The 227,667-nt window shown below is 62.8% G+C and carries 217 protein-coding genes (2 of these 217 running past the window's edge); 79 read left to right on the forward strand and 138 right to left on the reverse strand.

Translation table 11 applies throughout. From position 1 onward, the window contains the following. From ACMT3I_RS06930 to ACMT3I_RS07000, 15 genes are all read right to left on the reverse strand, one after another. On the reverse strand, nt 1-529 hold the 5' portion of the coding sequence (locus ACMT3I_RS06930; RefSeq protein ID WP_414803734.1) for a YggS family pyridoxal phosphate-dependent enzyme. The gene continues 158 nt to the left of window position 1, outside the view; 529 of the gene's 687 nt are visible here — the first part of the coding sequence; it begins with the start codon at nt 527-529; its stop codon lies off the left edge, out of view. Nucleotides 530-532: 3 nt separating this feature from the next. Further along, entirely contained in the window at nt 533-1,717 is a 1,185-nt protein-coding gene (gene ftsZ, locus ACMT3I_RS06935) for a cell division protein FtsZ (protein WP_414803735.1), read from the reverse strand. Nucleotides 1,718-1,936: 219 nt separating this feature from the next. After that, nucleotides 1,937-3,049: an FtsQ-type POTRA domain-containing protein gene (locus tag ACMT3I_RS06940; RefSeq protein ID WP_414803736.1), complete on the reverse strand. Its 1,113-nt coding sequence runs from the start codon at nt 3,047-3,049 to the stop codon at nt 1,937-1,939. A 13-nt stretch (nt 3,050-3,062) separates the two neighbouring features. After that, nucleotides 3,063-4,460 (reverse strand): UDP-N-acetylmuramate--L-alanine ligase, encoded by a 1,398-nt coding sequence (murC, locus tag ACMT3I_RS06945; RefSeq protein WP_414803737.1) that lies wholly within the window; start codon nt 4,458-4,460, stop codon nt 3,063-3,065. Nucleotides 4,461-4,552: 92 nt separating this feature from the next. Then, nucleotides 4,553-5,620 (reverse strand): UDP-N-acetylglucosamine--N-acetylmuramyl-(pentapeptide) pyrophosphoryl-undecaprenol N-acetylglucosamine transferase, encoded by a 1,068-nt coding sequence (locus tag ACMT3I_RS06950; protein ID WP_414803738.1) that lies wholly within the window; start codon nt 5,618-5,620, stop codon nt 4,553-4,555. After that, nucleotides 5,617-6,873 (reverse strand): putative lipid II flippase FtsW, encoded by a 1,257-nt coding sequence (gene ftsW, locus ACMT3I_RS06955; protein WP_414803739.1) that lies wholly within the window; start codon nt 6,871-6,873, stop codon nt 5,617-5,619. The genes ACMT3I_RS06950 and ftsW overlap by 4 nt, the downstream gene beginning before the upstream one ends. Then, complete coding sequence (murD, locus tag ACMT3I_RS06960; RefSeq protein ID WP_414803740.1) at nt 6,839-8,353, reverse strand: UDP-N-acetylmuramoyl-L-alanine--D-glutamate ligase; 1,515 nt, start codon at nt 8,351-8,353, stop codon at nt 6,839-6,841. Before murD ends, ftsW begins: the two co-directional genes overlap by 35 nt. Continuing rightward, nucleotides 8,350-9,447 (reverse strand): phospho-N-acetylmuramoyl-pentapeptide-transferase, encoded by a 1,098-nt coding sequence (gene mraY / locus ACMT3I_RS06965; protein ID WP_414803741.1) that lies wholly within the window; start codon nt 9,445-9,447, stop codon nt 8,350-8,352. The genes murD and mraY overlap by 4 nt, the downstream gene beginning before the upstream one ends. After that, the gene (locus tag ACMT3I_RS06970; protein WP_414803742.1) at nt 9,444-10,856 is read right to left on the reverse strand and encodes a UDP-N-acetylmuramoyl-tripeptide--D-alanyl-D-alanine ligase; all 1,413 of its coding nucleotides are present in this window, start codon (nt 10,854-10,856) and stop codon (nt 9,444-9,446) included. The genes mraY and ACMT3I_RS06970 overlap by 4 nt, the downstream gene beginning before the upstream one ends. Next, nucleotides 10,857-12,401 (reverse strand): Mur ligase family protein, encoded by a 1,545-nt coding sequence (locus ACMT3I_RS06975; protein ID WP_414803743.1) that lies wholly within the window; start codon nt 12,399-12,401, stop codon nt 10,857-10,859. It lies immediately after the preceding gene. A gap of 12 nt (nt 12,402-12,413) precedes the next feature. Then, nucleotides 12,414-14,216 carry a peptidoglycan D,D-transpeptidase FtsI family protein gene (locus ACMT3I_RS06980; RefSeq protein WP_414803744.1) on the reverse strand — a complete coding sequence of 601 codons (1,803 nt, stop codon included), beginning with the start codon at nt 14,214-14,216 and terminating at the stop codon, nt 12,414-12,416. A gap of 57 nt (nt 14,217-14,273) precedes the next feature. Then, the gene (locus ACMT3I_RS06985) at nt 14,274-14,936 is read right to left on the reverse strand and encodes a hypothetical protein (RefSeq protein WP_414803745.1); all 663 of its coding nucleotides are present in this window, start codon (nt 14,934-14,936) and stop codon (nt 14,274-14,276) included. Continuing rightward, nucleotides 14,933-15,886 (reverse strand): 16S rRNA (cytosine(1402)-N(4))-methyltransferase RsmH, encoded by a 954-nt coding sequence (gene rsmH, locus ACMT3I_RS06990; protein ID WP_414803746.1) that lies wholly within the window; start codon nt 15,884-15,886, stop codon nt 14,933-14,935. Before rsmH ends, ACMT3I_RS06985 begins: the two co-directional genes overlap by 4 nt. 99 nt (nt 15,887-15,985) lie before the next feature. Next, nucleotides 15,986-16,417 (reverse strand): division/cell wall cluster transcriptional repressor MraZ, encoded by a 432-nt coding sequence (mraZ, locus tag ACMT3I_RS06995; protein WP_414803747.1) that lies wholly within the window; start codon nt 16,415-16,417, stop codon nt 15,986-15,988. A 271-nt stretch (nt 16,418-16,688) separates the two neighbouring features. Then, nucleotides 16,689-17,072: a DUF3040 domain-containing protein gene (locus ACMT3I_RS07000; protein ID WP_414803748.1), complete on the reverse strand. Its 384-nt coding sequence runs from the start codon at nt 17,070-17,072 to the stop codon at nt 16,689-16,691. A 75-nt stretch (nt 17,073-17,147) separates the two neighbouring features. On the opposite strand from ACMT3I_RS07000, the gene ACMT3I_RS07005 reads away from it, so the two are divergent. After that, complete coding sequence (locus ACMT3I_RS07005) at nt 17,148-18,269, forward strand: polyprenyl synthetase family protein (protein WP_414803749.1); 1,122 nt, start codon at nt 17,148-17,150, stop codon at nt 18,267-18,269. Nucleotides 18,270-18,352: 83 nt separating this feature from the next. Here ACMT3I_RS07005 and ACMT3I_RS07010 read toward each other — a convergent pair whose 3' ends face one another. Continuing rightward, nucleotides 18,353-18,694 (reverse strand): Rv2175c family DNA-binding protein, encoded by a 342-nt coding sequence (locus tag ACMT3I_RS07010; RefSeq protein WP_414803750.1) that lies wholly within the window; start codon nt 18,692-18,694, stop codon nt 18,353-18,355. Nucleotides 18,695-18,842: 148 nt separating this feature from the next. Between ACMT3I_RS07010 and ACMT3I_RS07015 the strand changes: the two genes are divergently transcribed. Both ACMT3I_RS07015 and pknB read left to right on the forward strand, forming a co-directional pair. Next, on the forward strand, nt 18,843-20,108 hold the full coding sequence (locus tag ACMT3I_RS07015) for a LysM peptidoglycan-binding domain-containing protein (protein ID WP_414803751.1): 1,266 nt from the start codon (nt 18,843-18,845) through the stop codon (nt 20,106-20,108). Nucleotides 20,109-20,185: 77 nt separating this feature from the next. Beyond that, nucleotides 20,186-22,126, forward strand: coding sequence for a Stk1 family PASTA domain-containing Ser/Thr kinase (pknB, locus tag ACMT3I_RS07020; RefSeq protein ID WP_414803752.1), 1,941 nt, complete (start codon nt 20,186-20,188; stop codon nt 22,124-22,126). Nucleotides 22,127-22,309: 183 nt separating this feature from the next. Here pknB and ACMT3I_RS07025 read toward each other — a convergent pair whose 3' ends face one another. The 3 genes from ACMT3I_RS07025 to ACMT3I_RS07035 form a co-directional block, all read right to left on the reverse strand. Further along, nucleotides 22,310-23,638: a class II 3-deoxy-7-phosphoheptulonate synthase gene (locus tag ACMT3I_RS07025; protein WP_414804030.1), complete on the reverse strand. Its 1,329-nt coding sequence runs from the start codon at nt 23,636-23,638 to the stop codon at nt 22,310-22,312. Nucleotides 23,639-23,776: 138 nt separating this feature from the next. After that, nucleotides 23,777-24,466 (reverse strand): lysophospholipid acyltransferase family protein, encoded by a 690-nt coding sequence (locus ACMT3I_RS07030; protein WP_414803753.1) that lies wholly within the window; start codon nt 24,464-24,466, stop codon nt 23,777-23,779. 57 nt (nt 24,467-24,523) lie between these two features. Continuing rightward, a complete protein-coding gene (locus ACMT3I_RS07035) occupies nt 24,524-25,489 on the reverse strand; it encodes an ROK family glucokinase (protein ID WP_414803754.1) in 966 nt (321 codons plus the stop codon). Nucleotides 25,490-25,661: 172 nt separating this feature from the next. On the opposite strand from ACMT3I_RS07035, the gene ACMT3I_RS07040 reads away from it, so the two are divergent. Next, nucleotides 25,662-27,497 carry an AMP-dependent synthetase/ligase gene (locus ACMT3I_RS07040; RefSeq protein WP_414803755.1) on the forward strand — a complete coding sequence of 612 codons (1,836 nt, stop codon included), beginning with the start codon at nt 25,662-25,664 and terminating at the stop codon, nt 27,495-27,497. A gap of 90 nt (nt 27,498-27,587) precedes the next feature. On the opposite strand, the gene def is transcribed toward ACMT3I_RS07040, so the two are convergent. The 3 genes from def to ACMT3I_RS07055 all read right to left on the reverse strand — a co-directional run bounded on the left by def (nt 27,588) and on the right by ACMT3I_RS07055 (nt 33,025). Continuing rightward, a complete protein-coding gene (gene def, locus ACMT3I_RS07045; RefSeq protein WP_414803756.1) occupies nt 27,588-28,079 on the reverse strand; it encodes a peptide deformylase in 492 nt (163 codons plus the stop codon). An 85-nt stretch (nt 28,080-28,164) separates the two neighbouring features. After that, a complete protein-coding gene (locus ACMT3I_RS07050) occupies nt 28,165-29,571 on the reverse strand; it encodes a MinD/ParA family ATP-binding protein (RefSeq protein ID WP_414803757.1) in 1,407 nt (468 codons plus the stop codon). Nucleotides 29,572-29,620: 49 nt separating this feature from the next. Continuing rightward, nucleotides 29,621-33,025, reverse strand: coding sequence for a pyruvate carboxylase (locus ACMT3I_RS07055; RefSeq protein ID WP_414803758.1), 3,405 nt, complete (start codon nt 33,023-33,025; stop codon nt 29,621-29,623). Nucleotides 33,026-33,102: 77 nt separating this feature from the next. On the opposite strand from ACMT3I_RS07055, the gene ACMT3I_RS07060 reads away from it, so the two are divergent. Further along, nucleotides 33,103-33,921, forward strand: coding sequence for a ParA family protein (locus tag ACMT3I_RS07060; RefSeq protein WP_414803759.1), 819 nt, complete (start codon nt 33,103-33,105; stop codon nt 33,919-33,921). Nucleotides 33,922-34,070: 149 nt separating this feature from the next. Here ACMT3I_RS07060 and ACMT3I_RS07065 read toward each other — a convergent pair whose 3' ends face one another. The 5 genes from ACMT3I_RS07065 to ACMT3I_RS07085 all read right to left on the reverse strand — a co-directional run bounded on the left by ACMT3I_RS07065 (nt 34,071) and on the right by ACMT3I_RS07085 (nt 37,547). Next, the gene (locus tag ACMT3I_RS07065) at nt 34,071-34,622 is read right to left on the reverse strand and encodes a MerR family transcriptional regulator (protein WP_414803760.1); all 552 of its coding nucleotides are present in this window, start codon (nt 34,620-34,622) and stop codon (nt 34,071-34,073) included. Nucleotides 34,623-34,835: 213 nt separating this feature from the next. Continuing rightward, entirely contained in the window at nt 34,836-35,537 is a 702-nt protein-coding gene (locus ACMT3I_RS07070) for a MerR family transcriptional regulator (protein ID WP_414803761.1), read from the reverse strand. Continuing rightward, nucleotides 35,537-35,989 (reverse strand): FHA domain-containing protein, encoded by a 453-nt coding sequence (locus tag ACMT3I_RS07075; RefSeq protein ID WP_414804031.1) that lies wholly within the window; start codon nt 35,987-35,989, stop codon nt 35,537-35,539. The genes ACMT3I_RS07070 and ACMT3I_RS07075 overlap by 1 nt, the downstream gene beginning before the upstream one ends. Nucleotides 35,990-36,039: 50 nt before the next feature. Further along, a complete protein-coding gene (locus ACMT3I_RS07080; RefSeq protein WP_414803762.1) occupies nt 36,040-36,657 on the reverse strand; it encodes a CDP-alcohol phosphatidyltransferase family protein in 618 nt (205 codons plus the stop codon). Nucleotides 36,658-36,707: 50 nt separating this feature from the next. Beyond that, a complete protein-coding gene (locus tag ACMT3I_RS07085; protein ID WP_414803763.1) occupies nt 36,708-37,547 on the reverse strand; it encodes a Ku protein in 840 nt (279 codons plus the stop codon). Between the two features lie 89 nt (nt 37,548-37,636). Here ACMT3I_RS07085 and ACMT3I_RS07090 point away from each other — a divergent pair, with 89 nt between their 5' ends. Next, entirely contained in the window at nt 37,637-40,120 is a 2,484-nt protein-coding gene (locus ACMT3I_RS07090) for an ATP-dependent DNA ligase (protein ID WP_414803764.1), read from the forward strand. 10 nt (nt 40,121-40,130) lie between these two features. On the opposite strand, the gene ACMT3I_RS07095 is transcribed toward ACMT3I_RS07090, so the two are convergent. Continuing rightward, nucleotides 40,131-40,655 (reverse strand): hypothetical protein, encoded by a 525-nt coding sequence (locus ACMT3I_RS07095; protein ID WP_414803765.1) that lies wholly within the window; start codon nt 40,653-40,655, stop codon nt 40,131-40,133. A gap of 100 nt (nt 40,656-40,755) precedes the next feature. On the opposite strand from ACMT3I_RS07095, the gene ACMT3I_RS07100 reads away from it, so the two are divergent. After that, a complete protein-coding gene (locus ACMT3I_RS07100) occupies nt 40,756-41,580 on the forward strand; it encodes a DUF1295 domain-containing protein (protein WP_414803766.1) in 825 nt (274 codons plus the stop codon). An 11-nt stretch (nt 41,581-41,591) separates the two neighbouring features. On the opposite strand, the gene ACMT3I_RS07105 is transcribed toward ACMT3I_RS07100, so the two are convergent. Then, a complete protein-coding gene (locus tag ACMT3I_RS07105; RefSeq protein ID WP_414803767.1) occupies nt 41,592-42,041 on the reverse strand; it encodes an NUDIX domain-containing protein in 450 nt (149 codons plus the stop codon). Nucleotides 42,042-42,087: 46 nt separating this feature from the next. Continuing rightward, nucleotides 42,088-42,612 (reverse strand): adenine phosphoribosyltransferase, encoded by a 525-nt coding sequence (locus ACMT3I_RS07110; protein WP_414803768.1) that lies wholly within the window; start codon nt 42,610-42,612, stop codon nt 42,088-42,090. Between the two features lie 80 nt (nt 42,613-42,692). On the opposite strand from ACMT3I_RS07110, the gene ACMT3I_RS07115 reads away from it, so the two are divergent. Together ACMT3I_RS07115 and ACMT3I_RS07120 are read left to right on the forward strand one after the other, a co-directional pair. After that, nucleotides 42,693-43,094 (forward strand): RNA-binding S4 domain-containing protein, encoded by a 402-nt coding sequence (locus ACMT3I_RS07115; protein WP_414803769.1) that lies wholly within the window; start codon nt 42,693-42,695, stop codon nt 43,092-43,094. Nucleotides 43,095-43,325: 231 nt separating this feature from the next. Next, nucleotides 43,326-44,333: a hypothetical protein gene (locus tag ACMT3I_RS07120; RefSeq protein WP_414803770.1), complete on the forward strand. Its 1,008-nt coding sequence runs from the start codon at nt 43,326-43,328 to the stop codon at nt 44,331-44,333. A 22-nt stretch (nt 44,334-44,355) separates the two neighbouring features. Here the strand turns inward: ACMT3I_RS07120 and ACMT3I_RS07125 are convergent, their stop codons facing one another. The 32 genes from ACMT3I_RS07125 to ACMT3I_RS07280 form a co-directional block, all read right to left on the reverse strand. Then, nucleotides 44,356-45,663, reverse strand: coding sequence for an MFS transporter (locus ACMT3I_RS07125; RefSeq protein ID WP_414803771.1), 1,308 nt, complete (start codon nt 45,661-45,663; stop codon nt 44,356-44,358). Nucleotides 45,664-45,731: 68 nt separating this feature from the next. After that, nucleotides 45,732-46,382 carry a GntR family transcriptional regulator gene (locus ACMT3I_RS07130; RefSeq protein WP_414803772.1) on the reverse strand — a complete coding sequence of 217 codons (651 nt, stop codon included), beginning with the start codon at nt 46,380-46,382 and terminating at the stop codon, nt 45,732-45,734. A gap of 165 nt (nt 46,383-46,547) precedes the next feature. Further along, nucleotides 46,548-46,817 carry a carbon storage regulator gene (locus tag ACMT3I_RS07135; protein WP_414803773.1) on the reverse strand — a complete coding sequence of 90 codons (270 nt, stop codon included), beginning with the start codon at nt 46,815-46,817 and terminating at the stop codon, nt 46,548-46,550. Nucleotides 46,818-46,821: 4 nt separating this feature from the next. Beyond that, entirely contained in the window at nt 46,822-47,796 is a 975-nt protein-coding gene (locus ACMT3I_RS07140; protein ID WP_414803774.1) for a hypothetical protein, read from the reverse strand. Then, nucleotides 47,771-49,819, reverse strand: coding sequence for a flagellar biosynthesis protein FlhA (locus ACMT3I_RS07145; RefSeq protein ID WP_414803775.1), 2,049 nt, complete (start codon nt 49,817-49,819; stop codon nt 47,771-47,773). Before ACMT3I_RS07145 ends, ACMT3I_RS07140 begins: the two co-directional genes overlap by 26 nt. 1 nt (nt 49,820) lies before the next feature. Beyond that, nucleotides 49,821-50,918, reverse strand: a complete 1,098-nt coding sequence (locus tag ACMT3I_RS07150; protein ID WP_414803776.1) for a flagellar biosynthesis protein FlhB — start codon at nt 50,916-50,918, stop codon at nt 49,821-49,823. Continuing rightward, nucleotides 50,918-51,676, reverse strand: coding sequence for a flagellar biosynthetic protein FliR (locus tag ACMT3I_RS07155; protein WP_414803777.1), 759 nt, complete (start codon nt 51,674-51,676; stop codon nt 50,918-50,920). The genes ACMT3I_RS07150 and ACMT3I_RS07155 overlap by 1 nt, the downstream gene beginning before the upstream one ends. Nucleotides 51,677-51,678: 2 nt before the next feature. Next, entirely contained in the window at nt 51,679-51,954 is a 276-nt protein-coding gene (gene fliQ / locus ACMT3I_RS07160) for a flagellar biosynthesis protein FliQ (protein WP_414803778.1), read from the reverse strand. Next, nucleotides 51,954-52,760 carry a flagellar type III secretion system pore protein FliP gene (gene fliP, locus ACMT3I_RS07165; RefSeq protein ID WP_414804032.1) on the reverse strand — a complete coding sequence of 269 codons (807 nt, stop codon included), beginning with the start codon at nt 52,758-52,760 and terminating at the stop codon, nt 51,954-51,956. Before fliP ends, fliQ begins: the two co-directional genes overlap by 1 nt. 44 nt (nt 52,761-52,804) lie before the next feature. Beyond that, nucleotides 52,805-53,254, reverse strand: a complete 450-nt coding sequence (fliO, locus tag ACMT3I_RS07170) for a flagellar biosynthetic protein FliO (RefSeq protein ID WP_414803779.1) — start codon at nt 53,252-53,254, stop codon at nt 52,805-52,807. Continuing rightward, the gene (fliN, locus tag ACMT3I_RS07175) at nt 53,255-53,977 is read right to left on the reverse strand and encodes a flagellar motor switch protein FliN (RefSeq protein ID WP_414803780.1); all 723 of its coding nucleotides are present in this window, start codon (nt 53,975-53,977) and stop codon (nt 53,255-53,257) included. Further along, nucleotides 53,974-54,897: a flagellar motor switch protein FliM gene (locus ACMT3I_RS07180; RefSeq protein WP_414803781.1), complete on the reverse strand. Its 924-nt coding sequence runs from the start codon at nt 54,895-54,897 to the stop codon at nt 53,974-53,976. Before ACMT3I_RS07180 ends, fliN begins: the two co-directional genes overlap by 4 nt. A gap of 57 nt (nt 54,898-54,954) precedes the next feature. Beyond that, nucleotides 54,955-55,782 (reverse strand): flagellar motor protein MotB, encoded by an 828-nt coding sequence (locus ACMT3I_RS07185; RefSeq protein ID WP_414803782.1) that lies wholly within the window; start codon nt 55,780-55,782, stop codon nt 54,955-54,957. Continuing rightward, entirely contained in the window at nt 55,779-56,543 is a 765-nt protein-coding gene (locus ACMT3I_RS07190; RefSeq protein WP_414803783.1) for a motility protein A, read from the reverse strand. The genes ACMT3I_RS07185 and ACMT3I_RS07190 overlap by 4 nt, the downstream gene beginning before the upstream one ends. Then, entirely contained in the window at nt 56,543-56,872 is a 330-nt protein-coding gene (locus ACMT3I_RS07195; protein WP_414803784.1) for a flagellar FlbD family protein, read from the reverse strand. Before ACMT3I_RS07195 ends, ACMT3I_RS07190 begins: the two co-directional genes overlap by 1 nt. A 246-nt stretch (nt 56,873-57,118) precedes the next feature. Further along, nucleotides 57,119-58,297: a flagellar hook protein FlgE gene (locus tag ACMT3I_RS07200; protein WP_414803785.1), complete on the reverse strand. Its 1,179-nt coding sequence runs from the start codon at nt 58,295-58,297 to the stop codon at nt 57,119-57,121. Between the two features lie 34 nt (nt 58,298-58,331). After that, nucleotides 58,332-58,784: a flagellar hook capping FlgD N-terminal domain-containing protein gene (locus ACMT3I_RS07205; protein WP_414803786.1), complete on the reverse strand. Its 453-nt coding sequence runs from the start codon at nt 58,782-58,784 to the stop codon at nt 58,332-58,334. 18 nt (nt 58,785-58,802) lie between these two features. Further along, nucleotides 58,803-60,203, reverse strand: coding sequence for a flagellar hook-length control protein FliK (locus ACMT3I_RS07210; RefSeq protein WP_414803787.1), 1,401 nt, complete (start codon nt 60,201-60,203; stop codon nt 58,803-58,805). Beyond that, nucleotides 60,200-60,868, reverse strand: coding sequence for a C40 family peptidase (locus tag ACMT3I_RS07215; RefSeq protein WP_414803788.1), 669 nt, complete (start codon nt 60,866-60,868; stop codon nt 60,200-60,202). Before ACMT3I_RS07215 ends, ACMT3I_RS07210 begins: the two co-directional genes overlap by 4 nt. After that, nucleotides 60,865-61,299, reverse strand: a complete 435-nt coding sequence (locus ACMT3I_RS07220) for a hypothetical protein (RefSeq protein WP_414803789.1) — start codon at nt 61,297-61,299, stop codon at nt 60,865-60,867. The genes ACMT3I_RS07215 and ACMT3I_RS07220 overlap by 4 nt, the downstream gene beginning before the upstream one ends. Continuing rightward, complete coding sequence (locus ACMT3I_RS07225) at nt 61,299-62,621, reverse strand: FliI/YscN family ATPase (RefSeq protein ID WP_414803790.1); 1,323 nt, start codon at nt 62,619-62,621, stop codon at nt 61,299-61,301. The genes ACMT3I_RS07220 and ACMT3I_RS07225 overlap by 1 nt, the downstream gene beginning before the upstream one ends. After that, a complete protein-coding gene (locus tag ACMT3I_RS07230; protein ID WP_414803791.1) occupies nt 62,618-63,229 on the reverse strand; it encodes a FliH/SctL family protein in 612 nt (203 codons plus the stop codon). Before ACMT3I_RS07230 ends, ACMT3I_RS07225 begins: the two co-directional genes overlap by 4 nt. Continuing rightward, nucleotides 63,219-64,235, reverse strand: coding sequence for a flagellar motor switch protein FliG (fliG, locus tag ACMT3I_RS07235; RefSeq protein WP_414803792.1), 1,017 nt, complete (start codon nt 64,233-64,235; stop codon nt 63,219-63,221). The genes ACMT3I_RS07230 and fliG overlap by 11 nt, the downstream gene beginning before the upstream one ends. Then, nucleotides 64,232-65,812: a flagellar basal-body MS-ring/collar protein FliF gene (fliF, locus tag ACMT3I_RS07240; RefSeq protein ID WP_414803793.1), complete on the reverse strand. Its 1,581-nt coding sequence runs from the start codon at nt 65,810-65,812 to the stop codon at nt 64,232-64,234. The genes fliG and fliF overlap by 4 nt, the downstream gene beginning before the upstream one ends. Then, the gene (gene fliE / locus ACMT3I_RS07245; protein ID WP_414803794.1) at nt 65,812-66,117 is read right to left on the reverse strand and encodes a flagellar hook-basal body complex protein FliE; all 306 of its coding nucleotides are present in this window, start codon (nt 66,115-66,117) and stop codon (nt 65,812-65,814) included. Before fliE ends, fliF begins: the two co-directional genes overlap by 1 nt. Next, the gene (locus ACMT3I_RS07250; protein ID WP_414803795.1) at nt 66,117-66,509 is read right to left on the reverse strand and encodes a flagellar basal body rod protein FlgC; all 393 of its coding nucleotides are present in this window, start codon (nt 66,507-66,509) and stop codon (nt 66,117-66,119) included. Before ACMT3I_RS07250 ends, fliE begins: the two co-directional genes overlap by 1 nt. Continuing rightward, entirely contained in the window at nt 66,509-66,850 is a 342-nt protein-coding gene (gene flgB, locus ACMT3I_RS07255; protein WP_414803796.1) for a flagellar basal body rod protein FlgB, read from the reverse strand. Before flgB ends, ACMT3I_RS07250 begins: the two co-directional genes overlap by 1 nt. 127 nt (nt 66,851-66,977) lie before the next feature. Next, complete coding sequence (locus tag ACMT3I_RS07260) at nt 66,978-67,295, reverse strand: hypothetical protein (protein WP_414803797.1); 318 nt, start codon at nt 67,293-67,295, stop codon at nt 66,978-66,980. Continuing rightward, entirely contained in the window at nt 67,288-67,722 is a 435-nt protein-coding gene (fliS, locus tag ACMT3I_RS07265) for a flagellar export chaperone FliS (protein WP_414803798.1), read from the reverse strand. Before fliS ends, ACMT3I_RS07260 begins: the two co-directional genes overlap by 8 nt. Before the next feature lie 9 nt (nt 67,723-67,731). Beyond that, nucleotides 67,732-69,072: a flagellar filament capping protein FliD gene (gene fliD / locus ACMT3I_RS07270; protein ID WP_414803799.1), complete on the reverse strand. Its 1,341-nt coding sequence runs from the start codon at nt 69,070-69,072 to the stop codon at nt 67,732-67,734. 156 nt (nt 69,073-69,228) lie between these two features. Next, nucleotides 69,229-70,062 carry a flagellin gene (locus tag ACMT3I_RS07275; RefSeq protein WP_414803800.1) on the reverse strand — a complete coding sequence of 278 codons (834 nt, stop codon included), beginning with the start codon at nt 70,060-70,062 and terminating at the stop codon, nt 69,229-69,231. A 116-nt stretch (nt 70,063-70,178) separates the two neighbouring features. Continuing rightward, nucleotides 70,179-71,000 carry a sigma-70 family RNA polymerase sigma factor gene (locus tag ACMT3I_RS07280; protein WP_414803801.1) on the reverse strand — a complete coding sequence of 274 codons (822 nt, stop codon included), beginning with the start codon at nt 70,998-71,000 and terminating at the stop codon, nt 70,179-70,181. A gap of 370 nt (nt 71,001-71,370) precedes the next feature. Here ACMT3I_RS07280 and ACMT3I_RS07285 point away from each other — a divergent pair, with 370 nt between their 5' ends. The 4 genes from ACMT3I_RS07285 to fliW are packed head-to-tail and all read left to right on the forward strand — an operon-like array spanning nt 71,371 to nt 74,667. Next, the gene (locus ACMT3I_RS07285; protein WP_414803802.1) at nt 71,371-71,856 is read left to right on the forward strand and encodes a flagellar protein FlgN; all 486 of its coding nucleotides are present in this window, start codon (nt 71,371-71,373) and stop codon (nt 71,854-71,856) included. A 10-nt stretch (nt 71,857-71,866) separates the two neighbouring features. Continuing rightward, nucleotides 71,867-73,288 carry a flagellar hook-associated protein FlgK gene (gene flgK / locus ACMT3I_RS07290; RefSeq protein WP_414803803.1) on the forward strand — a complete coding sequence of 474 codons (1,422 nt, stop codon included), beginning with the start codon at nt 71,867-71,869 and terminating at the stop codon, nt 73,286-73,288. 3 nt (nt 73,289-73,291) lie between these two features. Continuing rightward, on the forward strand, nt 73,292-74,182 hold the full coding sequence (flgL, locus tag ACMT3I_RS07295) for a flagellar hook-associated protein FlgL (protein WP_414803804.1): 891 nt from the start codon (nt 73,292-73,294) through the stop codon (nt 74,180-74,182). A gap of 5 nt (nt 74,183-74,187) precedes the next feature. Then, nucleotides 74,188-74,667: a flagellar assembly protein FliW gene (gene fliW / locus ACMT3I_RS07300; protein ID WP_414803805.1), complete on the forward strand. Its 480-nt coding sequence runs from the start codon at nt 74,188-74,190 to the stop codon at nt 74,665-74,667. Between the two features lie 25 nt (nt 74,668-74,692). Here fliW and ACMT3I_RS07305 read toward each other — a convergent pair whose 3' ends face one another. Then, nucleotides 74,693-76,894 (reverse strand): transglycosylase domain-containing protein, encoded by a 2,202-nt coding sequence (locus tag ACMT3I_RS07305; RefSeq protein WP_414803806.1) that lies wholly within the window; start codon nt 76,892-76,894, stop codon nt 74,693-74,695. Nucleotides 76,895-77,073: 179 nt separating this feature from the next. After that, nucleotides 77,074-77,547 carry a VOC family protein gene (locus ACMT3I_RS07310; protein WP_414803807.1) on the reverse strand — a complete coding sequence of 158 codons (474 nt, stop codon included), beginning with the start codon at nt 77,545-77,547 and terminating at the stop codon, nt 77,074-77,076. Between the two features lie 120 nt (nt 77,548-77,667). Here ACMT3I_RS07310 and ACMT3I_RS07315 point away from each other — a divergent pair, with 120 nt between their 5' ends. Then, on the forward strand, nt 77,668-78,747 hold the full coding sequence (locus ACMT3I_RS07315; protein ID WP_414803808.1) for an FUSC family protein: 1,080 nt from the start codon (nt 77,668-77,670) through the stop codon (nt 78,745-78,747). A 52-nt stretch (nt 78,748-78,799) separates the two neighbouring features. Here the strand turns inward: ACMT3I_RS07315 and ACMT3I_RS07320 are convergent, their stop codons facing one another. Then, nucleotides 78,800-80,047, reverse strand: a complete 1,248-nt coding sequence (locus ACMT3I_RS07320) for a coiled-coil domain-containing protein (protein WP_414803809.1) — start codon at nt 80,045-80,047, stop codon at nt 78,800-78,802. Nucleotides 80,048-80,206: 159 nt separating this feature from the next. Here ACMT3I_RS07320 and ACMT3I_RS07325 point away from each other — a divergent pair, with 159 nt between their 5' ends. Continuing rightward, the gene (locus ACMT3I_RS07325; RefSeq protein WP_414803810.1) at nt 80,207-81,637 is read left to right on the forward strand and encodes an MDR family MFS transporter; all 1,431 of its coding nucleotides are present in this window, start codon (nt 80,207-80,209) and stop codon (nt 81,635-81,637) included. A gap of 46 nt (nt 81,638-81,683) precedes the next feature. On the opposite strand, the gene ACMT3I_RS07330 is transcribed toward ACMT3I_RS07325, so the two are convergent. From ACMT3I_RS07330 to ACMT3I_RS07340, 3 genes are all read right to left on the reverse strand, one after another. Further along, entirely contained in the window at nt 81,684-83,003 is a 1,320-nt protein-coding gene (locus ACMT3I_RS07330) for a threonine/serine ThrE exporter family protein (RefSeq protein WP_414803811.1), read from the reverse strand. A gap of 170 nt (nt 83,004-83,173) precedes the next feature. Then, nucleotides 83,174-83,659 carry a CarD family transcriptional regulator gene (locus tag ACMT3I_RS07335; RefSeq protein ID WP_414803812.1) on the reverse strand — a complete coding sequence of 162 codons (486 nt, stop codon included), beginning with the start codon at nt 83,657-83,659 and terminating at the stop codon, nt 83,174-83,176. Between the two features lie 149 nt (nt 83,660-83,808). After that, on the reverse strand, nt 83,809-84,786 hold the full coding sequence (locus ACMT3I_RS07340) for an NAD(+)/NADH kinase (RefSeq protein WP_414803813.1): 978 nt from the start codon (nt 84,784-84,786) through the stop codon (nt 83,809-83,811). A gap of 138 nt (nt 84,787-84,924) precedes the next feature. On the opposite strand from ACMT3I_RS07340, the gene ACMT3I_RS07345 reads away from it, so the two are divergent. The 4 genes from ACMT3I_RS07345 (at nt 84,925) to ACMT3I_RS07360 (ending at nt 87,530) form a co-directional block, all read left to right on the forward strand. Continuing rightward, nucleotides 84,925-85,191 carry a hypothetical protein gene (locus ACMT3I_RS07345; RefSeq protein WP_414803814.1) on the forward strand — a complete coding sequence of 89 codons (267 nt, stop codon included), beginning with the start codon at nt 84,925-84,927 and terminating at the stop codon, nt 85,189-85,191. A gap of 62 nt (nt 85,192-85,253) precedes the next feature. Continuing rightward, nucleotides 85,254-86,270, forward strand: a complete 1,017-nt coding sequence (locus ACMT3I_RS07350) for an LLM class flavin-dependent oxidoreductase (protein ID WP_414803815.1) — start codon at nt 85,254-85,256, stop codon at nt 86,268-86,270. Continuing rightward, nucleotides 86,267-86,755, forward strand: coding sequence for a GNAT family N-acetyltransferase (locus ACMT3I_RS07355; protein WP_414803816.1), 489 nt, complete (start codon nt 86,267-86,269; stop codon nt 86,753-86,755). Before ACMT3I_RS07350 ends, ACMT3I_RS07355 begins: the two co-directional genes overlap by 4 nt. Nucleotides 86,756-86,840: 85 nt before the next feature. Then, complete coding sequence (locus tag ACMT3I_RS07360) at nt 86,841-87,530, forward strand: TetR family transcriptional regulator (protein WP_414803817.1); 690 nt, start codon at nt 86,841-86,843, stop codon at nt 87,528-87,530. On the opposite strand, the gene ACMT3I_RS07365 is transcribed toward ACMT3I_RS07360, so the two are convergent. Next, nucleotides 87,527-89,488, reverse strand: a complete 1,962-nt coding sequence (locus ACMT3I_RS07365; RefSeq protein ID WP_414803818.1) for an FAD/NAD(P)-binding protein — start codon at nt 89,486-89,488, stop codon at nt 87,527-87,529. The two genes, ACMT3I_RS07360 and ACMT3I_RS07365, sit on opposite strands and share 4 nt — an antisense overlap. A gap of 159 nt (nt 89,489-89,647) precedes the next feature. On the opposite strand from ACMT3I_RS07365, the gene ACMT3I_RS07370 reads away from it, so the two are divergent. The 5 genes from ACMT3I_RS07370 (at nt 89,648) to ACMT3I_RS07390 (ending at nt 94,326) form a co-directional block, all read left to right on the forward strand. Further along, a complete protein-coding gene (locus ACMT3I_RS07370) occupies nt 89,648-90,790 on the forward strand; it encodes an LLM class flavin-dependent oxidoreductase (RefSeq protein WP_414803819.1) in 1,143 nt (380 codons plus the stop codon). After that, nucleotides 90,777-91,394, forward strand: coding sequence for a GNAT family N-acetyltransferase (locus ACMT3I_RS07375; RefSeq protein WP_414803820.1), 618 nt, complete (start codon nt 90,777-90,779; stop codon nt 91,392-91,394). The genes ACMT3I_RS07370 and ACMT3I_RS07375 overlap by 14 nt, the downstream gene beginning before the upstream one ends. After that, nucleotides 91,375-92,391, forward strand: coding sequence for an amino acid ABC transporter permease (locus ACMT3I_RS07380; protein ID WP_414803821.1), 1,017 nt, complete (start codon nt 91,375-91,377; stop codon nt 92,389-92,391). The genes ACMT3I_RS07375 and ACMT3I_RS07380 overlap by 20 nt, the downstream gene beginning before the upstream one ends. Further along, nucleotides 92,388-93,179: an amino acid ABC transporter ATP-binding protein gene (locus tag ACMT3I_RS07385; RefSeq protein ID WP_414803822.1), complete on the forward strand. Its 792-nt coding sequence runs from the start codon at nt 92,388-92,390 to the stop codon at nt 93,177-93,179. Before ACMT3I_RS07380 ends, ACMT3I_RS07385 begins: the two co-directional genes overlap by 4 nt. A gap of 133 nt (nt 93,180-93,312) precedes the next feature. Continuing rightward, nucleotides 93,313-94,326, forward strand: a complete 1,014-nt coding sequence (locus ACMT3I_RS07390) for an ABC transporter substrate-binding protein (RefSeq protein ID WP_414803823.1) — start codon at nt 93,313-93,315, stop codon at nt 94,324-94,326. An 80-nt stretch (nt 94,327-94,406) separates the two neighbouring features. Here ACMT3I_RS07390 and ligD read toward each other — a convergent pair whose 3' ends face one another. The 3 genes from ligD to ACMT3I_RS07405 all read right to left on the reverse strand — a co-directional run bounded on the left by ligD (nt 94,407) and on the right by ACMT3I_RS07405 (nt 96,887). Continuing rightward, a complete protein-coding gene (gene ligD, locus ACMT3I_RS07395; RefSeq protein WP_414803824.1) occupies nt 94,407-95,429 on the reverse strand; it encodes a non-homologous end-joining DNA ligase in 1,023 nt (340 codons plus the stop codon). 85 nt (nt 95,430-95,514) lie between these two features. Next, nucleotides 95,515-96,375, reverse strand: coding sequence for a 3-hydroxyacyl-CoA dehydrogenase (locus tag ACMT3I_RS07400; protein WP_414803825.1), 861 nt, complete (start codon nt 96,373-96,375; stop codon nt 95,515-95,517). 5 nt (nt 96,376-96,380) lie between these two features. Continuing rightward, nucleotides 96,381-96,887, reverse strand: a complete 507-nt coding sequence (locus ACMT3I_RS07405) for a MarR family winged helix-turn-helix transcriptional regulator (protein ID WP_414803826.1) — start codon at nt 96,885-96,887, stop codon at nt 96,381-96,383. 102 nt (nt 96,888-96,989) lie between these two features. Here ACMT3I_RS07405 and ACMT3I_RS07410 point away from each other — a divergent pair, with 102 nt between their 5' ends. The 3 genes from ACMT3I_RS07410 (at nt 96,990) to ACMT3I_RS07420 (ending at nt 100,890) form a co-directional block, all read left to right on the forward strand. Beyond that, entirely contained in the window at nt 96,990-97,640 is a 651-nt protein-coding gene (locus tag ACMT3I_RS07410) for a hypothetical protein (RefSeq protein ID WP_414803827.1), read from the forward strand. 9 nt (nt 97,641-97,649) lie between these two features. Further along, nucleotides 97,650-98,135: a hypothetical protein gene (locus ACMT3I_RS07415; protein ID WP_414803828.1), complete on the forward strand. Its 486-nt coding sequence runs from the start codon at nt 97,650-97,652 to the stop codon at nt 98,133-98,135. A 298-nt stretch (nt 98,136-98,433) separates the two neighbouring features. Next, on the forward strand, nt 98,434-100,890 hold the full coding sequence (locus ACMT3I_RS07420) for a transglycosylase domain-containing protein (RefSeq protein ID WP_414803829.1): 2,457 nt from the start codon (nt 98,434-98,436) through the stop codon (nt 100,888-100,890). Nucleotides 100,891-100,950: 60 nt separating this feature from the next. Here the strand turns inward: ACMT3I_RS07420 and ACMT3I_RS07425 are convergent, their stop codons facing one another. The 5 genes from ACMT3I_RS07425 to ACMT3I_RS07445 all read right to left on the reverse strand — a co-directional run bounded on the left by ACMT3I_RS07425 (nt 100,951) and on the right by ACMT3I_RS07445 (nt 107,977). Next, nucleotides 100,951-101,952, reverse strand: a complete 1,002-nt coding sequence (locus tag ACMT3I_RS07425; RefSeq protein ID WP_414803830.1) for a lytic transglycosylase domain-containing protein — start codon at nt 101,950-101,952, stop codon at nt 100,951-100,953. 164 nt (nt 101,953-102,116) lie between these two features. Further along, nucleotides 102,117-104,012: an alkyl/aryl-sulfatase gene (locus tag ACMT3I_RS07430; protein WP_414803831.1), complete on the reverse strand. Its 1,896-nt coding sequence runs from the start codon at nt 104,010-104,012 to the stop codon at nt 102,117-102,119. 156 nt (nt 104,013-104,168) lie between these two features. Then, on the reverse strand, nt 104,169-104,525 hold the full coding sequence (locus ACMT3I_RS07435) for a zinc ribbon domain-containing protein YjdM (protein ID WP_414803832.1): 357 nt from the start codon (nt 104,523-104,525) through the stop codon (nt 104,169-104,171). 42 nt (nt 104,526-104,567) lie between these two features. Further along, complete coding sequence (locus ACMT3I_RS07440; RefSeq protein WP_414803833.1) at nt 104,568-106,274, reverse strand: amidohydrolase; 1,707 nt, start codon at nt 106,272-106,274, stop codon at nt 104,568-104,570. A 158-nt stretch (nt 106,275-106,432) separates the two neighbouring features. Next, a complete protein-coding gene (locus tag ACMT3I_RS07445; RefSeq protein ID WP_414803834.1) occupies nt 106,433-107,977 on the reverse strand; it encodes a DUF222 domain-containing protein in 1,545 nt (514 codons plus the stop codon). A gap of 84 nt (nt 107,978-108,061) precedes the next feature. Here ACMT3I_RS07445 and ACMT3I_RS07450 point away from each other — a divergent pair, with 84 nt between their 5' ends. From ACMT3I_RS07450 to ACMT3I_RS07460, 3 genes are all read left to right on the forward strand, one after another. After that, nucleotides 108,062-108,277: a hypothetical protein gene (locus tag ACMT3I_RS07450; protein ID WP_414803835.1), complete on the forward strand. Its 216-nt coding sequence runs from the start codon at nt 108,062-108,064 to the stop codon at nt 108,275-108,277. A 223-nt stretch (nt 108,278-108,500) separates the two neighbouring features. Further along, the gene (locus ACMT3I_RS07455) at nt 108,501-109,157 is read left to right on the forward strand and encodes an NINE protein (RefSeq protein ID WP_414803836.1); all 657 of its coding nucleotides are present in this window, start codon (nt 108,501-108,503) and stop codon (nt 109,155-109,157) included. A gap of 82 nt (nt 109,158-109,239) precedes the next feature. Further along, nucleotides 109,240-109,809 (forward strand): cysteine hydrolase family protein, encoded by a 570-nt coding sequence (locus ACMT3I_RS07460; protein ID WP_414803837.1) that lies wholly within the window; start codon nt 109,240-109,242, stop codon nt 109,807-109,809. Nucleotides 109,810-109,845: 36 nt separating this feature from the next. On the opposite strand, the gene ACMT3I_RS07465 is transcribed toward ACMT3I_RS07460, so the two are convergent. Continuing rightward, on the reverse strand, nt 109,846-110,343 hold the full coding sequence (locus ACMT3I_RS07465; RefSeq protein WP_414803838.1) for a hypothetical protein: 498 nt from the start codon (nt 110,341-110,343) through the stop codon (nt 109,846-109,848). Nucleotides 110,344-110,383: 40 nt separating this feature from the next. Next, a complete protein-coding gene (locus ACMT3I_RS07470) occupies nt 110,384-111,820 on the reverse strand; it encodes a lipase maturation factor family protein (RefSeq protein ID WP_414803839.1) in 1,437 nt (478 codons plus the stop codon). Nucleotides 111,821-112,062: 242 nt separating this feature from the next. Between ACMT3I_RS07470 and ACMT3I_RS07475 the strand changes: the two genes are divergently transcribed. Next, nucleotides 112,063-114,087 (forward strand): exo-alpha-sialidase, encoded by a 2,025-nt coding sequence (locus ACMT3I_RS07475; RefSeq protein ID WP_414803840.1) that lies wholly within the window; start codon nt 112,063-112,065, stop codon nt 114,085-114,087. 37 nt (nt 114,088-114,124) lie between these two features. Here ACMT3I_RS07475 and ACMT3I_RS07480 read toward each other — a convergent pair whose 3' ends face one another. From ACMT3I_RS07480 to ACMT3I_RS07490, 3 genes are read right to left on the reverse strand one after another with little or no spacing between them, the layout of a single operon-like run. Further along, a complete protein-coding gene (locus tag ACMT3I_RS07480) occupies nt 114,125-117,511 on the reverse strand; it encodes an ATP-binding protein (protein WP_414803841.1) in 3,387 nt (1,128 codons plus the stop codon). Next, complete coding sequence (locus tag ACMT3I_RS07485) at nt 117,508-118,287, reverse strand: DUF4194 domain-containing protein (RefSeq protein ID WP_414803842.1); 780 nt, start codon at nt 118,285-118,287, stop codon at nt 117,508-117,510. Before ACMT3I_RS07485 ends, ACMT3I_RS07480 begins: the two co-directional genes overlap by 4 nt. Then, nucleotides 118,280-119,803, reverse strand: a complete 1,524-nt coding sequence (locus tag ACMT3I_RS07490; protein ID WP_414803843.1) for a DUF3375 domain-containing protein — start codon at nt 119,801-119,803, stop codon at nt 118,280-118,282. The genes ACMT3I_RS07485 and ACMT3I_RS07490 overlap by 8 nt, the downstream gene beginning before the upstream one ends. A gap of 133 nt (nt 119,804-119,936) precedes the next feature. Here ACMT3I_RS07490 and ACMT3I_RS07495 point away from each other — a divergent pair, with 133 nt between their 5' ends. The 4 genes from ACMT3I_RS07495 to ACMT3I_RS07510 all read left to right on the forward strand — a co-directional run bounded on the left by ACMT3I_RS07495 (nt 119,937) and on the right by ACMT3I_RS07510 (nt 122,615). Next, the gene (locus ACMT3I_RS07495) at nt 119,937-120,623 is read left to right on the forward strand and encodes an alpha-ketoglutarate-dependent dioxygenase AlkB family protein (protein WP_414804033.1); all 687 of its coding nucleotides are present in this window, start codon (nt 119,937-119,939) and stop codon (nt 120,621-120,623) included. Nucleotides 120,624-120,936: 313 nt separating this feature from the next. Beyond that, nucleotides 120,937-121,365, forward strand: coding sequence for a hypothetical protein (locus tag ACMT3I_RS07500; RefSeq protein ID WP_414803844.1), 429 nt, complete (start codon nt 120,937-120,939; stop codon nt 121,363-121,365). Continuing rightward, nucleotides 121,359-121,577: a helix-turn-helix transcriptional regulator gene (locus ACMT3I_RS07505; protein ID WP_414803845.1), complete on the forward strand. Its 219-nt coding sequence runs from the start codon at nt 121,359-121,361 to the stop codon at nt 121,575-121,577. Before ACMT3I_RS07500 ends, ACMT3I_RS07505 begins: the two co-directional genes overlap by 7 nt. A 66-nt stretch (nt 121,578-121,643) precedes the next feature. Further along, nucleotides 121,644-122,615: an NAD(P)-dependent alcohol dehydrogenase gene (locus ACMT3I_RS07510; RefSeq protein ID WP_414803846.1), complete on the forward strand. Its 972-nt coding sequence runs from the start codon at nt 121,644-121,646 to the stop codon at nt 122,613-122,615. A gap of 141 nt (nt 122,616-122,756) precedes the next feature. Here the strand turns inward: ACMT3I_RS07510 and ACMT3I_RS07515 are convergent, their stop codons facing one another. Both ACMT3I_RS07515 and ACMT3I_RS07520 read right to left on the reverse strand, forming a co-directional pair. Continuing rightward, entirely contained in the window at nt 122,757-123,164 is a 408-nt protein-coding gene (locus ACMT3I_RS07515) for a RidA family protein (RefSeq protein ID WP_414803847.1), read from the reverse strand. Between the two features lie 270 nt (nt 123,165-123,434). Then, nucleotides 123,435-125,303, reverse strand: coding sequence for a cation:proton antiporter (locus ACMT3I_RS07520; RefSeq protein WP_414804034.1), 1,869 nt, complete (start codon nt 125,301-125,303; stop codon nt 123,435-123,437). Between the two features lie 170 nt (nt 125,304-125,473). Here ACMT3I_RS07520 and ACMT3I_RS07525 point away from each other — a divergent pair, with 170 nt between their 5' ends. Further along, a complete protein-coding gene (locus ACMT3I_RS07525) occupies nt 125,474-126,079 on the forward strand; it encodes a phosphoribosylanthranilate isomerase (RefSeq protein WP_414803848.1) in 606 nt (201 codons plus the stop codon). A gap of 29 nt (nt 126,080-126,108) precedes the next feature. Here the strand turns inward: ACMT3I_RS07525 and ACMT3I_RS07530 are convergent, their stop codons facing one another. Together ACMT3I_RS07530 and ACMT3I_RS07535 are read right to left on the reverse strand one after the other, a co-directional pair. Further along, nucleotides 126,109-126,648 (reverse strand): NADPH-dependent FMN reductase, encoded by a 540-nt coding sequence (locus ACMT3I_RS07530; RefSeq protein WP_414804035.1) that lies wholly within the window; start codon nt 126,646-126,648, stop codon nt 126,109-126,111. 143 nt (nt 126,649-126,791) lie between these two features. Continuing rightward, nucleotides 126,792-127,802, reverse strand: a complete 1,011-nt coding sequence (locus ACMT3I_RS07535; RefSeq protein WP_414803849.1) for a siderophore-interacting protein — start codon at nt 127,800-127,802, stop codon at nt 126,792-126,794. Nucleotides 127,803-128,108: 306 nt separating this feature from the next. Between ACMT3I_RS07535 and ACMT3I_RS07540 the strand changes: the two genes are divergently transcribed. From ACMT3I_RS07540 to ACMT3I_RS07555, 4 genes are read left to right on the forward strand one after another with little or no spacing between them, the layout of a single operon-like run. After that, on the forward strand, nt 128,109-129,140 hold the full coding sequence (locus ACMT3I_RS07540) for an ABC transporter substrate-binding protein (RefSeq protein ID WP_414803850.1): 1,032 nt from the start codon (nt 128,109-128,111) through the stop codon (nt 129,138-129,140). Further along, complete coding sequence (locus tag ACMT3I_RS07545) at nt 129,137-130,231, forward strand: FecCD family ABC transporter permease (protein WP_414803851.1); 1,095 nt, start codon at nt 129,137-129,139, stop codon at nt 130,229-130,231. The genes ACMT3I_RS07540 and ACMT3I_RS07545 overlap by 4 nt, the downstream gene beginning before the upstream one ends. After that, a complete protein-coding gene (locus tag ACMT3I_RS07550) occupies nt 130,228-131,259 on the forward strand; it encodes a FecCD family ABC transporter permease (protein ID WP_414803852.1) in 1,032 nt (343 codons plus the stop codon). Before ACMT3I_RS07545 ends, ACMT3I_RS07550 begins: the two co-directional genes overlap by 4 nt. Continuing rightward, nucleotides 131,256-132,089, forward strand: coding sequence for an ABC transporter ATP-binding protein (locus ACMT3I_RS07555; protein ID WP_414803853.1), 834 nt, complete (start codon nt 131,256-131,258; stop codon nt 132,087-132,089). The genes ACMT3I_RS07550 and ACMT3I_RS07555 overlap by 4 nt, the downstream gene beginning before the upstream one ends. Here ACMT3I_RS07555 and ACMT3I_RS07560 read toward each other — a convergent pair. The 7 genes from ACMT3I_RS07560 to ACMT3I_RS07590 form a co-directional block, all read right to left on the reverse strand. After that, nucleotides 132,049-132,534, reverse strand: a complete 486-nt coding sequence (locus ACMT3I_RS07560; RefSeq protein ID WP_414803854.1) for a GbsR/MarR family transcriptional regulator — start codon at nt 132,532-132,534, stop codon at nt 132,049-132,051. The two genes, ACMT3I_RS07555 and ACMT3I_RS07560, sit on opposite strands and share 41 nt — an antisense overlap. A 66-nt stretch (nt 132,535-132,600) precedes the next feature. Then, nucleotides 132,601-134,286 (reverse strand): long-chain-fatty-acid--CoA ligase, encoded by a 1,686-nt coding sequence (locus tag ACMT3I_RS07565; protein ID WP_414803855.1) that lies wholly within the window; start codon nt 134,284-134,286, stop codon nt 132,601-132,603. Between the two features lie 69 nt (nt 134,287-134,355). Next, entirely contained in the window at nt 134,356-135,420 is a 1,065-nt protein-coding gene (locus ACMT3I_RS07570; protein ID WP_414803856.1) for a sensor domain-containing diguanylate cyclase, read from the reverse strand. 191 nt (nt 135,421-135,611) lie between these two features. Next, nucleotides 135,612-136,097: a universal stress protein gene (locus ACMT3I_RS07575; protein WP_414803857.1), complete on the reverse strand. Its 486-nt coding sequence runs from the start codon at nt 136,095-136,097 to the stop codon at nt 135,612-135,614. A 6-nt stretch (nt 136,098-136,103) separates the two neighbouring features. Beyond that, nucleotides 136,104-137,363 (reverse strand): SLC13 family permease, encoded by a 1,260-nt coding sequence (locus tag ACMT3I_RS07580; RefSeq protein ID WP_414804036.1) that lies wholly within the window; start codon nt 137,361-137,363, stop codon nt 136,104-136,106. Nucleotides 137,364-137,396: 33 nt separating this feature from the next. Next, the gene (locus tag ACMT3I_RS07585) at nt 137,397-137,837 is read right to left on the reverse strand and encodes a hypothetical protein (RefSeq protein WP_414803858.1); all 441 of its coding nucleotides are present in this window, start codon (nt 137,835-137,837) and stop codon (nt 137,397-137,399) included. After that, a complete protein-coding gene (locus ACMT3I_RS07590) occupies nt 137,834-138,358 on the reverse strand; it encodes a flavodoxin family protein (protein ID WP_414803859.1) in 525 nt (174 codons plus the stop codon). Before ACMT3I_RS07590 ends, ACMT3I_RS07585 begins: the two co-directional genes overlap by 4 nt. 362 nt (nt 138,359-138,720) lie before the next feature. Here ACMT3I_RS07590 and ACMT3I_RS07595 point away from each other — a divergent pair, with 362 nt between their 5' ends. Beyond that, nucleotides 138,721-140,571, forward strand: coding sequence for a DEAD/DEAH box helicase (locus ACMT3I_RS07595; protein WP_414803860.1), 1,851 nt, complete (start codon nt 138,721-138,723; stop codon nt 140,569-140,571). Nucleotides 140,572-141,078: 507 nt separating this feature from the next. Here ACMT3I_RS07595 and ACMT3I_RS07600 read toward each other — a convergent pair. After that, nucleotides 141,079-141,717, reverse strand: a complete 639-nt coding sequence (locus tag ACMT3I_RS07600) for a methyltransferase family protein (RefSeq protein WP_414803861.1) — start codon at nt 141,715-141,717, stop codon at nt 141,079-141,081. On the opposite strand from ACMT3I_RS07600, the gene ACMT3I_RS07605 reads away from it, so the two are divergent. Next, nucleotides 141,716-142,495, forward strand: a complete 780-nt coding sequence (locus ACMT3I_RS07605; protein WP_414803862.1) for an SDR family oxidoreductase — start codon at nt 141,716-141,718, stop codon at nt 142,493-142,495. The genes ACMT3I_RS07600 and ACMT3I_RS07605 overlap by 2 nt on opposite strands. 37 nt (nt 142,496-142,532) lie before the next feature. On the opposite strand, the gene ACMT3I_RS07610 is transcribed toward ACMT3I_RS07605, so the two are convergent. After that, on the reverse strand, nt 142,533-143,282 hold the full coding sequence (locus ACMT3I_RS07610) for a lysostaphin resistance A-like protein (RefSeq protein ID WP_414803863.1): 750 nt from the start codon (nt 143,280-143,282) through the stop codon (nt 142,533-142,535). 130 nt (nt 143,283-143,412) lie between these two features. Between ACMT3I_RS07610 and ACMT3I_RS07615 the strand changes: the two genes are divergently transcribed. Further along, nucleotides 143,413-143,985: a TetR/AcrR family transcriptional regulator gene (locus ACMT3I_RS07615; protein ID WP_414803864.1), complete on the forward strand. Its 573-nt coding sequence runs from the start codon at nt 143,413-143,415 to the stop codon at nt 143,983-143,985. 39 nt (nt 143,986-144,024) lie between these two features. Here ACMT3I_RS07615 and ACMT3I_RS07620 read toward each other — a convergent pair whose 3' ends face one another. Beyond that, nucleotides 144,025-144,621: a helix-turn-helix domain-containing protein gene (locus tag ACMT3I_RS07620; RefSeq protein ID WP_414803865.1), complete on the reverse strand. Its 597-nt coding sequence runs from the start codon at nt 144,619-144,621 to the stop codon at nt 144,025-144,027. Between the two features lie 49 nt (nt 144,622-144,670). On the opposite strand from ACMT3I_RS07620, the gene ACMT3I_RS07625 reads away from it, so the two are divergent. Further along, nucleotides 144,671-145,309 (forward strand): SAM-dependent methyltransferase, encoded by a 639-nt coding sequence (locus ACMT3I_RS07625; RefSeq protein ID WP_414803866.1) that lies wholly within the window; start codon nt 144,671-144,673, stop codon nt 145,307-145,309. Between the two features lie 69 nt (nt 145,310-145,378). Here ACMT3I_RS07625 and ACMT3I_RS07630 read toward each other — a convergent pair whose 3' ends face one another. Both ACMT3I_RS07630 and ACMT3I_RS07635 read right to left on the reverse strand, forming a co-directional pair. Next, on the reverse strand, nt 145,379-146,470 hold the full coding sequence (locus tag ACMT3I_RS07630; RefSeq protein ID WP_414803867.1) for an AI-2E family transporter: 1,092 nt from the start codon (nt 146,468-146,470) through the stop codon (nt 145,379-145,381). Nucleotides 146,471-146,505: 35 nt separating this feature from the next. Then, nucleotides 146,506-148,881 (reverse strand): HAD-IC family P-type ATPase, encoded by a 2,376-nt coding sequence (locus ACMT3I_RS07635; RefSeq protein ID WP_414803868.1) that lies wholly within the window; start codon nt 148,879-148,881, stop codon nt 146,506-146,508. A gap of 194 nt (nt 148,882-149,075) precedes the next feature. On the opposite strand from ACMT3I_RS07635, the gene ACMT3I_RS07640 reads away from it, so the two are divergent. Next, nucleotides 149,076-151,202, forward strand: coding sequence for a BspA family leucine-rich repeat surface protein (locus tag ACMT3I_RS07640; protein WP_414803869.1), 2,127 nt, complete (start codon nt 149,076-149,078; stop codon nt 151,200-151,202). Nucleotides 151,203-151,219: 17 nt separating this feature from the next. Here the strand turns inward: ACMT3I_RS07640 and fdhD are convergent, their stop codons facing one another. Beyond that, nucleotides 151,220-152,107, reverse strand: a complete 888-nt coding sequence (gene fdhD, locus ACMT3I_RS07645; protein WP_414803870.1) for a formate dehydrogenase accessory sulfurtransferase FdhD — start codon at nt 152,105-152,107, stop codon at nt 151,220-151,222. Nucleotides 152,108-152,181: 74 nt separating this feature from the next. Here fdhD and ACMT3I_RS07650 point away from each other — a divergent pair, with 74 nt between their 5' ends. Then, nucleotides 152,182-154,020 (forward strand): NTP transferase domain-containing protein, encoded by a 1,839-nt coding sequence (locus ACMT3I_RS07650; RefSeq protein WP_414803871.1) that lies wholly within the window; start codon nt 152,182-152,184, stop codon nt 154,018-154,020. A gap of 57 nt (nt 154,021-154,077) precedes the next feature. Here ACMT3I_RS07650 and ACMT3I_RS07655 read toward each other — a convergent pair whose 3' ends face one another. Further along, nucleotides 154,078-154,491 (reverse strand): ankyrin repeat domain-containing protein, encoded by a 414-nt coding sequence (locus tag ACMT3I_RS07655; RefSeq protein ID WP_414803872.1) that lies wholly within the window; start codon nt 154,489-154,491, stop codon nt 154,078-154,080. A gap of 174 nt (nt 154,492-154,665) precedes the next feature. Between ACMT3I_RS07655 and ACMT3I_RS07660 the strand changes: the two genes are divergently transcribed. Next, a complete protein-coding gene (locus tag ACMT3I_RS07660; RefSeq protein ID WP_414803873.1) occupies nt 154,666-156,177 on the forward strand; it encodes a S8 family serine peptidase in 1,512 nt (503 codons plus the stop codon). Nucleotides 156,178-156,249: 72 nt separating this feature from the next. Here the strand turns inward: ACMT3I_RS07660 and ACMT3I_RS07665 are convergent, their stop codons facing one another. The 5 genes from ACMT3I_RS07665 to ACMT3I_RS07685 all read right to left on the reverse strand — a co-directional run bounded on the left by ACMT3I_RS07665 (nt 156,250) and on the right by ACMT3I_RS07685 (nt 159,938). After that, nucleotides 156,250-157,524, reverse strand: a complete 1,275-nt coding sequence (locus tag ACMT3I_RS07665) for an MFS transporter (RefSeq protein WP_414803874.1) — start codon at nt 157,522-157,524, stop codon at nt 156,250-156,252. Nucleotides 157,525-157,622: 98 nt separating this feature from the next. Beyond that, on the reverse strand, nt 157,623-158,387 hold the full coding sequence (locus tag ACMT3I_RS07670) for an ABC transporter permease (RefSeq protein WP_414804037.1): 765 nt from the start codon (nt 158,385-158,387) through the stop codon (nt 157,623-157,625). 8 nt (nt 158,388-158,395) lie between these two features. Further along, nucleotides 158,396-159,181 (reverse strand): ABC transporter ATP-binding protein, encoded by a 786-nt coding sequence (locus ACMT3I_RS07675; RefSeq protein WP_414803875.1) that lies wholly within the window; start codon nt 159,179-159,181, stop codon nt 158,396-158,398. A 23-nt stretch (nt 159,182-159,204) separates the two neighbouring features. Beyond that, on the reverse strand, nt 159,205-159,570 hold the full coding sequence (locus tag ACMT3I_RS07680) for a DUF1048 domain-containing protein (RefSeq protein ID WP_414803876.1): 366 nt from the start codon (nt 159,568-159,570) through the stop codon (nt 159,205-159,207). Beyond that, nucleotides 159,567-159,938 carry a PadR family transcriptional regulator gene (locus ACMT3I_RS07685; RefSeq protein WP_414803877.1) on the reverse strand — a complete coding sequence of 124 codons (372 nt, stop codon included), beginning with the start codon at nt 159,936-159,938 and terminating at the stop codon, nt 159,567-159,569. The genes ACMT3I_RS07680 and ACMT3I_RS07685 overlap by 4 nt, the downstream gene beginning before the upstream one ends. Nucleotides 159,939-160,040: 102 nt before the next feature. Here ACMT3I_RS07685 and ACMT3I_RS07690 point away from each other — a divergent pair, with 102 nt between their 5' ends. Then, nucleotides 160,041-160,256, forward strand: coding sequence for a DUF1653 domain-containing protein (locus ACMT3I_RS07690; RefSeq protein ID WP_414803878.1), 216 nt, complete (start codon nt 160,041-160,043; stop codon nt 160,254-160,256). A gap of 89 nt (nt 160,257-160,345) precedes the next feature. Here ACMT3I_RS07690 and ACMT3I_RS07695 read toward each other — a convergent pair whose 3' ends face one another. Continuing rightward, nucleotides 160,346-160,900 carry a cysteine hydrolase family protein gene (locus ACMT3I_RS07695; protein WP_414803879.1) on the reverse strand — a complete coding sequence of 185 codons (555 nt, stop codon included), beginning with the start codon at nt 160,898-160,900 and terminating at the stop codon, nt 160,346-160,348. Between the two features lie 13 nt (nt 160,901-160,913). Further along, nucleotides 160,914-162,155, reverse strand: coding sequence for a threonine--tRNA ligase (gene thrS, locus ACMT3I_RS07700; protein ID WP_414803880.1), 1,242 nt, complete (start codon nt 162,153-162,155; stop codon nt 160,914-160,916). 327 nt (nt 162,156-162,482) lie between these two features. Between thrS and ACMT3I_RS07705 the strand changes: the two genes are divergently transcribed. From ACMT3I_RS07705 to ACMT3I_RS07730, 6 genes are all read left to right on the forward strand, one after another. Further along, nucleotides 162,483-163,073 (forward strand): TetR/AcrR family transcriptional regulator, encoded by a 591-nt coding sequence (locus ACMT3I_RS07705; protein WP_414803881.1) that lies wholly within the window; start codon nt 162,483-162,485, stop codon nt 163,071-163,073. Between the two features lie 43 nt (nt 163,074-163,116). Then, nucleotides 163,117-165,183: a YhgE/Pip domain-containing protein gene (locus tag ACMT3I_RS07710; protein WP_414803882.1), complete on the forward strand. Its 2,067-nt coding sequence runs from the start codon at nt 163,117-163,119 to the stop codon at nt 165,181-165,183. Nucleotides 165,184-165,235: 52 nt separating this feature from the next. Further along, nucleotides 165,236-166,183, forward strand: coding sequence for a proline dehydrogenase family protein (locus ACMT3I_RS07715; protein WP_414803883.1), 948 nt, complete (start codon nt 165,236-165,238; stop codon nt 166,181-166,183). A 101-nt stretch (nt 166,184-166,284) separates the two neighbouring features. Further along, a complete protein-coding gene (locus ACMT3I_RS07720; RefSeq protein WP_414803884.1) occupies nt 166,285-166,878 on the forward strand; it encodes a TetR/AcrR family transcriptional regulator in 594 nt (197 codons plus the stop codon). 120 nt (nt 166,879-166,998) lie between these two features. Further along, a complete protein-coding gene (locus tag ACMT3I_RS07725; RefSeq protein WP_414803885.1) occupies nt 166,999-168,138 on the forward strand; it encodes an ABC transporter permease in 1,140 nt (379 codons plus the stop codon). Further along, nucleotides 168,135-168,839 carry an ABC transporter ATP-binding protein gene (locus ACMT3I_RS07730; RefSeq protein WP_414803886.1) on the forward strand — a complete coding sequence of 235 codons (705 nt, stop codon included), beginning with the start codon at nt 168,135-168,137 and terminating at the stop codon, nt 168,837-168,839. Before ACMT3I_RS07725 ends, ACMT3I_RS07730 begins: the two co-directional genes overlap by 4 nt. Before the next feature lie 119 nt (nt 168,840-168,958). On the opposite strand, the gene ACMT3I_RS07735 is transcribed toward ACMT3I_RS07730, so the two are convergent. Beyond that, nucleotides 168,959-169,483 (reverse strand): MarR family winged helix-turn-helix transcriptional regulator, encoded by a 525-nt coding sequence (locus ACMT3I_RS07735; RefSeq protein ID WP_414803887.1) that lies wholly within the window; start codon nt 169,481-169,483, stop codon nt 168,959-168,961. A gap of 173 nt (nt 169,484-169,656) precedes the next feature. Between ACMT3I_RS07735 and ACMT3I_RS07740 the strand changes: the two genes are divergently transcribed. Then, nucleotides 169,657-170,910, forward strand: a complete 1,254-nt coding sequence (locus tag ACMT3I_RS07740) for an MFS transporter (RefSeq protein ID WP_414803888.1) — start codon at nt 169,657-169,659, stop codon at nt 170,908-170,910. Nucleotides 170,911-171,005: 95 nt separating this feature from the next. On the opposite strand, the gene ACMT3I_RS07745 is transcribed toward ACMT3I_RS07740, so the two are convergent. Next, a complete protein-coding gene (locus ACMT3I_RS07745) occupies nt 171,006-171,653 on the reverse strand; it encodes a TetR/AcrR family transcriptional regulator (RefSeq protein WP_414803889.1) in 648 nt (215 codons plus the stop codon). Between the two features lie 101 nt (nt 171,654-171,754). Between ACMT3I_RS07745 and ACMT3I_RS07750 the strand changes: the two genes are divergently transcribed. The 4 genes from ACMT3I_RS07750 (at nt 171,755) to ACMT3I_RS07765 (ending at nt 175,248) form a co-directional block, all read left to right on the forward strand. Then, nucleotides 171,755-173,284, forward strand: a complete 1,530-nt coding sequence (locus ACMT3I_RS07750) for an MFS transporter (protein WP_414803890.1) — start codon at nt 171,755-171,757, stop codon at nt 173,282-173,284. A 245-nt stretch (nt 173,285-173,529) separates the two neighbouring features. Next, complete coding sequence (locus tag ACMT3I_RS07755) at nt 173,530-173,997, forward strand: hypothetical protein (RefSeq protein WP_414803891.1); 468 nt, start codon at nt 173,530-173,532, stop codon at nt 173,995-173,997. Beyond that, nucleotides 173,958-174,716 (forward strand): hypothetical protein, encoded by a 759-nt coding sequence (locus ACMT3I_RS07760; protein WP_414803892.1) that lies wholly within the window; start codon nt 173,958-173,960, stop codon nt 174,714-174,716. Before ACMT3I_RS07755 ends, ACMT3I_RS07760 begins: the two co-directional genes overlap by 40 nt. 262 nt (nt 174,717-174,978) lie before the next feature. Next, nucleotides 174,979-175,248, forward strand: a complete 270-nt coding sequence (locus ACMT3I_RS07765) for an SdpI family protein (protein ID WP_414804038.1) — start codon at nt 174,979-174,981, stop codon at nt 175,246-175,248. 16 nt (nt 175,249-175,264) lie between these two features. On the opposite strand, the gene ACMT3I_RS07770 is transcribed toward ACMT3I_RS07765, so the two are convergent. The 4 genes from ACMT3I_RS07770 to ACMT3I_RS07785 all read right to left on the reverse strand — a co-directional run bounded on the left by ACMT3I_RS07770 (nt 175,265) and on the right by ACMT3I_RS07785 (nt 180,151). Next, nucleotides 175,265-176,203: a pseudouridine synthase gene (locus tag ACMT3I_RS07770; protein ID WP_414803893.1), complete on the reverse strand. Its 939-nt coding sequence runs from the start codon at nt 176,201-176,203 to the stop codon at nt 175,265-175,267. Nucleotides 176,204-176,355: 152 nt separating this feature from the next. Continuing rightward, complete coding sequence (locus tag ACMT3I_RS07775; RefSeq protein WP_414803894.1) at nt 176,356-176,766, reverse strand: hypothetical protein; 411 nt, start codon at nt 176,764-176,766, stop codon at nt 176,356-176,358. Between the two features lie 290 nt (nt 176,767-177,056). Further along, nucleotides 177,057-177,959 carry an LLM class flavin-dependent oxidoreductase gene (locus tag ACMT3I_RS07780; protein WP_414803895.1) on the reverse strand — a complete coding sequence of 301 codons (903 nt, stop codon included), beginning with the start codon at nt 177,957-177,959 and terminating at the stop codon, nt 177,057-177,059. Next, nucleotides 177,956-180,151, reverse strand: coding sequence for an LLM class flavin-dependent oxidoreductase (locus ACMT3I_RS07785; RefSeq protein WP_414803896.1), 2,196 nt, complete (start codon nt 180,149-180,151; stop codon nt 177,956-177,958). The genes ACMT3I_RS07780 and ACMT3I_RS07785 overlap by 4 nt, the downstream gene beginning before the upstream one ends. Nucleotides 180,152-180,226: 75 nt before the next feature. Between ACMT3I_RS07785 and ACMT3I_RS07790 the strand changes: the two genes are divergently transcribed. Continuing rightward, nucleotides 180,227-180,583, forward strand: coding sequence for a winged helix-turn-helix transcriptional regulator (locus ACMT3I_RS07790; RefSeq protein WP_414803897.1), 357 nt, complete (start codon nt 180,227-180,229; stop codon nt 180,581-180,583). Between the two features lie 41 nt (nt 180,584-180,624). Here the strand turns inward: ACMT3I_RS07790 and ACMT3I_RS07795 are convergent, their stop codons facing one another. Then, entirely contained in the window at nt 180,625-181,098 is a 474-nt protein-coding gene (locus tag ACMT3I_RS07795) for a hypothetical protein (RefSeq protein ID WP_414803898.1), read from the reverse strand. Nucleotides 181,099-181,253: 155 nt separating this feature from the next. Here ACMT3I_RS07795 and ACMT3I_RS07800 point away from each other — a divergent pair, with 155 nt between their 5' ends. The 3 genes from ACMT3I_RS07800 to ACMT3I_RS07810 all read left to right on the forward strand — a co-directional run bounded on the left by ACMT3I_RS07800 (nt 181,254) and on the right by ACMT3I_RS07810 (nt 184,621). Then, nucleotides 181,254-182,537: a sensor histidine kinase gene (locus ACMT3I_RS07800; protein WP_414803899.1), complete on the forward strand. Its 1,284-nt coding sequence runs from the start codon at nt 181,254-181,256 to the stop codon at nt 182,535-182,537. Next, nucleotides 182,534-183,163: a response regulator transcription factor gene (locus tag ACMT3I_RS07805; protein WP_414803900.1), complete on the forward strand. Its 630-nt coding sequence runs from the start codon at nt 182,534-182,536 to the stop codon at nt 183,161-183,163. The genes ACMT3I_RS07800 and ACMT3I_RS07805 overlap by 4 nt, the downstream gene beginning before the upstream one ends. Before the next feature lie 138 nt (nt 183,164-183,301). Then, nucleotides 183,302-184,621 (forward strand): DUF1524 domain-containing protein, encoded by a 1,320-nt coding sequence (locus tag ACMT3I_RS07810; RefSeq protein WP_414803901.1) that lies wholly within the window; start codon nt 183,302-183,304, stop codon nt 184,619-184,621. A 334-nt stretch (nt 184,622-184,955) separates the two neighbouring features. On the opposite strand, the gene arfB is transcribed toward ACMT3I_RS07810, so the two are convergent. Next, nucleotides 184,956-185,381, reverse strand: a complete 426-nt coding sequence (arfB, locus tag ACMT3I_RS07815) for an alternative ribosome rescue aminoacyl-tRNA hydrolase ArfB (RefSeq protein WP_414803902.1) — start codon at nt 185,379-185,381, stop codon at nt 184,956-184,958. Between the two features lie 75 nt (nt 185,382-185,456). Next, nucleotides 185,457-186,227: a hypothetical protein gene (locus ACMT3I_RS07820; RefSeq protein ID WP_414803903.1), complete on the reverse strand. Its 771-nt coding sequence runs from the start codon at nt 186,225-186,227 to the stop codon at nt 185,457-185,459. A 504-nt stretch (nt 186,228-186,731) separates the two neighbouring features. Between ACMT3I_RS07820 and ACMT3I_RS07825 the strand changes: the two genes are divergently transcribed. Further along, complete coding sequence (locus ACMT3I_RS07825; RefSeq protein ID WP_414803904.1) at nt 186,732-188,264, forward strand: carboxylesterase/lipase family protein; 1,533 nt, start codon at nt 186,732-186,734, stop codon at nt 188,262-188,264. Nucleotides 188,265-188,357: 93 nt separating this feature from the next. Here ACMT3I_RS07825 and ACMT3I_RS07830 read toward each other — a convergent pair whose 3' ends face one another. The 5 genes from ACMT3I_RS07830 to ACMT3I_RS07850 form a co-directional block, all read right to left on the reverse strand. Further along, a complete protein-coding gene (locus tag ACMT3I_RS07830; RefSeq protein WP_414803905.1) occupies nt 188,358-189,479 on the reverse strand; it encodes a DNA alkylation repair protein in 1,122 nt (373 codons plus the stop codon). Between the two features lie 115 nt (nt 189,480-189,594). After that, on the reverse strand, nt 189,595-189,855 hold the full coding sequence (locus tag ACMT3I_RS07835; RefSeq protein ID WP_414803906.1) for a DUF6458 family protein: 261 nt from the start codon (nt 189,853-189,855) through the stop codon (nt 189,595-189,597). A 174-nt stretch (nt 189,856-190,029) separates the two neighbouring features. After that, entirely contained in the window at nt 190,030-191,034 is a 1,005-nt protein-coding gene (locus ACMT3I_RS07840) for a zinc-dependent alcohol dehydrogenase family protein (protein ID WP_414803907.1), read from the reverse strand. A gap of 73 nt (nt 191,035-191,107) precedes the next feature. Then, on the reverse strand, nt 191,108-191,467 hold the full coding sequence (locus ACMT3I_RS07845) for a hypothetical protein (RefSeq protein ID WP_414803908.1): 360 nt from the start codon (nt 191,465-191,467) through the stop codon (nt 191,108-191,110). A gap of 135 nt (nt 191,468-191,602) precedes the next feature. Continuing rightward, nucleotides 191,603-192,562 carry an NAD(P)-dependent alcohol dehydrogenase gene (locus tag ACMT3I_RS07850; protein ID WP_414803909.1) on the reverse strand — a complete coding sequence of 320 codons (960 nt, stop codon included), beginning with the start codon at nt 192,560-192,562 and terminating at the stop codon, nt 191,603-191,605. A 100-nt stretch (nt 192,563-192,662) separates the two neighbouring features. Between ACMT3I_RS07850 and ACMT3I_RS07855 the strand changes: the two genes are divergently transcribed. After that, complete coding sequence (locus ACMT3I_RS07855; RefSeq protein WP_414803910.1) at nt 192,663-193,226, forward strand: TetR/AcrR family transcriptional regulator; 564 nt, start codon at nt 192,663-192,665, stop codon at nt 193,224-193,226. 45 nt (nt 193,227-193,271) lie between these two features. Here the strand turns inward: ACMT3I_RS07855 and ACMT3I_RS07860 are convergent, their stop codons facing one another. Then, nucleotides 193,272-194,498, reverse strand: a complete 1,227-nt coding sequence (locus ACMT3I_RS07860) for a RimK family alpha-L-glutamate ligase (RefSeq protein ID WP_414803911.1) — start codon at nt 194,496-194,498, stop codon at nt 193,272-193,274. 25 nt (nt 194,499-194,523) lie between these two features. Here ACMT3I_RS07860 and ACMT3I_RS07865 point away from each other — a divergent pair, with 25 nt between their 5' ends. The 7 genes from ACMT3I_RS07865 (at nt 194,524) to ACMT3I_RS07895 (ending at nt 201,647) form a co-directional block, all read left to right on the forward strand. Next, the gene (locus ACMT3I_RS07865) at nt 194,524-195,009 is read left to right on the forward strand and encodes an ATP-dependent zinc protease (protein WP_414803912.1); all 486 of its coding nucleotides are present in this window, start codon (nt 194,524-194,526) and stop codon (nt 195,007-195,009) included. Between the two features lie 302 nt (nt 195,010-195,311). Further along, complete coding sequence (locus tag ACMT3I_RS07870; protein ID WP_414803913.1) at nt 195,312-196,385, forward strand: alkene reductase; 1,074 nt, start codon at nt 195,312-195,314, stop codon at nt 196,383-196,385. 325 nt (nt 196,386-196,710) lie between these two features. Then, entirely contained in the window at nt 196,711-198,111 is a 1,401-nt protein-coding gene (lpdA, locus tag ACMT3I_RS07875) for a dihydrolipoyl dehydrogenase (protein WP_414803914.1), read from the forward strand. 116 nt (nt 198,112-198,227) lie between these two features. Next, nucleotides 198,228-199,658, forward strand: coding sequence for a rifampin monooxygenase (gene rox / locus ACMT3I_RS07880; protein ID WP_414803915.1), 1,431 nt, complete (start codon nt 198,228-198,230; stop codon nt 199,656-199,658). An 84-nt stretch (nt 199,659-199,742) separates the two neighbouring features. Continuing rightward, entirely contained in the window at nt 199,743-200,591 is an 849-nt protein-coding gene (gene panB, locus ACMT3I_RS07885) for a 3-methyl-2-oxobutanoate hydroxymethyltransferase (protein WP_414803916.1), read from the forward strand. Between the two features lie 64 nt (nt 200,592-200,655). Beyond that, nucleotides 200,656-201,363 carry a DNA alkylation repair protein gene (locus tag ACMT3I_RS07890; RefSeq protein WP_414803917.1) on the forward strand — a complete coding sequence of 236 codons (708 nt, stop codon included), beginning with the start codon at nt 200,656-200,658 and terminating at the stop codon, nt 201,361-201,363. A 101-nt stretch (nt 201,364-201,464) separates the two neighbouring features. Next, a complete protein-coding gene (locus ACMT3I_RS07895; protein ID WP_414803918.1) occupies nt 201,465-201,647 on the forward strand; it encodes a hypothetical protein in 183 nt (60 codons plus the stop codon). 164 nt (nt 201,648-201,811) lie between these two features. On the opposite strand, the gene ACMT3I_RS07900 is transcribed toward ACMT3I_RS07895, so the two are convergent. Further along, complete coding sequence (locus tag ACMT3I_RS07900; RefSeq protein ID WP_414803919.1) at nt 201,812-202,774, reverse strand: LysR family transcriptional regulator; 963 nt, start codon at nt 202,772-202,774, stop codon at nt 201,812-201,814. Nucleotides 202,775-202,851: 77 nt separating this feature from the next. On the opposite strand from ACMT3I_RS07900, the gene ACMT3I_RS07905 reads away from it, so the two are divergent. Continuing rightward, complete coding sequence (locus tag ACMT3I_RS07905; protein WP_414803920.1) at nt 202,852-204,591, forward strand: L-aspartate oxidase; 1,740 nt, start codon at nt 202,852-202,854, stop codon at nt 204,589-204,591. Between the two features lie 9 nt (nt 204,592-204,600). Here ACMT3I_RS07905 and ACMT3I_RS07910 read toward each other — a convergent pair whose 3' ends face one another. The 9 genes from ACMT3I_RS07910 to ACMT3I_RS07950 all read right to left on the reverse strand — a co-directional run bounded on the left by ACMT3I_RS07910 (nt 204,601) and on the right by ACMT3I_RS07950 (nt 215,632). Beyond that, a complete protein-coding gene (locus tag ACMT3I_RS07910; RefSeq protein WP_414803921.1) occupies nt 204,601-205,989 on the reverse strand; it encodes an ATP-binding protein in 1,389 nt (462 codons plus the stop codon). Between the two features lie 234 nt (nt 205,990-206,223). Continuing rightward, nucleotides 206,224-207,552, reverse strand: a complete 1,329-nt coding sequence (locus tag ACMT3I_RS07915) for a flavin monoamine oxidase family protein (RefSeq protein ID WP_414803922.1) — start codon at nt 207,550-207,552, stop codon at nt 206,224-206,226. A 152-nt stretch (nt 207,553-207,704) separates the two neighbouring features. Next, complete coding sequence (locus ACMT3I_RS07920) at nt 207,705-208,688, reverse strand: aldo/keto reductase (RefSeq protein WP_414803923.1); 984 nt, start codon at nt 208,686-208,688, stop codon at nt 207,705-207,707. A gap of 43 nt (nt 208,689-208,731) precedes the next feature. Continuing rightward, nucleotides 208,732-210,429, reverse strand: coding sequence for an ABC1 kinase family protein (locus ACMT3I_RS07925; protein WP_414803924.1), 1,698 nt, complete (start codon nt 210,427-210,429; stop codon nt 208,732-208,734). 38 nt (nt 210,430-210,467) lie between these two features. Next, complete coding sequence (locus ACMT3I_RS07930) at nt 210,468-211,013, reverse strand: PadR family transcriptional regulator (RefSeq protein ID WP_414803925.1); 546 nt, start codon at nt 211,011-211,013, stop codon at nt 210,468-210,470. A gap of 178 nt (nt 211,014-211,191) precedes the next feature. Further along, nucleotides 211,192-212,358, reverse strand: a complete 1,167-nt coding sequence (locus ACMT3I_RS07935; protein ID WP_414803926.1) for an ROK family transcriptional regulator — start codon at nt 212,356-212,358, stop codon at nt 211,192-211,194. Continuing rightward, nucleotides 212,358-214,037, reverse strand: a complete 1,680-nt coding sequence (locus tag ACMT3I_RS07940) for a beta-N-acetylhexosaminidase (protein WP_414803927.1) — start codon at nt 214,035-214,037, stop codon at nt 212,358-212,360. The genes ACMT3I_RS07935 and ACMT3I_RS07940 overlap by 1 nt, the downstream gene beginning before the upstream one ends. A 141-nt stretch (nt 214,038-214,178) precedes the next feature. Next, nucleotides 214,179-214,373 carry a hypothetical protein gene (locus ACMT3I_RS07945; RefSeq protein ID WP_414803928.1) on the reverse strand — a complete coding sequence of 65 codons (195 nt, stop codon included), beginning with the start codon at nt 214,371-214,373 and terminating at the stop codon, nt 214,179-214,181. Nucleotides 214,374-214,642: 269 nt separating this feature from the next. Beyond that, nucleotides 214,643-215,632 carry an alcohol dehydrogenase catalytic domain-containing protein gene (locus ACMT3I_RS07950; protein ID WP_414803929.1) on the reverse strand — a complete coding sequence of 330 codons (990 nt, stop codon included), beginning with the start codon at nt 215,630-215,632 and terminating at the stop codon, nt 214,643-214,645. 61 nt (nt 215,633-215,693) lie between these two features. Between ACMT3I_RS07950 and ACMT3I_RS07955 the strand changes: the two genes are divergently transcribed. The 3 genes from ACMT3I_RS07955 to ACMT3I_RS07965 all read left to right on the forward strand — a co-directional run bounded on the left by ACMT3I_RS07955 (nt 215,694) and on the right by ACMT3I_RS07965 (nt 220,604). Further along, nucleotides 215,694-216,053, forward strand: a complete 360-nt coding sequence (locus tag ACMT3I_RS07955) for an MmcQ/YjbR family DNA-binding protein (protein WP_414803930.1) — start codon at nt 215,694-215,696, stop codon at nt 216,051-216,053. A 111-nt stretch (nt 216,054-216,164) separates the two neighbouring features. After that, complete coding sequence (locus ACMT3I_RS07960) at nt 216,165-217,760, forward strand: FAD-dependent oxidoreductase (protein WP_414803931.1); 1,596 nt, start codon at nt 216,165-216,167, stop codon at nt 217,758-217,760. A 15-nt stretch (nt 217,761-217,775) separates the two neighbouring features. Continuing rightward, a complete protein-coding gene (locus ACMT3I_RS07965) occupies nt 217,776-220,604 on the forward strand; it encodes a cation-translocating P-type ATPase (protein WP_414803932.1) in 2,829 nt (942 codons plus the stop codon). Between the two features lie 13 nt (nt 220,605-220,617). Here the strand turns inward: ACMT3I_RS07965 and ACMT3I_RS07970 are convergent, their stop codons facing one another. Next, complete coding sequence (locus tag ACMT3I_RS07970) at nt 220,618-221,196, reverse strand: TetR/AcrR family transcriptional regulator (RefSeq protein ID WP_414803933.1); 579 nt, start codon at nt 221,194-221,196, stop codon at nt 220,618-220,620. Nucleotides 221,197-221,302: 106 nt separating this feature from the next. Between ACMT3I_RS07970 and ACMT3I_RS07975 the strand changes: the two genes are divergently transcribed. After that, nucleotides 221,303-222,022 carry an MBL fold metallo-hydrolase gene (locus tag ACMT3I_RS07975; protein WP_414803934.1) on the forward strand — a complete coding sequence of 240 codons (720 nt, stop codon included), beginning with the start codon at nt 221,303-221,305 and terminating at the stop codon, nt 222,020-222,022. 16 nt (nt 222,023-222,038) lie between these two features. Here ACMT3I_RS07975 and ACMT3I_RS07980 read toward each other — a convergent pair whose 3' ends face one another. Both ACMT3I_RS07980 and ACMT3I_RS07985 read right to left on the reverse strand, forming a co-directional pair. Further along, nucleotides 222,039-222,536: a nitroreductase family deazaflavin-dependent oxidoreductase gene (locus ACMT3I_RS07980; RefSeq protein WP_414803935.1), complete on the reverse strand. Its 498-nt coding sequence runs from the start codon at nt 222,534-222,536 to the stop codon at nt 222,039-222,041. A 33-nt stretch (nt 222,537-222,569) separates the two neighbouring features. Further along, complete coding sequence (locus ACMT3I_RS07985) at nt 222,570-224,393, reverse strand: FAD-binding protein (RefSeq protein ID WP_414803936.1); 1,824 nt, start codon at nt 224,391-224,393, stop codon at nt 222,570-222,572. A 174-nt stretch (nt 224,394-224,567) separates the two neighbouring features. Here ACMT3I_RS07985 and ACMT3I_RS07990 point away from each other — a divergent pair, with 174 nt between their 5' ends. Further along, nucleotides 224,568-225,431 (forward strand): tryptophan-rich sensory protein, encoded by an 864-nt coding sequence (locus ACMT3I_RS07990; protein ID WP_414803937.1) that lies wholly within the window; start codon nt 224,568-224,570, stop codon nt 225,429-225,431. A gap of 95 nt (nt 225,432-225,526) precedes the next feature. Then, nucleotides 225,527-226,435 carry a helix-turn-helix transcriptional regulator gene (locus ACMT3I_RS07995; protein WP_414803938.1) on the forward strand — a complete coding sequence of 303 codons (909 nt, stop codon included), beginning with the start codon at nt 225,527-225,529 and terminating at the stop codon, nt 226,433-226,435. Between the two features lie 60 nt (nt 226,436-226,495). Here the strand turns inward: ACMT3I_RS07995 and ACMT3I_RS08000 are convergent, their stop codons facing one another. The 3 genes in view from ACMT3I_RS08000 to ACMT3I_RS08010 are tightly spaced (at most 9 nt apart) and all read right to left on the reverse strand, a layout consistent with a single transcriptional unit that may run on beyond the window. Next, complete coding sequence (locus ACMT3I_RS08000; RefSeq protein ID WP_414803939.1) at nt 226,496-226,873, reverse strand: DUF2255 family protein; 378 nt, start codon at nt 226,871-226,873, stop codon at nt 226,496-226,498. A 9-nt stretch (nt 226,874-226,882) separates the two neighbouring features. Then, nucleotides 226,883-227,290: a cupin domain-containing protein gene (locus tag ACMT3I_RS08005; RefSeq protein WP_414803940.1), complete on the reverse strand. Its 408-nt coding sequence runs from the start codon at nt 227,288-227,290 to the stop codon at nt 226,883-226,885. Next, a protein-coding gene (locus tag ACMT3I_RS08010) for an MFS transporter (RefSeq protein WP_414803941.1) crosses the window boundary here: on the reverse strand, nt 227,287-227,667 show its 3' end. It continues 1,104 nt past the right edge of the window; 381 of the gene's 1,485 nt are visible here — the last part of the coding sequence; the start codon falls outside the window, past its right edge; the stop codon is at nt 227,287-227,289. The genes ACMT3I_RS08005 and ACMT3I_RS08010 overlap by 4 nt, the downstream gene beginning before the upstream one ends.

Here is a 227,667-nt window from a genome sequence, read left to right on the forward strand (position 1 = left end):
GGGCAAAGGCGCGCCGTGGCTCCTCGTCCAGGGGCGCGACCGCCATCAGGCCGAGCAACCGGAGGCCGTCTGCCGCAAGCACCGACTCGACGAGTTGGTCAAGTTCGGGCTCAGCCACACCCCCGCGCGCTGCATCATCGGTCAGATTGACCTGAATGAAACAGTCGACCGTCGACTCGCTGCTGGCCAGTGAATCCACGAGCGAGGACCGGTCGACCGAGTGGATGACGTCGGCGTAGCTGCGTATCTGCTTTGCCTTCTTACCCTGAACCTGACCGACAAAATGCCAGCGCAGATCAAGGTCTGACAGCTCGGCGGCCTTGGCTTGCGCCTCCTGGTGACGATTCTCCCCCACGTCATGCACTCCGAGCGAGTGCAGCTCGGAGATCAGGCTCGCCGGGTGAAACTTGGTCACCACGATCGTGGTGATGTCTGACGGAGAACGACCAGACGCCGTCGCCGCGGCAGCGACTCGAGAGCGTACGCTCTCGAGTCGCTCGGCCAGGCCGGGAGCGTTCAGGTCGGTCATTGCTTACTTCAGGAAATCAGGGATGTCCAGGTCGTCAGAGTCGTCATCGAACGCCGGGTCGGTGGCGATGACGTCACTGGCGGCCGAATCGGCCTGCTGCCAGGCAGCTGACTCGACTGCTGCCGGAGCGCCGAACGTGGCAGCCTCGGGTGCAGCGACCGAGGTGACAGCGTGTGCCCCACCGGCTGAGACTCCAGCGGCAACCAGGTCGCCCTTGGCCTCTGCGTTCTTACTTCCTGGCTCGCCGCCGTCGAAGCCGGCAGCGATGACTGTAACCCGAACTTCGTCGCCCAGGGTGTCGTCGATGACGGCACCGAAGATGATGTTGGCCTCGGGGTGAACAGCTTCCTGCACGAGGCGGGCAGCGTCGTTGATCTCGAAGATACCGAGGTTCGATCCACCCTGAATCGAGAGCAGAACGCCGTGGGCGCCATCGATCGATGCTTCGAGCAGCGGGGAGGCGACTGCAAGTTCTGCAGCCTTGATTGCGCGGTCTGCCCCGCGGGACGAACCGATACCCATGAGCGCTGAACCAGCACCCTGCATGACCGACTTGACGTCGGCGAAGTCGAGGTTGATGAGACCTGGGGTGGTGATGAGGTCCGTGATGCCCTGGACGCCGGCGAGTAGCACCTGGTCAGCCGTCGAGAACGCCTCGAGCATGCTGATGCCGCGGTCGCTGATCTCCAGCAGGCGGTCGTTCGGAACGACGATGAGGGTGTCGACCTCGTTCTTCAGGGTTGCGACACCGGTCTCGGCCTGAGCCTGACGACGCTTTCCCTCGAAGCCGAACGGCTTCGTGACGACACCGATGGTGAGTGCGCCGATCGACTTCGCGATGCGGGCGACAACGGGGGCTCCACCGGTACCGGTTCCACCGCCCTCACCTGCAGTGACGAAGACCATGTCGGCACCGGCAAGCGCCTCTTCGATCTCTTCGGCGTGATCCTCGGCGGCGCGACGTCCGACTTCGGGATCTGCACCGGCGCCGAGGCCGCGAGTGAGTTCACGACCGACGTCAAGCTTGACGTCGGCGTCGCTCATGAGCAGCGCCTGGGCATCGGTATTGATTGCGATGAACTCGACTCCGCGCAGACCGAGTTCGATCATGCGATTGACAGCGTTAACACCACCGCCGCCGATTCCGACGACCTTGATGACGGCTAGGTAATTCTGATTTGATGACACGTCCGGCCTCCGGTGGAAACTCTAAACCTCTAGTCGAAGCTTATAGTTATGCTGAGTATGCAATTCCTATTTCCGAAGCTATGCCGCGTAAGGCCCTGTTTGGGGAGGCGCGCCCGCGTGTCGTGAAGAACCGCCGCAGATTCCTTTTCAGGCGTGCTTTGCAGGCGCCGACTGGCATCCAGGCGATCTGGCCCACGACAAAAACATGCGCGAGTGCAGCTATCGAAGCACTGCGCTATCGGGCGATGAGACGTCGTATTCAGCGATGCTTCCGACCGGATGACTGACCATCAACGCACCGAGTACGACAGCTTTGTACTCTGATCGTTCTGCGTTGCCCCACACGACTCGTGCGCCGCCGGCCAGGCCGAGCGTCACGTCATCCGCAGTCTTCGCCGACACCGTGTCCAGCTGGCCGTGGAGCGCTTCAGGCATCGCTGCGATCACCGCCGCGGCTGACAAGAATCCTTCGCTGCCTACCCCGCCATCGGCGACGATCACGGGATATCCGGCAGGACGTTCCGGTGCTGACTGGATCACCACGCCGGCAGCATCCAGAAGGTCGTATCCGCTATCGGTCGCGACGAGCCCCACGGGCTCGCGCTCGACGATGCGCACCACGATGGTGCCAGGCGGCCGACTCTCCGTGACAAAACTGCGGATGAGGGGGAACGTTGCTAACTCGGTCTTCACCTTGCCGAAATCGATCAGGGGCAATGGAGTGCCGAGCTGCTCCCCCAGCGCTGCCTGGATCTCTGCAGCTGGAATCCGGTTGGTGCCCGTGACCTCGATCGACCGCAGGGCCATCAGCGGCGAGTATGCACCAATGATGACGAATGCAATGAGGCTTATCGCAACCCCGAGCGCAATCCACATGGAGCGGCGCCGCTTTCTGGCTCGCCAGGTGAATCGGCGCACTTCTTCACGCTCGTAGCGCTTTCTGGCGCGCTTGGCAGCGCCCAATCGCTTGCGGGCCTGCCACGACGTGAGCCTGGCGGGTTCGTCATCATCCGTCCTGGCGTCGAGACCGGGCAGCGTGGCCGTGGTCGTCGGCATGCCTGTGGCGGCCGACGCATCCCGAATGATCGGCGTCACTATCGGCTGCTGCGCCACCTCGGTGGCCGACTTTTTGGCCGGTGAGTCCGGCGTCGCCGCAGAGACGATGGTGATCGGTTCGGTCTCTGGTTCCGCATCGTGCGTTTTGTCGCGGGCAGCGTCCCGTCCTGCACCCTTGGAGGGGAACGTAGGCTTGCGGATGCGACTGCTGCGCCCAGGCGCAGCAGTCGGCGGAGCGACGGGCGCCGGCCTGTCGAATCCGTCTGGTCGCTTCATGACCGCCAGCGCGTCATCCGCGCACCTTGGTGAGGGAGCCGAGCAGCTGCGGCACGATGCGGTAGACGTCGCCACAGCCGAGAGTGACGACGAAGTCACCCTCCTGGGCGATCGATGCGAGGTAGTCTGCGGCTTCCTGCCAATCGGGGATGAATGCCACGTGCGACGGGTCGGTGAACCTGTCGGCGACGATTGCGCCGGTCACTCCGGGAACCGGGTCTTCACGGGCACCGTAGACGTCAAGCACGATTGTCTGGTCGGCATGGCTCTCCAGCGTGTCGGCGAACTCCTGCGCCATCAGCTGAGTGCGGCTGTAGAGATGCGGCTGGTGCACGGCGATGATGCGGCCGTTTCCGACAACGGTGCGGGCGGCGGCCAGTGCCGCGGCGACCTCGGTCGGGTGGTGCGCGTAGTCGTCATAGACGCTGACGCCACCGACGGTGCCGTGCAGCTCAAAACGACGCTCCGTGCCACCGAAAGCCGAGATCGCCTCAAGGGATGCCGCCGGTTCGAATCCGAGTGCGACCATGACGGCGAATGCTCCCGCAGCATTGATTGCATTGTGGACGCCGGGAATGCGAAGCGTCGTCTGGTAGTCAGCGCCCTGCCAGCTCACGCTGAACTGCACTGGTCCGTCTGCGATAACCGAGTGAACGCGAACGTCAGCGGTTTCGGCAAGTCCGAATGTGATCACACGCTTGTCGACGAGCTTCGAGGTGACGTGCACCGCACCGGCGTCGTCGGAGGAAACCACGACGAATTCGCTGGCGTTCTGGGCGAATTCGACGAAAGCGGCTTCGAATGCCTCAAGTGAACCGTAGTGGTCGAGGTGGTCAGGGTCGACGTTGGTGATCAAGGCGAGGGCCGTCGAGTACAGCAGGAACGAGCCGTCAGACTCGTCAGCCTCGACAACGAAGATGTCGTCTGTGCCTGCGGCCGAGCTCACGCCGAGCGACTCGATGACTCCGCCGTTGACGAAGCTCGGGTCCGCACCGACACCGAGCAGACCAGTCACGATCATGCCGGTCGATGTCGTCTTGCCGTGTGCACCGGCGACAGCGACGAGGCGCTGGTCCCTGATCAACCAGGCAAGTGCCTGGGCACGGTGAAGCACCGGAAGGCCACGTTCCTTGGCGAGCACGTACTCCGGATTGTCCTGCCAGAGTGCACCGGTTACCACGAGGCTGTCGGCGTTGCCGACGTTCGCAGCATCGTGTCCGATGGCGATATCGATTCCGAGGTCGCGCAGAGCCTGAATGTTCTTGGACTCCCGCACATCCGACCCGGTCACGGTGAAGCCGCGGCTGAGGAAGAGCCTGGCGATTCCGCTCATGCCCGACCCGCCGATGCCGACGAAGTGCACTGCACCCAGGTCGTCGGGGATGATGAGATTCTGGTCTGGCTTGATCACGTGTTGCTGCTCTTCTCGGTATCGCTCAAAAAAGTTGTGTGGCTGGCCCTGCCTCAACGTTACGCGCACAGGGCGGGTGAAACCCGGATTGGCTACAGTGCGCTGTGAATCAAACGCTGCATCCGCTGCGCTCCGTCACGAACACCGACCGACGAAGCAGCCACGGCCATCGACGACACCCGATCGGTGTCGGCCAGAAGCGGGACGAGTTCGGAGCTTACCCATTCGGGCAGGAACGCGGCATCCTCGACGAGTATTCCGCCGCCGGCCTGCACAACACCAGCCGCATTGAAACGCTGCTCGCCGTTGCCGACAGGATACGGAATGTAAACGGCAGCCTTGCCCAGGGCACACAACTCACTGACGGTGGCAGAACCAGCGCGCGACACCACGAAGTCAGCCCTGGCAAGCGCGAGATCCATCCGATCGCAATACGGGATCATCCGGTAGTCAGGCAGCTTCGGGTCCGCGACTTCTGCCGACTCCCCTGTGATGTGCAGTACCTGCCAGCCGGCGGCGACGAGCGCCCCGGCCGATGCCACGGTTGTCGCGTTCAGTCGTCTGGCACCGAGCGAGCCTCCGGTGACCAGGAGGGTGGGCTTTGCTGGATCGAGGTCGAAGAATGCTTCGGCGACAGGCCTGGCAGCCTGCTCATCGAGGTTCTCGATCTCGGAGCGCAGCGGCATCCCGACGAAAGTGGCGTGCGGCAGCGGCGTACCTTCGAAGGCGACTCCCACATGACGGGTGTATCTGGCGCCCAGCTTGTTGGCCAGACCTGGCTTCGCATTGGCTTCGTGGATGACGATGGGAACATTGGCCTTGCGGGCGGCCAGGTACGCCGGAGTCGAGACGTATCCGCCGAAACCGACGACGACATCGATGTTCTTTGAGCTGATCATGTCTGTTACCTGAGCAACTGTGCGTTGCAGGCGCGGCCAGAACGTGAGCGCACTCGCGTTCGGTCGCCGCGGGAACGGAAGCTTTGGAATCACCAGCAGTTCATAGCCTCTGGCAGGGACGAGCCTGGATTCGAGTCCTTCGGCGGTTCCGAGCACGTAGATGACGGCATCCGTTTCAGTGCTCCTGATTTTGTCTGCCGTAGCCAGCAGCGGGTTCACGTGGCCGGCAGTGCCTCCGCCGGCGAGGAGATACGTCGTCATGCTACTTCCTTGTTGTGTTCTGATCCCCTGGTGAACGACAGCACGATCCCGATGGCGACAAGCGTCGTCAGCAGGGCTGTGCCTCCCGCCGAGATCAGCGGGAGTGGAACTCCGAGAACGGGCAGAATTTCCAGCACGACTCCAATGTTGACGAGCGCCTGGCCAATGATCCAGACCATGACGGCTGCGGTTGAGACACGTGCCTGCATGGTGGTGGTGGACCGCATGATCCGTACGAATGCGATGGCCATCAGGATGAACATGGCGAGAACGACGATGGCGCCGATCAATCCCAGTTCTTCGCCGATGATCGCGAAGATGTAGTCGTTGTCTGCGGCGGGCAACCACGACCACTTGGCCTTCGAGTTGCCGAGGCCCACGCCGAAGATGCCGCCGTTGGCCAGCGCCCAGGTACCGTGCAGCGGTTGCCAGCATTCCGTTGAAATAGGCCCGGAGAGGTTCTCGCAGCCCTCACCGAAGAAGCTCATCAGGCGGGTCAGCCGGTTGGAGCTCGCCAGCGCAACGATGACTGCACCGACAACACCGACGCCGAGCGGAATGGCAAGCATCCGAATTTTCACCCCGGCGAAGAACAGCGCGCCGAACAGGATGGCAGCCATGATGATGACGGTTCCGAGGTCGCCACCGATCATCACGAGCATCACAGACCCGCCGCCGACGCCGAACACCGGGATGTAGACGTGGCGCCAATCGTCGAGCTTGTCTTTCTTCTGCTCCAGGATCATGCCGAGCCAGATCACGAGCGAGACCTTGATCATCTCGGATGGCTGGAACTGCACACCGGCGATGGTGAGCCAGTTTGTGTTGCCTGCAATGGTGTAGCCGAGCGGTGTGAAGACGACAAGGCACTGGAGGAACGACGAGAAGGCCAGGGCCGGCCAGGCGATCCGTTGCCAGAATTTGAGCGGCATCCGGCTGACGATCAGCATGAGCGGCACACCGATGATCGCGAACATGCCCTGACGGAGCAGCCCGCCGAAGAAGCCGGCGTTGTCGAGATACGAGTCGACCGAGGAGGACGACAGCACCATGATCAGTCCGAAGAGCACCAGGAACAGTGTGGTGCCAAGCAGCAAAAAGTAGTTCGCTGATTCAGCCTTGAACAGCTTGCCGAGATTGATGCGGGCAGCGAGTCCTGACGCGCCTGAAGAGTCACCAGCGCCCGGAAAATCGGACGACTGTGCGGGTGTGATCCTCTTAGGCGTTCGGCTGCGAGGCGGATTCGTCGTCATCCGCCCCACCTCCTAAAAACTCTCGTACTGCATTCTGAAACTTGCTGCCGCGCTCTGCGTAGCTGGAGAACTGATCCATCGAGGCCGCAGCGGGAGCGAGTAGCACCACGTCACCGGCTTCTGCCAGTTCGGCAGCGCGACGCACAGCTTCTGGCATCACTTGTTCAGTGTCATCCGCATCGATCTCGAAGACCCGGAGTTCGGGCGCGTGTCGCGCGAATGCGTCACGCAATTCGGTTCGATCGGCCCCGATGATGATTGCACCGCGCAGGCGAGGCGCATGCCGCTTGACCAGGTCGTCGATGTCGACACCCTTGAGCAGCCCGCCGACAAGCCAAACGACAGACCCGAATGCCTTGAGTGAGGCATCGGCCGCGTGCGGATTCGTAGCCTTTGAATCGTCGATCCAGCGGATCTCGTCTGCGGTCGCGACAACTTCGATGCGATGGGGATCAAGGCTGAAACCGGCAAGGGCGATCCTGATCACCTCTGGAGCTACTCCGAATGACCGCGCCAGCGCGCTGGCAGCCAGGATGTTCGACACGACGTGGGGTGCGTCGAGGCCGAGAAGTGCGAGTTCATCGATGGTGATCAGTTCAAGGGCGCTGTCGAAGCGCTCCTCAAGGAATGCACGGTCAACGAGGATTCCATCGACGATGCCAAAGTCGCTCGGTCCTGGAACGCCGAGGTCGAAGCCGATGGCCCGCGCACCCTCCTGGACGTCGGCATCGCGCACCATCATCTCGGTTGCGCCGTCAGCCTTGTTGTAGACGCAGGCTACCTTGGTGTTCTCATAGACGGTGCCCTTGGCTTCGCCGTATGCCTCGTACGAACCATGCCAGTCGATGTGGTCATCGGCCAGGTTGAGGCAGACGCTCGAGTACGGCACAAGTGAGCCGACTCCCGAACGCTTGACGTGATGCAGCTGATAGCTCGAGAGTTCAACGACGAGCACATCCCAGCCCTGGGGATCGCGGATCGCGTCGAGCACAGGGATACCGATGTTGCCGCATGGGGCGACCCGGTGGCCTGCGGCCGCCAGGATCGTCGCGGTCAGCTGCACAGTTGTCGTCTTGCCATTGGTTCCGGTAACCAGGATCCATTCGGCTGGCTCACCAACCTTGTCGCGCAGACGCCAGGCAAGTTCGATGTCGCCCCAAACAGGGATGCCTTCGGCTTCGGCCCAGAGCAGCAACGGGTGGTCGGGGTGGAAGCCTGGCGAGGCGATCAACACCTCAGGACGCTGCCCGATGAGCTCGCCGGGCACCTCGGTGAGGTCGGACTGCACGAGGCGCGCGCCGATGACATCGAGGAGCCTGGCGCGTTCATCAGGCGCCTGGGACGCGACGACGAGCACGTCAGCGCCCAGTTCGGCAAGAGTGTCGGCTGCTGCAAATCCTGTCACACCGAGTCCGAGGACCGCGACGCGCAGGCCGGACCAGTCGGAGTGCCAGCTGGTCAGAGTATCGAGACGGTTCATGGAGTTCGTGAGAGCCATTCCAGGTAGAAGGTGCCGACACCGGCCGCGACAAGAAGCCCGCCGATGATCCAGAAGCGCACAACGACTGTCACCTCTGCCCAGCCCTTGAGTTCGAAGTGGTGATGGATCGGACTCATCAGGAAAATCCGTTTGCCATGGGTCACCTTGAAGTAGGCCCGCTGCACTATCACCGAGCCGGCCTCGATGACGAAGAGACCGCCGACGAGAACCAGCAACAGTTCGGTGTGCGCGAGGATTGCCAGGGCGGCCAGCGCTCCACCGATAGCCAGCGAACCGGTGTCACCGAGGAAGATCTTGGCCGGCGAGGTGTTCCACCACAGGAAGCCGATCAGGCCGCCGACGATCGCTGCCGCGACGATCGCGAGGTCGAGCGGGTCACGCACGTCATACGAGCGATAGAGGTCTGAGATATCAGAGCCACCGAAGCGGGCCTGATTCGACTGCCAGAAGCCAATGATGATGAACGAACCGATACCGAGGATTGACGCACCGGTCGCCAGGCCGTCGAGGCCGTCAGTCAGGTTCACAGCGTTCGAGGTTCCCGCAACGATCACGCAGATCCAAACGATGAACAGGATTGTGCCGACGATGGTGCCGAGTGCCATGAAGTCAATAGGCAAGTCACGCAGGAACGAGATCTGGGTTGAGGCAGGAGTCTGGCCGTACGTGTTGGGGAACTGGATCGACAGCCAGGCGAAGACGCCGGCGACGAGCACCTGTCCCCCGATCTTCGACCAACCACCGAGACCGAGGCTGCGTTGGTTTCGGGTCTTCAGGAAGTCATCGATAAAGCCGACGAGACCGAGTCCGACCATCATGAACAACACCAGCAACGGTGAAGCAGGGATGTCCTCCCCTGTAATCCACATTGCAGTGAAATAGCTGATCAGCGTGCCGATAATGATGATGATGCCACCCATGGTGGCGGTACCACGCTTGGCGTGGTGACTCTTCGGTCCATCGTCGCGAATGAACTGGCCCCAGCCAAGCTTTTTGAACAGCTTGATGAACAGCGGGGTCAAAAAGAGCGTGAACGCAAGCGACATGGCTCCGGCAAGCAATAGGGCTCTCACGAGAACAATTCTCCCAGTCGATCGCCCAGAAAACGCAGTGCTGCGGAATTCGAGGATTTAACCAGCACGATATCGCCTGGTTCTATTGTCTTTTCGAGCAACTCGAATGCCTCGTCGGGTGTCTCGACCCAGGCCGATTCACCATCCCACGAGCCCTCGTTGATGGTGCTGATGTGCATTCGCCGTGCGGCTTTGCCCACGACGACGATCTGGGAGATGTTCAATCGAACGGCCAGGAGGCCAATTCGATCGTGCTCTTCACCCGACAGCTCGCCGAGCTCGCTCATCTCACCGAGCACAGCGATGGTGCGCTGACCCGGCTCCGAGATCTGGGCGAGGGTCTTCAGCGCTGCCGTCATCGAATCGGGGCTCGCGTTGTATGCATCGTTGATGATCGTGACCCCATCACGGCCACCCATCACCTGCATGCGCCAGCGTTCGGCCATGTGCACCGATTCAAGTGCTGCCACGATATCGGCCAGCGCTACTCCGAGCACTTCCGCTGCAGCCGCGGCGGCCAGGGCGTTCATCACGTGGTGTTCGCCAAGCACCCGGAAGGTGACGGGGCTGCTCTCGCCTGAGGCGAGGTGCAGGGTAAATGTCGTGCCGTGAGAACTCACGTGGATGTCGCTTGCACGAACCGCAGCGTTGGACCCCAGCCCGAACCAGAGGATGCTGGCAGCTGTGTGTGAGGACATGCCGGCGACGCGGGGGTCGTCTGCATTCAGGATCGCGACATCCTCGGGGAGGAGGTCTGTCACCATCTCGGTCTTGGCACGCACAGTCGCCTCGATGCCGCCGAACTCGCCAGCGTGGGCAAGTCCGACTTTCAGCACGATTCCAACATCTGGCCTGGCCATGCGCACGAGCCTGGCGATTTCTCCCACTCCGCTCGCGCCCATTTCGGCGACGAGGAACTGGGTATCTTCAGTGAGTTCGAGCATGGTGAGGGGCGCGCCAACCTCGTTGTTGAACGAAGCGCGAGAGGCGACAGTCGGTCCGACACGTTCAAGGACTGCTCTCAGCAGGTTCTTGGTCGTTGTCTTGCCGTTCGAGCCGGTCACGCCCACGATCTTCAGCCTGCCGAGCGCGCGCACGCGGGCGACGACCTCGGTTGCAAGGTCGCCGAGGGCAACCACTGCATCGTTGACAATAATCTGGGCAACGGGCAGGTCGAGTTGACGTTCAACGATCAGGAGGGCGGCACCCTGCTCGACGGCAGTAGGCGCGAAGAGGTGACCATCGGTGAATTCACCGGGCTTGGCCACAAAGATATCGCCGGCGCCCACGTCGCGGGAATCAGTGTGCACCGCTCCGCTGACGATTGATTCAGCGTCCAAGCCACCCTCGACGAGATGGATGCTGCCGTTCGTTGCAGCTGCGATCTCGGCAAGTGTCATGGCGATCATTTACAACCACCCCGCTTCACGCAGAGCCTGGCGCGAGTCTTCGCGCGCCGAGTACGGAATCTTCACTCCGGCGACCTCGTGGTAATCCTCGTGGCCGGGTCCGGCGTACAGGATGACGTCGTTCTCGCCAGCAAGCGACAACGCCTTCCGGAATGCCGCGCGCGGATCAGGCACTTCGTACAGTTCGCCGTCGGGGACAGCGGCCCGGGCAGCCTCGATCAGGGTCGTCCGAATGGCTGCCGGATCTTCGAAACGAGGGTGGAAATCGGTCACGACGACCACATCGGATCCACGGGCCGCGATGGCGCCCATGTCGGCTCGCTTGGTGATGTCGCGGTCGCCGTCTGCGCCGAACACCATGATGATGCGCCCGTCGGTGATCGCCCGAAGCGCATCAAGGGTGTGCAGGAATGCGTCGGGGCTGTGGCCGTAGTCGATGAAGACCAGAGGACCGCTGTCGCCTGAGATGCGTTCGGCCCTGCCTGGAATGTACACATCAATTCCGCCGTCGCGGTCGAGGGTGTGCGCGATCGCGTCGAGGTCGTAACCGGACTCGACGAGCATCACGATGGCGAGAGCTGCGTTGGCTGCCATGTACCAGCCGAGAAGCGGAACACGGGTCTCCAGCTGACGGTTGTCTGGACCTTCGAGTCTGAATGAGGTGAACTGGGCGCTCTCTTCGAGAACAGTCATACGCCAGTCTGCCTCGATATCGGGCTTTGTCGACAGGGTAGTGACCGGAATTCGACATTCTTCGACCAGCCGCTGGCCCCATTCGGAGTCAACGGTTATCACACCGCGCTTCGATCTGTCCGGCTGGAACAGTTCGAGCTTGGCCTTGAAGTAATCGTCGAGAGTCGCGTAGTCATCGAGGTGATCGTGGCTGAGATTGGTGAAGCCGGTGACGTCGAAGAGAAGTCCGTCGACGCGGTGTCTCGACAACGCCTGCGCTGAGACTTCAATGCCAACAGCACGAACTTCTGCTTCACGCATTCGAGCTAGCAGGGCATGCAGTTCACTGGCCTCAGGGGTTGTCAGCGAGCTGGTCACGGCGATGTCACCGATACGGCGTTCGGCGGTGGATGTCAGGCCGGACACGACACCCAGCTGGTTCAGGATCCCGAACAGCAGGTAGACAACACTCGTCTTGCCGTTGGTGCCTGTCACAGCGAACAGGGTCGCCTGGTTCTCGTCGGTGCGATAGATCCAAGCGGAGACCGCACCGAGAGCCGCTCGGGCGTCGGGCGTCACCAGGATCGGTAGCCCACTCCCCCGCGCGAGATCGGCGCCTGCTTCATCTGTGAGGATAGCGACGGCACCTGCCTCCGCTGCTTGGGCTGCGTATGAGGCACCGTGGCTATTACGGCCGGGTACTCCAACGTAGAGGTCTCCTGGCTGAACCGTACGTGAGCTAAGGCTCACTCCGGTTACTTCCAGAGAATCGATATCACCGCGGAGTTCGAGATCAAATTCATCGACGAGCCCAGACAAAGAGCGGGGCACGGGATGTTGAGGACGAAGAGCCGAGGGCACCAGATCGGACACAGGCTCGCTTTCTTACCAGTTGGCGGGGAGATCGGGCGCGGGTTCGCCCGAGGGAACCGCCCGGTACTTCTTCAGAACCTGGCTCATGACCTTTTGAAAGATCGGAGCCGAGGCAGCAGATGAATTCATTTTAACAGGATCTGCGAGACTCACCGAAACGACATACTCTGCGTCGTCGGCCGGGGCGAATCCCGAGACCGATACCAGGTACCCCTTCGAGTACCCGCCGTTGCCGTCAGGCATCTGTGCGGTACCGGTCTTGGCCGCAACGCGATAACCCGGAATATTCCAGACATCCTTGAGCCAGGCCTTCTGGTACACCATTTCCAGCATTTCGGACGTCGCGTTGGCTGCAGAGGATGAGACCACCTGGGTTCCGGTGGCGTCCGGCTGCTCGGTGAGTGTTCCATCCGCCTGCTGGCAGCCGGCAACCAGCTGCACCGGCATCCGCACGCCGTTGTTGGCGATGGCCTGGTACACACTCGACATCTGGATGGCCGTTGTGGTGAGGCCCTGGCCGAACATGGTGGCGTAGTCGGTCTGGTTGTCCCAGTTCTCGCCATCCCAATCGTGCAGGATGCCGCTGTCCTCCGCGGGGAAGCCCGTTTCACTCGCTGTGCCGATCCCGAATTTGGTCATGTAGTTGTAGCGCTGTTCTGCGCTCAACTTCTCGCCGAACTTCGACATTCCGGTGTTTGACGACTCGATCAACACACCGGTCATCGTGAGATTCTCATCACCATGAATGGTGCTGTCGTTGATGTCGGCGCCGTTGGACGGAATATAGCGGTACGGCGCAACAATCTGGGAGAACGGGTCGGCCAGGCCTGCATCGATCACCGAAGCCGCTGTGAGTGCCTTGAACGTCGATCCCGGCTCGAACGACGCGCTGAACGCACGCGAACCGCGGTCTTCTGGGTCGGTGGTGGCCGAGACATCGTTCGGGTCGACAGACGGATAGTCGGCGACGGCAATCAGTTTTCCGGTCTTGACCTCCTGCACGACGACCGTTCCCCACTTCGCGCCCGTGGCGATGGCTTGCTCGGCCAGCGTCTGCTGCACGAAGTAGTTCAGGTCGGAATCGATCGTGGTGACCAGCGTGCCGCCGTCGACCGGCTGTTTGGTGGTGACACTGCTGTCGGGGATGCGCACTCCATCGCCGCCGCGCTCGTACGTCTCTTCACCGTTGGTGCTTGCAATGCAGGCATCGGAGCCGAGTTCAAGGCCAGCCTGTGCTTCGCCCTGTGCAGAGACGAAGCCGACGAGGTTGCCGGCCACTGCTCCGTTGGGATACACCCGGCTTGGACTCTTCTCGAAGTAGACCCACGGCACATCAAGTGCATCGAGCGCCTGGAATGCATCGACGTCGATGTTCTTGATCACGACCGCATAGTCGGACTTGGGGTTGTCGGCCAGCGCATCGGTGATGATGGCGACGATCGACTCGGCGCTCTGGCCCGTGATCGCACCGATCTCTGCTGCGGCATCCGCTACCGAAACCTGGATCTTCTTGCCCGAGTCGTCTTTTCGAGTGAATGGCTTTGAATTCTTCGGCGACAGCGTCACCGTGTAACGCATCACCGTGCCGGCCAGTACGACGCCGTTGGCGTCGACGATATCGCCGCGCGACCCGTAGATCACCTTCTCGATCGAGCGATTGCCCACTGAATCGGCAGTGAGGGTTTCTGCACGCACCACCTGGATATCGACGAGCTTCACCACGAAGATCACGATGATGATGAACAGGACAAGCATCGTGACCGTCAAGCGCCCCTTGGTCGACTTGCTTGCATTTACCGTGCCGTTGCTGGCCACAGATACGTCCTCACTAGCGACAATTCACCTGTTTATCCGGTTTCCCGGTCAATCTACCTACCTGGTTGTCGGGGCAGGCAGGCCGTTGGTCACGGCCGCCTGCGGTGGTGTTACGCCAGACGGTACCTGAGTCGCTGTCGCTTCAGGCGCGGCCACGCCGGTTTCCGGCGCTCCCGTAGCTGCCGTGCCGAGCAGTGGAGCCCCGACGAGCAGTGAGTTGGGCACCAGGCTTGTGTTGCCGCCGGCTGCAGTAGCGGATGCCGGAGCACCAAGCACGGCACCGTCGGAGAGACGCAGGTATACCGGGTTGGAGTTGGTGACCATGCCGAGTGACTCGGCGTTGGTGGCCAGGCTCTGCGGTGACGCGATACGCACGAGATCTTCGCTGACGCTTTCGGCGGCACGGCCCAGCTCGACCTGGCGATCCTGCAGGTTCGATACCTCATAGGCACCCTGCGAGATGCTGACACTCAAAAGCAGCTGGGCGACGATGATCGTACCCAGCGCACCCAGAGATGACAGTGCGTAGACGATGCGTGGCCTGGCACGTCGCTGGCTGCGCGAGGTGACGATCTCGATGTGGCGGCGTTCGGGAGCAGCGCCCTCGATCACGGGTTCAACAGGGCGCGGCTTACGGGCAGTCGCGCCGTCGACAATCATCGGAGTCACGCTCTGCGGCTGCCAGCTCGGTCGCGTGACCCTGGCGAGGTTGTCGGTCATTCGGCTCTCCGAATTCGTTCTGCTGCACGCAACCGCACCGGGGTCGCACGCGGGTTGCGGGCCTTTTCTTCTTCTGTGGCAAGCTCAGCGCCGCGAATCAGTAGTTTGAACAGCGGCTTGTGCTCAGGCAGCTCGACCGGCAGGCCGGCGGGTGCGCTTGAGCTTGAGGCTGCAGCGAACTGTTTCTTCACGATGCGGTCTTCAAGTGACTGGTACGCCATAACAACGATCCGACCGCCGACGGTGACGGCTTCCATCGCGGCAGGAATTGCGCGCTCCAGAACTGCGAGTTCCTGGTTGACCTCGATGCGAAGAGCCTGGAAAACCCGTTTGGCGGGGTGCCCCATTCGCTGGACTGCGACGGGCGTGACGGCCGTGATCACCTCAACGAGCTGGGCCGAACGCACGAACGGCTTCTCGTCACGCGCCTCGACAATCGCCTTGGCGTAGCGAGCTGAGAGTTTCTCTTCGCCGTACTCCTGGAAGATGCGGCGAAGTTCCTGCTCGCTGTAGTCGGCAAGGATTCGCTCGGCGGTGAGCTCGGACGTGTGGTCCATCCGCATGTCGAGCGGGGCATCCTTCGAATACGAGAAACCACGTTCGACGCGATCGAGCTGCATCGACGAAACACCGAGGTCGAAGAGGATGCCGTCGACCTCACTGATGCCGAGGCCGTTGAGGGCTTCGGTGATGCCGTCGTAGACAGTGTGTACCAGGCGCACTCGGCCGGCGAATGGTGCCAGGCGCTCTTCGGCGATGGCGAGGGCTTCGAGGTCGCGGTCGAGGCCGACCAGCGTGAGCTCGGGGAAGCGGGTCAGGAAGGCTTCGGCGTGGCCCGCCATTCCGAGAGTCGCGTCGACAAGAATTGCGCCCGGCTTCTGAAGTGCTGGGGCGAGCAATTCGATGCACCGCTCGAGCATTACCGGGGTGTGAATTTCGTTAATGGCCATAGTTACCGAGACGGCCCTGGGTCCTGATCCCCATCCATTCGACCTGCCACCGGGGAAGTGTGTCAGGGAAGTGAACGGCTGGGAGTCAGGCACCAGGGATTAGAAAAGTCCCGGAATCACCTCCTCCGTCGTGTTCGCGAACGAGGTTTCCTGTTCGGTCAAGTAGTTGTCCCAGGCTTCGCTGTCCCAGATTTCAACCCGGCTGCCTGCACCGATAACGGTGAGGTCGCGGTCAAGTCCTGCGTATGCACGCAGGTTGGCCGGGATGGTTACGCGGTTCTGCTTGTCGGGCGTCTCATCTGATGCGCCAGAGAGAAAGACACGCAGGTAGTCACGGGCCTGCTTGCTGGTGACAGGTGCCTGGCGGATCTTGTCGTGCAGCGACTCGAACTCGCGTGTGCTGAACACATAAACACAGTGCTCCTGCCCACGGGTCATGACGACCCCCGTTGCGAGCTCATCCCTGAATTTGGCCGGCAGGATGATTCGTCCCTTGTCGTCGAGCTTGGGGGCATAGGTCCCGAGGAACATTCATCACCCCTTTTCTTCCGGCCAAGGTTAGGTGTTACTCCACTTTACTCCACAATGCACCACCAAACAATGAAATTCGGTCATATTTGGAGAAAAGTTCCCAAACTTCCCTTGAAAATACGGGCCATCAGCCGGTGGAGGGAAATGGAGGGTCCGGGGAGCAAATCGCTCGATTTTTGGCATGAAAAAAGGGCCGATCCGAAGATCGGCCCTTACAGGTGTTCAGCCGGCGTTGCCCGGCGAGCGGTTGAAGCTCGTAGCTGCGTGGAGGCTAGTGGGTGCCATCCTGGCGATTGTCCCAGCGATCGTTTAGTCGATCCATGAAGCCGCCGTGCTTCTGGTGTGGCTTCGGTGCGCGCGGGCTACCCGCTGCGCCCTTGGCGAAGTGTCGCGTCGACTTCGACGGAGACAGGGCCACGAGTACTCCAGTGAACATTACGGCGAAGCCGACGATGCCCAGCCAGAGCATCTGCAGTGCAACTCCAGCGATGAGTCCGCAGATACCTGCAACAGCAAGAAGAATTCCTAATGCAATCGACCGATAGTTGGGTCGAAGGCGCGTTGCTCCGACCGTCGCCACAAAGTCAGCGTCGTTGTGATAGAGGCTGCGCTCCATCTCATCAAGGAGTCGCTGCTCCTGTTCGGAAAGCGGCATCTCATTCCCTCCAATTACGGGATCGAGCGGGTTAGGTTCCAAGTCTAGTGTGCCTACGTTAGCTAGGCTAGGCACGTGGCTGAAAGCAATCGTCTGGTCGATCTGGTTCAATCTCGCATCGACGAATTCCTGTTTGTCCGTGCTCCAATTGTGTCCTCGATAAGCCCGGATTTACGTCCTCTTATCGACTTCTCACGGCAGTTTCTCAGGGGTGGCAAGCGCTTCCGGGCGCAGTTCTGCTACTGGGGTGCGCAGAGCGTCGTTTCAGCGGGATCTTCGATAGAAAACCGGGACGGAGAGGTGGTCTCCCCCGGGCTTTCGGCGACGGTCTCCGCGGCCAGTTCACTCGAGGTTTTCCATGCTGCTGCGCTTGTGCACGACGACATCATCGACAATTCGGACACCCGCCGGGGTGCAGCATCCGCTCACAAGCTCTTCGAGAGCCTGCATGCTGAGAGCGGATGGGCCGGCGACCCCGTCGACTTCGGACGAGCATCGGCGATTCTGCTCGGCGATCTGATGCTCGGCTGGAGCGATGAGCTTCTCGACGAAGGCCTCGCCCAGGCGCATGACCAGGCAGCAGCACGCCGAGCCCGTATCGAGTTCAACCGGATGCGTACAGAGGTGACGGCCGGCCAGTATCTCGACATCCTCGAGGAACGCGCCTGGCTCACTCAGCCCGAGGACGAGCTGCTCGACCGTGCCATGCGGGTCATCGTCTACAAATCTGCGAAGTACAGCATCCAGGCTCCGCTCGTGATCGGTGCTGCCCTGGCCGGCGGCACCGATGACCAGCTCGACGCCCTACGTGCGTTCGGACTGCCGCTCGGTATCGCCTATCAGCTCCGCGATGACGTACTCGGGGTGTTCGGTGACGCTGAAGTCACCGGGAAGCCGAGCGGTGACGACCTGCGAGAGGGCAAGCGCACTGTATTGATCGCGCTGGCACGGCAGGCGTTGTCAGAGTCGGATCGGAACGAATTGGATCGCCTGCTCGGCGACCCACTGCTCACCGCTGATCAGATCAAGGGGCTCCAGCAGAACATCCGCGCCAGTGGCGCGGTAGAGAAGGTCGAAGAGCGCATCACTGCATGTGTCGACGAGGCAGTCGCCACGCTCGATGATTGCCCCCTCGACGATTCAGCCAGACGCCAGCTCATCGCGTTGACCCAGAAGGTCACGGCCAGGGCGAGCTGAGCGCACGGCTCTGCGTCGTCAACAACGATGGGCCTGCCCGATCACTGATCAGGCAGGCCCATCGGCGCGAGTGAAGCTGGTGGTTAGGCCAGGGCCTGGGCTACGCGTCGAACTTCAGCCTTGCGGCCAGCCTTGAGCGCCTTGATCGGCGCGACACCGAGGCTGTCATCGACCTCAAGCAGCCACTGCATGGCTTGCTCGTCGTCGAAACCGTCGTCAGCCAGCACGAACAAGGTTCCGCGGAGTTCGGTCAACGGCATCTCGCCGTCGATGAAGTCATCCGGGACCTTCAACACACCGTCGCGACGTACCGCGAGCAGGTGCTTATCTTCAATTAGTCGTCGAACCCGCCCCTGGGCGAGGCCGAGTCGCTCTACAAGATCGGGAATGGTCAGCCATGCATATTCTGAAAAAGCGTCGGTCACGTGTTAAAGACTGCCATGTCACACCACACTCTCCAACCACATTCAGGTGTTTCGATCCTGTTAACTATTTTCACATCTGTCACACTGGTTGACTCGTGTGTTAATCCATGTCAGCGTTGATCAGGCACACGCCACAGGAGGGGGCACCATGTTGCCATTTAGACAGCATGAATCAAGCGATGTAAATGCACCGCGGACGTTCTCAGCGCGCACCCGCAGCCTTCTCGTTGCCGTTCCCGTCGTTCTGGTCAGCACCATCGCCATCACGCTCAATCTCGCGTCTCCCACGTATGCCCAGACGGTCGGCAAGCGCACACTCAAGGCCAAGAGCACCCAGCCGGAATCAACGACAGCACCAACTGCCACCACGTCAACGGCGAACAGCTCGACGGCCTCCCTCGCTCCTGCGCAGTACATCGTTGTGGATGGCGACACCGTCAGCGGAATCGCCAGTCGCTTCGGCCTGTCAACCGCCGGCATCCTGGCCCTCAACGGCCTCGGCTGGTCCGCCACAATTTTTCCTGGTCAGATGCTCACGCTCAGCTCTGATTCCAGCGGCGTGGTCACCTCGGCACCCCAGGCACCGGTTTCGGCAGAGATCACCCGCTACGTCGTAGCCAGCGGCGACACCATTAGCGGCATCGCCGGATCCCACGGCATCTCGACGGATGCCGTGCTCTCAGCCAACGGCCTCGACCGTGCGAGCGTGATCTACCCGGGACAGTCCCTGTCGATCCCGGATGCAAGCGCATCCACTTCAACCAGCCAGGCGCCAGCGGCGGCTGCATCAGCGACCAGCCAGTACACGATCGTCAGCGGTGACACCATCGCCCACGTTGCAGAGCGTGCCGGAGTGTCTGTGCAGGCCGTTCTCGATGCTAATCAGCTGGGCTGGTCAAGCATCATCTACCCCGGCCAAGTGCTCACCTTGCCCGCAACGGGCAGCGTTGTGGCCGCCCAGGTGCCGACTGCCCCGTCTGCTTCGGCATCCGCTTCAGTGGTCACCATGCTGACTCCCGAGATGCGCCGCAACGCGGAGCTCATCGTCTCGATCGGCCGGAGTGCCGGGGTGAGTGACTACGGGCTCGTCATTGCTCTTGCGGCCGCAGCGCAGGAATCTGGGCTCGTGAACGTCAACTACGGAGATCGCGATTCGCTTGGCCTGTTCCAGCAGCGACCGAGTGCCGGATGGGGCAGCGCCGCTCAGGTACTCGACCCTGTGCACTCCACCCTGGCTTTCTTCGGCGGAGCCGGAAACCCGAACACCGGCATCACTCGCGGACTGCTTGATATTCCCAATTGGGAATCTATGACGGTAACGGAAGCCGCACAGGCTGTGCAGATCTCGGCGCACCCGAACCACTACGCAAAGTGGGAAATTTCAGCCCGCGCCTGGCTCGTTGATCTCAACTAGGTCACGTCTGTGACTCAAAGCGCGTCCTTTCGGGGTGTTATCAGGGTGAAGGCCCTGCCCATCTCTAGAATCAACGAGTGACCGAAACTTCGAGCGACCCCATGATCGGCCGTCTGATTGACGGCCGGTACCAGGTGCGCTCTCGCATCGCCAGGGGCGGAATGGCAACGGTCTATCTGGCCACCGACCTGCGCCTTGAGCGTCGCGTCGCCATCAAGATCATGCACGGCCACCTCGCAGACGACAACGCGTTCAAGAGCAGGTTCGTCCAGGAGGCCCGTTCGGCAGCTCGCCTCGCGCACCCCAACGTGGTCAATGTCTTCGATCAGGGCCAGGACGCCGATATGGCGTACATGGTGATGGAGTACCTGCCGGGAATCACCCTGCGCGACCTGCTGAAGGACTACGGCAAGCTCACGCCTGAGCAGACCATCGACATCCTGAAGGCCGTGCTCAGCGGCCTGGCTGCTGCACACAAGGCCGGAATCGTCCACCGCGACCTGAAGCCAGAGAACGTGCTCCTGGCCGATGATGGTCGAATCAAGCTCGGCGACTTCGGCCTCGCCAGAGCGGCCAGCAACAACACGGCCACGGGTCAGGCACTGCTCGGCACGATTGCCTACCTGTCCCCCGAACTCGTCACGCGTGGCATCGCCGATGCCCGCAGCGACATCTATGCCCTCGGAATCATGACCTACGAGATGCTCACCGGCGAGCAACCGTATGTGGGCGAGGCACCCATGCAGATCGCGTACCAGCACGCGAACGACTCGGTTCCGATGCCGAGCAGCAAAGTACCGTCGACCCCGCGAGAACTTGACGAACTCGTGCTCTGGGCTACCGCGCGCGATCCCGAAGAGCGCCCCAGGGACGCCCGCGTCATGCTTGAGCAGCTTCAGGACATCGAAGGCATTGTTCGCCTGGGATCAACAGACGCAACCGCCAGCGCGACGATGGTGATGCCGAGCACGCTGCCTCCCGCGTTGGCCGACGCCGAGACCCAGGTCTTCGGAGCCAAGGCGTTGGTATCCCCCGCAGCCACGGTGAAAGCCCAGACCGGAGATGCTCTCCCCGAGAGCGCCGACCAATTGGCGGCAACCGCGACAAAGCGCAAGCGCAGAGGTTACTGGCTTTTCGCACTCATCATCCTGATCGCCGGTGTCGCAGGAGGGGCTGGCTGGTACTTCGGTGCCGGCCCCGGCTCCCAGGTTCAGATGCCCAACCTCGTCTCTGCGACACCTGACGATGCAACAGCTCAACTCAAGGAGCTCGGGCTCACCGCCGAACTGGGGACCGAGTACAGCCTCGAGATTCCGCAGGGGCTTGTCTCCAGCACCAGGCCGGGCGAGAACGTGCGCGTGGCCAAGGGCAGCACCGTGAGCGTCCTGGTCTCGCAGGGCGCACGGCCCATCACGTTGCCTGTACTCGCCGGCGCAAACGAGGCGGATGCCACGAAGGCGATTACCGACGCAAAGGCGATCGCCAAGACATCTGATCAGATGTTCAGCGACGATGTACCCGCCGGAGTCGTCATTTCAGCCACCCGCGAAGGCGATGGCGCCGACCTGTCCCAGGGCGGCGATGCACTCGAGGGACAGACGATCGACCTGGTCATCTCGCTCGGTCCGGTTCCTGATGTCACAGGCATGTCGTTGTCCAGCGCCAAGTCGACGCTCGAAGATGCCGGCCTTGTCGGCGTAGAGGGCGAAAACACCTACAGTGACGACGTCCCAGAGGGCAACGTCATCGCGGTTACGCCGACATCCGATGGTCCGATTCGCAAGGGCAGTACGCTGTCTTTGACGATCTCTCGCGGCCCGGAACCTGTGCTGATTCCGGACGTCGTTGGCAAGGCGTGGTCTGAGGCTAAGCCAATCCTTGAAGACGCGGGATTGAAGCTTGACTACAACCTGTTTGCTGATGCGGCTCCCGGGCTGTTCTCCGTGACTACGGTGACGCCGAGTTCGGGGACCACTGTGCCCAAGGGCTCGACGGTGAAGGTCAACTTCTTCAGCTGATCTGCCGAGCCTTCAGCGAGCACGTGGCGGTGAAGCTGAAGTCATCGCCGACGCTGTATCCACGTGCGGATTCAGCCGACGAGTCTCGTACTGCGTCGCGCTCAGTGAATGCCGCAACGTACAAACCCCGGCCGCAGAGCACGAATGCTTGCGACCGGGGTCGTGTGGTGGAACGTGGTGTGTTTAGCGCGCTGCGAGCTCTTCAGCTACGAGGAACGCCAGCTCAAGCGACTGCATGTGGTTCAGGCGCGGGTCGCACAGCGACTCGTAGCGCGTCGCGAGTGCCGCCTCGTCGATGTGCTCTGATCCGCCGAGGCATTCGGTGACGTCGTCACCGGTGAGCTCGACGTGGATGCCACCCGGGTGCGTACCGACTGCGCGGTGCGCCTCGAAGAAGCCCTTGACCTCGTCGACCACATCGTCGAAACGACGGGTCTTGTAGCCGGTGGGGGTCGTCACGCCGTTGCCGTGCATCGGGTCTGTGACCCAGAGCGGCAGAGCGTCGCTTGCCTTGACCGCCTCAAGAAGCGGCGGCAGGGCATCCCTGATCTTGCCTGCACCCATGCGGGTGATGAACGTCAGGCGTCCTGGCTCGCGGTTCGGGTCGAGCACGTCGATCAAACGCAGCATGTCGTCTGTCGACGTCGTCGGTCCGAGCTTGACACCGATGGGGTTACGCACGCGCGACAGGAAGTCGACGTGCGCGCCATCGAGCTCACGAGTACGCTCGCCGATCCAGATGAAGTGCGCCGAGGTGTTGTACGGCGTTCCGGTACGCGAATCGATCCGCGTCATGGGGCGCTCGTAGTCCATCAGCAGACCTTCGTGGCCGGTGTAGAACTCGGTGCGCTTGAGCGCTTCGAAGTCTGCACCGCACGCGATCATGAACTTGATCGCCCTGTCGATCTCTTTGGCCAGCTTTTCGTAGCGCTGATTGGCCGGGTTGGCCGCGAAGCCCTGGTTCCAGCTGTGCACCTGGCGGAGGTCCGCGAAGCCACCCTGCGTGAACGCACGGATGAGATTCAGCGTGGACGCCGCGGTGTGGTAACCCTTGACCAGGCGCGAGGGGTCGGCCTGGCGGGATTCGGGTGTGAAGTCGTATCCGTTGACGATGTCGCCACGGTATGCAGGCAGGGTGACATCCCCGCGGGTTTCGAAGTCGCTTGAACGCGGCTTGGCGAATTGCCCGGCCATGCGTCCCATCTTGATGACGGGCATCGAGGCGCCGTATGTGAGCACGACGGCCATCTGCAGCACTGTCTTGACCCTGTTGCGAATCTGGTCTGCATTTGCGCCGCTGAACGTCTCTGCACAATCGCCACCCTGGAGAAGGAAAGCCTCGCCACGCGCGGCTTCGGCCAGGCGATCGCGCAGGATGTCTACTTCACCGGCGAAAACGAGAGGAGGAAGCGTTGACAGCTCAGCGGATGCCGCAGCAACTGCGTCTGCATCCGGCCATGAGGGCTGCTGCTTCGTCTCCAGCGTGCGCCAATAGTCCAGTCCAGCGATCACAGATTCATCTGCCAATACAACTGGTTCGGTGCCGTCTACCACTGGACTATTCCTGTTTTCTCTGTGTCATCGCAGAGTTGCGATGGATGAATGGAAATATCGCGCCAAGCTCACTCTCGTGAATTCAACTGTCGCAGTTTAGCGCGAAAGGCTGGCGCGCTTTTCTTTGACGGATGTCGCATAGACATCCAGATACTCCTGGCCGCTGAGGTGCTGCAACTCATACATGAGTTCGTCGGTTATGGAGCGCAACACGAAGCGGTCGCCTTCCATTCCTTCAAAACGGCTGAAGTCGAGCGGGTCGCCGAAGACGATGCCGATCCGGCGCACCTTCGGGATCCGGGTGCCTGTCGGCATCGCTTTCTCTGTGTCGATCATGGCGACGGGAACGATGGGAACGCCGGCCTCGAGCACCATGCGGGCAACGCCGGTGCGGCCGCGGTACATCTTGGCATCCGGGCTTCTGGTGCCTTCCGGATAGATACCGAGCACGCCACCCTCACCAAGAACCCGGAGTCCGGTGTTCAACGAATCTTCAGAAGCCTTGCCGCCTGATCTGTCGATGGGCAGCTGACCGGTTGCCTTGAAGAACTGGCGCGTCGCCCACCCCTTCAGGCCTTTTCCGGTGAAGTACTCGCTCTTGGCCAAAAAGACCACTCGCCGTGGAACGACGAGCGGAAGAAAAATGGAATCGATGAACGACAAGTGATTACTCGCCAGAATCACCCCGCCAGTTTTCGGAATCTTGTCGAGACCCTTAATCCAGGGCCGGAAGATCGCGAGCACGATCGGACCGACCACAATGTTCTTCATGATCCAATAGAACATTGCGTCTCCTTCCTGCTCTAGCTCGAATCAGCCTACTGCGCCGTCGCGCCCCTGCCGTTATGCGAGGCCCGGTGTGGTCAGGTTCAGGGCGTGTTGACGAGCGAGGTCAGCTGCGCCGACAACTCCGGCATCGTTGACGAGTTCTGCGATCGCGAACGAGGCTTCAGGGTGGTAACCACGGGCAGGCAGGTGATCAAGATATGCGGCACGGATGGGATCGAGCAGCAGGTCCCCCGCCTGGGCAACCCCGCCGCCGAACACGAAGACCTGAGGGTCGAGCACAGCGCCGAGGCTTGCACACGCAGCTCCGAGTGATGAGCCGAGCTGACGGAGGGCCGCCAGGGCTCCCCCATCGCCCTCGATGATCAGGTCGCTCACGTCATGACCGGTCAGCGCGCCCTTCTGGCGGCGTACTTGAGCCAGTCGCAGTCCGACTCCGCCTGCGTCTGCGAGCTCGTTGGAAATGCGAAGCAGCGCACGGCCGGAGCCGTACTGCTCGATGCACCCGCGGGCGCCACAGCCACAGGGCAGACCGTCGGGAACGACGCGCATGTGACCGAGCTCGGCCCCGGCGCCGAAGCCACCGCGGAACAGTCGGTCATTCGACACGATCGCACCGCCGACACCTGTACCGATAGTCAGCGTCACCATGTCGCTATACGTGCGGCCTGCTCCGAAGCGAAATTCGGCCCATCCGGCTGCGTTCGCATCATTCTCAATGATGATCGGAAGGTCAAGGCGTGCCTCAAGCTTGTCGCGGAACGGCTCGTTGCGCCAGCTGATGTTGGGTGCGTAATACACCGTCGACTGGGCGGCATCGATAAATCCAGCGGCCGCAACACCAGCACCGATGACGTCGGCACCGGCGCTCAGACCCGAGATCATCGCAACGACTGCATCCTCGATCTCTTGTGGGTCGGATGCCGAAGTCGGCGTGCGGTCGGACTTGACGATGTTTCCGTGCTCATCGACCAAGGCTCCCGCGATCTTGGTACCACCGATATCGATCCCAATGGCGTGCACAAGCAGCACCTTTCATGTGGAGGAGGTTTGTAAGGTGAGGGCCCGGCGTTGAAAAAGCAACGGGCGCTACCCTCTAGAGTGTAGTAAACCAGTTCGCCGTCGGGCGATCCGCGCATGGCCCACAGCATCAAGGCCAGGCGATGACTGCCCATCCGGTACCAAAGGAGTTGCCGTGAAAGAATTCGTCACGCCCGCAGTCGTACCTGCACGACCACAGGCCAACGTCACAGATCTGTTGGTGGAGCGTCTCGCGGCGACCCCCGACCTCGTATTGTTCTCGCTAGCCACGAAAGAAGGCGGCTGGTCCCCCGTGACCACCGCCGAGTTCCACACTCAGGTCGTCGCGCTGGCTAAAGGCCTCGTCGCATCGGGGATCCAGCCGGGCGACAAGATCGGCCTGATCTGCAAGACCCGCTACGAGTGGACCCTGATCGACTTCGCGACCTGGTTCGCCGGCGCGATCCTGGTTCCGGTCTATGAGACCAGCTCACCCAGCCAGGTGAAGTGGATCCTGGGCGACTCAGGTGCCGGAGCACTCATCGTTGAGTCTCCTGACCAGTTCGCGCGCTTCGACGAGGTGCGCCCCGACCTTCCGGGCGTCGCGCAGGTCTGGCAGATTCACTTGAACGACCTCGACAAGCTCGCCGCACTCGGCGTCGATGTTCCGGATGCCGAAATCGAGCGCCGTCGTAACCTCGCTGTCGCCAGCGACATGGCGACCCTCATCTACACCTCGGGTTCGACCGGCAAGCCCAAAGGCTGTGTACTCACGCACGCGAACTTCTTCGAGACCAGCCGCAACGCCGGCGTCGCCCTGAGAGAGGTGCTCGAAGACAAGAACGGCGCATCCACGCTGCTGTTCATCACGCTTGCCCACGTCTTCGCGCGATTCATCGCGGTGCTCTGCGTCGACAATGGCGTTCGGGTCGGCCACCAGGCAGACACGAGCAAGCTGCTGCCTTCGCTCGGCAGCTTCAAGCCGACGTTCCTGCTGGCTGTCCCTCGCGTGTTCGAGAAGGTCTACAACTCAGCAGAGCAGAAGGCTGAAGGCGGCGGTAAGGGCAAGATCTTCCGCGCAGCTGCCGAGATAGCTGTGCAACACTCCCAGCTTGTTGAGAGCGGCAAGCCGGTACCGATCGGCATGAAGATCAAGTTCGCGCTGTTTGACCGACTCGTCTACAGCAAGCTGCGCACTGCCATGGGCGGCAACGTGCGATACGCGGTCTCTGGCTCTGCGCCCCTCGGCGCTCGTCTCGGCCACTTCTTCCACAGCCTCGGCATCGTCATCCTCGAGGGCTACGGCCTCACGGAGACGACTGCTCCCGCCACGGTGAACCTGGCCACCAAGGCCAAGATCGGTACAGTCGGCCCGCCGCTGCCCGGCGTGGGCGTGCGTGTGCTCGATGACGGCGAGATCGAGGTGAAGGGTGTCAACGTATTCAAGGAGTACTGGAACAACCCGGAGGCCACTGCTGAGGTGTTCAACGACGGCTGGTTCCGCACCGGCGACCTCGGCGACTTCGACAACGATGGATTCCTCACCATCACCGGCCGCAAGAAAGAGATCATCGTCACGGCCGGCGGTAAGAATGTCTCGCCGGCGCAGCTCGAAGACCCCATCAGGTCAAACCCGCTCATCGGCCAGGTCGTCGTCGTCGGCGACCAGAAGCCGTTCATCTCTGCGCTGATCACCCTTGACTCCGACATGCTACCGGTCTGGCTGAACAACAACGGTGAGGATGCCGCAATGGGCATTGTTGCAGCGGCCACCAACGTCGCGGTCATCGCCGAGGTGCAGCGCGCGATCGACCGGGCCAACGAAGGTGTGTCCCGCGCCGAATCAATCCGCAAGTTCGTCATCCTGACGACCGAGTTCACTGAAGACAGCGGACACCTGACACCCAAGCTCAGCATCAAGCGCAACATCATCGTGCGTGATTTTGCTGGCGAGATCGAAGGCCTCTACGTCGGAGCTCCGGCCACCGAGGGGTTCTCCATCCGCGGATAGCGGTTTAACGGCACCATGACTGAAGGCGGCATCCGAGTATGGATGCCGCCTTCACTCTGTTCAGACCGGAGTGACGCTAGATCACCGGGGTCAGAACCAGTTGGACTCCCGAACTTCCTTCATCGCTGCCCTGCGGTTCTCCTTGTCGAGTCGATCCAGATACAGCAGCCCGTCGAGGTGATCGGTCTCGTGTTGCAGGGCCTGAGCCATCAGCTCGTGTCCTGACAGCTCGATCGGGTTGCCATCGAGGTCGATGCCGGTAACACGGGCGAACGGGTATCGCTTGACCGGATACCAGAGGCCGGGAACCGACAGGCAGCCCTCGTCGACGAGCTCGGGTTCACCCGACAGCTCAACGATCACGGGATTCAGGATGTAGCCGACTTCTCCATCGACGTTGTAGCTGAAGGCGCGCAGGTTCACACCAATCTGGGAGGCAGCGACTCCGGCCCTGCCCGGAAGCTGCACACTGTCAACCAGATCGGCGACGAGTGCGCGCACTCGATCGTCGATCGTGCTGATCGGGTCTGAAACTGTTTTGAGAACGGGATCGCCGAAGAGACGAATCGGGCGTTCGGGCACGGTGAGCTCCCTGGGTATCGGGTGTGGGCTGGACAAGGCGCGGCGCCAGAAATCGGACCGCGCCGGGGTAATGCTGGTGCGGCGCCTAGACGGTGCGGTCGGCCGGCAGGCCCTCGACGACGAGTGCAGCCAGCGTGCGGGACGCCAGCTTCGTGATCGGCTGGAGGTCCTGGTATGACACGACGCTGCCTGCAGCGAGCTGCGGGTCATATGGAATCCGCACGATCTCACGCACGCGTGAACGGAAGTGCGACTCGATCTCTTCGAGTTTGACCAGGTTGGTGCCCTGCGTCGCGGTGTTGAGCGCAACGATCGCGTTGCGAACCAGGTCGCCATATCCGTTCGCTTCGAGCCAGGTCAGCGTTTCGGAGGCCAGCCTGGCCTCGTCAACGCTGCCGCCTGACACGATAACGATCGAGTCTGCACGCTGAAGAGTTGCACGCATCACAGAGTGCACGATCCCGGTGCCACAGTCGGTGAGCACGATTGAATAGAACCGGGCCGCGAGATCGGCCACGACGTTGTAGTCGTTCTCGTCGAATGCTTCGGAGAGCATCGGGTCGGTGTCTGACGCCAGGATGTCAAGGCGGGTCACATCGCGAGAGACCAAAGCCGAGAAGTCGGTAAAACCACCGATCGATGGTGCCTTGGTGACCACGTCGCGCACGGTTGACCTGGTCTGCTTCGGAACGCGCTCAGACAGGGTGCCGCGGTCGGGGTTGGCGTCGACGGCAATGATGCGGTCTTCGCGCGCATCGGCAAGCGCCATGCCGAGCAGCGTGGTGACGGTGGTCTTGCCGACGCCACCCTTGCGGGTAAGGATCGGGACGAAGCGGGCTCCGCCCTCGAACTGCTTCTGAATGCGCGCATCCATCTCTTTCTGCGCGCGTACCTTGGCGGAGTCGCCCAGGTTGATCACGTGGAAGGTCACGTTGTAGACGAATCGGTTCCAGCCGCCGTGCGGTGGGCGACGCGTACGACGATTGACCTCGAGCAGCCTGTCTGAGGTGAGCATCGAAGCGGGTTCCGGCGTATCGGCGCTCTCGGTACGAACGCGATCGCGCCTCGGATACGAACCGCCGTCATCGGCAGCCGATACAGACGTTGATGTCGTCTCGCGAGACGAGGTTGCTGTTCGCTCGACCCGTGGGCTCGGCGTGCTGATCTCGATCGTGTGGGTCGCCGGGTGCGATGGCTGGGTCGTCGCTGCAGCTGACGCTGCGGACTCAACAGCTGCAGATCGCCCGGTAGACCTGATTGCCGAAGCCGATACGACACCTGCGCGGTCGTCGCTTGATCGGCCACGCGAGGTGACAGCACTCCGGGGAGCCGGAACGTCGATCGGGACGCTCAGGCTCTCCGGGAGGGCTGCAGCAAGATTCTCGAAGCTGTGTGGTGGCAGTTCGCTGTGGTACTCGTCGCCAGGAACTGCGCGTGATTCAGACGTGAGCAGCGAAGCTGTGCTCTCGTCGTCTTTGGGTTTTTCTGACAACAGACCAAACTCCTCGTCGGTGCACCCACTTTGGGGAGCGCAACTAAGACTAGCGCGGACTCACAACCAGCAGCAGGTCTCCTGCATCAACCTGTTGAGTCTTCGGGATGGCGACACGCTCGATCACACCGGCGATCGGGGTGGTGATCGCAGCTTCCATCTTCATCGCTTCGATGGATGCCACGGTTTGCCCGGCTTCGACGACAGTGCCTTCCTCGACCTGCAGCGTCACGACACCGGAGAACGGTGCAGCGATCTGACCTGGACGATTGGCATCGGCCTTCTCGGCGATCTTGGCTTCGACGGCGATGCTGCGGTCACGCACGAACACGGGGCGGAGCTGGCCGTTCAGGATTGTCATGACGGTACGCATGCCCTTGTCATCGGCTTCACCGATGGCCTCGAGACCGGCGTAGAGGCGCACACCCTTGTCGATTTCAACGACGTGCTCCTGGCCCTGCTTGAGCCCGTAGAGGTAGTCGACGGTGTCAAGCGTCGAGAGGTCTCCGAAGAGCTCCCTGATCTGCTCGAACTGGCGGGTAGGAGCCGGGAACAAGAGGTGGTTGAGCATTGAACGGCGCGAGGCGCTGTCACTGTTCAGCGCTGCACGTTCGCTCTCGGTGATCTCGGTGATACCCGTGCGCACTGTGCGTCCGGCGAGGACCTTGGTGCGGAAGGGTTCTGGCCAGCCACCGGGAAGGTCGCCCAGTTCGCCAGCCATGAAGCCGACAACCGAGTCAGGAACGTCGTAGTTCTGCGGGTTCTCCTCGAAGTCTGCCGGGTCGGCCTTGACTGCAGCGAGGTAGAGCGCGAGGTCTCCGACGACCTTCGATGACGGCGTTACCTTCGGAATCCGGCCGAGGATGGTGTTCGCGGCGGCATACATGTCCTCGATCAGCTCGAAGTGGTCTTCGAGGCCGAGAGCAACAGCCTGCGTGCGCAGGTTTGACAGCTGTCCACCGGGAATCTCGTGGGTGTAAACGCGACCCGTCGGGCCGACGAGGCCAGACTCGAACGGGCGGTAGACCAGGCGAACTGCCTCCCAATACGGCTCAAGGTCTGCAACGTTCTTCAGCGAGATTCCGGTGTCGCGCTCGGTGTGTGCCAGGGCAGCGACGAGAGCGGATGCCGACGGCTGGCTGGTGGTGCCTGCCATCGATGCGCTTGCGACGTCAACAGCATCCGCGCCTGCACGCGATGCGGCAAGGAGCGTGGCCAGCTGGCCACCGGCCGTGTCGTGCGTGTGCACGTGCACCGGCAGGTCGAAGTTCTCCCTGAACGCAGTGACGAGCTTTTCGGCAGCTGCCGGACGAAGCAGTCCTGCCATGTCCTTGATCGCCAGGATGTGCGCGCCTGAATCGACGATCTGCTCAGCGAGGCGCAGGTAATAGTCGAGCGTGTACAGGTCTTCGGCCGGGTCGAGCAGGTCGCCCGTGTAGCAGACGGCCACTTCAGCCAGCGTGGTGCCGGTCGCCAGCACAGCATCGATGGCAGGACGCATCTGGGAAACGTCGTTCAGGGCGTCGAAGATACGGAAGATGTCAACACCGGTTGCGGCGGCCTCACGGACGAAGGCATCGGTCACCTCTGTCGGATATGGGGTGTATCCGACGGTGTTGCGACCGCGCAGCAGCATCTGGATGTTGATGTTGGGCAGCGCCTCACGAAGGGCTGCGAGGCGGTCCCACGGGTCTTCGCCGAGGAAGCGCAGCGCGACGTCGTACGTTGCACCGCCCCAGGCCTCGACGGAGAGCAGCTCCGGCGTCATCCTCGCCACATAGGGCGCGACGGCAACCAGGTCCTTGGTGCGAACGCGGGTGGCCAGCAGCGACTGGTGTGCATCACGGAAGGTGGTGTCTGTAACGGCAAGCGGTGTCTGGGCACGCAGTGCGTCAGCGAAGCCCTTAGGGCCAAGCTCGAGGAGTCGCTGGCGCGAACCGGCAGGGGCCGGCTGAGCCAGGTCGATCTTCGGAAGCTTGTCGGCCGGGTTCACCGTGGTGACGGGTGCGCCATTCGGCTGGTTGACAGTGACATCGGCCAACCAGTTGAGGATCTTGGTCCCGCGGTCTTTGGATGCACGACCCTTGAGTAGCTCAGGGCGCTCGTCGATGAATGAGGTGCTCAGGTTGCCTGCGGCAAAGTCGGGGTCGTCAAGCACAGCCTGCAGGAACGGGATGTTCGTGGAGACACCACGAATACGGAACTCGGCCAGGGCGCGGCGGGAACGGGTGACAGCAGCCTCGAAGTCGCGGCCGCGGCAGGTGAGCTTGGCCAGCATCGAGTCGAAGTGCGGGCTGATCTGCGCGCCGGGGTTGATCGTTCCGCCATCGAGGCGGATGCCGGCACCACCCGGAGAGCGGTACGTGGTGATCTTGCCCGTGTCAGGGCGGAATCCTGCGGTCGGGTCTTCGGTCGTGATGCGGCACTGAAGCGCTGCGCCGCGCAGCTTGATCTTGTCCTGGGTGAGGCCGAGATCTTCAAGCGTCTCGCCCGCCGCGATGCGGATCTGAGACTGTACGAGGTCGACATCCGTCACTTCTTCTGTGACGGTGTGCTCGACCTGGATACGCGGGTTCATCTCAATGAACACGTGCTCTCCTGCACGCTCACCGGCAGTGTCGAGCAGGAACTCGACGGTGCCGGCGTTGACGTAGCCGATCGAGCGGGCGAAGGCGACGGCATCCTTGTACAGGCGCTGGCGCACAGTCTCGTCGAGGTTCGGTGCCGGAGCGATCTCGATGACCTTCTGGTGACGGCGCTGCACTGAGCAGTCACGCTCGAACAGGTGAACCGTCTCGCCCGTGGCGTCAGCGAGGATCTGCACCTCGATGTGACGCGGACGGAGCACAGCCTGCTCGAGGAACATGGTGGCGTCGCCGAAAGCACTCTTGGCTTCACGCATCGCTTCTTCGAGGGAGCCACGCAGGTCGTCCTTGGAGTTGACGCGACGCATGCCGCGTCCGCCACCACCAGCGACTGCCTTAGCGAAGATGGGGAAGCCGATCTCGTCCGCCTGGCTGATCAGCAGGTCGACGTCGAGCGACGGAGGCGTCGACTTCAGCACGGGAACGCCTGCTGCGATGGCATATTCCTTCGCGGTGACCTTGTTGCCGGCCATTTCGAGCACGCTCTTGCCTGGACCAATGAAGGTGATGCCTGCTGCGGCAGCGGCTTCAGCCAGCTCGGGGTTCTCAGAGAGGAACCCGTAACCGGGGTAGATCGCGTCTGCACCTGACTCGACGGCGACGCGGATGATCTCGCTCACGTCGAGGTACGCGCGAACCGGGTGGCCGGGCTCGCCAATCTGATAGGCCTCATCAGCCTTCAGCCTGTGCAGGGAATTGCGGTCTTCATAGGGGAAGACAGCGACAGTCTTTGCGCCCAGCTCATAGGCAGCGCGGAACGCGCGAATCGCGATTTCTCCACGGTTGGCGACAAGAATCTTGGTGAACATTCAGACCTTTCGAGCGTGGTGCGGCACACAGCTAACGGTTAGGTTCTCTCAGCCTAGTGAAGGTAACGTAACTGTTTGTGCACGTACTCAGCGTTAGCTCCCTCAAGGGAGGCGTAGGAAAGACCACGGTGACCCTTGGTCTGGCTTCTGCTGCCTTCGCCCGCGGTGTCAGAACCCTGGTCGTCGACCTCGATCCCCAGTCGGACGTGTCGACAGGCATGGATATTCAGGTCGCCGGTCACCTCAATGTTGCGGACGTACTCGCTTCTCCCAAGGAGAAGACGGTACGTGCTGCAATCGCCCCAAGTGGGTGGACGAAGGGGCGGTCGGGCACGATCGATGTGATGATCGGCAGCCCGTCTGCGATTAACTTCGACGGCCCACACCCGAGCATCCGGGATATTTGGAAGCTTGAAGAAGCGCTCTCGACAGTTGAAAAGGAATACGACCTCGTTCTTATTGACTGCGCCCCGTCTCTGAACGCCCTGACGCGCACTGCGTGGGCCGCCAGCGACCGTGTGACGGTCGTGACGGAGCCCGGCCTCTTCTCCGTCGCAGCTGCCGACAGGGCGCTGCGTGCGATCGAGGAGATTCGCCGTGGGCTGAGCCCGCGCCTTCAGCCACTCGGCATTATCGTCAACCGTGCACGCACCGCTTCACTCGAGCACCAGTTCCGTATCAAGGAACTGCGTGACATGTTCGGCCCGCTCGTGCTCAGCCCGCAATTGCCCGAGCGTACGTCGCTACAGCAGGCGCAGGGCGCAGCAAAGCCGCTGCACATCTGGCCAGGCGACAGCGCCCAGGAAATGGCGCGCTACTTCGATCAGCTGCTCGACCGTGTACTGCGGACGGCTCGCATCGGCGAGTATGCCGAACAGCAGGAAGACGCCCGCTAACCCGACGCGTAACAATTCGACATGGAGCCGACTCGGCCCCTCATCTACCGGTCAGAGAACCGCTCCAGCCCATCGGGTTGGAGCGGTTTTTTCGCATGCGGCTGCCAACACAGCCGTCGACCGACGCAGAAGGCGGAGTATCGGGTTCGCTAGGAGATCTTGCGGGCAGTACGACGCACGGCGAGCTCGTCCGCCTGGTCGATCGCCTGGGTGTTAATTTCGACAAGGCTGTTCTCTACCTCGCGCAGTACCTTGCCGACGGCAATTCCAAAGACACCCTGTCCGCGACTCACGAGATCGATGACCTCGTCGTTGGACGTGCAGAGGTAGACGCTGGCGCCGTCGCTCATGAGCGTGGTCTGGGCCAGGTCGTTGACGCCTGACTCACGCAGCTGGTTGACAGCGGTGCGGATCTGCTGGAGAGAGATTCCGGTGTCGAGCAGACGCTTGACAAGCTTCAGCACCAGGATGTCGCGGAAGCCGTAAAGACGCTGCGAGCCGGAGCCGGCTGCGCCGCGAACCGTCGGTTCGACGAGTTCGGTACGAGCCCAGTAGTCCAGCTGGCGGTAGCTGATGCCAGCGGCTCGAGCGGCCACTGCACCCCGATATCCCGAGTTCTCGTCGAGCTCAGGAAGGCCATCAGTGAAGAGCAGTCCGAGGCCGTATCGCGAGGCATCGTCTCGTGGTTTGAGTTCACTCATTCGATTGCCTCTCGGGGGATTGTCTGCGACGTTACCGCGTCGCAGTGTCCACGGTACAGAGGGCAGTGGCCCTGATCAACGACATTCGCACTATCGCGTCGGCGTGTCGAAATCAAGGGGTGGGTGCCGCGGGCACCGACGAGGCGCTCATCGCAGTCTCAGTGTACGTCGCGGTTCCTCGGAAGGGCTGGAGAGCGCCGACATCGAGCAGACTTACGAAGTAAGACGCGACAGAGCGGAGCGAATGAGGCTGCTTCTGACCACTTCGAGCTGACCGGCGATTTCGATCGCGGTTTCGTGGGCCTTCGCTCTGCTCGACGAATCCTTGCGTCGAGCAACTGGCACGAGAGCACTCTCGATGAGGCCAAGCTCGCGTTCTGCCGCTCCCCGGAATCCCCTGAGGTGCCGGGGTTCGATGCCGCTGCGCTGCAATTCAACGAGTGACTTGAGTACATTCAGTGCATCTTCGCTGTAGTGCTCTGCCGGCAGGATAATCGATGCCGTGATTGCGTCGTGCAGCAGCGTTGCGGATGCCGAAGCCTCATGCAGAAGTTCGTCCCTGGTCAGGCGACGGGCTGCGGAGAGCATCGATGGGCCTGGTGCTCCCCCGCCTGGCAGCGTCGGGTTGAGGCCGGCGTCGAGGTCATCAAGGTAGCTGCGGATAACCTTCAACGGCAAATAGTGGTCACGCTGCATCGACAGGATCAACCGCAGCCGGTCAACGTCACCCGAACAGAACTTGCGGTAGCCCGACTGGGTTCTCGCCGGAGAAACCAGACCCTGCTCCTCGAGGAAGCGAAGCTTCGATGGCGTGAGCTCTGGAAACTCAGGAGACAATCTGGCCAGTACTTGACCGATGCTGAAAAGCGGCGCCGCGCCCAGGCCACTCGCCCTGGCGGAGGACGACGCCGACACTAGCTGCTCGCCACGTGCGCGAGATCGAGCCGCGAGGCGTAGAAGGTGAGGCGGAATTTTCCGACCTGCACCTCGGCACCGTCAGCCAGCAGCGCGCTATCGATGCGCACTCCGTCGAAGTATGTGCCGTTCAGGGAATTGAGGTCTTTGACCTCGAACGCGGTTCCGAAACGCAGGAACTCAGCATGGCGACGGGAGACGGTCACATCATCGAGGAAGATGTCAGCGTCTGGGTGTCGACCCACAGTGGTCACATCTGCATCAAGCAGGAATCGAGCACCGGAGTTCGGGCCACGCCGAACAACCAGCAAGGCGGAACCGGACGGCAGTGCCGCAATGGCTTCCTGCTCTTCTGCGGTCACATCGCCATCGATCGCCGCAAGCTGCGCAGCGAACTCCTGACTGAAGTTCAGGGTCGTATCGGTCGCACCCGAGGAGTGCTCGGGCGCCAACGTGCGCTCGGGTTCGTTTTTCTCTTCGGAATCAGCCACCGTAAAACCTCCTAGATGTCCAGCGTATCGGAAACGGAGGGCGCCTGAACCCGCGGAATGCGAATCACCCTCGCTGTTTCGATCGCGTAGATAATGCCTGCCCACCAGTACAAAAAGGCTCCCCAGAGCGCAAACGCCCAACCGAGTGGCTCTGACCACCACGACAGCACGGGGAATGCCTCACCCAGCATGATCATCGGGAGCGCGTAAAACAGGCAGAATGTTGCGACCTTGCCTAGTTGATGCACCGGCAATGGCCCGAACCCGTGGTTCGCCAACACTATTCCGAGCACGAGCAGACAAACGTCTCGACCCACGATGATCAGAACGATCCACCAGGGAACCAGATCGCGCCAGGCGAGCCCGATCAGTGCGGCAAAGATGTAGAGGCGGTCTGCAGCCGGATCAAGGAGCTGCCCGAGCCGACTGACCTGGTTGAGCGATCTGGCCAGAAAACCGTCGAGGAAATCTGTGATGCTCGAAATGATCAGGATGACGAGCGCCCAGAGGTCTTCGCCCTGAATCAGGAGGGTCAAAAAGACCGGCACAAGCAGAAGACGCGCGAAACTCAGCAGGTTGGGAATCGTGAACACCCGACCGCTGACCTCTTGCGCCGCTGAATCTGTCACACGTCAACACTAGCGACGCGATCGGACGCTCACGATTCATCGGTCAGAAACTACGCTGATGAGGCGTCTTTTCTATTTGATCTCGCTGCACTTTTCTTCTTGCCCGCCCTGCTGCGCTCGACGCTTCGTTGCAGCGCTTCCATGAGGTCGAGGACTTCACCGCCAGCCTGTCCCTCGTCGCCCTCCCCCAGCGTGCGCGCTGTCTCGAGTACATCGCCGTGCGCTAGCTTGTCTTCGATGAGCGCTTTGAGCTGAACCTGATAGTCGTCAGTGAACTTCTCTGGCTCGAAGTCTGCCGCGAATGATTCAACGAGAGCAGCCGACAGTTCGAGCTCGCGGTCAGAGATCTTCACCTTCTCATTGAGAGCAGGGAAGTCGGCTTCACGCACCTCGTCGTCCCACAACAAGGACTGCAGCATCAAGACGTTGTCGCGCACGCGAAGCGCTCCGAGCCTGGTCTTTTGCCGCAGCGCGAAACGCACGATCGCCGTGCGGTCAGTGGATTCCAGCGTCTCCCTGAGCAGGGCATATGCCTTGGACGATGAGCCGTCGGGTTCCAGGTAGTAGCTGCGCTCGAACATGATCGGGTCGAGCTGATCGTTGGGTACGAACTCAACGACATCGATTTCCCTGCTGCGCTCAGCGGGGAGCGCCTTCAGGTCGTCTGCGGTGATCACGACAGTTTGTTCGCCATCGTCGTACGCCTTGTCGATGTGCTCGTATGGCACGATGCGGCCGCAGACGTCGCATCGGCGCTGGTATTTGATGCGCCCGCCGTCTTCGTCATGCACCTGGTGCAGCGCGACGTCGTGGTCTTCAGTTGCGGTGTATACCTTCACCGGAACGTTGACCAGTCCGAAGGTGATCGCACCTTTCCAGATCGATCTCATTCATCAAGTACACACCCGGGCAGCCATCATGACTAGCTGCGGCGAGCGCGGCACTAGTCACGCGCTGAGACGGCGAGGAAACTTGCATCATGGCAGACTCCCCGCAGATGGTGAGCGTCGACGGTCATCGGCTCACCCTCACCCATCTCGACAAGGTGATGTATCCGGAGACCGGCACGACCAAGGGCGACGTGATTTCTTATTACGCCGCGGTTGCCGAGTTTCTCATTCCGCATGCAATGAATAGACCGGCTACTCGCAAGCGCTGGGTACACGGCGTCGGGACCACAGAGGAGCCCGCAATGTCGTTTTTTCAAAAGAATCTGGATGCCAGTGCTCCCACGTGGGTGAAACGGCGCGCCATCTCACACAAGGACCACGTCAACGAGTACCCCGTGGTCAACGACCTGGCGACGCTGACCTGGCTCGCCCAGATGGCAGCCCTGGAGATCCACGTACCGCAGTGGCAGTTCAATCGCGCAGGCGTGCCACGGAACCCCGACCGGCTGGTGCTTGACCTCGATCCTGGTGAGGGCGTGCCTCTGCCCCAGTGCGCTGAGGTCGCACGATTCGCCAGGGCGATCCTGCAGGACATGGGACTGGAGCCGATGCCTGTGACCAGCGGGAGCAAAGGCATCCATCTCTATGCCGCTCTTGACCGGAGCGCGACAAGCGACCAGGTCTCGCAGGTGGCGCACGAGCTGGCCCGTGCGCTGGAGGCCGATCATCCCGACATGGTCGTGAGCGACATGAAGAAAGCGAAGCGACCCGGCAAGGTGTTCGTCGATTGGAGCCAGAACAGTGCATCGAAGACCACCATCACCCCATATTCGTTGCGGGGCCGCAGCCACCCGATGGTCGCAGTCCCCCGCACCTGGCGCGAACTGGCCTCACCCGATCTTGCTCACCTCGACTACGAGCAGGTGATGAAGCGGATGACGCGTCGGAGCGACCCGCTCGCCGCGCTGTTCGATGCGCATCCCGACAGCCTCGACACGGCACCGGACCCTGACGAGGATGCGAGCGAGAGCGGTTCCGAACCAGACAGGCTCACGCTGTACCGCAGCAAACGCGATGCGGCGAAGACGCCAGAACCCATCCCGGCGTCTGTCGCCGTGGATTCAGGGAACTCGTTCGTGATTCAGGAACACCACGCCCGCAACCTGCACTGGGACTTTCGTCTCGAGCATGACGGCGTACTGGCCTCGTGGGCACTGCCCAAGGGCGTGCCGACCGAAAGCACAAAGAACCATCTCGCCGTGCAGGTCGAGGACCATCCGCTGGAGTACGGCAGTTTCGAGGGAGAGATTCCGCGTGGAGAGTATGGCGCAGGCACCGTCTCCATCTGGGACAGCGGCACATACGACCTGGAGAAGTGGCGGGATGACGAGGTGATCGTGACCCTGCATGGACTCGCTGACGGCGGACTCGGCGGGCAACCGCGCCGGTTTGCCCTCATCCGCACGGGCGGAGCCGGCACAGGCAGGGCTCCGAACAATTGGTTGATTCACCAGATGAAGGAGCAGGGAAGCACAAGCACCCACGCGCCGACGCCGGCTCCCATACGCACCTCCACCCCAGCGCCAACACGTGCCCCGGCCCGTGAGCGCTACTCCCCCATGCTCGCCACCGCCGGTTCGGAACCTGACCTCACCGACGCCGGTGAGTGGGCATTCGAAATGAAGTGGGACGGCATCAGGGTTATCGCCTACCTGGACTCCTCAGCTACCCCTCCCGTGCGCCTCGTCAGTCGGAACGGCATCGATGTGACAGCCACCTACCCCGAGATCGTCGAGACCCTTCCCGCCCAGGTGTCTGCGACATCCGCTGTGCTCGACGGGGAGATCATCGCCGCAGACAGTACCGGGCGCCCGAGCTTCGGCGCACTGCAGAACCGGATGAACCGCACGGCTGCGCATGAGGTGGCCACTGCCCGTCGACACACGCCGGTGCAGTACATGCTCTTCGACGTCCTCGAGCGCGGCAGCACGCCCCTGGTCGGAGAGCGCTACGAAGCCAGGCGGGAGGCGCTTCTCGACCTGGTCACTCCCGGGGGGAGCATCCAGGTTCCGCCGGCGTTCGACGGTGACTTCGAGACCGCATTCGAGACAAGCCGTGACCTGAAACTCGAAGGGGTGATGGCGAAGCGCCGTGATTCCACCTACAGCACCGGCATCAGATCGCATTCGTGGATCAAGGTGAAGCACCACCTGACCCAGGAAGTGGTGATCGGCGGTTGGCGCACGGGTAACGGCTATCGGGCAAAGACGATCGGCTCGCTGCTCGTCGGGATCCCTGACGATGGCGGCCTGCGCTACGTCGGTCGGGTCGGCACCGGCTTCACCGATCGCGACCTGGAGCGCATTGCGAAGACTCTCGCTCCGCTGGTGCGCGACTCGTCACCGTTCAGCGATGTGCCACCTCTCGAAGCGCGGGACGCCACCTGGGTGGAGCCGACACTGGTGGGTGAGGTGGAGTTCGCCGAGTGGACAAACAGCGACCGCTTGCGGCATCCGTCGTGGCGGGGCCTGCGGTCAGACAAAACACCGGATGATGTAGCGCGAGAGTCGTGAATCGCCGGCGTCAGCTCGATACATGAGCCGACTGATTGACTGCCTTGGCTGCTTTGGCTGGCTTTGGGAATGCATCGCGCATGTAGTCGCTTGACAGGTAGTCGGCTACCCCGATCATGATGAGGCTGAAGATGATCTGTTCGGTGATCATCCACAACGGGTATAGCCCGGGGATAGCGGCCATCACCAAGGTGACGATGGGGAAGATCTTGCTGAACAGTTTGAGCCGCGAATACGCCCAGTAGAAGCCCTTCTGGGCGCGCCAGGAGAAGTAGAACAGGGTGACGGTCATGCCGAGCACAACGAGGCCGCGCGTCCACACGGCAAGCGGGACAGTCTGCCCATCGAGGAGCAGGATGAACGCGATGACGATGGCCAGCACGCCGAGCACGAACTCCGCGGCAAGCAGCCAGGTGATGACGATAAATGCGCGCCTGATCTTGGGCGACCGCAGTTGCTCGGGTTCAACGGTGTAGTCAACGTTCCGACCACCAGCGATCCGATCGAGCTTCAGGAACAGCGGTTCCAGTTTCATTGATTCCTCCAGTACCAACGCTAGCGCCAGCTGCCTGTCATCCACATCGAACTTTGGTTTGATACGTGCGACCAGATCGATTCTCACCTAGGCTCCACCCATGGAAGCGCTCACCGTGTGCCTGTGGATATTCGCCGCCAGCTGCCTCGTGACCTGGGTACTCTCCCTCATCACGAAGGAGTATTCGTGGGTCGATCGCGTCTGGTCGATCATCCCTGTGGTCTACGTCTGGGTATTCACCTCAGCAGCCGGGTTCGCTGATACCCGCCTCACCGTCATGGCGGTCCTCGTCACCCTCTGGGGTGCACGCTTGACCTTCAATTTCGCCAGGAAGGGCGGATACGCGCCAGGCGGGCAGGACTACCGCTGGGTCATCCTGCGCAGTCGAATGAAGCCATGGCAGTTTGGCCTGTTCAACCTGTTCTTCATCTCGATCTACCAGAACATCCTGTTGCTGCTCATCACGCTGCCTGCGTTCACCGTGCTCGAGCACCCTGACACACAGTTCGGATTTCTCGACGTCCTGGTCGCCGTGCTGTTCCTGGCATTCCTGGTCGGTGAAACGGTTGCCGATCAGCAACAGTGGAACTTCCAGACCCGCAAACGGGTGCTGCAGGCATCCGGTCAGCCCGTGACGCCCCGGTTTCTGCAGGATGGCCTGTTTCGCTACTCACGGCATCCCAACTTCTTCTTCGAGCAGGCGCAGTGGTGGGCGTTCTTCCTGTTCGGCGCTATCGCGGTCGGCTCGCTCTGGCAGTGGAGCGTCATCGGCGCGTTTCTGCTCACCCTGTTGTTCATCGGCTCGACTATCTTCACCGAGCGCATCAGTCTTGAGCGGTATCCGGAGTACGCCGACTACCAGCGGCGCACATCACCCATCGTGCCGTGGCCGCCACGCCCTGCCGTCGGCGCCGAAGCGAGTTGATCGGTCGGCACTCAGCCGAGCTGCGAGCGAAGTTCGTTCCAGCTTGCGGCGAAGCCCGGGTGCAGTGGAAGCGCCGTGACTTCGTCGATTGGAACCCAGCGCAACGCGATGCTCTCCGGGTCGCTGATCACCGGTTCGAAGAATTCGAGAGCGTCGGCGACGACTGTTGCATACGACCAGAACTTCAGGTCGAAGACCGAAGTGAAGCGGATGCGCACGAGCTCCGCCGGCACACCGGCCTCTTCACGCGCCTCACGGAGTGCAGCTTCCTCTGCCGATTCATCGACGTGACGCGCACCGCCCGGCAGCCCCCACGTGTCGCCGAAATGACTCCATACCGCGCGGTGCTGTAACAAGACACCGGCATCCGGGTGATGCACGAGCAAGCCAGCGGCTCCGTAGAGTCCCCAGAATCGGCGTCCGTCAGGGCCGTATACCCACGCGTCGCCACTGCCAGTCATGCCTCCAGCATGCCCTACAACATCCGACGCCATGGCGAAGCGCGCCTTAGAACGACACGATCGTGTGGGTGGGGATGCCCTCGATGCGTGAGCGACCGTCGAGGTCGCTCAGCTCAATGACGACGCCGACACCGGCTACCGAGTAGCCAGCACGGCTGATCAGGCTGGCCGTTGCCGCCACGGTGCCGCCGGTGGCGAGAACATCGTCGAGGATCAGGACGCGAGAGCCCTCGGGAAGCTGGCCGACTTCGAGCTCAAGACGGGCAGTGCCGTATTCGAGAGCGTATTCCTCTGCGAGCACCGTGCCAGGCAGCTTGCCACCCTTGCGCACCGCGAGGACCGGCACGTCGGACGCATAGCCGAGAGCACCGGCGAGCAGGAATCCGCGCGCCTCGATTCCGGCGACAGCGTCGAAGGTGCCGGCGAACTCTGCTGCGAGTGCATCGATGATGGACGTGAACGCGGCAGCATTGGCGAAGACGGGATTCAAATCCCGAAACAGGATTCCCTCGTGCGGAAAATCTGGGTAGGAAGCGAGTAGGGAATGCACATGTTCAGCGGCAGAAGTCACCCGTCAACAGTAGTCGCTTCCACCTGAACGGCTGCCGAATACCGCCATCGGGCTGCGCAGTTGATCGCTAGAGTCGAAGCATGGAACCAGTCGTCAGCGCCCGCGTCGATAGCTGGGTGTGGGCTGTGCGGATGTACAAAACTCGGTCGCAGGCCACAGCAGCCTGTCGGGCCGGCCACGTGCGTGTGAACGGCGATCGTGCCAAGTCAGCCCAGACGATTCGAATCGGCGACGAAGTGCGCGTGCGCTCCGCCGGGTTCGATCGCATCATGGTCGTTGATCGCATCGTCACTAAGCGCGTCGGTGCTGCCATCGCTGCCGAGTGCTACATCGACAAGACTCCACCACCGCCCCCGCGCGAAGAGGTGGCAATGCTTCCGGTGCGGGAGCGCGGCGCAGGCCGACCGACCAAGCGAGAACGACGCGAGCTCGAGCACCTGCGTGGCCGCGATTCGCTGGCCATCGACGACGACGAGGACTAAGACTCAGGCGCGCCGTCGCCGAGTACGGGAGCGCTGGCCGCCCGAACAGCCATGAATGCCACGTCGAGGGTTTTGATGGGCGTTCCTGCCTGACATGATCGTGCGATCGATAGCGGGGCCTCTGCTTGGATGCGCCACCCAGTTCTGGGGCAAGAGGGCGGGGCTCGCCTGCAGCTATGCTGTCGGGGCAGCGCCACGGGGAGGCTCTGCGGCGGTGCACGAGGGGGCGACTTGCGCGATCTGACGTTCGAAGAGTTCTGCGCTGCCTGGTCGACGTACTGGGGCCGTCGCGCGATCGGTGTCGTCGCCAATGACAGCGTGGCGTCGTCCCTCCAGAAGGATCACCGCGTGATGCGGGAGCTGCATACCCAGTGGCGCACAGCGCGTGAGACGTATCCGGCGGATTCTCGGCTTTGGCTGCTTGGCACGCCCGACCTCGCTCCCGACGTGTTCGAGAAACGAGCTGTCGATTCCATCGCGATGCCACCTGCTCCGCGCATGGGACGCTTTGTCGTGCCGAATCCGAGCGTGTCAGGCTTCTCGCCCCTGGCCGGCGACTACGAAGAGAACAGTCCACCGAATGCGCCGGCTACCCGATACGCCAGGCGCCTGCTGCGGGGACCGCCAGGCGCACTCGTCAGCGTTGCATCGCTCCTGGTGGTCTGGCTGCCCGTCATCGCTGTACCTCTTGCACTCCTTGGCCTCGCCTGGACCATCCCGGCGAACCGCATTCTTCACCAGGGGAAGCCTCCCTGGCGGTACCGATGGCCGACACTCGTCGGTCAATCGATTGCGACACTCACCCTTGCGCTGAGCATCGTTCTCGTCGCTATGACCCAGTCGCTGACACCATTTGTTTCCCAGGAGGACACCATCGTGACCCACGCAGCAACGGGCACCCTGAGCGGCGACATCGTCGCTCGAATCTGGTCGCATTGGCCAGAAGCCGAGATCAGCATGACGTTGATCGATGATGATCCCGATCGACCGGAGTACGTGCGCGTGCGGGTCGCCGAACGTGTCTACCTCGATGCGATACCGAACGAATTCGGCTGGGCGGCCAGGCCCATGACAATCCAGGCTGCCGGAATCCGGCCAGCCCCCGGCAACGCCACATACAGCATCGGCGTCACAACTGCCGACGGAGCCGACGCCATCGCAGATCGCTTCTACGAAGAGGTGCGCTACTGGTGGACGATGCTCCACCCGACGACGATTGAGGCCGCGCAGGGCACCTGAGCGCGCAGGGCAGCCGTGGCGTTTAGCCCGCGTCCGGCAGGTGCCGTCGGGAGTTGACGAGGATGAGACCGAGGCAGAGAACGGCAAGCACGGCGCCGGCCGCGAACATCACCGGATAGGTGAACCACGGGGTCAGCAGCGCCAGAATCGCGGGCACGAAGAAGCCCAGGTAGGTGAACGAGTAGTACACCGCGGTGAGCCCGGCCAAGCCGGATGGCCCTGCGATGCGTTGTACCTCCTGCAGCCCGGACACGAGCAACAGTCCATAGCCGGCACCGAGCACCGCGGCAGCAATGAGCGCGACGGTCAGCGAGAGCGTAGCGGATGCCATCACCGCGATAGCCAGGCCGATGATGGTAACGATCATCGCGATGCCAATCGCGCGGGCCGAGCGCAGTGAGTCAAGCCGCTTCGCCAACTGCTGGGACAGAATGCCGAAGCTGAGCGCCACGAAGCAGAGCAGTCCGGAGAAGCCGACCTCCATGCCGGGAACCATGATCGACATGACGCCGGGAAGGATCGCATATGCCGAGGCGGCCGCACCGAACACCCAGGGCGCCATCGGCAGCACGACATAGAGGAATCGTCGGTGAGACAGCGCAGGCACCTTCAAATCGTCGCGCAGTCGGCCAGGCGCTTCAAGCCGGCCCCTGGTCTCGGGGGCACCCCACATGCTGAACCAGAGAACGAGGGTGACAACGATATTCACGAGATACGGCATCACGCTGGGAAGCGGACCGAACTGAGCGAGGATCGACGCGACAACCGCACCCGAGCCGAACCCGGCGGTGAGCGCGAGGGATGCCCTGCGCGCACCGCTGCCGTTATCCGCCGCTACGTCGAACGGTGCCTGCGAGAGTTCTTTCACCCAGCTCGTTCCCACGGCCATCACGAGCCCGAGAGCGAGACCAGAGAACATCCGGCCGATGAAGAGGAACGACGCTGACGACTCCACGCCACCGATGATGAGCAGGCTGCTGCCGACGATTGCCAGAGCGGGGGCAGGGAACATCAAGGGCCGGCGACCGTAGCGGTCAGACAACGGCCCGCCGATGAGCAGGGCCGGCACGATTCCGAGCACGTATGCCCCGAGCAGCACGTTGACCGCCTGATTGGTCAGGCCGTTCTCTTCGCGATACATCACCAGGAGCGGCGTGAACTCATTCCCGCCCCACGCGACGGCGAACAGTGCCCCGCAGGCACGCAGCCACGCCGGGATCGAGGCAAAGTGGCCGCGCCCGACGGTGGGGTGGCGGCGAGAACCGCTCTGCCGGCCTGCCGAAACCCCACTGGGTTTCGGCAATCTGATTGATGCTGTGCCGAGCGTCATTATTCGCTCCTCCTTCTGGATGGGGAAGGCGGCTGCTCTGACGCTGGGTGTACGGGGGTGAAAAGTGTTTAGGCCAGGAGATCCTGGTGAATGTCGCGCATGTGCACATCAAGTTCGTGGGCGAAGCTGCGCAGGTTGTGTCCGGAGATCAACGCAGCAAGTTCTGTGTGCTGGTCGACGATGCGCTGGCGCCGACCGCTCTGCAGCCAGACTGACCTGGTTGCCATGCGGCGCTGGCGATCCTGCAGGGTCTGGTAGACCTCGCTCAGGATGCTGTTGCCGCCGGCTTCAACGACGGCCTGGTGGAACGCTACATCCGCTACAGCGAACGCATCGAGGTCGTCCTGTCGGATCGCCTCTTCCTGCTCAGCGATCAGCGCATCGAGTCGATCTGAGAGTCGCTTGATGGCATCAGCATCGTTTGCAATATTGGCAACCGCGGCCGACTCGATGAGTCGTCTGGCTTCAAGCACCTCGTTGATCTCACGCGGACGCACTTCGCGCACCAGGGCGCCTCGCTTCGGGTAGAGCTTCATCCAGCCCTCGGCCTGCAGTCGCAGAAACGCCTCGCGCACCGGAGTACGACTGACGCCGAGTTCAAGAGCAATTTCGCCCTCGCTGAGGAGAGTTCCACCCTCAATTGTGCGGTCGAGGATACGACCCTTCACCTCGGCATAAGCCCGCTCTGCAGCTGACTCGACAGCGACAGGACCCGTCACTCAAACTCCCTTGATATGCATCATAGATACAAGAAGTATTCTACACGCTCTCGTGACTGGTGGACGCCACCGCAGGGCTGTCAGCCCGCAGCAACGGGTGACCAGGGGTGCACGATGCAGTACGTGCGACGTGAAGTCGAGTGAATCGAAGGGGCGGCCTGCTGGTTACGCTTCAGGATGGGTGGTCGCCGACGGAGCCACGCCGAGACCCAGGCTTGCCTTGATGGCTGCCTCTGCGTCTACATCGGCCGACGACGCCGTCGCCGCACGATTGGCTTCACTCACCGCACGCAGCACCTCATCGCGCTGAATCTTCAGTCCACGGGGTGCATCAATACCGATACGGATGCTGTCGCCGCGTGAATCGAGCACGGTGATGACGATGTCGTCACCGAGGAGAATCTTCTCTCCGGGCTTTCGCGTAAGAACCAGCATCTGATCAGCTTACCGGGAGCGACGCGTGAGTCGCGGGGCCGTCGTCGACCCAGCCGACGGGGACCCCCAGCAATCTGATCGTCTCAGGCGATTGGGTCGCCGTGACGCCGACGGCGGCAAGAGCATCAAGGCGAACAGCTGCGGCCAGCGCGGCAACCCAGACCGCGGTATCCGCCGGCTTCCTGCCTGCGTCGACGGCGACCCAGGCCTGATCGGCTCCGAGGTCGCCTGCGGCCAGTGCGAACCCGTCGCGACCGCTTCCGATAGGCAGTGCAGGCAGCCCCCAGGCAACGAATACTGCAGCATCGTTTTCGACCCCGGCGGCACGCGCTGCAAGCGCGCCACGCCGGTCAGACAGTGATACTCCTGAACCGACCGAGTCGGTGCCGAGCACGCCTGCGCGCTTGACCAGGCCGTTGCAGGTTGCCGCCATCGCGGTGGCAACACTGAGCGCGTCATCGTTCATGCCGGCAATGAGGATCAGGTCGCCCGCCCCGGTGAGGATGAGGGGCGCATGGCCACCAGAGAGCTGCTGCACGGGTGCGGGTACGGGTGTCTGCGAGCGGAACGCTGCGTCGACATCCAACTCGACGCCAAGACCCGTCGCTGTCGTCAGATTGTCCATGATGGCGGCGAAGTCAGCAGACGACGTGGAGAGCCGGGAGTCCGGCATACCCTGCGCACTCGGAATCTCCTGAATCAAAGCCTCAGCATCGTCGGCGTCATCAAGCAGCGCCGCGATTCCGAGCCGCCTGGTGAGGTCGGTGTCACCGATCCCGTGCGCGCCACCCGGCGCGTCTGTTGGCGCGGATTCCTCCACGGTCACCTCATAGTGCTGCTTGGAGAAGAACCCCTTCACTCCCCCGACGGTGACCCGTTCGGCCGACACGATGCGGGCATCGGGACCGTAAAGGGTACGCACCCGGTCTGCGATCTCACTGAGCGACTGCCCCTCAAGCTGAAATTGCTTCGGTTCCACGAACCACTCCTACTGTTTCGATTCCGACATTGGCCGCGGTGACTTCCTGGTACGACAGCACGGGCAGGCCACCGGTCTGCGTCGATACCAGCCGGCGGATGGCGGGGCGCAGCGCCGGAGCACACACGAGCACCGCTGAATATCCGCTCAGCTCTACCGTCTGCACCGCGTCCTTCAGGGAGGCGAGCACTGCTTCGGTCTTGGCAGGGTCGAGCAGGATCTGGCTGCCGCCGTCGCCATGACGCATGCCTTCCATCATCGACTGTTCAAGCATCGGGTCGATCATAATGACCCGCAGGGTTGAACCGTCGAGGTACTGCATGGCCAGTGCAGGGCCGAGTGCCTGCCTGGCTGCTTCGATGAGCCCTTCGGGTTCTGCCGAGGTCTTGGCCTTGAGCGAAAGCGCCTCGTAGATTCGAGGCAGGTCGTTGATCGGGATCTGCTCGGCGAGCAGGCCCTGCAGCACGCGCTGGACCTCAGCGAGTGACAGCAGGCCGGGCACGAGCTCTTCGACGGCAGAGGGATTGACCGCCTTGACGCCATCGGTCAGCACACGCACGTCTTCGCGAGACAACAGTCGAGCGGCGTTCTGCGTGATGATCGACGAGAGGTGCGTCACCAACACCGAAACACGGTCGATGACGGTGGCACCTGTCATCTCTGCGCTGTGGCGCATCTCGCTCGGTACCCATTTGCCGGCCAATCCGAAGACCGGCTCGATTGTCGTCATGCCTGGCAGCGAATCAAGCTGGTCACCGAGGGCGAGCACCTTGCCTGCCGGGGCCAGCCCCCTGCCGGCTTCAACGCCGGCGATCCGGATGACGTAGGTCGACGGCGGAAGCTCGACGCTATCCCTGGTGCGAACCGGCGGCACCACGATGCCGAGGTCGAGGGCAATCTTGCGTCGGAGAGCGCGCACTCTGGCCAGCAGGTCATCCGATGCACCAGAGACGATATCGACGAGGTCAGGCGACAGCTGGATCTCCAGGGCGTGCACGCGCATCTGCTCGATGAGGTCTTCCGGCCTATCCGACTGGGTGGTGCGCTCACCCTCCGCCGTGGCGTCTACTGACGCCTGGTCTGAATCCTTCCTGGCCTTGATTCGCTGGGCGATGATCAACAGCCCCACGCCGACGGAAATGAACGGAATGATCGGCATCCCGGGAATCAGGGCCATCAGGATGGCGGCGACTCCCGCGATCATCAAGGCGTTGCGTGACTGGGTCAGCTGGGCGGATGCCGTCGACCCCATGTCGGACTCGGCGTTTGATCGAGTGACGATCATGCCGGTGGAGACGGCCATCAGCAGAGCAGGGATCTGGGTGACGAGGCCGTCACCGATGGTCAGCAGGGCGTAGGTGTCGAGCGCCTCGCCGATCTCCATGCCGCGCTGGATCATGCCGATGCCGATGCCACCGATGATGTTGATGATAATGATGATGATTCCGGCGATCGCGTCACCCTTGACGAACTTGGATGCACCGTCCATCGCGCCGTAGAAGTCAGCTTCGGCCGATACTTCTGCTCGACGCTCACGCGCCTGCACATCGGTGATCAGTCCGGCGTTCAGGTCGGCATCGATAGCCATCTGCTTACCCGGCATTGCGTCAAGCGTGAATCGGGCGCCTACTTCGGCAACACGCTCTGCACCCTTGGTCACCACGACGAACTGGATGACGACGAGGATCAGGAAGATGACAGCACCGATGATCATCGAGCCGCCGACGGCGACGTGTCCGAAAGCTTCGATCACCTGGCCGGCGTATCCGTCGCCGAGAACCAGGCGGGTAGATGCCACGTTGAGGCCGAGCCTGAACAGTGTGGCAACAAGCAGCAGGGAGGGGAAGACCGAGAAGTCGAGCGGCTTCTGCACGAACATCGTCGTCAACAGGATCACCAGCGCGAGCAGGATGTTGAGGATGATGAGCACGTCGAGAAGCACTGCAGGCACCGGCACCACAAGCAAGAGAACGATGCCGACGACCCCGACGGGGACAGCGAGCATTCCTAGGTTTCGTTTCATGTCAACGGCTTCCTGATTGTGTTGCGAGTTCAGACATGGTGTGTACGCCGAGCGCGGCTCCCCTGGCACGGAGCGACATCACGAAGGCGAGCACGCGAGCGACGGCGTTGTACAGCTCGACAGGGATTTCTTGCCCGATCTCGCAGGCTGAGTGCAGGGCGCGGGCGAGCGGGATGTCACGGACCATGGGCACGCTGTCGGCCTCTGCCTTTTCACGAATGCGTTGGGCGATGATTCCAGCACCCTTGGCCACGACGCGCGGCGCCGACTTACCTGCCTCGTATTTCAACGCGACAGCAAAGTGGGTGGGGTTCACCAGCACGACGTCGGCGGTGGCGACGGCAGCCATCATCCGGTTGCGGCTCATTGCAAGCTGTCGTGACCGACGCTGAGACTTGATGAGCGGATCACCGTCTGAGCTCTTGTTCTCATCGCGGACTTCCTTTTTGGTCATCCTGGTCTTCTTGCGGTTGCGCTTCATGACGACGAAGAGGTCGGCGGCGGCCAGGATCAAGCCTGCTGCGACAGCGGTCTGGATCAGCCCGGCAACACCGCCGCCGGCGGCATCGAGCAGTACGTTGACCGGCAGCCCGCCCGCGGTCATCAGCACCGGGATGAGACTCTGGATCACGATTGCCAGCGCCAGACCGACGACGACTGTCTTGACGAGCGCCTTGGCACCCTGCCAGAGCGCCTGGGTACCGAAGGTCCGATTCAGTCCGCTGACCGGGTTGAACTGCTCGTACTTGCCCTTCATTTTCTTGAAGTGGATGCCGCCCTGGGCGACGGCTCCGACCAGCACGGCTACCAGCACGACGACGAGAAGTGGCGTGATGGTTGCGGCGATGGAGCCAAGTCCGTCAGCGAGTGCCTGCACGGCGAGCTCCGGCTCTGGCTGGCTGGCCAGATGGCTCACGGTAAACATCTGGTCGATGCCGGCTTCGGACCCGGCCTGAATGGTGAACGGCATCATTGCTGCCGCAGCGCCGATGCCGACCCAGGCCGTCACATCCTGGGACTTGGAGAGCTGGCCCTTTGAGTGGACCTCCTTCATCCGCTTTTGGGTCGCTTGTTCGGTACGTTCGCCGGAATCAGCCATTACTTCACCCCGATCAGCTGGGTCACTGCCTGGCCGGTGAGGGCGGAAACGACTCGGGGCAACGCGATGAACGCGATTGAACCGAGGGTGAGCGTCAGGAAAATCTTGAGCGGGAAGCCGAGGGCGAAAGCGTTGAGCGCTGGGGCCACTCTGGTGAGTAGGCCGAGTCCCGCGTCGGCGAGGAACAGGACGACGATCAGCGGACCGGCGATCTGCACAGCGGCCAACAACGTCTGCCCGATTCCGTTGGTAATCGCGTCAGCACTCCATGCGAGGTCAAGACCTGCACCGAGTGGGATGGCGTCGAACGTGCGGAAGAGGCCACCGAACAACAGCTGGTAACCGCCCGAAGCGAACAAAAGCGCCAATGCGGTCATGTGATAGAGCCGGGTGAACTGGGCACCGTTCAACATCGCCTGGGGGTCGAAGGCCTGTGCCATCTGAAATCCGCCGAACATGTCGATCAGGTTGCCAGCTGACTGCACTGCCGCGAAAACCAGCATCACCAGAAAGCCGAGCACGCCGCCGACGACGATTTCCAGAAGAAGAGCGCCGATGTATTCAGCTGTGCCGCTCGCCACGTAGTCGGGGGTGACGCGTGGTGAGACAGCGAGAGCAAGGCCGATAGCCAGCATCCCTTTAATACGGAGCGGGAATCCGTTGTAGGAAAACGGCGGTGCAACGGCAACGAACGCCACAATGCGCACGCTTGCAAGCATCACGGCTTCGATCCACTCGAAGTTCAGGGTGATGTTCACGCTCAGCCTCCCCCGATGAGTCCGGGGATCTTGTCGAACATGGCATTGGTGAACGAGACGAGTTCCGAGATCATCCAGTGCCCACAAACAATCAGGGCGACGCACACGGCGATGGCCTTGGGTACGAACGACAGCGTGACTTCCTGAATCTGCGTGATCGACTGGAACAACGAAATGGTGAAGCCGACGACCAAGGCGGTGATCAGGATGGGGGCGGCGAGCTTGGCCGAAATGATGATCGCCTGCAGGCCGATATCGAGTACTGCGTTGCCATCCATCAGCCACCTCGATAGCTGGAGATCAGGGAGGTGACAATGAGTCCCCATCCGTCAACAAGGATGAATAGCAGGATCTTGAACGGAAGCGAGATCATAACCGGCGGAAGCATCATCATGCCCATCGACATCAGCGCGGCAGACACGACGAGGTCGATCACGAGGAAGGGGATGAAGATGACGAAGCCGATGATGAACGCGGCCCGCAACTCGGAAATCATGAATGCCGGAATCAGCGTGAGCATCGGCACGACGTCCGCCGACTCGGGATTCGGGGCATCGGCCGCCCTGGTCATCAACGCGAGGTCTTCCTCACGGGTGTGGGCAAGCATGAACTGGCGAAGTGGCTCAGAACCGAGGTCCACCGCAGCCGTGAAGTCGATCTGACCGTTCAGATACGGCTGCACTGCCGAATCGTTGATGTCGATCAAGATCGGCGACATGATGAACAACGACAGGAACAGCGCGAGGCCGGCCAGTACCTGGTTCGGCGGAATCGACGGCAGCGCGAGGGCGTTGCGAGTCATGGCCAACACGACGAAGATCTTGGTGAACGAGGTCATCATCAAGAGCAGCGCGGGTGCGACCGAGAGCAGCGTGATGCCGATCAGGGTGACGACGGCCGATGATGGCGTACCGTTCGGACCGTTGATGTCAATGGTGAGGCCGCTACCTGGAGCAGTGGGGTCGGTCGGCGCCGTGGGATCGAGGGGTTCGCCTGGGTCGCCTGGTGCCGCGAAGCCGGCCGACGCAGACAGCATGACGAGGGCGATGACAATCATCAGGCCGAGTGCGATGAGCACGGCCATGCGGATGCGCCTGGTGCGGTTGACCGCGTGAACGCTGACTACGTTCACTGGTGTTGCCGCAGGGCGGCAGCTGTCTGTTTCCAGGTGGACGGCGACAGAATCGAACCGCCCAGCGCGCGGGGTGCTGCAGCGAACGCCGCCTGGTCCGCAGGAGCATCGACCGGTGCGTCGAGTTCATCGGTCGCAGAATCGAGGGAGCGGGCGAAGAGGTCAGCGGATGCGCTCATCTCGTTAGCCACGTCGACCGGTGCCTCCGCCGACTGCAACACGTTCACGTTCTGCTCAGTCACACCGAGCACGAAACGCCGGCCATCGATGTCGACAACAACGACAGACGCCTTCTGACCGACGCCCTGCCTGCCGACAACCTGGATGAGCTGTGCATTCTTACTCACCCGTTTACTGCGCGTGACCCTGCGCTGCATGAACCACAGCAACCCGACAACGACTGCCAGGGAGAGGGCTACGCGAAGCGCGATGACAAGGGTGTCCACTTACGAGAGGCCCTCAGCAACATCGAGGATGCGGGTGATGCGCACTGCGTAGTCCTGGTCTACGACGACGATCTCGCCGTGCGCGATCAGTCGACCATTCAGCAGCACGTCGGCCGGTGCACCGGCTGAGCGGTCGAGTTCGATGACGGCGCCTGGCTCCAGGGCAAGAACGTCGCGCACTGACATCCGGGTGCGACCGATCTCGACGGTGAGCGCCATCTCAACACTGTTGATACGACCAAGCTTGCCGACGACCGACTCGTTGCCTGCGCGGTTGTCGAAGGTGCCGACAGTACCGTTTTCCCTGATTCGCATCAGGAACCAGCCGGCGTTCTCGCCACCATCGGTGAGTTCGAACACGACGGTGTCTGCATCACTGAACAGCGCAGTGGCATCCTGTGTGTTCGTCGATCCGAGCACGCCGGTGCCGAGGGTCTCAGCCGCTGCCTCAAGCGAGGGTCGCAATACGTCTTCGACAGAGATCAGCGCGGGCTCGACGGCAGCGGCCGCAGTGACGGTCTTTGAATCACGCACGACGACAGCGATGTCAGCCGAGACGGCACCGACGAACGATGCTCCGACTGCGGCATCAAGCTGACCGGCGGGGATGGCTCCCGAATACACTGTCGCAACGAGAGGACTCATCGTCGGAAGTACCCGTACGAGCGCCGCTACGGCGTCGGTGTGGCGGGAACCGAGAGTGGCGGTGGTCTTCTTGGTCATGCTGTTTTCTCCTCAATTGTTGCGGCGGGGCCGTTGACGACCACACAAGCCAAACGGGAACCATTGGCTCCGACTGCGGCACGTGCGAGTGGATGCCCGTCGACTGCCACGTCAAGCGGCCGATGCTGGGGATGCGGGATCGGCAGCACATCGCCGACCTTCAGGCCGAGGATCATGCTCGGGACGACCCGAGCCGACGCCAGCTGCACCGACACGTCAACGGGCACCCATGCCATCTGATCGTGGATGAGCTGCTTCGCGTTCGCCGTCGTGCTTGTCGGGTTCGCCTCCCCCAGCTGTGGCAGCAATGCCTCAGCAGGCACAGCGACAGTGGCCTTAGCAGTGTGTTCGCCGACCCGAATAGAGAAGATCGAGACGATCATCAGATCCTGCGTTGCAGCGGCCTGGGCGAACTGCGAGTTGTACTGGATTCCGTCGACGCTCATGGGGGCGCCCAGCAGAGAACCGAGAGAGTAGTGCAGGTCTTCGAGCGCGTCTTCCATGAGACGGCGTACTAATGCGTGCTCAATCTGAGTGAATTTTCGTTCGGCGACACCGCCACCGCCCGTGCCTCCCAGCATGTTGACGACCCAGGACAGCGCAGCGGATGTCGGAAACTGGATGACTGCTTTGGGCGCGAGTCCCTCGATGCTGCAGAGCACCATCGCCGTGGTCGCGGGAAGTGAGGCAGCGTATTCGTCGTAGTTGTGCATCGAGACCAGCTCGCAGGTGACCTGCGACATAACCCTGACTTTCGCCGTCAGCTGGGTACCCCACTGGCGAGCGAATGTCTCGAAGGCGAGCTCAAGCACCCTGGTGTGCTCGCGCGCCAGAGTCGTCGGCCGCCGAAAGTCGTAAAGCTCGACCGGGCTGACACCTCGAGTGGGCGCGCTGATGCTGAGTTGTTCCTGGACCGTCACGTAGAACACAATCGGCCGGTTCTACCGGCCGGTAAGCAATCTCTGGCGGGAATATGCCTAGCGGGCAGCGCTGGCCGAAGCTGTCGAGTCAGACACGATGCCAGGGATCAGCGCCCTGACCGATTCGGGCAGCTCAGACAGCACGACGAGATCGACTCGACGGTTCATCGCCATGTCTTCCAGGCCGTCGCCCGTTGCTGTCGGTCTGGCCGAACCGTAACCGACAGCGGCGACGCGCTCAGGACCGACTCCCCCGGACTCGACCAAGCGCCGAAGCACCTGGGTCGCCCGACCTGATGACAGTTCCCAGTCAGTAGGAAAGTTGACTGTCCGCCCGTGGCGGTCCGCGTGTCCCTCGATCGAGACTTCCCGGGTGTCAGGCGCGATGACGGGCGCAACGGAATCGAGCACGACGAGAGCCGACGAGCTCAGGTCGGCGAGGTCAGGCTGGAAGAAGGTCTCTGATCCGACCAGACCGATGGTCAGGCCGCGGTCGTCGATCTTGAACCTCACGAGGTCCTCGACGCCGTTCGCCTCCAGGTTCGCTGTGATTCTGGCCTGGATCTCCCGCAGCTCATCGACTTCTTGCTGAGCGACGGTGATGTCGGTGAATCCCTCGGCATCTTCCTCTTTCGAGATGAGCTCCGGAGGGACGACCACGCCGTTCGTGGTGTCGATAGACTCCGACGCTTCAGTGCCGAACCCAGTTGCCAACGAGTTCTTCAGTGCTTCGAACTTCTCCTGGTCGACTGTTGACATGGCGAACAGCACGATGAACATGCACATCAGCACGGTGACCATGTCCATGTAGGAGGCCATCCACCGCTCATCCGGATGTTCGTCAGGGGTCTCTACAGCCTTCCGGCTGCGTGGCCGGGCGCTCATGCTGCTTCAGACAGCGCCTCGGCGGGCACCATCGCACGCAGTCGTTCTCCGAGCACTCGCGGCTGGCTTCCGGATTGGAGGGCAAGGGCGCCTTCCATGAGAAGCGTCATCCGCTCGACCTCGAGGTCGGCGAGTCGCTTCAGCCTGGTGCCGATGGGCAGCCACAAGAAGTTGGCGGACAGCAGGCCCCAGAGGGTCGCAACGAATGCCGCGGCGATCATCGGACCGAGCGTGTCAGGTGATTCAAGATTCTCAAGCACGTGGGTAAGCGACACGACAGTGCCGACGATGCCCACTGTCGGTGCATAACCGCCCAGGCTCATGAAGAAGCGGGCAGCGATCCTGTCGGACTTTGACTTGGTCGCGATCTCGTCTTCAAGCAGCATGCGCAGCTCGTCACCATCGGTTCCGTCGGCGATGTTCTGCAGCGCGCCCTTCAAGAAGGGGTCCTCAACGTTGTTCGCTTCCTCTTCCAGGGCGAGCAGGCCCTTGCTCCTGGCGGTCTCTGCGAGTCCGACAACCTGGTCGATCACCAGCTGGGGCGGGGTTGTCTTTCCGCGGAATGCGCGCGGAAGCGCCTTGACGGAGATGAAGAAGTCCTTCATTGTGCCACCGGCGATACCGACGGCGATCGTCGCGAAGAAGACAAGCACCATCGGTGCGGGCAGCAGGATCGACGAGAGGTGCGAGCCTTCGAGGGTGAGCATCGCAAAGAGCGCACCGAAGGCGACAACGATGCCAATTATGGTAGCCGGATCCATTACTTCCTCCAGGGACGAAGCTGAACAGTGTTGTCGGCCTCAAGACTGTCGTTAACACGCACAAGCTCAATGTCAGTGCTATCAGCAGACGACACGAGCCCGAGCGGCCTCATTTTTGGCGGCGACGCAGGCGGCGGCTCATACGCCAACGCGATGATGCGCGCGCGGTAACACGCGATCTTCTCGATGACGTCGTCCATCGACTCTGTGACGATGAACTTCGCACCGTCCACCATAATGAGCGTGGTGTCCGGGGTGACATGAATGCGTTCTATGAGATCAGGGTTGATCGCGAATTGGCTGTCGTTCAGCCGTGTGACAACGATCATGTGTACTTCCCTGGTCTCGGCCGGGTCGGCCGTCACTACCACTGTCGGCAACAGTGTCCCCAGCGTTAGGTGGAGCCGCTCGCTGATGATGTATGAGGCTTCTGCCTGCCAGGGGTGCGCGGTTAGTATCCCGAATGGGAATGCCGGTTCTCACCCGATCACACTGACCAGAGAGATCCAGACCGACAAAAAATGGTGTGGCCCCGCCGACGACGCGGGGCCACACCTATTCATTCATTCCGACTGCTAGCGCTTCAGGTTGGTGAGCTCTTCCAGAACAGAGTCAGAGGTCGTGATGATGCGGGCGTTGGCCTGGAAGCCTCGCTGCGCAACGATCAGGTTGGTGAACTCCTGCGAGAGGTCGACGTTCGACATTTCGAGCGAGCCCGAGATGAGCTTGCCGAGACCGGCAGAGCCTGGAACGCTGATCGTTGCTGCGCCGGAGTTGAAGGTGGCGCTGTACGACGATGAACCGTTCTTCTCCAGCCCGCCAGGGTTGGTGAATGTGGCCAGCGCGATGCGTCCGACGGCCTGCTTCTGGCCGTTGCTGAAGATACCGACGAGCGTGCCGTCCTGCGAGAGTGCGTACGAGGTCAGGGTGCCGGCGTCGCTACCGTCCTGGCCGGTGACCGACACCGTGGTCAGGGCGGCGAAGCCCGTCGTCGTGCTGAGGTCGATGGCGATGCCGCCGACGTTCAACGCGCCACCGGTGGTGAGAACTCCGTTGGTGTATGCGAGAGCCGTCGTAGCCGTTCCACCCAGACCGTCGTCCCCTGAGACATCCCAGCCTGCAGCCGTGCGCGTAAACGTCAGGGACAGCGTGCGCGATGCGCCGGATGCGTCGTAGATCGGAATGTCTCTGACCAGCTCGGTTCCAGCAACTGCATCAGACGGCAGGTTGCCGCCGACGCTCGCGCTGGTGGTGACCTTGGCCGGAACGATTGCCTGCAGCGGGAGCTGGATGTTGCCGATCGCACCGCCGTCAGCGACGACACCGTTTACTGCGTTGTAGCCCTGTACGAACGAGCCGTCTGGCGACACCAGTCGGCCGAGCGCGTCGAAATCAAATGCTCCGGAGCGGGTGTACTGGTTCGCTCCGTTTGTGCCTGCCCTGGTGATGAAGAAACCATCGCCCGAGATCATCATGTCTGACGACTTTCCGGTGGACTGGGCTGAGCCCTGTGCGAAGTTCGTCGAGATGCCGGCGACCAACACACCGAGGCCTACCTGGGCCGGGTTGGTGCCCGCGTTGTTCGCGTCGGCACCGCCTGCACCCTTGACGAGCTGAGACAGCGTGTCCTGGAACTGCACAGCGCCGGCCTTGAATCCCGTCGTGTTGACGTTGGCGATGTTGTTGCCCGTCACGTCGAGCATTGTCTGGTGTGAACGAAGGCCTGAGATACCGGAGTAGAGCGAGCGAAGCATGGGTTACGCCTTTCAGTTAAAGGGGAAGAAGAAGTTAGGAGGCCAGGGTGGCAGCTGGGGCAGCCGGGGCGGCTTTGATACCGGAGATCACGTCGAGGGCAATATCGACGCCGCCAACTGACACTGTCGGCACGGCGCCCTTGTATGAAACCGAAGTTGCAGTTCCCGTGACGACTGTTCCGTCTGCCTTGGCATAGCTGACCTCCTGGCCGACCAGGCCTGCCGCGGCAATACGCATCTGCAGCGAGAAGTTCTCGGTTGCCGTCGATTCGATGGCGGTGAGCTTTTCCATCATCGCGAGCTGGGTGGTCTGCTGGATCATGGCAGTGGTATCCATGGGCGAGCTCGGGTCCTGATTCTGCAGCTGGGTGATCAGCAGCGTCATGAACGCGTCAGAGTCGAGCGACTGCTTAGGGGTACGCGTTGACGTCGATGTCGTGTACATCCCCGCTGTTGCTGTGGCGGCCGCAACTGTGTCAATAGTCATGAGTCATTCCTCTACTTCTCAGGCCATCACGTCGATGGAGGGGATGCCGCTGTACCAGGTCGGTACAGTCGCGCGTTCTGGAGCTGTGGCGGTGTTCGCCGCTGACTCCGTGGCCGAAACGGATGTCCGCCCACGGTCTGCCGACCCTGCCTGAGGATTCTGCTCCGGCGAGGTTCCCGCCTGATCGCGGCTCGACAGGTCGAGGCTGGCGCCGGTCATGCCGGATCCTGCAAGGTCTCGCTTCAAGTCGGCCAGGATCAAACGCAGCGCGTCGCGACCAGCGTCATTCGGAGCGAACAATTCGACTCTGATGCCCTCTGGACCGACGTGGGCCCTGACAGTGACCGGACCGAGGTTGTCTGGCGTGATGGAGATCGTCATGACGTGTTCGCCGTGTGCCGCGTTGGCCAGACTGAACAACGGCCGTGCGATCTGCGTCGACAGCGGTGTCTGCACATTGGAATCCGCCTGGCTAGCCGCTACTGCGGCATATGCTGCCGCAGGCGCCTGAACGCCTGGCTGGACGATGGGAGCTGCAACTGTGCTCGGCATGGTCAGCTGCTGACCCGAGTTGTTTTGGCTCTGATCCGAGGCGGCACCGCTAGTGTCTGCGGATCCCGCGGCTGCTGCAACCGTGCTCGACTGGCCGACCGAAGCTGCAACAGCCGACGTGAGTGAGGTCGTACCGACAGCAGGCGTCGGCACGGCGGCGGCTCCGGCTACTGCACCTGCAGCGGCTGAATCACTACCGACCGGCGCGGTGACAACGGGGTTGAGCGGCGCGGGCGCAGCCTGAGCTGCGGCGCCTGCGGTCGCCTGAGATTCGGCGACGGGAGGGCCGGTAGTGGGCATCGGCGTAACTGATCCCGGCATCGGGGTCGGCGGAATCACCGATGCTGCTGCGGCCGGAACGCCAGATGCAACAGATACGGCTGCGACTACGCCCGTCACAGCCGCTACCGCCGCAACCGGCTGAGTGGCGGTTACCACGGGTAGCTCGCTCACAACGGGCAGCGTCGGACCAGTAGTCGCTGGAGCATCAGTCGCCGCCGGGAGCAGAGCACCAAGATCCGCGCCGGCCCCGGCCACGGCACCATCCAGCGCACCGACCAGCAGCTCGTCGCCGACAACGATTTCGCCCTGCATCAGCGGTGGAACGACGGCGGGTACGGCGAGCGACGGCTGAGCCATCGGTGTGCCGACAGCAACTGCGGCCTTCCCGCTCGCATCAGAACCCGAAGCCTGTGTGCTCTCCGATTTCTCGGCCTTGCGTTCACTTGGGCGGGCTGCCCCGCCGAGTGCGCCCTGAAGTGCTGACGCAAAGTCGCGCGAATCACCCGACCGCGACGAGGACGACGGAGCCGTGCTCGATCGCGCCGGTGCAGGCGCAGTCACCAACGAACCTGGAAGCAGGGTCATGATGCCCCTCCCTTGACTAGTGCGGCAAGTGCCGCTGAAACGAGATCAGCATTGCTGTTGGCCGCCGAAATACCTGTCGAAGTGCCCGCCGCCGCAGTGGCTGTCGGGATCACTCTCCTGATGGTGTCAATGTCTCCATCGGTCATATAGGCATCGACCAGGCTGACCGTGCGCCCCTCATAAGGCGCGTGAATGACCTTGTTGTTGCCCGCGTAGATCAGGATGTGTTCGCCGCCGCCGGTGACGATCAAGTCGCCCGGCTGTGCCTCGGCGAGCGATCCGACCTCGGTGCCAACGGTCATCTGGCCGGAGACCAGTCTCGGCAGATCAATGCCCATATCGGCATAGGTACGCTGCACGAGCCCTGAGCAGTCCATGCCTGTCGAGTCTTCACCGCCGAGCACATAGGGAACGCCGATGTACTTCGACGCCGATGCCACCACGTCAGTTCCCGTCGCGCCGAGCGGATTCGCAACGCCCGTGCTGCCGGTTCCCGACGTACCACCGAGTGCAGAGAGCATCTGGGCGAACACCGCGGATGTCGACTCCGACGACGTGTCGGTCGCCGTTGTCGCCGTTGATGTGGCCTCGGTTGCCTTGCCCGAAACCTGCAGCAGTCGCGTGTTGATTTCACCGATTCGAACCACGGCGTCGCTGATGGTCATCGGGCGCCACCTGAACCGTCACGGTGCCACGACGTCGTGGCGATCTCGTTGAGAATGATCTGTTCGGCCTTCAGTTCGTCGGCGGTGACGGCTTCGTTGTGCCTGATCTCAAGTTTTTCGAGGCTGAGCGACTGGGCCCTGGCCGCTTCGAAGACACGTTGCGCTTCTTCGGCAGTGGCCTCGTGGTGGCGTGCAAGCGCGGAGAGGTCAGCAAGCATGCTTCGAGATGATGCCCTGGCCGCCGCAAGGGCATGCAGCGCCTCGGTGCTCGTCGCATCCGACGGCGTACCACCGAGCGCGGTGCGTGTCTTCGACTCGCTTGCCGCGTTCTGGGCGCGACGGAGATTTGCCGCAGCAAGGTCGCCTGCCGCCTGATCCTGTTGCGCGTGACGAAGGCGCAGCAAGCCGGCGAGTGAGAACTGAGCTGCCATTATGAACCTCCAAGCATTCTGTTCAGCCTGGTCAACTGGTCCCAGGCATCCGCTGATGTCGACTGGTCGTCCATCCGCTGCTGGAGGAAGGCGTTGATAGCGCCTTCGTTGTCGACAGCGGCGTCGACAAGTGGGTTGGTGCCGCGCTGATATGCGCCGACATCGAGCAGATCCTGTGCGTTCCTGCGTGCGGCAAGCACCGTACGGAGTCGGCCTGCCTGACGCATGAGCTCGGGCGTTGTGACCTTCGAGGCGACACGCGAAATGGAGCCGAGTACGTCGATAGACGGAAAGTGACCGAGCACTGCAAGCTTGCGCTCGAGTACGACGTGGCCGTCGAGAATCGACCGTGCCGCGTCGGCAATAGGTTCATTGTGGTCGTCGCCGTCGACGAGCACCGTGTAAACACCGGTGACAGAACCGGTCTCGTCGGTTCCCGCTCGTTCGAGGAGCTGCGCGAGCAGCGAGAACGTCGATGGCGGGTAACCGCGCGTTGCAGGGGGCTCCCCCACAGACAGGCCGATCTCGCGCTGCGCCATGGCAACGCGCGTCAGCGAGTCCATCATCAGCATGACGTCCTTGCCCTGTTCCCTGAACGATTCGGCGATACGAGTCGCCACGAACGCAGCCCGCAACCGCATCATTGCGGGTTCGTCAGAGGTTGAAACAACAACGATCGACCTGGCGAGACCTTCGGCGCCGAGGTCATCTTCGAGAAACTCGCGCACTTCGCGCCCACGCTCGCCCACCAGGGCGATGACAGACACTTCGGCATCTGTGCCCCTGGCGATCATCGACAGCAACGATGACTTGCCAACACCTGAGCCGGCAAAGAGACCAATGCGCTGTCCCTTACCCACCGTGGTGAGAGTGTCGAGTGCTCTGACCCCCAGCTGAAGTGGCGTCACGATCCGAGCGCGGTGCATGGCGGAGGGGGTCTCGTGGTGCAGCGGAACGAGTGTGGTGCCGAGCAGCGGACCCTTGCCGTCGATCGGGCGGCCGAGGCCGTCGAGCACGCGTCCGAACAGGCTTGCACCGGTCGGAACCCGCAGGGGCAATCCGGCGGAGCGGGCAGGAGCTCCCGCATTCACTCCGTTCAGACGACCAAGCGGCATGCAGCGGATGCCATCACGTGTGGTGGCGATCACCTCAGCATCGACGCGATTCTCATCGCCGATCGAGACGAGGTCGCCGATCGAGCAGTTGAGTCCCTCGATTTCGAGGCCGAGCCCGACGATCGCAGACACCACACCGACGCGTTCAGGGGCTGCCACCCTGAGCGACGACGTCAGCTCCAAAAAGTCATCCCTGACGAGAGTCATTGTCGATTTTCCTCAAGCAGAGCGCTGGTGGCGCGCGCCAGTGCCGTGGAAATCCTGGCGTCAAGGAATCCATCAGGATATTCAGCGACGGCGTCGCCACGCGACAGTGAGGGGTCGGCCAGGAAGGTGACGTCTGCCCTGTCACGCACCTCAACCTGAAGCACGCCAAGGTCATCGGGGTGCAGCCGCACGGTATGTACTGCGTGGGAGTTCTCCCCCGCGAAAGCACGCGCAAGCGCAGCACGCGCTGAGCGCGGAGCGTCGCCGAGTTCATAACCCAGAATTGCTTCGACTATCGCGATTGATGCATGCGCGAGCACGTCCTTCGCCTCGTCGAGTACAGGCACCGTGCGCGTCTGAAGCGCCGCAGCTGCCTGATTTAGTGTCTGGATTGCTCGATCTGTGCGGGCCTGGTCGTGCTTCAGTGATGCCTGGTGCTCGGCCTGCTGGCGAGCCAGGGCCGCGTCGGCCTCTGCCTTCGCCTGTCGCAGGCCCTCGGTGAATCCGGCAGCGTGACCTCGTGCCTTCGCCTGCGCTTCGACGCGCTCCTGCACGTCGCCCCGCAGCGTGGGAAACGTGACGGCCGCGAACCCGGGGTCAGTAAACATATTCATCCTCGTCGCCGCGGAGCACGGTAATGCTCCCCTGCGCTTCGAGGTCCCTGATCGCGCGCACGATCTCTGAACGCGCGTCCTCGATCTGCGACATGCGCACAGGGCCGGCGTTGGTGATTTCGTCGTCGAGCAGTTCTTTGTTGCGTTCCGAGAGGTTGGAGCGGATGACCTCGATGACCTGGTCGGTTGTCCCCTTCATCGCCGCAGCCAGAACGGCTGAGTCGATGCCGCGCAGCACCAGCTGCACGTCGCGGTTCTCGAGTTTGACGATGTCGGCGAATGTCAGCATTCGTGATCTGATCTCTTCGGCCAGCACCGGGTCGCGTTCCTCAAGGGCTTCAAGCAGTGCACGTTCTGTCGAGACGTCAGCACGATTGATGATGTCAACCAACGGCTGCACGCCACCGACGACGTCTGATGCATCCTTCGAAACCACAGCGCCCGCTCTGATTTTGAGGGTGTCTGCGACGATCTTGACGGCTTCAGGTGCGGCGGCTCCCATGACGGCTATGCACTGTGCAACGTCTGTGCGGAGCGATTCGTCCAGCCCTGTGAGCACCGATGAAGCGTGCTCAGGGCGCAGGTGCGCCAACACCAGGGCAACCGTCTGCGGCATTTCGCTGTCGAGCAGCGTCAGTAGTTGCCCTGCCTCTGCCGTATCGAGAAACTCGAATGCCTTGCCAGCCATCGAAGACGCGACGCGGTTCATCACGCCTGCAGCCTTCTCGGCGCCGAACGACGCCTCAAGCAGTCCGGCAGCAGCATCGTGGCCACCACGTCCGTTCAGGCCGCCCTTGGTTGAGAGTTCGTGGAACTCAGCCATGGCGCTCTCTGCCACTGAGGCATCAACTCGCCGTAGCCGAATGATTTCGGCAGTGATCTCCTCGGCCTCGGACTCGGTGAACTGCGACATCACGACAGCTGCGCGCTGCTGATCCATGTTCATCAACACGACGGCCACCTTCTGGGTGCCGGTCAGTGCAGTCTTGACGGCGCTCATGCGTTCTGCCTGTCATCCATCAGGCTGCGGAGGAACTCTGCAGTCTGTTGCGGGTCGCGTCCTGCCATCGCATCGATCTCAGCGCGCTGGCGGTCGCTATCGGCCGCCTCTGCGCTGAGGACGGGCAGCGGTGCAGGCATCGGCTCGATGCCGATTGGCATCGTGGCATCTTCAATCGCTGTGCGGGATTCCATGAATTCTCCGAGCTCGATGGCTTCACGCGTCTGCCGACGGGACCGGCGCGCATAGAGAATGACTCCGGCGACCAGCGCACCCAGAATCCCGAGAACGACGATGCCGATTTTGATGAGTTCGGTCATGCGACTCGCGGCAGCCTGCGCTTCAGCCTCGGCCAGAGCTTCGGCGGCCGCTGTGGCGCCGGCGGTACTGAACGATACGAGCTGAACGGTGACTTCGTCACCGCGGGCGGGGTCGATCCCCGCTGCTGTCGAAACCAGGGCCGAGATGTCGGCCACTCTGACATTGTCAGCTGCGTCGCGATCGACCGCGACAGAGATCGTCTGGCGGTTGAGTGAGCCCGCTGGAATGGTGCGCGTCTCAGTGATCTTGTTGACCGCGTTGTTGCGGGTGGTGTCTTCTGAGGTGAATGTACCGTTGCCGTCAGCATCGCCAGGCACGGCGATGTTGTCCGGGCCGAGCACTCCGGCCGCTGTTCCGCCCGTACCGGTGTAGTCCTCAGTCTTGGTCGCTTCGTTCAGCACAGGCGCTCCCTCCGGGGAGGTGAACGTCTCTGCAACACGATTGGCCGATTCTGTGCTCATGTCTGCGGCGACCACCACTGTGGCATTGCCCACGCCGACGACCTTGTCGAGCATCGCCTGCACGGATGACTTCACGCGCGTTTCGTACTCAGTCACCTGTGACGATGCCGATCCCGTTGCGCCGACTCCGACAGCAGAGAGCACTTCGCCCTTCGAGTCGATCACCGCGACGTCGGTCGCTGCCATGCCGTCGATCGAGGCGGACGTGAGGTGCACGATGGCCTGTACCTGGTCGTTTGTGAGCGTCACACCGTTCGCCGTTTCGACGAAGACCGATGCGGTTGGGTCGTTCTTCTCAGAGACGAAAACTGTGTCTTCGGGGATCGCCAGACGCACTGACGCGGCCTTCACGCCCTTCATCGCCTGAATTGTCGCCGCCAGCTCGCCTTCGAGCGCGCGCTTGTACGTCACTGACTGCTGAAACTCAGACGAGGTGACCCCCATTTTGTCGAGCAGCGAGTAGCCACCGGTCGATGACGACGGCAGCCCAGCGGCCGCAGCCGTCAGTCGCTCCTGGTAGACATTCGCTTCAGGAACCAGGATCGTCCCACCGCCGTTGGTCAGCTCATAGGCCACACCATCGGCGCGCAGCTGCTCAACGATGGTGCTCGCATCGGTCGCACTCAACCCGGTGAACAGCGGTGAGTACGACGGCTTTGCCGCCCACATCGCCAGGGCAGCAATGCCCAGAGCAAGTACGGCGAGGCCGATGATCGCAACGGTGCGCTGCGCAATCGTGAATGCGCGAAGAGTATCCCCGAACCGTCTGAATGCAGACGTTACCTGGGTCGGCATTATGCCTGCATTCGCATGATCTCGTTGAACGCGTCGACACCCTTGTTACGGACGGCAGCGACGAGTTCAAGCGTGACAGCAGCCCTGCTGGACGCGATCGTCGCAGAGTGGATGTCGTCGAGATCGCCGGTGATGGCCTGCAGGGTGAGCTCGTTGGATGTTGACTGCAGCTGCTGCACGTTATCGACGGCGCCGGTGAGCGATGTGCCGAATGCGGACCCATCGGTTGATGCTGTGGGCTGCACGGCAGAGAGATAGTCAGTGGCTGTCACGCCTGACACGGCTGCGATGGGGGCGATGGTCATCAGGAGCGTCCGATCTGAAGTGCTGCTTCGTACGTGGTCTTCGCGCGGTCGACGACCGCGGCGCTGGCCTGGTAGCCACGCTGGGCAAGGATGAGCTGGCTCATTTCAGAGCCCAGGTCGATATCGGGGAGGCGGACGTAGCCGTCTTCGTCGGCCAGGGGGCTGTCTGGCAGGTAGGTCAACCGACCCTCAGCGTCGCCGGCTGCGGTGCCTGCCACGTAGACACCGCTCGTGCCCTGCCCTTCCTGGGCAATCACGTAGCGGGCCTGGAAGGCAGCACCGTCTGTGCTCGTCGCCGTGTTCACGTTGGCGATGTTGTCGGCGACAGCATCAAGCCACTTGCGGTGAAGTGTCATACCCGTGCTGGCGATTCCGATCGCGTCGAATGTCATCAGCTTGTCTTCATCGCTGCGCGTACGGAGGAGAACTGCCCGTTGGCGGCCTGCGTCGCGAACTGGTAGCGGAGCACCGTGTCGACATTCGATAGCGTCTCGGTGTCAAGGTTCACGTTGTTGCCGTCGAGGCGGGTGGGTTCGAGCGACCTCGCCGTCGTGGCGACAGTCGATCCGTCGCCCTCCGCAATCGATGAAGCCAGAGCGTCTTCGAACGCGACCCGCTTGGCGTGGTAGTTCGGTGTATTCACGTTGGCGATGTTGTTCGCGATGGTCTTCTGGCGAAGGGCCAGGCCATCAAGGGCGCTATCGAGCGCAACAGAGGTCACGGAATCAAACACGAATACCCGATTCTTGGGGTCAAGGAACAGCTGGCCGATCCATGGCCGGGAGTTGAGCGATCCGTGCTCCCCTATAGCTATCGGCCCCTGAAGACCATTCGTAAGGCGCCGGGCAAAAGAAGCTGCGTCAGCCCGTGACGTCGAGGTACACGGCAGCGGATGCCTGACGCATCGCCGGCACAGAACGCACTGCGTCCAGGTGGCGAGTGACCTCGTTCTTTGTCACGTCAAGCTCGTGTGCACGTTCGCGCTGACCGGAGAGGAGTTCGTGTGCGCGGTCAACCAGTTGCGCCGGAATCGGACCGATCCCCATGGGAGGAGTCCACTCATCGACTTCTGCATGCTGGTCGGCTGCAGATCTTCCCAGGCGCTGCTCAAGGTCATCGAGCACAGCGCTCCAGGCGGCGACATCTCGGTTCACCGGGGTTGATGTCTCGTTATGCAAAGCCCAGGCTTCCGGACGCGACGGACGACGTACGCATAGGACCTGAAGGAACCTGCTGCGCTGCCTCGTGCCAGGTCAGGCGTAGCGGTTCGAGCAGGCCGACACACTCGCGGGTGCGCTGAACATCGCGGTTCACGTTCGCACTGATCAGTGACGTCGACACATAGCTGTACAGGGCGGCCAGGTCGGCTGCGCCTTCCCACTTGTCAACGTCGAGCGACGACATCAGTTCTGAGACGATCGCCTGGGCGTGCAGCAGGTTCTCTGATGCCACCGGCCAGTTGCCGGCGACCTCGGCGGATTCGGCACGCCCCAGGTCGAGCAGCAGCCTGTCATAGAGCATGGTCAGCAAGCGTGCAGGCGACGCTGAAAGCACGGCTTCCCTGTTGTACTTGGAACGCTGGGCCTGGGCAGTGTTGGTGTTCATGCGTGATGCCTATTTGGAGTTCGAGAGCGACGAGAGCTGTGCGTCGAGCCAGCTCGACTGCGTGTTGAGAGTACCGAGCTGAACTTCGAGCGCAGAATAGACTTTTTCGAGTGTCAATCGCCGGCTCGTAAGCCTGCGATCCCATTCAGTGACCTGGCTCCCCAGTGTCTTGACCTGCGATTCCTGACTTGCAATCTTGGTGGTGAGCGTTCCGTCGTACTTGTCAGACAGCTCGGTTGACACACTAGACACGCGAGAGGCGATCTCCTGCAACGCGGTCTGCATCGCCGCCGGATCTGCCGTGAGTGTCGCCGCAAACTTCTCGGCATCGAACTCGAAAGCGCCCGTCTTGGTGATGCTGATGCCGTATTCAGACGGTGACTTACCGTCGATCGGCGACGACGCTGCAGTGGTGAGCCGCTGGGTCGCATTGCGAACAGTACTGTCACCGGCCAGGACGCCGGCTGTCGTCGTCGTCTTCCCTGCGGCATCAGTGGTCGTCGTGACCTTTGAGCTCGACTTCACCAGGGCGAAGATTTCGTTGAGCGCGGCGACAAGGTCTTTGGCCATCGTCGTGATTGCTGCATCATCGCGAGCAACGCTCAGTGCCACCGGCGTCGTCGACACCGCAGAAACCGTCACCGACACCCCGGGAAGCACGTCGGCGAACGTATTGGTCTTCGAGGTGATCTTCTGTTCGGCTGTTGTGCCTGCCCAGAGTGTGATCTCGGCATCCTGGGCAGCCTTGATCGTTGTGGTTGCCAGCGGGGTCGTGGTCCCCGACCCTTCGAAGATCGAAAATGAGCCGGCCAGTCCGGTAGTGCTGCCCTCGAGCTGCAGCCGGAATTCACCGTTGCCCACCGACACCTTCGTAGCCGTCACGCCAGCGCCGGCCGAATTGATTGCCTTGACCACATCGTCAAGTGATGTCGAAGCTGCAGTGATCTCCTTGGACGTTCCATCGCTGCCCGCGATCGTCAGCACCGGCGGATCGGTCGGCCATGCGCTCATGGCTGCCGTGAGCGAACGCTGAGTCTGAGCGAGCTGACCGACGGTGAAGTCGATCTGACCCGCCTGCGCATTCTTACCGACAGCCGTTGTGACGCTGCTCGAGCTCGATGTTGCGGTGAAGACCGAGAATGACGTCGACTTTGCCGCAGCCTTGGCGAGAGTGTCAAGGCTCGCAATCTTCGTATTGAGTGCCTGCAGTGCAGTGGAATACGCCTGAGTGGCACCGACTTTGGCCTTCAGCAGCGTCTGCGGAATTCCCTCGACGGCCATCATCGAGTTGATCAGTTCCGTCGTTTTGAGACCGCTGACGAGTCCGTCGATCGCAAGGTTGGATGCCATGTGGATTCCTTCTCACTGTGCACTGCAGGTGGGCGCCCTGTCGGGCAAGGGATAAAGCGAAGAGCCGGTGGCGATCGCGAATGAGGTCCAGTTCATCCGTGATCGCCACCAGCTCATCCTGTTGCCAGGTTTCGTGCGGGTGAAGCTAATCCAGAGTTACTGGAGGAGCTGCAGAACGCCCGAGTTCGACTGGTTCGCCTGCGCGAGCATGGCGGTACCGGCCTGCGACAGGATGTTCGCACGGGTGTACTTGACCATTTCAGAAGCCATGTCCGTGTCGGTGATGCGCGACTTAGCAGCTGACAGGTTCTCCTTGGAGACGTTCAGGCTGTTGATCGCAGACTCGAAGCGGTTCTGAACTGCACCGAGGCCGGCGCGAGCGGTCGAGATGTTCTTGATCTGAGTATCGATAGCCGTGATCGACGCGGCAGCGTTGGCTGCACTGTCGAACGTCAGAGCGGAGACAGCGGTTGCAACGGTGGTGGTGTTTGCACCGGCGAGGCTAACGACGATCTGGTCCTCTGCTGCGACTCCGCCTGCGCCGACCTGGAAGGTCATAGCAGTTGCTGAACCATCAAGCAGCTTGATGCCGTTGAAGTTCGAGGCTGCACCGATACGCGTGAGCTCGGAAGCCAGTGCGTCGGACTCCGTCTTGATCGCTGCGCGTGAGTCGGCGTTGTTCGAGTCGTTACCGGCCTGAACAGCCAGGTCGCGCACGCGCTGCAGGATGGAGTGAACCTCGGTCAGGGCGCCTTCTGTGGTCTGGATGACCGAGATGCCGTCCTGAGCGTTGCGAGCGGCGACAGTGATGCCACCGACCTGCGCGCGCAGGCCCTCGGAGATTGCCAGGCCTGCTGCGTCATCCGCTGCGCGGTTGATGCGGAGACCGCTGGAGAGCTTCTCAAGCGACTTCGAGAGGTCGTTCTGAGTGTTGGACAGGTTGCGGTAAGCGTTGTTTGCCGCAATGTTGGTGTTGATCTGCATACCCATTGTGATTTCCTCCGTGAGTGGGTCGGTGTAACCGGCCCATCCATGGGCTGGCACTGTGATCTATCGACCAGGCGTCAGCATCCGTTAGGGAATGTGCGAAATTTCCGCAGCTGATTTCAAGATGCTGCTGAACTGACAGTGACTCCACGCTCAGTGGCGAGGCGAGCGATGCCGACTACTGCCTGCTCGGCCAGTCGCGCCAGGTAGGCGCTGCGGCCGGAGACTGCGATGCGAGATTCCGGAACGTACTCAACATCCGGGGAATCCGGGTAGTGGGTTCCGAGGCCGTCGCGCAGCAAGCGGATGGCCTCGGCGCGCTGCTGGGATACAGCGGAGTGGGTGGTACCCAGCTCCTCTGCTACCTCTTTTACTGTGCGCTCTGCGAAGTAGACCTGCTCGACGACGTAGCGCATCTTCTCTGGAAGCGCCGCGACCGAGGCGTGCAGGTAACGGAGCTTCTCAGTTGCAAGCACGTTCTCTTCAGGCAAAGGGGTGTCGGCAACGATCAGCGCGGCAGTGACGTCATCGAGCGTCGACACGGTGCGCGACGCATCAGCAATTCCGGCCGCGGCTTCTGCGCGATCGACGCCGAGGGCATTGGCGATCTCGTCGACTGTGGCAGCCCGTCCCAGCGCTGCGGCCAGGGTGTCCTGCACCTCGAGGGTGACCTTGATACGTCGACGGGCCGAACGCGTCGCCCAGTCAAGGGAGCGCATCTCGTCAGCGAATGCCCCGACGATACGACGCCTGGCGAATGCGCCGAACGGAATACCGAGTTCCGGCTTGAAGGCCTCGGCAGAGGTGATCAAGGCCAGAGCGCCGGCCGATGCGAGGTCATCCCGATCGAGGTGCCTGGCCTTCGACCAAACCTCTGAGACGAGGTAGCCGACGAGCGGCAGATTGTCTACAACGAGCGCATTTCGTTCTACACGATTCACTGATTACCCCTGAGGATTGAGATGGACTTCGATGCGACCCGTCGACAGAAGTTCGACGAATTACGTGTGCGGGGTAAGCGCGGGTTGTGGAACTGTGCTGGTCTGCAGCGGATTGCCACGTCTGGATTCGAGTGTCCGTGTGCTCGACGTGTCTTCGCTGCTGTTCAAAGCTAACAAGCAATTCGCGCTCGATCAGCAATTCCGTGCCCCCCTTACGGGTCAAACCCTGTCCTCTCTTCTGCGGACACGTCATCGGGCTTTCTCATCGAAGATCGCTAACATGGGCCCGGTTCGTGCCGACAGTACGTGGCAAGAGGGCGGATTGTGCCCTCACAGCGAAGCTCGAACGACACAGAGAAGGAGAGGCATTGTGAGCGCCACCGAATTGTCAGCTTTACTCTGGCGCGAACGCGAATTGCTTGAGCTCCTGATCTTCAAGCTCGAGGAAGAACAGCTTCTGCTTACTGCAGGCAAGTCACGCTGGATCCAGCACGCAACGCGTGAGGTTGAGCAGGTCATGAACCTGTTGCGCGAGAGCGCACTCGGACGCACCGTTGCTGTCGCTACGCTCGCCATGGAGTGGGGCACACCTGAAGATGCCAGCCTCCGAGACATCGTCGATAATGCGCCGGCTGGCCCATGGTCCGAGATCTTCATGGCTCACCTCGCCGCAATGAGCGACCTCACTGCACAGATCAGGGAGCTCCGCGACGTGAACCTTCAGTTCCTGCGCTCTGCCGCGCGCGGGGTGCAAGAAACCCTGGCAACCATCGATACGAACGCCGCCACATACGATGCCACTGGCTCGACTGATTCATCGTCGCCCGGTGCTCGATTCTTCGACCAGAAACTGTAAGGACGACCCGATGAGCACATTCAGCGGATTGAATACCGCGTACACCGGCCTGCTGGCTGCCAAGCAGGGTTTCGACGTCGTCGGACAGAATGTCGCGAATGCCGACACCGTTGGATACACGCGTCAGCGGCTCTCGACGTCTGCCACTGCCCCGTTGGCCTCCACCGGAATGTTCAGCAACGGTGTCCGTCCCGGCCAGGGAGTGACATTTGACGGCATCGCTCGACTCGGCAACTCGTCACTTGATGCCCAGGTTCGAACGACTGCCGGGTCTGTCGGGTATACCGCGGTGCGTGCGAACGCGCTGAATGCCCTTGAAACGTCGCTGAACGAGCCAGGAGCGAACGGCATCTCCACCCAGCTGTCAGATTTCTGGGCTGCGTGGGGTGACCTCGCCAACGATGCAGGAGAGTCAGCACCTGCCGGGCTGTTGCTGAGTGCTGCCAAGACGCTCGCGTCGACAATCGCAGCCGGCCACCAGTCGGTATCGAACCAGTGGAGCACCGTCCGCTCCGATCTCAGCGGGATGGTCACTGAAGTCAACAGCGCTGCTGCGCAGGTGGCTGACCTGAATGGCCGGATCCGCTCGGCACTGAACGCCGGAGAATCCGCCAACGAGTTGCTTGATGCTAGAAGTCTTCTCACGACAACGCTTGCTGCCCTCACCGGCGGCACTGTCAGGGAACTTCCGAATGGCACAGTGGACGTCCTGGTCGGCGGAAATCCGCTGGTAACCGGAACGACCGCACAGGAGCTGGTACTCACCGGTTCAGCCAGTCTCGCCGGTGCAGCCGGAACCCCGGTGCAGGTCGAGTGGGCCAGACGCCCCGGCGTTGCAGTCGCTGTCGACGGCGGAGAGATCGCCGGTTCACTTGCCGTGCTTGCGCCGAGCACGCCTGCGGGCACCGGCGGCGCGTTGGCTGAAGCCGCCGCGTCTTACGACGCATTGGCGACGGCCCTGGTGACGCAGGTCAACGCAGTGCACCAGACCGGTGCAGCAGCTGACGGTACGACCGGACACGACTTCTTCCAGCTCGGCGCGGGCTCCCCTGCCCAGGGAATCATCGTGATCCCCACAAGCGCAGCAGAGATCGCATCCAGAGCGCCGGGCACCGGTGGACTCAACGGTTCGATCGCCGGCGCCATCGGCCAGATCGGCACCAAGGCCGGCTCCCCCGACAAGCTGTGGTCGGCGACGGTGTCGTCGATTGCTGTCGCGAGCAAGACCGCACTCACCCAAGCGAAACTCGCCGACATCGCATCCGTTGCCGCGGTGGGCAACCAGCTGTCGAGCGCTGCAGTCGACCTTGATGAAGAGAACGTCAGCCTGCTGACGTACCAGCACGCTTATCAGGGCGCGGCCAGAGTGATCACTGCGATCGACGAGATGCTCGATACCCTGATCAATCGCACCGGAATCGTAGGGAGATAGTCGATGATTTCACGCGTCACCAACAGCGCCCTGATGCGCACTGCCCAGCGCAACCTGCAGGCCAATCTGTCGAACATGGCCAAGCTGCAAGATCAGGCCACGTCACAGAAGCTCATCAGCAAGCCGTCAGATGACCCGACGGGTACGACGACGGCCATGGCTGTCAGGGGCGAACAGCGCGCAACCAGCCAGTACACCCGCAATGCAGCCAACGGAAACAACTGGCTGACGACCATCGATGCGTCGCTCGCGTCTGTCACCACGATCATGAACCGCGTGAGAGACCTCACTGTGCAGGGGGCGAACGATGGCTCGATGTCGCCGACCGCCAAAGAAGCCATTGCGGTCGAGCTTGAGGGCTTGCGCTCCGATCTGCTGAAGGAAGCCAACTCCGAGTACCTCGGCCGAAGCGTCTACGCCGGCAACTCAGATGCAGGGGCAGCGTTCGTCGACGTGGCCGGCGTTCTCACGTACACGGGCACCGGCTCAGCGGTTGAACGACGCGTCGCCGGAAACTCTACCGTCCGCGTAGATTCCGATGGCGCGGCCGTATTCGGCACAGGCGCGACCTCAATCTTCTCGCTCGTTGACAACATCGTCGGCGATCTGCGCGCAGGCGTCAACGTGGGCAGCAGACTCACAGAGATCGATTCACGCATGAAGACCGTCACCAACCAACAAGCGGATGTCGGAGCACGGCAGACGCAGATTTTGAAAGCACAGGAGACGCTGGTGAGCAGTGCAACCACGCTGGAGAACCAGCGATCGAGCATCGAAGACGTCGACCTCGGAAAGGTCATCCTCGAACTCAAGCAAGCTCAGGTCAACTACCAGGCTTCGCTCCAGGTCACTGCCGGCGTCCTCCAGCCCACACTGATGGACTTCCTGAATTGAGTATCATGCACCCAGCCACAGCCAGACACCTCGACCACGACCCGTTGCAGAGCAATCACTCCGACCGCGCAAGCCATCACCCGGCGAAGCACGGCATCGAAGACAACAGTGTCGCGTTACGATTCGCCGCCCCGCTGCCCGGACTCGATCCGCTGGTTGACTTCACGCTGCTCCCCGTCGAAAACGCGGCAGGTCTCTATACGATGACCGCGACGCTCGATGCTGCAACGCGGTTGTTCGTCATCGACCCCGCTGCGCACTTCTCCGACTACTCCCCCGTGATCTCCGACGAGCACTGCACTGCACTGTCGATCCACGCCCCGGAAGATGCGTTGATCTTTGTCGTCGTCAACGCCGGCCCCGATGGGACAACGGCGAACCTGATCGCGCCGATCGTCGTCAATTCAACGACCGGCATCAGCTCGCAGGTGATTCTGGAGGGTCAGGACTTTCCGCTGCGCGCTCTGATCGGCGCAGGACGATAACTCCCTGCAGGGTAGTAGCGATGCGTCATTGGTCCTCATCGTCTGTAGGCGCGCTCGGCACACCGCCTGGGAATTGATTGCCGCCATATTTTGCATTCGCCACTGACATAATCTGGGGCCAGATCCGGTGACGTGCAGTGGCCGCTTGCCCACTGTCGAAGTACGAGACGCGCTGGTTTGCCGATCCACTGATGGCAGCGACCCCGACGACGGTGGCGACCTCACTGCTTGCACCGCTCATCCAGGTGTCTTTAGCACCATCGGTCGTTCCCGTCTTTCCAATCATCGGCACCCGCGGTGATGTTGCTTGATATGACTGGGTGGCGGTTCCGCTCGACATGACAAGTTGAAGCGCATAGTCCATGGTGGCCGCCACTTGCGGCGGTACCGACTGGGTACACGTCGACTTCGGCACGGGAAGTTCTGTGCCGTCAGCCGCGACGATGCGGTCGATCGCGATAGCAGTGCACGTGATCCCGTTGTTGGCGATTCCTGCAAACGCAACGGCCATCGTCAGCGGTGCTATTTCGTTGATCCCGATGACGGAGGATGCACTTTGCACCAGCGGTTTACCATCTGCGCGATGCACGCCAAATGCTTCTGCGGTTTTTCTGATTCCGCAGAGGTCGAGTTGCTTTGCCATGCCGATATAGCCGGTGTTGATCGAGTGGATGGTGGACTCGAGGGCCGAGTAGTTGCCCCCTGACTCGTTCGCATCGTTCTTCGGGTTCCAGCCCTCTCGGTTGTAGTTCTGCGGGCCGAGGCAGCTGTCCCTGAAGGTTCCCCAATTCGCTCTCGGTGCCGAGTCGACACGTTCTCCCAGCGAGTGACCCTCTTTCAGCCACTCGGCGAGCGTGAACACCTTGTATGTCGAACCGGGCTGGAATCCGCTCGAACCACCTTCGTCGTAGTCGGTGTTGTAGTTGACGCTCGAGTAATTGGGGCCGGTCGCAATGACATCGGGATCCTGGCTGTAGTCCTTGTTTTGCGCCATCGCCAACACACGTCCGGTACCGACGTGCACGCTCGAAACCATGGCTCCGACATCCCAACCCGGGTAGCTCTTCGGAACGTTGGCGTTCAGCGCGTTCACCGCTGCCGCCTGCAGGTCGAGGTCGAGCGTGGTGTACACGTTGTAGCCGCCCCGTTTGAAGTTGAGGATGCGGGTGTCGGCGTCGGCACCGAATGTCGGGTCTGTCTTCAAGATCCAGGTGACGTAATCACAGAAGAATGCGTTAGCGAGTGCGGTCTGGCATCCGGTGCTTGGTTCGTTGATCACTGGCTGCACCGGGGCGGAAACAGCGGCGTCATGGTCGGCCGCGGTGATCTTTCCGTACTTCAGCATCTGGTCGAGGATGTAGTTGCGGCGGTCAACATTGGTCTTATAGCCGTTCGCGGCACCGTTTGTCTCGCTGTTCGGCTCGTCGATCTCAAACTTCGCCGGATTGTTCACGATGGCCATCAAGCTCGCAGCCTGCGGCAGCGTCAGTGCTGAAGCCGTTGTGCTGTAGTAGTAGTTCGCCGCGGCTTCGATGCCGTAGACCCGACCGCCGAAACCGGCAATATTCAGGTACTGACGCAGGATGTCGTCTTTGCCATATTTCTTCTCGACACCGATAGCCAGTCTCATCTCTCGCAGCTTGCGGTCGGGGGTCGCCACCGTCGCAGCGTCATAGCATTTGGTTTGCGCCTTCTCGTCGCTGAGCTCCTCGCATTTCTGCACCAACACGTTCTTCACGTACTGCTGAGTGATCGACGAGCCCCCCTGAGTGTCGCGGCCGGCCGCGGTCATGGTGATTGCCCTCAACGTGCCCTGAAGATCGATGCCACCGTGGTCGTAGAACCTCGGGTCCTCTCCCGCGATCGCCGCATCCTTGACGTACTGACTGATGGCATCCCAGCCGACTTCTTCACGATTCTGGTCGTAGAACGATGCCAGCAGCACCGGGGTGCCATCGGTTTTTGTCGCGTAGATATTGCTGCGCTGCGCCAGCGGCCCTATCGCGACGTAGTCGGGGAGATTTTCGAAAATACTGATGGTGTTCGTGGCTGCCATACCGGTAACGGCGATGCTGGGAGTCACCCCGAGTGCGACCAGCAGCCCCGCCGCCGCGCTCATCGCAACCAGGCCAAGCAACCCACCGACAACACCCATGAAGTTGTGGCCAGCCGGTTTTATGGGGCCGCCCTCTTCAGTTTCAGAACCATTCGCGTCCGTGGTGCTCAAGCTCACCACCCCCCAGCATTATCGTCCGTGAGCCACGGCCCGATGGGGGTTTCCGTACGTCAGATCCCCGTCTGAGTCGAGCTTTAATCTCACCTCACTCTGTGCTGGAAGTCCAGAGGTCTGTGACGTTTAGCAGGAACGAGAATCGACTACCAGCGGTGCACCAGCATTGGATTCAGTCACGGCGCTTCGTACGCCGCGTGCAGCCCAGCAATGTCTATCTTCGTCATGCCGAGCATGGCCTGCATTACTCGTCCAGCCCTCTCCTGGTCTCTGTCGCCGAGTAACTCGCTGAGGATCGGCGGGACGATTTGCCACGACAGCCCGAACTTGTCCTTCAGCCAACCGCATTGCCCTGGCTCACCTTCTGCGGTGAGCGCATCCCAATAGGCATCGATCTCCTGTTGGTTCTCGGCTGTCACGTAAAACGAAATCGCTTCAGAGAAGGTGTGCATCGGCCCACCGTTCAGGGCGAAGAACTCAACTCCGTCCAGGACGAACGACACCGACATGACTGTCCCGGCCGGAAGCGGTGCCCCTTCTCCATACCGCGAAACGTTGATCATCTCCGAACGCGGAAAGACCGAAATATAGAACAAAGCCGCTTCTTCGGCCTGGTGGTCGAACCACAGGAATGGGCTGATCTTCTGCATGGGATCTACTCCTCTTTCGGCGAAACAGCCTGAATAATCCTCAGAGTACCCACCTGGTGCGCGTCAGCCCAGCGTATTCGCCGCCTTCCCCACTGACGCGTTGCGACTTAGGCTCATCGCATGTCGGCCTCAACAAGTGGCAGTACTGCAGCGGATGCGCAGAGCGCTGGACCGCAGCCCACGCCTGCTGCTGGGACGATGCCCAAAGGATTCGGCATCCGTCTTGGCATCTTGATCGTGCTGATCATACTTCCCATGATCATCATCGTGCTCACCCCACTCAAGCACGAGGCCTACCTCTATTTCCTCGGAACGATGCCGGCCATGCTCAGTCGCTCGCTCCATATCGGCGTAGGCGTGTTGGCGGTCTTCGCGAATGCACTCGTCGTGCCCGTGGCTATCCTGTCCAGCCAGTCCGTGATGTCTGGCACGCTGCTCATGATCCTGCTGGCGGTCATCATCGCACTCAGTTCAGTGCGCGGATGGAACGGCCCACTCATGTACGTCGGTGTCATTGCCGGCCTGCTGGTGACGTCGAACCCGCCACATGTGGATATCAGCGGGGCATCAGAGTCAATACAACTCTGGTACCCGGCACTGCTCGCGCTGTTCGGTGGGTTGTGGGGACTCCTGCTGTCCCGCACCCTCATGAAGGGGATGCCGGTCAAGTCAGCGGCTCATGTCGGTGGCCGGGATGCGTTCGCCTTCGGAGTTGCCCTCGCCATCCTGCTCGGTTTCTCAACAGCTGTGGCTATGACGTGGTTCTTCAATACCCACGCAGGCTGGGTGCTGCTGACCATACTGCTCGTGGTGAAGGCAGACTACTCAACGACGACGCAGCGTGTCTGGCATCGGAGCCTCGGCACCATTGCGGGTGGACTGGCTGCTGCCCTCCTCGCCGTGCTTGTGCATAACCCTTTGATTCTGCAGCTCGCCGGTGCCGTGTTCGGGTTCGCGATGCTCTGGGTCGTCCTGACCGGGAAGCCGTATTACGTGATGTCCGCAGTGATCACCCCGACCATCGTGCTGATCAACTCGTCAGGCAACAGCACCAGCGTCTTCGACACTGACCTGGAGCGGGTCGCCTACACGCTCGTTGCCGGGGTGCTGATCCTTCTGGTCATTGGAGCCGGGCAGCTGATCTCCGTCGCAGTCGCGAGACGAGAAAAGTTGCCTGACGCGCCGATCGCGACTGAATAGGCCCTGGGGTGGCAATTCGCCCCTGCGTCCGTCGGGGGAAGAAGCTGAGCGCCTAGTACCAGTTGACGCTTTCAGAATGTGCCCACGCACCACATGGGTTCGCGTAGCGGGACGCAATATAGCTGAGGCCCCAATTGATCTGGGTTGAGGCACTGGTCCGCCAGTCTGAACCTGCAGATGACATCTTGCTTCCGGGCAACGACTGTGGAATACCGTATGCGCCACTGCTTGCGTTGTAGGCGTCCGCACGCCATCCAGATTCCCGATTCCACAATGAGACCAGGCAGCTGTACTGCTCAGTGCCCCAACCGCGCGCCGAAACGGCCGTCGCGGCATACGCTCTGGCACCGGCCGGATCAACGATCATTCCTGCCGGAGGTGCTGCAGTTCCATTGCCGGAGTCGCCTGAGTTCCCTGAGTTCCCTGAGTTCCCTGAGTTGCCCGAACCACCCGCGCTACCGCTGCCGCCAGAACCGCCGGCCGCAGCATCCGCCGCCGCCTTGTCTGCCGCGGCTTTCGCTGCGGCAGCAGCCTGCTGGGCAGCGAAAGCCTCGGCCTCTGCCACCCCGACACGATACGAGCGTTCGGTTTCGGCCGTTGAGTTCTTCAGGGTCGCAAGTTGAGCAAAGAGAACATCGGATGCCGCCTGCTGCGTGGCGACTTCGGCATCAGCTGCCTGCTGAGCAATGACTGCTTCGTCTGCCCGGTTCTGCGCTGTGGTGGCGAGTCGATCGCGTTCCTTAATAGCGGCATTCGCCTGCTCTCCCAGCTGGCCAACTAGGTTCTGTTCGGCAAGCGCACGCTCCTCGACTCCACGAGTTGTCTGGCTAAGCCGGGTCGAAACGCTGAGTTCATAGAGCAGATCGCTGTCGGGATCGTTGGACAGAAGCATTCGGTATACGAGTTCGCCCGCTCCCGAGCGGTACAACTGCGCACCCAAACGTCCGAGCTGAGTAGTGGCCGCTTCTGCCTTGATAGTTGCAACGTCCAGCTGCGATTGGATCGTCGCTGCTCTGGTCGTCGCGCCGGACAGCGCCGCGCGCGCGCTCGATGCCGCCCCACTGGCAGCAATGGCCTGATCGGCCAACTCGCCAGCCCGTGATTCAAGGGTCGCCAGTGCCGCATCGATGCGCCCCAGTTGCTTCTGTGTGGCTGCAGTACTTTTTCGTGCTGCTTCGACCTCAGCCCAAGACGGATAATCCTCGGCAAAAGCCACCCGTGGCGCCGAGCCCGAAACGCACGCAGCGATGAGCACGATGGCAAGGATTGTTCCGCCTCGCAACCGTGATTTTCCGCGCATGTGTCGCCGCCTTCCGACTTGCGAGTCTACGTAAGCCGTCGACGACCTCAGGGAGTACGCGCCTGCAACCAGCGAATCGAGCGGATTTCGCTCACCACCTGCTCTACCGTAGAACGGGCGTCACACGCGGCTCGGCTCCAGAAATCTCGGTAAGGAAACATGTCACTTCACAGCACCGGTGTTGGCTTTCGTTCGGAGCGCGGTCCAATCCTCATTTCGCTGATGCTGACGACTGGCCTCGTCGCCATCGACTCGACGATCCTGGCAACGGCGGTGCCGTCGATCGTCAGCGATCTGGGTGGGTTCGCCCTGTTCCCTTGGCTCTTCTCCGTCTACCTGCTCGCGCAGGCGGTCACGGTCCCGGTCTACGCGAAGCTCGCTGACACTGTGGGACGCAAGCCCATCATCCTGCTCGGTATCGCATTGTTCCTGCTTGGATCAGTCTTGTGTGCATTCGCGTGGAGCATGCCTGCCCTGATCGCGTTCCGCGCAATTCAGGGCCTCGGCGCCGGCGCAGTGCAACCGATGGCGATCACCATCGCCGGCGACATCTACACCGTCGCGGAGCGCGCAAAGACTCAGGGATACCTCGCCAGCGTGTGGGCAGTGTCTTCAGTGGTCGGACCGACGCTCGGCGGCGTATTCTCTGAGTTCCTCTCGTGGCGCTGGATTTTCCTCGTCAACATTCCGCTGTGTCTGCTCGCCGGCTGGATGCTCATCCGTCACTTCCACGAAAAGGTCGAGCATCGCTCGCACCAGGTCGACTATGCCGGCGCAATCCTGCTCACGCTCGGACTTACTTCCTTGATCCTCGCGGTACTCGAAGGCGGACAGGCCTGGTCATGGTCGTCCCCGCAGAGCATCATCGCGTTTGCATTCGGCGCACTGGCAATCGGTGCATTCCTTGCCGTAGAACGCCGCGCTCCCGAGCCGATCCTTCCGCTCTGGGTCTTCTCGCGCCGGCTACTCCTGACGACGACCGGTGTGGCGCTCGGTGTCGGAGCCATCTTGATCGGGCTGACCTCATACGTTCCGACATACCTTGAGGGTGCACTCGGTGTCAGCCCCCTGATTTCTGGCCTCGCGCTTGCAGCATTGACCATCGGCTGGCCGATCTCGGCTTCGCTGTCTGGCCGCTTTTACCTACGCATTGGTTTTCGCAGCACGGTGCTTCTCGGCCTCGTATTCGCCATTGTCGGTGCCGTGATCCTGGTGATCTTCGCATCCACACCCATGCTCCCCGTCGTCGCCGCTGCCTGCTTCGTCATCGGCCTCGGCCTCGGCCTGGTGGCCACGCCGAGCCTGATTGCGGCGCAGTCGAGTGTGCAGTGGAATGAACGAGGCGTAGTCACCGGCACGAATATGTTTGCCAGATCGATCGGCAGCGCCGTCGGCGTCGCGATCTTCGGCGCGATCGCCAACGCGATCTTCGCGTCGGAGGTGAATGGTCAGCGCACCCCGGCGCTCGTGACCCAGGCGGGCACCAGCGTCTTCATCGCCGTATTGATCTGCGCAGTACTCACGGTGATCGCCGGACTGGCGATGCCACATGCTCGAGTAGAAGACGTCGAGCATGTGGCATCCGAATGAACGGTGAGCTGGTTCATCTGTTCAGATAGATGAAACCATGCGGACTCTATGCTCCTGCTCTGAGCCGACGTCGTTTGGCCACCGATATGACGTTCTCGGTGATTGCGTTGCTGACCAGGATGCCGAGCGCGATGGCGAACATCGACAGCCCCGTTGAAATCAGGCCCTGAAGGCTCTGTGCTGCGCTTGTCTTTGCCGCGTCGAGGCTGAGGAACCCGAGGGCGCCTGGCACCAGAATCCAGTACGACGCGAGCGTGAGGACTGCAGCAGGCGGCGCTGTCTTGAAACGGGATGCGAGCCGCGCGAACGGGATCACGACCAGAGCTCCGACGAAACTCGACAGCTCGGCACCGATGATCACCGTCCCGATGCTCTGAGCGCTGTAAGTGACGAGCAGACTGAGCAGGAGCCACACCGACGCGCCCTTGGGAGCAGAAAAGAACAGCGTGTACCCGATAGCGAGGAGCGTGATACCCACGAGCGGCGTCCACACGCCCAGGTTGTTCGCCGTTGCTTCGTGAGCTGGAATGGTGCCCACTATCGCAAACCCAGCAGCAACACCGAAGGCAAGCAATACCAATTGCGCGGTGCCGTACACCAGGCGCGTTGCGCCAGAAATGACCTGGCCGGTGGTGAGCTCGATTGCCGCAACGGTGAGCAGCATGCCGGGGAGGAACGAGATGAGGGCAGGGGTAATCACCCGCAGCGGAGACTCGCCTGCCCAATCGGCGAAGAACAACGCCGTGAGGGCCGTTGCGGTGAACGCGGCAAAGACGGGCATCGCGACAGCGAGGGTCGGTATCTTCTGTCCGAGCAGGATGAGAGCGCCGACAGCGAGACCGAGGCCGATGTAAATGGGCAGTGCGTTGAGTGTGGGGTTCAACATGAACCCGAACCCCAGCGTCAGGATTGTGTGGCCGAGCACCATTAGCCATGGACCGAACCTCGGTTTCGACTGCAGAACGTTTCGAAGCGATTCCATCAGGTCGGACGGAGCGATGGTGCCGAGTCTGGCTTGTTTGGTGAGTTCGTCAAGTGCCCCGATCTGGTCGAGACGCACAGCGGATCCGTCTGTGGCCTTGATCTCCGCGCGGTAGTCGCCGCCGGTGTGCTGAACAATGACGGCTGTCGGAAACACCACGATCTGAATGTCGCCGAGCTTGTATGCCCCGGCGATATCAACCAGCGTCGAGATCACCTCTGATGTCGCTGAATTGGAATCAAGGAGTGCAACGCCTATCGAGGCGATCATGTCGAGAACTTCGTGCTGGTCGGGAGCATCCACCGTGACGACATCCGGAACAGGCTTGAACACCTTGCCTGCAGCGTGACGAACCGAACTCAGCCATCTGGGTGCTCGCATCATGCACTCCGCCGTCGGACAGCTAGTGCCCCGCGCGACAACACCGATGCCAAACCCACAAGCTCACCCCTCACGAATGTGTGCAGTCCGCCCATTGTTACACCGCGAGGGCACAAAAGAGCCGGGAAGAATGACTTCTTCCCGGCTCTTCTGAAGACTAGATCGTGTGAAGACTAGACAGCGGCGAGAACCTCATCGAGTGCGTCTGACGCCTTCTCGGGGGTTGCCTTGAGGGCAAGGGCGAGCTCAGAGATCAGAACCTGCCTGGCCTTCAGGAGCATGCGCTTCTCGCCAGCGGATACTCCGCTGTCCTGGTCGCGGCGCCACAGGTCGCGAACGACTTCGCCGATGCGGATGACGCTACCGCTTGCCATCTTCTCCTGGTTGGACTTGTATCGACGCGACCAGTTGCTGGCCTCTTCGACGACGTCCTGACGCAGAACCTCGTACACCTCTTCAACGCCAGCGCTGTCGATCACGTCGCGCACGCCGACGAGTTCTGCGTTGTCGATGGGGAGTTTGATCGTCAACTCGCTGGTGTGAGCGTTGAGGGTCATGTACGTCTTCTCGACACCGTTGACCACTCGCTTCTCCAGGTCGATGATGGTCACTGCACCGTGGTGAGGGTAGACGAGCGTTTCCCCGATCTCAAAAATCAATTGATGGTTCCTTCTTTTGTTGAGTATGGGGCGCCGAATCTACGCAGATTACCCATCGATGAGTTCCTGAAGGAACACTGCGACCAGTACATGGTATGCGTTATACATCGACGTCATGCTCAGATCATTGATATATGCTGATAGTTTATCTACTTTTTATGTGAATCCTGTGCGAGAATGCGCGGCAGATCGCGTTTGCGCACGTCGAGCGGCACCAATTCACGCAATTGATCGGCTCGCAGGGGTAGATCCAAGAGGCTGAGCTTGAGCCGCCCCTTACGGGCATGCCGGCCAGCATCGAAGCGCACGACACCCGCCGCATTCTCCACCAGCGAGATCGTTACAGCGTCGCCGGCTGTCACCGATGTCATCACGCGCCCGTCGACCTCAATCGCTGCGCGCGTCGTCGATTCACCGATTTCAAAGCCAAGCGTCTCTTTCGGACCGAGAACTACCGACCTCGCGATACCCGACATTGGCGCAACGGGAGTGAGCACGAGCGCCGTTACCGCTGGGGACAGCACGGGGCCGCCGGCTGCATAGTTGTATGCGGTCGAGCCCGCTGGAGTGGCAACGACCAGGGCATCTGCGGTGAAATACCCGTACGCAGTGCTGTCGACGACGAGGTCGGCATTGACCATCCCCTCGCCAGGAGCGCGCGCGATCGACACGTCGTTGAACGCCATGAAGTTGAACCCCTCGCTGCCGGCCACCACGTTCACATCGAGCCCATGATGAGCCTCGACCGAATAGTCGGCTGCGATGATCCGCTCTATGGCAGTTGTCAGCTCATCAGGCTCCACTTCGACAAGAAAGCCTAGATTGCCGTAATTGACGCCGAGAACCGGGATCGATGTGCCCGCTACCGTGCGCATGGCACCCAGCATTGTTCCGTCACCGCCGAGCGCGACCACCAGGTCGACCTCATCGACGAACTGGGCACTCGTGAGCACCTCGACCTCGGCACCGATTCGCTGCGCGTCAGCTTCGAGGGCCACGATTCGCACAGCGTGCGTTCTCCGCCAGTCCACCAGCAACTCGATCGATCCGCTCACGTCTTTCGTCGGGTGCGCAATGAGCCCGATTGACATGCCGCTCTGGTGGTTCGTCTTCGCCTGGTGGGTCACGACAGGAGGGTATCGGCACAAACCGAGAGAGTGACGAGAGCATTGACGGCCGCATATTGCACTTCGGCGCCGAGGGCCGTAGTCTCGTTAACCATCGAACACACGTTCGAATGACAACAAGAGGGGACACACATGTTTATGGCATCGACGACCGTGATTTCGGTCTGGAGCGAAGCCGGCGTCCCTGTCCGTCTCCTGGTCGACGGAGTCAGGTACACGGTCACAGACAGGCCGACGCCGATGCGTGCCGACCTCGACCTCCACGCCGCGATCACCCATCCGACTGCGGCTTCCATTACCGGGTGGCGATTTCAAGGCACCGACGTGGCGGGCCGCTCTCGGATGTTCGACGTGCGACGAGTGCCAGGTCGGCGCGAATGGGAGCTCCTGGCGGTTTACGACTAGAGACCAGTGCAGTTCGAACCGGGTCGGGGAATACTCCGCCAGCCCACGGCGCTGTCACCGGAGTGAAGCGCATCGGATTTCTCTCATTCGGCCATTTGCAAGATGTTCGCGGGTCGCAGACCCCGACTGCACGTGACGCCCTCATTCAGAGCGTCGAGCTTGCCGTCGCTGCAGAAGAACTCGGCATCGACGGCGCATACGTGCGCGTGCACCACTTCGCCAATCAGCTCTCGTCGCCGTTTCCGCTGCTCGCGGCAATGGCCGCACGCACGAGTCGGATTGAAATCGGCACCGGAGTCATCGACATGCGGTACGAAAACCCGCTCTATATGGCAGAAGAGGCGGCTTCCACCGATCTGTTGAGCGACGGACGTTTGCAGCTCGGCGTGAGCCGTGGATCACCCGAAACGGCACTGCACGGCTCTGAGGCGTTCGGACACGTTCCCTCCGACGACATGACCGATGCCGACCTCGCGCGAGCGCACACTGAGGTGTTTCGCGCTGCCATCGCCGGAGCCGGTGTGGCCGAGGCGAACCCGCAGATGACGCGCTCCCCCGGCCTGCTGCAGGTTCAGCCGCAATCCCCCGGCCTTGCCGACCGCATCTGGTGGGGCTCTGGTACCCGCCAGACGGCTAAATGGACAGCAGAGCAGGGCATGAACCTGATGAGCTCGACGCTGCTCGTCGAAGACACCGGCGTGCCGTTCGATGAGCTCCAGGCCGAGCAGATCGCCATCTTCCGTGCAGCGTGGGCAGAGGCCGGTTGGGCACGCGAACCCCGAGTCTCGGTCAGCCGCAGCGTGATTCCCATCGTCACCGATCAGGATCGGGCGTACTTCGGTGGGCGTGCCAGTGACAGCGGCGACCAGGTGGGCTATCTCGAGGGCACACTGGCCAGGTTCGGCAAGAGCTACGTGGGCGAACCTGATGTGATTGCAGAGGAGTTGGGCAAAGACGCCGCCGTGCGTGACGCAGACACCGTGCTGTTGACAGTGCCCAACCAGCTTGGTGTTGACTACAACGCGAGGCTGCTTGAAACCATCGTCAGGCACGTCGCGCCTGAACTGGGATGGAGATGACGTTGGTGAACGCCCCTGACGCAATCGTCATCCGCACGGGAGTGGTTCCCGATGATGTCGAACTGTGCGCCGAGATTTGGGTGCGTGCACTCGAATCACGGGACGGAACCGTAGAGGTAGAGGCGATGGGACGGCGGGTGCGATCTGCTTTCCAGAATCCGATCATCCGATTCGCCGTCATTACTTCTGGACGAACCGGGTTCGCGTTGGTCGAGTCTGGTCGCCCTGATCCGACCGAAGCCCTGCTGCACTTTTTGGCTGTGCACCCAGACGGTGCCGGCAGCGGCGTGGGCACGGCGCTCATTGCCGATGCGGTGGCACACGCGAGACTCGGCGGATTCCAATCACTCACACTCGAAGTTCGGACGAACAACGTTCGCGCAATCGATGTGTACACGCGCGCCGGGTTCGTCCCATTCGGCGGTGAGATCCCGCATCCGCTCGGCGGCTATCCGATGCAGTCATACCGTCTCGCGCTCAACTGACTTGTCGGAGTGTGAATCGTTCTGGTGACTCGTCACCCCCGCGTGGTAACCGTCTCGATTCAGCAGCCCCCGGTATCCTTCAGGAGTGAACAACGAGGGCAATTCAACGGTCGGCACGCAAACGAGCTCAAGCCTTCGTCGGGTTCCGCAGCAGGATCGCAGCAACCAGCGACTTGAGCTGATTTTGGATGCAGCGGCGACGCTTATCGATGAGGTCGGCTACCGCAACGTCTCGATGACACTGGTCGCCCGCAAAGCTGGCATGTCGGGCCCCGGCGTCTACCGCTACTTCAGCGACCTCGAAGCCGTCGCCCGCGCCCTGGCCGCACGCAACCTCGAACGCTTCATTGCCAGCACGAAAGATGCCTTGAGCGCTCAGGCCGGCGACTGGACGATCCTGCTCAGCCGAGTGATCGACGTCTACGCCGAGCTCTGCCGAACCGAACCCGGATTCAGGTGGCTGCGCCTCGGCGACGCGGTCGATCGCAACCTGCTTGATCACGAAGTCAGCAACCGCAGCTTCGCTGCCGGAGTCATGACTCGTATTTTCGTCTCGCGATTCAACGTGCACGAACGCGCCGAACTCGACATCCACGTCGAGGTTGTCGTCGAGATCGTCGATGGATTGATCGCTCGGGCGTTCGCGACGAATCCAGATGGCGATCAATTCTTCATCGACGAGTGCAGCAGGCTGGCCGGCAACTACCTCGTTGATTACCTGGAGCGTACGTACCAGCCCGAACTCGATACTGACATCGACACCGATCGACTCTAGTCGCCCTGAGCCAGCTCGGTGAGATGACTCAGCACCGCCCGCGCCACCCTGTCGTTCTCCCGAAAAGCGATCGCGTTTGTGAGTGGCCGAGAGAAGGCGCCAACAAATGGCGTGTTCGTATACGGACCGATGGCGTATCTGCGCTCCGAGAGCTCACCGGCTGCAGTCAGAACCCTGGTGTCGTGCCTGGCGACAGCCAGCTTGCCGGTTGCGTCGTCAAAAACGTCATCTTTCACGCGTTCCTCCAGGCCAGCACCCGATGCCACCAGCGAACGCAGCACTGCGCTATCGGTCCGCGCGACGCGAGTTTCAGGCAACCGCGCATCGATCAGGACGGTTGCCGTCACCACCACATCAGAATTAGGACCGCCTGCACGAAATTGCCCGCCGACCTCATCGGTGTCCACCCACATCTCGCCACCGATGAACTCGACGATGCCGGCTTCCGACAGCGCCAGCAACTCCTCAAGCCGATGTGCCGGCGGACCGCTCGCGATATAGCTGAAGTAGGCGGGCCACCATCCGTTGAGGTCCCGCACTCGTGAGGTGGCAGTCCACTTCGGTGAGCCGATGATGTCCGACAGCGTGAACAGGCTCGTCAGCAGCGCAATGAACAGCCCCTGCGTCGCGCTGTGCTCTGCGCGGGTACGGAGCACGAGATCCCGGCGAATGTAATCGCGGACCGCAGATTGAAGGTTCTCACCTGATCCGAAATGCGTACCGGCCAGCGGGCGGTCGAACTCAGAGAGGAAGAGGTGGTCGAGCGGATCAGGGACCGATTCGGTCACCAGCGTCCGCAGCTCGCCGCCATCCGCACCGACCAGCGACGCAGGTTCCAGACGAGCGAACGCCGCAGCGAAGTCGAGCCAGTCGACGCTCACGCGCTCCGGATGCCCGGTGAAAAGCTCCCGGTAGTAACCCCACAGCATCTCTTTCGCGATCAGGGGCCAGACCTGCTCCCTGAAATCGAGGCGAGAGCTTCTACTCTCAAGCTCGGCGGCAATGGCTGGTGTGAAGAACGTCGGTGTCGGCCGCTCCCCCACCAGCTGCGAGCTGATCTTCGAGTGATACGGCACCCCACGCCGGGACCCGAGAACCAGCCGCGGCTCCTGGCCAGACGGGATATAGGTCAGGCTATGGCCATCAGTCCTGACGAATCGTCCTCCCCGCCCCTCCGTCAGCAGCACGGTCAGATCAACAGCGGCCAGCCCCATCCCGCGCACAATGACGCGACTGCCGGCCTCGATGGTGCTGGTATCGGCATCCGCGGTGAATGCCGGTGGCAGGTAGAACAGGTCGTGACGGCCAGCGAAGTCGATCAGCAGTGAGTGCTGATCGTCGGGAATCGTCCCGGTATGGCCGAGTGCGTACAGCACGATGTCGGCGTCGACTGCATCGCCGTTGTCGAGCCGGATGCGCGCCGTGCCCTCGGCGTCATCGACGCTCACAGCGTGAGCTGAATGGGACACCACCCGCGCTCGCCCGCCCAGCTCGGCCAATGCCCGCCGGTAGAACCACTCAAGATAAAGGCTCTGCAGCCGGCGCGTGGGAAAACTGGATGCAGTGAGCGCGTGTAGTTCTGCGTGGAGCGCAGCATCCCGAACATTGATGCTGATCTCGCCGGCAACAACCAGTGCCGCCCACTCCACCAGCGAGGGGCCAGGCACGACTGGCCCCTCGATCGTCGAGCTTTCATCGGTGAACATCGTCACGTCAGCCGCCATCGAGTTCAGTTTCAGGAGCGGCGACTGGTCATGGCGCCAGATGCGACCGGCTCCAGGCGGATGCGGGTCAATCACGTGGATGACAAGGTGACGGTTTCGGTCCCACAGCTCGTCGAGATTGGCCGCGATCCGCTCAAGGAAGCCAGCACCCCTGGGGCCAGCACCGATCACCGCGAGCCGCACAGGCTTGGCCGCGGCGAGCGCTGCCGGGCAATCGAGTAGCTGTTGCGTCATGACACAACGGTTGCGCTCGGGTCCAGCAAATGCGAGCAATGTGACTGCGCATGACGAGGTGACGAATTGTGAACGGCTTTCGTTGCCGAGGGTGGCCGGCGAGCCTAGCGTCATGCATCAATCACGAGCCACCCGGTACACCAGCGCAAGGAGACAGACATGCCCATCGAATTTCTCGGCATCGCAGGGCTGAACGATAGTGGCGAGACGCACGCCAGGTCGGGCCCGAGCTTCGACAAGGATTACACGCTTCGCTTCGCCAGAGCCCACGAGGACAACGGCTGGGATCGCATCCTCTTCGCGTACCACGCCGGTTCACCTGACCCCGCGACCGCAGCGGCGTTCATCGCTTCCAGGCTCGACCACCTAAAGATCCTGCTCGCGCACCGACCCAATGTGTCGTACCCGACATACGCGGCCAAGGTATTCGCGACACTCGACCAGATCAGTGACGGTCGACTGAACGTGCACTTCATCACCGGCGGCTCGACGGCCGATCAGGCAGCAGAGGGTGACTTCCTCACCAAGGATGAGCGGTATGCCCGTACGGGCGAGTACATCCGCATCGTCAAGCAGGCCTGGACGAGCACAGAGCCGTTCAGCTTCAATGGTGACCACTACCGCTTCGAGAACTTTGTGAGCGACATCTTCCCCGTGCAGAACCCGCGCCCTGAGGTGTCGTTCGGTGGGTCGTCAGCCGCTGCCTACGAGATCGGTGCCGCTGAGGCCGACATCTACGCGCTCTGGGGTGAACCGCTGGCCAACACCGCTGAACAGATCCAGACGATCACGGATGCCGCCATCGCGGCCGGCCGCCCGAAGCGACCGCGCATCCAGGTAGCGTTCCGTCCCATCCTCGGTGCAACTGAAGAGATCGCCTGGGCGAAGGCGCACGACATCCTGGGTCGGATCGAGAACCGGGTGAGACAGGCAGCACCCAGCAGCTTCGTCGGTAACCTCGCCAATCCGGAAAACGCCGGATCCCAACGGCTACTGGCCATCGCCGACCAAGGCGACCGTTTCGACAGGGCGCTCTGGACCAAGCCCGCCGCAGCCTCTGGCGGTCGAGGCAACTCGAACGCCCTCGTCGGTACCCCGGAGACCGTTGCTGCGGCGCTCCTTGACTACATCGACCTCGGAGTCGACATCATTTCGGCCAGAGGTTACGACTTCATCAATGACACCACCGACTTCGGCCGATACGTCATCCCCATCGTGCGCGAAGAGGTTGCCAGGCGCGATGCCGCCGCTATATCCCGCGCACCCCAAGCGAGCGAGGATGCCGACCGTGACGCTGCTTAAGACCTCTCGAGCCTCATCGGTGACCGAGCCGGTCGAGAGCTTCGTCTACGTCTCCGCTGATGACGCACTTGCCCAGCCCCTGCTCGACGAACTCGAGCGTGAGTATGAGACCCGCTACGGCACGTTCTTCGGCGAGCCGGCATCGGCTGAAATCCACCGGTATCCGACAAGCGCATTTGCTGCGCCTCATGGGGCATTCGTCATTCTGGTGAGAGACGGAGTCCCCATCGCCGGAGGGGCATTCAAACAGTTCGACGCACACACCGCGGAGTTCAAGCGCATCTGGACATCATCCGCTCACCGCAGGCAGGGTCTGGCCAGGCGCGTGGTGGCCGAGCTCGAAGCCGAGTCTGAGCGCCGCGGCTACAACCGGGTGTATTTGACGACGGGCCCCAAGCAGCCTGAAGCCAAGAACCTCTACCTTTATACCGGCTACACCCCGCTGTTCGATACCGCCCTCACACCTGATCAGGTTGTCATCCACGGTTTCGCGAAGACCCTCGATGGGTCTGAGCTCGACGTGGCGTCGATCACTGCAGCGCACCTGGCGAGTCTCGGCATCCTTCATGGTGAAGGAGACAGTCATGACAAGCACGATTCCTGAGACCGGAACCGCGACCCGCGACAGCGCGGGAACCGCCACCGTCGCGCCCGCCGCAGGTACCGACTTCGGAGCGCTCACTGTCGTGCACACGCGGCATTACCTGCGCTGGATCTTTGCTGCGGTCATTGTGTTCGTCGTGCTGCAGTTGCTCTGGTCACTCGTCACCAACGACAAATTCGGCTGGAGCGTGTTCAGCGACTACTTCTTTGCCCCGGCCGTGCTCACCGGGCTCGGCATGACGCTGACCCTCACCGCTGTCGCCGGCTCACTCGGCTTCATCCTCGGCACCGTGCTTGCCCTGGCCAGGCTGTCGAAATCCCCCATCCTCAACTCGGTGTCGTGGTCGTTCATCTGGTTCTTCAGATCGGTGCCACTTCTCGTGCAGCTGCTTGTCTGGTACAACCTGGGCTATCTGTACCCGAGGCTCGGACTCGGTGTGCCGTTCACCGATAACTACTTCTGGAGCTTTGACACGGTCACTGTCGTGAGCCAGTTCGCTGCTGCGGTGCTCGGCCTCTCGCTGCATCAGGCCGCATACTCTGCAGAAATCATCCGTGGCGGCATTCTGTCAGTCGATCAGGGCCAGCTCGAAGCCGCAGCGGCACTCGGTCTCCCCCGCCGAGTCCGCGTACTGCGCATCATCATGCCGCAGGCTGCACGGTCGATCCTTCCCAACGCATTCAACGAGATCATCGGCCTGCTGAAGGGCACATCGATCGTTTCGGTGATCGCTCTTGGCGAGCTGTTCTACGTCGTGCAGGTCGTCTACAACCGCAACCAGCAGGTGATTCCGCTGCTGCTGGTTGCGGTCGTCTGGTACATCCTCATCACCACGGTGCTCAGTATCGCCCAGTACTACGTCGAGCGTCACTTCGCTCGAGGTTCGGTGCGCGTCCTGCCGCCGACTCCCCTGCAGCGAGCTCGCATCTGGGTCTCCACCCAGTGGGCCAGGCTCGACGACGACGCTGTACCCCCGACATCAGGAGCTGCATCGTGACCATCGGCACTGAACCAGTAGAAGCAACCCGAGGCCTCGTCGAGATCCGCGGCGTCTCAAAGAGTTACGCCGGTCACGAGGTACTGAGCGATATCACGTTGACCGTCTCCCCCGGCCAGGTCGTGGTGGTGCTCGGTCCGAGCGGTTCAGGCAAGTCGACACTGCTACGCACCATCAACCATCTGGAGAGTGTCGACCGCGGCTGGGTGGCCGTCGACGGTGAGCTGATCGGCTACCAGCAGCGCGGCGAGCGGTTGTTTGAGCTGAAGGAGAAGGAGATCCTGAAGCGGCGCACCCAGGTGGGAGTCGTGTTCCAGAACTTCAACCTGTTTCCGCACCTCACCGCAGCAGAGAACATCGAAGCGGCACCGATCGCCCTGAAGCGCCTGAGCAAGACCGACGCGAGGGAACTCGCGATCGGACTGCTCGAGAGAGTCGGGCTCGGAGACAAAGCCGATGCCTATCCCCGCCAGCTCTCCGGCGGCCAGCAGCAGCGGGTAGCGATTGCCAGGGCGCTTGCCCTGCAGCCGAAGGTATTGCTCTTCGACGAACCAACATCGGCGCTCGACCCTGAGCTTGTCGGTGAGGTGCTCGACGTCATCCGCGACCTGGCCAGGCTGGGTACGACCCTGATCATCGTGACGCACGAGATCGGCTTCGCACGCGAGGTGGCCGACCAGATCGTCTTCATGGACGCCGGGCGCATTATCGAGTCCGGCACCGCCACCGAGGTGCTCGATCACCCTCGGCATACTCGCACCCAGGATTTCCTCGGCAAGGTGCTCTGATGCAGAGCTGACGCAGCTCTGACGCGCCCCAGCAGGAAGACCCCGGTGTGACGCTGACACGCCACACCGGGTAACCGATCGCCGCCTTGGTAGATCAGTGAATCGGAAGTACCAACACTAGGAGCACGCACTCATGGCAATCAAGAAGAAGACGGCGGTGATCGCTGGAGGCATTGCCGCGATCGTACTCGTCGCAAGCGGCATCACAGCCGCAGTTCTCACCAATAGTTCGGGACACACGGCAGAAGCAGCGGCGAGAGAAGACGCCACAACGGTATCGGAATCCGGTGCTGTCACCTTCAATCTCACCCCCGATCAAGACAGGATCCGTCTCGACGCGGTGCCAGAAGCCGTGGCAGCCATCAAGGCAAGCGGGTTCACCCCGATCGAGGCCGGCAAGCTGACAGTCGTCACATCACCGTACGCCGCACCGCTCGGTCTCTATGCGGACGATGATGCCACGCTGATCGGCAGCGATCCAGACATCGCGCAACTCATCGCAGACGGCCTGGGCCTGGAGCTCAACCTGCAGCCGGCCGCCTGGGCAGACTGGCCCCTCGGCATCCAGTCGGGCAAGTACGACCTGATCACCTCCAACGTCACTGTCACCGAGGAGCGCAAGGACGTCTACGACTTCGCAACATACCGCCAGGACCTGCTCGGCTTCTATGTGAAGAGTGACTCGGCCATCACCGAGATCAGTGAGGCGAAGGATGTCGCCGGCCTCCGCATCGTCGTCGGCTCCGGCACCAACCAAGAGAAGATCCTGCAGGGCTGGGATGAGGAGAACACGGCAAACGGCCTCAAGCCAGTCGAATTCCAGTACTTCGACGATGACGCTGCGGCGACCCTTGCCGTGCAGTCTGGACGAGCTGATGCGACATTCGGCCCTAACGCAACGGCCGCGTACAAGGCTGCGGTGAACGGGGAAACCCGGGTTGTCGGCACACTGAACGGCGGTTACCCGGCCAATGCAGCGATCGCTGCCGGTACCAAGAAGGGCAACGGCTTGATCGAAGCGGTCGGAATCGTGCTGAACGCGGCAATCGATGGCGGCGAATACGGTGAGGTGCTGGCGCGCTGGAGCCTGACAAGCGAAGCTGTCGAGAAGTCGGAGGTCAACCCTGCGGGTCTTCCCCGGTCCTAGCGACGCCTCGCGGGGTGAGGGGAGCACACTCTGGCGCACCTCACCCCGCTGATATCGCCCTGGCACGCCCACGCAGTAGCTCAGTAGGCCGTGCGGGCCCGACTCGGCTGCACGCGCGCCGGCTCCCCCGGCATTTTCGGAAAGTCGGGCGGGAACGGCAGCTCGCCCAGGCCCGCGGCGAGGTCTCTCTCCCACCAGCGCAGAAGTACTTCGATCGAGCCTGGCGCCTGACCAAGCGTTGCCCACGGATCACCGGTGGTCGCTAACCGCTCCGGCACAGTTGCGAGGGTAAAGCTCGCCGGATCGACGTTCTCCAGTTCATCCCAGTCGATCGGGCAGGAGACGGGCGCATGTGCAAGAGCCCGGGGGCTGTACGCACCAGCCATTGTGCGATCCCGATTCGCCTGGTTGAAGTCGACGAAGATCCGCTCGCCGCGCTCCTCTTTCCACCAGGCAGTCGTGACCTTCTTGGGCATCCGGCGCTCGAGTTCGCGCGCCAATGCGATGACCGCGTGACGCACCTCGAGAAACTCGTGGGTCGGCTCGATCGCGGCGAAGACGTGCACACCGCGATTTCCAGAGGTCTTGATGAAGCCGGTCAGCCCGACCTCGGCCAGGAGTTTTCGCAGCTCCTGGGCCACCGGGATTGTGTCGGCGAAGTCAGTGCCTGGCTGTGGGTCGAGGTCGATGCGCATCTGATCAGGATTGTCCGGATCTTCTGCGCGGGATGGCCAGGGGTGAAAGACAACGGTGTTCATCTGCACGGCCCAGATCGCTGCCGCCGGCTCGTCGATGACCAGCTGCGGATGCGTGCGCCCACTCGGGTAGACGACCATCACCGACCCTACGTAATCCGGGGCGCCTCGTGGCGGGTTCTTCGAAAAGAACTGCTCACCGTCGATGCCGCCGGGAAATCGCTGCAGTGAGACCGGCCTGCCGCCGTTCTGCACAACGAAGGTCTCACCGACTGCGACGAAGTATCTCGCCAGATCGAGCTTGGTGAAACCCGCTTCCGGCCAGAGCACGCGATCGGGACTGGTGAGTCGTACGTCCCTGATTCCGTGAGGCCCCGCGACTTCGACAACCACTGCTTCGCTCTTCATGCCTGATGAGGCTATGCCTGCTGGTGGGATTCGGACAGGCTTTGGCGACTCCACTCACTCGCTGAGAGGAGCCGCCGCCGGCGACTTACTTCGTCGGGTAGCTGTAGAAGCCTTCACCCGTGCTGAGGCCGAGCTTGCCCTTGTCGATGTAGTTCTCCTTGATGTACGCGGCGAATGCCTGCTGCTTCGGGCCGCCGACAGAGGAAACGTTGTATGCAGTCGTGAGGCCGATGACGTCGAACATCTGGAATGGACCGAACGGAGCTCCGGTGCCGATGCGCCAGGTCTTGTCGATCATCTCGGGCTCGGCAATGCCATCGGTGAGCAGGTCAGACGCTGCGTTCAGCAGCGGAACCAGGAGCGAGTTCAGCACGTAGCCGGCCTTCTCCTTCTTGATCTCGATGGGAACCATGCCGATCTCACCGGCAAACGCCGACACTGCCTGGAAGGCGGCCAGATCGGTCTTCTCAGTACCCATGATTTCTGCGGCGTTGAAGACCCACACCTTGTTGGCGAAGTGCAGGGCCAGGAACTTGTCTGGGCGACCGGTGAACTCCATCAGGTCGCTCGGCAGCAGCGTCGACGAGTTGGTGGCGAAGATCGTCTTTTCGGGAGCGAGCGCGCCGAGCTTCGTGTATGTGTCCTTCTTGATGTCGATGTTCTCTGGGATCGCCTCGATCACGAGGTCGGCGTCCTTGACTGCATCGGCAAGGTCTGAGCTGAACGTGATGCGGTCAAGCGCTGCATCGGCCAGTCCGTCAGCGGCGCCGGGAACCTGCTCTTTGTACGTGGTAGCGAGATCGAGCGCGCGCGCCTTGGCCTTCTCGATAACCTCGTCGTTGATGTCGTACGCGACAACGGGGAAACCCTTGTATGCGGTCTGGTACGCGATCTGCAGGCCCAGGACTCCGGTGCCAAGCACCGTGATGTTCTTCAGTGATCCCATGTGATTCATTCCTTTACTTCGGTATCTGTCAGGTGTGGCGACAGAGGCTGTGCTGGTTCTTGTGGAGGTGTTGCGGTAGCGCGATTGAACCGCGCGAGCGCGTCGGCGAACGCACCGACGTCGGCATCCGTCCAGTCGGCCAGGCGTGTGTCGACGCCGACCTGCAGGGAACGGATTGCTGCGTTGTAGTGTTTCCAGCCCTCATCGCTGAGTTCAAGCGGGCGCCCGCGGCCCGGTGAGTCCCCCACCTCGACGACAAGGCCCAGGCGGATGAGATCGCCAAGTTGACGCGAGACCGTTGAGCGATTGAGAGCGAACTCAGCAGCGATATCGGTGGAACGGCATCCCGGATTGATGGCGATGTGAAGCAGGATCGATTGCTCGGCCAGGGAGACCCTGGCGTCGAACGATCGAACGTCGGCCACACCGCGACGAGAGACCAACACGAGCTCGTGAACGATCTCTGCTGCGGCTGCCGTGCGGACGACGGGGGTGAAACCACTGTGTTGCATAATGCAACGTTATGCCTGAATGGCCGACTTTTCAAACTGAACCCGTGATGCAGATTCGGATGATGGGCGAGTCGATATGCCATCACGACTAGGCTCGAATCAATGGCCATGATGGCCATTCGTCGCGAGCAACGAAAGCGAGGAGCGATGTGGTTTCGCCGTCGCCGTCGCCGCCGTCCTGAAGTAGTCCAGCGGCCATTCGACCTTGATGCTCTTCCCGAGCCCGAACTGGTCAGCCTCGAAGATGCCACAGACGAAGGACTACTGCTCGCTGAATACGCCAGCCGGATGTCAGTGAAGAACAGCGTCGTCATCGGTGCGCTCCGGGGCACAGAGCCATACAGCGAGGCGCGTTACATCGATACAGCGCGGGACTCTCTTGAGGCACTGGCTACCGAAGCCGAAGAAGTCGCCGATCGTATTGCTGACACCAGGGAGCTGGCCGGCGCACTGAGGGGTGAAGCCGGTCACGTTCATGACTACCGACCCGCAGACATGGACAACCTTGAGCTCCGTGAAGATGCCTCCCGATCGATGGCGCGCGTCCTGCGCGAACGCTGTGACGATGATGAATACTTGTCACGACTTGTCGGGCGCGCCCGCGACGACGCCTGGGAAGAGATTGCCAAGTCGATCGAAGCCTCACTGCACCGGGGCTATGTGCCTGCGGCAACCGACGCCCACTACACCCGCGATCGCGACAAGCGCATCAAGCGGCTGATCTCGGAAGACCTCGCCGCGCTGGCCGGTTAAGGGAACACTATGACCGCCGATTGGCATGACTTCTTCGTAGCGACGACTGGAGCAGCTGCAGCACTTGCCGGCCTCATCATCGTCGCCATGTCGGTGAACATCGGCAAGATCATCGCCATCCCGAGCATGCCTTCTCGGGCCGGGGCAACAGTCGGCTCGCTCATCCTCATCGTGGTGGTGGCTGGTGCCGGCTTGATTCCGGATCAGTCGTTGGCGGCGTTGGGCCTGGAGACGCTCATCTTTGCCCTCGCTGCCGCAGTACTCTCTGTGGATGCAGCCTGGCGCATCGTCGCGAAGCGTGGCGACTGGCCGTTGGGGCCGAGCATCGTGAAAGCGGCAGTCGGACCGATACAGATCGCGCCGTTCGTGATCGGCGGCGCACTGCTACTCGCCCAGAACACTGACGGCTTGTATTGGGTCGCCGCCGGCATCCTCTTGGTCTTCATCGGCTCAGTAGTGAACGCCTGGGTGCTGCTCGTCGAGATACTGCGCTGAGCGACCGTGGGCCACGTGACCCTGCGCTCACGCTACTTGTGTGTGCCTGCCGACTTCACGAATGCCACAAGGCACATCACGAGGAGCACCCCAGCGATGACTCCGAACGTGAGGATGATACCAATCAGGACACCAGACATAGCGTTTGCTCCGATCTGTTGCGGAGTGCGGCGAGCCACCTGATCGCCGTTCCTCAGCGCATGGTGCCAGCGTATGACTGCGATCCCAGGAGAGCAACCGACACGCAGGGAGAGGTTTTTGTGGCGGTAAATTCCCTGATCAAGCTAGTCTCTGAGCTATGTCTGCCACACACACAAAATCGGGGCGCATCATCGGGGGCTTCCTCGGTTTTGTAGGAATGAGCGCAGCAGCCGGAATTCTGGTGACAGCTGCGGTCACCCCCGCTCTCGCCGTGAGCGGTATCGCCGTGACCAACACCATCAGTGTCTTTGAAAATCTGCCTGAGTACCTTGCCATCGTCGACCTCTCGCAGAAGAGCAACATCTACGCGACAGACGGCGATCAGCCTCCGGTACTCCTGGCCTCTTTCTATGACCAGAATCGCGTCGAGGTCGCCAGCGAGCAGATCAGCCCGTTCGTCAAGGACGCCGCCATTGCCGTTGAGGATCCGCGCTATTTCGAACACGGCGGAGTAGACCTCGAAGGCAGCATCAAGGGCGCCATTATCTCGGTGCGGGGCGGTGACACCCGAGGCGGCTCGTCAATCACACAGCAGTACGTCAAGAACGTGCTTGTACAGAAGTGTGAAGTCCTCGCCACTGAAGCCGCTGTGGATGAGTGCTACGACGAAGCCACAGACCCCAGTCCGGCGCGCAAGCTCAAGGAGATGCGATATGCCATCGGCCTGGAGAAGGAATACAGCAAAGTTGATATTCTGCGCGGCTATCTGAACATCATTGGCTACGGCGGCACGGTCTACGGCATCGAGTCCGCGGCCAATTATTACTTCAACACCACTGCGGCGAATCTCACCCTGCCCCAGGCGGCCAGCCTCGTCGCGATCGTGAACAATCCAACCAAGTTCCAGCTCGACTATCCGGACAGCGAGACGAACGGTGCGGCAAACGGCTACGCCGACAACAAGGATCGCAGGGACTACATTCTCGACAAGATGCTGCTGCACGGAAAGATCACGCCAGACGAGCACGCTGCTGCGGTCGCGACGCCGGTTGAACCCGTGATCACCGAGCCGAGCACCGGATGCCAGACGGCGGGCGGCAGCGCCTTCTTCTGCGACTACGTCACCACGATCCTGAAGACCGACCCCATGTTCGGCGACACCAACGAAACCCGCGAGCTCAACTTCAAGCGCGGCGGCTATAACGTTTACACCACGCTCGATCTAGCGCTCCAGATTGCCGCAGAGACTGCAATTCAAGACAACGTACCGCAGACCTTTGACGGCTGGGACGTCGGTAGTGTCATCACCAGCGTGCAGGTCGGCACTGGCCGTGTTCTTGCCATGGCCCAGAACAAGCAGTACACCCAGGAGGAAGAGTCCCCCGGTCCGCAGTTCACAGGCATCAACTACAACACCGACTTCAACCAGGGCGGCTCTTTGGGCTTCCAGCCAGGGTCAACGTACAAGGTGTTCACCCTGGCCGAGTGGCTGAAAGAGGGCCACACTCTGAACGAACGTGTCGACTCCCGGCGTAAAACCAACTGGGGAACGTTCAAGGACAGCTGTGACGGCCCACAGTCTTACTCCGATTTCAATCCCAAGAATGACTCGGGAGAGGCCGGTCCGAATTACAGCGCCCTCGAATCGACAATCAACTCGATCAACACCGGCTTCATCGGCATGGCCAAACAGCTCGATCTCTGTGGCATTGGGAACACGGCATCTGCCTTCAAGGTGCATCGCGCAGACGGCAACCCGCTGAAGCACAGCGCCGGCACGGTGCTCGGCACCGAAGAAGTCGCTCCGTTGTCGATGGCCGTCGCTTTCGCCGGGATCGCGAACAACGGCATGACCTGTTCTCCCATCGCCATCGACAGAATCGTTGACTCCTCGGGAGTAGAGATTCCCGTTCCGGTGAGCGCCTGCGACCAGTCGGTCGAACCGAAGATCGCCGCAGGAATGGCCTATGGGATGAGCCGCGCGCTCAGTTCGGGAACGGGAAGCACGTCGTACAGCAACACCTCGCCGCGGGTGCCCATGATCGGCAAGACAGGTACAACCGACGGCAACAAAGACACCTGGATGAGCGGCGCGAGCAGCAAGGTCGCTACCGTCGTCGGTGTTGTGAGTGTCAACGGCGAGATCAACCAGCGCAATATCGACTTCGACAGTGGCCCAGCGGCAACGGCCAGACACCGGATGTGGCCGATAGTGATGTCGGTGGCCAACGCCAAGTACGGCGGTGACCCATTCGCCGAGGCAACGTGGGACCTCATCCAGGCACCTCAGGTGACAGTGCCAGACGTGCGTGGCAAGACTCTTGCCGAGGCCAAGTCGACTCTTGAAGCCGCAAACTTCAACTTCGTCGACGGCGGCATCACCGACTCGGAGATTCCGGCCGGCAGCGTTGTCAAGAGCGAACCAGCCGGTGGCACCAGTGCGGGTAAGGCCTCAACCGTCACCGTATTTACCAGCAACGGCGTCGTTGTGCGTCCGCCTGCTCCTGCTCCTGCTCCTGCTCCTGCTCCTGCTCCCAAACCAAGCGGGAACAGCGGCGGTAACGGCAGCGGCAGCGGCAACAGCGGTGGAAACGGCGGCGGCGGGAATCGTTAATCGACGACGCCCACTGACTCCGGGTCTGCGAGTCAGTGGGCGTGCGATGACGCTCCGGCTTTAGTACCAGCCGGATGAAACCGACGAGTCCCATGCCGCGCACGGGGTACCGTAGCGGCCCGCAATGTAACCCAGTCCCCAGGTTATCTGGGTCGCGGGGTTGGTCTGCCAGTCAGCGCCGGCCGATGCCATCTTGCTTCCGGGCAATGCCTGCGGGATGCCTGCAGCGCCGCTTGACGAGTTGTACGCGTTTACGTTCCAGCCGGACTCCTTCGCCCACAGGCTCACGAGACAACCGAACTGATCTTCACCCCACCCGTACTGGGAAGCCATCAGGTCGCGGGCGATTGCCTGCGCTCCAGTGGGATCAGTCGGAGCCGACGGCCGTGACGGGGCGGAGCTCCCGCTTCCGGTGGAGGGAGCGGCTTCCTCGGCGGCAGCCTTATCGGCAGCTGCCTGCTCAGCGGCGGCCTTCTCTGCTGCAGCTTCAGCGGCAGCAGCTACGGCAGCCGCTGCTGCTTGCTCTGCTGCGATTCTGTCAACCTCGGTCATCGCTGCTCGCACAGTGTCGGTGTTGACCTTGGTCTCAGACGCCAGTTCGTAAATCCGTGGCGGCGCAAGCAGGGTGTAGTCAGACAGTGCGGTGACTGATGCCACCAACGGCGTGGTGTCCGTCTTGCCGGTCGCCGCGGCCAGTACGACGTTGGCCCCATCGATGACGTTTTTGGCCTTGTGCTCAGCGTGGTCTTCAACGACTTGCGTGTATGCGGTCAGTTTCATTGTGGCCACCCGCTCACTCTCTTCGAGTGCCTTCGCGGTGGCAGCTGCCTGATTCTGGTCGGCCACTGTCGACTGCACCGCGAAGCCGGTGCCGGTGACTGCACCAACAACAACGAACGAGCCTGCCATGAGCAGCCTCTTGCGGTTGCGTCGGCGCTGAGAGAGCTGTGCACGACTGGGATCGCCATCGGCGGCCCCCGTCGTATCGATACTCGTCGTGCTTCGATCAGCATCGGCTGCACTGTCGGATGAACGGAACTTAGAGAAAATAGAAGTAAGCATAACTTTCACAAACGAATCCCAGGAGCGCTTCATCGAGAACTAGGTGTTCTCCACTCTGCGAGCTGGTGATTCCTCATTGACATTCCACGGGCGGTGTACCGCGCGGGCGAAGTTGCAAGTATGCAAACTTTTTCTGGACGAAACCTCATAGTCTTCTTCCAAGGTCATGGCAACGTAAGCCGAGGCGTCACGATGTTGAAACCCGGATCGCCGGGATCCAGCATCGACAGAATCGACATCAACGCGGCTTCATTTCCGGTGACGGTCATCCCTGCAGACCGGGCATCGTCGAGCGATCCAGTGGCCAGTGCGGGTATCACTGCGCGAGTGAGAGCAATCGTGGCGTCGGCATCAACTGCAGCTGCACGCTTGACGTAAATCAGCACACCGTTGTTCAGGGTGACCCGGTAGTTCTCCCCCGAGTCCGTGAATGTCCAGTCAAGTGCCACGTTCAGATCCCAGGCTTTCGGCCCGTTGATCTGGATTGCCACCACATCGAAAAACTGTTCAACCGTCAGCTGGTCGAGCATGTCGTGGGAATTCGCTGCAACTGGTGTGCCGAAGTTTCCGGACCGCAGCTCGGTTGCGCCGGAGAGGAAGAAGTTGCGCCAGGTGCCGTTCTCGGACCCGAAGCCCAACTGTTCAAGGGTGTCTGCCAGCAACGCTGATGCATCTGCGTTGTCCGGTTCGGCAAAGATCGCATGGTCGAGCAGCGTTGCCGCCCACCGGTAGTCACCGGAGTCAAATGCCGTGCGAGCCTGGCCGATGACCGAATCAATTCCGCCCATTGCAGCGACGTATCTCGACGCCGCATCACCTGGCGTGTGCTGCCATAGCCGAGCGGGATTACCGTCGAACCAGCCCATGTACCGCTGGTAGATCGCCTTGACGTTGTGACTGATGGAGCCGTAGTAACCGTGGGTACTCCATGCAGCCTCAAGAGCCGGCGGGAGCTGCATCCGCTCGGCAATTTCTGCTCCGGTATAGCCCTTGTTGAGCAGACGGAGGGTCTGGTCGTGCAGATAGCCGTACATGTCGCGTTGGATCGAGAGGAAGTCGATGATGCGTTCCCTGCCCCATGTCGGCCAGTGGTGGGAAGTGAAGACGACATCCGCTGTGCTGCCAAACGTCTCAATCGCCTCGGTCAGATACTGCGACCAGACATGGGGATCCCGTACTAGCGCGCCCCGCAGTGTCAGCAGGTTGTGCTGTGTATGGGTGGCATTCTCTGCCATGCAGAGTGCCTTGTAGCGTGGAAAGTAGAAGTGCATCTCGGACGGAGCCTCGGTTCCCGGTGCCATCTGGAACACGATCTCGACGCCATCGATGGTGAGCGATTCACCGGTCGTCGTGATTGTCTTGGTCGGCAGGATGACTGTCACCTCACCCGTCGACGTGGTCTGGCCGAGACCGGCACCCAGCTGACCGGCTGGGCCCCGCGACAGTGCGGCTCCGTACATATAAGCCGCGCGACGTGTCATCGCAGTCCCCGCGTATACGTTCTCCGCCACGACGTGATCAATGAAGCCTTCAGGCGCAACGACGATCACCGCACCGGAGTCGACATCGGCCTGATCGACGATTCCCCTCACCCCACCGAAGTGATCGACGTGGCTGTGGGTGTAGATGACGGCGGTGACCTGCCGATCACCGCGATGTTCTCGATAGAGCGACCACGCCGCGGCTGCCGTCTCTTTCGAGATGAGCGGATCGATCACGATCACCCCAGTGTCACCTTCAACGAATGTCACGTTCGAGAGGTCGAATCCACGAACCTGATAGATGCCTTCTACGACTTCGAAGAGTCCGTGCATGGCTGTGAGGCGTGACTGCCGCCACAGGCTCGGATGCACGGTGTCAGGGGCATCGCCGGTAAGGAAGTCGTAGCTCGCGGCATCCCAGACCACGCCGCCGCTGGCATTGTTGATGATCGCCGGTGAGATCGTGCCGAGGAACCCGTGGCTAGCGTCTTCAAAGTCGCGCACATCAGTGAAGGGCATCGACTCGAGCGCTGCCTTATTGGCCTGTGAGGTGAACGAACTCGCTGATGGTTGTGTCATCTGTGCCCCTGACGTCTGCGTCTCGCGCCCGCGGTTCCCGATCATGCCTGGTGGCAGATCCTCACGACGGGTCGTCTCAGTGGCGGAGTGTACTCCGCGCGCGCAGGGCAGGGCAGGGCGACTGTCGGTGCCCTCCCTGCCCGGCACTCAGATGACCTAGGCCTTGCGGACGAACCCTGACTTCAACTGCATCGCACCGATGCCGTCGACCTTGCACTCGATATCGTGATCTCCGACACCGTTGACCAGACGGATGTTGCGCACCTTTGTACCGACCTTGACGACAGTCGAGCTGCCTTTGACCTTGAGGTCCTTGACGACAAAGACCGTGTCGCCATCCGTCAGAACGGTACCAGACGCATCAGTGATCAGAAGCTCGTATGGCTGGTCGTCGTGAAGCTCGACGGGTCCGCCCTCCCATTCGTGGGCACAGAGCGGACAGACGAGAAGCGCACCCATTTCGTACGTCAGATCACTTGAGCATGCGGGGCAGGGCGGAAGGGTCTCGTTCACCTTCCCACCGTAGTCGTGGAGCCGGGTGCACGATTGCACGGGCTAGAAGACCCGCCTGCCGCCGACCCAGGTCTCGCGCACGGTCAGCCCGGCAAGCTCCTCGACCGGAATCATAAGAGGGTCGCCGTCGATCACGATGAAATCGGCGTGTGCACCAGGGGCCAGAACACCGAGTCGCCCCTCCTCCTTGAGCTGCCAGGCCGCGTTTGTGGTGTGCGCGCGGAGTGCATTGATTCGAGATACCTCGAACTCGGTAGCGAGGAGGCGTCCGCTGCGCGCACGCCGGGTGATTGCCGTCTGCATATTGCGGAACGGTTCTGCCGGGGTCACGCTGCCGTCGTTGTGGAAGCTGGCGCGATGTCCGGCGTGGAAGGCGCTGCCGGCATCCGCCCATCGGGAGCCGTGTTCCGGCCCGAACAGATCGTCAATCAGTACATCGCCCCAGTAGTAGACGTGGTCAACAAACACGCTCACCGTGACGCCCAGCCGCTCGGCCCGTTCGAACTGCACCAGTGTCATGGCGCCGACATGCTCAATCCTGAAGCGCGAATCGACGAGACCGAGCTCAGTGATGAGGCGCTCGTAGACGGTAAGTACCATGTCGATGGCCAGGTCGCCATGGGCGTGGCACGCCATTTGCCAGCCCTCGCTGGCATAGGGCAACGCGATATCGAACAGCTCTGACTCGGTGTAGTTGGCTCGACCTGTGTGGTGCGGCTCGAGGCCGAGCGCACGCGTGGCCTCGGTATCGAGATAGGGAAATGAGGCGGCGATGCTGCCGACCCAGGGCGAGCCATCTGCCCAGATCTTGATACCGATCTGCTTCAGGGCGTCGGTGCCGTTGACGAGGGAAACCGATGCTTTGCCTGCCGGGCCCGACATCTCGTAGCCGCGGATGCGCATCGAAATCTCACCGCGGTCGATCATTCCGGTGAGCAGCACCGCAACACCGGGATTCCAGGAGAGATCGCCGATTGCCGTGATGCCACGCTTGTTGAGGTCGGCGTAATAGCTGCGGATGACTGTCGGGAAGTCGGCTTGGAGGCGGTCGCTGAGCGGCTTCAAGATCGTCATGACGGCGGAAGTCTCGTTCGCTGTGCCCGCAAGAGAGCCGTCGTCAGTGTGCGCATACGAGGCACCGACGGGGTCGGGAGTCGAGGCATCCACCCCGGCATTCTGCGCAGCCGCCGAGTTGAAGTAGGCCGAGTGACCCGAGTTGTGCAGGATGACGAGCGGGGTCTGGCCCGCGAGCGCATCGAGAACCTCGATCGAAAGGGTGGGCAGTCCCTTCTGGAGCAGTGGATCCCAGCCGTTTGCGAGCAGTCCGACGGCAGGGTCGGCCTCGGCGAGGGCATCCGTGATCTTCTGCATCACAGCGTCCGCCTCGGAAACGACGACGGGGCGGATGTCAACGACGGAATCTCCGAGCAGCATCGAGGCGTCGCTCGGATGCCCGTGAGGTTCAATGAGACCTGGCATAATCCAGCCGCCGGTGATGTCGTGACGGATACTGCCGGCCGGCGCCACCTTCGTCAGATCAGCCACACTGCCGACGGCCACAATGATGCCTTCGGAGACAAGCATTGCCTCGGCGGTGAGGGGGCGGTCATCTGTGAGCGGGACGTCCTCAGACATTGTCAGGATGTTGCCCACCAGCAGGAGCGATTCGGCGCCTGTCGTCGGATTGTTTGGTGTCGGCTTGTTTGGCGTTGCTGTGTCTGACGTTGGAGTGTTTGGCGTCGGTGTCATCGTGCTCCTTTTGCCTTCAACCTAGCCCTGCCACCCAGCCGCGTCATCCAGCCGCGTCATCCAGCCGCGTCATCCAACCGCGTCATCCAACCGCAGACGTATTCAGGCTTAGCATTCAGGCTTTTTAGCATTCAGGCTAAGTATCCAGGCAGCGAGGATTAGAACGGCGGATTGTCTGGCAACGGCTTCGACGGGGTCTTGCGGCTGACGGTTCCGGTTGGCGTCGTCACCGTTATAGCGCCGTCGTAGTCGCGATTGAACCGGATCTTCGTCAAGGTCTTGAGTCGATGATGCCCGGGACAGAGCGGGATCAGGTTGTCGATGTTGGTGAAACCGTGGTCTCGTACCCATTCCTGAAGGTGGTCCAGATCGCACGTTGCGGCGAGTCGATTGCACCCCTCTACGGCACAGGTGCCGTATTTCATCGCCACGTATTCGCGTTGAGCTTTTGTGGGCCGGTACCGGCGCCGGTCGAAGTTGAGAATCTCGCCGATTAAGGGATCCGTCAATACTCGACGGAACGACGGAGCGTCGCAGAAGAGTTGGGAGGCTGTCACCGGGTCGATCGGGCCGTAACCCTCCAACACCGCCGACTGGCGATGAAGATTTGGGCGCCCTGGCAGGTCTTCCGAGTGAACTTCGAGTGTTTCGTGGCCCTCTGGGTGACTTTCGGACGAATCGGCGATCTTTAGGTTGTCCAGCATGAGGCGACTCCCATCGGATCCTTCCAGGAGCTCAAGTAGCGGAACCTGGAGAATGACGCGCACCTTCACGGCATTCGGAGTGCCCTTGCCGGTCAGCACGTCACCGAACCGATCGGCGCGGATCTGGTCGCGCGTACGATGGGGCCCGGCGCTTATACCTGCTTTGGCCGCAATGCCGGCTTCTTTCTTCGCAATCTTTTTGGCCTCAGCGTCGAGGCGGCGCTTGATGCACACGACTTCGACTGCGGGAAGGTATGCGTGGATCCACGCCATTCCATCGTCGACATACTCGAAGACAACCCGACGGTCAGTGAGCGCACGGGTGTGACGAAGCTCGGGGGATTCGGCACGCAGCCGCTCGGCGAGCTTGCGGGCCTTCTGCCGAAAAGAATCGGCGGTCAAGGCATGGGCACGGGCAGCTAACTTGCAGTCGTATTCGGCAATCGCCACCGGATCGGTCAAGCCGACGAGGTGCTGAACGGCGGCCGCGGCCTGCGCGTAGCCGGTCTGCCCTGCCTGGAATACTGCCCACAGCTTCGGCAACGATTCAGCAAGCACGAGCCCTTCATACGCACGGTTGCGCACGTGATCGGGTGTCAGCTTGAGCCGCAGTCCGGCATCGAAGGCCACGGCTCGCTCGGCGAATCCAATTGGATCTCGATCTTCGAGCCCTTCTCGGGTGAGGTAGACGTCGGGGTGCGCGCGGGCTACAGCGAACAGCTCGGCCAGCGCGACAACCTGCGCTGCCGAGGCCTTGTTGATCTGGACCTGAGCCATCACGGCATCATCCAGAGCGATTTCAGCCGCAACCAGCGGAGAGATGGCGACTGCCCCGGAGACGAGACTTTTGTGAGCGGCCTCCCAAGCCCAGCCGGCCACAATTTCAATGAAATTCGCCCCGATATCAACAAAGCCCGGCTGCCTGTCGCCGTACTTGTGAAGTGGATCTTCGAGCTCACCCGTAGCCGAATTCACCCGGTCGGCGGTTGTCGTGTCCATGCCTCTATTTTAGAACATATATTCGAGAATGGCTAGAGTATTCCTCAGATTTACTAGTAGATTTGACTGAATGGAACGGTCACCATGGTGATCGGCAAATCCAGGTGGCAGACCGGAGAGAGGAGGAAGAGGAAGAGGAAGAGGAAGAGGAAGAGGAAGAGGAAGAGGAAGAGGAAGAGGAAGAGGAAGAGGAAGAGGAAGAGTAGGAATAAGAAGAAGAGCAAGAGCAAGAGCAAGAGCAAGAGCAAGAGCAAGCACGAGCACGAGCGGCCGAGTAATCGAGCGCATTCAAGCTGGTAGGACCGGTCCTCAACCACTCAGAACCGGCTCTTTCCGCGTGCCGCCGGACACTGAGGCGCCGAGGCGGCTGAGGCGACTGAGGTGGCTGAGGTGGCTGAGGCGGCTGAGGCGGCTGAGGTGACTGAGGTGGCGTCAGCCGCAGGTCCGACATCCAGCGCATTGGCCTTCAACCAGAACAGGCACAGACTTGACGCAGGACGTGCCGATTACATCGGAGGTTGACATGACCACCAACTCGCCCCTTCCACCCGCTGGATGGTACGACGACCCGGAACACGCATCCGCTGTTCGCTATTGGGATGGTACGCAGTGGACCAGCCACATCGCCCCGACCAATGGACCACCCAGCGATAAACAATTCGTGCTCACCTGGCTCTTCGCCTGGTTGCTCGGCTTCTTTGCTGTAGATCGCTTCTATCTCGGCAAGGTCGGTACCGGGCTACTGAAACTCATCACTTTGGGCGGCCTTGGGATCTGGTGGCTCATCGACCTGATCCTGGTGCTGACCGGTACCCAGCGCGACAAGCTCGGGCGACCGCTCGCGGGATACAACGAGAACAAGAAAGTCGCCTGGATCGTCACCGGAGCGGGAATCGTGCTGTCAATGATCCTGTCGAGCGGATACTCCGCCGTGAACTCCATCGGCCACTCCCCCATGTTCCCGATGAACCGCCAGCATTCGCACTCGCAGACATTCACGCCGACACCCTCGGCGTCGCAGACCCCGTCATCAGTTGCTCCAGTGGCGAGCGTCACGTTCAGCAGTGCCGGCGAGCTCCGCTCAGAAAAGCAGCAGCTCGGCGGCAGCTACTACCTGAGTGTCGTCACGGGTGCTGTGCCCGATTGCCCATGGTCGGCGCAGTTTCTTCCGAATCAGTGAGGCGTTCGGCGACGGTGGCGGGCCCCACAGATAGAGTTTCGCCAGGACACCACAACGATTCGGCACGAAAGCGGGAGCACACGTGAACACGGGACTCATTGTCATCGACATCCAGAATGACTACTTCCCCGGCGGCTCCTATCCCCTGGTTGGCAGCGAGGCCGCCGCGCACGTCGGCAGCGGTGTGCTTGAGGCCGCCCGCGCTGCCGCACTCCCCGTTATCCACTTCCAGCACATCGCTGACAGCGCGGATGCCACATTCTTCCGCCCCGGAACGCCGGGCGCCGACATCCACCCCCTCGTTGCCCCTCGAGATGACGAGCGCGTGCTCGTCAAGGCGGCTCCGAACTCGTTTATCGGCACCGGACTTGAAGAGCTGCTGCGGGGCGACGACGTCGATCAGCTCATCGTGATCGGCATGATGAGCAGCATGTGCGTCGATGCGACAGTGCGCGCCGCACTCGATCTCGGATTCAGCGTCACCGTGGTGCACGACGCCTGCGCAGCGCCCGACCTGGAATTCGACGGCACCTCGTTGCCCGGCCACCTCGTGCACGCCGCATTCATGGCCGCACTCGGTGACGCCGGAGCGCGCGTCGTCTCAGAAGCCGAACTTGAGTTGGCAGCAGACAGCGCCGGGGTTGCTCGCTAGCTCAGCTCCCCGCAGCAGGCGCAAACGTAACCGACATCAGTCAAGTGGCGGATTCATCACGATCGTCGGTGAATCCGGTGTACCCGTTATCGCGCAGTCTCGCGGCTGATCCTCAGGCCCCTGCGGATCGATCACATAGCTGGCGACATAGAACGCGGGCACTCCGCCAGCCGTATTGTCAGTGATATTGGCTGCATCGAACGGTGTAAATCGGCTCGGGTCAAGTTCTGGGCGTTCCAACGCCCACGCCGCCATACACGCGTCCCACAGCGTCTGATCCGTCCAGACCGAAACTGACCTCGGCTGCCCCGCAGTATTGCTGGGTGTGGATGTGGGAACGGGCGTCTGCGCCTGGCTGGGTGTGGATGTGGGAACGGGCGTCTGCGCCTGGCTGGGTGGCGCTGTCGACGTCACGGTCGGCATTTCGGCAGTCGGTGTTCCCGACGCGTCTGCGCACCCGGCAAGGGTCACAGTTAACGCGAGGATCCCACCGGCAACCAGGATCGGCGCACGGTGACTACGGCGAGTAATCATGCATAAAATTATGCTCGGCATCGGCATCGAGTTCGAATCCTCATCTGTCACGCCCCAGGCCTATCGGCCCCATCAGCTCCCCCATTTCGGTGCGCATCCAGCAGTCGCCGGTCTCGCGCCGCTCGGCGCCGGTCGTGAAGCGGTACGCGAAGACCCTGGCCCGCAGCCACTGCGGTGGCGCATCAGGAAACGGGTTCACTCGCATCATCTTGAGCGTCGGCTTGTCACCCTCGAGCAGCCGAACGAGCAGCATCTCAAACCAGCGGGTGTCTGGCGCACCGAGGGCGAGAAACCACATCAGCCAGTCGAGGCGCAGGTGATAGGGCGCGAACTGCCTGGGCCAGTACCCGGGGTCTCCCGGCTTGCCCTTGAATTGGTACTCGCGCCAGGTTGCATCCGTTCCCGGCAGGTCGGCATCGCTGCCCTCGACGATCACTTCGTACCGTTCCTTGGTCACCGTGCCGAACGCGCCGTAAGCGTTAACCAGGTGATAGCGATTGAAACTGGCATTCATCAGCTGATGCCGCGCGAACAGATTGAGCAGGGGCCGATAGCTGAGCAGGATCAGGAATGCCGTCGCCGCGAGTACCAAGATGACGAACCAGATCGGCGAGTCTGTCGGGCCATCGACAGCCGGGTCTGGCAGCCACGGCAGCACGAACCGCAGTGAGGCGTCATCGATCGCGCTGAACGCGAGGACGACGGTGATCCAGTTGAGCCAGGCGAAGTTGCCGGTGAACACCAGCCACAGCTGGGTGAGAATGACGATCAAAGCCGCAACGGATGCCACCGGCTGCGGCGCGAACAGGAAGAACGGCACAATGAGCTGCGCGAAATGGCTGCCGAGCACCTCGCCGCGATGGAACCATTTTGGCGCGTGATGCACGAACCAGCTCACCGGATTTGGCATCGGCTGGGTTTCGTGGTGGTAGTACAGCGCCGTAAAATCACGCCATTCGCTGCCACCACGAATCTTGATCATGCCAGCCCCAAACTCGAGCCTGAACACCAGCCAGCGCACAAAGATGATGATTGCCAGCGGGGGAACCACCTCATTAGAGCCAAGAAATGCAACAACGAAACCGGCTTCGAGCAGCAGGCTCTCCCAGCCGAATGAGTAGAACGTCTGCCCGACGTTCACGATCGACAGGTATCCGGCCCAGAGCAACAGGAAGACGACAAGGGGCAACCAGGGTGGTCCGAGCTGCGGTAGGCCGATCACGATGGATGCCGACAACGCGATCCCGCCCCACGACAGCGCCAGAAGCATCCGGTCGCTGTAGTGCCAGTGGAACAGACTCGGTGATTGGCGATACGTGATGTGCGCCACGAAGTTGCGAACCGGAAGCAGCCCGCGCTCACCGAGCAGCGCCGGAAACTGGTTCACCGCCGAAATGAATGCGATGAGATAACACGCAGCGACCCCACGCTGCAGGATTTCTCGCGCGTACTCATAGCCTGACCCGAACCAGTCCATCGTGCTGACCACGTTAGACCGCTGGCTGGCGTCGTCAATGGTGCGACGCCAGCGCCTGTCCGACAGCCGCGAATGCGCCCCGAACGGGGGTATACAGCATCGTTTTCTTCCCCCTAGGATAAGTCGGACATACGACGTCTGATGAATGTCGGCCCCTGGCTGGGACCGCTAGCCAACCCGCCGTCACGCAGGCGTCACACGGCAGCGCGGCCGCTTGGGGTCGCACCGAAAGGAATCGGATGATGTCTTCTCGTACACGACGCCGCTTGGCGGTCTCTGCCGCCAGCGTGCTCACTGCTGGCCTGATCGGCGCGATGGTCACGCCGGCGCAGGCCGCTGAAACACCCGTGGCACCCTCATACACCGAACAGGCCCTGGCCACCTCAGGTGACAACGCGCTCAGCGCCTCACTGGCCCCGTACTACCGGATCCCTGCGCTGGCCGACCTCGGCAATGGAGTTCTACTGGCGGCCTACGACGGCCGACCAGACGGCGGCGACTCCCCCTCACCCAACTCGATCATCCAGCGTCGCAGCACCGACAACGGTGCCACCTGGGGTGCACCGACATTCATCGCCAAAGGTCAGCGGGCCGGAACCGCCGCAACCGACGGCTTGCGTTATGGCTTCTCCGACCCGTCGTACATTGTCGACAAGGAGACGGGCACTGTCTTCAACTTCCACGTTTACTCCAAAGATCAGGGCTTCGGCGGCAGTTCGTGGGGAACCACAGACGCCGACCGGCAGGTGATCAGCACTGAGGTATCCGTCTCGACTGACGGAGGACTGAACTGGTCGACCGACCCGGCCAACCAACCGACCCTGCCCGTCTCGAGCAGCTATCCTGCCGGGTCTGCGTATGCAGCCTTCGACGGACCATTGATCACGGATGTCGCCAAGCCCGCAGGCACCACCGTCAACGGCGTTGCCGGTGTTGGCGGCGTCAAGGGTTACTTCGCCGCCTCTGGTGAGGGCATCCAGCTCAAGTACGGCGCAAACAAAGGCCGCCTCATCCAGCAGTACGCCGGCACCGTCCGCCAGCCGGGCGGCGGCACCGCCATCCAGGCATACAGCGTGTACTCCGACGACCACGGCGCGACCTGGAACCGGGGTGCGTTCGTCGGCACGTCTATGGATGAGAACAAGACCGTCGAACTCGCCGACGGCAGCGTGATGCTCAACTCACGTGACAACGCAGGTGGCAAGGGTCGCCGCATCGCCATCTCCACCGACGGCGGCGCAACGTACGGCGCGCCGACCTACGACCAGGCGCTGACCGATCCCACCAACAATGCGAGCATCACGCGGATGTATCCGGATGCCGCCCAGGGGTCGGCAGCGGCCAAGATGCTGCTGTTCTCCAACGCCAACAGCACGTCGAGTCGATCCAACGGCACGATCCGCTACTCCTGTGACAGCGGCACGTCCTGGTCAGCCGGCAAGCAGTTCAAGTCGGGAACGATGAGCTATTCGACGGCCACCGCACTCTCTGACGGCACCTTCGGAGTGCTCTACGAGGGCAACGGCAACACCATCACCTTCGGCAAGTTCAACGCCGAATGGCTGGGCGTCTACTGTGGCGCCAGCGTCAGCGCACCGGCGTTCTCTGCCGCCAACGGCGCAACGGTCAACGTCGCACTGACGGTGCGCAACACAGGCGAATCTGCGCTGCAGGGAGCCACGGCATCCTTCCAGGCCTTGCCCGGCTGGACCTTCGGCAGTCTCGCAGTACCGACCATCCCCTCCGGCGGCCAGGCGGTAGTCAGCGTGCCAGTCACCGTACCGAGCTACGCCAAGGCCGGCGCCACCACCATCACCGCCAGCGTGACTACAGGTGCGCAGAAAGTCTCTGCTCCCGTTGGCGTGACGATCACGGGTGGCGCAACGACAAGCATCGTTGGCGCGCATATCGTTGGTGCGCGCGGAGACGCCGGACGCGATCTGGCGACGGCACCGTACACGGCCGGCCAAAAGGTGCCGTACACGTTCACCGTGACCAGCCTCGGCAACATCACCGAAAATGTGGTTCCGGTGACCGGCAACTTCTCGCCATTCGTGCCGGCCGGTGCGGGCAACTGCCGCTACAACTCCCTCACCGTCTGGGGCAGCTATGTGTGCAGCACCCCGTTCCACACGGTAACCGCCGCTGAAGCAGCACAGGGCTACTTCGTTCCGGTCACAACCTGGCAGGTCACCGGAACCGGGGCAACGACACAGAACTACACGATCACAGGCGACGAAGTCGACCTGCGGGTGCGCACGCCGTAGGACTCGGAGTGACGCAAATCGCAGCCGCGAGTTGGACCTAACTCGCGGCTGCGATAGCCGGCACAGGCGCACTCAACGGTGTGATGTACGAGTAGCCGGTCGTATTGTTCTTCGTCATCGAGAGCACGAGATCCATGTATGGCTCAAGTGCTGTCACCTTATCGAGCGGCGAGCCGACGATGAGCTGGAACCCGAGGCCCTTCCAGGCCGCGACCGAGCGGCCGGCGAACTCTGAGTCTGACTTCACGAAGCCCTCATCGAGGAACACCGGCGCAAAGCGCGGTCGCGTCCGGCTCTCATCACCCAGCTGGAACCGCAGCGCGGCACCCACGACGAACGCAACGAGCTCCTGTGTCTCGCCACCACTCTTACCTCCGAGCGACGAATACGTGCTGATTTCATCGCCATCCGGAGTCGTTCGCACAGCAGTGATCTCGACGTGCCTGCGCACATCGAGCAGCGCATCGCGGGTCGGCGACGGCTTTGACTCGTCTTCCGGCTTGCGGATCTGCGCCATGAACGCCTGCAGTCGACGGAACCTGTTCTCGGTCTCGTCATCGGTGAATTCGTCGGTTGCGCCTGAGGACAACGCCTTCAGCTCTTTGCGGAACGCCGTCGAGTCATCGCGGTGCAGGCGGCGCAGCGAGATCTTCAGGCGATCTCGACCTGCACCGAACGGCAGCGATGCGAGGATGTGGTTGATGGGCCGCAGTCGGTCTTCGATCTCTTCGATCGACGTGTTGAATGCACCGGTGAGCGGCACGAGGTCCTGCCCACTCCACTTCGACAGACGCCGCTTCCACTCCTGGCGACGTTCGTGCAGCCCGAGGGTGAGCACCGAATCCAGGATGTCGCGGTAGCTGGTGTATGAGTCCATCGCGACGCCAACGTTCGGGTCTGGCCAGCGGCTCTGGAAGCTCTGGAAGATGCCGATCAAGGCATCCCTGGCGCTCCGGGCGCTCTCCCTGTCGCTCGCCGACTGCTCGGTAAGTCGCTCACGAAGACGCTTGACGCCGGCAAAGAACGCGTCGAGATCGCTGGGGTCGCCGACCATGGCGAACTGCGCGTCGAGGTGCGTGGCCTGCTCGGCAGTGAGCGTCACCGGCTGCTCACGCTCGATGCGCTCCAGCTGCTCGTTCACGGCATCCTCGCGGTCGACGATCTCTGCCTGCTCGGCAGCCAGCGCCTGGGCGTCACGGTCAGCAGCGAACCTCTGCTGCTGGGCGCTTTCAAGCTCGGCGATGAGGCGTTCTTCCTCGACCTTCAGCCCACGCAGCACATCGCTGTTGGCGAGCACGCGAGCCAGCTCGGCCTCTTTGTCGGCGACCTTCGCCTCGGCCGAGGCGACATCGATTGCCGCCCACGTGGCATCCACCAAGAACTGGAACGCGTCTTTCTGCGCGCGCAGTTCGGTCAGGCCATCGGCCAAACCGGATGCCTGAGCTGCGAGCGCGCTCGCCTTCTCAGTGAGGCGTGCGAGTTCGCTGTCGATCTCGTCCTCGCGCACCTTGCTCGAGTAGCCGATGATCGGCTTTTGGTCCTGGTTCACGCCGTGGGCGCCGCGGTTTCCGTTGCGGAGCTGTCCGTTGACGGTGATGCGCGGCCCGGTACCAGTGAGCTCGGCCGGAGAGTCGACACAGAGCGCGTCGACGTTCGCCGACTGCACACGGGTCTGCGCCCAGGCGTTGAAGGGCGAATCCTTGAACACGAGCTTGCCCGAGACATAGCGATCGTCGTTCGGCGCTGTCGCCGAGGCACCAAGGGCTACGCCCTCGAAGTGGATGCGCACGGGCAGGTGCAAGGGATCGATCGCCTGGCTGAGCGCAGCCAGCCGCGTCTCGTCAACGAGTACGACGCGGGCAACGGATGCAAGGCTCACTTCTGCGGCCTGCCGCCACTTCTCTTCGCCGGGCGCGACATCGATGAGTTCGGCCAGGAACGGCAGCTCATCTGGTGTCATCCCGGCTGCGTCGGCAATCATCAGCCTGGCGTTGTGCAGATGCTGGGGAACCAGGCTCTCGCGGCCAGACAGGAAGGTGCGCTCCTGCTTGAGCGCGCGGATCTGCTCTTCGATCGGGTAGGCATCCCGCAGCAGGCCGGCGCGCTTCTCGTCAATCAGGCGCTCGTTGGCGGCGAAGCCGGCGAGCGAGGATGCAGCCGTGCTCTGGGCTGCGGTGAAGTCATCGAGCGTATCGATCGAGACGTCGAGGACCTCGACACGGTGAGCGAATCGCGCACGCTCTGCACTCAGCTCGTCACGCTTGTCGCCCAGCTGCGTCAGCTCTGTCTGCAGAGCGGCGAGTACGTCGCCACCGTTGTCGCGCTGGCGGAGCTGGCTTTCGGCGACGCGCGCCTTGAGATCCTTCTCGGCCTCTCTGGCCTTGCTGAGTTCGGCCTGGGCGGCCGCGCGCTGCTGGCGGTTGGCATCCGCGGCAGTAGCGAGCAGGCGCTGCTCAGTAGTGAGCTGCCAGAGCAGCAGCGGGGTGTCGCCGGTGCGGTGCACACCGAAGGTGTCGATGAGGTCGGCCTTCTCGGTCGAGGACTCATATTCGCTGTAGAGCTCGGGCAGACGCTCGAGCACCTTGGCCTTCTGCGCCTCGGTGACCATCGCCCCATAGGAGCGCTCAAGGTCTTCGAAGTGTCCGACTGCCTTATCGGCTGCCGCATACGTCGAGGGCTCTTCGAGAACCATCGACTTGTAGAGCCCGTCGACTGTCTTCACCTGCTGGCCGGCCTGGATGCGAGCGAGCAGGCGCAGCGCCTTGCCTCCCTCGCCGTTCGCGCCGATGCCAAGTCTGGTGTGCAGGGTCTGGGCGAAGGCAGCGTACGTGTCAAACACGTCGATGTCGGGGAACCGCGCCTTGAGTGCACGCTTGTCGAACTTGGTTTCGACGACATCCGCCAGATCACGCAGATCGAGGTAGCCGTCAGTCGTGGCCATCTTCATTGAGATGTCGGTGAACTTGTTGGTTCCGCGCGGTACGAAGTAGGCCCGCAACACAGTGAATCGACGCTGGTTGTCGTCGACGAACGTCATGGCTATGGCACCCCAGGTCGACGAATCAGCGCCACGAAGTACCTGGTCGTGCAGTGCGCCGGTGTCGGCCTCGCGGTTGGAGTCCGTCTTGCCCTTGAGGTAGGTCATCAGGTTGCGCTGGTCTGCGCTGCGGGCGCGGCCGGAACCCGCGTCGTTCGAGGCACCGTTGAACGGGGTATCGGAGGGCATCATCAGCGCGAGGTAGGCGTCGAGCAGTGTGCTCTTACCTGTACCGGATGCGCCGGAGACCAGCGTGGCCGTCGAAGCGAATGCGATCTCGTGGTGACCGTGGAATCCGCCCCAGTTGACCATCTGGAAGGTCTCGGCCTTCCACTGCGTGGTGCCCTCGGTCAGGCCGTCGACGTAGAAGAGTGGGGAATCGATCATGAGACGGTCTCCAGTTCGGGCTCGTTCGCCGTGTCGATGTCGAGGTCCGAGGTGAACTCTGCCTCGGTGTCGAGACCTGCTGCGGTGTCGTCATCCGTCACGTGCTCGTTGTCGCCGCGGTTCTCGGCGACCAGCCATTCGAGCAACTCAGCCAGGCGTTCGACCGGCAGCAGCACCTCGATGACGGGTGAAATACGGAACCTGTCAGGATCGCTCGTCTTCAGCAGCACGCGGGCCTTGACCAGGCTCTCGACTGCACCGGCAGCACGCCTGCCGTCACCCGACCTGTCTGTCGCGTGCTCAGGACGGAAATGTGCGACGTTGTCGAGTAGGTTGTCGCGGTCGACGATAACGATGTCCTGGCCGTTGGCCCGCTCACTACGGAATCGCTGGCGCAGCAGCACGAGCAGGATGGTTTCCTCACGCGTGTACGCGACGTCGTGCAGCAGAGTCGGGAATGTCTGCCCGCCCTCCGGCACGGCCTGACGCTTGAACGCGACCTCGTAATTGTGGTCGACGTGCAGGTCGAGGAACATGTCGTTGAGGCGGGACTTCAGCAGGCTCGTCGATTCGAGCAGTGTGCGCCAGGCCGTCGGCTGGCCGGCTGCCGAAATGTATCGGTGCTTGAGCAACAGCACGAGGGTCTTGCGCTGCTGGACGGTGAGCCCGCCCTCATCACCCTCGAACAACGAGAAGCTCTCTGCAGTCTCACTGACCTCATTCATCCGGGCTGCGTCCTCGTCGCCCTGCAACTCGTCAGTCCACTCGTCAGTCATTCTCAGTTCCGTCCATGGCCGTGTTGTTGCCGTAGTCCAGGGCGGCCAAAGCCGCCGTTTCGTCGTCGTTCAGGGTGATGCGAGGAACGGTGAAGCTGCGCGTGGAGCCGTCTGGCCGCACCGCCTCGAAAGTTTCAAGCGCTCCCGCGTGGCTGAAGGCATCGATCTGGGTGGCGATCTGCATCAGGCCGAGGATCTCAACGGGCCGGCGCAGGTCGGCATCCAGTTCGTTGAAGGCGTCGCCCATCGACTTCACATCGGTGTGCGCGAAGGCGTCGATCAGGGCGTTGCGCATCTGGTTGAGCAGCGGACCGCCCTGCTTGCGCATCTCGTCGAGGCTCGGCGGTTCAGGCGCCTCGTGCGAGACATCGGCGAGAGCGGGCGGCGGCCGGTGCGAATCGACGTCGTAGAACTTCTCGCGCAGGTGCGGAGCATCGAGCGTGCCCGGCATCAGCTCGGCCTTGACCGTTGACCGGGGTCCGGCCGTCTGCATCCAGGTCGCGAGTTCTTTGTTGATCTCGCGCAACAGCAATTCGAGCTCGCGGTCTTTCACGACGTCATGGTTGACGATGTGTTCGCGCAGCGTGGTTGTCAGGCCGTTGCGCTGCGTGAGTACGTCGTCGATACCCTTGCGAATCAGGCCGACGGTCGCCATGAAGCTGCGGCGCTCGTTCGGCGTGAGGGTATCGGCGAACGGATGCAGCAGGATCGTCTCGAGGTCGTTCTTCAGCTCCTGCTGCAGCGCTTCGTTACGCAGCAGCACGAAGGCACCTTCGAAGGCGCGGCCCTCGGCGGTCGACGACATGAGGGCATCCGTCTTGGAGAGGTACTCGTCGAGCACCTCGCTGATCGGACGGTCTTCGGCCCTGAAGTCGTTGACGATCTGGCGGTGCATACCGGCCACCGACTCCTCGACGCGCTTGAAGTCGCTCGGCAATTGGCCAATGAGGTCGATGAGATTTGCGTAGCCCTCGTGCATCTGCTCATTCGAGGCTGCGGCGATCTCTCCGCCGCCGATCAGGCGGTCGCGTTCGCTCGTGAGTTCGGTGATCTGTTGGTCGAGGCGACGGATGCGTTCTTCGCGGTCGGGGTTGGCCTGAGTCGCGCGGTGGCGCACGGCATCCACGATCATCGTGAGCCGAGACTCACTGATGAGGGCACGGTTGCGCGACAGGCTGTCGACAAGCGACAGCGCCTCGAGGGCGTGTGAGGTGAGCGAATACTGCTCCTCGTCGTCGTCCCCCGTTTCGCGGTAGAGCCACTGATCGTTCATCCACTGCACGCAGAGCGCACGCCCGTTGCCGTTCGGGGTTGCGACGCCGGACGAGCGGAGGTCGGCGAGGTAGGCATCCACTTGGCTGTGCAGCCGATCGGCTTGCACGCTGCGGCGGTCGCGGCTGAACGCCGACTTGAAGACGGCGAGCACGAAGGGGGCCCATTTGCGGTCAAGCAGGCGCAGCGTTGGTCTATCGAAGGCTTCGCGTACGCGCGCCAATTCGGCTGCAATTTCGCTCAACGAGCACGCCCCTTTCTTGAACCTCATCAAGGGTACTCGGCGGGGGCGACGTGTCAGGAATCCTGGGGTGAAACGGGGCGCGGCGCGTGGGCGGAGAATGATTGCATTGAGTCAGACAACGAAGGGGCATGTGATGGCGGCACTGTTCGGCGATGAGCTCTTTGGCGACGACCTGTTCGAGCGTCCGCGCCGCGAACTCGCCCCGGGTGCCACCTGGGTGCCGAACTGGCTGACGCTCGATGAGCAGGCCTGGATCGTCAGTCGCTTTCACGAATGGGCCAACGGACCGGTGCCCATCCGCTCAGCTGCGGTGCGCGGACACGAGATGAGCGTGAAGACCGTGTGCCTGGGCTGGCACTGGCGGCCGTATCAATACTCGCGGGATGCCGTCGACGTGAACGGAAATCGCGTGCTCGATTTTCCTGACTGGATGGTGCGGCTGTGGCGCAAGGCGCTCGTGGAGGCATCCGGCGATCCACACGCCGGCGACGACTACACGCCGGATACAGCCCTGGTGAACTTCTACGATTCCGATGCGCGCATGGGCATGCATCAGGACAAGGACGAGCGTTCGCTCGCACCCGTGGTGTCGCTGTCGATCGGCGACACCTGCCAATTCAGGTTCGGCAACACCGAGAACCGGAACAAGCCGTACGAAGACATCGATCTGGCGTCTGGCGACCTGTTTGTCTTCGGCGGCGAGGCGCGCCTGGCCTACCACGGCGTCACGAAGGTCTATCCGGGCACAGCGCCAAGCGGATGCGGCCTCACCAGCGGGCGCATCAACATCACCATGCGCGAGACGGGGCTGCGCGACTGAGACTGCGCTGCGGCCTGTCCCCCAGGGCGTGACCGCGCGAGGCGTGACCGCGCCAGGCGTGACCGCGCCAGGCGTGACCGCGCGAGGCGTGACCGCGCGAGGCGTGACCGCGCCAGTTATGGCGAACCGCGCCGGCTATAGCGGCCGCGACGCGCCACAGAGGGCGCGACGGACGCGACGGACGCGACGGGCGCGACGGGCGCGACAGACGCGACCCGACATCCGCTCGCGCGATTCATGTCTATACCCATTGACATCAAGTCAAACTTTCTTTACATTGACCATGTCAGGTTTGTTTTACATTGGAGTGGTCATGTCACACGAAGAAAAGCGAGCGTGGATCATGCTCGTGGTCTCACTCGGTGCGTATGCGATTTACCTGGGCATCATTCTGAGCCAGGCGACTGCCACACCGCTTGTCGATGTGCAGTACGCGCCTGTGATGCTCTGGTCGATCGGCGGCGCCATCATCGCGGCGATCATTCTGAACATCCTGGCCTCGATCGTGTCGCCGAAAGACGCAGGCAAGAAGGACCAGCGCGACAGGGAGATTTACCGGTTCGGCGAGTATGTCGGCCAATCGTTCCTGGTGATCGGTGGAGTCGCAGCTCTGACCATGGCGATGGCCGAGGTGCCGTACTTCTGGATCGCCAACGCCGTGTACCTCGCATTTGTGCTCTCGGCATTCCTCAGCTCGTTCGCCCGCGTTATTGCATACCGCAAGGGTCTTCCGACATGGTGAAGGCGACGCAGGTCACGAACAACATCCGCACGCTGCGTTTCACGCACGACGAGATGACGCAGGCCGAGCTCGCAGAACGCCTCGGCGTCACGCGCCAGACGGTCATTGCCATCGAGCAGGGCCGCTACTCGCCGTCCCTGGAGATGGCGTTTCAGATCTCTCGCGTCTTCGGCGTGCACATCGACGACGTGTTCGGGTATCCGAACGCCTGATTATCCACTGGCTCATACCCACACAATTTGCTCCATCCGCTCGCCACACGCACAGGGAGAATCCTCATGAAAGCGATCGTGCAGCACCGATATGGATCGACAGACACCCTGCGCCTCGAAGACATCGAGCAACCGTCGCCCGGTGACGACGATGTGCTCGTCAATGTGAAGGCTGCGGGAGTGGATGCCGGGGTCTGGCACCTGATGACCGGCCGGCCAACCCTCGTGCGCCTGTTTGCCGGCATCCGCGCGCCCAAGATTCGCGTTCGGGGATACGACCTCGCCGGAACCGTCAGTACTGTCGGCCGCAATGTGACCAGGTTCGTGCCGGGCGATGAGGTATTCGGCACGTCACCCAGCGGCTCGTACGCCGAGTTCACGAGTACAACTGAGAAGCGACTTGTATCTAAGCCAGCCTCGCTCACGTTCGAGCAGGCATCCGCTGTGCCGGTGTCGTCGTGCGCGGCCCTGCATGCGCTGCGGGATGTGGGCAAGGTTCAGGCCGGGCAGCACGTGCTGATCATTGGTGCGGGCGGGGGCGTCGGCAGCTTTGCCGTGCAGCTCGCGAAGGCCTTCGGCGCAACGGTGACCGGCGTGTGCAGCACGGGCAAGGTCGACCTGGTGCGCTCCCTCGGCGCCGACCACGTCGTCGACTACACCCGCGACGACTTCGCCGCGGGTGGGCGGCGCTACGACCTCATCCTCGATATCGCCAGCCAGGATTCGCTCTCGCGCTTGCGCGGTGTTCTGGCGCACCGAGGCATGCTGGTCATCGTCGGCGGCGAAGGTGGCGGGCGAATATTTGGCGGACTCAGACGCCAGCTGCGCGCCTCGCTCTGGTCGATCTTCATCCCGCAGCGGATGCGCAGCTACCTGTCATCAGAGCACGCAGTCGACCTCGCCGTCGTCGCGGCGCTCATCGAGGCCGGTTCGGTCACCCCAGCCATCGAGCGAACGTATCCGCTGAGCGAGGCTGCCGAGGCCATCGATCGCCAGCATGCCGGTCACGTTGCGGGCAAGCTCGTGCTGGTGATCTGAGGCTGACCGCGGGCATCACCGCGCCAGTTGTGGCGAACCGCGCCCGCTACAGCGGTAGCGGTGCGCCACAGCGGGCGCGGCGAACGCGGCGCGACCCAGGGCCCGCGTACCGGACCCCGCAACCGTGTGCCCACGTCAGCATCAGCTCGCGAGTGCAGCTCCGATGATGGCATCCAGTTCGATCTCGACCAGCAGGTCGGGCGCAGCAAGCGCCGACACCTCAACCGCGACGATCGACGGCAGGATCCGTCCGAAGATCTCACCGTGCACTGCGCCGACTGCATCAAAGTCAGCGATGCTCTTCAGGTAGATGCGCGTGCGCACAACCTCGTCGAAGCTGGCACCGGCCTGCTCGAGTGCTGCAGCGATGCGCACGAAGATCTCGCGGGCCTGGGCTGCGGCATCCGCTCCCCCGACGACGCCCTCTGGTGCGCTGGCGGTCGTGCCAGACACGAATACAAAGTCGCCCGCGCGGACCGCGCGGGAATAGCCGACGACCGGCTCCCAGACCGAGCCTGAGGAGATGTTGCGGCGGGCGTATTCGGTCATAAGAACTCCTCGGAGGGTGTGGGGATGCGGGCCGGATGGCTCGAGATGAGTCGCGGACCAGGGTTGGTCGCGACACGGGATGAGTCGCGGCTCGAGATGAGTCGCGGACCAGGATCAGTCGCGGCCCGGGATGAGTCGCGGCTCGGGGCGAGCCGAATCCCACTGTATTGGCAGGCCAGGGGCTGGGATGACCGTGCGGCGTTCTCACGCTGCCGCGTGACGGCGTGGCGATGGTAGGCAGCGACCACGACCCTGGCGCGGGTCGCCGACTCAACTGTTCGGGACTCCCCTGAGCTCCAGGCTCATCTGATCGGCGTCAAGCACAGCGAGTGCACTACCGAGCGCATCTGAGCTGAAGAGCCCGTCATCACGGGCGTCGAGCAGTGCCTCTCGCTGGGCTTTGATGACAGCAAGCGCGTGTCGCTTTGAGGGACTCCCCGCCGGAAGATCAGCGGATGCCAACTCGATAAACTCCTGCTCCCGGAACGTCCCTTCCGGCGTTTGGGCAGGCGAGTCAGGGGCAGGCGTGTCAGGGGCCTCAGCGGCTTCAGGGGCCTCAGCGGCTTCAGGGGCCTCAGGGGCCTCAGGGGCCTCAGGGGCCTCAGGGGCCTCAGGGGCCTCAGGGGCCTCAGGGGCTTCAGCATCCGCGCCCGTCGCCCCCACGTGAGCCGGCACCGACGCCGCTGCGCTGTCAAGCAGTTCGAAGATGCGGCTGCGTTCGTCGGCCTCGATGTCTGAATTGTTCCCAGTCTTCGGTTTGACAAGCTTCACCACGCTCTTCAGCGTGCCTCCCTGAATCAGCAACGACCCGCCAGCGACGAGGAATGCGATGAAGACCAGAAGCGAACGATCGGGGGTATCTGCCGGCAGGGTCTGAGCGGCGGCCACGGTAATCGCGCCGCGCATGCCTGCCCACACCACAACGCTCCCCTCTCGCCAGCCAAGCGGGGCCGCCAGAAAGTAGTCGATGTCGGCAAGAGTGCGGCGCACACGAGTCCGCACGCGCGTGATACGACCGAGCGAGGGCTTCCCGTGCGCATCCGGTCGCATCTGGCCCGCGACATTCGGTGTCAGGGGGCCGCCCCGCAGCCCGGCGGCATCAGCGAGCTCCTCGACCTCGGCAGCCGCTTCACTACTGTGCTCGACGTGCTGCAACTGATCCTGCACCTTCGCGAGCGTCGGTTTCAGCTGTGCGCCCCGCTTCGCTCGTGATCTGAGGCCCAGCAACAGCGGTGCGACGAAGGCAGCGCGCACGACGACGGTGAGCATCAGCGCCCCGGCCGCAATCAGCGCAGACCGGCTGAGACCGGTATGCGCCTCCCGAACATCGCCGACAATCGCCGTGAGTTCGAGACCCATCAGTAAAAAGACGGTGCCTTCCAAGACCAGCTCGACCGCTTGCCAGTTCTGGCGATCAGACAAGCGATGCCGCACCGCGAGCATTCGCGGGGCATTGTGTCCGGTGACGAGGCCGGCGACTACCGCCGCGACAAGTCCGGACGCGCCCAGCGCATCGGCGGGGATCGACGCGAGGAACGGCACGGTGAACGAGATGACGGTGTTGACGGTGGCATCCGCTACCCGCTGTCGCATAAACAGGTTGAGTTTGCCGACCGCGTATCCGATGACCACCGCCACGATCACCGCGTAGGCGAAGCCGCCGACGACGCCGCCGAACGAAACGGATGCTGCCGCCGCGGCGACCGCGGTACGCAGCAGCACCAGGGCTGTCGCGTCGTTCAACATGCTCTCGCCTTCGAGAATCGCGACTACACGCCCCGACAGACCGATCTTCTTGACGATGGAGGTGGCAACGGCATCCGTCGGGCTGACGATTGCGCCGAGCGCGATGCCCCACCAGATGCCGAGCCCGGGGATCACCAGTGCGAAAAACACGCCAAGTATCACGGCACTGACCACGACTAGAACGATCGAGAGGCCGCTGATCGCGCCGAACTCGCGGCGAAAGTCCATTGTCGGCATGGAGACCGACGCCGAATAGAGCAGGGGCGGAATGATGCCGGCCAGGATCCATTCGGGATCGACTGTCACCTGAGGAACGAACGGCAGCAGGCTGATGCCAAGGCCGGCTACTACGAGAAGCAGCGGTGGGGCCACGCCGAAGCGCGAGCCCAGCATTGAGGCACCCGCGATGCCCAATAGCCCGAGCACGGCAACGATCAGGAATTCCACTGCACCCCACCCCCACGTCGCTGCAGGGGGCGACGCTCCTTCAGTATGGCCGGGCGGCCTGCCGAGGTGGCGAAAATGGGCAGGGCAGCGCTCCCCGACTGCATAAAGTGGAAGACATGAGCCAGACATTCGTGAAGATCTGCGGCATCACGACAGCGGATGCCGCAGGCGCCGTCTCAGAAAGCGGTGCGGATGCCATCGGGTTCGTCTTTGCACCCGGCAGCCCGCGCACCATTTCTGCCGAGGTGGCCAGGTCGCTCGCTGCCGCCGTCTCCCCCGAGATTGAGACCGTCGGTGTCTTTCGCAACCAACCCCTGGATGCGGTGTTGAGGATCGCAGCCGCCGCGGATCTCACGACGGTGCAGCTTCACGGTGATGAACCGGAGAGCGACTTCGAGCGTTTGCGCCGTGAGGGATTCCGCACGATCCGGGCGGTATCGATCGAGACGTACCGCGGCCTCGCCGCCGACAGCACCGACCGTCTACTCATCGACGCCGTCTCGCCCGGCGGCGGCACGCTCTTCGACACCTCAGAGCTGGAGAGCACGCCGCCACAGGGATTCTGGATTCTGGCCGGCGGACTCACCGCCGGTAACGTGCGCGAGCTCGTGGATGGCGTGCGCCCTGGCGGCGTCGACGTCTCGAGCGGCGTGGAGTCCAGCCGAGGAGTCAAAGACCTCGGGCTGATCCGCGACTTCGTACAGGCCGCGCGCGGACTCTAGCTGTGCGGTGGCGCTACGGATGCCGGTCGCTAGGGGGCAACCAGCAGCGCGGTCAGTTCCGCATCCAGCCGGAGTACATCCGGCACGAACTGCGCCAGCTTGCCGTCAAGGTCGCGCATCCAGTCCGGCTCGTCCTTGGCGTTGGACGGAATCGACAGCAACACCGCCGCCTCGGCACGATTCATGTGGATGCCCTGCAACACGCTGCCCCACTGAGCCGCGCCCTTGCCTCCGCCGTGCGTGCCATACGTCACGATGCCGGCCGGCTTGCCTGCCCACTCGGCGTAGAGAAAGTCGATGGCGTTCTTCAGTACAGCCGGATACGCCCAGTTGTACTGCGGAAAGACGAACACGAACGCGTCATACGACAGCACCCGTTCGCTCCACAGCCGGGTGTGCTCATGGTTATAGATGCCGGTCGAGGCCATCTGCGGCTCATCAAGAAACGGCAGGTCCACCACGGCCAGATCAATCAGGTCGTAGCTGAGGGCACTGGCAGGACGCACCGTGCGTAGAAACCAGTCGGCGATATCGGGACAGATGCGGTTGGGTCGCGTGCTGCCGATCATCACGCCAACGGATGCCCCCTCGCCAGCCATTCGCCTGCCCTAATCCCCTGCCGGGGCGCCACCGGCAAGAATCCACGAGCTGTCCATGACCTCAACCTAGCCAGTCGGGCCGAAGAAGGCACGCATCCGCTGTCGTCCGGGACTCAGCCTTGCTTCTCTGACTGCCCTAAACGCCAGTAGCCCATGAACGCGACACGCTTACGATCGATGCCGTTCTGAGTGACGAGCAGTCGGCGAATCGTCTTGATGGCGGCGGATTCGCCAGCCAGCCAGGCATAGAACCCCGCCTGCTGCAGAGCCTCAGGAGAATCCCACAGCGTTTCGACATCCACGTCGATCTCGGCGATCTCTTGTGGACGGGGTGATTTCGCCGCCGCGACGATGGCGGAGTTCGTTGAAGCCCACTCTGCGAGCGCCGGAATGAGCAGTTCGCCGACGCGATCATGCCCACGGCTGAGCCAGGTGACAGTGACGCCAATCGGCGCGGTCACCGGCAGCTGATCGGCCTCGGTCGGAATCTCGATGAACACGTGCCCCGTGCACTCAGACGACAACGATTCAAGGATGGCGCAGATCGCCGGAGCTGCAGTCTCGTCACCGGCCAGCAGCAGCTGCGTCGCGCTGCCCGGATGCCAGTCGATCCCGATGCCTGAGTGGATGCTCCGAGCATCGGGGCCGACGACGACCACCTCGTCGCCGACCATCGCGCCGCGCAGCCAGGCCGCGGCCGGGCCACTCGCAATCGCGTGAGCTGGGAAATCCGCAGGGTTCGTGGCATCAGTGGCGTCGTCGTGCACGACGAAGTCGATCGCTACGAGACGAGCATCCTGATCGATCGTGCGCACGGTGTAGGTGCGGAACGGGCTCCTGCTTGCGTCAGGCAACCCCCTCCAACGCTCGTACCAGTTGCCCCGCTCGATGCACTCAGGGTCATCCGCTCCGACATCGGGCAGGCCATGACCGGGGAGTGGGAAGACGAGTTTGACGCGCTGATCAAGTCTGTCGGTACCGAAAATGCTGAACTCCTCGGCGAAGAACGTTACTCGGGTGAAGTGCGGGCTGAGCCTGACTATGGATTCGACCTGCGCCCTGTACGGACGATAAGCGGGTCGATCACTGCGCATGGGTGGCGCGGATTGCAGCGTCGTAGTCACGATGAAGCCTTTCGTCAGCAACGGGCAGAGCGGGAGTGCAGCGAGCACGGTGGCGCACAGCGGGGGAAATTCGGGTGGGGCGATTCGTGGAGATCGTGCGGTGTGATGAGCGATCAGGGGCGCAGAAGGCGGGTGCCAGGAGTCGCCGAGCGATTTCCTGAACTTTCAACCTGTGTGAAACTATACCCTGAAGTCAGGTTAGGCTTGCCTTATTAGATCTTAGAGCTGATCGCTCGCCTGACTCCGACACAGAGCAGTTCTTTCGCTCCTGCCCTACCCGTCATCATCTTTTTCTGAGAGGCATTTATGCACACCGCACTCGCGCGTTCCCTGCGCCGCACTCCCGTCGTCGCCAGCGTGTTGGCAGGCGCACTGGCCCTGTCCGCCTGCGCATCCACGACAAATGTAAGCAGCAGTTCACCCAGCGATTTCGAAACGGTGACCATCACCCATGCGTTGGGCACCGCGGTTATCACTGAACAGCCAGAACGCATCGTCACCCTCGGCATGGGATCGGCGGAGACCGCGATTGCCCTCGGCTCGATTCCGGTCGGGATCGAGGAATACACCTGGGGTAGCGACGACACCGGCTACCTGCCGTGGATCTACGACGAGGTCACCGAGCAGGGCGCAGAACTGCCGACCCAGTTCACCGGCGGCACAGAGCTCGACATCGAAGCCATCGTCGAGCTGGCGCCCGATCTCATCCTCGCTCCCTGGTCTGGAGTGACGCAGGAACAGTACGACGTCCTGGCCGACATCGCACCGACTGTCGCATACGAAGAGAAGCCGTGGACCATCACCTGGGAAGAACAGATGAACGTCATCGGTACGGCTCTGGGCAAGAGTGCTGAGACTGCGACGCTGATTGACGACATCAAGACGCAGTTCACCGAGACAACAGCCGCGCACCCTGAGTTCACCGACGTGACCTTCTCGTTCATCTACAACACCGGCCCGGGCACCCTCGGTGTCTTCCTTGCCGATGAACAGCGGGTGGCAATGGTTCGGGCACTTGGGCTCCAGGTCGATCCGGTCGTCGACACCCTCGACGAAACCGAGGGCACCGACTCGTCAGTGATCGGTCTCGAAAATGCCGACCTGCTCAAGGGTTCCGATCTGCTCTTCACCTTCTACTCGGATGCCGACAATCGCAGTGAGATCGAATCGCAGGAGCTCTACCAGAACATCCCGGCCATTGCACGCGGTTCTATCGTTGCGCCGACCGACCAGCCGTTCGTCACCGGTTCTTCGATCATCAACCCGCTTACCGTGCCCTGGGCGCTCGAGCGCTACGTCCCACTGATCAACACCGCCATAGCGACGCTCGCCAAGTGAGCGCAGGGCACGGCGACACCGACGAGGCTGGGATGATTCTGTCTCCCGTCCCGGTGCTCGCCGTGCCCTCACCGGTCGGTCGACCAACACCCGCCGTCCGTGCATCAGCGCTTCGCCCCATCGTTGTCATCACACTCGCCGCCCTTGCCCTGTTAGCCCTCTCGGCGATCAGTCTGGTTGCCGGAAGCAAGGCGACCAGCGTGAGTGACGTCGCCTCTGCTCTCTCGGGCACCGGCGACGACTATCTGCGTTCCGTAGTGGCGAGCCGGATCCCCCGCACCATCCTCGGCGTGCTCGTCGGCGCTGCACTCGCTGTAGCCGGGATGCTCATCCAGGGCATCACCCGCAATCCCCTCGGCGACCCCGGCCTGCTTGGCATCACCGTCGGAGCCTCAGCAGCGATCGTGACAGCCACCGCGTTCTTCGGCTTCGTCGGCGGCGCAAGCACCGTCTGGATCGCACTGCCAGGTGCACTGCTGACCGTGTTCCTCGTCTATGCGATCGGTGGTCGCGGCACGGGAGGCAGCGTCGTACCCCTCATCCTGACCGGTGCGGTGGTTGCCGCGGTTCTCGGCGCATACATCCAAGCGATGACGCTCACCCGGCCAGAGGTATTCGACTCATTCAGACACTGGGTAATCGGCGCGTTGTCGGGCCGCGGCTTCGACACGATAGCGGCCGTTGCCCCGGTTCTCATTGTGGGCTTCATCCTCGCCGCGGTTCTCGCCTCTGGCCTCAACGCCCTCGCGCTCGGCGACGACGTTGCAACGGCGCTCGGCGTGCGCGTGCCGCTGGTGCGTGGCGGTGGCATTTTGGCGGCTGCGTTGTTGAGCGCTGCTGCCACCGCTGCCGTCGGCCCGATCGCTTTCGTCGGCCTTGCTGTTCCGCACATAGTGCGTTCCCTCGTGGGTGTCGACCATCGCTGGCAGTTGCCGGTCTCCGTCCTGCTCGGCGGTTCCCTGCTGTTGTTCGCGGATGTCATCGGCCGAGTGATCGCGCGCCCCGAGGAATTGATGGTCGGCGTGGTCACCGCTATCGTCGGCGCTCCCTTCCTGCTCGTCGCCGTGCGCCGAGGTTGGGTCGCCAGATGACGGCCCGCATTCTGAAGCTCGGTACCGGCATCGCGCTGCCTGTACAGTCCCGCGCGCTCGGCTACTGCTGCGCGATCCTGATCCTCATTGTCGGGGCATCCATCGCCACGCTCACGCTCGGATCCCTCGGCATCGCCCTGCCCGATCTCTTCGCGTCCCTTCTGCACACACCGACCGGCAAAACCGGTTTTGTGCTCGAACGACTGCGCGGCCCACGTCTGGTCACCGCGATCGGGGTCGGCGCAGCCCTCGGCCTGGCCGGAACCCTGTTCCAGACGGTGACGCGCAATCCGCTCGGTAGCCCGGATATCATCGGGCTCGGCGCCGGTGCAGGTGCCGGTGTCGCAGTGAGCACCCTGTTCTTGAACGGCCTGATCCCTACCCCGATCGGTGCATTGGCCGGCGCGGCACTGGCGATCGTCATCGTTCACCTGTCGACCGGGCGTGGCTTTGCGTCCCCGGCCAGAGTCATCATTGCCGGCATTGGTGTCTCTGCCATCGCATTCGCCATCACCCAGTACGTGGTGAGCATCGGACTTCGCGACCAGGCCTCACAGCTGGCTGCATACCTGGCCGGTTCGCTCAACGCGGCTAACTGGAATGACGCGCTGGTTCTCGGTGCGACGCTGCTCGTCGTCGTGCCGGCATCAGCAGCGCTCTCCGGTGATCTTCGGCTGATGGAGATGGGAGACTCGCTCTCCGATTCTCTCGGGGCCCGGAGCGGTCGCACGCGCACGATCGCCATCCTGCTCTCGGTTGTGGCCGCCGCCGGTGCCGTCACCGCCGCAGGACCGATCGCATTCGTAGCGCTCACTGCCCCGCAGATTGCCAAACGAGCCACCCGCTCCCCCGGCGCCAATCTCGTCGCATCCGCTCTGACCGGCGCACTGATCATGGTCGTTGCCGACCTGTCCGTGCAGCAGCTCGACTGGGCCGATGGTCTGCCGGTCGGCGTGCTCACCGCCGGTGTCGGTGGCCTCTACCTCGGCTACCTGCTCATCCACGAATGGAAGAAGGGGCGCGTATGAGCCATCCCACAAGCAATTCGGGGCTACGGGCCTCGAACCTCACCCTGGGCTACGACAAGCGCGTGGTCTCGACCGGTCTCTCGTTCACCGTGCCCGATGGCGAGTTCACCGCAATCATCGGGCCGAACGGGTGCGGCAAATCGACCCTGTTGCGCGCCCTGTCTCGCACGCTGCGTCCGACTTCAGGCACGCTCAGCCTGGATGGGCGCCCGTTCGACAGCTACCGGCCGAAGGAACTGGCTCGTCGACTAGCACTACTGCCGCAGGAGCCGATCGCACCCGACACTCTGAAGGTGCGAGATCTCGTGGCCAGGGGGCGGTATCCGTACCACTCGCTCCTCCGCCAGTGGTTGCCCGGTGATTCAGAGATCATCGACAGGGCGATGGCGTCGACCGGGGTGTCTGACCTCACCGACCAGTTTGTCTCTGAGCTGTCTGGCGGGCAGCGCCAGCGCGTGTGGCTGGCCATGGTTCTCAGCCAGGACACCGAGTACGTGCTGCTCGACGAACCGACGTCGTTCCTCGACATCGCTCACCAGATAGAGCTACTGCACCTCTGTCAGGACATGCAGGCCAGCGGCCGCACAGTTGTTGCGGTGCTGCACGATCTCAATCAGGCAGCACGCTACGCGTCGCGTCTGGTCGTGATGGACGCAGGCAGCATCGTCGCTGAGGGCAAGCCGCACGACATCCTGACCGCCCAATTGGTGCACGACGTGTTCTCGCTCAGGTGCGAGATCGTGACGGATGCCCAGAGTGGGTCGCCGATGGTCGTACCGCTGGCTAGGGTTACAGCTGGTCCGGCTGCGCGGCATCCCGTTCGGTCTTGAATCGGGTCCACTCGCTGCGCAGCATCCTGTTGTCGATGATCCAGCCCATGTAGTCGCGCATGTTCAGCACGCGCTGATAGGCGGGGCTGCCCGGTTCGACGTGGGACAACGCCTCGGTCGCCAGGCCTCGCTGGCTCTCGAGGTAACTGTGTTCGCTCTCGAGGAAGCCTCCCCACACGTCAGCATCCATCACAAAATAGTGCGCGCGATCGCCCGGCTTTCGCACCCGACGCACGAAGCCCAGGTCGACAAGCCTGCGAGTGTAGTTCGACACCGCTCCCCGGCTCACATCAAGCGCTTCAGCCAACTCGGCGGCGCTGACGCCCGGCGAGTCGTTAATCAACAGATACCCGGCGATCAGGCCCTCGATCCGTGGCGCCCCACGCGTCTGCCAGTAGTTCGCGAATCTCTCAACGAACGACTCAACAAATTGATCAGTGGCCACGTGCACAGCTTAACAGCGCTGCAGTCGCGCGGAGCGCTGACAGGTGTACGCTCCCAACGCCCTGCCCTACAGCTGCGGCAGCACCTCGTCGCGCACGTTCTTGCGCAGCACCTTGCCGAGCATCGAGCGCGGCAGGTCGGGGATCTGCACGATTCGACGCGGCACCTTGTATGCGGCAACGAGATCACGGCAGTGGTCTCGCAACGCGTTCTCGTCAAACGCGGCACCGGGCTTCAGCTCGACCGCCGCGACAACCATCTCTCCGCCGCGTTCAAGCGGCTTACCGAACACCGCGGCGTCGACGATATCCGGATGCGTGCGCAAAGCGGCCTCAACTTCGGACGGCGAGACGTTGAATCCGCCGGTGATGATGAGCTCCTTGGCACGATCGACGATGGTGGTGAAGCCGTCTTCGTCGACGGTCACGATGTCGCCGGTACGCAGCCAGCCGCCGGGCAACAATGTCTTCGCCGTCTCATCCGGCCTGTTCCAGTAGCCCTGGAAGACCTGCGGGCCCTTGAGCAGCAATTCGCCCGGCTCGCCCTGCGGGACCTCGACAGTGGGATCGTTGAGCGAGACGACCATCATCTGGGTCGACGGGAATGGCACGCCGATCGTGCCGGTGCGCCGCGTCGGATAGAACGGGTTACCCATCGCGACAGGCGATGACTCCGTCATGCCGTATCCCTCGACGAGCAGACCGCCGGCGACTGACTCCCACAGCTCCACGACGTGGTCCGGCAGGTTCATCGCACCGGAGATGCAGTACTTACACGACTTGAGCGAGATTCCTCGCTCCTGTGCGGCCCGCGCTGTGCGCTCGTAGATCGGCGGCACCGCGCAGTACACCGTGGCCGGCGACTTCTTCATTGCGTCGAGGATGAGCTTGGGATCGAACTTCGGGAACAGCACGAGCATGCCCTGCTTACGGACGCCATAGGTCAGGTACAGCGTCATCCCGAATGCGTGGAACATCGGCAGGATCGCATAGAAGATCTCCTTGCGATACTCGGCACCATGCATCCACGCCTCCCCCTGCAGCGCATTGGAGTACAGGTTGAAGTGCGTGAGCATCGCACCCTTGGGCTGCCCCGTGGTGCCAGAGGTGTACTGGATCGCAGCGAGGTCATCGACACTCGGACGCGGGTGCTCAGGGTCGATGCGCCCGTGGCTCAGCAGGTCTTTCCACGCGATAGTTCCGGGTGCCGCACCCGTGAGTGCCGCCTTCGACTCCCGGAGACTTTTGACCGGCAGGTTGAGAGCGAGGCGCTTCACCGTGGGGAAGGCTTCGAGCAGGTTCACCCTGACGACATGATCAATCTTGATGTCGGCGGGGAACGAACGGATGGCCGCTGCCGCCTTGTCCCAGACGATCACGACTCTGGCCTGGTGGTCTTCAAACTGGTGACGAAGCTCGCGCGCGGTGTAGAGCGGGTTGTGTTCAACCACAACGGCGCCCAGGCGCAGCACGGCATAAAAGGCGACAACGTGTTGCGGGCAGTTCGGTAGCACAAGCGCGACTCGGTCACCGGCACGCACGCCGAGCGTACGCAGGCCTTCTGCCGCCTGATCGATCTGCTCGCCGAGCTCTGTATAGCTGGTGCGGCGACCGAAGAATTCCATTGCGGGGTGGTCGCCAGCCTCTGCCACAGACCGCTCAAGCATCGCAACGAGTGATTCGGTGGGCAGCTCGATGTCGGCGGGAACCCCCGGTTGGTAGTTCTTCAGCCAGGGTCGTTCAGTAGTTGCCATGATTCATCTTCCCGCCTTCCGCGTGCCGGCACCACTCGGCACGGTCACGAGAAGTTGGGTAAACCCTCGCTAGAGCCCCATCGAGGCATGCAGCGCCTTGCGTTCCCGCTTCACGGCATACATCCGTGCGTCGGCCTGGCGGAGCGCCTCTTCGGCGGTCGCCGATCCCGGAGCGATCGACACAACGCCGACACTGGCGCCGGCGTAGTCGATCAGGTGGTTCGACAGTTCGAATCGACCGATTGTGCGCTCGCCCAGCCGCGCGGCCAGCGCCGACGTTGACGCATCTGCATCGGCGGACCTGGCCCCAGCCGAATCGGCTGACACCGCGGATGCCGTGGTCACCGGCCCCCACCCGATCACGATGAACTCATCGCCACCGATTCTGGCCAGCATGTCACCTTCGCGCAGCTCTCTGCCTAGCTGCCGGGCCATCGCGACCAGAAACTCGTCTCCGATGTCGTGGCCATGCTCGTCGTTGATGACCTTGAAGCCGTCGAGGTCAATGAACCCGACAAGCACGCCGCGGTCGTCACGCTCGCCGGTGGCCAGCATCCGTCGCAGGGCGTCGATCAGCGTGCGTCTGTTGGGCAGCCCGGTGAGCGCATCGGTCGAGGCGTGCGATTCGAGCTCGGCATTCATGCCCTGCAGCTGCGCGTACATCAGCTCACGCTCGATGTTCTGGGCGAGCAGCTGGGCAAAGAGCCGCAGTACTGACTCAGCATTCGGCTTCTCTGCCACGGGGGTGCCGCTGATGCCACACAGCGTTCCGTACAGACCGCCGCTCACTGTGGTGATCGGCACGCTGAAGTAGGTCTGGATGCCGATCTGCGCTGCCAGCTCATTGTCGGCCCAACGGGTCGCGACATCTGATGCATAGACGACCTCTTCATCGAGGGCTCGCTTGCAGACGCTCTGAGAAAACGGCACGTCGAGCCCTTCAGTAACCTGAATTCCACCGACGTTGCGCGCGAACAGTACGTGCTGATTGTCTGCCGATCGATCGATCGTGGTCAGATAGGTGGACTCGAGTCCGGTGACCGCTGCAAGCATCTCAAGCATCGGGCGAGTGAGCTCTTCGAACGAGTCCGCTGCCGTGACGGTGTGCGAGAGCTGGGCGAGCACGGATTCCATCTCTCCATGCTCTCATGCGATCTCGGACGTCAATGCCGAACGCGCGAGTGACGACATCCTGACGTCGCGCTGCAATTCGTCATGCGCCCGTCATGGCGCTCTGACCTGCTGTTTCTTCAACACGCGGGGCGTACTGAACCGTGCCGCTCGCCGCGAGCGCAGCGATCACATCTGAGGCGTCCGCACGCAGCTCAATCCGGCGGCGGCGCCGGAATCGAGGTCAGGCCGGGAGCCGGTTCTGGCCAGACCAGCAACACCGGGCACGGCGCATGATCGACGACGAAGCGGGTCGCTGGGCCGAGGCTGTGCGGACCCAGCCGCGAGCGGTCGCCGTCGCGCACGCAGATGAGCAGTTCGGCGCCATCCGCTGCCTGCACCACTTCACGTTCGACTCGGCCGTGCAGCTCGCGCCGGGCAGCCGGATAGCCCAACCGTTCTGCGGCACGCTCGAGCAGGGCACGCGCGGCCTCAACTGACAATGTTTCGACCTGCCGACCCGGATCCCGGTCGGGCCGGCCACGCCCGAGCAGGCCGGCGAATGCTCCGTGCACCGACTGCGCGACGTCGTCCGCTCGCACGTGAACGAGGATGATGTCGCTGCCGGACTCTGCGTAGCTGCTCGCCGCGTCGACGGCGGCCCGCCAGGTGTTCTCGGTGATCCAGACGACAACTGCCACGATGCTTCACCCTCCGGTCAACTGCAGCATTCCCCACAGTGCCAGCACGCCGACGATCACGCTAGCGGGAACAGTGATGAAACCGAGCCTGGTGAAATCGGCCAGGTTGGCATCAGCGTCATACTCACGCAGGATGCGGCGCCAGAGCAGCGTGGCCAGGGAGCCGACATAGGTGAGATTGGGGCCGAGGTTCACGCCGATCAACGCAGCCAGCAGCGGACCAGCACCGCCCGGCGCCAGAATCGGCAACAGCACCAGAATTGCCGGCAGGTTATTGATGAGATTGGCCAGCACCGCCGCGATGCCCGCCACAGCCAGCAACGCCCACAGGCTTGAGCCGGCAGGCAAGACAGCGCTGGCGGCCTGGCCGAGACCGTTGTCGACGACGGCCGTGACGACAATGCCGAGGGCAAGTACAAAGAGGCAGAACAGCGGGTTGATCGCCAGCAGCACCGCACGGATGCTTGTCTGTCGCCGACCGAGCGCCCGAGCAGCCAGGATGCTGGCACCGGCCAGTGCGGCCCAAACGGGGTCGAGCCCGACGAAAGAACACACGACGAATCCGGCGAGCGTCGCAACGAGCACGCAGAGAGTGAACGCGGGCACCTTCGGTGCGGCCGGCTGCACCGTCTGGATCGCCACGGCACCCAGATCAGCCCGGAAGTAGCGCCGGAAAACCAGGTATTCGATGCCGATCACCAGCAGCCAGCTCGGAGCCATCAGGGCGGCGAAGTGGATGAACGCAAGCCCACTGGCCGCGAACGCGAGCAGGTTGGTCAGGTTCGAAACAGGAAGCAGCAGTGATGCAGAGTTGGCAAGGTGGGCCGTCGCAAACACGTGCGGCCGCGGGCGAGCGCCGACCCGCGCCGTCGTTGCAAAGACCACCGGGGTGAGCAGCACGACTGTCGCGTCCAGACTCAACACAGCAGTCGTCAAGGCGGCGATCACAAACACTCCGCCGAGTAGACGAACGGGGCTGCCGCCAGACAGGCGAGCCATCACGTCCCCCGCCGCAGTGAAGAGTCCGTCATCTGCGCACAGCTGAGCGATCACGAGGATCGCGGCCAGAAACCCGACGACCGGCAGTAACGTCGCCGTCTGCTGCCAGGCATCCGCTGGCGCCACTGCACCGACAACCACGAGCACCAGCGCTGCAGGCACTGCGATGACGGCCTCCGGTAAGCCCCACGGCCGTACGACGGCGGCCACCAGTACGGCAAACAGGAGCGCAACGGACAGGATCTCAGCGGCGACAGGGTTCAGGATGACACCTCGCTAGATCTGCTCGTCGCGCCGGAGTCAGCGTGTGCGGTTACGCCATGCCTTCCATGCGCCGGTGCTCCACAGCGCCCAGAGCACCAGAAGCGGTTGGAACAGCAAACGGATGCCGCGCGCGCGGTCCGAGTCCAGTCCGAATGCATCGCTATGGGTGGCGAACTGCGAGATATTGCCGGGGAAGACCGCGACGAAGAATGCGGCAACCAGCCAGCCGACGGTGACACGACGCTGCCGCAGAAGCAGCAGCGCTCCCCCGAGCGAGATCTCGACGACACCCGAGGCCAGCACCACAGCATCGGTATCGGCCGGCACCCAGTCAGGAACCTGAGCGGCGAACTCCTGCCTGGCGAAGGTGAGGTGACTGATTCCGGCGAACACCAGAAAGAGCCCAAGGATGATGCGGCCGATGGTGCGCAGCACGGAGGAGGCTTGCGCGGGCTTGTGGCGCGTATGGTTTGTCACGATTCGGTTCTCCCGATCTGAGCGGACGGTCCGGCGACCACTGCCCTGATCCAGGCTACTGCCCGTTCGAGCTCACCGTCGAGCAACGGGCCACCGTATGTGGCGACCCTGAAGGTCTCTGCCTTGACCGGGGTGTCGAGCCCAAGGCTTCGCAACTCGTACCTGATGGCTTTCCCGGCAGACCCGGGCAGCCGAGGTTCATTCATCCGTGTGTCGAATGCCAGACCGATCGCCTTCGTGTGCGGCTCCTGCAGGTCGTACAGCCATTCGCGGACGCCGCGGGCCGGCACGTATGGAGCACCATAAGCGCCCTGGGCTTCCTCGCGGGTTGCCGGACGCGACATCGACTGTCGGTGGGTCGGAGCGCCAACCACGACCAGGTCGAATCCGTCGATATCGGAGGGTGCTGAATCGGTGATCACAAGCTCCACGATCATCGTTTCGTCGAGCACGTCTGCGATCACCCTGGCGATATTTTCGACGTTACCCCAGAGCGATTCAAAGACCACGAGTGCGCGCATGGCACTCCTCCAATTGTTCGGCCGGAAAAGCTGATGGAGCCGACGCTACCGCGTCGAGTGTTCCATGGCGAGAGAGAATAACGGAGATGCTGATCGCCGCAGTTATTCGGTCGTGGTCAGAATTACCCTGTGGGAGCGCACGGCGAATCCAGAACGCAGATCGCACTCGTTCAGGGTCGAGAAGCGGTCCGTCCGCAGTCATCCGGGCCATCATCTTGTTCGTCATCGCACTCATCGAGTAGCGCTACCGACTCACGATTTGCTCACAATCACGCGTCAATTCGGCCACTTTCTCGCCAAACACTTTGATATCCACGCTTTCACGCGGTATATACACATGCTGACGCACTAGCCTAGAGAGAATGACGTCTGAAACATCCGCGACAAGCGAGGCAGAAACTGCCAGCAACACAAAGCCCTTCTCCGAACTTGGGCTCTCCGATTCCGTACTGAAGGCGCTTAAAGACGTCGGCTATGAAACCCCGTCGGCCATCCAGGCCGCAACTATCCCTTTGCTTCTTGAAGGTCGTGACGTCGTGGGCCTCGCCCAGACCGGTACCGGCAAGACTGCAGCTTTCGCGCTGCCCATCCTCTCCCGCCTCGACCTCTCGCAGAAGTCGCCGCAGGCCCTCGTTCTCGCGCCGACCCGCGAGCTCGCCCTGCAGGTCTGTGAAGCGTTTGAAAAGTACGCCTCACATCTCAAGGGTGTTCACGTTCTTCCCATCTACGGTGGCCAGGGTTACGGCGTCCAGCTGTCCGCGCTGCGCCGTGGCGTTCACATTGTCGTCGGTACGCCCGGCCGCATCATGGACCACCTCGCCAAGGGCACCCTCGATCTCACCGAGCTCAAGTACCTCGTGCTTGACGAGGCTGACGAGATGCTCAAGATGGGCTTTGCCGAAGACGTCGAAACGATCCTTGCCGACACTCCATCCGACAAGCAGGTCGCACTGTTCTCTGCCACGATGCCGGCACAGATCCGTCGCATCTCCAAGCAGTACCTGAACGACCCAGAAGAGATCACGGTCAAGAACAAGACCACGACCTCGTCGACCATCACGCAGCGCTACCTGATGGTGTCGTACCCGCAGAAGGTCGACGCACTCACGCGCATCCTCGAGGTCGAGAACTTCGAGGGCATGATCGTCTTCACTCGTACCAAGAACGAAACAGAGACTCTCGCCGAGAAACTGCGTGCACGTGGCTACTCAGCTGCAGCCATCAACGGTGACGTTGCCCAGGTTCAGCGTGAGCGCACCGTCAACCAGCTCAAGTCGGGCAAGCTCGACATCCTGGTTGCAACGGATGTCGCGGCTCGCGGTCTCGACGTGGAGCGCATCAGCCACGTCGTCAACTACGACCTGCCGATCGACACCGAGTCGTACGTGCACCGCATCGGCCGCACCGGCCGTGCAGGACGCACCGGCGACGCGATCAGCTTCGTAACCCCTCGCGAACGCCGCATGCTCGGCGCGATCGAGAAGGCCACCCGCCAGTCGATTACGCAGATGCAGCTCCCGAGCGTCGAAGACGTCAACGTCACGCGTCTGGCGCGCTTCGATGACGCCATCACTGAGGCACTCAACCAGACCGAGCGCATCAGCACATTCCGCGACATCATCAACCACTACATCCAGCACCACGACGTGCCGGAGGCCGACGTGGCCGCGGCTATCGCTGTCGTCGGCCAGGGCGACACCCCGTTGCTGCTCAATGCGCAGGATGTGCGCAATCAGCAGCGCTTCGACCGCGACGATCGTGACCGCGAGCGTGCCGACCGCAACGACCGCGGTGACCGTTCAGATCGTGGCGACCGCGCACCGCGTGGCCGCGACGACCGTCGCAGTGACGACCGTTGGGACCGCGGCGACCGCGCTGTACGCAGCGAGCGTCCGGAGCGTCGCCCGCGCAACCCCGACCGTGCGATGGCGTCATACCGCCTCGAGGTCGGCAAGCGCCAGAAGGTGGAGCCCCGCCAGATCGTCGGAGCCCTCGCCAACGAAGGTGGCCTGAGCCGCGAAGACTTCGGTGCTATCCAGATCCTGCCCGACTTCTCGCTGGTCGAACTGCCCGCTGACCTGCCCAAGGATGTCTTCTCCAAGCTGGAGAACACCCGCATCAGTGGCAAGCTCATTGAAATGCAGCCGGACACGACCGGCGGACCGCGTCGCGAAGAGCGTGCCGACCGTGCAGAGCGCAGGCCGCGCTACTAGCTCACGCTTGTACGTAGAAATCGCCCCTGAGATTCAGTTCTCAGGGGCGATTTTGCGTCTGAGGGGTGCTGGGGTGAGTCGATGCGTCGGCTGAGTCGCCTCGTCGCCTGAGTCGCAGCCCCTGCAATCCGATCTCCCCGCCTCAGCGAGCATAACTCCTGCAGAATCAAGCTCGGGAGGTGCACCCGGCCCGGAAACACTGGGGAGAAATATTCTCGGGTCGCAACCAGCAGGAGTTATGCATTAAGTCGGCTGGACCCAGCCAAAATCTGGCCTCGCAGCTCCGCCACAGCGATCCCAAGAATTGACGCCACGAGCGATCCCCTCCGGCACTCCGCCATGCATAACTCCTGCAGAATCGCTGCCGTGCTCCCCAACTCCGCCGGAAACACGGCAGCGAAGCCACAGGGCGCGGCAATAAGCAGGAGTTATGCAACCAAGACAGCTATCGGCGACAAACTGCAGGAGTTATGCAGCCAAGGCGGCAAGCAGCTGGCCCCGCGTCGATCACCGATATGGCCGCAGCCTGCCGATTCCAGGGATGAAGCGGCCGACCCGCTCACCATAGAGTCGATATTCCGGGTGCTGAGCAATGAGCATCCGCTCTTCCCACCGCGCCTTGATCGCGAGCAGACCAATCAGCGCGATCCAGATGAACACGTGCAGCAGCGAACCGCTCAGCAGGGTGAGGCCGAGACCGCCCGTGATGAGGCCTGTATAAATCGGGCTCCGAATGAAGCCATAGATTCCGCTGGTGACGAGCGGCGCATCCTTCTGAGGAATCGGACTCGCTGTCAGGGCTGAACCGAGCTGCCCAGATCCGGCGATGAGCAGACTCACGCCGACAACGATAAGCACGAGCGCCGCCGCGACCACGAATGCGTTGGTCGGCCAGATCGACCCGTGCGGCAGAAGGACCAGCCCGACGAGCAGCAAAATCTGCACGACAACCAGACCGAACGCAAGCGCACGTCTCATCTTTTGAGAGTACGCCTGAATCGCGATCTGTTGCCGGCACGGGAACGTCGCGAGTGCGCTGGATGCTTGCCCTGCCTGGATCCAGCGGCATAACTTGTAGATATCGAGAGGCACGATCGTGGCCTTCGACATCCGCGTACGACGTGTGTTGGTGGACGGGAGCGTCATGAACCTCAATCTGCAGGGCAGAACAGCCGTGGTCACGGGTGCCAGCAAGGGCATCGGGCTTGCAATCGTACGAGCACTCGTCGCCGAGGGCGTCAGCGTCGTCGCCGGCGCCCGCGCCGTGTCAGACGAGCTGCACAACCTCGTCGGAGCGGGTCAGGTGCGTTTCGTTGCCGTCGACCTGGCGCAGCCCGATGCCGCAGCGACACTGATCGAGCAGGCCGGCGATTCAATCGACATCCTGGTCAACAATGTGGGGCTTGCCTCCTCGCGCACCGGCGGGTTTCTCTCGGTGACAGACGAGGATTGGGTCACCTCACTAAACCTCAACCTCCTGGCCGCTGTTCGCACCACCCGGGCGGCCATCCCCGTATTTCTCGCTGCCGGTGGTGGCGTCATCGTGAACGTGGTCTCGGTCAACGCTTTGTTGCCCGATCCGGCCGTGATCGATTACAGCGCGGCCAAAGCTGCACTGCTGAACTTCGGCAAGTCTGTCTCCAAGGAGTTCGGTGGCCGTGGCATCCGCGTCAACAGCGTGAGCCCCGGGCCGGTCGAGACCGATCTCTGGCTGGGCAAGACCGGCGTCGCTGAGACTGTCTCGCGAGCGACGGGCATCAGCCCAGCGGATGTCGCGGCAGCGGCCGCCGCCGGCGCAGCAACCGGCCGGTTCAGCCATCCGTCTGAAATCGCCGACCTGGTGCTTTTTCTCGCCAGCGACCGAGCAGCCAACGTCACCGGAGCGAATGTCACCGTCGATGGCGGCCTGATCACGACGATCTGAGCCTGCTGGGCGGACAGCGCGCGGGCTGTCGTTTCGGCTAGACGACTGCGACAAGCGTCTCGGTGCGACGCTGAGCGACCCGAGTGCTCATGACGACGAGCGCTGCGGCAACCCCGAATGCAAGAACGATGCTGATGAGATCGCTGATGGCGTTTGAGCGCGGCACAACGATGAAACCGACGAAGTCGAAGACGGCGTGCAGGGCGATGGCCAGCCAGATACTCGAGGTCAGGCGCACCAGAAGCGCTGCGATCACGCCGAAGGCAAAGGCAAAGGCAACGGTGCGGAGCATCGCCAGCGCGTCCTGCTCCGGCGAGAGGGCGGTCACGGTGTGCGCAAGGGCGAAGCCGATGGAGGGAACAAGGATCGAGACGATAGGGCCGCGTCTTATGAAGGCGTTGAAAAGCACACCGCGAAACAGCACCTCTTCAACGAAGGCAACGAGCAGAGCGAAGCCGGCAAACATCAGGAGTGCAGCACCGGAGGCCGAGATACCTTCAGCCCCGAGAATGACCCCAAGCGGCAGGGTGCACGCCAACACGATCGCCCAGACCGCTGTGCGATCCAGTCGCGCTCGGCGAAAACCGATCGAGCCCCAGGCGTGACGCTTTGTCACCAGCACTGTGATGACGATAGCGATCGGGATGTATCCGAATGCGAGTGGGGCGTAGCCGCTCAGCCCCACCATGAAGCAGATGGTCCCCACGATGCCAAGGAGAACAACGAGCCCGACGGTAATTCCGACGAGGGTGAGGTAGGGATGTGCAGCGCGTGGTGCGTGAGACAACGTGGGACTCCTTGGTTCGTGCCGACCGAATTGCAGAATACGGGTGTATTCCATGTGTCGAAAGGATACAGTTGTATTCAGATCGAACGCAAGTGAGATCGCACAATAGATTTCATCCGAGGAGGACAGCATGAACAGCAGCGCACGCCAGCCAGAATTCGCTGATGCCGCGCTGCGAATTGTCGCCCGTGATGGCCTGGCCGCGCTGTCGTTTCGTGCGGTTGCGAGTGAATCAGGCTGGTCTCTCGGCGCCGTGCAGAAGGCATTCACCAGCAAGGAAGCGCTCTTGCTTGCCACGCTTGAACGAGCTCAATCTCAGGTCATCGCCGGCTCGTCGGCCGAACCGGCACAGCCGACACTTGAGATATGGCTCGTCGGCCTCGTCATGGCGACGCTCCCGCTTGACGACGACCGCCGGGCTGCAGTCGTCGTCGGTACCGCGTTCGCCGACCGGGCCCCATTCGACCCAGCGATCGCCACGCGCCTGAGCGCATCGGATGCGGCGATCAGGGCACTCCTCGTGCGCCTGTTCTCGTGGCGCAGGGCCGAGGGCGAACTCACGGCGCAGCTCGACGACGATGCTCTGGCGCGCGCCGTACTGGCATTCGCCGGCGGCCTGGCAGCTCAGCTTCTCTATGACGCGCAACCGGCATCCGCAGTCGAAGCACTCGTCGACGGGACCATCGCCAGCCTGCTGGCGTGATCCGCGACTGGGCTGACCCGCGAACCCATTGAGCCAACGCTAAGGAGCGCTCGCGTCGCCCGGCTGCGCTCGGGTATGGATGCGAGCACCGTCCTCGCTGAAGATACTGAGAATCTCGGCGGGGCCGGGCCCCACGCCGTTCATCGAGTGCGGCACCCGGGTGTCGAACTCCGCTGCCTCGCCTGGCTCCAGAACGAGATCGTGTTCGCCGAGCTTCAGGCGAAGCTGGCCGGAGATGACATAGAGCCACTCGTACCCGTCGTGCACCCTCGGTTGCGGCATGGTCGCCCGCGGCGGGTACGCCATTTTGTACGTGCGCACGGGAGCGTTCTGTGGCGAGAGGGCGGTGATGCTCACACCGTCACGCCGGACAGGATTCTGCCTGACACGCGGATCAGGCACCGCAGCCGAAATCAGCTCGTCGATTCCTATGCGCAGTTCTCGCGTCAACGGCAGCAGGAGCTCAAGATTCGCCTGCCGCTTTCCACTTTCGAGGCGGGAGAGCGAACTGCTCGACATGCCGGCTCTGGTCGCCAACTCCTCGAGCGTCAAGCCCTGCTTGAGTCGTGCAGCGCGTAGACGCGGACCGATCTGCTCGAGTACGGCTTCCATGGGGATCCCCTTCCAGTTTGCCATTTTTGCAAACTGATTTGCTCTATCGTACTTCATCACTCAGAGTTGGGATATGGAACCACAACAGTCTGCAGCCGACTTCTGGGAACACCGCTACAGTGAGCGTGACTCGATCTGGAGCGGCAATCCCAACGCAGCGCTCGTCACCGAAGCCAGCTCACTCCCGGCCGGCCGCGCGCTCGACCTGGGCTGCGGCGAAGGCGCAGACAGCATCTGGCTCGCCGAGCGCGGCTGGCAGGTCACTGGTCTCGACATCTCGACGACTGCACTCGAGCGTGCTCGTCGTGAGGCCGAATCCCGTGGTGTTGCTGAAGCGACCACCTGGCTGCAGCAGGACCTGTCGACGTGGGAGCCCACCGAACTGTACGACCTGGTCTCCGCTCACTTCCTGCACTCCCCCGTCGAATTGCCGCGCGAACGCATTCTCCAGAGTGCCGCCAGCGCCGTGGCTCCTGGCGGCACGCTCTTGATCGTCGGACATGCCGAAGTTCCGGCAGGAATCACCTCAAGTCACCCGCACGTAGTGAGTTTTCCGACGGCCCCTGAAACCGTTGACCAGCTCGGCCTGGTCGAGCCGGAATGGGCAGTGACAGTGTGTGAGAATCGCCCCAGAACATGGACCAGCCCGGATGGAGAGACACGGGACATTCTCGACACCATCGTCGTTGCCCGCCGCGCAACGCCGAGCTGAAGCCTGTCGGCCTGACGAATGAACACAGCTGGAAGCCGGGCCAGCATTCGCCGGGTGGGCATCTGAGCCCTAGGTCGCGTCCTTCCGCGGCATGACCAGTTCTTTGAGGATCAGGATGATGCCGGCTGAGATCGGGATGGCGACAAGGGCGCCAGGCAACCCGAAGAGAGTCGCCCCGGCCAAGGCCGAGATGAGCACGACCGATCCAGGCACGTGCACTGCCTTGCTCATCACCTTCGGGGTGAGCACGTATGCCTCGACCTGCATGTAAATGAGCATGAAGATCAGCACCACGAGTCCGGATACCGGAGAGTGGATGAACGCGATGATCGTCATCAGCGCCGTCGTCAAGATGGTGCCGATCAGCGGAATCAGCGTGATGAAGAAGGCGATGATGCCGATGAAGAATGCACTGGGAACTCCGGCCAGAAGCAAGAGGATCACGCTGTATGTGGCATTGAAGAACGCCAGGATCACCATTCCGCTGAGGTACTTGCCGAAGTTCTCCAGGATGCGCTCGGTGTAGCTCGCGAACGTTGTGCGGCGCGACGCCGACACGAGTCGATACAGGGTGGCTTTGGTGGCGTCGTACGTGCCAACGAAGTAGATGGTGAGTACCGCGATGAAGAATCCGGATGCTATCCCGTTGACAACGCTGAAACCCAGCCCAACTGCGCCGGTGCCCAGTGCCGCCCACAGTTTCGGGTCGGCCGCGCTGTCAGCGATGAACCTGAGCAACGTGCCCAGGATGCCGTTGCTTGAGGCGTTGGCGGGATCGAACCAGCCCTGCGCCTGCAGGAGCTTGATCTCCTTCGGGATCGAGACCGCGAGGGTGCGGAGCTGTTCGAAGATGAACGGCAAGACAACCCAGATGATCGCGACGAGCACGGCGACGATCAAGACGATGACGGCGACGACGGCCCAGCTACGTGTCATTCCCCGGCGCTCAAAGAAACGCACAAGCGGATCGAGCCCTACGGTGGCGAACATTGCCAGGAACACCGAGAAGATGATCGTGCGCAGCCCGTACAGGGCGAGGCCGGTGATAATCCCACCAACCGCACCGAGTGTGACGACATAGCCCCAGAGAAACGGACTGAGCGATCTCTTCGCGGGCACGTCAGCGCTACCGGATTTACCGTCTGGTCGGGTCATCACCATGTCATCCGCCCCATTTCTCGATGATGGTGCTCACCCTATCGCCGTCGAGGGCGCGCGACGCGGCGATGCACGACTCTCACGATTTCGATCAAGCCAATGGCAATCGCGGCCACGATCAGCACGAGGTACTGCATCGGGGTCGACAGTTCAACGAGCTGGAGGAAGTCGGCAACGATCGGCACGGCAAATACGAGCACCAGCCCGATGACCATCGCGACAATGATGACAACTTTGAGCAGCGAGAACGGCCGAGAGAGCACCACCAGAATCCACAGCCCGATGATGGTGAGCAACAGCGTCGACCCGGTCCGGAGTTCGACGGTTGAGATTCCGGCTTGAACCGAGATCACCGCTACAGCGGTCAGGGCAATCGTCACCACGATGCCAGCGGGAATGGCAAAGGTCAGCGACCGCCGGAGGAAGCCAGGCTCATACCGCCGAGCGTTCGGCAACAGCGCAAGGAAGAACGCGGGGATGCCGATGGTGAGCCCGTCGGTCACGGAGAGCTGCCGCGGTAAAAAGGGGAACGGCAGCACGAGGAGACCGAAGACAACAGCGAGCAAGGTTGCGTATGCAGTTTTCGTCAGGAACAGCATTGATACGCGCTCGATATTGGCAATGACCTGTCGCCCCTCAGCGACAACGGCAGGCAGATGCGAGAACTGTCCGTCGAGCAGCACCAGGCGGGCGACGGCTTTGGTCGCATCCGCTGCAGAATTCATTGCAATACCAATGTCTGCTTCTTTGATGGCCAGGGCGTCGTTGACACCGTCGCCCGTCATGGCCACGGTGTGACCGGCCGATTTCAGCGCACGCACCATGAGCTTCTTCTGGTCGGGCGTCACCCGGCCGAAGACGATGTTCTCCTCAAGAACGCGGGCGAGTTCGTCCTGATCGGTGGGCAGGTCTCTGGCGTCGAACCCGTCAGCGACAGTGAGTCCCACATCACGAGCGATCGCCGCCACCGTGCTCGGATTGTCTCCAGACAGAATGCGAACGCCGACACCCTGATCGGCGAAATAGCGCAACGTATCTGCAGCCGACGACCGGATGCTCTCCCGAAACGTCAGCAGGGCAATGGGAACAACATCTGCGGGAAGCGTGTCATCGTTCGTCGGGCTGCCGTGAGCCAGCACGAGAGTCCGACTGCCTGTCGCCGCCAGCTCGGTCGCACGCCGCATGAGACGCTGCTCATCGTCGGTCATCGAGGACTGCGCGCGGCCGGGAAAGACCATCTCGGGGCCGCCCAATATCCACATGCCGTCATCGAAGGTGACGGCGCTCCATTTGCGCGCCGAGCTGAACTGAACAGTACTGACGGGAGCGGATGCCGGCAGCTCGCTGAACGCGGCCCGCAGGCTGCGAGCGGTCATATTCGCGTCGGGCTGGGCACCGAACCACGCGAGTGCCTGCTGCCAGCCGGGGCGCTCAGCCACCGGCCATGCCGCGTCAAAAGTGATGGTGCCTTCGGTGAGCGTGCCCGTCTTGTCCAGGCAGATCATGTCGACCCTGGCCAGGCCTTCAACAGCGGGTAGCTCCTGAACGAGCACCTGTTGCCTGGCGAGCTTGACTGACCCGACAGCGAAAGCGATGCTCGTCATCAGCACAAGGCCGAGCGGCACCATCGCGACCACGGCAGCGATCGTCGATACGGCGACATCCACCCAGACGCCGGTGGACATGACGTACGACCACCCGCCGAGCACCATGACCTGGGCGTTGAAAACCAGGAGCGTGACGGGGCCGATGATCCAGGTGACCCAGGTCAGTACGCGGTCGATCGACGAGCGCAATTCCGACGTCACCAGAGAGAACCGCTTCGCTTCGGTGGCCAGGGTGTTCGCGTACGACTGCGCACCGACCCGATCAACCAGCGCGCGTGCCTCTCCGGCCACGACGACAGATCCAGAAAGCACGCTGTCGCCATCAGTTTTGTCGACGGGCTCGGATTCGCCCGTCAGCATCGACTCGTCGACTTCGAGGTCACGGGCGCTGAACACCACGGCATCCGCGGGCACCTGATCGCCTGCACGCAGGATGATCACGTCGTCCATGACCACCTCGGCCAGGGCCACAGTGCGCTCTTCCGAGTTGCGAAGCACACGAGCATGCGGCGCGCTGAGCACTGAGATGCGATCGAGTGTGCGCTTCGCCCGGTACTCCTGGGTGGTGCCGATGACGGTATTGGCAAGGGCACTGAGCCCGAATTGGGCGTCCTGCCATCGCCCGAGCACGAGGAGCAGTACGAAGCACGACAGGATGATGGCGTTGAACAGGGTGAAGAGGTTCTCACGGACGATGCTCCAGAGACTCCGACTCGTTTCCTGCGTGAACGCGTTCGTGAGCCCCTGGCTCACCCTGTCTGCGACCGCGATGTCGTCAAGACCGGTGAGTCGTGACGTCTGTGGCACGGTCCCCTCCGTTCGCGATCGCGCCGTGCCCCACGTTGTGTGGTGCAGCAAGCGATCCAGCATTCAAACTACCGGGTCACCTCGGCCCCGTCGCTGCCGCTCACTTACCATTCCCGCCGCAGAGTCCGATAGACATGAGGGAAAGCAAGCTCGCGACGCCGACGCGACAGATGCGCAAACTGGAAGTGATGTGAATGAAACGTAGTACCGGAGTCACCGTAGCGGTGGCCATCCTGCTGCCGGTACTCGTGCTCTCAGCTCTGGCCATCGGCGCGAGCGTGCAGTCACCGTCTGCGACGGGCGAAGCACGTCCGCCGGGTGAGCACGTCCCAGGGACAGCGCCGCACGACAACGTGTTCGTCGACTACCCGCCGTATCAGGACCCGGCGTATCCGTCAGTAGCCGCAGCGAAGGCGGCTCGTGCCGACGGTCGCTACGACGATGCGGCCCAACTCGACAAGATCAGCGCGTACGCCGGGGCCAAGTGGATCGGAGAGTGGGACTTGGCCGGGCACACCACTGAGGTCGTCGCCAATTTCGCGCAGTCCGCCATCGACACCGGGCAGACCGGCGTGCTCGTCGTGTATGCGATCCCGGGGCGCAACTGCACCGGACATTCCGCGGGCGGATACTCCGCTGCTGAGTACGAACCATGGATAGACGAGGTAGCGGCGGGCATCGACGGCCGACGCCTGGCCGTCATCCTCGAACCGGATGCGCTCCTGCAGCTGGGCCGCTGCCCCGACTTGGAGGGCGACCGGCTTGGGCACCTGAAGTATGCCTCTGAAGCCCTCTCTGCTGCCGGCGCCACGGTGTACATCGATGCTGCGTCGTCGAACTTTCCCGGAACTGCCCAGGTGATGGCCGATCGACTTCGAGAAGTGGGAGTCGACAGCACCCGAGGCTTCGCCGTCAACGTCGCCAACCACAAATGGGATGAGGAGTCCCAGGCGTACGCCGATGAGATCTCCCGATTGCTGGGCGGCGCGCACTACGTCATCGACACGTCAAGGAATGGGGCAGGTTCAGAGGGCGGCGACTGGTGCAACAGCCGCGACCGCGCTCTCGGGGCAACCCCCGGCGCTGCTGACTGGCACAACCAGGACGCGAGCCTGTGGATCAAGACAGTTGGCACCTCAGACGGCACCTGCGGCAATGGCCCTGCTGCTGGTCTGTGGTGGGAAGAGATAGCGCTGGAACTCGCGCGCAACTCGGCGATCCCCGCCACGAGCACGTCTCCGACAGCGATGATCAGCGAGTGGAACGTGGGCGCCGACGGATGCGGGACCATCACGGTTCCGGTACACGGCACGATCAACGCCACCATCGATTGGGGCGATGGTTCGACTGAAGCGGTCAGCGATGAGTTTCCGTCCCACACGTACGCCGCCCCGTCCGGCCAGCGCACCATCACCATCGATGGCCAGTTCTCTGACTGGGGTGGAGCCTCCGACTGGAGTGCAGAGTGCATCACCAGCGTGACGCGCTGGGGCGCAACCGAAACGACGAGCGCGGCACACGGGTTCGCCGGCGCCACCCGACTCACCGATATTGCAGAATTCGCCCCGACAATCACCGACATGAGTTGGCTGCTGGCCGGCAACACCACGTTTACAGCGGAGGTCAGTTCCTGGCGACTCGGCGGCGTGACGAACACCAGTCATATGTTCGATGGCGCGACGGCCTTCAACCGTCATGTCGCGGCGTGGGATGTCAGCCAGGTCACCGACATGTCGGGCATGTTCGCGGGCGCAACTGCTTTCAACCAACCGATCAACAGCTGGAACACAGGGCAGGTGCGCAACTTCTCGGACATGTTCCGTGGTGCCGTGGCTTTCCACCAGCCACTCAGCTCGTGGAACACCAGCGCAGCGACAACATTTGCTGGCATGTTCGAGGGCGCGACCCGCTTCAACCATCCGCTGAAGACCTGGCAGACATCCGCTGTCACCAGCATGGAACGGATGTTTGCAGGCGCGAGCACGTTCACCCAGACGCTCAGCACCTGGAACACCTCAGCTGTCACCACGATGGCGTCGATGTTCGACGGCGCGACGACGTTCAACCAGCCGATCGTCGCCTGGGACGTATCGCGGGTCGCCGACATGTCACGGATGTTCGCGGGAGCGAAGCTGCAGAACCAGGGGCTGGCCACGTGGAATGTCTCACGCGTCATCTCGATGCGGGAGATGTTCGCCGGCGCCACCGCGTTCGACCGCAACCTTCGAGGGTGGAACGTTCAGAACGTGACTGACAGCCGCAACTTCGCTACAGGTTCTGCGCTGCCGACATCGAATCTTCCGTTGTTCCGCACCAAGTAAGAATCTGCGTTGGCACTTTACGGCGCCGAGATCGTCTCGGCATTCGCGGCGACCGGTTCGCTGCCTGACGACGACTCTGCCTGGATCCGCTCGTCTGCGCTATAGACGACCATCGACGTTCCACGCAGAAAGCCGACGATCGTCAGGCCGATCTCTCTGCCGAGATCGACCGCCAGCGACGACGGTGCTGACACCGCGGCAAGTATCGGGATTCCCGCCATCGATGCCTTTTGGGCCAGCTCGAAGCTTGCACGGCCAGACACCATCAGCACCGTTTTGCGCAGGGGCAAGCGATCATTCGTGACGGCCCAGCCGATGACCTTGTCGACGGCGTTGTGGCGGCCGACGTCTTCACGAAGCACCAGCATCTCGCCGGTCGCTGCGTCGAAGAGGGCTGCCGCGTGCAATCCCCCGGTCTTCTCGAAGACGTCCTGCCCGGCGCGCAGCGTGTCAGGAAAAGTCACCAGGAGCGCAGCCGATACCCGCACCGGATCGTCGGCAACGGAAAAAGCAGAAAGAGTGCGCACGGCGTCGATGCTTGCCTTGCCGCACAATCCACACGAACTTGTGGTGTAGAAATTGCGTTCAAGGCTGGGATCAGGTGCAGGAACTCCCTGGCCAAGCGTCACGTCGAGCACGTTGTAGGTGTTCTCCCCGTCGACCGTCGCGCCGGCGCAATAGCGGGCCGTCGCAAAGTCGTCCTGCTGAGAGATCACTCCTTCGGAGACGAGAAAGCCGGCAGCAAGCTCGAAATCATGCCCAGGTGTGCGCATGGTGATGGCCATGGCCCTGCCGCCGACGCGTATTTCAAGCGGCTCTTCTGCCGCGAGCACGTCTTCGCGACGCGACGGTGGCGACCCCACAGTGATTCGAGTGACGCGGCGCCGTACGGTTACTCTGCCCATGGCTCATGCTTAGCATTCGGAGTGGGCGGGCACAATGAGTCACCGGGGGCCGAGCGTTCACTAAGGTTGCTCGCATGTACCTAGCTGCCATTGTGCTCGCGGGTGGCCGTTCCAGCCGTTTGGGCGGAGTGGCCAAATCGGGCTTGCTCATGAACGGTCAGACCCTCCTCGGACGCACTCTCGACGCGGTGCCCCAGGCACGGCAGGTCATCATCGTTGGGGACGTGGCGGTACCCCGCGACGTATCCAGGGGCCGCAGGTCTGCTGACACCCCGGCATCCGTGCTCGTCACGCGCGAAGACCCGCCGTTCTCGGGACCGGCAGCGGCAATCGCCGCGGGGCTCGATGCGCTGCAGGCGACAGGCGACGGGGATCCTGATTTTGTATTGGTGCTCGCCTGTGACATGCCCTGTGTAGCGGATGCCGTCATCGCGCTGCTTGCCGCGGCGACCGGTGATCTCGCACAAGACAGCTCTGGTGCCATCGCTGTCGATGAAGACGGACAACGCCAGTTTCTCGCGGGTATTTACCGCGTGGCGGCTCTCAGGCGTGCGGTTGAACGCGTCAGGGCCTCTGGGTCGATCGAGAACCTCTCGGTCAAGCGGCTGCTCGACTCGCTTACTCTCACCGACGTGCTCGTTGGGGCGGATGCCACCGCCGACATCGACACCTGGGAGCAGGCGACAGCGCATGGAATCACAGCGCCGTCACACCGTGTGCCCGCACGCAAAGCTGGACCGATAGGTTGGCGGGACGCCAGGAGCCAGGCCGCAGAAGCCCTCGGGCCGAACGACGCAGAATCCGTTCAGTTATCCGACGCTGCGGGTCGGGTGCTCGCCACGGACCTCTATGCGCAGCAGGATGTGCCGCACTACCCGTCGGCCGCGATGGATGGCTGGGCAGTGGCTGACGCTGGTCCGTGGCGCGTCGTCAGCGCGAGCGACTTCGATACCCGGGAGCTGGAGTCTGGCACCGCTGTGCCGATCGTGACGGGCGGCCTCATGCCGCGCGGCGCCACGGCTGTGCTGCGAAGCGAGCTCGTCACGTTCGACCTCGTTATCGATAGTCGCCTGCGAGTGAGCCGGGATGCCCGTCCGGGAGAACCGTTCATCGGTCAACACATTCGAGCGGCCGGCGAGGAGACGCGACAGGGTGAGACGCTCATCGCTGCAGGCACCACGCTGAACCCCGCGCACATTGCGACCGCTGCAATGGCCGGGTATGACGACCTGAGCGTGACCGGGCGAGCGAGGGTGAGATTCATGTTCACCGGCGACGAGGTCGACGAGTCGGGGATTCCTGCGGCCGGCAGGGTGCGAGACGCGTTCGGGCCGCAGCTTCCCTGGCTGTTACGCCTGATGGGCGCCGACGTCCTCGGGCATCAGCGGGCCGCCGACACGCTTGCAAGTACAACCAGCGTGTTGCGCGCGAGCATTACCGACGCGCAGGTTGTCATCACCACGGGAGGCACAGGGCATTCGTCTGCCGACCATCTGCGCGGTGCGCTTCACGCGATCGGTGCGCGCGTTATATTCGACGGCATCAGGATGCGTCCGGGAGGGCCAACCCTGCTCGCCGAAGCGCCCAATGGATGCCTCGTGGCCTGTCTGCCTGGCAACCCGCTCGCCGCCATGATCGGTCTGATGACCGCGGTGGAGCCGATGGTGCGCGCGGCGTCTGGCCGACCCCAGCGCGAACTGCACGAGGTCATCGTCGACACCGATCTGGCCGGCCGACCGGGAACGACACTTCTGATTCCGTACACCGAGATCGATTCACGGGCGCATCCGAGCGTCTGGCGCGGGTCAGCGATGATGCGCGGCCTCGCCGACGCGCACGGGGTGATCGAAGTCACAGAGCAGGGGCTGGTCGCCGGTAATTATGGCTGGGCACTCGCACTGCCGTGGCCGTAGCTGCCGTGGCCGTAGCGCGGTGGCCGTAGCGCGGTGGCCGTAGCGCGGTGGATGTTGCTAAGCCCCGTGCGCCTCGATGATCTCGCGCATGCGAGGCAACCCGAATTGGTCGGCAATCTGTAGGCCGGAGTGCCCACCGAGACGCGGATCGGCACCGGCGTCGAGCAACGCTTCGAGGATCTGTTCGTTGTTGCGAAACACTGCGCACGAGATCGCCGTCTGGCCCATCGCGTTCACGACAGAGGTGTCTGCACCACGACGCAGCAACTCGGCAACGGTATCGAGCTGCTCCTGGTATGCGGCAACGATCAACAGCGTGTCGCCACGGCCGTTGCGGACGTCGATCGGTACGCCGGCATCGATCATCTCGGCGAGCTGGCCGGTTTGGCCTTCACGTGCAAGGTCGAAGACGCCCTCGATGACCGGGGCGCTGAGGTTTTCGCCAGGTAGTCCTGCTGTGTCATCAGTCATACCTCCATTATTCAGCGGTTTGGTGTGACGAATTTTCTGAGATTTTCCAATGTGTTTTCTGTGTGTCCTCTTAAATGTCGACTGGTTGCATCCGCTGAATCTCCATAGCCTCCTAACTACCCGTCCCTGGCCTGCCTGATACGCCGGTCCAGGCCGCACAGAATCAGGAGCACGATGTTCAATCGCAGCACTTCACACCCGCGCAGTAGGCGCGGCCTTGCCGCCGGTATCGCGTTGACAGCCGCACTCGGTGCAACACTCCTTGTTCCCAGCGTTGCATTCGCGGCGCCCGACACGAAGGGTAAGCCGGGCAAGCCTCCGGTGATCCAGCCGGTTCCCGGACCCCTCATGAACTATACGGTCAACGTCACCAAGGCCAATCACGGCCAGACGAAGAAGGTCGAGCGGGCCATCGAGGCCGCCGGTGGTGCTGTGATCGAGTCGTATGACGAGATCGGCGTGGTCATCGCGCAGTCGAGCAACGCTGTCTTCTCGCAGATGCTCGCCTCGGAGAAGGCAGTGGAGTCTGTGGGTGCAACGCGCACAGCTCCCGTGAGCGAAACCGATGCAACGTTCGGAGTCAGCGAGTCGCTCGCACCGAGCGATCCAGGTCGTCTCCGCGCAACCGGCGCCGAGACAGAGACTAAGGATGCCGGCGTAGAAGCACTTGTCGATGTCGTTCCGGATCCCTCAGAGAATCGCCAGTGGGACATGGCCGCCATCGGAGCAGACAAGGCGCACGAGATCACCGATGGCAGCCGCAACGTGCTTGTCGCTGTCATTGACTCCGGTATTCAGGGTGACCACCCCGACCTGGTTGCGAACGTTGACGTCGCTGCATCCGCAAGCTGCCTGAGCGGCGTTGCCGACAGCAGCTACGACTCCTGGCAGCCCACCAACAGTTCACACGGAACCCACGTTGCCGGCACCATCGCGGCAGCTCGTAACGGCATCGGCATTGTCGGCGTCGCTCCGAACGTTCGCGTGTCGGCAGTCAAGGTTGTGAACGACGACGGGTTCATCTACCCGGAGGCCGCCATCTGTGGCTTCATGCACGCCACGGCCACCGGTGCCGATGTCACGAACAACAGCTACTACATCGACCCGTGGGAGTTCTGGTGTGACAACGACGCTGACCAGTCGGCAGTGAAGACGGCAGTCGACCGCGCGGTGCAGTACTCGCAGAAGAAGGGCGTCGTGAACGTCGCTGCTGCGGGCAACTCGAACCTCGACCTAGCCAACAAGACTGTCTCGTCCTCGAGCCCCAATGACACGGTGCCCGTGACCCGGGACATCTCGGTTGGCTGCGCCGATATCCCGGCCGAGCTCGACGGCGTCGTCACCGTTTCATCAACGACGTCAACCGGCGCCCGCTCGAGCTTCTCGAACTACGGCCGTGATGTCATCGACATCGCAGCTCCTGGTTCGTCGATTCTCTCCACGGTGTTGAACAGCGGATACGGCACCTCGTCAGGAACGTCAATGGCATCCCCGCACGTGGCCGGCGTTGCCGCGCTGCTGAAGTCCGCGCACCCGAAGTACTCAGGTCAAAAGTTGACCGAGGTGCTCTACAGCCAGGCAACCGACGTGCCATGCCCGGTCGGAGTGGCACAGTGCACTGGTACCACCGCCGACAACGGCTTCTTCGGCGAAGGACTTGTCGATGCGCTCAAGGCAGTGAATTGAATTAGAGACTGACGTGTGGGGCGTGCCGACATTAGCCGGCACGCCCCACACTGCATTAACGGCGCAACACAATCACGGCTTCTCTGGCTCTGGCGCAGTGGATGGCTCGAGCAACGTACGTGTATCGGCAGCGTCGCGCTGCCTGCGACTTGCGAACAGGAACGGGATGCCGATCAATTCGACGACACCACCGATCACCAGCGACGCGCCATAACCCCAGAGGTCTGCCGAACGGCCGAGCGCGGGTTGGATGAACACACCACCGAGGCTGCCGAACAACGAATCGAACGACAGCACAGTTGCACGCTGCTTCGACGGAATCATGTCGTTGAGGTAGGCCTGCCGTACAGGCCCTGCAATGGCGAACACGAACCCCCACACCACCAACAAGACGATCGCCAGCCAGAAGATGCTGTTCAGGCCGAGTAGCACCAGAATCACGATGCTGGTGAGCGATGCCCCGATCACTGTTGTGGTGCGCTTGGCGAAGAGGCCGCGCACGCGGGAGGCGAGTATTCCCCCTGCCACCTGTGCCAGCGAGAGTACTGCAGCTGCCAATCCAGCGATCGAGTACGCCGTTGGGTCTCCATAGAGTTCAAGCAGATAGGGCTGCAGCGCATAAAAGGCATAGATGCCGACTCCGGATGCGAACGGCGCCGAGAGGATCACGTAACGCACCGACCGCTTCTTGAGCCCGTGATCGATCGATTGCGTCAGCACGTTCCTGGTCGCCTTCAGCGGCCCCATCGAGCGATCAGGCGTGAAACCGAGATCCTTCATCACAACGAAGGCGAAGATGAACATGGCAACGAGGATGCCGGCGCGCAGCAGGAAAGGCACGCCCAGGTTGGTCAGCTGCGCGATCACGCCGCCAAGCACCGAACCGGCGAACATGGCGATGCCGGTCACCACGAGTCCGCGTCCGAACACGGCTTCGAGGCTGCCGGTGTACCCCGTCGAGGTCAACGCGTCGACGAGCCAGGCCTCGACCGCGCCGGAGAAGAACGTGAAACCAAGACCAAGCAATACAGAGACGATCGCCCACCAGATGAAGGGTGCGTGCCAGAGCCAGAGCATCCAGTAGAGCCAGGTAGTGACTGACAGCGTGACTGTGCCGAGCAGATACGAGGCCTTCCTGCCCACGGTGTCGGCAACGACGCCGGTTGGAATCTCGAAGATCACCATGCCAGCGGTGAAGAACGCGTTAGCGGCGAACGCCTCGAAGTTCGACAACCCGGCGTCGAGCAGGAAGAGCGTGTTGATTCCCCAGATGAACGACGCTGCCAGGGTATTGCCGAGGATGAGCGTCAGGTAGATGCGCTGCACGCGTCGTGCCGCCGGGTTCATGACCCGTGACCGATCTGCACGCCCCGTATCCTCACATCAGCAATCATCGGCCTCCGGGATGCGGTTGGCTACGCTCCCGGAGGACGACGACCTCACCGTCAGCTGATCTTGCGGCGGTAGATCGATATCGCCCCGGCGTATGCGACGACGAGAATGCCGACGATCCAGGCGAGGGCGACCCAGATGTCGTTGCCGACAGGCTCCTGAGCGAACAGTGCTCGGATGCTGTTGACGATGGAGGTCACGGGCTGATTTTCGGCGAACCATGCGACCGGCGCCGGCATGGTGTCGGTGGGCACGAACGCCGAGCTGATGAACGGAAGAAAGATCAATGGGTAGCTGAACGCGCTCGCACCGTCGACGGTCTTCGCCGAAAGCCCGGCGATCACTGCCAGCCAGGTCAGGGCGAGGGTGAACAGAACCAGGATGACTGCGACCGCGAGCCACGCGCCCACCGATGCTCCGGTCCGGAAGCCCATGATCAGCGCGACACCGATCACGACTGCAATCGACACCAGATTCGCGACCAGGGAGGTAAGCACATGAGCCCAGAGCACGCTCGATCGCGCGATTGGCATCGACTGGAAGCGTTCAAAGATGCCACCCTGCAGATCGAGGAACAGCCGGTATGCCGTGTATGCAACCCCGGACGCGATCGTGATGAGCAGGATGCCGGGAAGCATGTAGTTGATGTACGACTCGTCGGACCCAGTGTTGATGGCGCCGCCCAACACATAGACGAAGAGCAGCATCAGAGCGATCGGGGTGACCGCCGTGGTGATGATCGTGTCTGGACTGCGGAGGATGTGGCGCAATGAGCGGCCGGTGAGAGCACCGGTATCGCTGAGGACGTGGGTAGTCACAGTAGTCATCAGAGTTCCTTTCGTGCCGGGGTGTCTCCGACGAGTGCGAGAAAAACGTCTTCCAACGACGGCTGCTTCTCGACGTACTCGACAGTGGCGGCCGGGAGGAGTTGCTTGAGTTCGGTGAGGGTACCGCTCTGAATGATCGTGCCTTCATGCAAGATCGCGATCTGATCGGCGAGATGCTCGGCCTCATCGAGGTACTGCGTAGTGAGCAGCACCGTCGTGCCTTCTGCGGCCAATTGCTTAATTGTCTGCCACACCTCGATACGCGCCTGAGGGTCGAGTCCGGTCGTCGGCTCATCGAGGAAGATGATCGGCGGGCCGCCGATGAGACTCATCGCAATGTCGAGTCGTCGGCGCATACCTCCCGAATATGCCGATGCCTTGCGCCCGGCCGCTTCGGTGAGAGCGAAGCGGGCAAGCAGGTCGTCAGCGATCGCACCTGGCTTCTTCAGGTGACGCAGCTTGGCGATCAGCACGAGGTTCTCTCGACCGGAGAGCACGCCGTCGACAGCGGCGAACTGGCCGGTCAGACTGATCGACTCGCGCACCTCACTGGGTTTCGCCGACACGTCGATTCCGCGGACAGTTGCGATACCTCCGTCGGCCTTCAACAGCGTCGACAGGATCCTCACCAGCGTGGTCTTCCCTGCACCGTTTGACCCGAGCAGCGCAAAGATGCTGCCAGCCTTCACGTCAAAATCGACGCCACGCAACACATGCACGTCTTTGAATGACTTCGTGATGCCCTGCACCCGGATCGCGGGTTGCACGGCCGGATTGATGGTCATTACATTTCTCCGTTCCGTCGCTATTACATCTGGTTCGCGGCGGCCTGATCGATGGCATCCGTCAGGCGCTTCCGCTCCTTGTCGATCCACTGCTTGCCGTCATATGCACGGGCGAAGTCCTCGGCGAATTCGACGGGGTCATCGCCCACAATTGCGCGTATCGGGGTTCCGTCGACGGAAGCTCGCTCCCACAGGTCGGCGAAGTCGCTGACCATCGTGACGAGGGTGTCGCCGTCTGTGATGCCCCCGTAATACATGAAGTACCGCTCAAATGCCTTCGCCGAACTGCGGTATGGCTCGGGAAGAGCCTCAATCCGCGCCCTGTACTGCTTGTATTGCTTCTTTTGTTCGAGCGAACCCGTGAGGGTCTCGATCCACTTTGCGGTCATGATTGCTCTCCTTCTTCCGTTTGTTGTTCTGCGTGCGATAGTTCGACGTGCTGACGGAGGTGTTCGATCCGTTCGGCGAGAAAAGTCCAGGTCTTCCAGAACTCGTCGAGGTACTCGCTGCCCTGTGCATTCAGCGAGTAAACCTTGCGCGGCGGACCCTTCTCGGATGGGACCTTCGCCACGTCTACAAAGCCGCGCTGCTCAATCCTGACCAGCAGCGCATAAACGGTGCCCTCGACGATGTCGGAGAACCCCTGATCGCGCAGTCGCGCCGTGATTTCGTAGCCGTATGCCGGCTGCACGGCGAGGATCGACAGGACGATTCCTTCAAGCGTGCCCTTGAGCATCTCGGTGATCTGCTTGCCCATTGGACGCTCTCTCTCGGGTACTCGGCATTACTATCTACTGCTAGATAGTAGTACTGAATAGCGATAGTGCAATGGTCAAATTCTTATAGAGTCGGCGCCAGGATGAATGAACTCGCGACTGGCACCTATCGGCACTACAAAGGCAATCTCTACGAGGTCATCGGCGTGGCCAGACACTCCGAAACCGAGGAGCAACTTGTCGTCTATAAACCGCTCTACGGCGAAGGTGGGCTGTGGGTGCGGCCGCTGCAGATGTTCACCGAGACCGTCACCGTGGGCGGTGAAGTCGTTCAGCGCTTTGCGCCGGTGCAGAAATAGCAGTGGCGGCCACGCAGTGGCGACGGAACGATGCGCGTCATACAGCCGGCACCAGCAGAGCGATGCACCGACGTCCCTGGGCAGTACAGCTAGCTGAGCGCGACCCTGTCGTGCATTTCGAGTCCGGATGCCTGCCCCGGGTAGGCCAGCCCCGCAAAGTACTGCGCGGTGTGCGCCACAATCTGCTCGCCGCTGAGCGGTACGCCGTTGAAGACGGAATCGGTCGTCGTGTGGCAATCGCCCACGAGAACGATGTCGTATCCCTCCGCGGCCGCTCGCTGCGCCGTCGTCCGCACGCAATAGTCGGACTGGGCCCCGGCAATTACGAGCCTCGACACTTTCGCCTCAGCGAGCACAGCAGCCAGGGTGGTGTCGACGAACGAATCCCGGTACTTCTTGAACACCAGCGCCTCGCCGCCCTGCGGCACCAGGGGGGCGGCGAGCTGCCAGGCATCGCTGCCCCGCTCAAGTCCCGGTTCTTCGTGCTGCACGAAGATCACCGGAACAGCGGATGCCCGCGCTCGCGCAATCAGGGCCTCCGTACGTTCCAGCACGCCCTGGCCATCAAAGCACCCCGCGATCACGTCGACCTGCAGATCGATGACGAGCACTGCGGTCTTGGTCCTGTCGACGAAACGGCTCATGGTGCCCATTCTGTCAGCCGACGACTGACGGCTCGATACGGCGATCGTGGATCTCGACCCTCATCCGCTGGGTGAACTCGGCGAGCGGTAGTTTCTCGGTCGCCCCGATGCCTGGAGCGTTCACGCTCACGCTGCGATCCATGGTCTCCTCATCGCCGATGATCGCCTGATACGGGTCACGCGATGCCCGCGAATCCCTGATTCTCGACCCCAGGCTGCCCCGGTCAGAGATCTCGGCGCGGATTCCTGCGGCACGCAACTCCTCCCAGGCGGCGTGCGCGGCCTGGCCATGGCGCACGGCGCTGACCGGCAACACCCGCACCTGCACAGGCGCGAGCCAGGTCGGTAGCCGACCGTCATATCTCTCAATCAGCAGTGCAGTCATCCGCTCCATAGAGCTGAGCAAGCCCCGGTGGATCATCACGGGGCGTACCTTCTTGCCCCGTTCGTCGGTGTACTGCAGGTCGAAACGCTCCGGCTGGTTGTAGTCGATCTGCACGGTGGAGAGGGTTTCCTCTTTGCCGTTTGCATCAATGACCTGCACATCGATCTTCGGCCCGTAAAAGGCCGCTTCGCCCGGCGCGTCCACATAGGGCGCGCCGAACTCCGCCAGCGCCTCTCGGAGGTGGAACTCCGCTCGCTGCCACTGCCCGTCGCTCCCCACAAATCCGCCGTCGCCAGCGTCGCTCTCCGCTCCGCGCAGGGAGAGCCGATAGTAGGCAATCTCGATGCCCAGGATGTCGTAGCTGCGGCGGATAGCCCGCAACGCGAGCAGCACCTCAGCTCCCACCTGGTCTTCGCGACAGAAGCTGTGCGCGTCATCGAGATTGATCTGCCGCACCCGGCTCAGCCCACCGAGGTTGCCGGAGAGTTCGCTCCGGAACATCGATCCCAGCTCCGCAAGTCGGATCGGAAGATCGCGGTAGCTACGACCCTCCGCCGCGTAGACCTGGGTGTGGTGCGGGCAGTTCGCAGGGCGCAGCACAAAGCTCTCCTCGCCGATCAGCATCTCGGGGAACATATCCGCTGAGAACTTGTCCCAATGGCCGGATTTCTCGAAGAGTTCTCGCTTTGCGAGCACCGGGGTGTAGATGCGCGAGCAGCCAGAGGCCAGCGCCTGTTCAAGAGCGAGTTGCTCAAGCTCAGAGCGGATGACGGCACCTGCGGGATACCACAGGGGCAGGCCGGCACCGACGATCGGCTTGGTGTCAAATAGGCGCAGTTCGCGGCCGAGACTGCGGTGATTGTGTTCCATGTGCGGGCCTTTCATCGTGCCCGGGTGGTCCCCACGAAACAACGAAGCCCCGAGGGAATCCCCGGGGCTTCGTGAGTGTGCAGCTGTGCTCAGTCACCACGCCGGAGAGTGTCCGGCGTGGTCGTGACCACAATCTGCGAAATGAACATAATTCGATAGTAGTGATGGCGCGAAAATGCGCAAGAGGGACCTCGACCGCACAGCGCGTGGCATCCCGCGGCGGCCGACCGCACTCCCAGACGCAGTCAGCGCACACGGCACCTGGCATTTCGCTATTTTACGTTTGTAAAGTAGTTTGGATCCAACCCACGCCGACAAGGAGACCCTGTGCACCGAGATGACCCTCGCGCGATACGCTCTCGCGTCGCACTGGTCTCTGCCATTACCGATCTTCTGGAGACCCGGGAAGCATCCGAGATCTCCATCACCGATGTCGTGGGTGCGGCCGGCGTCAGCCGACCGACGTTCTACCAACACTTCACCGATCTTCCCGACCTGGTTGCAGTCGCGGCAATCACCGGGCTTGAGGCCTCTTTCGCTCGCAGTGACGCCCGGTTCGCCGGCGTCGCAGGGGTCCCATTCTTGCGCGGCAGCGTCGAGATGCTCGTCGACGAACTGTATGCACGACGCACGTTCTACCGGCAGACCCTGCAGGGGGCGAGCAGCCGCGCTGTGTCGGCAAGTGCCATCCGCTATGTCGAGAAACGGATGCGTGACCATGTAGTCGGCACCCACCTCGGCACCGCAGCCGACATCGACGATCAATTCATGGCGATCGCCGCTGGAGCAACCTGGCTCATCATCAGCTGGCTCGGCTCCGACTTCGAAGGCCGAAACGCCCCGCCGGAGATGACCCGTCGATTGACCGGCCTCGTCGCCGCACTCACCGGGATTCCCGGTGAAGACGCCGGCGCTTGATTCACCCCGCTCCCCTATCCACTCTTCTTGTTCGAAAGCCGTCATGTCGTTGACTCCATCTCCCCGCCGCTTACGTTCGCGGATCCCTGCGCCATTCACGATCGTCGTTCTCTTCGCGTTGTGCATCATTCCGCTCATTTATGCATCGGCTCTCATCTGGTCCAACGATGACCCGACGGGCAATTTTGACCATGTTCCGGCCGCGATCGTCAACAACGACACCGGTGTGACGCTGGAATCCGGCGCCGACGGTGAGCCGGGTCAGGATGTGAGCCTCGGCGACGACGTGGTTGCGGCGCTGATGGGAGAAGACGGAACAGAGAACACCGGCTTCGACTGGACCCTCACCGATGCGGCTGATGCTGCCGATGGCCTCGCCGCCGGCACCTACCTCGCCGTGCTGACGGTTCCCGACGGGTTCTCTGCCGACGCAACCTCGGCCGCGAGTGCCGACCCAGCGGATGCCGACTCGGCCACAGAGGGCAGCCTCACGATGATGACCAACGACGCATCGAACTACATCACCGGCAATGTCGCGAAAGCCCTCGGCACGACGTTGGCCGAGAAGCTCTCGAGCGAGGTCTCAGCCACCTACCTCGAGAACATCTATCTCGGCTTCACCACCATCCACAACAGCATGCTCACGGCGTCGGATGGCGCAGCCGACATCGTCGACGGCACCACGTCGCTGCGACAGGGCGCGACGAGCCTCCGCACCGGACTCGGCACCATTGCTGACTCGGTTTCGGCGCTGCCTGACGGTGTGGCCCAATTGAGTGCCGGCGCCGAGAGCGCTGCCGCAGGCTCCGTCACACTCACCGACGGTCTCACCCAACTTGAATCGGGTAGCTCGACTCTCGCCGACGGCCTGGGTACCGCTGTCGGTGGCGCGAACGCGCTGGCTGGCGGTCTCGATCAGCTCGCGACATCCACTCCGAAGCTGGCGTCGGGGAGCTCGCAGGTCGCCACTGGCCTCTCCCAGCTCTCGACGAACTACAGCGCAATGACTGATGCGCAGCGCACGGCAGCGATCACCCAGCTCGCCGCCGCGGCCCAGAACGTGAGCAGCGGCGCCGCGGCGGCTGGCACCGCAGTGGGCACTCTGGATACCGGGGCTCACTCGCTGGTCGGTTCGGCCAGCACCGGCACCGGACTGTCGGCACTCGCCGCCGGCGCTGAGACCGTGCGAGACGGGGTAGTCAGCGCACACGACGGCTCGATGGCCCTGAGTAGTGGGCTCGGCACACTCGCCGACGGCCTCGGCACGCTGTCCGGCCAGGTTCCGGCCCTCGTGGAGGGTATTGATCAGGCTGCGGCAGGGAGCACCACCCTGGAGAGCGGCGTCGACCGCCTCCTCACCGGCACGGTAAGCCTGGCCGACGGGCTATCTGCTGGCGTCGACGAGGTTCCCGCATACACCGACCAGCAAGCACAGGCATTGAGCAGCGCTGCGGCCACGCCTATCGTGCTCGACGCCGAGCACGCCAACGCCGTTGCAAACAACGGTGCGGGGCTCACCCCGTACTTCATGGCGCTCGGGCTGTGGATCGGAACCCTGGCCACCTTCTTTATGAGGCCGGCCCTCAACATCCGTGCCCTCGACTCGAAAGCCCCTGCAATCCGGGTGGCGCTGCGCTCCTATCTGCCGAATGCAATCCTGGCCGTTATCCAGGCCATCGCGGCCGTGCTCATCGTGCGTTATGCCGTCGGAATTGAGATGGCGAATCTGCCCGGCGCACTCGGAATAGCCGCGCTTGCCTCGCTCACTTTCATGGCGATCAACCAGGCTCTCATCGCCCTGCTCGGTGCGCCCGGACGCTTCGTCGGGCTTCTCCTGATCGTGCTGCAGCTGAGTTCGGCGGGAGGGACATATCCCATTCAGACCTCGGCACCGTTCTTCCAGACGATGCATGACGTCCTGCCCCTCACCTTCACTGTGCAGGCGCTTCGTGGTCAGATTGCCGGAAGCGGCCTCGGAACGGGAGCGGGAGTCACCGCACTCGTGATCTGGTGCGTCGGCGCGCTCCTCGTCACGACGCTCGGCGTATTCGTGACTCGGCGCAAGCAGAGCGGCGCTCTCGTCAACGAGGCGGTGGCGCTCTCCAGCTAGCGCAGTGCGACTGTGGCCGTGGCCGCCTGCGCTGTATCGATAGTGTGAGCACGTGACTGCCACGAATATGCACCGCGAACAGGCCGCGAACACCCTGCGAGCGTGGGCGCTCGACGAGAAGCTCAAAGCCAGGGTGATGTCCGATCCCACCTTGTCTGCCCTGGCCGGCCGAGTGGCCAGTCGCTACACAGCGGGAGAGACGATTCAGGATGCGATCGCCGCAGCGCACGCAGGACTCGCCCGCGGCCATGCCCCCAGCATCGAATACGCCGGAGAGAGCATTCGAGATGCGGGCGTGGCACGTGCAGAGACCGATGTGTTTGTGGATCTGGCATCCGCCATCGCTGACGCGGGCCTGCCTGGTACCGTCTCCTTCGACCTGTCCCATGTCGGCGCCATCATCGATCGGGATCTGGCCCTGGCCCACGCCCGGGAGATGGCTGCGGCTACGGTGCCGCTGAACACCGCACTGATGATTTCCGCCGAAGCTTCAGATCGTACTGATCTCGTGCTCGACCTCTACGACGCCCTCGCCGCCGACTACCCGCATGTGGGCGTCACACTGCAGGCCAGGCTGCACCGGACGCCAGCCGACCTGGAGCGCGTGCTCACGCATCCGGGTCGCATTCGGCTGGTGAAGGGCGCGTTCCTCGAAGCCACGGATGTTGCATACCCGCGTGGCAGCGACGACCTGGAGCAGGCCTACCTCGGGCTCGCGCGCCGGCTGGTTGCCGCCGGTCACCCGACGGCGCTTGCGACGCACGATGAGCGCCTGGTGGCGAAGCTCATCGCCGAGCATGGTCAGGCGCTAAAGGCGCCACACGTTGAATTCGAGATGCTGCGTGGCCTCGGCACCGATCTTCTCGACGGTCTGCATGACGACGGCTACCGCACCCGCGAGTACGTCATCTTCGGTGGTGAATGGTGGCTCTACGTGCTGAACCGCATCGCTGAAGAGCCGGAACGGGTCGTCGTCGCCCTGGCGGACCTCAACTTATAGGCGATACCGGGTTGTCGGCGACACCACGCATGAGGGAGGTAACCCGACACGTTGTCGGAAAACTCCCCCGACCCCGGGCAGCTCAGGAGCATAATTGACGGATGCCCAAAATCTCCGCCCCGACAGTTGTGCAGCACCGCGCAGCGCAGCGCGCCGCCATACTCCGAGCCGCGGAGGCTCTGCTCATTGAGGGAGGAGTGGCTGGCGTCACGCCGCGCGCTGTCGGCGAACGTGCCGGTCTCGCCCGGTCAAGTTTCTACGAGTACTTCCCGTCGAAGGATGACCTGCTGACAGCCATCGCCATCGAGGCGTTCGACCAGTGGGCGGCAGAAATCGACGAAGCCCTCGAAGAGGTCGAGCCCGGCATGCCCCGACTGAAGGCCTACATCGACACGACGATGCGGATGACCGCCGATGGCAAGCATGAGCTCGCATCCGTTCTCCAGCAGGCCGACCTCGAACCCAGTAGCTTCGACGACATCATGGCCCTACACGACAAGTTGATGAGCCCGGTGAAGGCCGTGCTTGCCCAGCTGGGAATAGCAGAGCTGACCGCGTATGCGGCACTCGTGCAAGGCCTGCTCAACGCAGGGATGCAGCTTGTGGCTCACGGCGTTCTCCCCGCCACCGCATCCCAGCAGGTCTACGATCTGCTCACCAGTGGGCTGCCCATACCGGCTCAGCCCTGGCTATGAATAAGGTCTCGCGCCGCGGGTGATTTGAGCCACCGCACATGTTCCTGACATACTGTCGGTAAGTTACCGACAGCGTGTCGGCTTGTCGAGCCCCCGCTCGATTCACCACTTGGAAGTGAAATGTTTCTTGCCCTCCGCGAACTTCGGTTCGCCAGAGGCCGGTTCACACTGATGGGCATCGTGATCGCTTTGATCGCCGTGCTCGTCGTGCTGCTCTCCGGCTTATCCTCCGGTCTTGTCAACGATGGCGTATCCGGCCTGAAATCCATGAAGGCCACTGCGTTCGCGTTCGACGAAGGCACGATGACCGACAACGCGTTCAGTCGCTCGACGGTTGACGAAGAGCAGCTCTCTGCCTGGCAGGATGCTCCAGGCGTGACTGATGCAGAGCCGATGGGCGTCAGTATCGTCAACAGCACCACCGACGACGCGACCCAGGTCGACCTGACCCTGTTCGGCGTCGAGCCAACGGGGCTCCTCTCCCCCGAGGTATCAAGCGGCAGCGGCCTGTCGACGCCGAAGGGCATCGTTGTCTCTGAGACCGCGAAGTCAGAAGGCCTCGCCATCGGCACCGTTGTCACGCTCGATCGCATCGACGTTGAGCTGACTGTCGTCGGCTTCACCGACGGGCAGGCAACGTTCGGACACGTGGATGTCGCCTACCTCCCGATCGACACCTGGCGCCTGATCGCCTCGAACACCACCCAGCCCGGCGCCCCAACCCAGGAGCAGATCGACAACGTGGACTACCCGTATTCCAGCGTCGTCGCCATCGCAGCCGACAAGGATGTGGCTGACTTCGCGGCTACCGATACGGCAGCCGGAACCACAACGATGCCCCGAACCGAAGCGTTCAACGCGTCGCCAGGATACGAGGCAGAGACAATGACTCTGACGATGATCCAGGTCTTCCTCTACGCGATCTGCGCTCTCGTCGTCGGCGCATTCTTCCTCGTCTGGACGATCCAGCGCACCCACGAGGTGGCTGTCCTGCGTGCGGTCGGCGCATCCACCGGCTATCTGCTTCGCGACAGCCTTGCCCAGGCAGCCATCCTGCTTGTCGGATTCACCGCCATAGGTGTTGCAGCCGGCGTTGGCATGGGCGCACTGATGCCCGATGCCATGCCATTCTCTCTCGAAGCAACACCGATCATCATCGCGTCGGCAATCACCATCGTCCTGGGAATGTTGGGCGCGGCAGTGGCGATCCTTCGCATTGCCAGAATCGACCCGAACAGCGCTCTGGGAGGTACCCGATGACGACCACGACGTCAATGACACCCGCACTCGACATCCTCGATGCCCGACTCGAACTCGGAGACGGTGACGCCCGCGTCACGGCTCTCAACAACGTTTCACTCACGGTAAACCCGGGTGAATTCGTTGCAATCGTCGGGCCATCAGGCTCTGGAAAGTCATCGCTCCTGGCTATCGCCGGCGCGCTGGCGAAGCCCGACTCCGGATCCGTGCGCATCCACGGCACCGACCTGGGCGCGCTAGGCAAGAACGCCGCAGCACGGTTTCGGCTGAAGACGATCGGCTTTGTCTTCCAGTCGGGCAACCTGCTGCCGGCACTCACCGCAGCCGACCAGCTGCGACTGAGCGCGCGGCTCGCCGGCAACAAGAATGCCGACGTGCTCGGGCTTCTCGATGCGGTGGGCATGTCCCATCGGGCCAACAACCGTCCCGGTCAGTTGTCGGGTGGCGAACGCCAGCGTGTGGGTATCGCCCGTGCACTGGTGAACAATCCGTCGCTGCTTCTCGTCGACGAACCGACGGCGGCGCTTGACCGCGCCCGCAGCCACGACGTAGTGCAGCTCCTTGCCGAGCGCGCACAACTCTCGCATGTTGCGGTCGTCATGGTCACTCACGATCGCGATGTGCTTGAGTACCCAGACCGGGTTCTCGAAATGATCGACGGAACCCTCACGGAAGTCTCCGCGCTCAGCGCATCTCTGTAAACGCACCGAACGCAGAAGGGTGTGCACAGCCGCGCGGCGGCCGTGCACACCCTTCTGCATTGGAAGAGATACCTCCGGGCACGGGGTTATGCGTCGGGCGTGCGATATGTCACGCGCAGCTAGAACCCCTGATCAAGCAGTGTGCGCTCGGCGGCGCCGGAGACCTTGCGCAGGAGCCGGGCCAGGTCGGCCTGCTCTGTGTCATCGAGCCCAGCGAGGAGCTGGCGTTCCTGATCGAGACAGCGAGGAAATTGCGTCTCTACGAGGGTCCGCCCGGCATCGGTGAGCTCAAGCAGCACCACGCGGCCATCGCGTTCGAGCCGCTGCCGACGAAGCAAGCCTGCGTCATCCAGCCTGGCGGTGAGCTTGGTCGTCGCCGCCCCACTGAGCATGGTCTGGGCGGTCACTTCACTGGCGCGCAGAGGGCGGTCGCTGCGTGCCAGAGCGCACAGCACGTCGAACTCGGAGCGCGACACCCCACTGGATGCGAGCACGCGGTCCAGCTGCTGCGTCGAGAGCGCGCTGATGCGATTGATGCGACCCATTAGTTCGACCGGAGTCGTATCGAGCTCAGGCAACGCCTGCTTCCAGCTCCTCCGCAGACGGGAGATGAAGTCAGTGTTCGAGGACTCTGGAGCGATCATTCGTTCATTCTATGACGATCAGTGTTTCATAAGTAGTTTACTGGTATACTATCTGTGTAAGTTATTTACAGCGCCTGCCATGCCCGTTCAGTGCTCGGCTCGATGTGCTCCAGAGGTGATGTCATCCCTCCGCCACGGCGCTCCCCCACGTAGAACCGAATTCCGGAGTACTCATGACCTCATCCCGAATGCACGCCAGCCCGCCAACCTCAGCGGAGGCAAAACCGTCGTTGTTCCGCCAGCCGCCCGCTGTCTGGGCAGTCGCATTCGCATCGATGGTTGCATTCATGGGTATCGGGCTCGTCGGGCCGATTCTGCCGACGATCTCCGAGGCAATGAATGCGACCCCGACGCAGACGTCACTCCTGTTCACCAGCTACCTGGCCGTCACCGCTCTTGCCATGTTCTTCACTAGCTGGCTCTCGTCGCGGATCGGTACGCGCAACACCATGCTGATCGGACTGCTCGTCATCGTTGTGGCGGCGATCGGCTGCGCCCTGGCCGGTGACATCAACGGCCTGATCCTTTTCCGTGCCCTGTGGGGCCTCGGCAATGCCCTGTTCCTTTCAACCGCACTGGCGTCGATCATTTCGGCCAGCAATGGACCCGCCGGCGGCGCCATCGTGCTCTATGAAGCCGCCCTGGGAATGGGCCTGGCTGTCGGCCCACTGCTCGGCGGCCTGCTCGGCGAAATGTCCTGGATGGCACCGTTCTGGGGCACAGCCTCACTCATGGCCGTTGGCTTCGTCGCGATCATCTCGATCGTGCGTGGTGCGGGCAGGGCAGCCACGAAGACTCACGTTTCTGCACCGTTCAAGGCGCTCGGCATCCGCTCGATCCTGGTATTGAGCATTGTCGCGTTCTTCTACAACTCCTCGTTCTTCGTTACCCTCGCCTATGTGCCGTATCCCCTCGGGATGCCGGCCATCGGCATCGGGCTCGTCATGACCGGCTTCGGTGCCGGCCTGGCACTCACCAGTGTGTTCATCGCGCCGCGCCTGACCCGACGCTTCTCCCCCATCCGAGTGCTGGCCGCAGTACTTGTCGTGTTCGCTGCAACCCACGTCGCAGCCGGCCTGCTCACCGACAACACCGCGTGGCTGATCGTCTGCGTCGTGCTCCTCGGCTTTGAGATCGGTGCAATCAACACGGTTCTCACGGAAGCCGTGATGGAAGCCAGCGATCTGCCCAGGGCCGTCGCGTCGTCCGCATACTCGGGCATCCGCTTCATCGGTGGTGCCATCGGCGCTCCCGTCGGCACCGGTCTTGCCGTGCTCGGTGCCGGTGCACCGTTCATCTTCGCGGCGGGCACCGCTGTTGTCGGCGCGCTCATCATCTGGATTTTCCGTCGCAGTCTCGTGCACGCCGACCACGCGGTCGCCGAGTCGGCAGAATTCGAAGCCACGGCGATCACGCTCGGCGAGTAACCGACAGATCTAAAGAGTGACCGATCAGCATCTGATGCGATCGGTCACTCTTTTACTGCGTGTATGAATCGGCCTGACGCGCGACGAGCCGCGCCCTACCTGGTCGCCTGGCCGTGGTTTCCCAGACCGACCGCCGGCAGCACGACGCCGTCGATGAGGGAGATCAGGAACGCCCGATCGACGGGCTTCCGCAGGATGAGAACCCGGTAGGCCGCCATTGACGGTGAGATGTGCGCAAGGGCATCGATGTCGCAATCGGCCGAAATCTCGCCCCGATCGACAGCGCGATTCATCAGAACACGATTGACCGCAGCTCTCGGCTCGACGATCGCCGCGTTCGCTGCCTCGGCGAGCTCGGGCTCGCGAGACAGCATCGACATCAGCCCGGCCATGATCTGGAGCTTCTTCTCCCCGTCTTCGATCGAGTGCGGCTTGATCATCGCAACGAGGTCACCGCGCAGGGTGCCGGTATCGGGTAGCTCCGAGTGGTCGAGATCGCTCTTCTTCATGCAGGCGACGGCGTCGATGACGAGTTCAGCCTTGGACGACCAACGACGGTAGAGCGTGGCCTTGCCCGCCTTGGCGCGTGCGGCCACCATGTCAATCGTCATGCCCTCGTATCCAGTTTCAGCGAGCACATCGAGTGCTGCGTCCAGGATCTCGGGATCACGGGTATGGTCGCGCTTGCGACCGAGTTTCGGCGACTGTTCAATGGCATCGCCTGCGAGGTCGAGCTGCGTCATTGCGCCGATCTCCGTTTCTGTGAGGATTGAAATGTTTATGGGGCGTTAAATCAGGAACTGCTTATATCCGGAACTCCAGAGTATCGTATAGAGTCTCGTTCATGTCTGAGACTTCTCCAGCTTCTTCGAACGCATCCGCTGTCACAGTTGCCTCTTCCCGGCGCTGGTGGACGCTGTCGGTCGTCGCTCTTGCCCAGCTCATGGTTGTTCTCGACTCGACCGTCGTCAATATCGCATTGCCATCCGCCCAGGCCGATCTCGGCTTCTCAGACGGCCAGCGCCAGTGGATCATCACGGCGTATTCGCTCGCCTTCGGCAGCCTGCTTCTGCTCGGTGGCCGACTGTCCGATCTGATCGGTCGCAAGAAGACGTTCATCATCGGCCTGGTCGGCTTCGCCCTCGCGTCGGCGCTCGGAGGCGCAGCAGGCAGCTTCGAAGTACTCGTCACGGCGCGTGCAATCCAGGGCGCCTTCGGCGCACTGCTCGCGCCGACAGCACTAGCCGTGCTGACCACGACGTTCACCATTCCGAAGGAACGCGCCCGCGCGTTCGGTGTATTCGGCGCGATCGCCGGTGCAGGTGGCGCCATTGGCCTGCTCTTGGGCGGCTACCTGACCGAGTACTTCGATTGGCGCTGGAACCTCTACATCAACGTCTTCATTGCCATCATTGGCATCATCGGCGCGTCGATCTTCGTGACGAGCCTGAAGCGCACCGGCCCCAGGCCGAAGCTCGACATTCCCGGCACCATCCTGGCATCCGCTGCTCTCTTTGCCCTGGTCTTGGGCTTCTCGAACGCCGAGACCGACGGTTGGGACTCACCGTGGAGTTGGGGAATGCTGACGGCCTCCGGAGTGCTGTTGATCGCCTTCGTGCTCTGGCAGCGTCGGGCCAAGCATCCGCTGCTCCCCCTGTCGATCGTGCTCGACCGCAACCGGGGTGCCGCCTATATCTCGGTTCTGATCGCCGGGGCCGGCATGTTCGGGATCTTCCTGTTCGTCACCTACTACATGCAAACCTCACTGCACTTCACACCGGTGCAGACCGGCCTCGCGTTCCTGCCAATGATCCTCATGCTGGTGCTCGCGGCGCAGCTGTCGACGAACATCTTCGTGCCCCGCTTCGGCCCCAAGGTGATGGTGCCGTTCGGCATGGCCTTGGGCACCGCCGGAATGATCTACCTCACTCATCTCAATCTGGACAGCACATACGCCGCCGACATCCTGCCGCCCCTGCTTATCCTCGGCTTCGCCATGGGGTCGATCATGCCTGCCTCGATCCAGACCGCAACGCTGGGCGTCAACGGACCCTTTGCCGGGGTGGCCTCTGCCATGGTCAACACCAGCCAGCAGGTGGGTGGATCGATTGGAACGGCTTTGCTGAACACGCTGGCCGCCACAGCGGCAGCAGACTATGTCGCTTCGCACCTGCCACCAACGGCAGAAGTCGCCGCCCAGGCCGCGATTCACAGCTACGCCACCGCCTATTGGTGGGGTGCCGGATTCTTCGCATTCGGCGCGGTGGTCGCTGCACTGCTCTTCCGGCGGATCGGGCACGGCATTTCGGTGGCAAGTCCCCGGGGTGCAGCACCGAGTACGGACGCGGCGAACGAGTCGGTTTCGGTTCACTAGCGACAGGCGTCTGCTGCGACCGGATCCGCTCCCGATTGGGGATAAAGGCGCCCGTCACGCTTTGCCAGAATTGCCGACCCTTGTTCGTCTCAGATACTCCCAGCGCGCCATCGTTGGCGCCCTCACCACCTCAATCGTTGCACCAGCTCCTCCACAGAGATCGCCTGTGAAAGTTATGCACAAGGGCCGGTCAGCGGATGTTTCTGCCCGCAGGAATGTCGGTGGTGCCGAGGAGAATATGGGGTATGAACCAGCCCCTGGAACACTTCAGTGAACAGATAGATTTGGTCGTCGACATCGACTCTCAACTCGGATCTGTTGCAGGTAGCCGCGCCGTCGCGATCGATGCGGCGCGTCTTGGTTCGCTTGCGTTGGCAGCGGATGACACGGTCGACCAACAGCACAAGGCGCGGCGGATTCTGGTCACCGAGGTCGCCGCAGCACTCCGGTTGCCCGAGCGCACGACCGAGACGCTGGTCGAGTACTCGCGGGTGCTCGTGCATGAACTTCCCGCGACGTTGGCTGTGCTGCAGTCGGGCCGAATGAGCTATCGGCACGCGACGATCATGATCGACCAGGTCTCTGGGTTGAGCGCCGAGAACCGGGCGGCTCTTGAAGAGAAGATGCTGCCGAAAGCTGTCGAACTGACTGCCGCGCAATTCATCTGCCGGCGGTGCAGGCCTATGCGATCTTTAACCGGATCACCGACGTGAGCATGAGCCTGCAGGGTCCGACCGAGGATCGCACGCTCACTCAGTTACGGGCCGATGTGGCAGCCGAACTGATCCTCGCCCGCGGCGACGCGTCAGATCCCGGCGGGCGCCCTGGCGTCGGCGGCTGGTCCGGGATCAAGCCCGATGTTGCCCTCCTTATGCCCGTGCTCAGCCTGCTGGGCCAGAGCGAGCAACCCGCCACCCTCGAGGGCTACGGACCCATCGACATGGATTCCGCCCGCAAACTGGTTGGTAACGCGACGAGCTTCATCCGCATCCTCACTCACCCCGAGACCGGCGCCTGGCTCTCGGTCGGACGAGACAAATACAAGGCCCCGTCCGATCTGCGTCGGGTGCTGCAGCTGCGCGACGAAACCTGCCGAGATCCCGGCTGCAACCGGTCAGCGAGAACCTGCGACATCGACCACACGGTGGCTTTCAATGAAAACGGTGAAGAAGGCGAAACCAGCCTCAACAATCTCGCCCATCTCTGCCCCAAACACCACAAAGACAAACACCAAACAGGATGGAAAGTCACCCAAGATCCATCCGGTGACGGCACCCTACACTGGACATCACCAACCGGCCGAAGGTACAGCACCGAGCCGGCCAACCGGATCGAATTCCCGGGCACACAGACGATGCAGAGCGCACGGCCGATACAGGTCCCACAGCTGAAGCCGGGATTGAAGCCCGTGCCTGAGAATCAACCCTTCTAGCGCCCGCATCGCGGTTCGCCTGTTCGCAATCGTGATTCATGATTCGTGATTCATGATTCGTGATTCGTGATTCGTGATTCGTGATTCGTGATTCGTGATTCGTGATTCGTGATTCGTGATTCGTGATTCGTGATTCGTGATTCGTGATTCGTGATTCGTGATTCGTGATTCGTGATTCGTGATTCGTGATTCGTGAAAGGATGCGGATGTGATTGAGAGTCTCATCGGCGTATTTGTGTCAGCATTCGTGCTGCTTGTCGTTGTGCTCTGCGCATTGGGCGCGATTCCGCCTAACGGGGTAATCGGGCTCCGAACGAATACCTCTCTCCGGTCACGTCGGGCCTGGCGATCAATCCATCGTCGGGCGATTGCTCCCCTTGTGATGACCACGACCATGGTTGCCGTTTGTTGGCTCCTGTACCCCGCTGGGTTTGTCAACAGTCAAGCGTCCGCCGGCCTTGGCCTCATCATTCTCGTGGCCGGAATACTCTGGGCCTGGGCCTACAGCCAACGAAGCGCTCGAACCCACTGACTCGTGCTGGAGTACCTCAGCCCGAACCGACAACAGCCTCACTCTGCAACGGAAGCGACCGCACACTCTCAAAGTGACGCGGCGCCCCGTCGACCGGATCGGTGAATCTCATCTCGCTCGCCAACAGCTGCAGCGGGGTCTCGAAGTTGTCGACAGCAACATCCTGCACGACCGGATAGAGCGGGTCGCCGCTGATGGGAATCCCAAGGCCCAGCATGTGCATCCGCAACTGGTGTGTTCGCCCGGTTGCCGGTGACAGGCGATAGATGCCCGCGTCATCCTGCACGGTTTCGAGCTCGATCATAGACTCCGAGTTGGCCGGCGCACCGGGCACAACCTCAGCCTGCATCCGACCGCGCTCCTTGACGAGGTGATTGCGCACCGTGACAGGCAGCTCAAGCTCCGGCCGCAGCGGGGCGAGGGCACGGTAGGTCTTTCCGACCTCGCCACGCATGAACATGGTTTGGTACGCCCCACGCCACCGTTTCTCGGTCGCCATGATCAGCAGACCGGATGTCACCCTGTCGAGACGGTGAAGTGGCGAGAGTTCGGGTAGACCGAGCTCGGCGCGCAGCCGCACGACGACACTCTGCTGCACATGACGGCCACGCGGTATAGACGAGAGAAAAGCTGGTTTGTCGATCACGATAATCCGCTCATCACGATGGACCACGTGAATATGCCCCGGCACGAATGTTTCGTCGGAAAGGTCACGATGAAACCAGACGAAGGTGTGCGGCCGGTACGGATCACTGCCCGCGGCAGCGATCCCGGCCTCGTAAACGAACCGTCCCTCGGCTAGGAAGGCGGGAACATCGATGAACTCGGACAGCTTGTGGTGCAGCCACTCCCCCATCGTCGGCCACGGCAGCGGATGCAATCGGTCAAAGTCAGGGGTACGGATCCACGCGGGGTCTAGCCCGAGTCGCTGCGGTAAAGGAGAACGGGGAGGCACGTGTCGATCGTACGTGCTGAAGGTGTGGATCCTCTCCCGCCGAGCGGCGACCAGACTGCCCACCCGGGACATGGCTAGACGAGGGTCGCCGGGCGCGCCCCTCGTCTGGCCAGTCTGGTCCCGGACATTCCCGGGTGCCGGCAAAGCACGGGCTATTCTCTGAGTTCACGTCCGTGCGCCGTCAGGGCGTAGATGACCAGCACGTCGATCGCGATGACGATGATAGTCCACCACGGCTGCGCCGGAATGAGGAGCATCTGCCCGATTGCGCTGAGCACAGCGAGGATGATGGCGACCACTCGCGCCCACGTCTGACCGGCGAAAAGCGCGATGCCAGTGAGGATGAGAAGGGCCCCTACGATGACGTTCCACCAACCCCATCCCGTCACGTCGAAGACAAGGAGGTCGCCTTCAGTTGCGAGGTAATAGGTGCTCGGCCCGATAATGGCGACAAGTCCCTGGATGACGCTGAAGGCGCCGGCCACCAGAAGGATGATTGCTGCAAACCAGCCCCAGGCGACCCAACCAGTCGTCTTGGTACTGCCTTGTTTGGCTGTACTCATGGTTCCACCAACTTTCCGTTTGATGCCTCGACGCCGGCCCTCGGACGACGCAGCCGAAGTCGTTCAGCGAAGTCGTTCGGCAGGGTCATTCGGCGAAGTCATTCAGCAAAGTCGTTCGGCAGAGCATGAACTGCATCCTGATTAAGTCCACCCATTACACCGCGGGTCAACAGGAAGTTCACAACAGTCACGGATATGCCACACGGGTGGCGCCCACCAGCAGTGCAGCTAGCGTTCGAAACTCACCCGGAGCACCCAGCCGAGAGCAGTAGACACCTAGCCACAATCGCTTAGCGAGTGCCGCGCTCTGCTGCAACAGCCTCGCGAACACCGGGTGCCACTTCGTGGGCAAACAGCTCAATCGTTTGCGCATCGTCGGCAGCAAGTACAAACCCGGAAATGCCATAGGTCAGAGAAATCTCGGTCAGTTCGTCAACCCACTGGTCGGGCGGACCCTGCAACAGCCCACCATTGGCCTGGCTGAATGCACCACCGATGTTGAGCAGGCGGCGGATGGCGCGTGGATCACGGCCCACGGCATCCGCTCCCTCGTCAATCAACGCGTTCATTTCAATGAGTTCGGCGGGGCCACCCTTGAGGTAGCCGAGCGACGGCAGCCAGCCGTCGCCGACCCGTCCGGTCATGCGCAGGATACGCGGCTTGTATGCGCCCACCCAGATACCGACGTCGTGAGCAGGCGCCGGCCCGCGCTTCGCCCCATCAACGGTGTAGTGCTTGCCTCTGAAGTGCACGCCGCCCGGTTGCTCGACGTCCCAAATGTCCTTGATGATGCGGATGCCCTCCTCGAGGGCTTCGATCGACTCCCCGGGGGTCTTGCGTCCGCCGCCCATGGCATCGATGGCGTCCCAGAAACCACCGGCGCCAAGGCCGAGCTCGATACGGCCTCCGCTCAGCAGATCGAGGCTGGCCGCGCTGCGGGCAAGTGTCGCGGGATGCCGCAACGGCAAGTTGATCACGTTGCCGCCCAGGTGGATATGTTCGGTGCGCGCCGCCACGAACGACAGCAGAGTCCACGTGTCGTGAAACCGTGGCTGATATGGGTGGTCCTGGAACGTCGCCAGGTCGAGTCCTGCCCGGTCAGCTATGACAGCGAGATCGACAGCGTGCATCACCGGCTTGTTCTTGGGCGTGATGAACACGCCGAACTGCAGGTCGTGGCCGTAGTCGGTCATGAAGTCATCCTCATTTCGTCGGTATCAGTCGGTTGCAGCGCACCGACCGGAAAATTGTCTTTAAACAGGTGCCCTGGGTCGTATTCCTGTTTGAGCCTGCGCAGCCGATCCAGCGTGGCCGGCGGGAATGCGTCGTGCAGGCGCTCAGGCCGCGGGTCGGTCTCGAAACTCAGGTACGTGCCATCGAAGAACGGGTACAGCGATTCCCACGCACGATCGAGGTGTTCACGATTGGACCCCATTGCCGTGACGGAGAAGTTGGCCGTGCGGTGCGCGTATGCCGTGGCATCCGGTGCAATATCGGATGCCGCACCTCCGGTCGCCCTGATTTGGAAAAAGTAGGTGGCACCGCTCTCAATCAGGTGGGCGGCGGCTACCGCAAATTCCGGTGTGATGTGGGCGAGCAGCCCAGATCGGCTGACCGGCTCTCCGCGACCACCGTTCGCCTCACCCTGCGCCGCCATCAGCGCAGAGCTGTATGGCAATACCTGCACCGACTGCTGGACCATCGGCGCGATCGCTGCGAAGGGTTGCAGCCGGTTGATGATCGTGTCGGGGTCAGTCGAATCGACCATTCCGAAGAACTGGGCGTATGCCGGCTGACCTGGGCGAGGGCCACCGAGCAGAATGAAGCTCGTGGTGTCGCGGGGAGCGGCTTCAAGCGTTGCACCCCATTTCTCCAGGAACCCTGCGATGTCGTCAGCTTCGAATACCAGCTGCGCCCAACCGACGCCCGGCACCTCTGCGGCCTCGAACTCGAACGAGACTGCGATACCGAAGTTGCCGCCAGCCCCGCGCATTGCCCAGAACAGGTCGGGGTTTTCGGTCTCGCTGGCTCGCAGAATCCGGCCGTCGGCAACCACCACGTCGACCGCGCGCAGATGGTCGATGGTGAGGCCGTGTGCGCGCCCGAGAAAACCGATGCCGCCCGCGGTAGCGAGGCCACCAACCCCGACCCCGCCATAGTCGCCGGAGCTGATCGCCCAGCCGTGCGGTTCAATTGCTGCAGCGACATCGCTCCACGTCGCGCCGGGGCCCACGCGCACGCGGCGGGTAACGGTATCGATGATCTCGACAGCGTTGAGGGCGGACACGTCAATGACCAGGCCGCCCTGGTTGGTCGAGCGACCGCTGATGCCATGTCCACCGCTGCGGATGCCGAGTGGCAGGTGGGCGTGGTCGCGCGCGAAGGTAAGGGCATCCGCCACGTCCTGAACCGACTTCGGTTGCAGCACGATGCCGGGGGCGCCACCACGCATGTACGTCGACCGCACGCGGGAGTATCGGGTGTCACCGGGCTCGACAGCGGTGAGCGATGCTGGCACTGCGTCATAGTCGATTCCGGCCACACGCTGGGCCAGTGCCGCAGCAGAACGGATTGGTGTCAGCGTCGACAGTCCCGGAATCTCACCGTCGGCGGCCTCGCGCAGCGCTGGAGCCACCTCGGTGATGAAGCGCTCGATAGTGGCCGGGTCGGTGCTCTTCAGCCGGAATCCGCCGACGCCGTGACCTGTCACCAGCGGAAGCAGTTGTTTAACCCACTCGATCGTTGAGCCAGCGACCGGGTCGATGTCGAGTGTGCGGCGGATCTCGCGCGGGTCGCGGCCATAATCTCTCGCGGCGTCGTCGATGACGTCGTTCCCGGAGTCAAGCGCTGCCGGGTACCGCACCAGCCAGCCGTCGGCGATGAAGCCGATCAGTCCCAGCATCCGCTCGCCCATTCCCTGTACGAAAATGGGGACGTCATGCGCGGGTTCCGGGCCGCGGTCGGCACCATCAATCTGGTAGTGGGCACCGCTCTGGTGCAGACGATTCCCTTCGCCGACGGCCCAGATGCCGCGAATAATCTCGATGGCCTCACCGATGGCGCCAGCATCATCGTGAGTGAGCCCGAGCTGCAGACGCCCGAGAGAGAGCAAGTCGAGGCTCGCTGCGGCGCGACCGAGCACTGCAGGGGAATGCAGGGCCAGGTTGACGATCGGCAGCAACTGGATGCGATCGGTGCGACCGGCAATCCAGGAAAGCGTGCTCCAGGCGTCGAACGCTGCAGAGTCATCGAGCGAGACGAAGTCGTAGCCCAGCGTGTCAGCGAGCACACCGCGCTCAACAAGGGTCGTGACTGCACTCGAGTCATGTGCGCTCGACTCAAGTGCAAGTCCGAAGCGAAGAGGGTGTCCGTAGTTCAATTCCACATCCCTATTGTTCAGTCAGATTCGTGAGCGCACGAATCGACGGTAAGCTACTTACTAATAGTAAGCGAGGCAGATTTGAATCAGCACAATGCGATTGAACACATCAACGACGATGAGTGCCGAGAGTTCCAGTCGTCACTTGAGCTCGTAGGCCGCAAATGGAACGGCGCGATCCTGCTCGCCAGCGCACGCGGCGCCCGGCGGTTCTCCGAGTACCGCACACTGGTCGACGGCATCTCCGACCGCTTGCTCGCGTCTCGTCTGCAGGAGCTCGAACGCGAGGGCCTGATCGAGCGGCACGTACAACCCAGCACACCGGTGATGGTCAGCTACACCCTCACCGAGTTCGGCGACCAGCTGATCGGTGTGCTGCATCCACTGGTGCAATGGAGCCAGGCCAGGCAGGCCAGCTCCCCGCTCCCCGCGGGTTGACGCGGGCGCAGGAAAGCTGGCCCGGAGGCGCGGACCTCCCGTCAGCGCACGAGCGAGACGCCGAGCGTGGCGAGCACACCGAACGCGACACCCCAGAGAATGATCGAAATGATCTGCCAGAAGATGACGACGTTCTTCGATGCACCAAACGACACCATTGCTGCTGACGTGATCTGGCTCGGCAGAATCGCCTGGCCCAGCAGGCTCACGCCGGCAACCCCATATTTGTCGAACTTTTCACGCAGGCGCTCCCGCCGCGGCGACAATTCCCTGGTCGCCTTTCCACGAACGATTCCCGATCGCATCCCGTGTGCGCTGAGCACGAAGACCAGCATCGACAGCACATTGCCCACGATGGCCGCGGCGATCGCGATAGCCGGGTTGACTCCGGCGAGCACACCGAGCACCGACCCGAAGTACGACTCGATGAACGGGATAGCCGCGGCGAGCATGACACCGACCCACTGCAGCATCTCGGGCAGCGAGGAGGTGAAGTCTTGCAGCGTCTGAATCATGAGGACCTTTCGGAAGTGAGTGAACCGCAGAACACGGCGGCGAAGAATCAATCATTTCGACAATCGCCGCGGCGAGATAGTGCCGGCTGTCACGGGTAATGTGCCGAATCTGCAGGCAAATCCATGACAAATGTCACTGCTCTACTCTGGGGATCATGACCCGTTCCGACCCCCGTGCGCCGGTGCGCAGCGTGCACACCACCTGGGCATACACGCTCAGCTCGATCGTCTTTTTCTTCGTCGTGCTCGACATCTGGCCCATCATCGTCGCGGTCCAGGAGTTCGTGCTCACACGAAGCGCACTCGATGCACTGCTGATGGTGCTTGTTCTCATCACCGCCGGCATCCACGTTCGGTATTGCTGGTTTCTGCGAGTGGGCAGGGGCGGCGGCCTGCCCCACATCGCGTGGACCGTTGCCCTCGTCACGCCCGCAGCATCCATCTGGATTCTCGGCCTGTTCAGGCCGTCGAGCGCGATGTTGTTGGGAATTCCGCTCTGGTTGTCGCTGTGCCTGATCGCGTGTCTCATACCCAGACCCCGGCGGCGGGTGCTGCTGAGCATTGGGTTCGTGCTGCTGTTGGGCCACCCTGCCATGAGCTATGTCATCTCGGGCACGACAACCACCGTGTTCTCCGATCGCGGCTCGTGGATGCTGGCGTTCTACGGACTGGTTTTGCCCGCCATGTTGTTGAGCAGCCTGTGGTGGTGGGAGATCGTCGTGAAGCTTGACCGCCATCGCAGCACGGCTGCGGAACTCGCGGTGACCCAGGAGCGCCTGCGGTTTGCGGCAGATCTGCACGACATCCAGGGGCACCACCTGCAAGTGATTGCACTCAAATCCGAACTGGCCGAGCGGATGCTGACCATCGACGTCGAAGCCGCCAGGGTGCACATCCATGAGACCCGCCTCATCGCAAAAGAAGCCCTCGAAGAAACCCGGCTGCTGGTGGCGGGTTACCGCGACGTCGCACTCGATGACGAGTTGGAGAACGCGCGCGAAGTGCTCACTGCGGCCGGTACCCACTGCGAGCTCACCGTGGATCCCTTGCCCACCGACGTTGACCTCCGCCGCGCACTCGGAATGACCGTGCGCGAGGCGACAACAAACATCCTGCGCCACAGCGATGCAACACACGCCACAATCGAGTTTCGGTCAACGGCCGACAGGCACACGCTGGAAATCAGCAACGATGGTGTGGTGCACGCCCCTTCTACGGGTGATGACTTTGCGCGTGATGGCTCTCCGCGTGATGGCTCCAGGGTCGCCGGCTCTGGCCTCGTCGGGCTTCGCGATCGAGTCACAGCCGTGGGCGGGACGCTGACGACTGCCGCTGCTGGGGGTCGGTTCACTCTGGTCGGGCAGGTGCCTGCATCAGTAGTTTCGGCATCGGCATCGGCATCGGCATCGGTGCAGGTACAGGTGGGTACAGACGCATGAGCGAGACCATCCAACAACAGCGCACAATTCGCCTGCTCATCGCCGACGATGAACACCTCATTCGGGGTGCGCTCGAGGCGCTGCTCGGGCTTGAACCCGACATCGAGGTGGTTGCGAGTGCCGACAACGGTGTCACTGCCGTCGAACTCGCCCAGCACACCAAGCCAGACATCTGTCTGCTCGACCTCGAGATGCCGCAGGCCGACGGCATCGAGGCGGCCGCGCGCATCCTCTCGACCGTGAACACCCGCATTATCATCGTGACGCGGCATGCCAGGCCTGGAGTACTGCGGCGGGCGCTCGAAGCGCGCGTGTCTGGATTCGTTCCGAAATCGACGCCCGCCGAGGAACTGGCGGTGGTGATTCGGGATGTCGCTGCTGGCAAGCGCTACATCGACCACGAGATAGCGGCATCCGCTCTGACAGCCGCGCGCTGCCCGCTCACCGACCGGGAGCTCGATGTGCTGCGGGTGAGTCGGGCGACCGTCGGCGTTCAACAGATCGCCGACCAGCTTCACCTCGCATCGGGAACCGTGCGCAACTACCTGTCATCGACCATGACAAAACTTGATGCGTCGTCGCGCCATGAGGCGGCCGAGAAGGCGTGGCAGCAGGGCTGGATCTAAGACGAGGTCACGGCCGTGAGCGATCACTCACCCGAACACCCCGAAGTGGTCACGTCGACACGGCCACGCGGCCGCGCTCCCGGAAAATGCGTGCCGCCCCACTAAGTTCGGAAGGTTGTCTTACCCGAGGAGAGCTCCATGACCACCCCGAACAAGCAGGCCCGCGCAAAAAAGGCCGAAGGGCCATTCTGGAACTCCCGATACAAGTGGATCTGGATCATCGGCGCCGTCATCCTCGTGCTGATCGCCGCTGAGAATGGTGGCGCGGCAGGACTCATCGCCATGGTTGCCCTCATTGGGGCCATCGCCGCCGTGTACACGCTCAAAACCGGCCGGATCGTCTGGACCCGCATGGCCTCGAAGAAGGCAGCGAGCCTCACGCTGGCCCTGTGCCTGGTTGTCGGCTTGTTCAGCACAGTGATTGCGGGTAGCCGCAATGCCGTCGATTCGGCGAGTGGCGACACCCGCCCGGCCGCGGCATCCGCCCCCACAGTCGTGGCCCCGAGTCCGAGTGCGACCACACGGGTCACCGTCGAATTCACCGACGAAGCGGCCGTCGACCCGGAGACTCCGACAGAGGCCAGCGATCTCGCGTCTGTCGCGATCGCCGACAAGACCGCAACGGATGCCACCGCCTTGGCCGTGCTGGAGACGATCCCCGTCAAGGGCCGCGCGCCGAAGACCGGCTATGACCGATCAGCCGTGTTCGGTACTGCCTGGCTGGATGTCGATAGGAACGGCTGTGACACCCGCAACGACATCCTGGCCCGCGACCTCGTCGAGATCGTGCGCTCCGGCCCATGTAAGGTTCTGAGCGGCAACCTCGATGAGCCATATACCGGCAAAACCGTCAGCTTCGTCCGCGGAGCGAGTACGTCTTCTCTGGTGCAGATTGATCACCTCGTGTCGCTCTCGAACGCGTGGCAGACCGGTGCACAGCAGCTCAGCCAGGCGCAGCGCGTCTCGCTCGCCAACGATCCGCTCAACCTGCTTGCCGTCGACGGCGCCGCCAACGCACAGAAGAGTGATGGCGATTCAGCAACGTGGCTGCCGGCGGCCAAGTCGTTCCGCTGCGAATACGTGGCCCGCCAGGTTTCGGTGAAGGCCACCTACGGACTCTGGGTAACCGCTGCCGAGCACGACGCCATGGTGAAGGTGTTGTCCGCCTGTGGCGACCAGCGCGCTCAGGCCTCAGATTTCACTCCGGATGCGGCCCCGGTCATCGTCGAGCCCGCACCAGCGCCCGCGCCCGTCGAGCCCGAACCAGTGGCACCGGCACCTGAGCCAGCACCCGCGCCCGCTCCTGAGCCTGCCCCCGCACCCGCGCCAGCAGCACCGAGCGCGTACTACGAGAACTGCACCGCAGTGCGCGCGGCCGGAGCAGCTCCGATCTATGCCGGCGACCCCGGATACTCGCGCAAACTCGACCGTGACGGCGACGGCGTCGCCTGCGAGTAGCCGAGCGATGCGCGAGCTCAGCCGCTTTCCACATCCAATCGCTCACCCCAAGATCCGGTCGCACGACATTCCAGGGGTCGCCCGATTTTGCTAGTGCGCGCGGTGTAGGACTAGCGAAATTGGGCGACCCTTAGACCACCACAGCCACGGGGCTGTCCCTCATTACGGAGAATGTGCGCAGATCGCACCTCGTCGACTCAAATCAGCCCAGATTTGCGAGAATCTCCGCAGTTAGGAACGTGCCTTCGCGTTCAGGACCCAGCGCTCCTCGACAGCACTCAGCCCTCGGCACTCAGCACTCAGCGGTCAGCGGTCAGCGGCCAGCAATCAGCACTCAGTAGTCACCCGAGGGGCGCTGCCGTTGCTGCTTCGTCGCCGAGCGCTGCCCTTTCGCGGCCAGCCGCCGTCTTTTCGATCCTGTGGTAGGTTTCGTCGGCCGGCGATGAGGGGCATCGGGTGCAAGCCCTACGGCCACGAGCTCCGCGAGCTTGGCCAGTGCAGTTTCGCGATTGCGCAGCTGCGAGCGTTGTTCAGACGCCGTCACGGTGATGACGCCAGCAACGAGACGGTGCCCGAGGCGCAGGAGCAGCCGCTGGCGCTGGTCGTCTGAGAGCACGGCGGACTCGGCGATGTTCCACGAGAGCTCGACGCGGCTATCGGAGGTATTGACGTGCTGGCCGCCCGGGCCGCTCGACCGCGAGAATCGCCATCCGAGTTCCCGTGCGGGAATCGTGAGCGCGCTCGAAACCTCAAGATCCATACAACAAGCGTGGCACAGGAATGCCGCACTCGATGCGGCAGCTGTCGCGCCCGCCTGCGCGAGCAGGCCGGGAGCCTAGTCGGCGTCGAGACCACCCAGGCGCGACAGGACGGCGGCAAGCAGTGTGCCCTCGGCATCCGGGATGACGTGGTGGTTGAGGTAAATACCCTCCAGCCACGAGAGTACCTCGTCTGCGGGCATGCCGACGAGCGTCCAGTCCACCCCTGGACCCGCCTTGGTCAACGGAGCGCCTGAGCGCGGATCGAGCCAGGCCTGAGCGATGGGACGATCCGGCTCGGCACCGTCCGGAGTCCAGAGCAGTGCGATCGGGTGGTTGTCACCGTCGATGTGGTCGTGTGCGACGCTGCCGGCGCCGAGCCAGGGAAGCGTCATCAGCTCGCCCTCGACTTCTACCTCAAGCAGGTCGAGCTGAGTGGGTTCTTCAACTTCGCAAACGTAGAGGTCGTAGCCCTCGTCGTGCCAGGCTGCAGCCTGCGCGATGTCGTCAAGAAGTTCTGGCATGAGTGCTTTGAAATCGGTAAGCAGCAGCTTCGCCCAGACGATCAGACGCTCGGTGTCTGCGATCGGCCACGGGCTGCTGTTCTTGTGCCCACCATCGAGGCCGTGGAAATGGTGCTCAAGCCTGCCCTCAGACGTTTCGAGGTGCAGCTGACCGTCGGTGAACTCGACGTAGAGCGCGCAGAACTCATCGGTGTCATCCCAGTCGGCGAACAGCACCGGCTTGGCGAATCGAGGCGGCAGAGTCACTGTAGCTGCGTTCTTCGTTCCCAGGTTCAGCACTGCACGAAGCCGTCGGTTCGGCAGGCGCAAGCTCAGATCAGTCATGCACCCATTCTATTTTCTCGGCACCCCACTCGGTTGACCGCCCGCCGCTAACTATGGAATCGGCGAGATAAGAGCGGGGCGCAGCGCTATGGCCGCGTCGCCCGGTCGTGCAGCTGCTGATTGACAGGCGCAAACGCCGTTGAAGTGTCGCCGCTTTTAGCGCATACTCATTACCGAGCACCACTCGGTTTTTGTGGTGCTCGGCCAACTTTAACGGCAGTCTCGACGATGAGGAGCCCCATGTCCCCGCAACCCCCATTTCCCTACCCCGTATCCGAGTTCATCCCCACCGGAACAATCTCAGCAACGGCGGCGTGGCCGCAGCAAAAGACCTCGGCCTCCTGAACATCGCCACCACCAGCCCCAGGCGATGAGCGCCGCAGTCGCCGGTCTCATCATCTGGTTGGGCTGATATCCGATGCTGTTTGTCTTCGGAATCGTCTTCATGATCCTTGCCGCATTGGCTACCATCCCCATTAAGAGCGTGCGTTAGGAGCACCACGAATGTCGAACATCCCCTCCCCTCATTCCACCGAACAACCAGCGTCAGCCGAATCAGCCACCGCCGAGTTCGTCGAAGTCGACACGCAGGCCGGACGCGTCCGCGGCTGCTGGCGTCCGACGACCGGCGGCCGTGGCCGTGCCAGGTCAGCCGGCTTCCTCGGGATCCCATTCGCCGAGGCGCCGGTTGGCGAGCTGCGGTTCGCCGCACCGGTGGCACGCCGTCCGTGGGAAGGGGTGCTCGACGCACTTGAGTTCGCGCCGACCGCCCAGCGCGGCGACCCCGGAGTTACCCTCATCCCCGAGCCGAGTGTGCCCGGCGAATCGACGCTCAATGTGAATGTCTTTACGCCATCGCCCGAACGTGCAGCAGCCGGCGAAGGCCTGCCAGTACTCGTCTGGATCCACGGCGGCGGCTACTTCGCCGGCTCCCCGGCGAGCCCCTGGTACGACGGCCGCAACTTCAACCGCGATGGTGTGGTCACCGTCTCCCTTTCGTACCGACTCGGGTTCGACGGTTTCGGCTGGATCTCGGATGCCCCGAGCAACCGTGGCGTGCGGGACTGGCTTCTCGCCCTGGAATGGGTGCAGAACAACATCGCCGAATTCGGCGGCGACCCGGCTCGCGTCACCATCGCGGGCCAGTCCGCTGGCGGTGGCGCCGTTCTCACCCTGCTCGGCATGGAAGCTGCCCAGCACCTCTTCCACGGGGTCTACGCAATCTCTGGCGCACTCGCCGATATCGCCACAGATCGGAGCGAAAAGTTTGGTCGTGACCTCGCCGCCGCTGCCGGAGTCGCTCCGACGCGCGCTGGCTTCTCGGCACTCGACGAGGACCGCATTCTCGAACTGCAGAAGAAGGCCACCGAACTCGGCCCAGAGTCGATGCTCGCCGTCATCGACGAGGGGCTGCCACTGGGCCCGGCCATCGACGGCGACCTCATCCGGCGCTCAACGCAGGAGTCGCTCAGGGCCGGTATCGGAGCCGACAAGCCGCTCGTCATCGGCGCCACCGACGACGAATTCTCGATGATCTTCTTTGAAGCCCAGAAGAAGCTGCGCTGGATTCCGAAGTCGATCATGCTCAAAAAACTGGGGATGCAGAAGCAGAACATGAAGCCGTATCTTGCGGCGAACGCCGACGTGGCTCGCAAGGGCACCGCGCGCATCGCCGGCCGGTACCTCACAGACAAGATGTTCCGCACCTCGGTGCCACGACTTGTCGCCCTGCGCGGCGACGCGCCCACCTGGGTGTACCGCTTCTCGTGGCCATCCGGCACGTTCGGCTTTGCCGAGCACTGCCTCGACGTGCCGTTCTTCTTCGATTGCCTCGACGGGGTCGCGATAGAGCCGCTGGCCGGACCGAACCCACCGCAACGACTCGCCGACGAAGTGCACGGCGGTGTCGTCTCGTTCATCGAAACAGGCGAACCTGGCTGGCCTCGCTACACCGAAGGCTCACGCCAGACCCGTGTCTACGACACTCCGTCCAGCGTGGTCACCGACGGATACGCGAGCGTGCGCCCGCTGCTCTGAAACTCCTTGGCTTAACGGAGCGGATACTGCACGGGCCTGGTGAGCTGGAGGGCTATCTTCCAGCACGCCGGGCCCGGGCAGCACACCTCTTCCTTACTCGCCGGCATCGGCGTCAGCAGCCCGTAACCTGAACTCCGCCCGCGGCGTCTCCACCCCGTTGATCTGGAGCGTGATGGCGTGCGCGCCTGGGTGATACCGACGGGTCGTGATCGCTCGGAATGAGTGCTCGCGGCCAACCTCGAGGCTGGCACCGGGCGCGAGCGTCTGTGTTGTCAGCTTGAATGTCTTGCCACTCAGGGTGCCGTTGGCCTTCTGGTGATAGACGATGTAGTCGATCGCTAGCCTGGCGGGCTCGTCGCCCACGTTGCGCACGAGCGCGCTGAACCGGACGCTCTCCCCGAAGCCCACTGTCGTGCGGTCGAGCATCGGACCGTCGATCTCGACGGCAGCCGGAGCGAAACCGAGCAGTCCGAGCGCACCGGCGTCACCCTTTTTGATGAGGGTGCGCAGTGCAGTCTTGACGAGCCGCTCGGTGTTCGCGTCTGGCGCGGCCATCCAGCGTGCGGCAGTTTCGACGACCAGGTCGGGATGATCCCGACTGATGTCGTTGAGATGGTTGGCTACCGAGCGGCGCACGTACTCGGACTCGTCTCGATACAGCGCATTCAGGATCGGCAGCGTGACGCCGGGATTCGCCTGAATCTGGGGCACGCGCGTCGACCAGGGCAGATAGGGGCGAGTGCCTTCGGACGCGAGACGACGCACATCCACGTCTTTAGACGACGTCCACTCCAGCACGTGTTCGAGTGCACGATCGAGGTCGTGACGCAGCAGCGTACGGATGGCGAACTCTGAGGTGAGCCGGCCGGTCAGTTCGGCCAAGAGGGCAAGCGCGTCATCCGTGGCTGCTGGCACGCCATCCGCCACCGCCTTCGTCGCGATAGCCGATGTCACGGGCCAGATCAGCCAGCCCGTGAAGTCGGATGACTGGTGTGCCGCTGCGCGCAGCACGCGCGCAAGGTCCGTGTACTCCCCGGGCAGATCAGCCAGCAGGGCGTCGCGCAGCAGATCCGCACGTTCACGGAGCCCGAGCGGACCGAGCATACCTGGGGCTTCCCTTAGAGCAGTCAGCTCACGGTCGGGGGTCACACTGTGGATGATGCGCACAAGTGTGTGCGCTGTCTGGTCGCTGATGAGTTCGTCGGCAAAGGGCACATCGGCCTACTTTACGGGCCGAAGTGGCCGCCGTGAAAAGATCAAAGCCCTCAGGCAGCCCCTCCCGCGCGGGGAGAAGCTGCCTGAGGGCGCGTCGATTCTCTGGGCGACCGCGTTACACCAGCGGGTCGTTAGTGTCGGTCTTGCGCTGAGTGACCTGTTCGCCGCTGGCCGGATCGACCGCTGAGCGCACGGTGGACACCGACTCACGACGACGCGATACCAGGACGAGGCTGATGATGAAGACCACAACGCCAGCACCCATCAGGATGTAGCCGATGAGGGCCAGGTCGATGACTCCCCCGAGGTCAACGTTGACGGCGAATGCCAGAATCGCTCCAATGACGAACAGTGCAATACCTGTACCGATACCCATTACTGATCCTTTCAATCTCCCCGACATATATGCCGGGCGCGGCATCCGCTTCGACAATCGGGTGATTGTCCGCGCATCCGTCTACCGCCCGACATTTCTACCATGTTCGGCGAACTCGTATCCAGAACAATCTGTCTCGCTTTGACGTTCGCACGAGACGTGGCGGCTGCATCGCTAGAGACCGACGGTGAGCACCAGCGATCCCGAAGCATGGCCATCTCGGAGCGCCGAGAGCGCCTCGCCGAGACCGTCGAACTGCACCCGGGAGACTGTTGGTGACAGCTGAAGATTGCGTGCAATTTCTAAAAAGCGGATGCCGTCTTCCCGGGTATTCGCCGTGACCGTGCGCAGGTCACGCTCGTGAAAGAGTGTCGACGAATAGTCCATCTGCGGAATGTCCGACATGTGGATGCCAGCCAGCGCGACTGTCCCGCCGGCCTTCGTTGCGGCCAGCGCCACGGGTACCAGCTCTCCGGCCGGGGCGAAGATGATGGCGGAGTCAAGCGGCTCGGGCGGCTGCGCTGTCGCCTCAGCGACGAAGGCGACACCGAGTTCGGCCGCCAGCGCCCTGTTGCGCTCCCCGCGCGTCATCGCGAATACGCGCGCACCACTGGCCATCGCCAGCTGCGCCGTGATGTGGGCGCTCGAACCGAATCCATAAATGCCGAGCACTCCGCCCGGCGGCAGGTTGGCCCTGCGCAGCGCCCGAAAGCCGATGATTCCGGCGCAGAGCAATGGCGCCGTTTCGTATGGGTCGGTGTCCGCGGGCAGCCGGTACGCATATGCCTCGGGTACCGTGGCGTACTCGGCGTACCCACCGTCGGCATCCCACCCCGTGTATTCGGAGAAGGGGCAGAGGTTCTCCGCTCCCGACCTGCACCACTCGCAGACTCCGCAGGTGCGGCGCAGCCAGGCGATGCCGATCAGGTCGCCCTCCTGCAATGTCGATACGCGCGGGCCGGTGCCTACAACGCGTCCGATCACCTGGTGACCCGGTATGACAGCGGGGTGATGCACCGGGATGTCGTGGTCGATCACGTGCAGATCGGTGCGACAAATGCCGCAGACGAGCACGGCAACCAGCACTTCGTCGTCACCGGGTACAGGGATGGCACGTTCGACCTGCTCGATAATTCCGGCGGTCTCTCCCGTCGCCCAGGCCCGCATCAGTTCAGGCATCGTCGGCCCTTCTCGTGAGTTGCCGGGCGCTACTGCCCCGGCGTTATTGGCCCGGTGTGCTATTGGCCGGGCGTTATTGGCCGGGACCGAGCAGCACGGCGAGGAGTGCCGCGGCTCCCCCGACGATGAAGAGCAAGGTCCCGAGTTGCATGGTTCGTGACTTGTTGCGGTCGGCGACAGGCACCGACACCTCGAGGATCGGACAGCCAGACCACCCGATCAGCCCGATACTGAGTGCGACGAGTCCTGAGCCGATCCACCAGAGAACTCTGAGTACCGTTGAGAGTACGGCAGGGCGCCATCCGCTGGCGAGCAGCAGACCTGACACGACCGCTACTGCCCCCACGGTGACGGCGAACCAGGCGGTTCCCGTGTGCATGACCCGCTGGACGTTGATCTCTGGACTTGTCAGATCGTGGTTGGTCGTTCCCATGGAGTGCTTCTCACTTGATCTTTTGCTACCTGTTGGATTGCATCTTGCGCTGATGCGATCTGTCTCCAGACTACGACGCGAGGGCAGTTTGGGGCCGGGCGGCGTGACGCGAGGCGTCCGCGAACCCTCGACCAGTCAGGATGCGACGGTGATGACGATTTTCCCCCGCAGCGCCTGAGCGTCGAAGGTGCGGTGGGCGTCCTGAAGATCTTCGAGGGGGAACGTTCCGTGAACGAGCGCCCGGAGACCATGGGTCTCGGCAAAACTGGTCACGCAGGCGAGAGAACCTGGCGGTGGTTCTCCAGCGAAGGTGCGGATGCGACGCGGGCCAAAGACAATCGACGCCGCGATGGTGGCTAGGCCCGCCGCCGAGTTGAACGCCACTCCCACCATTCGCCCCTGCGGGGTGAGCAGCCGTCGCCACCGCAGCAGGTCGGTGCCGACGGTGTCGAGGATCACATCCGTCGGCCCGACCAATGCCGGGCTGGCCGTCGCGTAGTCGAAGAATTCCTGCGCGCCGAGGTCTCGTGCGATCTGCTCGTTGCGAGCAGAGGCCAAGACGGCCACTCGTCCGCCGAGCGCGGCAGCGATCTGCACGGCGGCGCTGCCGACTCCCCCTGTACCGCCGCGGATCAGAACGCGTTCACCCGGCTGAAGGCGTGCGACATCCCGCAGTGCCCGCAGCGCGGTGTATCCGCCGACGGCGAAGGCTGCGGCCTGCACGTCGTCAAGAGTGTGTGGAGCACTCGCTATCTGGTGCGCGTGGGCGACGGCATAGTCGGCGGTCAGTCCTGTCGGATTCTTCATGCCGGCGGTGTCTGACCGGATTCCCCAGACCCGATCGCCTGGGCCGAAGCCCTGCACTCCTGCTCCGGTGCGCTCGACGGTGCCGACCATGTCGATCCCCAGCCCCTGCGGCAACCGGCGACCCGTCAGCATCCTGAGCCGACCATCGCGGCGCACCACGTCAACGGTGTTCAGGCTCGATGCGCTTACGCGAACGAGAACTTCACCGTCGCCTGGTTCAGGCACAGCGGTCGTGGTGACGGCGACAGCGCGCCAATCGCCGAAACGGATGATCTGTGCGGCGCGCATGGCGGCTCCTGAGTGAGGTGGGTCCGAAGTGAAAGTGCTCTTCCACTTGGTCACGCTAGCACTAAGTGAAAGCGGTCAACCATTTGGGTAGGCTGTCACCATGACCCTTCGAGCCGACGCCCGCGATAATCGTGAGCGAATCATCGACGCTGCCGCAGAGCTGTATGCGACCGATGGTTTGGCGATCCCCATGTCAGAGATCGCCAGGCGTGCCGGCGTGGGCGCAGCGACGCTCTCGCGTCGGTTCCCGTCGAAAGACGCTCTCGTCGACGCCGTCTTCGAACGCCAGCTAGGCGGATGGATGAACGCCATCCACCAGGCAGAGCAGGCCGACGACGCCTGGCTGGCATTGACAACACTTCTCGAAAATGCCTGCGTGCAGCAGGCCCACGATCAGGTCTGTGCCGAGCTTGTCGTCCACGCATTCCTGCGCGGAAGCTCGTTCGAGGCCCAACGAGCCACCGCCAGGGCGATACTCGAGCGGATCATTTCTCGAGCTCAGCAGCAAGGCGCTGTCGCAGCGGATATTGGCTGGGATGACGTCGTGCTGCTGATCGAGGCAAATGCCGGTGCCGCAAGCTTGGCAACCACCGACGCCGAGGCCGCAGCACGACGCCTCGTGCGCCACTTCCTTCGATCTTTTGCCGCCACAGAACCCGCGTAAATGCCGCGAGTTGATTACTGTCAGCTGAGTACCGCAGACTGGCGGCTAGACCGCGGGTGCTGACACAGGACCGAGAGCAGATCCGGGTGCCGGGATCGGCTCCTTGGGAAGCTTGCGCACCTTGGCGCGTCGGCGACGGCGTTCGGGCACCATCGAGCGCATCTCGTCGAGCTTGCCAAAACAGAGCAGCCTGTCGCTGGCTTCGAGCACCAGATCGCCCTTGGGGTTGGGCATGACTGTAGTGCCCCTGTGCAGCGTGAGCACGGTGATGTCGCGCTCGCCCAGTCCGGAATCCATCAGTCGCTTGCCGACGAAATCAGCGTTGCTGTAGACAACGATCTCTGCAACGCCATAACCCGTCGAGACGCTGAGGCGCTGTCGAACGTCAATCTCGGGGAACCCGACCTGGTCGGCGATGTAGTCGATGATCGCACCGGCGACATCCAGTCCTGTTGCGCGCTCGATGCCTTCGAGGCCCGGTGACGAGTTGACCTCCATGATCAGGGGGCCGTCGTTGCCCTCGAGCATGTCAACACCGGCCACGCGCAGGCCCATGATCTGAGCGGCCCGCACGGCTGCTCGGGTGTACTCGGGGCTCAGCTCGACAGGCTCGACTGTGCCACCACGGTGCACGTTCGAGCGGAACTCATCGCCGCTGGCGACTCGGCGCATCGCCGCAACCACGCGGTCGCCGACGACGAGTGCGCGGATGTCACGGCCACGGCTCTCCGAGATGAAGCTCTGGATCAGCACGTTCTGTTTGGTCGAATGCAGTGTCTCGATGATCGCCTCGGCGACTTTCACCTCGGGCGCCAGGATGACGCCGATGCCCTGAGTTCCCTCGAGAAGCTTGATGACGACGGGAGCTCCACCGACTCGCTCGATGGCCAGACGCACATCTGCCCGGCTGTGCACGAACGCCGTCGCGGGCATGGCGATGTCGTGGCGGGACAGGATCTGGCTGGCACGCAGCTTGTCGCGGGCATTGGAGATGCCATTCGCGGTGTTGGGCGTGTAGACATCCATCTGCTCGAACTGACGAACGACGGCTGTGCCGAAGTAGGTGATCGAGTTGCCGATGCGCGGCAGAATCGCGTCGTAGTCCGACAAAAGCCGACCGCGATACTGCAGATCGGGCTCAGGGCCAGACAGATCAATGGCGAAGCGCAGTGTGTTCAGTACCTTCACCTGATGACCGCGTTGTAAGCCGGCTGCTTTGAGCCTCTGAGTTGAATAGGCCTGTGGGGCGCGCGAGAGGATAGCCAGTTTCATCGGTTGAGCCTGCCAAGATAAAGGAGTGAGAGAACCCGTCTATTCAACCACCATCGCGGGCTGGCGCGAGTGGATCGGCCTGCCGAGTATCGGCGTGCCCTGGATCAAGGCAAAGCTCGACACGGGTGCACGCAGTTCAGCTCTGCACGCCTTTGACATCGAAGAATTTACCGGCGAAGACGGCAGCGACCGCGTGCGTTTTCGCGTGAAACCGTGGCAGCGCTCTGAAGCGGATGCCGTGCTGGTCGAATGCCCGGTTCACGACCGCCGCTCGGTACGCAGCTCTTCTGGCCATAGCGCTGAACGCATCGTCGTGCTGCTGAAAGTCGAGCTTTTCGGGCGCACGATCACGACTGAGACGACGCTGACGAACCGCGACCAAATGGGTTTCCGAATGCTCATCGGCCGAGAGGCGTTGCGCCAGGGATTCCTCGTGGATTCGGGCAAGTCGTTCCTCGGCGGGCGTGCTCCGAAAGAAATCCGTCGCAGTAATCGCGGAGCTAACTCGTAGCAACGCGGAACCGATTCGTAGCAACTGCTGAAGTCAGCTAGGCGCGCGTTGCAGGAGTTATGCTCGACTACCGCTAGGCCAACACCGGGTTCGCCATGCGCGGAATTAGTTGTTTGCGCGCATTACATTCGTGAGCAACAATGGGTGACGCGCCTGTTTTTGTTCCCACGCGCGATTTGGCCGCGATGCAGCATTCCTCCGTCCGCGGAAGGGATGCGCCGGCCAGCGGCCGCCCCGCGCTCAGCTGCGCTGAGCTGCGGAAGAGCTCTGAACGGCGCCCCACAAATTGAAAGGCACTATCAATGGATTTGTTCTCCCCGCTCGCACTCGGCGACCTGCAGCTGTCGAACCGCGTCGTCATGGCACCCCTGACACGGACGCGCTCCGGCGAAGCCGGCGTGCCCGGCGCATTGGTGGCCGAGCACTACGCGCAGCGCGCATCCGTCGGCCTGATCATCACAGAGGGCACCTACCCCAGCCACGAGTCCCGTGCGTACCCAGGGCAGCCCGGCATCGTCACCGACGAGCAGGTTGACGGATGGCGCGCGGTCACCGACGCCGTTCATGCCAAGGGCGGACGCATCGTGATGCAGCTCATGCACTCCGGTCGCGTCTCACACACTGAGATCACCGGCACCGAGCGCATTGTCGCTCCGAGCGCCATCGCCATCGCCGGTGAGACCCACACCGCGACCGGAAAGGTCGCATACCCGGTTCCCCATGCGCTGACGACCGACGAGCTTGCGACAGTGCGCGACGAATTCGTCAGTGGAGCGAAGAACGCCATGCGCGCCGGATTCGACGGCGTGGAAATCCACGGCGCAAACGGATACCTGCTGCACGAGTTTCTATCACCCGTCTCGAACGTGCGCGAGGACGGCTACGGCCAGACTCCGACGAACCGAGCTCGATTCGTCATCGAAGTGACCGAAGCCGTGGCCGAGGCCGTCGGCGCCGCGCGCGTCGGCATCCGCCTGTCGCCGATGCACAACATCCAGGATGTGTTCGAGACCGACCTTGAGGAGTCGAAGGCAACCTACGATGCCGTCGTCGATGGCATTGCACCGCTGGGCCTGGCATACCTGAGCGTCTTGCACAGCGACCCGGCCGGCGATCTGGTGCAGGATCTGCGCACGCGCTTCGGCGGCGGATTCATCGCCAACAGCGGATTCAGCCGCATCACCACTCGCGCCGAGGCGATCGCGCTCGTTGAGGCCTCCCACGCCGACGCTGTCGCCGTCGGTCGTCTGGTGATCGCCAACCCCGACCTGGTCGAGCGCTGGCAGGGATCTCTGTTGGAGAACGAGCCGAACCAGTCGACCTTCTACGGCTCAGGCGCCGAGGGCTACACCGACTACCCGAGCTTGGTCGCCTAACCATCTGATCGCCTGATCGCCTGATCGCCTGATCGCCGAGAGCCTCCTGGGTTGCAGTGATGACAACGTCGTCACTGGCCAGGAGGTTTTTGCGCCCATTGCATCTGCATAACTCCTGCAATTTGCCACCTGCGTCGGTAACGTCCCCGGAATCCTGCGGCGGCTGTCGGCCCACGCGCCATCCAGCAGGAGTTATGCATCCACTGTGGTCGCGCCAGACCAACCGCTGCGCCCTGAACCCGGCAATGTCGGTGAGACCCGTGACGATTTCAATACCCGCTGGCATGCTGGACAGAGATAGAACCTCCTACAGAAGGAGTAACCCATGAGCATCCACTTCGACGTCGTTGTTCTCGGTGCCGGTCCCGGCGGGTACGTAGCCGCGATCCGCGCCGCCCAGCTCGGCCTGAAAATTGCAGTAATCGAGCAGCAATACTGGGGTGGAGTGTGCCTGAACGTGGGCTGCATTCCGTCGAAGGCACTGCTGCGCAACGCTGAACTCGCCCATATCTTCACTCACCAGGCCGAGCTGTTCGGAATCTCGGGCGACATCGCGTTCGACTACGGCGTCGCGTATGACCGCAGCCGCACGGTGGCCGACGGCCGGGTGAAGGGGGTGCACTTTCTGATGAAGAAGAATGGCATCACCGAGATCGACGGGCACGGTTCATTCACCGATGCCCAGACGATCGAGGTTGCCCTCACCGGCGGCGGCACTGAAACCGTCACTTTCGGTGATGTGATCATCGCCACCGGTTCGACGGTGCGCCTGCTTCCGGGCGTCGAGCTCAGCGAGAATGTGGTGACCTACGAAACGCAGATCCTCACGCGGGCGCTGCCACGCTCAATGGTGATCGTTGGCGCAGGAGCCATCGGTATGGAATTCGCCTACGTACTGAAGAGCTACGGTGTCGACGTCACGATCGTCGAGTATCTGGATCGCGCCCTGCCCAACGAAGACATCGACGTGTCGAAAGAGATCACGCGGCAATACAAGAAGCTGGGCATCGAGATCCTCACGTCCACGAAGGTCGAAACCGTCGTCGATGACGGCAGTGCGGTCACCGTCACCTACGCCGCGGCATCCGGTGAGCGTTTCAGTCTCCAGGCCGACAAGGTGCTGATGTCGGTGGGCTTTGCACCGCGTGTGAACGGCTTCGGACTCGAAACCACCGGTGCGGCTCTGACCGACCGGGGAGCGATTGAGATCAACGACTACATGCGCACCACCGTGCCGCACATCTACGCCATCGGTGATGTCACCGCGAAGCTGATGCTCGCACACGTCGCCGAGGCTCAGGGGGTCGTGGCGGCCGAGACAATTGGGGTAGCGGAAACCATGGCGCTCGGCGACTACCGGATGATGCCGCGCGCGACGTTCTGCCAGCCGCAGGTCGCCTCGTTCGGACTCACCGAGCAGCAGGCGCGCGACGAAGGGTATGACGTGCGCGTGGCGAAGTTCCCGTTCACCGCAAACGGCAAGGCGCAGGGCCTGGGCGAACCGGGCGGCTTCGTCAAGCTCGTCGCCGACGCGAAGTACGGTGAACTGCTCGGCGGCCACCTGATCGGGGCCGATGTGGCCGAGCTGCTGCCCGAGCTCACCCTCGCTCAGAAATGGGACCTCACTGCGCTCGAGCTCGCACGCAACGTGCACACTCATCCGACGCTGAGCGAAGCGCTGCAAGAGGCGTTCCATGGACTCACTGGCCACATGATCAACCTGTAGGGGTAACCGGCGCCGCTCTGAAATGATCAGTGACATTGCGCACGGTGAAGCGCTTGTCGCGTCGACCGCCACACAGACGTCGACCGCCACACAGACGGAGTGATGAGGGGGCTGTCGTGTACGACGTGATCATTGTCGGCGCGGGCCCGACCGGCGTGATGCTGGCCAGCGAGTTGCGTTTGCGGGGCATCGATGTGCTGGTGCTTGAGAAGGATGCGGAGCCGACCAAAATTGCCCGCGCACTCGGTCTCCACACGCGCAGCGTTGAAATCCTTGACCAGCGCGGACTACTCGATCCCTTCCTCGCGCTCGGCCAGACGTATCCGCTCGGCGGTTTCGCCGGCATCCCCGCACCGCCGCCGGCCCATCTGGACACTGCGCACCCGTACCTTCTCGGTATTCCGCAGATCCTCACCGAGCGACTGCTGCTCGAACATGCAGCCGAGCTCGGCGTCAAGATCCGGCGCGAGTGCGAGGTTGTCGGAGTGAGTCAGGACGAGCTCGGCGTTACGGTCGAGCTGACTGATGGAACGCAGCTGCTCTCGCGCTTTCTCGTCGGCTGTGACGGCGGTCGCAGTGCGGTGCGCAAGTTGCTCGGTGTTGGCTTTCCCGGTGAGCCCAGCCGGCAAGAGATGCTGCTGGGGGTAGTGGAGTTGGCAATGCCGGCGGATGAGATCGACCGTATAGTGACCGAGGTTCGTCAGACCCACAAGAACTTCGGCGCGGGGCCCGTTGGCGACGGACTGTACCGCGTCGTCACGCCCGCCGATGGAGTGGCCGAAGACCGCGCAGCCCCGCCGACGCTGGCGGAGCTCAGTGATCAGCTGCGCGTGTTCGCCGGCACTGACTTTGGTGCACACTCCCCGCGGTGGCTGTCCCGCTTTGGGGATGCGACCCGGCTGGCGGATCGATACCGCATTGGCCGGGTGTTTCTGGCGGGTGACGCCGCCCACATCCACCCGCCGTACGGCGGTCAGGGCCTCAACCTCGGCATCCAGGATGCCTTCAATCTAGGCTGGAAACTGGCAGCCGAAGTCGCTGGCTGGGCGCCGACCTGGCTCCTCGATAGCTACCACGCCGAGCGGCATCCGGTCGCCGCCGACGTACTGGACATCACCCGCGTGCTGGGCGAATTACTGCTGCAAGAGCCGGGGCCACAAGCCGTCAGGCGCCTGATCACCGAGCTGATCAACTTCGAGGATGTGAACAGGCACCTGGTCGAGAAAGTCAGTGGGATCGGCATCCGCTACGACTTCGGCGATGAGCCCGGGCATGAGCTGCTCGGTCGGCGCCTGCGAGATATCCGTCTGACGCGCGGGCGGCTGTACGAGCTGATGCACGCCGGTCGCGGGCTACTGCTCGACCAGACCGGCGAGCTTTCGATCGACGGCTGGGCTGACCGGGTCGATCACGTCGTCGACGTCAGGGAGGAACTGGATGTGTCTGCCGTGCTGTTGCGGCCCGACAGCCACATCGTCTGGGTGGGTGACGACCAGCAGGCTCTGGACGACCATCTGCACAGGTGGTTCGGCGCAAGCGGCAGCTGATGACGGAGCTGCATGACTCGACCGGCCGGGCGCAGGTCGCTGGTAATCTTGGGGGCCGCAACTCACGAACAAAGGGACGATTGCATGACGGACGCGCCCGCGCCTTACGGATCCACGCCACTCGCCACAGGCCCGTCGGGCAAGCGAGTGCGCATTCCCCAGCTCCGACAGTGGAAGCGTGAGGGGCACAAGTGGGCGATGCTCACGAGCTACGATCAGCTCACCGCCACGATCTTCGAGGATGCCGGCATCCCCGTCCTGCTTGTTGGCGACTCCGCCTCCAACAACATTTTCGGCAACGACACGACGTTGCCGGTCACCGTCGACGAGCTTCTGCCGCTGGTACGGGCCGTCAGCCGTGCAACGTGGCGCCCCATCGTGATCGCTGATCTGCCGTTCGGCTCATATCAGGAGTCTCCCGAGCAGTGTTTTCGCACGGCAGCTCGATTCATGAAAGAGGCCGGCGCACACGCCGTCAAGATCGAGGGTGGGCTTGAGGTCGTGCCTCAGGTTGAGAAGCTTGCCGCAAACGGAATCCCGGTCATGGCGCACATCGGATTCACTCCCCAGGCAGAGCATCAGCTGGGCGGGTACCGAATCCAGGGCCGCGGGCCAGACGCCGACCGACTCATGGCAGAGGCCAAGGCGCTTGAAAGAGCCGGTGCATTCGGCATCCTCATTGAAATGATTCCCGGTGAGCTGGCCACTGCGATCACCGCATCAGTTGACATCCCCACTGTCGGCATCGGTGCAGGCGTCGGTTGTGACGCTCAGGTATTGGTGTGGCAAGACATGGCCGGCCTGCGTTCGGGCAACCTCCCCCGATTCGTCAAGCAGTACGCTGACATGCGGACCACCCTCCACGGAGCCGCGACGGACTTCGCCGCCGAAGTCAGCGCGAGCGAATTCCCTGGCCCCGCTCACACGTTCTAGGCCACTGCCAGGTGTGTCTCAGCTCTCGCCGTAGGCTGAATCTCACAGACGATGGGAGGCAGCGATGGCTCAGACGACGACGGTAGCCGGATCGACAGTGGCCGAGGTGATGGCCGAGCTCGCCGCGCTTGAAGACCCGAAGGCCCGCGCGATCAATGCCAGACACGGCGATGACCACGGAGTGAACCTCAGCAAGCTGCGCGCAGTGGCCAAGCGGCTCAAGGCCCAGCAGGATCTTGCGCCCGAGCTGTGGCAGACGGGCGATACCGCTGCCCGCCTCGTGGCTATCCTGATCTACCAGCCACAAGCACTCGAGCGTGACGAACTGGATGCCATGTTGCGCGAGGCGCGCATCCCCAAAGTGCACGACTGGCTGGTGAACTACGTGGTGAAGAAGAGTAAGCACGCCGGGGAGTTGCGGGTTGTCTGGTTCGCCGATCCAGACCCGGTTGTCGCGAGTGCAGGCTGGGCCCTGACGTCCGATCGGGTGGTGAAAGATCCCGACGGCCTCGACATTCCTGGACTGCTCGACACCATCGAGGCAGAAATGAAGGATGCCCCCGAGCGTTTGCAATGGGCGATGAACACGTGTCTGGCTCAGATTGGGATCACGCACCCGGAGTATCGCGATCGCGCCATCGACATCGGGGAGCGTCTCGAGGTGCTCAAGGACTACCCGGCTCCCCCGAACTGCACGTCGCCCTTCGCTCCCATCTGGATCACCGAGATGGTGGGTCGGCAGCACACTACTGAGCATGCAGCAAGCCACTGAGCAAGCACTCGGGTTGCCTGGCTAGCACCCCCTGTTGGCACAGGTGGACGCTTGACGTTCGCCATCCCTCTTCAGCATGCTGAAGAGTGGGAAGGGATCACATGCGAAAGATCTCGAAAACAGCGGTGTGGGCCTCGGTTGTCGGCATTGTCATCTGGTTAGCCGGTACAGCCCTGCTCATATTTGGAGAAACGCTTCCGGTCAAGATTGTGGGAATAGTTATGTTCGCCATCGGACTGACTCTGCCCGCCTGGGCAGCCGTCATAGAACGACGCGGCCAGTGAGATCACAGCGATTACGAGCGGAAGGTGACGTCTTATACACAAAGTGACCTATCCAATGGGTGTCTCACTTGATGGCTACATCGTCGGCCCGGACGGCAACTGGGCTTGATCGATGAATACCGAACCAGCGTGTATCCGGTGATGGTCGGGCAAGCGCAGAAACGCTACAACGCTCGCACAATCAGTCCCTCGGCCGTGGTGTTGACCGACGAGAGGATGTCGGCGGTGTCGATGATCATGTCGTGCATGGCCCGGGCGGCGCGGGTCAGCGTGACATCGCTGCGATGAGCGAGGCTGACCTCGCGGGTCAGGCGCGGCGCGCTGAGCCTGACGGAGCGTAAGCCCGGTCGATCGGTCAGGACCATGGCGGGAACGACGGCAACGCCGAGCCCACGCTCGACGCAGCGCAGCACCGCATCCATTTCGCCCCCTTCGAGCACGATCTGCGGCGTCAATGACGCGTCGCGGAAGGCCTGCATCGTGGCGGCACGGAGGTCGTAGTTCTCGTGGAAGGTGATCTGTGGGAGTACAGCGAGCCCTGCGAGAGTGAGCGACTTCCGGTTTCCAAACAGCGGGCTCTGCGCTGCGGAAATGATCACGAGTTCTTCGGTGAGCAGCGGGATCCGTTGCAGGCTCGCGGACGAGCTGCTCCCACCGCCCCTGCTGCTGCCCCCTTCGTCAGAGGTGGTGATCAGCGCGAGATCGAGCGCTCCGCCGGCCAGGTCGTCGAGCAGTCCGCGCGAGCCGCCTTCGGTCAGGTGCAGATCGATGCCTGGGTACGCCGTGTGGAAGGAGGCCAGCACCTCGGCGACCAGGCTGATACAGAGCGTTGGCGTGGCACCGAGACGCACCCGTCCCTGTTTCAGGCCCGCGAGCTCGTGCATCTCGTGACGGACGGCTTCGGCATCTGCCAGCATCCGCTTTGCCAGCGGCAGCAGCGATTCGCCCGCTGCCGTGAGGGTGATGTTGCCTCGAACCCTGTGAAACAGCTCGGCACCGAGGTCGGATTCAAGCGTTGCGATCTGTCGGCTGAGTGAGGGTTGCGCGAGGTGCAGTTGCGCCGCGGCTCGGGTGAAATGCCCGGTGCGGGCGACTTCGACGAAGCTCTGCAACTGTTCCAGGTTCATATCGATAGCCTAAGCACATTGAACCAACTCGAATGATTCATTGGACTAATCAACAGGCGATTCTTAGCGTTGAGCTCATGACTTCAGCAACACGCAATGAAAAGCAGATCTCCACGACTGTGCTCGTGATCGGCACCGGCGGATCGGGCCTGCGGGCGGCCATCGAGCTGGCCGAAATGGACACCGACGTGCTTGCCGTCGGCAAGCGCCCACGCAACGACGCACACACCTCGCTCGCCGCCGGCGGCATCAACGCAGCACTCGGCACGATGGATGAAGACGACTCCTGGCAGCAGCACGCGGCCGACACCATCAAGGAGAGCTACAACCTCGCCAACCCTCATACCGTCGAGATTGTCGCCCGCGGTGCCGAGCAGGGCATCCGCGATCTTGAGCGTTACGGCATGTCATTCGCCCGCGAAGAAGACGGCCGCATCTCGCAGCGCTTCTTCGGCGCCCACACCTTTCGCCGCACCGCGTTCGCCGGCGACTACACGGGCCTCGAAATCCAGCGCAGCCTGGTGAATCGCGCCGCGCAGCTGAACGTCCCCATCCTCGACGAGGTCTACATCACTCGCCTGCTCGTGCGCGACAACCAGGTGTTCGGTGCGTACGGCTTCGATATCAACACCGGCACCCGCTACCTCATCCACGCGGATGCCGTCATCCTCGCCGCCGGCGGACACAACCGGATTTGGCGCCGCACGTCGTCACGTCGCGACGAGAACACCGGCGACTCGTTCCGCCTGGCCGTCGATGCCGGTGCCCGCCTGCGGGACCCGGAGCTCGTGCAGTTCCACCCGTCAGGGATCATCGAGCCGGAGAGTGCTGCCGGAACCCTGATTTCTGAGGCAGCCCGCGGCGAAGGCGGCATCCTGCGCAATGCCCTCGGCGAGCGCTTCATGGAGCGCTACGACCCGGTGCGGATGGAGCTCTCGACTCGCGACCGCGTGGCGCTGGCCGCGTACACCGAGATCAAGGAGGGCCGCGGCACTGAGAACGGGGGCATTTGGCTTGACGTCTCGCATCTGCCGCGCGAGGTGATCATGGATCGCCTCCCCCGCGTGTACCAAACAATGATGGAACTTCAGATGCTCGACATCACCCAGGAGCCGATCGAGATCGCGCCGACAGCGCACTATTCGATGGGTGGTGTCTGGGTGCGCCCCGACGATCACAGCACGGATGTCGACGGCCTTTATGCGATCGGTGAGGCCTCCAGCGGGCTGCACGGCGCGAACCGTCTGGGCGGCAACTCGCTCATCGAGCTGCTCGTCTTCGGCCGGATCGTGGCACGTGCCGCCGCCGCATATTCCGCTTCACTGGAGTCGCAGCCGCGCTCAGCGGAGGCGCTTGCCCAGGCCAGAACTGAGATCGACAATCTGCTCACCGCCGACGGCCACGAGAATGTGCGTGCCCTGCAGCGGGCCATCCGCAACATGATGACCGAACATGCCGGCGTCGTGCGCGATGAGGAGGGCCTCAAAGCCGGCCTCGCCAAGCTCGACGAGATCGAGCAGCGCATGGGTCAGGTCGGGATCCACCCCGACATTGCCGGGTACCAAGACCTCGCGCACGCCTTCGATCTCAAGGCCTCGGCCTTGGCGGCTCGGGCAACCCTCGAGGCTGCCGTCGAACGTCGTGAAACCCGCGGATGCCACAACCGCAGCGACTACCCCGACACCGACCCGGCGCTGCAGGTGAACCTGGTCTGGTCGCCCTCGACGGGTGTGACCCGTGAGGAGATCCCACCGGTACCCGCCGAGATCGCGGCGCTCATGGCGGAGGTTTCGACCGTCGGCAAGCTGGTGGAGTAGCCAGCTCCCTCAGCGGATGGGCACCCGCACGTCGGAGCCACCCTCTGGCGTGAGCCGAGTTCGAATCTTGAGCAACGTCGGGGCTGGCACGAATCCACCGGCAAAGAGCGCCTCGCCCTGTTGAAATTGAGGAGAGCTCGCGAGCAGCTCGGGCGGTGCGAACCCGAAGATCGTCGCGAGCTCGTCGAGGTCGACCGGCGAGCTCATCCGCATCAGGGCCAGGTTGTCGCATTGGGAGATGATGCTCGGGTGAATCTTCGACGGGCGCTGGGTCGAGAGGAGCAGCCAGAGGCCGAATTTGCGCCCCTCTGCGGCAATCTGGATGATGCGTTCCAACACTGCTCGGTGCAACGGGGAGTCGTTGTCGGGCGAACAGAGATTGTGCGCCTCGTCGATCACGATGAGGATGGGTCTCCGTGACTCGCGCTTGGCCCACAGGTCATCGAGCACCGACAACGCAACGACAAGGTTCTCGCCGGGAAAGGCGAATCCGCCGAGGTCGAGAACTGTCGCGTCTGGACGCTCGTCCACGATGAGGTTCGCCTCTTTACCGTCGTATGCCCATACCTCCCAATCGACTAGCCGAAGGTTCTCGATACGTTGCGCCAGCGCCTGCGCGGCCACCTCTGTGCTTGCGCGCAACCGCGGCACAAGGTCTTCGTGATTGCCAGTGGTGAGACCGTTCGCCTCGAAGTGCATGAGCAAGTTGTACTCATCGCGATCAACAACAGGGTCAAGGCGCAGTATCGCTGCCTTCGACCGAATCGAGAAGTCGGTGAAGCGCGCCAGAAGCGGCTCGTTTCCGGTGCCGCTGGGTCGCAGGATGCGGATGTCTCGTTCCTGCAGGGCGCGATGCTCAGGCACGTCGCTGTCGGAGATCAGTTCATGCAGCCGCACGAAGTCGGCGTTCGGGTCGAAGATGACCATCGGGAGCCCCGTATGCACCAGCAGCTGTTCAAGCACTACGCCGAGTGCGTACGTCTTGCCCGAACCGCTCTGACCACACCAAAAGGTATGCCGGTTGAATCTGCCAGGAATCAGCCGGGCGCCGATCCCGTCGGACTCAACGAGCGATCCGACATTCAGCGTGGCCCCCGCAGAAGAGTAAACGAGCTCGATCGCATCGGAATCCGCCGCCACGATTGCGGCCTCGAAGAATGCAGTGGGCCGTGATGGGTCGAGGAGACCATCGTCAGTGATCGTCCCGAGGATGCGGCCAGCACCGACTAGTACGCCGTCGTCAGTGAACTCAAGACTGTCGACGATACCGATCTTCTGCAGACCAGTCACACCATCCGTCGTGACGATGAAGCTCCCAGGGACCAATGGAGCGTCGGTTGAACCGGTGAATCGAAAGATACTGCCGTTCACTGACGTGGCGGTGCTCGCGGAGGGCACTGGCACCTCGGAACCCGGTACGGGGGTAGATGCGGCTGGCACTGTGGGGGCTGCGGTCGCTGCGGTCACTGTGTGTCCAATCAAGTCGAGCGGATGCCGAGTGCTGTTGCTGGTGCTGGTGCTCCTGAACTTATTCCGACGTCAGGAGAGGAGCAAGGGACCAACGCGGGCAGGGACTCCAGACGGAATATCAACTCGGTTCGAGTCCGTCCGCTCACGCGAGCTTCGAACCAATCAGAGAGACTCGGACAGCCCGCCATACGACAGCTCGCGACCGAGGATGTTCTGGGCCGCACGATGGCCAGAGCGCAATGCCGCCGTGACCGTAGCCGGATCATCCGTCCAGGTCGCCTCACCCGCGAAGTGCAGCACACCATTGATCGGCGTGGCCATCCGGTCGTGGTCGTCCGGCGTCGAACCCGGCGTCATGTACGCGTACGAGCCTCGTGAATACGGTTCGTCTTGCCAGCGCGTGACGAGCGCGTGATTCGGCCGTTCGAGCCGTGCTCCGTAGAGCTTGCGCAGGGCATCAAGCACTGACTCGACGATTCGCTCGTCGTCCCACTCGCGCGTGGCGATGGCGCTCGGGCCTGCGGCAAACGTGAGCAGTGTCGGCACCCCGTGGAGGTCGGTCAGGTCGTACCAGGAGTGCCACCACGTTCCGCCCTCGCCCTGCTGCCGAACCGCGTAGACGTCGTCGTCCCAGAACTTGATGGGGAAGCGCAAGAACACCTTTTCGAAGTTGTTCATCTCAAATCCGGCGATGGTGTCGGCGAGCCAGTCGGGCAGCACAGGGTCAAAGCTCAGCTCACCCGACTTCAGGATGCCGATGGGCACCGTGATGACCGCCCGAGCCGCGGCGAACTCGCCTGCAGTCGAGCTGACTGTCACTCCCCCGGTCGACCACTCGATGCGCGTGACTACATGCTCGAGCCTGACGTCGAGCCCCTCGGCGAGATGCGCCGCAAGCCGGTCGAAGCCATCAGGAAAGACGACCTCGTCGCCCTCAACTGTGTCGTCGTCGAGGCCGTGTGCATCCAGGTTTGCCGCCCAGACCCCGTACTGCTCTTCGGAACGGTGCCGCACGAATTCCCGCACCCGCTCGGCGCGATCTGGGTTCCAGTCAAGCGTGGTGAGCGTTGTCTCAATGGCATCCTCGTACGAACTGCCGAGAGCGGATGCCGCGATCGCCGCGGCCAAGTGCCGGTCGAACTCACGCACGTCGTCGACGAAAGCCTGAACGGCAGCATCACTCAGGCGTTCACCTGACGGTCCGTAATACGCAATGGGACGACTGTCTGGCTGGTAGCTGCCGACCGTGAACTCGACGGTTCGCATGCCGAAGTCCCTGACGACGTCGGCCAGCGGATTGCCATCGATGCCGTGAATCCACGAGGCGCCCCTGTCGCTGATCAGCCCGTCTGAGCGCTCGGTCCAGGTGCGGCCGCCGATGCGATCGCGCGCTTCAAGCACGACCACGCGCTGCCCGGCCTGTGCGAGCAGCCGCGCGGCGGTAAGCCCGGAGACGCCAGCGCCGATCACGACAGTGTCGAAGTTCTCCATGCGCTCAGGCTAACAACCGCAACCGAGCATGGCTGCGTCCCGCCCCTCATCAAACGGGGATCGAGATCTTCTACTGGCTGGCGTTTGCCGAAGTCGCCAAAACCAGATGTGCTTCGCGATCAGCGCGTAGCTGCCCTGTGGGCAGGCTAGCGCTAGCGGCCCACCATCCCCAGGTGATGCGCGTTGTAGCGGGCACCATGCACCTCGATGCGTTGGGTGAGCGCGTCGAGGTCGGCCAGCTCATCGGCCGAGAGCGCAACCGCAGTACTCCCGGCGTTCTCCTCGATGCGCGCAGTTCGCCGGGTACCGGGGATCGGCACGATCCACGCTTGCTGTGCGAGCAACCAGGCGAGAGCGACCTGGCCGGGGCTGGCGTCCTTGCTCGCCGCGAGCTGTGCCACATGATCGACGATGGCCTGGTTGGCAGCCCGGTTGTCCTCCGAGAAGCGCGGAATCGTCTTGCGGATGTCGTTGTCAGTAAATGTCGTGTTGGCGTTGACGGTTCCGGTGAGAAATCCCTTGCCGAGCGGGCTGAACGGCACTAAACCGATGCCCAATTCGGCGAGCGTCGGAAGCACCTCAGCCTCTGGATCACGCGTCCACAGGGAGTACTCGCTCTGCAACGCGGTGACGGGAAACACCGCGTGGGCACGCCGAATGGTCTGCACGCCAGCCTCGGAGAGCCCGAAGTGCTTGACCTTGCCCTCTTTCACCAGCTCGCCCACCGCGCCGGCGACATCCTCGATCGGAACATCCGGGTCGACTCGGTGCTGATAAAACAGGTCGATTACATCGGTACGCAGCCGCATGAGCGAAGCCTCAGCAACGCGACGGATCTGTTCGGGCCGACTGTTGAGCCCGCCGGAGCCACTCTCGATGTCAAAGCCGAACTTAGTGGCGATGACGACCTGGTCGCGGATCGGTTCGAGCGCCTCGCCGACAAGCTCTTCGTTGATGTACGGACCGTAGACCTCTGCGGTGTCGAAGAACGCGACGCCGACGTCGACGGCAGAGCGGATGACGCCGATCATCTCGTCACGATTGCCCGGGTTGGGCCCGTAGCTCTGCGACATGCCCATGCAGCCCAGGCCGACGGCCGAGACTTGGAGTCCTTGGCCGAGTGTTCGGATGTGCATATTCATTCTCCTGACATCTGGCGTCATCGGTGTAGCGACGTACTCAGTTGGATTGTTGGCGGGCGCGGCCTGCGAATAGTGCGTGCAACAGCGGAACGATTGACGCGACCATGAACACCGTGCCGAGCACCACATCATCGGCATGGATCACCGCACCGGCAATGAGTAGAGCAGCGAACAGCAGAGCAGAAATAACTCGCCGGGCCGCGCGCTCCAGTCGGGCAACCCGGTGCTCAAGGTGCGGGTTCTGCACGGTCAGGGAGCCCTCCTCGATGCGAGTGAGCATTGCATCCAGCCGTTTCGGCAGTCCCATGGTGATCCCGGCGACTTCCACAGCCTGTTGCCCGATGTCCCGCACAAAATTGCCACGCTCGTCGCGCAGCAGCTGCGCGGCATACGGCTCGACGGAGTCCCAGAGGTTGAACTCGGGATCGAGGGCGCTGCACACTCCTGAGGTGAGCGACATCGCCCGGATGATGAGCAGAAAGTTCTCGGGCAGCTGGAACGGCAGCGAGCGGATGACGTCACCGAACTGCACGGCGAACTCGCGAAACTCCCGGGGGTCGACGTCGCGCAGCTCGGCGAAACCCATGCCGCCAAACCGGGCGAAGAGCTGAATCATCGCGCGCTCGAGCTCGGCGGTCTCGGCCGAGGGCAGCAGCACGCCCAGGTCGCGGATCGCATCCACCAGGCCCTTGCCGTCGCGCGAGGCCGCCGCGATCAGTAGCTTGCGCAGGCCGCTGCGGACGTTGGGGGAAACCTCCCCCATCATGCCGAAGTCGATGAATGTCAGCTTCCACGGCCGCTCGCCGACGTCGCTTGCACTCGGGGCGACCGGCGTCACGAAGATGTTGCCCGGATGCGGATCGGCGTGGAAGAAGCCGTTCGTGAACAATTGGTCGAACATGACAGCCGCGAAGACCGGGGCTACCTCGGCCGGATCGATGCCAGCCGCGCGCAGCGCTTCAACATCGGTGATCTTGATGGCCGTGACATCCTCGAGCGTCAGCACGCGTCTGGTTGTGCGCTCCCATACGACCTCGGGCACCGCCACCCGGTCGTCGCCGGCGAAGTCCTGGGCGAAGCGCTCAGAACTCGTGGCCTCGTGCATGTAGTCAATCTCTTCGAGGCTTGTGGCAGCAAACTCCTCAACGAGCGCTGGCATGTCGACCCTGTCGTACACCAGCCGCACCCGGCTGAGCCAGCCGCCGACTTTGCGCAGGGCAGCCAGGTCGACGTCAATGATCTCGTCGATGCCCGGCCGTTGCACCTTGATTACCACCCCATCCAGACCGGTATCTGCAGCATCGAGCGGGCCGAGCCTGGCCCTGTGCGCCTGACCGAGGGATGCCGCTGCGACCGGCGTCTCATCGATCGCCACGAATGCCCGCTCAAGTGGCACGCCTAACTCGGCCTCCGCGAGCGCGCGGATGGCCGGGAATGGCACGGGCGGCACCTCGTCTTGCAGCCCCTCCAGCTCACTGGTAATTTCGGGCGGCAGCACGTCGAGGCGCGACGACATGAACTGACCGACCTTGATCATCAACCCGCCGAGGTCGACAGCGAGCACGTGGAAGCGTTGCGCGAAGCGTCGCATCCGCTTCGCTCGTGTGCGCGCAGCGAGCTTAGACAGCCCGATGCGTGGCAGGAACAGTTCGTACCACCACGCGACGGTCAACTGCCAGCCGGCGAACCGCAGGATGCGACGGTAGCGGGCACGGGTGTCTCCAGCGCCGGTCATCGAAGCTGATCGACCCTGACGGACCGATGGCACCCGCGTCAGTCCTGCGAGAGGATCGAATAGAGTCGGCGACGCGCCTCATCGAGCACGGCCACCGCTTCCTGCACCTGCGCGGGCGAGCCGGTGCGATTCACCTGGGCAACGGCCTGTGCGAGCTCCATGCCTGACTTGGGCAAAGCACCGTGCCCGACGCCATCCGTTGAGCTCGTGGTGTCCCACGGCGCTGAATTGCCGGACTCGTCGGCGACTTCGCGCCCCGCTTCTGTCAGCGCGTAGGTCTTGCGGCCATTCGATTCCTCCGCGCTAATGAGCCCCTCATCGGCCAACAGCTGCAGTGTCGGGTAAACCGAGCCGGCACTGGGTTTCCAGCTGCCACCACTGCGCTCCTCGATCTCGCGGATGATTTGGTAGCCGTGCATCGGTTGCTCGGCGAGCAGCGCGAGCACTGCCGCGCGCACATCCCCTCGACCCATGCGGCTTCCAGCGCGCTTCTCGAAACCTGAGCGCAGCTGATCCATGAACTGCCACACTCCCTCGGCGGGGTTGCCGCCGCCGAACCCGCCAGTGGGGAACGAACTAGCCATAATGACCTCCTCGATAAATCGCGAACGATACTCAACGATATGTCGGACGGCAAGCGAGCGATAGGGGTTGCGGCTGCCAGATTCAAGGGGCTCAATGCGCAGGCGGTGCACACCCTTGAGGCGCAACAGCGAGCGCATGGTGCCTCTACCGCCCGCTAGTTGTTAAGTTCGCGACGGGCTAACGCACGCCGAGCTGCGCCTCGATGACCGCGCTAGCCGCGCCAAGGATGACGAGATCGGCATCCTGCTCGTACACATTCACCCGGATGCTCGCGCCGTGGGCGGGCAATAACCGCTCACGGATGACGTCGAGCACCGCGTCGGCATACAGCCCCTGAACGAGACCCTCTGGACCGATCAATGCGATATCGGTGAGGTTGAGCATGCTTACAATCGGCGCGAGAAAACCGCCGAGCTTTCCACCCGCGCCCGACACCAGAGCGTCATGTTCATCAGCAGGGCGACTCTCGATCCGTCGCAGCAGGTGAGATGCCCCTGTCACCTGCTCGAGGCATCCACGGCGTCCACACACGCATTCCTCGCCGTTGGGATCCACGATCACGTGACCGATCTCGCCGGCAGCGAATTGTTCGCCCGGCACCAGGTCGCTGTCGAGGATGACAGCTCCGCCGACGCCGTTCTCAATCGTCACTGTCAGCAAGTCCCGCGTCTCGCGATCCCGGAAGCGACGGATGCCGAGCGCCATCCAGTTCACGTCGTTGCCGACGGTGACGTCGAGTCCTGTCGCCGACGAGATCGCATGGGCTACATCGACATGGCGCAGGCCGAGGCGGTCGGAGACGCGAATATTTCCGACGTCATCTACGAGCCCCGGCGAAGCGACGCCAACGCCCAATACCTGTGCAGGAGTCGATTGGACCAGATCGCTGAGGATGCGAGCGGCAAGTTCGATCGCCGCGTCACCGGTAACACCGCCCACCTCGACGCTCGTACGGGCTGTGATGTCGCCACGCAGATTCACGATGGCTCCGGTGAAGAGATGGCCGCCGCTCAGGTCGATGACGGCCGCCGCATTTCCGTCAAGGTCGATCTCTACCCGTGCAGCGGGTTTACCCACGCGGGCTTCTGCCACCACGCCCATGTCGCGGAGCATTCCTTCGTCGAGCAGATCGGCAACGAGCGCTGTCACCGTCGGTTGCGACAGTTTCATCGCTGCCGCCAGTTGCGGCCGCGTCATGGGACCGCTCGCGTGGAGCAGACCAAGGATCAAGGATTGATTGTGAGCTCTGGCGTCCTGAGCGACAGCGGCTCGCGGGGTCGACGGCGTGCGTTTCACAGCCCACAATTCTGCCGACGTCAGCGACAAGGTGTCATTTCCTCGCACTACCCGACCTCCACTGTGCCGAACGCCTCAGTCAGCTCTGCAACGGCTGCCGCCCGTTCTTCAAGAGTCTGTTCGCGCCCGCGCACACCGGGGCGCGCCTGCCACGGCTTGGGTCCATCAGCCTGCCGGTATTCCACTCCGAACGCGTCAAGCCGACCCAGATGCGAGTGCAACCGCGCCGCGAACTCGGCGTCATCGTCTACAGGACCAGCCCACAGCGCTTCAGCAAGCGCACACGCCCGTGGCCACAGCATGTAGTCGACCGAGCGCGGATTGTCGAGGTGTTCGGCCCAGAGGTTGCCCTGTCCACCTCGAATGAGTGCACGCGCGCCCTCCTCGACTCCGGTCGGCATCGGGTCGAACCGGGCGATGTCGGCCGCGGTCACCACGACTCCCACTGGCACTGGCTCGCGGGGATCCTCAGACTGGCGGTAGTCAAGATAGACCAAATGATCAGGGCAGGCGATGACCTCGAGGCCCGCACGCAGAGCTGCGCGAACTCCGGCCTCTCCGCGCCAGCCCAGCACGAGGGCATCCGGTCGGGATTCATGTTCGAGCAGGTCATCCCAGGCAAGCAGAGTCCGGCCGTGCGCGTCCAGGTGCGCAGCGAGCTGGCTCAGGAACCATGCCTGCAACTCGCGCGGATGCGACAACTCGCGTTCGGCGGCGAGCTCGACCGAGCGCGGATCTGCCTCCCACGGGCCGGACGGGCATTCGTCGCCGCCGAGCCCGATGACTCGAGACGGGAAGATGTCGAGCAGTTCATCGAGCACTGTGCGGAAAAACTCGACGGTGCCCTGTTCCATGTTCAGCGGAAAATCAGACACCCCGAAGCGCGGCCAGACAGCGGGCGGGAAGCCGGGCGATGTGCTGATTCCAAGCTGCGGGTATGCCGCGATGGCCGCCTGGGAATGTCCGGGAACGTCAATCTCTGGCACGATCGTCACGCCGTGGTCGGCGGCGAAGGCCACCAGGTCGCGCAGTTCATCCTGCGTGTAGAAACCGCCGTGCGGGCGTTTGTACTCCCCCGCCGTCGCGTCATCGCCTCCGACCTGCGTCGATGCCCGCCACGAACCGACCTCGGTCAGCCGCGGAAAGGCCAGCACTTCGAGGCGCCAGCCCTGGTCGTCGGTGAGGTGCAAGTGCAACGTGTTGAGCTTGTGCATCGCCATCAGTTCGATGATGCGACGCAATTCGCGCAGCGGCAGAAAATGGCGGGCGACATCGATCATCAATCCACGCCATGAATAGCGCGGAGCGTCGTCGATGCACACGTAAGGAATTGACAGTGTCCGTGGCAAAGCGGCACCGGATCGCCACACGTCGTCGCCGCAGAGCTGCAGCAGCGTGTGAACGGCGGCGACGAACCCGGCGGCACCCGACGCGGTGATAAGCACACCGGTCTCATCGACGGTGAGTTGATACGCCTCGCTTTCGAGGGCACCGTCCGCAAACGCGTCGTCGAGAACGAGACGGATGTCGGCGGTCGCAGCGGTCGCCACCTCGCGCCCGTGCAGACGCAGGCCAGACCAGAGCAGGGAGCGCAACAGCACCGACGCGGGCACCGCTGCATCGGCTGCGTATATCGACACTGTTCCAGCCGCACCTGCCGGGCGCCAGGCGCCGGAGCCAACCTGGAGAGACCGCGGGCGGGGAACCAAATTTGTGAGCACGTGCATCCCTTCGCCACTCTCACCAACCTGGAGAGAATAATTAATAAAGATTGCATGCTTATTAAGCTATTTGCCAAATTCAGCGTGCGCGTATCCACCCGCAAGTGCGGCCGTGCAGCAGTCTCGCTGCTCTATTTGCGGCAGACGCTAGTCCTGCGTGGCCGACTCGACCGATTTCGGCGGTTTGCCCGGACGCACGGCGGCTGTGTCAGCGACGTCGATACGCGTGGCGCCGTTGGGTCGCTTGGTCGTCGTGATTCGAGGTGCCGCGTCTTCTTCCGATGCTTTGGGCGCCGTCGTCAGCTGGTCGTGTCGCTTCTTTTTGTCTGCCATTTCGGCCATGTGGTCACCTTTACTAGGGGCACAGAAATAGGTGCCTCGGATGCATCCAGAGTCGTTGTTTCCAGCGTAACTCGTCGGTCGAGCGGGTGAACTCGCGACCTGCACGGCGCATGATCGAAACGCCAAACGGCGCCGCGACCCACCATGGGAGCGAGCCGGGCACCGTGACCCGACGCAACCGAAGGAGCTACTGATGATCACGTTTGACGAGATCAGTGAGCGGCTCGAGCGCCTCAAGAACAATCAGGTCAGTGGACGCTCACATCACCTCAGAGCACGACGACGTGTTTACCTGGAGTCGACCCGGACTCGAGTGCGATGTGAGCATCCGCTACCTGCTCAAGACCGTTATAGACGGCGGCGATCGCCGGGTGGATGCGACCGGCTGCGATGGCGTCGAGTTGGTGCGCGAACGCGTCGGCGGGCAGGTCGGAGGCGTCGCCCCCGTAGGTGGTGAGACGCACCCCTTTCGGGATGACAGCGAACGGCGAGAAGTTTTCAATCGTCCATGCACCCGAGAGCGCTCCGGTGAAACACCCGGTTCCGCCTCGGCGGACGCTGCGCAGAGTATCGGGAAGTGTGGTTGTTCCGACAAGTTCAAGCGCCGCATCCACCCCCGCCGGCACAAGCTGGCGTACGGCCGTGGCGAGGTCGCGCTGATCGAGAAGCGGATGGGTGACGCCGTGGTCACTCAGCAGGGTGAACCTGGCGGGATCGCGAGTGGTGGCTATCACGGTGGCGCCCATGTCGGCAGCGAGGTCTGCGGCGGCGAGGCCAACGGTGGAGGTACCGCCGCGAATGAGGACTGTCTGTCCGGCCTGCACATCGAGCCCCGTGGTCAGCGACCCGTATGCGGTCTGGAACATCTCGGGCAGCGCCCCGAGTGTCTCCCACGGCAACTCGGATTCGAGCGGGATCACCTGATCCGCTGGCACGACGGTGTACTCGGCGTAGCTGCCGTCGAATGAGCGCCCCATGCCGCCCATCATCGTCGCCACCTTCTGCCCAGGGCTGAAGCCGGTTTCAGGGTCGGCGGCGTCGATGATTCCAACGGCTTCAATGCCGAGGATGCGCGGAAAACTGAAGTCGCTGGACGATCCCCCGTGCCGACTGGTGACCTCGGATTCGTTCACGCCGAACGCCTTGACTCTGATGCGAACCCACCCTGGTTTCACCTGGGGAACCGGAACGTCGCTCGGGATAAGGGTGTCGGGCTCCCCTGGCCCAGCCAGCACAATCGCTCGCATGGTGTTCGTCACGGTCAGTTCCTTTCGTGGTGCGTACCATCGTACGTACGCACGTGTATGGAGGGGAAAACTCATGCAGGCACAGCTCTCAGGTGAGCAGATCCAGCAGATCGCACGGCAGACCGCCGAAAACCTGCCCGATGTCACGCACGGGTATCCGTTTACCAAGAGTCTCAACGTCTACAAGGTGGTCGACAAGGTCTTTCTCATCGTCACCGAAGATCCGGATGAACTCATCATCACTGTGAAGGCCGACCCTCACCGCGCTGAGTCGCTGCGCCGCTCGTTCGAGAGCATCCAGCCGGGCCGGTATCTCAACAAGCGGCACTGGATATCGATCGGGTCAGGGACTGGCATCACCGCCGACATCGTGGATGACCTCGTTGCTGGCTCGTACGAGCTGGCCGGGAAGAAGCGCGCCAGCACCGTCTGACGGGCCCGCAGGCCAAGACGAGCGGGGACTATCCGTAGGGCTACCTGAGCCAAGCCTCTCCCCGCAGCGCCACTCGGACTACCGTGGCAGGCAACAGCGAAGGAGCCCGATATGGCTGACCCTGAAGACAGCACGATGCCCCCGATGGACGAGTCGCTATGGCGGCACGGTCGGCGCCGCTTTGACAGCGATCAGTTGCCGGTCGGCGAACGGATGGGCGTGGTCGTGGTCGGCGCTGGGCTCACCGGCCTCGTCACGGCGTACCTGCTGGCCCGGTCAGGTCACCACGTCATCGTGCTCGATGCGTACGATCCTGGGTCGTTGACGACTGGCGGGTCAACCGGCAAGGTCAGCTTGTTGCAGGGCGCAACGCTCAGCGCCATTGCCGAGCACCTGCCTGATGAGGTCGTGAACGCCTACGTCACCGCGAATCAGGCTGGACAACGCTGGTTACTCGATTTCATGGGCAGCCACGACGTACCGTTTGAGGAGCGCCCCGCATACAGTTATGCCGATTCCAGCGCCGGGATGGTGCGTCTCGAACGGGAATACGATCTCGGCCGCTCCGCCGGACTACCGCTTGAGCGTTCACGTGACACCGAGCTGCCGTGGAAGGTCGGACTCGCCCTCCGGCTCAACAACCAGCTGCACATCAACACCATGTTGCTCATTGACGTGCTGGTCGCTGAGGTACGGGCACTTGGCGTTCGGGTCGTCGGTAGCTGCACCGCAACGGCTGTGACGGCAACCCACGACGGCTATCGGGTACAGACCACACAGGGCGAAATCGACGCAGGCCGGGTGATCGCCGCCACAGGCATCCCCTTCCTCTCGCGCGGCGGACACTTCGCCCGCATTGAGGCCAAGCGCTCGTCCGTCGCCGCGTACAGCGGTGCCGGTGAGTGGTTGCGGGGCATGTACCTCTCGGTCGATGAGCCGCGACGTTCGTTGCTCAGCACCGACCTCACGCATACCAACTTCGTCAGTGGCGACGTCGCCAGTGACAACCGGATGCTCCTGGTCGGCGGCGCGGCGGGGGTCGTTGGGCGACCGCGCACGTTTACCGAAAGCCCCGCGGATGTGGACGAGTGGACAAGCGCACGTTTTCCGGGAGCGACATTGTTCCGCCGCTGGTGGGCACAGGACTACACCACTCTCGACAACGCTCCATATGTGGGCCCGCTACACCCGGGCGAGCACGGCATCCTGGTGGCGACGGGCTACGCAAAGTGGGGGCTCGCCAATGCTGCTGCCGCCGGAATTGCGTTGACGGCACTCGTGAACGGACAGGGGCTCGCCTGGGCGCACACGCTGTACCGGCGACGGGGCTGGCCGGCACCCAACATTGCGCAGATGATCGACACCAACGCCCACGTCGCGGTCGAGACGGCCCGTGGCGCCGCTCGGCTGGTGGCGATCGAGCACGACCCCGCCGGCAAAGATGACGCGGGCGTCGCCCTTGATGGATTGAAACCGGTCGCCCAGTGCACCGTCAACGGAGTCACCCACCGGGTGTCTGCGATCTGTCCGCATCTCGGCGGTGTCGTCACCTGGAATTCAGCGGAGGCCAGTTGGGATTGCCCGCTGCACGGCTCGCGTTTCGCTCCGGACGGCACGCGGATCGAGGGACCGGCCCGCAGCGGACTCGCCGCCGTCCACGTCGGCAAGCACTCCGATGCAACACCCGCGCCCAATCCGGATGAGTGAGTTACCGAAATCGACATGACCACACCCAAAGCACCGATTGTCGGCGACGCCTTCCTGCTCGCCCCTGAAACGGTTGAAGCTCGGCTGGGTGTCGACACATCGACCGGTTTGTCCGATGCGGAGGCCGCGAGGCGGCTGGCCACCGACGGCCCGAATGAGTTGCGCGGCACCCCACCGGTACCGACCTGGCGCAAAATCCTGGCACAGTTCCAGGATCCGTTGATCTACCTGCTGCTCGCCGCCGTCGCGGTCTCCCTCGTTGCCTGGCTCGTCGAGGGCGCCCACGGCGCACCGGTCGATGCGATCGTGATCGCGGCCATCATCATCCTCAATGCGATTCTCGGATACACGCAGGAGGCAAAGGCAGCGGATGCCGTCGCCGCCCTCGGTGCGATGACCGCCGCGACATCCACCGTGTTGCGTGGCGGTGAGCTCAAAACGGTGCCGTCCAGCGAACTGGTGCGTGGCGATGTATTGGTACTGGGCGAGGGCGACGCCGTCGGTGCGGATGCCCGACTCATCTTTGCGAGCGCGCTGCGGGTGCAGGAAGCATCGCTCACCGGCGAGAGTGCGGCGGTCGTCAAGAGCTCGGACACGTTGACGGACCAGGTGCCGCTCGGCGACCGGGTGAACATGGTTTTCAAGGGCACATCGGTGTCCCAGGGCGTCGGTCGCGCCATCGTCACCGCCGTTGGCATGTCGACCGAGATGGGCGCGATCGCCGAGATGCTCGACGCGACGGTCGAGGATCCCACGCCGCTGCAGAACGAGATCAAACTCATCAGCAAGGCACTCGGCATCATTGTGGTGATCATCGCGCTGGTGGTGATGATCACCTTCATCCTGGTGCAGGGCGTCACCGAACCAAGCGATCTGGTTGTCGTGCTGCTGCTCGGTGTCTCGCTCGCGGTGGCCGCCGTGCCAGAAGGTCTCCCTACGATCCTCTCGGTGATTCTCGCGATCGGCGTGCAGCGGATGGCCAAGCGCAACGCCGTCGTGAAGAAGCTCAGCTCGGTGGAGGCACTCGGCTCAGCCTCGGTGATCTGCACCGACAAGACCGGCACGCTGACGCGCAACGAGATGACCATCGAACGCGTGATCACCGCCTCAGGGCACGCGAATGTGACAGGTGTCGGTTATCGGCCGGATGGCTCGGTGCAGAGCGACGGTGGTGAGATCACCGGTGATCTGCGCTTCGAGGTGCAGCTGGTGCTGGGCGCTGGCACTCTCGCGAACGACGCCCAGCTCACCGAACGGGATGGCGAGTGGCAGATCCAGGGCGACCCAACCGAGGCTGCGTTCCTCGTGGCGGCCCGCAAGCTCGATGGCACCGAGGCTCACGTCGACCGATTCGAACGGCGGGATGAGATCCCGTTCACCTCTGAACGCAAGATGATGTCGACGCTCGAGCAGGACGGGAAAGACGGTCCCCTCGTGCTGTTCAGCAAGGGCGCTCCCGACGTGCTTCTCGACCACTGCACGCGCCTCCAGCTGGGCGAGAGCATCGTTCCGCTCACCGACGAGCGCCGCCAGCAGGCTCAGGATGACGTCGAAGCCCTGTCGGCCCAGGCGTTCCGGACGCTCGGTGTGGCTTATCGCCCTGTCGACTTCGACGCCGTGGATGCCTCAACAGGTATTGATGCATCGCTCGAGCAGAACCTGATCTACGCCGGGGTCGTCGGCATCATCGATCCCCCGCGTCGCGAGGCCGGCGACGCGATCGCCGAAGCGCACCGCGCCAGCATCCGCGTCATCATGATCACCGGTGACCACCCGGCCACAGCCGTACGGATTGCTGCCGATCTCGGCATCGTCGAGCTGCCAGCACGGGCGGTCACCGGGACAGAGCTCGACACCCTGGACGCCGACGGCCTGCGCAGCGTGACCCGCGAGGTGTCGGTCTATGCGCGTGTGTCGCCCGAGCACAAACTGCGCCTCGTCGATGCGTTGCAGGCCGACGGGCAGATCGTGGCAATGACCGGCGATGGGGTGAACGATGCTCCGGCGCTCAAGTCCGCCGATATCGGCGTTGCGATGGGAATCACCGGCACCGAGGTGACGAAGGAGGCGGCGCGCATGATCCTCGCCGACGACAACTTCGCAACCATCATCGCGGCTGTCCGGCAGGGCAGGGTGATCTTCGACAACATCAAGAAGTTTCTGCGCTACCTGCTGTCATCGAACGTCGGTGAAGTGCTCACCGTGTTTCTCGGCGTCGTGTTCGCCGGCGTGATCGGGCTCACCGACGCGAGCGCCGACGGCGAGCTTGTGCTGCCGTTGCTCGCCACCCAGATCCTGTGGATCAACCTGATCACCGACTCCACTCCGGCGCTGGCGATGGGCGTCGACCCCGAGGTTGACGACGTGATGGCCAGGCGACCCCGCAAACTGATCGACCGCGCGATCGATGGCCGCATGTGGGGCGGCATCCTCTCGATCGGTCTGGTGATGGCGCTGGTGACGCTGTTCGCTGTCGATGCGTTCCTCCCCGGAGGTTTCGTCGACGGCAGCGACACCCTTGACGTCGCACGCACGGCCGGGTTCACCACTCTCGTGCTGGCTCAGCTGTTCAACGCGCTGAATGCCCGTTCTGAGACGAGTAGTGCGTTCCGCAAATTGTTCTCGAATAAGTGGCTGTGGGGATCGATCGCGCTGGGCGTGCTGTTGCAGGTCACTGTCGTTGAGGTGCCGTTTCTGCAGGTCGCCTTCGGGACTGCATCCCTGGACCTGGCGCACTGGGCCACCTGCATCGCCCTCGCGTCCGTCGTGCTCTGGTACGACGAGATCCGCAAGATCGTGCTGCGTGCACTCGCCAGACGGCGCGCGACGCAGCTGAGCTCGTAAGATCCCCAACGAATCACATCGGTGCGCCCTCTCGAGCGTGGAGAGCGGATGTCAGTGTTCGAATGCCGAAGGTGAACGCTTCGTCGACATCCCCGCCCAGGTTGAACGCACCGGCAAGCTCCATGCTGATGAAACCATTGGCCCACGCCGTCAGAGTGCGCGCCGCATCGAGCGCACGTTCGGGGCCTGCAAGTGCGGCCGCCACCTCAAGCATCGGCGCACTCGACGCGACGATCGCCTCATGGGACGGCCGGGTATTCGCCGATCCTGGCGCGAAAATGAGGTGAAAGCCAGCGGGAAAACGATGCGCGAAGGCGCGGAACGCCACCGCGAGTGCAGCGACTCGCGCTGGGGCATCCGATTGCTCCTCCGCAGCCATCCGCAGCTGTTCGCCGAGATCATTGATCGTCGACTCAGCGATGAGCCGTACGAGCTCGTCGCGATTGCGAACTCGCTTATAGAGCGACGGAGCTTTGACACCAACGCGATCGGCAACCGCCTGCATGGTTAGACCGGCAAGCCCGTCCACCTCAAGGAGCTTCCTCCCTGCAGCGAGGATCGCCTCGCGAGATGTGCGTTCAGGTGTTGGCACGGTGCTCCCCTGCAGGTCGACATTATTCGATAGCTATTGACCATAGCCATGATGGCTATGTATCGTAGCCATGTAGTCAGCGTAGCAACAGGAAAGGTTTCAGACAATGCAACTCACACCAGGCCTCCATCGCGTCGGTAGCGACATCGTGGCGTTCCACCTCATTGAGACTCCCGCCGGGATCACCATGATCGACGCGGGGCTCCCCGGCCACATGCCCGATCTTCGTGCAGAGCTTGGCGCCATGGGCCGCAGCATCAGCGACATCCGCGGCGTGGTGCTCACGCACGGCGACAGTGACCACATCGGCATCGCAGAACGTCTCCGCAGCGACCACGGAATCCCCGTGTACGTGCACTCAGCGGATGCCGCCAGGGCGCGCGGAGAAGTCACGGCGCACGCACCAGGCGGACCCAAGCGACTCGGCGCAGTACTGGGTTTCGCCGCGTACGCCCTGCGCAAGGGCGGGGTGAAGACCAAGCATCTGACTGCCGTGGTTGAGATGAACGACGGCGAGACACTCGCCCTCCCCGGCTCGCCGCAGATCATCGGACTGCCCGGACACTCGCCGGGCAGCGTCGCGGTCTTCATGCCCACCGTCGACACGGTTTTCGTCGGAGATGCACTCACCACCCGCAATGTGCTCACCGGGGTGACGGGCTTACAGCCAGCCCCCTTCACCGACGACCCGGCCGAAGCACTGCGCTCCCTCGATGCGCTCTCGTCTATCGGGGCGCACCGCATCGTCCCCGGTCACGGTCCGGCCTGGTCCGGCTCGATCGTCGACGCCGTCCAGCAGATCCGCACAGCCGCTGCACAACGCTGACGTGAGAATCGCTCTTCTAGCCCGCTGGCACCGACACAGGCTGCAACCGGAACAGACGCACAGTCCTGCCGGATTCCCGTTCGTAGGAGCGATAGCCCGGCCATTGTCGTTCAATCCGACGCCAGACCACATCACGTTCGGCGTCTGAAACGAGGGTGGCGTACACCGGCAGTCGGCGTCCGCGCACACTGATTTCGGCATCCGGATGGGCGAGCAGGTTGTATGTCCAGGCCGGATGCCGTTCCCGGCCGAAGCTACTGCCGGCCACGATCGCACGACCGTGCCCATCCGGGGTGTACATCAGCTTGGTCTCGCGCAGCATGCCTGACTTCGCCCCGGTCGAATACAACACCAGCGACGGCACGAGCAGCCCGCTCAACTGCACCCGACCACCGGTGAGGCGAGTAACCAATAGCTCAAGAGGCGGCAGCACTATCGGAGCAGTGAGGCGAAACAGACGCGTGTGGGTGATCGACGCGATGGCTATCCGGACGATGCGCAGGATGCTCGGCATGCAGTCATAATGCCCCTGCAGCGCATTCAGCATCTACCCCACAGGCATCCGGTCAGGGGTCGTGTTGGGCTGCGCTTCGGGCGCGATCTCCGGCTCTGCGACTTCCCCGACGGGCTGCGCAGCGACCTCAGCAGCGGCCTCAGCTGCGGCCTGCGCAACCGGATTTTGGGCCTGCTGCGCCGCGTGCAGTGCCCCGAGATAGCCGAAGACGCCGGCCGGCGCGATGCTGGCCCCTGGCCCCGGATAAGTGTGTCCCATCACGGATGCCGTGTTGTTGCCGGCGGCATAGAGGCCCTCGATCACCGTTCCGTCAGGACGCAGCACTCGGGCGAACTCATCGGTGACCAGGCCACCCTTGGTGCCGAGATCGCCCGGGTACACCTTGAAAGCGTGGAACGGTCCGCGCTCAACCGGCCCGAGGTTCGGGTTGGGCTTGATGCCAGGGTCGCCGTAGTAGCGGTCGTAGGCTGTGCGCCCACGCTGGAAGTCCCTGTCAACCCCGGCCGACGCAAAGCGATTGAAGCGGGCGATGGTCTCCGCGAATGTTGCGGGTTCGACGCCGATCTTCCGGGCGAGCTCCTCAATGGTGTCGGCCATCACGATCTCCCCGGCCTCGATCATTTCCTTCTTGCCGACGAGCGTGAAGGTATTGAGATAACGGCGCGTGTGCCTGGCATCCGTCACGAGCCAGGAGTGGATGGCGGGACTGACCTTGTCGTGCTCGAGCATGTGGTGGCCGAAGTCGACGTACGATTCAGACTCGTTGAGGTAGCGGTTGCCCTTTTGGTCGACGACCATGCTGAACGGGAACGACCGCTCGCCGAGGATGAAGCTGTTACTGCCCGGCTTCAGAATCACGCCGGCGCCCCACCAGGCGTCTTCCATCATCGCGATCTCGCCGCCGACATCCATTCCTACCTGGATGCCCGTGCCCATCTGCCCATCAGGAGCCGCAGACCAGCCGGGTATGCCCTGGTACTTCTGTCGCCAGGCCGTGTTGCGGGCAAACCCTCCGGCCCCGAGCATGATGCCGCGGCGCGTGCGGATACGGAGATCACGGCCATCGTGCCGCACCACCGCCCCCACGACACGACCGTCCTCGACGAGCACCTCGGCGATCGGCGACTCCAGCCAGACGGGAATCTCATGTTTGCGTGCAATGTGCATCAGAGCTCCAGCCAGGGCCGGACCCATCCCGCGAGCCTGCTGGCCGATGATCCTTCGTCCGAGCACCCGCAGCACGAGTTGCGCGCCACGAAGGAATCCGTGCGGAGACGACCACGCCCGACCCAGCAGCCAGACATCGTCGTTGCGGACGGGCATCGGGATACCCTGCTTCATGCGCGACAGGTACTGGTAACCCTTCAGCTTCCGCATGTTGAACGAGGTGACCTCGATACTGCGGCCGATTTTGCCGCCGGGGAGGTCGGGGTAGTAGTCGGGATAGTCCTTCGCCCTCGACCATTTCACGCCCTCGTCAGCGAGCAGGTTGATGTAGTTGGGGATGGCGGTGAGGAAGGCCAGCTTTCGTTTTCTGCTGGTCCACGGACCGACGTCGCCGATCGTGGCATCCATGTAGGCGAGGGCCTCGTCGATCGAGTCCTGCGCGCCATCCCGATTCATCAGCGGGTTGTTCGGCACCCAGAGCCCGCCGCCCGAGATACACGTCGTGCCGCCCCAGAGGGCTTCGCTCTCGACGACGAGGGTGTCGAGTCCATTGACCTTCGCCGTGATCGCCGCGGACAGGCCAGCGGCGCCCGTGCCTGCCACGAGGTAGTCGACGGTGTCGTCCCAGCCGTCGGCTGAATGACGGGCTGTCGTATTGTGTGCGGCTGGATCGTGAGCAGAAGCAGGCAATGTGATCTCCCTTGACCAAACAAAACCGAGACGATATGTCTCACTTCGTCGAAAGCTACGCCAGTTTGGAGTGCACCGCAAGAGATGGTTCTGGCCAGCGGGTGCACCTGGACGGGTACCGGATCGCCGTCAGCAACACTGTTGCCACGAGCATCGCTCCCGTATGGTGAAAACATGACAGCCACTCCCCAGACAGCTGACAGAGTCAGACAAATCACCGTTTTCATCCTCTCGCTGCTAGCGATCGCCGGCGCGACATTCGGTTCCGGTGCCTTCGGCGGCACGCCGATCCAGGATGCTGCGGGCGGTGCACTCTCGGCTGACGCCACCCTGATCGCCCCGGCCGGTCCGGCGTTCGGCATCTGGTCTGTGATCTATCTGGGACTGTTCGCCTATGCGGTGTGGCAGCTCTTCCCGAGCCAGGGCGCGCGCACGGTACATCGCCGGGTCGGCTACCTCATTGCGCTGTCCATGCTGCTCAACGCAGCGTGGATCGGGAGCGTGCAGCTCGGTCGGGTGGGGTTATCCGTCCTGGTAATCGTTGTATTGCTCTTCATCCTGGGCTTCACCTTTGCTCTGCTGCAGCGCACCCCGAGGGATGTCGACACCACAGCCGCGCGCGTCACGGAAGCCGTCGTGCTCGACGGCACAATCGGCCTCTATCTCGGCTGGGTCACCATCGCCACGGCGGCGAATGTCGCGGCCTGGCTGACCGACCTCGGCTTCACCGGCTGGGGCATCAACCCGGATGTGTGGGGCGTGATCGTCGTCGCCGTTGCTGCGGTCGTCGGCGTCGCAACGGCAATTGCTGGCCGAGGACGCCTCACCCCAGCCATCTCGCTGTCGTGGGGATTGGCGTGGCTCGCCGTCGCTCGACTCTCCGGTGAGCCGGAGTCGCAAGCGGTCGGTATCAGCGCAGCGCTGGCAGCCGTTGTCGTTCTCGCCGCTGCTGTAATCGCGCGCGTCGTTGCCCAGCGGTCGGGATACCGACCCGCCGACAATGCTTATACTCGGGCTTCGGTGCCAGATCAGGCATAAGCCCTCGACGCACGCCATCACCGTGCCGCCTCGGCTGCGCTGGCAGGTAATAGCAGTGCCTCCCGAGGCCGGTGGTCGCGGCCTATCGTTGAAGTATGGGAGACGTACGCAGTGACATCCGGGAGTTCTTGAGTTCTCGGCGCGCCCGAATCACGCCGGATCAGGCCGGTCTGCCCGCCTATGGTGGCAACCGGCGAGTCGCTGGCCTGCGTCGCGAAGAAGTTGCCATGCTGACGGGCGTCTCTGTCGACTACTACGTGCGTCTGGAACGCGGCAACCTCGCTGGCGCGTCAGAGAGCGTGCTCGACTCCCTTGCCAACACACTGCAACTCGACGAGGCGGAACGCGAATATCTGTTTGACCTTGCCCGGGCAGCGGGACCCACGCGTGCAGCACCACGCAAGCCTGTGGGCGCAGTCCGGCCTGCAGTGCAACAGGTCCTGGACGCCATGGCGGATGCGCCGGCGTGGGTTCGCAACGGTCGCCACGACATCCTTGCCGCAAACCGAATGGGCAGGGCGCTCTACTCCCCCGTGTTCGATGATCAGCGCCAACCGGTGAACACCACCCGGTTCACGTACCTGAATCCGGCAGCCCGCACGTTCTGGCGCGACTACGACCAGATCGCGAACGACGCTGCCTCAATGCTTCGCTTGGAAGCAGGCCGGAACCCTCACGACGCCGATCTCATCCAGCTGGTCGGAGAGCTGTCAACACAGAGCGAGTTGTTCCGCGAGCGCTGGGCGTCGCGCGACGTCGTCTTCCACCGCAGCGGCCTCAAGCGTCTGCACCATCCGATCGTCGGCGACCTCGACCTGAACTACGAATCGATGGAGCTGCCCAGCGAGCCTGGCTTGGTCATGAACGTCTACACGGCACCGGCAGGATCCCCGACAGCGGACGCCCTGCGTTTGTTGGCCTCTTGGGCTGCTTCGCAGGACGCCACTGCCGCTCGCGGCGCTGACGTCGTCGCCCGCTCTAGTACCGACCTACAAGGGCCATAGCACCACGCCTGTTTTCTTTGCACGCAGAGTCGCTGTGCATTTCGGAAACGGCGCCAACGGCTAATCGCGCGGCATCACCTTGAGCGTGGTCTCCAGCACATCGGGGCCGGTGATCGCCCCAACGGGGCCGGGGCCATATTGGTCATACTTCTGATGCAACGCCCGGTCGAGGTCGCTGCGCACCGCCGGATCGGCCAGCTCGAAGGTGACATCCTTCTCGACGCCCCCGGCACTGATCCGCCCTTTTCCGGAGTGCAGGGCGCGGCGGAACCAGCCGTTCTGGGGCCCGTGCGCCGACCTGATGTAGAGGGCATCACCTAGGGTGCTGTGCCAGATCGTCGTGTACGGCCGCAACGACCCATCTGCGCGCTCTGACGTGACTCGCAGCTCAGTACTTGCGTTAATTCGGCGGAGCTCGTCCGTCGTCCACTGTGCCATGGTGTTCTCCTATCTGGTTGGGTATTCGTCGTCGCTGAGCTTGTCGCCCCACACGGTTTCCGGCTCGCTGCTGTCGAGCGGTGCCTCCCAGAGCGCGAGATGACACATGAAGTTGTCGGCGGTCGCACCGTGCCAGTGCCATTCCCCGGCCGGCGTGTAGACGGTGTCTCCTGGGTGCAGTTCGATCAGTTCCTCGCCACGAGATTGCACGTAGCCCCGCCCTTCGGTGACATGCAGCGTCTGGCCGACAGCGTGTGTGTGCCAGGCAGTGTGGGCGCCTGGCGTGAATCGCACGAGGTTGAGTCGGGCATGAGACGGCTCCTGGCCGGCGTAGTAGGAGTTGAAATAGACGTCACCGGTGAACCATTCCTGCGGTCCCTTGACCGTGGGTGTTACGGGCTGCTTTTTGGTGCTCATGAGGATTCTCCTTCTCCGGCGAGCGCCGGGCTGGGGTTGGACTGCCGTGTGCGGGCGCGCTCAGCAGGAACGATCAAGACAAGCGACACCACAAGACAGAGGCCAAGAAGCACGCTACCCGCGGTGAGCGCAGCCGACACCTGCTCGGTCATCTGGGTCGCGGCCGGGGCATCCGCTGTCGCGGTACCGGCGTTCGCCGAGACGGCCACCAGGATGCCAAGACCCAGCGACATGCCAATCTGATGGAAAGTGTTCACCAGCCCGGATGCGGCACCGGCATCGCGCGTAGACACTCCCGCGATGCCGGCAGACGTCAGCGGGGCGAAGACCAACCCCTGTCCGGCACCGACCACAACCATCGGCAGGGCCACCCCGAG

The organism is Leifsonia sp. A12D58 (assembly GCF_047530025.1).
In the GTDB taxonomy this organism is placed as follows: Bacteria; Actinomycetota; Actinomycetes; order Actinomycetales; family Microbacteriaceae; genus Cryobacterium.

Bases quoted from the DNA above. Each gene is read 5' to 3' on its own strand.
- ACMT3I_RS06940 (WP_414803736.1), bottom strand. From the start codon at position 3,049: ATGAAGCGACCAGACGGATTCGACAGGCCGGCGCCCGTCGCTCCGCCG.
- ACMT3I_RS06950 (WP_414803738.1), bottom strand. From the start codon at position 5,620: ATGACGACGTATCTCCTCGCCGGCGGAGGCACTGCCGGCCACGTGAAC.
- ftsW (WP_414803739.1), bottom strand. From the start codon at position 6,873: ATGACGACGAATCCGCCTCGCAGCCGAACGCCTAAGAGGATCACACCC.
- murD (WP_414803740.1), bottom strand. From the start codon at position 8,353: ATGAACCGTCTCGATACTCTGACCAGCTGGCACTCCGACTGGTCCGGC.
- ACMT3I_RS06970 (WP_414803742.1), bottom strand. From the start codon at position 10,856: ATGATCGCCATGACACTTGCCGAGATCGCAGCTGCAACGAACGGCAGC.
- ACMT3I_RS06985 (WP_414803745.1), bottom strand. From the start codon at position 14,936: ATGACCGACAACCTCGCCAGGGTCACGCGACCGAGCTGGCAGCCGCAG.
- rsmH (WP_414803746.1), bottom strand. From the start codon at position 15,886: ATGGCCATTAACGAAATTCACACCCCGGTAATGCTCGAGCGGTGCATC.
- mraZ (WP_414803747.1), bottom strand. From the start codon at position 16,417: ATGTTCCTCGGGACCTATGCCCCCAAGCTCGACGACAAGGGACGAATC.
- ACMT3I_RS07000 (WP_414803748.1), bottom strand. From the start codon at position 17,072: ATGCCGCTTTCCGAACAGGAGCAGCGACTCCTTGATGAGATGGAGCGC.
- ACMT3I_RS07015 (WP_414803751.1), top strand. From the start codon at position 18,843: ATGTTGCCATTTAGACAGCATGAATCAAGCGATGTAAATGCACCGCGG.
- ACMT3I_RS07030 (WP_414803753.1), bottom strand. From the start codon at position 24,466: ATGTTCTATTGGATCATGAAGAACATTGTGGTCGGTCCGATCGTGCTC.
- ACMT3I_RS07055 (WP_414803758.1), bottom strand. From the start codon at position 33,025: ATGTTCACCAAGATTCTTGTCGCCAACCGTGGAGAAATCGCGATTCGC.
- ACMT3I_RS07065 (WP_414803760.1), bottom strand. From the start codon at position 34,622: ATGAGTGAACTCAAACCACGAGACGATGCCTCGCGATACGGCCTCGGA.
- ACMT3I_RS07085 (WP_414803763.1), bottom strand. From the start codon at position 37,547: ATGAGATCGATCTGGAAAGGTGCGATCACCTTCGGACTGGTCAACGTT.
- ACMT3I_RS07090 (WP_414803764.1), top strand. From the start codon at position 37,637: ATGGCAGACTCCCCGCAGATGGTGAGCGTCGACGGTCATCGGCTCACC.
- ACMT3I_RS07095 (WP_414803765.1), bottom strand. From the start codon at position 40,655: ATGAAACTGGAACCGCTGTTCCTGAAGCTCGATCGGATCGCTGGTGGT.
- ACMT3I_RS07100 (WP_414803766.1), top strand. From the start codon at position 40,756: ATGGAAGCGCTCACCGTGTGCCTGTGGATATTCGCCGCCAGCTGCCTC.
- ACMT3I_RS07105 (WP_414803767.1), bottom strand. From the start codon at position 42,041: ATGACTGGCAGTGGCGACGCGTGGGTATACGGCCCTGACGGACGCCGA.
- ACMT3I_RS07115 (WP_414803769.1), top strand. From the start codon at position 42,693: ATGGAACCAGTCGTCAGCGCCCGCGTCGATAGCTGGGTGTGGGCTGTG.
- ACMT3I_RS07125 (WP_414803771.1), bottom strand. From the start codon at position 45,663: ATGACGCTCGGCACAGCATCAATCAGATTGCCGAAACCCAGTGGGGTT.
- ACMT3I_RS07135 (WP_414803773.1), bottom strand. From the start codon at position 46,817: ATGCTGGTTCTTACGCGAAAGCCCGGAGAGAAGATTCTCCTCGGTGAC.
- ACMT3I_RS07145 (WP_414803775.1), bottom strand. From the start codon at position 49,819: ATGAAACGAAACCTAGGAATGCTCGCTGTCCCCGTCGGGGTCGTCGGC.
- ACMT3I_RS07150 (WP_414803776.1), bottom strand. From the start codon at position 50,918: ATGGCTGATTCCGGCGAACGTACCGAACAAGCGACCCAAAAGCGGATG.
- fliQ (WP_414803778.1), bottom strand. From the start codon at position 51,954: ATGGATGGCAACGCAGTACTCGATATCGGCCTGCAGGCGATCATCATT.
- fliP (WP_414804032.1), bottom strand. From the start codon at position 52,760: ATGGCCGTGCTCATCGCACTCGGCCTGATGATTGTCATCGCCCTCGTC.
- fliN (WP_414803780.1), bottom strand. From the start codon at position 53,977: ATGACCAAGAAGACCACCGCCACTCTCGGTTCCCGCCACACCGACGCC.
- ACMT3I_RS07185 (WP_414803782.1), bottom strand. From the start codon at position 55,782: ATGAGCGCCCGGCCACGCAGCCGGAAGGCTGTAGAGACCCCTGACGAA.
- ACMT3I_RS07190 (WP_414803783.1), bottom strand. From the start codon at position 56,543: ATGGATCCGGCTACCATAATTGGCATCGTTGTCGCCTTCGGTGCGCTC.
- ACMT3I_RS07195 (WP_414803784.1), bottom strand. From the start codon at position 56,872: ATGATCGTTGTCACACGGCTGAACGACAGCCAATTCGCGATCAACCCT.
- ACMT3I_RS07200 (WP_414803785.1), bottom strand. From the start codon at position 58,297: ATGCTTCGCTCGCTCTACTCCGGTATCTCAGGCCTTCGTTCACACCAG.
- ACMT3I_RS07205 (WP_414803786.1), bottom strand. From the start codon at position 58,784: ATGACTATTGACACAGTTGCGGCCGCCACAGCAACAGCGGGGATGTAC.
- ACMT3I_RS07210 (WP_414803787.1), bottom strand. From the start codon at position 60,203: ATGACCCTGCTTCCAGGTTCGTTGGTGACTGCGCCTGCACCGGCGCGA.
- ACMT3I_RS07215 (WP_414803788.1), bottom strand. From the start codon at position 60,868: ATGACCATCAGCGACGCCGTGGTTCGAATCGGTGAAATCAACACGCGA.
- ACMT3I_RS07220 (WP_414803789.1), bottom strand. From the start codon at position 61,299: ATGGCAGCTCAGTTCTCACTCGCCGGCTTGCTGCGCCTTCGTCACGCG.
- ACMT3I_RS07225 (WP_414803790.1), bottom strand. From the start codon at position 62,621: ATGACTCTCGTCAGGGATGACTTTTTGGAGCTGACGTCGTCGCTCAGG.
- ACMT3I_RS07230 (WP_414803791.1), bottom strand. From the start codon at position 63,229: ATGTTTACTGACCCCGGGTTCGCGGCCGTCACGTTTCCCACGCTGCGG.
- fliG (WP_414803792.1), bottom strand. From the start codon at position 64,235: ATGAGCGCCGTCAAGACTGCACTGACCGGCACCCAGAAGGTGGCCGTC.
- fliF (WP_414803793.1), bottom strand. From the start codon at position 65,812: ATGCCGACCCAGGTAACGTCTGCATTCAGACGGTTCGGGGATACTCTT.
- fliE (WP_414803794.1), bottom strand. From the start codon at position 66,117: ATGACCATCGCCCCCATCGCAGCCGTGTCAGGCGTGACAGCCACTGAC.
- ACMT3I_RS07250 (WP_414803795.1), bottom strand. From the start codon at position 66,509: ATGACATTCGACGCGATCGGAATCGCCAGCACGGGTATGACACTTCAC.
- fliS (WP_414803798.1), bottom strand. From the start codon at position 67,722: ATGAACACCAACACTGCCCAGGCCCAGCGTTCCAAGTACAACAGGGAA.
- fliD (WP_414803799.1), bottom strand. From the start codon at position 69,072: ATGGCATCCAACCTTGCGATCGACGGACTCGTCAGCGGTCTCAAAACG.
- ACMT3I_RS07275 (WP_414803800.1), bottom strand. From the start codon at position 70,062: ATGGGTATGCAGATCAACACCAACATTGCGGCAAACAACGCTTACCGC.
- flgK (WP_414803803.1), top strand. From the start codon at position 71,867: ATGAGCACATTCAGCGGATTGAATACCGCGTACACCGGCCTGCTGGCT.
- flgL (WP_414803804.1), top strand. From the start codon at position 73,292: ATGATTTCACGCGTCACCAACAGCGCCCTGATGCGCACTGCCCAGCGC.
- fliW (WP_414803805.1), top strand. From the start codon at position 74,188: ATGCACCCAGCCACAGCCAGACACCTCGACCACGACCCGTTGCAGAGC.
- ACMT3I_RS07310 (WP_414803807.1), bottom strand. From the start codon at position 77,547: ATGCAGAAGATCAGCCCATTCCTGTGGTTCGACCACCAGGCCGAAGAA.
- ACMT3I_RS07315 (WP_414803808.1), top strand. From the start codon at position 77,668: ATGTCGGCCTCAACAAGTGGCAGTACTGCAGCGGATGCGCAGAGCGCT.
- ACMT3I_RS07320 (WP_414803809.1), bottom strand. From the start codon at position 80,047: ATGCGCGGAAAATCACGGTTGCGAGGCGGAACAATCCTTGCCATCGTG.
- ACMT3I_RS07325 (WP_414803810.1), top strand. From the start codon at position 80,207: ATGTCACTTCACAGCACCGGTGTTGGCTTTCGTTCGGAGCGCGGTCCA.
- ACMT3I_RS07330 (WP_414803811.1), bottom strand. From the start codon at position 83,003: ATGATGCGAGCACCCAGATGGCTGAGTTCGGTTCGTCACGCTGCAGGC.
- ACMT3I_RS07345 (WP_414803814.1), top strand. From the start codon at position 84,925: ATGGCATCGACGACCGTGATTTCGGTCTGGAGCGAAGCCGGCGTCCCT.
- ACMT3I_RS07355 (WP_414803816.1), top strand. From the start codon at position 86,267: ATGACGTTGGTGAACGCCCCTGACGCAATCGTCATCCGCACGGGAGTG.
- ACMT3I_RS07365 (WP_414803818.1), bottom strand. From the start codon at position 89,488: ATGACGCAACAGCTACTCGATTGCCCGGCAGCGCTCGCCGCGGCCAAG.
- ACMT3I_RS07370 (WP_414803819.1), top strand. From the start codon at position 89,648: ATGCCCATCGAATTTCTCGGCATCGCAGGGCTGAACGATAGTGGCGAG.
- ACMT3I_RS07380 (WP_414803821.1), top strand. From the start codon at position 91,375: ATGACAAGCACGATTCCTGAGACCGGAACCGCGACCCGCGACAGCGCG.
- ACMT3I_RS07390 (WP_414803823.1), top strand. From the start codon at position 93,313: ATGGCAATCAAGAAGAAGACGGCGGTGATCGCTGGAGGCATTGCCGCG.
- ligD (WP_414803824.1), bottom strand. From the start codon at position 95,429: ATGAAGAGCGAAGCAGTGGTTGTCGAAGTCGCGGGGCCTCACGGAATC.
- ACMT3I_RS07400 (WP_414803825.1), bottom strand. From the start codon at position 96,375: ATGGGATCACTGAAGAACATCACGGTGCTTGGCACCGGAGTCCTGGGC.
- ACMT3I_RS07405 (WP_414803826.1), bottom strand. From the start codon at position 96,887: ATGCAACACAGTGGTTTCACCCCCGTCGTCCGCACGGCAGCCGCAGCA.
- ACMT3I_RS07410 (WP_414803827.1), top strand. From the start codon at position 96,990: ATGGCCATGATGGCCATTCGTCGCGAGCAACGAAAGCGAGGAGCGATG.
- ACMT3I_RS07415 (WP_414803828.1), top strand. From the start codon at position 97,650: ATGACCGCCGATTGGCATGACTTCTTCGTAGCGACGACTGGAGCAGCT.
- ACMT3I_RS07420 (WP_414803829.1), top strand. From the start codon at position 98,434: ATGTCTGCCACACACACAAAATCGGGGCGCATCATCGGGGGCTTCCTC.
- ACMT3I_RS07425 (WP_414803830.1), bottom strand. From the start codon at position 101,952: ATGCTTACTTCTATTTTCTCTAAGTTCCGTTCATCCGACAGTGCAGCC.
- ACMT3I_RS07430 (WP_414803831.1), bottom strand. From the start codon at position 104,012: ATGACACAACCATCAGCGAGTTCGTTCACCTCACAGGCCAATAAGGCA.
- ACMT3I_RS07440 (WP_414803833.1), bottom strand. From the start codon at position 106,274: ATGACACCGACGCCAAACACTCCAACGTCAGACACAGCAACGCCAAAC.
- ACMT3I_RS07445 (WP_414803834.1), bottom strand. From the start codon at position 107,977: ATGGACACGACAACCGCCGACCGGGTGAATTCGGCTACGGGTGAGCTC.
- ACMT3I_RS07450 (WP_414803835.1), top strand. From the start codon at position 108,062: ATGGTGATCGGCAAATCCAGGTGGCAGACCGGAGAGAGGAGGAAGAGG.
- ACMT3I_RS07455 (WP_414803836.1), top strand. From the start codon at position 108,501: ATGACCACCAACTCGCCCCTTCCACCCGCTGGATGGTACGACGACCCG.
- ACMT3I_RS07465 (WP_414803838.1), bottom strand. From the start codon at position 110,343: ATGATTACTCGCCGTAGTCACCGTGCGCCGATCCTGGTTGCCGGTGGG.
- ACMT3I_RS07470 (WP_414803839.1), bottom strand. From the start codon at position 111,820: ATGGACTGGTTCGGGTCAGGCTATGAGTACGCGCGAGAAATCCTGCAG.
- ACMT3I_RS07475 (WP_414803840.1), top strand. From the start codon at position 112,063: ATGTCTTCTCGTACACGACGCCGCTTGGCGGTCTCTGCCGCCAGCGTG.
- ACMT3I_RS07480 (WP_414803841.1), bottom strand. From the start codon at position 117,511: ATGATCGATTCCCCACTCTTCTACGTCGACGGCCTGACCGAGGGCACC.
- ACMT3I_RS07485 (WP_414803842.1), bottom strand. From the start codon at position 118,287: ATGACTGACGAGTGGACTGACGAGTTGCAGGGCGACGAGGACGCAGCC.
- ACMT3I_RS07495 (WP_414804033.1), top strand. From the start codon at position 119,937: ATGGCGGCACTGTTCGGCGATGAGCTCTTTGGCGACGACCTGTTCGAG.
- ACMT3I_RS07500 (WP_414803844.1), top strand. From the start codon at position 120,937: ATGTCACACGAAGAAAAGCGAGCGTGGATCATGCTCGTGGTCTCACTC.
- ACMT3I_RS07505 (WP_414803845.1), top strand. From the start codon at position 121,359: ATGGTGAAGGCGACGCAGGTCACGAACAACATCCGCACGCTGCGTTTC.
- ACMT3I_RS07510 (WP_414803846.1), top strand. From the start codon at position 121,644: ATGAAAGCGATCGTGCAGCACCGATATGGATCGACAGACACCCTGCGC.
- ACMT3I_RS07515 (WP_414803847.1), bottom strand. From the start codon at position 123,164: ATGACCGAATACGCCCGCCGCAACATCTCCTCAGGCTCGGTCTGGGAG.
- ACMT3I_RS07520 (WP_414804034.1), bottom strand. From the start codon at position 125,303: ATGCTGGGCTCGCGCTTCGGCGTGGCCCCACCGCTGCTTCTCGTAGTA.
- ACMT3I_RS07525 (WP_414803848.1), top strand. From the start codon at position 125,474: ATGAGCCAGACATTCGTGAAGATCTGCGGCATCACGACAGCGGATGCC.
- ACMT3I_RS07530 (WP_414804035.1), bottom strand. From the start codon at position 126,648: ATGATCGGCAGCACGCGACCCAACCGCATCTGTCCCGATATCGCCGAC.
- ACMT3I_RS07540 (WP_414803850.1), top strand. From the start codon at position 128,109: ATGCACACCGCACTCGCGCGTTCCCTGCGCCGCACTCCCGTCGTCGCC.
- ACMT3I_RS07550 (WP_414803852.1), top strand. From the start codon at position 130,228: ATGACGGCCCGCATTCTGAAGCTCGGTACCGGCATCGCGCTGCCTGTA.
- ACMT3I_RS07555 (WP_414803853.1), top strand. From the start codon at position 131,256: ATGAGCCATCCCACAAGCAATTCGGGGCTACGGGCCTCGAACCTCACC.
- ACMT3I_RS07565 (WP_414803855.1), bottom strand. From the start codon at position 134,286: ATGGCAACTACTGAACGACCCTGGCTGAAGAACTACCAACCGGGGGTT.
- ACMT3I_RS07570 (WP_414803856.1), bottom strand. From the start codon at position 135,420: ATGGAATCCGTGCTCGCCCAGCTCTCGCACACCGTCACGGCAGCGGAC.
- ACMT3I_RS07590 (WP_414803859.1), bottom strand. From the start codon at position 138,358: ATGCGCGCACTCGTGGTCTTTGAATCGCTCTGGGGTAACGTCGAAAAT.
- ACMT3I_RS07595 (WP_414803860.1), top strand. From the start codon at position 138,721: ATGACGTCTGAAACATCCGCGACAAGCGAGGCAGAAACTGCCAGCAAC.
- ACMT3I_RS07605 (WP_414803862.1), top strand. From the start codon at position 141,716: ATGAACCTCAATCTGCAGGGCAGAACAGCCGTGGTCACGGGTGCCAGC.
- ACMT3I_RS07600 (WP_414803861.1), bottom strand. From the start codon at position 141,717: ATGACGCTCCCGTCCACCAACACACGTCGTACGCGGATGTCGAAGGCC.
- ACMT3I_RS07615 (WP_414803864.1), top strand. From the start codon at position 143,413: ATGAACAGCAGCGCACGCCAGCCAGAATTCGCTGATGCCGCGCTGCGA.
- ACMT3I_RS07620 (WP_414803865.1), bottom strand. From the start codon at position 144,621: ATGGCAAACTGGAAGGGGATCCCCATGGAAGCCGTACTCGAGCAGATC.
- ACMT3I_RS07625 (WP_414803866.1), top strand. From the start codon at position 144,671: ATGGAACCACAACAGTCTGCAGCCGACTTCTGGGAACACCGCTACAGT.
- ACMT3I_RS07630 (WP_414803867.1), bottom strand. From the start codon at position 146,470: ATGGTGATGACCCGACCAGACGGTAAATCCGGTAGCGCTGACGTGCCC.
- ACMT3I_RS07640 (WP_414803869.1), top strand. From the start codon at position 149,076: ATGAAACGTAGTACCGGAGTCACCGTAGCGGTGGCCATCCTGCTGCCG.
- fdhD (WP_414803870.1), bottom strand. From the start codon at position 152,107: ATGGGCAGAGTAACCGTACGGCGCCGCGTCACTCGAATCACTGTGGGG.
- ACMT3I_RS07650 (WP_414803871.1), top strand. From the start codon at position 152,182: ATGTACCTAGCTGCCATTGTGCTCGCGGGTGGCCGTTCCAGCCGTTTG.
- ACMT3I_RS07655 (WP_414803872.1), bottom strand. From the start codon at position 154,491: ATGACTGATGACACAGCAGGACTACCTGGCGAAAACCTCAGCGCCCCG.
- ACMT3I_RS07660 (WP_414803873.1), top strand. From the start codon at position 154,666: ATGTTCAATCGCAGCACTTCACACCCGCGCAGTAGGCGCGGCCTTGCC.
- ACMT3I_RS07665 (WP_414803874.1), bottom strand. From the start codon at position 157,524: ATGAACCCGGCGGCACGACGCGTGCAGCGCATCTACCTGACGCTCATC.
- ACMT3I_RS07675 (WP_414803875.1), bottom strand. From the start codon at position 159,181: ATGACCATCAATCCGGCCGTGCAACCCGCGATCCGGGTGCAGGGCATC.
- ACMT3I_RS07680 (WP_414803876.1), bottom strand. From the start codon at position 159,570: ATGACCGCAAAGTGGATCGAGACCCTCACGGGTTCGCTCGAACAAAAG.
- ACMT3I_RS07685 (WP_414803877.1), bottom strand. From the start codon at position 159,938: ATGGGCAAGCAGATCACCGAGATGCTCAAGGGCACGCTTGAAGGAATC.
- ACMT3I_RS07690 (WP_414803878.1), top strand. From the start codon at position 160,041: ATGAATGAACTCGCGACTGGCACCTATCGGCACTACAAAGGCAATCTC.
- ACMT3I_RS07695 (WP_414803879.1), bottom strand. From the start codon at position 160,900: ATGAGCCGTTTCGTCGACAGGACCAAGACCGCAGTGCTCGTCATCGAT.
- thrS (WP_414803880.1), bottom strand. From the start codon at position 162,155: ATGGAACACAATCACCGCAGTCTCGGCCGCGAACTGCGCCTATTTGAC.
- ACMT3I_RS07710 (WP_414803882.1), top strand. From the start codon at position 163,117: ATGTCGTTGACTCCATCTCCCCGCCGCTTACGTTCGCGGATCCCTGCG.
- ACMT3I_RS07720 (WP_414803884.1), top strand. From the start codon at position 166,285: ATGCCCAAAATCTCCGCCCCGACAGTTGTGCAGCACCGCGCAGCGCAG.
- ACMT3I_RS07725 (WP_414803885.1), top strand. From the start codon at position 166,999: ATGTTTCTTGCCCTCCGCGAACTTCGGTTCGCCAGAGGCCGGTTCACA.
- ACMT3I_RS07730 (WP_414803886.1), top strand. From the start codon at position 168,135: ATGACGACCACGACGTCAATGACACCCGCACTCGACATCCTCGATGCC.
- ACMT3I_RS07735 (WP_414803887.1), bottom strand. From the start codon at position 169,483: ATGATCGCTCCAGAGTCCTCGAACACTGACTTCATCTCCCGTCTGCGG.
- ACMT3I_RS07740 (WP_414803888.1), top strand. From the start codon at position 169,657: ATGACCTCATCCCGAATGCACGCCAGCCCGCCAACCTCAGCGGAGGCA.
- ACMT3I_RS07745 (WP_414803889.1), bottom strand. From the start codon at position 171,653: ATGACGCAGCTCGACCTCGCAGGCGATGCCATTGAACAGTCGCCGAAA.
- ACMT3I_RS07750 (WP_414803890.1), top strand. From the start codon at position 171,755: ATGTCTGAGACTTCTCCAGCTTCTTCGAACGCATCCGCTGTCACAGTT.
- ACMT3I_RS07755 (WP_414803891.1), top strand. From the start codon at position 173,530: ATGAACCAGCCCCTGGAACACTTCAGTGAACAGATAGATTTGGTCGTC.
- ACMT3I_RS07775 (WP_414803894.1), bottom strand. From the start codon at position 176,766: ATGAGTACAGCCAAACAAGGCAGTACCAAGACGACTGGTTGGGTCGCC.
- ACMT3I_RS07780 (WP_414803895.1), bottom strand. From the start codon at position 177,959: ATGACCGACTACGGCCACGACCTGCAGTTCGGCGTGTTCATCACGCCC.
- ACMT3I_RS07795 (WP_414803898.1), bottom strand. From the start codon at position 181,098: ATGATTCAGACGCTGCAAGACTTCACCTCCTCGCTGCCCGAGATGCTG.
- ACMT3I_RS07800 (WP_414803899.1), top strand. From the start codon at position 181,254: ATGACCCGTTCCGACCCCCGTGCGCCGGTGCGCAGCGTGCACACCACC.
- ACMT3I_RS07805 (WP_414803900.1), top strand. From the start codon at position 182,534: ATGAGCGAGACCATCCAACAACAGCGCACAATTCGCCTGCTCATCGCC.
- ACMT3I_RS07810 (WP_414803901.1), top strand. From the start codon at position 183,302: ATGACCACCCCGAACAAGCAGGCCCGCGCAAAAAAGGCCGAAGGGCCA.
- arfB (WP_414803902.1), bottom strand. From the start codon at position 185,381: ATGGATCTTGAGGTTTCGAGCGCGCTCACGATTCCCGCACGGGAACTC.
- ACMT3I_RS07820 (WP_414803903.1), bottom strand. From the start codon at position 186,227: ATGACTGATCTGAGCTTGCGCCTGCCGAACCGACGGCTTCGTGCAGTG.
- ACMT3I_RS07825 (WP_414803904.1), top strand. From the start codon at position 186,732: ATGTCGAACATCCCCTCCCCTCATTCCACCGAACAACCAGCGTCAGCC.
- ACMT3I_RS07835 (WP_414803906.1), bottom strand. From the start codon at position 189,855: ATGGGTATCGGTACAGGTATTGCACTGTTCGTCATTGGAGCGATTCTG.
- ACMT3I_RS07840 (WP_414803907.1), bottom strand. From the start codon at position 191,034: ATGCCTGAACTGATGCGGGCCTGGGCGACGGGAGAGACCGCCGGAATT.
- ACMT3I_RS07845 (WP_414803908.1), bottom strand. From the start codon at position 191,467: ATGGGAACGACCAACCACGATCTGACAAGTCCAGAGATCAACGTCCAG.
- ACMT3I_RS07850 (WP_414803909.1), bottom strand. From the start codon at position 192,562: ATGCGCGCCGCACAGATCATCCGTTTCGGCGATTGGCGCGCTGTCGCC.
- ACMT3I_RS07855 (WP_414803910.1), top strand. From the start codon at position 192,663: ATGACCCTTCGAGCCGACGCCCGCGATAATCGTGAGCGAATCATCGAC.
- ACMT3I_RS07860 (WP_414803911.1), bottom strand. From the start codon at position 194,498: ATGAAACTGGCTATCCTCTCGCGCGCCCCACAGGCCTATTCAACTCAG.
- ACMT3I_RS07870 (WP_414803913.1), top strand. From the start codon at position 195,312: ATGGATTTGTTCTCCCCGCTCGCACTCGGCGACCTGCAGCTGTCGAAC.
- lpdA (WP_414803914.1), top strand. From the start codon at position 196,711: ATGAGCATCCACTTCGACGTCGTTGTTCTCGGTGCCGGTCCCGGCGGG.
- panB (WP_414803916.1), top strand. From the start codon at position 199,743: ATGACGGACGCGCCCGCGCCTTACGGATCCACGCCACTCGCCACAGGC.
- ACMT3I_RS07890 (WP_414803917.1), top strand. From the start codon at position 200,656: ATGGCTCAGACGACGACGGTAGCCGGATCGACAGTGGCCGAGGTGATG.
- ACMT3I_RS07895 (WP_414803918.1), top strand. From the start codon at position 201,465: ATGCGAAAGATCTCGAAAACAGCGGTGTGGGCCTCGGTTGTCGGCATT.
- ACMT3I_RS07900 (WP_414803919.1), bottom strand. From the start codon at position 202,774: ATGAACCTGGAACAGTTGCAGAGCTTCGTCGAAGTCGCCCGCACCGGG.
- ACMT3I_RS07905 (WP_414803920.1), top strand. From the start codon at position 202,852: ATGACTTCAGCAACACGCAATGAAAAGCAGATCTCCACGACTGTGCTC.
- ACMT3I_RS07915 (WP_414803922.1), bottom strand. From the start codon at position 207,552: ATGGAGAACTTCGACACTGTCGTGATCGGCGCTGGCGTCTCCGGGCTT.
- ACMT3I_RS07920 (WP_414803923.1), bottom strand. From the start codon at position 208,688: ATGCACATCCGAACACTCGGCCAAGGACTCCAAGTCTCGGCCGTCGGC.
- ACMT3I_RS07925 (WP_414803924.1), bottom strand. From the start codon at position 210,429: ATGACCGGCGCTGGAGACACCCGTGCCCGCTACCGTCGCATCCTGCGG.
- ACMT3I_RS07930 (WP_414803925.1), bottom strand. From the start codon at position 211,013: ATGGCTAGTTCGTTCCCCACTGGCGGGTTCGGCGGCGGCAACCCCGCC.
- ACMT3I_RS07940 (WP_414803927.1), bottom strand. From the start codon at position 214,037: ATGCACGTGCTCACAAATTTGGTTCCCCGCCCGCGGTCTCTCCAGGTT.
- ACMT3I_RS07945 (WP_414803928.1), bottom strand. From the start codon at position 214,373: ATGGCCGAAATGGCAGACAAAAAGAAGCGACACGACCAGCTGACGACG.
- ACMT3I_RS07955 (WP_414803930.1), top strand. From the start codon at position 215,694: ATGCAGGCACAGCTCTCAGGTGAGCAGATCCAGCAGATCGCACGGCAG.
- ACMT3I_RS07960 (WP_414803931.1), top strand. From the start codon at position 216,165: ATGGCTGACCCTGAAGACAGCACGATGCCCCCGATGGACGAGTCGCTA.
- ACMT3I_RS07965 (WP_414803932.1), top strand. From the start codon at position 217,776: ATGACCACACCCAAAGCACCGATTGTCGGCGACGCCTTCCTGCTCGCC.
- ACMT3I_RS07975 (WP_414803934.1), top strand. From the start codon at position 221,303: ATGCAACTCACACCAGGCCTCCATCGCGTCGGTAGCGACATCGTGGCG.
- ACMT3I_RS07980 (WP_414803935.1), bottom strand. From the start codon at position 222,536: ATGCCGAGCATCCTGCGCATCGTCCGGATAGCCATCGCGTCGATCACC.
- ACMT3I_RS07990 (WP_414803937.1), top strand. From the start codon at position 224,568: ATGACAGCCACTCCCCAGACAGCTGACAGAGTCAGACAAATCACCGTT.
- ACMT3I_RS07995 (WP_414803938.1), top strand. From the start codon at position 225,527: ATGGGAGACGTACGCAGTGACATCCGGGAGTTCTTGAGTTCTCGGCGC.
- ACMT3I_RS08000 (WP_414803939.1), bottom strand. From the start codon at position 226,873: ATGGCACAGTGGACGACGGACGAGCTCCGCCGAATTAACGCAAGTACT.
- ACMT3I_RS08005 (WP_414803940.1), bottom strand. From the start codon at position 227,290: ATGAGCACCAAAAAGCAGCCCGTAACACCCACGGTCAAGGGACCGCAG.